Here is a 230,239-nt window from a genome sequence, read left to right as displayed (position 1 = left end):
CGGGCGGTCAACAGCATCCTCCGGGGGCGCCGAAGTCCTCGCGGCCCAGTCGCCGGTGCCACTCGTGCAGGTCGGCGACCATGGACGGGACCAGGTCGAGGGTCTCGTAGGCGACGGGGTTGTCGACCCCCAGGGTCTCCAGCATGAGCAGGGCCCGCAGGGTGTCCTGCTGGGTGCGGGCCTCGCGCTGGCGTGCGTGGCCCCACCGCGCCTCGAACACCGCCTGGTGGAACGCCTCGAAGCGGTGCCAGGAGACGACGGCGCGCCGCCAGGCCCGACCCAGGGGGCCGGACCCGGCGGCGCGGTCGGCGCTCGCGCCGGAGCGCCGGGGGTCAGGCACCGTCTCCGGCTCCCTCGGCTGCGGTCTCGGCCGGCGCGTCCCCGCCCGTGTCCGGGGACTCCTCGGCGGAGCCGGCGCGGCGGGCGAGGAAGGCCCGACGCAGGGCGATCGCGGCCTCGACGGTCATCCACAGGGCCAGGCCGAAGATGGCCGCGTCCAGCGGCGCGAGCACGAACCGCTGGAGGGGGTCGTCGGAGCCGGCGAAGTTCACCAGCTGGATGACGAGCGCCCACGAGGTCATCACGACGAGGAAGACCAGCGGGACGAGGATGACGACCGGGTTGCGGCCCCGCTTGGTCACCCAGACCGCGATGACCGACAGCGCCAGACCCGCGGTCAGCTGGTTGGTGGTGCCGAACAGCTGCCACAGGTGCCCAGGGCGAAGTCTCCCGGCACCAGCGCCAGGGCCAGGGGCAGGGCGACCGCGATCAGCGTGGCCACGGTGATGTTGCGGGCCAGGAAGGTGAACACCCGGTGGACGCCGCCGCCCTCGCGCGCCCGGTCGGCCACGATGGTGCTGATCTCCTGGATGGTGTAGCGCTGTAGGCGCACGGCGGTGTCCAGCGTGGTGGCGGCGAAGCTGACCACCACGACGCTGGCGAAGACCAGGCCGACGCTCTCGGGCACGCCGAGGTTGCCGGCGAACCCGGCCACGCCCTGCACGAACCGGCCGCCCGCGCCGCCGCTGGCGGTCTCCCAGTCCACGTACAGCTGGTTCCAGGTCAGGTCCTGGTTGGCGGAGAAGACCATGATCCCGGCGGTGCAGGCGAGGATCGAGCAGACCGCGAGGGTGCCCTCGCCCAGGGAGCTGAGGTAGCGACGTACCGGGCGTCGGTCTCCTTGTCGAGCTGTTTGGCCGTGGTCCCGGAGGAGACCAGGCTGTGGAAGCCGGACACCGCCCCGCACGCGACGGTGATGAACAGGAGCGGGAAGATCGACGGCGAGTCCTCGGGCAGGCCGCCGCGGAAGGCGGGCGCTCGATCGTGTCCAGTCCGACGACGACGCCGAGCATGATGACGGCCAGCGCCAGCAGCATCTGGTGCTGGTTGATGTAGTCGCGGGGCTGGAGCAGCATCCACACGGGCAGACGCGAGGCGAAGAAGGTGTAGGCGAACAGCAGAACCATCCACACCACGGACGCGTCCACGCCGAAGGCGCCGGCGATCGGGTCGACGGTGATCGGGACCAGCTGGCCGAGCGGGATGCAGGCGTAGACGACCACCAGGGCGATGACCGACGGGACGAGGGCGGCCGTGCGGCGGCGGTAGACCACCTGGCCGACCCCGATCGCCAGCGGGACGGTGACCAGGACCGGCAGGACCGCCGCGGGACTGGCGATGAACAGTCCGGAGATGACCACCGCGAACACGGCGTTGACCATGGTCACGAGGAAGAAGATGATCAGCAGGAACATGACGCGTGCGCGTGCGCTGATCACGTCGCTGGCCAGCGTGCCGATGCTGCGTCCCTTGTGCCGGACCGACACCACGATCGACCCGAAGTCGTGCGCGCCGGAGGCGAAGACCGTGCCCAGCACGACCCACAGCAAAGCCGGTCCCCACCCCCAGAACACCGCGATGGCGGGGCCGACGATCGGCGCGGCGCCGGCCACCGAGATGAAGTGGTGCGCGAAGACGATGTGCTTGTTCGTGGGGAGGTAGTCCACCCCGTCCCGGTAGGTGTGGGCGGGGGTCACGAAGGCCGGGTCCAGTTGGTAGACCCGCTTGGCGAGGTAGACGGAGTAGTAGCGGTAGCCGAGCGCGAACAGCGCCAGGGCCCCGAGGAGGACGGCCACGGCAGGCATGGGAGTTCCTTGTGTGTCGGCACCCGGGCGGCGACCGGTCCGCGGGTGCTTTCGACTGGTAGAGGCGGGTACAGTCCCGAGAAACTAACATGAGACCCACGTCACGGAAAAGGTTGGATGTGAACGATTTGGACACGGCGTGGCGCCGTTCCCCAGCAGGTGAGATGTGCTGGCTGTCCGACGACGGGCCCGTCGGCGTGCCGGTCGTGCCGCTGCTGGCGGACCACCCCTGCGTCGCGCTCCCCCTGGCCTACCTGCCCGTGGTCGACTCCCTGCTCAACCGTGCCGCGTTCTGCCTGACGACGGCGGCCGGACCCGACGAACCGACCCTGGTCGCCGTGGGCCGCATCCGGGTCCGCCTCGACCTGGACGGCTCGGAGTTCGGCGGCGACCTGGTCGAACAGGAGGTGCGCAAGCACCCTCCCACGCGGCTGCGCGCGGCAGTCTCATGGCGCGCCGGGAGAACTGGTGGTGGATGTCGCGTGCCGTGGTGAGCCTGGTCGACATCGACCGCGTCCACAGCATCCCCCCGCGCACACGCCCGAGCGACGCGCTGCTGGTGCGGGAGGTCGACGCGGACGTGAGCGTGGACGTGGTCACCGCCGCGGACTGGTCCGGCGGAGTGGGCGAGGGGGTGGAGCTGTGGCTGCGCGACGGCCGCGACCCGGACGGGGTCGGCGAGGCGGCGTTCGTCTTCGGCCACCACGCCAGCCCCGACTACGAGCGGTGGGAGCGCTGGAGCCGGAGCGGAACCCTGGACGGGCAGACGCTCCGCGTCACCGCGGCCGACGGCGGACCCGACCCGGACCCGCGGCCGTTCGGGCTGTTCGAGCGGTTGCGCAACCACCGTCAGGTGGAGCGCGCGTGCCGGGCGGGGATCAGCGCCGCCGAGCGGCGCCTGGTCCGCTGACGGGCTCCCCGGGACCGGCGCCGCGGCCTGGCGCTAGTCCTCCACGCCCAGGATGAGGTCGGCCGCGCGCAGGCCGGACAGCAGCGCTCCGTGCACGGTGGCGGTGTTCTCGATCTCCGTGGCCTCCCCCGCGAAGTACACCCGGTCGGACATCGGGGCCGCGAGCGCCTCGCGGTCGCGGTCCCCCGACCCGACGGCCGTGAAGGAGAAGGCGCCGCGGGCGAAGGGGTCGTCCGTCCAGTGCGTGAGGTAGTGGTCGACCGGGTCCGGAGCCCTGCGGAACATGGCGCGCAGCGAGGCCATCGCGTGCTCGACGACGTCTCCCTCCTGCATCTGCGCCAGGAACCGCGCCGCGTTGCCGCCGTTGCGGCAGACCAGGACGGGCACGCCCCGGATGCGCTGCCCCGCGAACCAGTGGAACCAGCGCCCGCCTGCGTCCCCAGGTGCACGATGACCTCGGCGTCGCCCCAGAACACCTCGTCGAACAGCAGGAACAGCTGTTCCAGGCGGCCGTTGCCGAGGCGTTCGATCGCGTCACGCTTGTCCTCGGGCAGCTCCGGCGCGAACTCGACCTGTCCGGCCTTGAGCACGCCCAGCGGGAGGGTCACCACGACGCGGTCGGCGGTCAGGGTCTGCTCCCCGTCCGGGGTCTGGACCCGGACCGAGGCGCCGTCGCCGTCGTGGGACACCCCCAGCACGACGTGGCGCGGGCGCACGTCCAGCCCCTCGGCCAGGTGGTCGGTGAGCTCGCTCATCCCGTCGGGGAAGACGACGTCGTCGCCGCTGAACTCGTGCAGCGCGGCCACGGAGCTGAAGGCGACCTCCGAGGCGTCGGCCCCGTGGTCGGCCTCGATGATCCGGTGCACGATCTCGCTGGCGTCCCGGGCCCGGGCCCGGACCAGGTTGGCGTCGTAGAGGGCCTGCTGGATGCCCTCCTCCATGGACTCGCTGGGGTCGGCGCCGACGTTGGCCCAGTACATGTGCTCGTGCAGGAGGTTGACGTCCTCCATGTTGCGGCGGTGGCGGTCGAAGAGGAGTCTGCGGCCCTTGGGGTCGTAGGCGGTCTCGGTGGAGCGGTTGAACACGGCCGTGCGGGCGCCGACCTCGCGGACGAGCACGGCGAGCGGGTTGTTCTCCTCCCCGCGCATCCAGGAGCGCCCGCGTCGATGGTGAATCCCTCCCAGGTCCGGATCGAGTGGACGCGCCCGCCCATCCGGCTCCGGGCCTCGACCACGGTGACGCGCTCGCCCGCGTCCGCGAGCCGGGTCGCGGCGGCCAGGCCCGCCATGCCGGCGCCCACCACGATGGTGTGCCCCCGTCCGGGGGCGGCCTCGCGTCCGCGCGGTGCGACCTCCCGCACCGCCCGCTCCTCGGCGGCCGGTTCCCCAACGGTCTCCCCACTGACGTCTGCCGGGTCAGCCATCGCGTGTCCTCTCCTGTGCCAACCAACGATCGTGACCCTATGTTCACAAATGGACACTCCCGTGGTCGACACCCCGACACGGCCCCGCCCCGACCGGGCGCGGGGGCGCGCCGCGTGGCGGCCACGGGCCGCGACCGCGGCGGCGCGGTCGCGCAGGGCCGCGCGCAACGACGGCGGCGAGGGTTCCGGGCACGGCGACGTCGGCACGGCCTCCCACCCCGCCCGCCGGCGTCCAGCGTGTCGACGTGAACACGGAGAGCATCACTGCGAGCATCACCGAGCGTGAACAGTCCCACGGCACCCGCCGGTGGGCGGCACGAGGAAGGGCTCCGGCGAGTTGACAGAGCAGCGCGGCACCGCCAGGGGCGCGGAGAGGGTCGGCCTCCTCAGCCTCATGGCCCTGGTCGTCGGGTCCATGATCGGCGCCGGGGTGTTCTCCCTTCCGCAGCGCTTCGCCCAGGAGACCGGGGTCCTCGGCGCGCTCGTCGCGTGGCTGGTCGCGGGCGCGGGCATGCTCACGCTCGCCCTCGTCTTCCAGAGCCTGGCGGTGCGCAGGCCCGACCTCGACGCCGGCGTGTACGCCTACGCCAAGGACGGGTTCGGCGAGTTCGCGGGCTTCCTCTCCGCGGTCGGGTACTGGGCGAGCGCGTGCGTCGGCAACGTGACCTACTGGGTCCTCATCATGTCGACGCTGGGGGCCGTCTTCCCCGCCCTCCTCGCGGGTGGCGGGTTCGTCGCCGCCCTGGCCTCGACGATCGGCCTGTGGTTCTTCTACCACCTCATCAAGCGGGGCATCAGGGAGGCCACCGCGATCAACGCGGTCGTGACGGTCGCCAAGGTCGTCCCGATCCTCGTCTTCGTGCTCCTGGCGGCCTTCCTGCTCGACCCGCAGGTGTTCGCCCAGAACCTCACCGGCGCCGGCTACGCCGGGTCCCTGTTCGAGCAGGTGCGCGCGGCCATGCTCGTCACGGTGTTCGTCTTCCTCGGCGTCGAGGGCGCGAGCGTGTACTCGCGGCACGCCAGGCGCAGGAGCGACGTCGGACGCGCCACGGTCCTGGGGTTCCTCAGCGTCTTCGCCGTCTTCGCCTCGGTGACGGTCGTGTCCTACGGGATCCTGCCGATGAGCCGGATCGCCGAGCTGCCCCAGCCGTCGATGGCCGGGGTCCTGTCGGCCGCCGTAGGCCCGTGGGGCGGCGCGCTGGTCGGCGTCGGGCTGCTGGTCTCGGTCCTGGGCGCCTACCTGGCGTGGACGCTCATGGCCGCGGAGGTGCTGTTCGTGGCGGCCAGGGACCGGGACATGCCGCGTTTCCTGGCCGAGTCCAACGACAGGGACGTGCCGGTGAACGCGCTGCTGCTCACCACGCTGCTCTCCCAGGTCGTCCTGGTCATCACCCTCTTCTCCGCGAACGCGTTCGACTTCGCGCTCGACCTGACCGCCGCGCTGTCGCTGGTCCCCTACCTCCTGGCGGCGGCCTACGCCGTCAAACTCGCCGTGACGAAGGAGACCTACGCCGACGACCGTCCCGCCATGCGGCGCCGCGAACTCGCGATCGCCCTGGTGGCCACGGTCTACACCGCCTTCCTGGTCTACGCGGCTGGGATCGGGCTGGTGCTGCTGGGCTGCGTCTTCTACGTCCCCGCGACGATCCTGTTCGCACGGACCCGGCGTGAGAGGGGTGCACGGGTGTTCTCCGCCCGCGAGTTCACGCTGTTCGCCGTGGTGGTGATCGGGGCGGCGGTCGGCCTGGTCGGCCTCGGCGCCGGATGGATCACCCTGTAGAAAGGCAGGCGCATGGCCGTCGGCTCCACCACACCCGCGCACGGCGTCCACTCCGAGGTCGGACGGTTGCGCAAGGTCCTGGTGTGCTCCCCGGGGCTCGCCCATGAGCGCCTGACCCCCACCAACTCCGACGACCTGCTGTTCGACGACGTGATGTGGGTCAAGGCCGCGCAGCGCGACCACCTCGACTTCGTGGACAAGCTGACCGACCGGGGTGTGGAGGTCGTCGAGCTGCACGACCTCCTGGCGCGGACCATGGCCGTCCCCGGCGCCCGGACCTGGCTCCTGGACCGCACGATCGTCCCCAACCAGGTCGGGCTCGGCCTGGTCGAGGGCGCGCGACCCCCTCGACTGAGCCCGCCCGGTCGACGTGCGCCCGCCCCGGTCCGCCGCGGGGCGGGCGGCGTCGTGCGTCGGAGGGGTCAGACCTTGCGCCAGCGGGGCACCCAGGCGCCGTCGGTGACCTCGTAGTCCCCGAACAGCGCGGGCGCTCCTTCTGGAGGGTCTCGCCGATGCGGTGGAACAGCAGGCGGATCTCCTCCTCGGCCCCCGGCGCGGTGCGCGCCTCCAGCGTGTGCCGCAGCGTCCGCACGTTCGCCGTCCACACCAGTCCGGTCGCCACGCCCTCGGGCGCGAAGCGGCGCATGAACGAGGTCTTGTGCTTCTTCTCGGCGAACTTCACGCCCTCGTCGTCGAGGCCGAAGTGGTCCGCCATCCAGAGCTGGAACTCCTCCATCCGCTGGAGCATCTCCGTAGCGCGCTCCATGAGCTCCGGGTCCTGCTCGGCCCACTCCGGGAACCAGAACGGCAGGTCGGTCAGGCGCACGAACCGCAGCGACTCCTGGGAGACCGCCACGCCCGGCCGGTGCCGAATGAGTTCATGGGTCAGCACACGCGACACGTCGTGCAGCACGAAGCTGAAGCTGACGTGCTCCAGCACCGACCCGTGCAGGCTCGCCAGGATGTTGCCGAGGTAGGCGTCCTGGTCCTTGCGCACCCGGGTGACGTTGGGGTTCAGCCCCGGTTCCCAGGACCGGTAGCACAGCCGGCCGGCGAACTCGGCGAGGTTCTGCGGGTCGTTGAGGTGGGCGTCCAGCTCACCGCGGTCGAAGCGCTCCAGCCACGCCTCTCCCCCGACCTCCTGGAGGTAGTCGGCGATCTCGTCGTAGTCCACCTGGGGACGCGCGACCAGACGTACCTGCGGCTCGACCTTCTTCACAGCACCCTCTCCTCATGGCTCCCCCGCCCCGGGCACACGCCAACACCGTGACCTGGGTTTCCGGGCCACGGAGACGTGAACTGGGCTGGGCCGATTGGCCTTCCCCGAGGGTACACGCCCCTCCCGTGCCCCGCTCGCGGCTCCCGGCCGGTCGGGCCCGGCGTGGGCCGCCCCACGCACGGGCCGCGCCGGAGCGCGCCGCTCAGTCCCGGGCCAGGCGCAGGATCCGCGCCACGACCCCCTCGCCCACGGTCGCCGTCAGGATCGACTCGGGGTGGAACTGCACCCCGTACCACCGCGCCGCCGTGTCCTCGATCGCCATCACCACGGGCCTGTCACCGTCGAGTACGGCGGTGACGTCGAAGTCCTTCACCAGTTCGGGCAGCGTGTAGGTGGAGTGGTAGCGGGCCGCCGGGAAGACCGCCTCCTCGCCGAGCCCCTCCAGCAGCCGCCCCCCGGAGACCCGGACCGTCCCGGGCTTGCCGTGCACGGGCTCGGCGAGCGTGCGCAGCTCGCCCCCGGCGTGCTCGACCATCGCCTGCAGCCCCAGGCACACGCCGAACACCGGCAGCCGGCGCCGCGCCAACTCGTCCAGCAGGTCCGACATCGCGAAGTCCACGGGCAGGCCCGGCCCCGGGGAGAGCACCACCAGGTCGGGGGCGAACCGGTCGAGCAGGGAGGGTTCGAAGCCGTAGCGGACGGTGGTCACCTCGGCGCCGTGCCTGCGCACGTAGTCGGCCAGGGTGTTGACGAAGGAGTCCTCGTGGTCGACGAGCAGGACCCTCATCCCCTCGCCGGGGAGCCCGTCGGCGGGCACGGTGACCGGGTCGAGGCCGTAGTCCGCGGAGCCGTCGTGCGCGGCCGACGCGCCCTCCTCCCGCTCCCCCAGCGCGAGCGTCTCCAGCAGGCGCGCGCCTTGAGGAAGGTCTCGCGCTCCTCGGCCTCGGGGTCGGAGTCGTAGAGCAGGGTGGCGCCGACCCGCACCGTGGCCACACCGTTCTTGATGTGCGCCGTGCGCAGGGTCAGGCCGGTGTTCATCGAGCCGTCGAAGTTGACGACGCCGACGGCGCCCCCGTACCAGCGCCGGGGGCTGGTCTCGTGCTGCTCGATGAACCGCATCGCCCACGTCTTGGGGGCGCCGGTGACGGTGACCGCCCACATGTGGGTGAGGAAGGCGTCAAGGGCGTCGAAGTCGCGGCGCAGCGTGCCCTCGATGTGGTCGACGGTGTGGATGAGGCGCGAGTACATCTCGATCTGGCGACGCCCGATCACCCGGACGCTGCCCGGCTCGCACACCCGCGACTTGTCGTTGCGGTCCACGTCCGTGCACATGGTCAGCTCGGACTTCTCCTTGACCGAGGAGAGCAGCTCCTGGATGTTCTCGGCGTCGCCCAGGGCGTCCTCGCCGCGGCCGATGGTGCCGGAGATCGGGCAGGTCTCCACCCGCTGACCGGCGCCGGGCTCGCCGGTGACGCGGACGAACATCTCCGGGGAGGCGCCGACCAGGTACTCGCCCCCGCCCAGGTTGAAGAAGAACTCGTAGGGCGCGGGGTTGCGCTCGCGCAGCAGTTCGTAGAAGCGCGCCGGGGAGGAGCAGCGCGCGTAGGTGCGGTGTCCGGGCACGACCTCGAACAGGTCGCCGCGGCGGAACTTCTCCTTGGCCTCGGCGACGACGCGCGCGTAGGAACCGGGCTCGGGCCCCGCGGGGACCTCGGCAGCGACCACGCGCGGGGTCGGCTCGGTGGCGCGCTCCAGGCCCTCGGTGTCGGCCTCGGGCCGGTCGCCGTCGCCCGGGACGGTGAACTCGTAGGTGTGGCGCACGCAGGTCTCGCGCTTGCGGTCGCGGACCACGATCGCGTCGGGCAGGTGCAGGACCAGGTCGCGGTCGGCGGGGTCGCGGTCGATGTGCGGCTCGATCGGCTCGAACTGGAAGGCCAGGTCGTAGCCGAAGGCGCCGTACAGCCCCAGGTTGGCGTCGTCGGGGCTGCTCATCGCCGCGACGACGGCGCGGATCGCGGTGAAGACGCTGGGGCGTCGGCTGCGCTCCTCCTCGGTGAAGAACGCGTCGGCGTCGGCCTCGGGGACCGTGACGGCGACGTGGTCGGAGCTGCGCTCGCGGTCCTCGGCCGCTCCGACGCCGACCAGGGCGTCGGCGACCACGGGCAGCACGACGCGGCCGCGCGCGTTGAGGGCGGTGGCGGTGACGCGGCGCCCGCGCGCGCTGATCTCCAGACAGGGGTCCACGTACCCCAGGTGCCAGCGGGAGTAGCGGCCCGGATACTCCATCCCGGAGGAGAGGACGCCGCCGCGGCGGTGCTCGACCGCCCGCACGAGGTCGGTGAGCACCTCGGGGTCGCATGCGGCGGTGGTGCGGCGGACGGTCACGCCGCCCTGGGTGCGGTACGTGGTGGTTTCGACGTCGCTGGGGTTCACGGCCGGTCCTTTGGCGCTGTGTTCGGTCGGGTAACACCGGCCGGGGCCGTGGGAACGAAGAAACGACCGCCGGTCCGGGGCGGTCGCTGATCTCGGGTATACGAACCGGGTGCACCGCCTAGGAGCGGCGCCACCACTGGGAGACGGGTGTGTTCGCGGTTCGCATGCGACCGAGTGTAGCGGGTCGCGTCCGCCCCGGCCACCCGGCGCGGCACATCACCCGCCCAACCATCGGTAACGGCGCTCGGGCCGCCCGGCGGTCCCGTAGCGCAGCCGCACCTGCGCGCGACCCTGCTCGGCGAAGTACTCCAGGTAGCGGCGGGCGCTGACCCGGGAGACCCCCGTCTGGGCCGCGCACTCGGCGGCCGACATGTCCGCCGCCTCGCCGCCCTCGGACGTCACCCGGATCAGCGCCGCGCGGACGAGGTCGGCGGTCTGCGGGGTCAGGCCCTTGGGCATGCTCCTGGTCGGCGCGGGGCGCTCGGGCGGGCGGACGGCGCCGAACGCGCGGTCCACGGCGTCCTGGTCGGGCGGGCCCTGGGTCTCCAGGTCACGCCGGAGCCTGGCGTATCCGCGCAGGCGTTCGACCAGCTCCGAGGGCTCGAAGGGCTTGATGAGGTACTGCACCGCGCCGCCGCGCAGCGCCTGGCGGACCGTGGCGCTGTCCCGCGCGGCCGTGATCACCAGGACGTCCACCTCGGGCAGGTCGGGCCCGGCGTCGGGGCCGCGCAGGCGGCGCAGGACGTCGATGCCGTTCATGTCGGGCAGGTAGACGTCCAGCAGCACCAGGTCGGGGCGGGTGCCAGCGACCATCTCCAGCGCCTCGGCGCCGGTGCGGGCCTCGCCGACGACGGTGAAGCCGGGCAGGCGTTCCACCAGGGCCCGGTGGACGCGCGCCACCATGAAGTCGTCGTCGACGATGAGCGTGCGCACCGGCGCCCGCCCGGCCGGGGGGCTCGCCGGGCGCTCCCCGTCGCCCTGGTCGTCGGCTCGGCTCGTGCTCATGGACCCTTCTCCTCGTGGTCGTGGCGGTCGTGCAGGACGGCGGTGAACTCCGAGCCCGAGACGGTGGCCTCGCCTCCGCAGCGCGCGCACACCAGGGCGACGATGGCCAGGCCCAGGCCGCGTTTGCGGCCCGCGGCGCCCTTGGTCGTGAACCCGTGCTGGAACACCCGGTCGGCGAGTTCGCTCGGCACCCCCGGCCCCGAGTCGCGCACCGACACGCGCACCGGTGCGCCGTGGCCGCCGGCCACGTCCACCTCCACCCAGGCGCGCCGGTCGGGCCCGGCGGTCTGGGTGGCCGCGTCGAGCGCATTGTCCACCAGGTTGGCCACGACGGTGGCCAGGTCGGCGGCCAGTTCCTCGGAGACGGGGCCGAGGTCGGCGGTGGGCGCGACCCGCAGCTGGGCGCCCTGCTCCGCGGCCAGGCTCGCCTTGGCGATGAGCAGGGCGGCCAGGGACGGGTCCCTGATCCGCTCGGTGACCCGCGCGCTCAACCGGGCGCGGGCGCCGCCGATCTGGCTGACGTAGCGTGCGGCCTCGTCGTACTCACTCAGTTCCAGCAGGCCGGAGATGACGTGCAGCCGGTTGGCGAACTCGTGGGCCTGGGCGCGCAGGGTGTCGGTGGTGGTCCTGCTGGCGTCCAGTTCGTGCTGGAGCTCGACCAGGTCGGTGCGGTCGCGCATCGTGGTGACCGAGCCGACTGAGCGCCCCTCGGTCTCCAGGGGCATCCGGTTGAGCGCGACCAGGCGGTCCCCGATGGCCACGACCGTGTCGCGCCCGCGCACCCGGCCGAGCAGGACGTCCCGCAGGCCGTCGGGCACGTCGAGGTCGGCCAGGTCGGTGCCGACGCTGTCGGGCGGCAGGTCGAGCAGGCGGACGGCCGCGTCGTTGACCAGGGTGACGCGGTCGTCGGCGTCCAGGCCCAGGACGCCCTCCTTGAGGCCGTGCAGCATGGCCTCGCGGTGCTCCACCAGCGCGTGATCTGCTCGGGTTCCAGTCCCAGGGTCTGGCGTTTGACCCGGCGGGACAGCAGTAGGGATCCGACCACGCCGAGCACGCTGGCGATGCCTAGGTAGACGAGCAGATTGGGGGTGGCCAGCACGAGCAGTTCGCCGGGGCCGGGGTAGTCGACGCCCGCGACGACGACGCCGAGGATGGCGCCGCCCTCGCCGATGACGGGCACGGCGGCGGCGACCGTGCGCTGCCCGCCGGAGTCGGTGGCGCCGGTCCAGGCACGGCCGCTCAGGGCGGCGGCCACGCCGGGCAGGTCCGCCTCGTCCGCGTCGCCGTCGACGGGGCCGGGGTCCAGGGTGATCGCCCGTCCCTGGTCGTCGTGGATCACGACCATGTCGGCTCCGGAGAGCACGCGGATGCTCTCGGCCAGGGGCGCAGGACGTCCCGGCGGCTGGCGTCGGCCAGGCCGACGCGGACGGTGTCGCGCGCGCGGTGCTCTCGGCGACGGCGAGCATGCGCCTGCTTTCGGTCTGGCGCAGACGGACGTCGGACTGGGCGAGCGAGACCGCGGCCACCATGACCAGGACGGTCACGATGATGCCGAGTTGGAGGGCGAGGAACTGCCCGGCGAGGGTGAGCCGCCGCCCCGAACCCCCGTCCGCCCCGGCGCTCTGGCCGTCCGCGCGGTGACCGCCGTCGCGGGCTGTCACGGCCGCGCTCCGCGACCGCCCGCGACCACTACGACCACAACGTCCGTTACCTCCATTGCCCGCACAACAATCACAACGCTTCTCAACTGGTGTTTCCGTCTGTTTGCCTGTGTGTCGCCTCACAAAAGATCCGGGACACACCGGAGACATCCCCTACGGAGACACTATGCGGCGCATCACTTCCCTCTTCCCGTCCACGCCCGGACACGGGCCGACGAGATCACGGGCGCCGCGGCTGACCGCGGCGGCCGCGGCCGCCGCGGTCCTGCCGCTGGCGCTCTCCGCCTGCGGCTCGGACGGCGGGACCACCAGCTCCGACGGGACCTGGGCGCCCGACCGCCCGATCGAGATCACCGCGCCCGCCGCGACCGGCGGCGGCTGGGACACGCTCGCCCGCACAAGCGCCCGCCTGCTGGAGAGCGAGGGGCTGGTCGAGCAGTCCATCCAGGTGGTCAACAAGCCGGGCGCGGGCGGCGCGATCGGCTGGGCCTACGTGGCCGGCCACGAGGCCGACCCGCACAAGCTGTTCGTGACCAGCCCGCCCATCCTGCTGGTGCCGATGGCGGGCGACTCCGAGTACGACCACGACGACTTCACCCCGATCGCGCGGCTGGCCACGGACTACATGGTCTACCTCGTCCCGGCCGACTCCGAGATGGAGACCTTCCAGGACCTGGTCGACATGGTCGGCGAGGGCGGGGCCAACATCGGCGGCGGCTCCGGCCCCGGCAGCATGGACCACGTCGCCCTGGCCGGTGCGGTCGACGCCGCGGGCGGCGACGCCGCCGCGGCGAGCTACGTGCCCTTCGACGGCGGCGGCGAGGCCATGACCGCGCTGCTCGGCGGACACGTGGACAGCGCGGTCGTGGGGGTCAGCGAGGCGGCGGGCATGCTCGCGGCCGGCGAGCTGCGGGCCCTGGGCGTCTCCTCCCCCGAGACGGTGGAGGCCTTCCCCGAGATCCCGACCCTGCTCGAACAGGACATCGACTTCACCTTCGACATCTGGCGCGGCGTGATGGCCCCCGCCGGGCTGGAGGAGGCCCAGGTCGCCTACTACGAGGACCTGTTCGCCGACCTGATGGAGACGCAGGCCTGGCAGGAGGAGTCGGTCTCGCTCGGCTGGACCGACGCGTACCAGAACAGCGAGGACTTCGGGGCGTTCCTCGACGAGCAGCGCACCGCGTACACCGAGATCCTGACCGAGGTCGGGCTCCAGTGACCACGGAGGACTCCATGAACCCGCATGAGACGGGCTCCGAGGGGGCGGCGCCGCTCCGCCCCCTGGGGGGGTCCGGGGCCGCCGAGGCCGCGCCGGACGCGGGAGCCGGGACCGCGCGGACGTTCGCGTTCCGGAACCGGACGGTGGCGATCGCGCTCGCCGTGGTCGCGGTCGGCTACCTGGTCCTGGCCTTCCAGGTGCCCGAGTACACGGCGGTGAACGTCCCCGTGCAGCCGGGCACCCTTCCCCGCTGGCTCGGTGTGGTGCTGCTGGTGCTGGCGGCGCTGCTGTTCTTCCAGCGCGACCAGAGCGCCGCCGACGAGGACGGGGACGCGTCGGACGACGCCGCCGGCGGCGGGGACGCCGCCTCCCCGGCCGAACCGCTCAGGCTGGGCCGGCTGAGGGACCCGCGTCTGGAGGTCGGGCTGTTCGTCGCGGCGATCGTCGCCTACGTGGCGCTGTTCGAACCCCTCGGGTTCATCCTGTCCACCGCGCTGTACCTGGGCGCGATGACCGTCTACCTGGGCTATCGCCGTCACGTGGTCACCGCCGCGGTGTCCGTCGGCCTGCCCCTGGGCCTCTACCTGGCCATGTCCGAGGGGCTGGGCGTCGTCCTGCCGAGCGGACCGCTCCCCTTCTGACCCGATCGAGGCGAAAGACACCATGCTCGACCAACTCGTTCAGGGGTTCGCGGTGGCGATGACCCCGCAGAACCTGCTCTTCGTCTTCATCGGCGTGCTCGCCGGAACCATCATCGGCATCCTGCCGGGGCTGGGCCCGATGAGCGCGATCGCGCTGATGATCCCCATCGCCTACGGGATGGACCCGACGTCGGCGATCATCATGCTGGCCGGGGTCTACTACGGGGCGATCTTCGGCGGCTCCACGTCCTCGATCCTGCTCAACGCGCCGGGGGTGGCCGGAACCGTCGCCACGTCCTTCGACGGCTACCCGATGGCCCGGCAGGGCAAGGCGGGCAAGGCCCTGGCGATCGCCGCCCTGTCGTCCTTCACCGGCGGCACGATCGGTGTCGTGGGCCTGATGCTGATCGCGCCGGGTCTGGCGTCGTTCGCGGTCAGTTTCGGTCCGACCGAGTACTTCGCGCTGATGGTGCTGGGCCTGACCGCCGTGGTCTCGCTCGCCGGGCGCAACCTCGTCAAGGGGCTGGTCTCGGCGGTCTTCGGCGTGATGATCGCGCTGGTGGGCATCGACTCCCAGACCGCGATCACCCGCTTCACCTTCGACCTGCCCGAACTGTACGAGGGCGTGGAGTTCCTCATCGTCGCGCTCGGCGTGTTCGCGCTGGCCGAGGTACTGGTCATGCTCAACCGGCGCGGCCAGGGCGGCGCCCGCGGCGGGGTGACCTCGCTCAGGCTGTCCAGGCGCGAGATGGCGCTGATCACGCCGCCGACCCTGCGCTCGGGCGTGCTGGGCTTCTTCATCGGCGTACTGCCGGGCGCGGGCGCCACGGTCGCGTCCTTCCTGTCGTACTCGATGGAGAAGCGGATCGCCAAGGACGGCGACACGTTCGGGCGGGGCAACCTCAAGGGCGTGGCCGGCCCCGAGTCCGCCAACAACGCGGCCGCCGTGGGATCGTTCGTCCCGCTGATGACCCTGGGCGTGCCCGGCTCGGGCACGACGGCGATCCTGCTCGGAGCGCTGCTGGTGCTGGGCGTCCAGCCGGGTCCGCTGATGCTGGCCGAGCGGCCGGAGATGTTCTGGGGCCTGGTCGCGTCGATGTACATCGGCAGCGCGGTCCTGCTGGTGCTCAACCTGCCGCTGATCCCGGTGTTCGCCAAGGTGCTCAACACGCCGAAGGCGGTGCTGGTGCCGCTGGTCGTCGTATTCTGCGTGGTGGGGGTGTACGGGCTCAGCTTCAGCGTGTTCGACCTGGGTCTGTTGGCGCCTTCGGCGTGGTCGGTTTCCTGATGCGGCAGAACGACTTCCCGGCCGCCCCGATGATCCTGGGACTGATCCTGGGCGGGCTCATGGAGAAGTCGATGCGCCAGGCGCTCCAGATCTCGGGCGGCGAATGGTCGGTCTTCCTGACCGAGCCGATCTCCGCGGCGCTGATCGCGCTGGCGGTGCTGTCGATGGCGCCGTCCCTGGTGCGGGCGGTGCGCGGACGACTGGCCCGCCGGTCCGCCGTGCGGGCCGCGGACGGGGACGCCGACCACGCGGAGTCGCTGAAGAACTGACGAGGGGACGGACCAGATGAGGGGCACGAGCCGGCGCGCCGTCCTGGCGGCCGGCCTCATGCTGTCCCTGGGGGCGTTCCCGACGCTGTCCGGGTGCGCGGCCGGTCGCGGCCCCGGGCAGCTGCGGATCATGGTGCCGACACCGCCCGGCGGCGGGTTCGACCAGACCGCCCGGACGGTCAAGGCGGCCCTGGAGGAGTCGGGGACGGTCCCGGACGTGACGGTGTTCAACCTGCCGGGGATCTCGGGCACGGCCGCCCTGGCTCGGCTGGTGTACGAGGCGGGCACACCGGACCTGGTCCTCCAGATGGGGTTGGGGGTGCTGGCCAACTCGCACATCGACTCGGCGTCGCACTCGGTGTCGCAGACCACGCCGTTGGCGCGGCTGATCGAGGAGCCCGAGGCGTTGCTGGTGCCGCCGGACTCCCCCCTGGAGACGATCGACGACTTCGTCACGGCCTGGCGCGACGATCCGTCGGGGATGGTGATCGGCGGCGGGTCGACCCCGGCCGGTCCCGACCACATGGTGACGATGCTCCTGGCGGAGGAGTTGGGGATCGATCCGGCGGTGGTGGACTACCGCGCCTACGACGGCGGCGGGCAGGTGCAGGCCGCGCTGCTCGGCCACGAGGTGGACGTCGCGGCGGCCGGGCCGAGCGAGCAGCGCGCGGCGATCGAGTCCGGGCAGCTGCGGGTGTTGGCGGTGACCTCGGCCGAACCCGACCCGGAGACGGACGCCCCCACGTTGACGGAGGCGGGGATCGCGCTGCGCTTCCTCAACTGGCGCGGGCTGCTGGCCCCTCCGGGGTTGTCGGAGTCGGACCACGAGGAGCTGCTCTGGACGGTCGAGGAGCTGCACGCCTCGGACGAGTGGCGCGTGGAGCTGGCGCGCAACGGGTGGACCGACGCGTACCTGGAGGGTGAGGGGTTCGCCGTGTTCCTGGCCGAGGAGGAGGAACGGGTGGGGACGGCGCTGAACCGGCTGGGTGTGACCGAGGCGGGCGGCTGAGTCGGACCCTCGTCGGGCCGGCGAGGAGAACGCCGACCACGACCGGCCCCGGATCTCCGAATACACGAAACTCGCCGACATAATTCGAAATACCGCGCCAATGATCAACCTGGTGGCCAGGAATGGAATAGCGCGCGCGGAATTCGTACGCTGGTCCACACCAACCAGCCCGGATGAGACGGCCGGTCTCCCACCTGCTCCTCGGACGATCCGTTCCAGGGAACACGCGACGGCCCCGGCGCCCGCGTTCTCACCGGAAACGAACGTCCAGTGTCCCTCCTCCCCAAGGACCACGCGGACGGACGCACCCTTGGGAGAAGTGAGCATGAGCGAACTCGTCACCGTCCTGGGCGAGGCGGCCCTGGACCGGATCAACGCCCTGGCTGACCGGGTCCGGGAGCTGGAGCATCGGGTGTCGGCCCTGGAGGACCCCGTACCGGCCCCGGGGACGTCGACGGGCATGGCGGTCGGTTGGCGGGGCCAGGACACGTCCTGGCCCCGCCTCATCGAGGAGGCCCAGGCCGTGGCCGAACGCCCGATGAGTGTGCGGCGGGTGTTCGACCGCGACGTCCCCGCGACGTTCTCGGAGTCGCACCTGCGCCACGACCACGGCCGCCGCGTCCAGGTGTGGTCGTTCAAACCCGAGGTGACCACGTCCTTCGACGAACTCGTGCGCCTGTTCGCGTCGGTTCCGGACCGGTCCAACGTGTGGGTCATCCCCTTCCACGAGCCCCGGGACAACATGTCGGCCCAGGACTACCACGTCCTCTACCGCACCGCCCACCAGGCCTACAGCGCCGTCGGCGGGTTCGCCGGGATCGGCCCCTGCCTGACCAACTGGGGGGTGCGCAACCACGGCGAACTGGAGTACGCGATCGCCGGACTGGCTGACTTCCTGGCCGTGGACACCTACGTCGACCTGGAGGGCACGCCCGAGATGTCGGCTGTCGAGCACCTGCGGGAGGCGCTGGACTTCGCCAACGGCGCGGGGCTGCCCTTCGCCGTGGCCGAGTTCGGGGTGGACCACGACCGCGAGGAGGTTCCCGTCGAGCGCAAGACCGCCTGGTTGCGGTCGTTCGCGGAGGTGGGTGAGCACGCCGAACACGGCCTGGCGTGGCTGTGCTACTTCCACTCCGACGTGGGCGGGAACTTCCTCCTGGACAACCACCCCGACTACGTGGCCGCCTACCGGCACGTGTGGGACGCCTACGCGCGGTAGCCCGGCCCCGGTGGGGTCCGGGCACGGACCCGCTACGCCTCGGGGCGGTCGACCACCCGGGTGTCGACGACCAGGGCGGCGACGCGGCCGTCCGCGGCCCGCCCCAGCCACACCGGGCAGGGGTCGCCGCCGAAGCCCGCGGGGAAGGTCACCAGGTTCGCTCCGCTCACCGGCTCGCGCAGGGACCTGGACCAGGGGCCGGTGTCCGCGGCCCACGCGCCGGGGCCGACCGGGGCGGGAAGCCCGGGGTCCTCGGTACCGGCCACCGCGTGCGCCAGCCGCAGCAGCACCCGCATGCCCCGCCGGGTGTGGGGCTCTCCCGCCATGGACTCACCGAGGGCTCCGGCGAAGGCCTGCGCCGTGCTCCGCCCCGGGGCGTCCAGGAACGCGCGGGCCGACTCCCGCATGCCCCGCTCCTGCTCCGCGAAGCCTGCCCGCTCGTGCTCCGTGTAGCCGAGGAGGAGGTTGTGGTCGTGGTCGCAGGAGGCGAACAGCTCCTGGAGTCGGGGCAGGCACGCGACGTCGCCGAGGCTCAGCACGCCGCTGCCGCCGTCCACCGTGACGCCGAAGAACTGGCCCTCGCCGAGGGCCTGGACGTCCTCGCCCGGACGCAGGGCCATCTCCCAGGACTCCACCGGCGTCGCGACCAGATCGGCGACGTCGATCCGCGCCCCCGCCACCAGGGCGGACTCGCGGTCGGGGTCGGCGCGGCGCAGCACCGCCAGGCGCACGGGGTGCTCCCCCGGCGGCAGGGGACCGCCAGGGCCCGCTGTTCGGTGACCGACCCCAGTGCCGAGGGGTCGCAGACCAGGACCCGCCCGGTGGGCAGGACGACCGTCCCGATGTCGTGCACCTCGATCGTGCCCGTGGTCCTCCACCTCGCGTCGCGGTGGCCTTCCCCGGGCTGGAAGAGTGCGTCGACGCCGACCGGCGCCAGCGGCCCCGGCGGACGCCAGGGCGCGGGTGCCGGAGCGGGATCGGGTGCGGCGTCGGCCTCGCCCAGCCGGACGGCCGCCCCGCCCAGACGGGGGTGCAGGGCCAGCAGGTCCTCCCAGCGGCCGAACTCCGGCGCGGGCCGGGTCATGGCGGCCACGATGTCCTCGTCCGGCCACCGGTTGACGGTCGTGCGCCCGCCGCCGAGGTAGTCGTGGTGGTAGCCGGCCCACTCCTCGTTCATCACCACGACGGTGGTCATGACGAGGTCGGGGACCGCGCCGGCGCCCTCCGCGGACGGGTCCGGCCACCGGCGGCTGCGGGTCAACGCGAGCTGGCCGTCCTGGCGGCGCGCGTAGCGGTGGTGGGTGCGCCGCACGCCGTCGGCGTCGAACAGCCAGACCCCGCAGTGCCCGTGCGACCAGGCGATCTCCAGCAGGACCAGCGGACCGCCCCCGGCCTCGCTGACAAGCACCGCGTACTGTTCGCCGGCGGCGTCACGGGCTTGGGCGGTGTCGGGGCTGAGGATCCCGACGGGGCGCGCGGTCTCGGGGTCCCACCCCTGGCAGTAGAGGGACTCGTGGGTGCGGGGCGTGGGCATGGGGTCTCCGTGGTCGCGGGGGCGTCCCGGGGAACCTACCGCCCCTCGCCGACGCGCGCGATCGGGGGCTGCGTCGGTCCCGTGCCCGCCCGGACGGGGCGGACCGTGCGGCTGCGCCCTCGGGCGCGGGAGCGCGCGGAGTCTTGTGTCAGGACCCCGCGCCGTTCCGGGACACCGCGTCCGCGACGCGCTCGACGCGTGTGCGCAGTTCGGCGACCGTGCCGGAGGTGTCCAGGACGTGGACGAGGATCGTGATGGGCGCGCCGACCACGCGGTAGGCCTCCCGTGCGACCGTGCCTCCCGCGTAGACCAGGTGCCCGTGGGTCAGGCCCAACGCGGTGCAGTAGGACACGACCTGGTACAGGTCCGCGTTGGGCGGCCCCCCTGACCCGAGGTCCTTGTACTTGGCGTCGACCACACTGTGCGGCCCGCCCGGCGCGTGGACGACGACGTCCGGTTCGAGCCGCACCCGGCCCGCCGTGTCGAGCCGGTGATGCGAGTCCCGGGTGGAGCACGCCAACGCGCGACGCCGGAGCGCTCCGCGCAGGGCTCCGGCGAGGAAGTCCTCGTACACCCGTTCCATGTTGACCACGATCCCGTCCAGGTCGATCCCGGCTGCCCGTGCCCCGGGTTCCGGCACCGCCCCGGACAGGATGGTCTCCGCCAGCTTCAGCACCCGGACGTAGTGCCGGTTGAGGCGAGTGGGACGCCACCGGGGCAGGTCCAGGCCGGGGGCGAGCCGCGCCACGCCGTCCAACCCCGCCGCGAGGCGGCGCAGGGCCCGCGCGTCCTCCCTGCGCACATCCGGTGCCCGCGCCAGGGTCACCAGCGCGGCGAGCAGGATCCGGTTCTCAGCCACGTCGGCGGAGAAGTCGTCGTGGGTGACGGCCAAGGGCAGCGGCGCACCGAACCTCCGGCGCATCTGGTCTCCGGCGCGCAGTCGGCCGCGCACGACGGCGAGGTCCTCGTCCACCTCGACGTACCCCCGCAGGATTCCCTGGCGCAGGGCCCGTGAGGCCGTCCTGGCCAGGACGGCGGCGAGCGCCGGGACGAGTTCGTCGGACGTACCGGCCGGCAGCGGATCCTCATGCCAGTCGACGCCCGACCCCGCGAAGCCGAGGAGGTACATCAGACGTTCGACGCCGACCTTGGGCCGGATCCGCAGATCCACGGCTGCCTCACCGGAGCCCAGACGGACCGAGGCGACCCTGCGCCGCGCGCGCACGCGCCAGGCGCCCGGAGCCGTGCCCTGCCCCAGTTCGACCAGTCCGGGGCAGGAGAGCAGGGTCGCCAACCGCGCGGCCGACAGTGGCACCTGCGTGCCGGGGCCGGTCTCGTCGAGGACGATCCGCTGGGCGGGCGGCTCCCGCCTCACGGCCCGCCGTCCGGCTGACCGTTGGAGGCCGCGATACCCGTGCGGAGTGCGGCCAGGCCGAACTCCGCCTCCACCTCCCGAGCGCCGCCGTGTCCCTGGTCCTCCAGCAGCGGCAGGATCTCGGTTCGCCAGACGCGGTCGAGCACGCCGTCGACGCCGATGCCCTCCACCATCAGGTAGGAGGGTCCGATGGACCGGTCGGGGTCGCCGATCCTGCGGTTGAGTTCGCGCAGGAGCCGGTCGGCCTCCTCCGGCAGTCCGCGGCTCCTGAGCCAGGAGCGCAGCAGGCCGTCGACCGGGGGCAGGTCGGGCGTGAGCCGCTGGAAGGCGAAGCGCCGTCGCATGGCGGCGTCCACGAGTGCGACCGAGCGGTCGACGGTGTTCATGGTGCCGATGACGAAGAGGTTCTCGGGCAGCGAGAAGCCCGTGTCGTCCTCGCTGGCGTATTGGAGCGTGATCTGCTCCTCGCGGTACTCCAGCAGGAAGTAGAGCTCGCCGAACACCTTGGGCAGGTTGGCCCGGTTGATCTCGTCCACGACCAGCACGTGCGGCTGGGAGGGCGCGTTCCTGGCCGCCTCGGCGACACGCGTGAGCGGACCCGGGACGAGGTCGAACCCCATCGTCGCGTCCTTGTTCTGCCTGGGCCGGAATCCGGCGACGAAGTCTCGTAGGAGTAGGAGGGGTGGAACTGCACCAGCGCCGTGCGGCCCGGTCCCGCGACGTGGTCGGCGATCTTGCGCGCCAGGTAGGTCTTGCCCGTCCCCGGCGGGCCGTAGAGGATGATCTGCCGCTTGCGCTGGAGCAGTTCCACGGTCTCCCGCAACCATTCCGCGGGCATGTGCAGTCGGCGCGCGAAGTCCTCAGTGACAGGGGGGATCTGGATCTCGCCCGTGACGTCCTTGGCGAGCACCTCCTCCGAGACCCGGTCCCCCAGGCCCGCGATCTCGGCGAACTCGGAGACCACCGGGGTGATCTCGTTGACCGTCCGCAGGCTCCGCAGCGCTCCCTGGGCCTTCTCCGACAACTGCTGCCGGTGGCGGGTCCGCGCCGCCCAGTCCACGCTCCTCCTGCGGGCGCGGTCACGTCCCTGGGAGGGGTCGTCGTAGGCGGCGGACGCCACGGTCCCGACGTGGACGTCCCCGTCGGGGTCCAGGGTGACGACGAGATCGCCCACGGACATGCGGTTGAGGAACTGGTCGAGCTGGGACCGGATCTGGACGAGCGAGGCCCGGGTGGCGTCGGGGTAGGCGTCGGTGAGGATCTCCTCCATCCGCGCCGCCGGGGTTCCCGGCGGGATCTCGTCGGCCTCGTGGAACGACAGTGAGCAAAATCCCCTCTCCAACCACTGCGGGACGAGGTCCACGCCTCCGACGTTCGCCCCCCGAACCAGCCACCCCCGCTGGGCGGGCGCCTCGGCGGGGGACTGCCAGACCTTGGCCCAGGGTTCGTCGTAGAACCACACGTGCGTGTCCGACTCCGCCTGCAGGGACGCACGGATCGCGTGCAGGTCGCGGTCGAGGTCCCCGACGCCGTCGACGCGGTCGCCGAACGCCTCCCGGATGCGCTCCTTGTGCTCCACGCTGGCGATGGCCTCGAAGGTGTCGGGGAAGGCCAACCAGAGCAGGAGGTGGTACTGGGCGCGCGCCCGTTGGCCGCCCTTGTCGTCGGGCAGCACCCCTCGGGCCGCCTGACGGAAGGCCCACGGGTCGCACAGCAGCCGTTCCCGTTCGTCCGGTGCGCGCCCGACCAGGTCCCGGGCCAGGCGGATGAGGAAGGAGAACTGGGCCCATCTCAGGGTGAGGAACGCGCTGCCGCCCTTCATGAAGCCCGGGAGCGCGGCGTCGTACTCCTCGGGGAGTCGCACGTCGCGCCGCGCCCAGGAGAGCACCTCGCCCAGAATCTGCCGCTTGCGGGCGACGCCGATCGTCGCCCCGGACAGCGGCAGCATGTTCAGGTACAGCAGCTCCGCCGCCAGGACCACCGCCTCGTCGGAGGCGTCCCGCAACTGCCTGCGGAGCTTGGTCATGAAGTCGTCGCCCGAGTCGTCGGGGCGTTCGACGAACCCGGTGACCAGTTCCCGCACCGCCCGCGGCGTCCAGGACTCCAACCCGGGTGCGAAGGCCGACCGCCCGGTCAGCGCGGCCCCGTGCAGGATCCGCCTCGCCGCCTCCTCGCAGCGTGTCCGGGGGGTTGGGGGGTCGGTCCCGCCGTCGCCGTCCGCTGCCACGATCACCCGTCCTTCGTGCCAATACCGAGGTGCCGGTGGGTCACGATGCCACATTCCGCCCGGGGTGCGGGGCGAAACGAGAAGAATGGCCGGAATAGGCCGACTGCCGGTCGGGTCAGGGCTGAAGGGCCCGCGCCCCGGGCCTGGGGACTCCGCTGGCGCCCGCCCGTGGCCTCTGCGGGCCCGGAGCCGCCCCGGCCGCACGCCCGTCCCGTGCGCTCACCGGCGGACGAAGCGTGTGTGCTCCCGCAGCAGTGTCCTGGCCCCCTCCACGTCGGCCAGGCGCGCGGACAGGGTGCGTCCGGCCAGGTGCGCGGGCAGGGCGGCGCTGAACTTGAGCCCGTCCAACGCGCGCGCGGACACCTCGGGCAGGGTGACGCTGTGCCGGGCGGCCCGTTGGGCCGCCGCCCAGGTGCGCGGGTCCAGGTCGGGGTTGAGCCGCAGGCAGGCGTCGTCGGGCTGCTGTGCGGGGTCGGCGGCGTCTCCCAGGCTGGCGATCAGGGTGAGGTTGGCCCGGACCCCCGCCCAGGTCCACCAACGCAGGTCGCCGCGGTCCGACCGCGCGATCACCGATCCCCCGGGGTGCACGAGGGCGGTGTGCTCCTCGCGCGCCTCGGCCAGGGCGTTGACCGCCCTGCGGGTGAGCCGCACCCGTGGATCGGTTCCCAGGAGCACCTCGCGCACGCGCGGGTGAGGTGGAAGAAGGAGCCCAGGCGACCGCCCGAGTCCCACCTGGCCTTGCCTGCGCCGCCCTCGACCGGTTCGACGAAGCACCGCTGCCTGCGCCAGTCCACCCAGGTGACGACCCAGGTGCGTCCGGCGAGCAGCAGCCGACGCGGTCCGGTCCGCTCCTCGTCGGACGCCAGCAGGGCGGGGTCCACCCGGCCGATCTCGGTGCGCCCGTTCAGCGCGGTGAACTGCGGCGGTGCGGTGAAGACACTGGTCAATCCCATGAAGTGGCGGCGGCCGAAACGCTGCTCGGCCTCGGGGCCGATCATCATCAACCCGCCGTCCAGCTCGATGAACCCCTCCCGGATCAGGTGGGCGGCGATCGGCTCGCCCTGGTGGAAGGGTTCGAGACCGCCCCACCACTCGGGCCACAGCCGCGCGCCCACCTCGGGTTCCTGAAGGCACAGGGCCAGGAGCTGTTGGGCGACGATGTGCCGCGGTTCGGGGGTGGGGACTACGGGCTCCACCCAGTGCCGCCCCCACAGGTGCAGGAGTCCGGCGGCGTCCAGGAGTCCGTCCTGGTCGATCGCCAGGAACAGGCAGTTGCGGGTGCTGCCCCGACGCCGCCCGGTACGTCCGATGCGCTGGAGGAAGGAGGCGACGGTGCCGGGGGCGTTGATCTGGACGACCCGGTCCAGATCACCGACGTCGATCCCCAGTTCCAGGGTGCTGGTGGCGACGATGACGCAGTCCCGGGCCTCGCCGAAGGCCTGTTCCGCACGGCGGCGCTCGTCCAGGGACAGGGAGGCGTGGGACAGGAAGGCGGTCACGCCCAACTGCCTCAGGGCGTGGCCGAGTTCCTCCACGTACTGGCGCGAGTCGCAGAACACCAGGCGTTTCTCCCCCCGGTGCAGGGAGGCGACGACCTTGGCGGCGTTGGCCAGGGAACCCACGTAGTCGAGTTCGACGTCCCCGGGCGGCGGCTCGTCGGGCACGTGGCCGGGCGTGGGCGGGTCCACCCCGGGCGCGACCACCCTTCCCGGTCTGCGGCCCGCCGCCGAACCCTGGAGCCAGGTGAGCAGGTCGTCGGGGTTGCCGACGGTGGCGGACAGGCCCACCCGCTGGATCGCACGACCGGCCACCCGGCCGAGCCGCTCCAGCACGGCCAGCAGGTGCCATCCGCGGTCGTCGCCGGCGAAGGCGTGCACCTCGTCCACGACGATGGCGTGCAGGTTCGCGAAGACGCCCGGTGGTCGACGTTGACGCTCACCAGCATGGACTCCAGGGACTCCGGCGTGGTGAGCAGGATGTCGGGACGCCCCCGCAGGATGCGCTGGCGTCCGGCCGTGGTGACGTCTCCGTGCCAGAGTTCGGCGCTGCGCCCCATCCACCCGGCGTAGGCCTGGACACGGGGCAGCAGGTTGTTGAGCAGCGCTTTGACGGGGCACACGTACAGCAGCGACAGACCGTCCCCCGGCCGCCCGGCCATGGCGGTGAGCAGCGGGAACAGGGCCGCCTCGGTCTTGCCCCCGGCGGTGGGCGCGAGCAGGACGGCGTCGTCGCCGTCGATGAGCGGGGCCAGGGCCTGGCGTTGCAGCGGGCGCAGTCCGGGCCAGCCGAGGGTGTTGACGACGTGGTGGGCCAGGGTGGGGTGGAGCAGGTCCAGACTGCTCGGCCCCGGCCCGCCGGGGTCCTCGGGGGCGTCGCTCACAGATCCAGTTCCACCTCGTCGGCGCTGGCGGCCCGCTGGACGTGGACGCCGCGTTCGACCTCGGTGAGCTCATGTCCGCCGACGGTCAGGCGGTAGTGCGCGCGGGGGTCGAAGTCCGGGTTCTGGTCGACCCGGTCCATCACGTCCACGAGTTTGCGCAGGAACAGCCGGGGCGCGATGCCGACCCGGCCGCCCAGCTCCCCGGCGACGGCTTCGGCGAACCCGAGCAGGTAGCCGTCGTCGACCTTCTCGCGCACCCGCTGGGGGGCGTCGGCGCCGTCGGCGTACAGCTCCCGGACCGCCGTGCCCAGCTCGTGCAGCTTGGCCAGGTCGAAGCCGCCCAGGCGGATCTGGGTGGCGTACAGGTTGTCGTGGGACGGGTCGGGCAGGAAGTCGGTGTGCAGACGCTGGGCCAGGGGCGCCAGGCGCTGGACCCCCTGGGGGCCGTCGAAGAACGCGGGGGTGCCGGTGATGACGAGGTACAGGCCGGGGAACCGCCGGTCAGCGATCTCGTCCAGGAGCTGGCGCAGCGCGTTGAGCCCCTTCTCCCGGGTGTCGGTGCGGGCGCGCTGGAGGGTCTCCAGTTCGTCCAGGACCACGAGGAGTCCGGGGTGCCCGCAGTCGCGCAGGAGCACGAGCAGCCCCTTGAGCGCGGCCAGGGCCCCGAAGTGGTCAAGGTCGCCCTTGATCCCCGCGTAGCGTTTGGCGGCGGAGGCGACGTTGGGCTGTCCGCCGAGCCAGGCGATGAGCGCCTCGGCGACGGCGGGTTCGCCCTCGGACTGGGCCCGGTGGTAGCCGCGCAGCGCGGCGGCGAACCCGGGGTTGGCGGCGGCCACCTCGGACAGCCGCCGCTCCAGCAGCTCCAGGACGGCCGCGTCGAGCGCCTCCTCGTCGGCCTCGTCCACCTCGCCGGCGGCCAGGACGTCCGCTTCCAGGGCGTAGACCCAGTTGTCCACGATCTCACGCAGGGCGCTGGGCGGCTGGGTGGCGGTGGTGAGGCGCTCGGTCAGCCGTCGGTAGACGGTCTCCAGCCGGTGCAGCGGGGTCTCGGTCTCGGAGATCTGGATCTCGGTGACGGCGAAATTGGCGCGTTTGGCCCGCTCCCCCAACCAGCGGACGAAGAAGGTCTTGCCGGACCCGTACTCGCCCCGGACCGCCTTGAACTCCGCTCCCCCGCCGCTGACCGAGCCCAGTTCCCGGTCCAGGGCGTGGGTGAAGCGGTCCAGGCCCACGGCGAACAGGTCGAGTCCGCTGTGCGGGACGGTCCCGCGGCGCAGGGCTCCGACGACGTCGTCACGGCGGGCGGCGCTGACGGTGGTCACGGTCAGCTCCCTTCACTGAGGAACTGCTGGTGGAGCAGGGAGGTGTTGAGTTCCGCGCCGCGGTCGCCGTCGGCCAGGGTCAGGACCGGGTAGGACTCGACGTTGAGCACCTTGCCGACCATCTTGAGGAAGCGCACGGCCCGGTGCGGGGCCTCGGACTTTCCCGCGGCGCGGGCGGCGGCGCCGACCGGCAGGCGCGGGTGGGCGCCGCCCGCGGCGGCGAGTGCGTCGATGACCGCGCCGATCTCCCGCGCGGAGGGCGCCTTGGCCACGCGCGCCAGGCTGGCCTCGAACACGGCGGTCGCGGTCACCCTGGCGCCGAGGCTGCCGGGGGCCAGGTCCTCGTCCCCGAACAGCGCTGGGGTCTGGTCCGGGACGCTCTTCGGGAGCGGTCGTGCGGCGCCCGTGCTCTTGCGTCGGCTGCCCGTGGCGCCCCGGCCGGGAGCGGACGCCCTCGCGGTGGTCCGTCCCGTGCGCGCGGCGGCGGAATCCGCCCCGGGCTCGGCCGCGGGGGCGGCGGCGCCCTCCAGCGGTTGGGACCACCACGCGGGTTCGAGCTGGGCGGACGAGAGCACGGACCACCCCTTGGCGCCCGGTCGAGCACGGGGATGAACGCCAGCACGGGGATGACCATCTCGGCTGCGGAGAACCCGCCGTGGTAGCCCTCCTTGCGGTCGGTGTAGCGGATGTCCTCCCGGTAGGGCACCACGAGGCTCCCGTCACCGACGAGCACCCGGTCGCCGGTGGCGAGGACCTCGCCGTCCCCGGGCCGCCCGGTGCGGTACCGGGCGGACTCGCCGTCCTGGGTCCTGCGCGCCTCCCGGCGGTCCCACACGTGGCCGTGGTCGGAGGTGAGCAGGACGGGACGCCCGACCCGGGCGGCGGCGTCCAGGAGGGAGGCCAGCGCGCCGACCTGCTCCGGCCGCCAGGTGGGGTCGTTGCCCTCCCGGCCCTTGGCCAGGGCGTCGTCGATGGTGTTGAGCACGACCCCGACCACGGTGCCGGTGTCCTCCAGGTGCGCCTGGACCCGCGTGGGCAGGTGCTGTCCGGCCCCGGCCTCCAGGTCGCGCTGGTGGTGGAGCACGGCGTCGCGGCGGCCGAACTCCGCACTCGCCCACAGGTCGCGGAACCCCTTGCGTTCGGTGTCCTGTTTGCCGGTGGTGAGGGTGCCCGTGAGCAGCGAGGCCCGGGAGCAGGTGGTCGTGGACGGGACGGTGGCCAGGGCGCCCTCCCGGGCCGGTGCGCCCTCGGCGTCCTGGCGGCCGATCTCGACGAGGCGACCGCGCGCGTTGACGTGCTCGGCGAGCTGCACGGCCACCTCGGCGCTCATCCCGTCCAGGACGATGACCAGGGGGGCGTTTCCGGCGGCCAGGGGGCGGGCGAAGCAGGCGAGCAGGTTCTCCGCGCGCGGTTGGTCGTCGGTGGGCGAGTGCCCGCCGTTCCACCGGTTGACGACGGCGGCGAACTCGGCGTCGACCAGGGCCCGCCAGGCGCGGACGCGGTGGTAGAGGGCGGCCAGGGCCTGGTCGAGGACGGGCACCTCGGTGTGGTGGTGCCAGATGAACGAGGCGGCCCGGTCCACCCACCCGGTGTCGCGCACGTGGGCGTGCACCCAGGCCCGGGTGGTGGTGGGCGCGGACGCGCCCAGGGGGTGGGCGGCGGCGCCGGCGGCCAGGCGGCGCAGGAGCCGGACCGCGTTGACCGCGACCAGCCCGGAGCGGCTGTCGGGGTCGTGGCGGCGGTGTTCGCACAGCCTGCCCAGCGCCTCCTCCACCTCGCGCAGGTCCTGCGGGAGGGGCAGGGACTCGCTCGCGGGCCCGTCGCCGTCGCCGAGGGCGACCCCCACGGCGCGGCCCAGGTCGGCCATGCGGCTGTGCAGTCCGGCGTCGAGCAGGCCGCTGGCCTCGGCGACGGGGGCGGCGTCGAGTTGGAGGAGGAGTTCCTCGGAGCGGCGGACGGTCTCGTCGGCGTGGGCGGGGTCGGACAGATCGAGCTGGCGCAGGAGCGCGGCCACGCACGCCTTGCCGAACTCGTCCAGGTCCCGGGGGGTGGGCTGGCTCAGCCCGAAGTAGCGTTCCCGTGCCCGGATGAGGGCGTTGTGGGCGACCCCGCTCCGCTGGCCCGCGCCGGGCCGGTCCTGGTGCGCGGACCGGGCCAGTTCGCCCAGGGCCAGCCCGATGGGGATGGCGTCCAGGGCGTGGCCGCGGTCCAGGAGGGTGAACAGCACCCGGGGCACGGCTCCCAGCGCCTCGACCGTGGCGGCGCGCAGTTCGTCGCGTTCGTCCTCGCCCAGGCGGGTGAACGCGGCGACGGCGTGGGGGTCGCGGGTCCACTCCAGGAGGGCGGCGCTGTCGACCTGTTCGCCGGGGTCGCGGCCGAAGCGCACGGACACGGCGATGGACAGGGCCTGTTCGAGCTTGAGCACGCCGGTGCCCAGGCGTAGCGGCCGGGTGGCGCGGATGCCGCGCAGGGTGTGGGCGAGCCAGGTCCAGCGGCCCGAGTACAGGCGCGGGTCGACGCCGGTGACCCTGAGGTCGGTGGCGAGCAGTTCCCAGTCGCCCAGGCGGGTGACGTCCTCGCCGAGGAACCTGCCCAGCAGCGCCTCGCCGAAGTCGGCGGGGTCGATGGGGGTGAGCACGACGAGGTAGTCGACGTCCCCGTCGAGCAGGCTGAGTTCGCGCACGACGGCCAGGACACTGTCCGCGCCCGCCACGCGCACGGTCAGGTCGGCCTCGCCGTGGCGGACGGCGAGGGTGCGGGGCCCCTCCCAGCGCGGGTCGGCGGACAGGGCGAGGGCACGGGCGGCGGAGGGCCGGTGGCCCTTGTCGACCCGGCGCGTTCGGCCTCCAGGGCGCGTTGGAGGGCGCTGGTGACCGCCTCCTCGTTGACGCGTCCGAGCGCGGTGGGGGCGGGTGCGGCGCCTCGGGTGGCGGTCACTCGGCCTCCCGGATGGTGATCTGGATGGCCCTGCCCTCGGGGATGCCGAGGTCGCGGCGGAGCTTGGCGACGGTGGTGGCCACGTCGTCGTGGGAGTCCACGCGCGCCCAGGCGTTGTCGGGGGTCAGGGGCGGGTGGACCGCCGGCTCGCCGTCCCGGCCGCCCTTCGGCGGGTGCACGGGCGGCGTGACCGGAGGGGGCGGTGGCGGGTTGTGCACGAGCAGGGTGACGGCCTCGTTGTTGGCCTTGTCCAGCGCGGTCGCCAGGCGTTGCGCGCCCTCGTCGCGTCGTGCGACCGACCGGAGCCCGGCGAGGATTCCGGCCGCCCGGCGGCCCCGTTCACCGCCTTCGCCGGCCAGGGGTTCGAGCGCCCCGAGCAACTTCCACTGGGCGGCGTCCAGGTCGCCCGCCAGGTTCCCCGCGCCGGTCATGGCCATCTTGTACACCCCGGCCTCCCCGGGCAGGTCGGCCCGCCCCAGGGCGGTGACCAGCTCGGTGTCGTCGGCCAGGCCGCCCATGCGGCCGAGGAGTTCGTCGCACGCGCGGGCGGTGCGCAGGCGGGGCGCGTCGTCGTCCAGCCCGAGCACCCGGGCGTGCCGGGTGAGCTGTCCGACCAGGTGTTCGGTGCCCGACTGGAGGCGGCGGGCCCGCTCCTTGAGCTGTTCGGCCAGGCGCTGGACGGCGCGGGCGCTGCGCAGCGGCTGCCGGGTGAGCCCAAAGATCCGCTCGGCGCGCTCGTTGGCCCGGTCGAAGTCCTCCTCGGAGGGCAGTTCCTGACGGCGCAGCACGATGTCGCCGGCGAGCTGGCCGAAGGTCGCGCCGGTGTAGCGCTTGCCGCCCCGGATCCAGGCGCGGTCGCTCTGGACGGCGTAGACCTGCACGATGAGGTCGACGACGTCCTCGGGCAGGCCCTGGCCGTCCTCGCGGGTGCGGATCCACTCCTTGAGCTTGCCGACGTTGACGTCGGTGGTGGTGGCCTGGTCGATGCTGGCGTAGCGGTCGATCCTGCGCACCCAGTCGTCACGGAGCACGAACACCTCGGTGACGGTGGCGATGTGCAGGGGGTTGGCGACGCGCCGCAGCACGCCCAGGTCGGTCTTGGGCGGCTCGTACCGGTTGAGCTTGTCGGCCTTGGCGGCCTCCACGGCGGCGAGCACGGTGCTGAGTTCACTGCGGCGCACCGCGGCCCTGCCGGTGGGGCTGGACAGGTCGGGGTGCTCCGGGTACAGGTGGTCCAGCAGCTTGAAGGTGACGCGTTCCAGTGCGGCGGGGAACTGGCTGCCCGCCTCCAGCGGGATGGACAGCGACGACGGGAGCGGCTCGATGTGCGGGTCGGCCTGGGCGCCGTAGTCGCCGCTGTTCGGGGTGGCCTCGACGAGTCCGTACGCGCCGCGCAGCAGGGACCGGATCTGGTTGGTGAGCTGGTTGCGCTGGTTGTCGAGCTGGGCGCGGGCCTCGCGGCGGTCGTCGCTGCTCCAGTCGGGCGCCTTCTCCTCCACGATGCCCGGCTGGAGCAGGTACTCCATCATGAGGATCCTGCGGGCGTCCTCGATGCGGTTGGGGGACAGGAAGGTGGGCAGCCACACCAGCCCGGCGACCGGTTCGGTGAACTCCTGGCGCAGGGTCTGCACCCGCCGCCGGTCCTCGGTGGGGTTGTGGTCGCCCTCGTCGAAGGGGTAGTCGACGACGACCCGCACGGCGTTGGCGACCAGCGGCTGGAAGTCCTCGCGGTCCATGTCCTCGGGCGAGCGCACGTTGCCGAAGGCGATCTCGACCGTGCGCTGGGTGCCGCGCCACACCACGGTGGTGCGTCCGGCGCCCTCGTCCAGCCCGAGTTCCTCCCAGAGCAGGCGTTTGAACAGGTGGCGCAGGGCGGGGTCGTTGGCGGCCGGGTAGGCGCTGCGCATGAGGGACTCGGTGTCCACGCGCAGCAGGTTGAGGGAGATCGTCGGGTTGGCGGACTGGGCGCCCACGCGCACCTCGCCGAACTGGGCGGCCATGTCCTTGAAGAACTGGGTGACGGCGGCGACGTCCTGGCCGGTGCGGCGGGCCTTGACGATGCCCTGGTTGAGGGCGATGGCGCGCCCTGCGGTCAGGTCCTTCAGGGCAGGGACGTTGGGGGTGAGCGCGCTCAGCAGCAGGGTCTTGACGAGCAGGTCGTCGCGGCGGAACGGGGAGCGCACGTCGAGCCCGGCCGTGTCGGCCCCGGTGAGCCGGTGCTTGTCCAGCAGCCAGGGGCGCACCCGGTTGCGGTAGAAGGTGCTGATCTTGGTGTACTCGGCGCTGAGCTGGTCCTTGAAGGGGCGGGACTCGCCCTCGATGAGGACGTCGAAGACCGCGCCGAGCGGCACCATCTGCCCGACCGGCAGGGTGGCGCGGTGGTTGACCAGCAGTTGCAGGAGGAGTTTGAGCGCGCTGCGCTGGCGTTGGAGCGCCGCGGACAGGTCCACCATGACGTGCAGCAGGGCGGGGCTGAACGGGTAGAGGTTGCGAAAGTCCTCCCAGGTGCTGGTGTCGGCGCCGCCGCCGCTGTCCAGGAGGGTGTCGCGCACCTCGGCGCGGGTGTTGCGCATCCGCTCGAAGGCGGCGTCGATCTCGGCCGCCGCGGCGGTGTCGCGGGGCCTGATGAGGCGGTGGCGCACGACCTCGGTGAGGTTGGCGTCGGCGAGCTTGATGTGCCCGAAGCGGCCGTCCCAGTAGCTGATGGTCTGGGAGATGCCCTCGGTGCCGCCGCCGAGGCCGACCAGGTCGCGCAGGTCGCGTTGGCGGGGCACGAGGCTGATGATGGGCGCGGGCCGGTGGCTGTGGGAGGACTCCACGAGCTTGGCGATCTTCTGGATCTCGCCGTTGATGCGCGCCTCGTCGCCGATGAACGCGGTGAAGCGCAGGATCAGCTCGTCCAGGAGCAGGACGACGGCGTCGCAGCCCAAATGCTCCTTGGCGTGGCGGCTGATCACGGACAGGCCCTCGTCGATGCTGAGGTAGGCGTCCCCGGAGTCGCCGACGCTGGCGGCGTAGCGCTTGAACGGGCCGCCGAGCAGGGCGCTGACCAGTTCTCGCGCAGGGTGCGCTCGGCGGGGTCGGTGCTCTCGGGGTGGACGGCGAACGCCCGGTCGAGGGTGTCGGCGGTCCAGGCGGCCGGGCCGCCGTACTCACCCCACACGTCGGTGCCGCCGCTGCCGTGGCCGTCGTCGGTCGTGGAGCCGCGGGAGGGGAGCTGGGCGGCGAAGGCGTCGTCCCCGAGGTTGGCGCGCAGCTCGCGTGCGTCGGCCAGCAGCCCGTCCGCGCGGTAGACGGCCGGGACGGGGGCGTCGGGGTGGTCGGCGCGGACCTGGCGCACGTACCCGCCGAGGATGTTGGCCTCGATGGACACGGTCTCCTCGACCAGGTGGGCCTTGACCTCGATGAACTTCCGGTCGGTGAGCCAGGTGTCGTGCTTGGCGAGGATGTCGGCCAGGCCGGGCTTGCCGCGCGCGTCGGGGTGGTGGTCGAGGATCGCGGAGAGCACGGCGAGGAAGTGGCTCTTGCCCGCGCCGAAGGAGCCGTGCAGGTAGGCGGCCTGGGACTTGGCGTCGACGACGGAGGAGCGGATGGTCTCCAGGGCCTGGTCGAAGCATTCGGCGAGCTGGGGGGTGACCACGTACTCGGCGATGGCTCGGGCCTGGCGGGTGGTGGCGCTCTCGGTGAGCTTGACGACCAGGTCGCCGTCCTGGACGGCCTCGGGGATGTCGATCAGGTCGCTGATGACTCGGCCGTTGCCGCCGGGGTCGGGGGGAGGGGTCGTCATCGCCAGAGTGCGCCTTTCTGCCGTCGAGGGGGCCGGGGTGCCGTCCGAGGGGACGACGGTGGAGGAGGCCGCGCGGACGGGGCGGTGGTGCGCGGTCTCCACGTGGTGTGGTCAGGGGTTTCCAGCCTAGGCCCTGGCCGTGGCGGTTCCATACCGACGAAGGTCCCGGGTCGGACATCGGGAGCGGTGTCGTTGGCCGGATCCGGCCAGTTCAGGCGCGGCGGCGGGGTTCGGTGACGGGCCGGTCTCCGTGGGTGCCGTCCCGGACCGGTTCTGATCTGGCCGCGCCCCGCCCCGGGCCGGAGCCGCCGTCCGGCCCGGGGTGAGGAGTGGGGGTCAGGCCTTCGTGCGCCGCCCCCGGGTGGGAGCCGGGGGCCGCCAGCCGGCCATCTCCGAGTCGGTGATGCCGGTGCTCTCGCGCAGGTCGGCGAGGTCCTCGCGGGCGTGGTCGGCGGGGGTGTCGCCGTAGTCGTCGGTCTCGGTGTGCCACTGCTCGACCCAGGGCAGCAGTTCGAGCAGCCCGGCCAGGAGGGGCACCATCCGGTCGCGGGTGTCCTGGCCGCCCCAGCCGTGTTCGTCGCGGCGTTCGTGGGCGAGGGTGGCCAGGGCGTCGGCCTGCTGGGCGTGGTCCCATCCGGCCCAGCCGAGCAGGAGGGTGGGGTCGGTGTCGGTCTGGGCGCCCGGGTAGGAGACGAACCGCTCCTTGGGGACGTCGAGCTTGCCCCGGTTGGACCAGTACCCGTTCCGGCGGAAGTCCGAGGACTTGTACTTGGGCGGGACGGGGATGTCGAGTCGCTTCTCCTGCTCGCCCTCGGCGAGGTCGGCGTTGAGCCTGTCCTCCCGGCGCTGGAGGTCCCACACGTGCTCCCAGTCGGCGCGCTTGCGCATCCCGGTCTCCTTGTAGCGCAGGGCCGCGAGGTAGGGGACGTGCTCGGTCTTGGTGATCTCCTCGATGACCTGCCCGAAGTCCGTGGCGGAGTCGTAGAGCGCGGCGACCTCGGCGGCCTCGGGGCACAGGTCGCGCACCCGGTTGGCCAGGGCGCGGACGGAGAGGGGTCGGGCGCGTTCGTCGCCGTGGTCGTCGGTGGTGAACCAGAGGCGGCGGTCCTCGCACTTGTCGAGCAGCCAGGACTTCAGGGCGGCCTTCTGCTTCTTCGCCCAGGGTTCGGACTGCCAGCGGCGCTTGTACTCGGGGCGTTCGAGGAGGTTGATGTTCTTGTCGGACTCGATGAGTTCGATGCGCTTGGCGATGACCCGCTGGTAGGCGTCCGGCCAGTGGGACGGGATTTCGGTGATGGGCGTGGAGCCGTGCCGGTTGAACCACTCGGTGGAGGTTTCCCCCGCGGCCATCCTGCGTGCGAGCACGATCTCGAAGGCCCGTTCCCCCAGGTTGATCTTGGGGACGTCGGCGGTGTCGGGGATCGTCAGCTCAGCGAGTTGGACGTCGGAGATGAGGTTGTAGCGGTGGTAGACGTCCCAGTCGAGTTCTTCCTGGAGAGCGATCATCCGCTGACGGGTGGCGACGTGGTCGGCGTGTGCTTCCTTGAGGAGTTCTGCGGTTGGAGTGGACGACGCCACGACGGCGGAAGGTTCGAGGGAGGAGAGCTTCTGCGCGAGCGCGTCAAGCTCCCTAGCGCGAGCCAGGGGAAGCTTCTGGGGAAGCGGGAAATCCTGGAGCTTGGTCCCAGTGAATTCGTAACGGTTCTCCCATTCCTCATCTTGAACACCACGACCGATACCACTGCCACCCTTGGGCTGACTCACCTGCTTGAGCCAGAAGCACGACGCCGACGAGTTCAACACCCCCAGCAACTCTAGGTGCTGGTCCTCCGTAGCCCCCTCAGGCAGCTTGATCACCGGAGCCGAACGGTTGAAGACTTTCCCACCCCGGTCAAGCACGAAGTGATTGTGCGTCGCCACGAAAGCAAATACAATAGTGAGAGGAGTTTTCAGTTTATCGGGATAAATTTCCTGCCATTCATACCAGGACATTCCACGCTCAAGCATGGGAATTCCAAATCGCCTCCTTTTGGAAATAGAGGACCGATAGGGCCAAATGGCATGCCAGGTTCCCGGAATTTCACGAAGAGGCTTTACAGAGAAATCATCCCGATAAACCCAGATGGACTCATAAGAAAGAGGCGAGGAATGATCTCGAACAGCATCTCCGACAATCAAACCCCTAGTTTCATTGACACCAAGCCGAGACGAGGAACCATTCAAACTCAAAATGTAAAGGTCATCTTCTCCCGTTACAGAAGCAATACCTGCCGCAGAGACACAGGAACCAAGCTGCCCGCCAGAATAATCTTCAATTCGCTCCTTGAGCCCACCAGACGCCCCACCACTCAGACTCCAGGGGTGGCGCCTTAGTGCATCCCGCCCAAGATCGGCAACACTCACCCACTCACTCTCATCACCCGGAGACTCAAACAGGCTAAGAATGGACTGCCAAACCAGACCGCGACGAGGATCCTCTGGCTGAGAAGGCTCTCCACGGATACCCAGGACAGCACGGATTGAACTACCCTTACGCCACATCCGGTTGCGCCCGAAAAGAATAACCGTGGGAGTTCCGTGATCTGGAATGTAGGCACCAGAAGTGTCAACCACGGAAGTTAGATCCACCTTCATGTGAAAGAAATCCTCGATCAACTTCTTCCCAAACTCGCGCTTCATAAAGGAGTTAGCAGTAATCTGACCGGTAAACCCTGAGCCATCACCTGACCCGCCAGCAACCTTCGCCAGATCAAAAAATCGCTGCGCAAAAGGAACCGACAGAGCATACTTACCAGAGCAAACCTGCTTATAGGAATCTCGGTAGTTTAGGCTCTCTCGCTTGTCCTTAACCGTGATATACGGTGGGTTGCCAACTACAGAATGGTAACTGGAAAACCCAAGAAGATCATGTTCAGGGACGTACTCATGAACGTCTTCAGTCGAGTAGTAGTGCACTCCTGCACCGAAAAGCGTTCTCTGCTCGCCGGGGGCACCGCGACCATGGATGAGTGAGTCACCAGTTGCGACAACAACAGGCCACTCAGGAGTACTCGCACTCAGGGTGGTGATGCCGCCTTCCTTCATCGCTGCGATGAGGAGACGGAATCGGGCGATCGCCACCGCGTACGGGTTCTTGTCGACACCGTGAACGCTGCGCAGGCTACGGTTGATCAGATCCCAATCGGATGCGCCGGGCTCGGCCTCGCGCCACTTGTTGAGCAGGCGGTGGAAGGCTCCCAACAGGAAGTGCCCAGAGCCACAGGTCGGGTCGATCAGACGGAAACCCTTGCTGTCTTCCTGGTAGATCCGGTTGCCGTCGAGACCGAACTCCTTGATCGCGGGATCCAGCGTGTAGTCGAGGATGAACTCCTCAACGAACTCCGGGGTCTGGAGAAGCGCGTAGGTCTTACGCGTCACGTCGGACAGGTCCTGGTACAGGTCACCGAGGAAGCGGGTGTTCCACTCGGGATCAGTGAAGTCGTGGACGAGGTGGCCGTCCTCACCCACCTCGCGCCAGAACTCGATGAGCGCCCTGGCCGCCTGGTGGGACGGGGTGATCGACCACATCGGGTTGTGCTTCTTGTCGAACAACCCGGCCATCACCGAGGACACGCTCATCTGCGCGAAGGCGTGCTCCAACCAGTCCCGGTCGGTGCGCTCGGGAGCATCCGGATTCTCACTCCGGCCCTGGAGAACCCAGACTTCCTTCAACTCCTGGGCGACGCCGTACCGGTCGCGTTCGTCCTTCGGCCCGGTGATGAAGGGCTGCTCCAGCAGTCCGTTGTCCTCACAGAAGCGGAGAAACACCGTGGACAGCACCCATGCCACCGCAGCCTGGGTGATCTGCCCTTCACGCCAATCACCCTCGGTGGTCGCGGTCCGCTCAGCGTCTCGGGCTCGCTGGTACTCGCGCTTCAGGTAGGCGTCGAAGGTCTCCGGTTCCCCGTCCTTGTCGGTGCCCTTGATCGCGGTGGGATCCTCGCCACGCTCCCGAAGGTCCGTCTCCAGCAGACGCACCTGCTTCTGCAAGTCCTTCAGTAGCTGCGCATGATCGACCACGAGGGCTCCCAACACGACGAGAGGGACAGGGGGCCTTCATTGTCCCGTCTGGAGCGTGCTGCTCGCACCCCGATTCCTCAACGTCTACCACCAATCCGCGCACCGAGCCACAGCGAAGGACACCGGGTGGTGGTCACGCTCGAAACACGACCACCTCCCGGTGCGACGGCCGCTCAGGCCCCGACCGACATGGAGCCGACCAGGAGCAGGAGGACTCCGAAGCTGGGTGCCTCGGTGATGCCGTCCGGTCCGACCACCCAGTAGGACAGCGTGCTCTCCCCGAACCAGATGAGCAGGTGGGGGTGACGGGCCTGGAGGGAGGCCGCGCGCAGGTGTTCGCGGGCGAACTCGGCGCGGTGGCCACCGAGACGGGGCAGGCGTGCGGCGCGCCGCGTCGGCAGGAGGGGTGCGCACAGGACGCGCAGAAGGGGCCGGGGACCGCGCCGGGCCGTGCGGCGGAGTTCGGGAAAACGTCGACGGGCGGGCGGGGTGCGGGGATAGGATGCGTCACTGATCCTGCTTTCTCACCTTGGCCGGTTTGGATGTCGGGATTGGTGGGCCCGGAAGAGCGCGGCATCGCTCTCCCGGGCCTGTACCAGTTCTGCCGTGCTGACTCGCGGTCGGGGAGACGGAGTGACCTGCTACTGCGGGTCGTTCCAGCGGCTCCCGCTGAGGTCGTAGGCGAGGAAGAACCACACCTGCCGGTGGCCGGTGAAGCCGTTGTCGCCCCAGTCGGTGGCCAGGGCGTCGACCAGGGCCAGGCCGCGACCGGATTCGGCGTCGAGGTCGAGCCCGGCGGAGGCGGCGGCCAGGTGGTGGCTGTCCGTCTTCCCCTGGGAGTGTGTGCGCCGGGCCCCCTCGTCGCGGCAGGTGAGGTGGAGGCCGTCGCGGCGGCGCACACACCGCAGCGTGTAGAACCCGAACCGATCCCCCGACTTCGAGTGGTTCACCGCGTTGTTGGCGAGTTCGGACCCGAGCAGGGTGAACACGAAGCGGTAGTCCTCGTCCTGTCCGGCGGCGCAGGCGTGAGGAAGGCGCGGACCAACGGCATGTACTGGGGCGAGGAGCCGAAGTCGTAGCGGCGGGTGCGGTAGTGGGGGCGGCCGGACCGGTGGTTGAAGTAGTGGCGGCAGCGGGGCGGGACGAGCTCGCTGAGGGAGACGGTGATCTCCGGCAGCAGGGGCATGGGAGCGCTTGCGGGCATGACGAACAGACTCCTTGCGTGCGTGGAGCGGACGGGGGTTCGGTGTGCCCGCAGGGGTGAGACCTTCGCGTTTCCCGAACACCGGGATGGGGCACCGCGTAGCCTTGCCATCAGGACTCTGGGTGAGACCCCGATCACTGACTACACTCACCATGATGAGACTCGATATACAAGTTGTCAACGCTCAAACTCGATAAACACAAGTCTGTCGCGTAGGCTCACCCCATGAAGCATCCGATCAGCCCCAGCGTGCGCCGCCGCAGGCTCGCCAGAGAGCTTCGCCGCCTCAGGGAGGCCGAAGGTCTCAAGCTCTCCGTCGCGGCCAAAGAGGCGTCAGTCCCCCAGTCCACGCTCAGCAACATCGAGTCCGCAGATGCTCGTCGTATCCGGCAACGCGACATTGATGCCTTGGCAGAGCTGTACGGCGCCTCAACTGAGGAGCGCGAAGCGCTTCAGGAGCTGGCGAAGGAGTCCAAGGAACAAGTTGGTGGTCCAACTACAGAGACGTCTTCCGGGGCAACGCCCTCCCCGACTTCGAGGTAGAGGCGTCGATGATGCGCATGTACCAGTGCCAGGTCATCCCTGGCCTGCTGCAAACGCCTGAGTACGCCGAAGCGGTCTTCAGGGGAGGCGGCACCCTCTCCGGTAAGGAGGTACAGCGCAATGTCGACGCTCGCATGCAGCGACAGCACGTGCTGACCAGGCACCGGCCCCTCCACCTTTGGGCAGTGATCGACGAAGCCGCCCTGCACCGTATGCCAAGCACCACCAAGGTCATGTGCGAGCAGTTGCGACACCTGATCAACATGGCGATGCACCACAACGTGAATATCCAGGTGCTGCCCTTCGCCGCTGGGATGCACGCTGCCCTCTCCGGATCGTTCGTCATGCTGGACTTCCCCAGCGAGCTCGATCCGAGCATCGTTTACACGGAAACGTCGACAGATATCCTCTTTGTACAGGAGAGCGAGTCTGTGCGACGCTACGTATCTGACTTCTCACACCTGAACGCAGCCGCTCTCCGGCCAACGGAGACCATCCGCTTCCTCAAGCAGAGCTTGGAGTCCTACGAAGAGCATGTTCAGCCATGACGGACTGACCTTCTTCAAGTCCAGCTACAGCGGCAACCGTGCTGAGTGCGTGGAGGTCGCGCACATCCCCACGGACTTCCGGAAGAGCAGCTACAGCGCGCAAGACCAAGACTGCGTCGAGGTCGCAGACCTCCCCTGCGGTGCGGCCGTCCGGGACTCGAAGAACCCCTCCCGGGGCCACCTGCCCTTCCCCAGCACCGAGTGGGACGCCTTCCTCAACGCCACCCGTTCCGACCGCCCGTAGACCACCGCACCCCAATCCGGTGCCCTGGTCCAAGACGTGGCCGGGGCACCGGGGCATGGGGCAGCCATCCGTCGTCACTCTCCCCCTCGATCCGCGCGGCCGCCTCGTCCCTGGAAAAGGGCGGCGACGCCGACGTGCCTCGGTGAGGAGGCCCGTGTGGGTCACCGGGACGGCCGGGACCACTGAGGTTCCCGTCCTCAGGCGGAAGTCAGCCTGAGCGAATCTCACCCGAGGTGCGGTGCACTGCCGTGGAGGGCGTGTTCCACCCTCAGGCGCTGGGTGTGGCGCATCGGAACACCTTCCAGCTCCTCGGGAGGAAGCCAGCGCACCTCGGGCGACTCGTCGCTCACCGCAGGCGCGCCGCCGATGGGGCGAGCACGAGAGCGCACGTTGGACTGGCGGCGCACCTCACCATCGCTGTAGGCGATGATGTGCCGGGCGTCGGCGCAGGTGTCCAGCAGCCCGGCGACCTCCACGTCGTGGCCGGTCCCTTCCCGAACCTCGCGAACCGCGGTCTCGGGCAGGCTCTCGGCCACGCCCATCCCCCGCCGGACATCACCCGGAGCCCGTTGTCCACCCGCCGCTGCGGCAACAGGCGCCCCACCTCGCCGAGAACAGCGGCGCCGGCTGCCACCGCCAGGCTGTTCGGCGTGGGCCTGGCCGGATCGTCGTCGTACTCGGTACAGGCCGTACTCGGCTACTCCTTGAGAGGCTGGGAGGTCCGCCATACGGCGTCCGCGTTGGCGGCGTAGGCGTCGAAACAGGTCGCCGTCGCCATGACGCCGCAGGTGGAACAGGGGATTGCCGTAGGCGTTGGCCCCGCTGAGGTGGGTGTCGACGTACATGTCGCCGTCGGCCCGGCGCCCCGGGCCGTACTCGGGCGATGGCCGATGATCGAACGGTCAGACGGCAGGACCGGTGAGGACTGTCAACCTGCCGTCCGACGCACAAGCGTCATCGCGGCGATCAGTGGCCGGACAAGCGCCCCAGGTCACGACGGATTCCCTCCACCAGCCGGGCGGCTGCGGGGCCCTGTACCGCTGAGCGCGTCAACTCCGCGAACACCCGTTGGTAAGGGGCGACCGCGTCGTCATCGGTCAGGCACAGCTCGGCACCGATCGTTTCCACCAGGACCTGGTCGTCGTCGAAGATCCAGAAGCCGTGGGAAGGAACCACGTCCATGCCGGTGTGCAACGGGATCACTCCGATCTCCGCCCGTCCCCGCATGATTTCCGCGATGACACGGGTCAACTGGTCGGCCATCACGTCCTCCGAACCCAGCCGAAGGCGCAGGGCGGGCTCCCAGAGCAGGATGTGGAAGGTCTTGTCCGGTAGGTCGAGGATCCCCTGGCGGCCCATCCTCGCGCGTACCGCCTCGCCACCGTCGTCGAGTGTGCGGTGCAGGCGCACCCCTCTACGGAACATGGACCGGGCGTAGTCGGCGGTCTGGAGAAGGCCAGGGACGCACGCCGACTCGAATGATCCGAAAACGGCGCGTGCGCTCGTCGAGTTCACCCTAAGCCCGCTGGCGCGGCCCGTGCCCGGCCGCCAGTTGACGGCGCCAGCTCGCGCAGTGGGTCTCCAGAGAACGCCGCTGCGCCACCAGTCCCTCGGCGGCTTCCACACGCCCGCACACCCGCGCCCACGAGCGCAGATCCTCCACACTCGCGGTCTGCTTCCCATGCTCCAGCTTCGACACCTTCGAGGGGTGCCAGCCCAGGCGCGCGGAGAGTTCGCGACCGGACAGTCCGGCCTCGGAACGGAGTTCGCGCAGGCGGACACCGAGCGAGACACGGGCGGTCTGATAATCCGTCATACGGCCTTGGACGCCATGTACGCGGTGAAGGTCAGCGCGTGGTGCCAGGCCGCGTCCCGGGCCCGGAGCGCCGCCAGGACCTGGCCGGGGTCCTCAGTGAGCCGCACCCCGAGAAACCGGTCGCCGTCGAACTCCAGGCGGGCCAGAGTGGTGCTGTCGAAGACCCAGAAGTCGAAGTCGGGCAGCTCCGCGACGATCGGGTGCTCGCGCGGCAGATAGCGGATGTCCTCCCCCACGCCAAGGTTGTAGGGGGTACCCCACAGTTTCCAGCGCAGGTAGTCCGAGGGCGGGTCGTCGATGAGCCGGACCCGCTCCATGCGCTTACCGGTGGTCGACTCCTCGCGCACCATACGCAGCCAGGGGGTGAACCAGTCCAGGCCCGGATCCTTACCCGCGAGCCAGTCCTGGAAGGGGCGGTCCTCGTCGAGCTTGCCGTAGTAGGAGCGGGTCTCCAGCCGCCACGCGGTGTGGCGGTAACGCCGGAAGAGGTCGTCGAAGGCCTCTCCGCTGATGATCTCGCTCATCTCACTCCTTGGGGGCGAAGCGTGTCAACAGAGCGCGGGGAACGACGACGAACTCCTCGCCCTCAAGCACATCCTTCACCTGTTCCAGAGCCTCGGGGTCGGTCAGCCGGTCACCCTGCACCACGATGTCACCGGTGTCGGTCTCGTACAGCGTGGGACAACCACCGTTCTGAGACGTGGTCCCTATCTTGTGCAACCTCGTGGGGGCATCCTCTCCGAGGGAACGGGGAGGTCCAGTCTCCCCGGCGTCGCAGGACAGGCGCCAGGCCTTCCCCCAGGCCGCGCGAGCAATTCCGAGCAACCTGCGGGTTCGGCGGAAGTGCCGGTCCTGGGGTCGAAGGAATCCCACCCCGGCCTTCACGTCCCTCGTCGAAAGGCGGCTCATCCGTGCACCTTTCCGCCCAGCAGGTCGCCGAGGAACTCCACACGCAGGGTGGCCACCACCCCCAGGTGGCGGTCGCCGTGCAGGGCGTCGAGGAAGACGTCGCGGTCGCCGCTGAGGGTGACCAGTTCCTCCAGTTGGTCGACGACCAGGACGGTGCGCCGGGGTCCTCCGCTCTCGCGGCGGATCGCGCGCAAAAGGGTGAGGAGTTCGCCGCCGTCACTGCGGACGCGGCGCGTAGAGGCGTCGGCCTGTGTCTGGTCCGCCGCCAGGGCCCGGACTGTGTAGAGGTTGCGCACATCCCCACGGACTTCCGGAAGAGCAGCTACAGCGGCCACGACCAGAACTGCGTCGAGGTCGCTGACCTCCCCTGCGGCGCGGCCGTCCGGGACTCGAAGAACCCCTCCCGGTGCCACCTGCCCTTCCCCAGCGCCGAGTGGGACGCCTTCCTCAACGCCACCCGTTCCGACCGCCCGTAGGCCCTCTCCTCATCCGGTCGTCGCCCCGCCCCGAACACGCGGGGCCGGGGCGTCGAGTCAAGAGTCAGCCAGTCCCCGATACTCCCCTGCGATCCGATTCAGGTGTCCAACCGCCTCGTCCCCGAAGCAGGCGAGCTTCTTCAACTCCTCGAACAGCTCCAGATACGTGGCGATGTCAGCGGCACCGGTGAGGGTCGCCGTGGCCGTCTCGGTCGCCACGACAACCGCGTCCTCGTCATAGAGGTCGAAGGCATGGCCGGGAAAGACGTGCACGGGCGTCGTCCAGGGAATGATGCCGACTACTGCCGTCCCGCCTTGAGACGCGGCAGCAGCGATCTGCTCGATCTGTTCCGCCATGATCGAGGCAGAGCCCACCTGCCAGCGCAGGGCCCCTTCCGGCATGATCAGTTCGTAGCGGGTCCTGCCCTCGCTCAGCGCCCTGTGGCGTTCCTGCCTGGCATCAACGGCGGCTTCTGCTTCCTCCACCGAAACCTTGTCACGGGGGTCATCGAAGATACAGCGGGTGTACTCGCGGGTCTGCAACACCCCCAGAACCAGGGCGGGATCGAATGAGCGCACGCGCGCGGCGTCGGCTTCCAACTGAGCGACACGGCGCTGGAACTGCGAGACTCCCCGGGCCATGATCACCCGGCTGGATGCCTCCTCCCGCAGGTCCCCGGCCAAGGCGACCAGTTCCGCGCGCTCATCGCCCTCAAGCCCGTAGACCCGGCACAGCGCCGCCACGTCGTCCACCGACGGCAGCAGGAGGCCGCGTTCGATCTTGGAGACCTTGGACTGCGACATCCCCGCCGCCCGCCCCGCGCGAACTCCACTGAGGCCAGCGTCGGCACGAGCGTCGCGCAGCGCGCGGGCGAGCCGGTCGCGGCCTTCGGCACCGCGACCGGCCGGGGTGTTCTGCGGAACCGTCATACAGTCCGGTTGACTCTCCACTCCTCGGGATGGCGCGCCCACCACCGCTCGAACGGCTCGGCGGCAGCGAGCGCCGCGTCCCTTGCCTTCTGGTATCGCCTCAGGTTATCGACCAGCTCCGCGCCGAGGAACTCACCCGCCTCGCTGTAGTGCATGCGCAGGGGGTACTTGTCGTCGATCAGCCAGAAGTCATGGTCCACCACCTCCGGCGGAAGGTCATGCTCGGCGAGATCCAGGACATGGACCTCCTCCCCCGCTTCAGCGTTGAGCACATATCCCCACTCACACTCGTAGCGGATGTAGTCACTGAGCGGAGTGCGCAGGACCCGTACCCGGTACTCACGGATACCGGCCTCCGCTTCCGCTCGCAGCACCTCCAGCCACGCGTTCTTGCGCGCCCAGTCGGGCTCGGGCTCGCCTGCCTTGAACCTGGTGAAGTCGTCCCCGTCCGAGTCGACCTCGTAGTGGTCCAGGGCTTCCAGACGGAAAGCCGACGTAGTCAGGTGATCATCGAAGAACTTCTCCAGTTCAGACTCCGTGAGCACGGGCGGCCTCCTTCAGCAGGGACAGGGGGATCTCCACGGCGTTCTCGCCCTCGGGGAGGGTGATCTCGGCGAGGTCTTCGGGAGTGAGCGCGTAGCCCTGCACGACGATCGTGTCGCGATCGCTGGCGTAGACGGTGGGGCAGGACCGCCTGTTACTACATTCGCCAGCCACTCGGGTGAGCTTCATCTGCTGCCTCCACGGGGGTTGCTTTAGATTCCAGTATGGATGGAATAGCACCTCCTGTCACCCCCTCGCCACGAAGAGTTCCCAAACCGCTTGTCGATCCCAGGCTATTCCTGTACTACTGGAATAGTGCAGCCGGTGCGGCGCACCGGAAGGCCAATTCCTACCTGTGAGGAGAAGCCCGTGACCGAACAGGACACCGGCGCACAGCCCATGGTCGAGACCGTCTACGAACCGCCGACCATCACCTGCCTGGGCGAGGTCCGAGACGTCGTCCTGGGCAGCGGCTCTCAGGACACCGCCGACATGAACACCTCCCGCTACTGGTGAGTCCACCGGGTGCGGCCGACCGGCCGCACCCGCCTCCCCGAAGGAGTATCGGTGTTTGCCCAGTCCTACTACGCAGGCGTCTCCAAGGCCCCCGACAACGCCCGAACGTCCTCCGCCGGGCCGGGTGAGCGGCACGAACTCCACCTCTGCGGCGCCTGGCCCGCCGAACAGGTGCGCATCCACCGGAGCGACCGCCGCCAGGCCGTGTTCCTGGGCGAGTGCTTCGCCACCACGCCGCACATCGAACGGCTTCTGGCGAGCGCGCCCGACACCGCCACCTGCGCCGACCGGCTCGGGGCACTGGCCGGTTCCTACAGCGTCCTGGTCACCGATGGCACGGAGTCGGCCTGGGCGGGCGACCAGGCCACTGCGGGCACCCGGCCGCCGTGCCCGGTGAGGACACGTTCGGTTCCCCCGGTCCCGGCCCGACTCCACGTTCCACGGCAGTGCGCCCCGGCCGGCCCCTCCTCGAAGGAACGAAGACCCCGTCGACCGGGGTCAGCGCGCCAACGCCGCCTCGGGCGCGGAGAACCCCCTGGGCAGCAGCACCTGCTCGGACTCGCCGATGATGCCCGCGGAGCGTCCGTCCAGGGCGGCGACGGCCTGCGGTCCGCGCATCGGGCACAGCAGCCACAGTCCGTACGGGCTGCGGTTCGCCTCGCGGGCCTCCTGGACGAGGCTGCCCAGCAGGGCGCGGCCCGGCTCGTAGCGCGCCAGCGGGGTCGCCCGGTGGAGCAGGACCACGCCGTGCCCGGAGGGCGCGTCGGCCCCCGCCGCCCGCACCCGGTCCCCCAGGCGGCGGAACACCTCGGCGAGCATCCGGTTGAACGGCTCGGGGCGGCTGTTGTCGGCCTCGCTCAGGATGTCCCAGTTCAGGGCGCTTCCCATGCCGTCCATGACCTCGTCGACGACGTGGACGAACTCGGCGGAGGCGTCGAAGGGCACCACACCGGGCATCCGCCCCAGCGTGTGGGCCACCCGCTCGGTGTCGGGCATCCACGTCTTGACCGCCCGGTAGCCGCCCCCGGCCACGGCCCGCGCCAGGCGGTCCCACGTCTGGACCGAGGCGGCGTCGACCCGGTCCGGCTCGTGGTGTCCGGTGTGGGTCGAGGGCTGGTAGGTGGTGACCTCCGGCTCCAGGTACCAGCACACGGTGCCGCCGACCGGAGTCTCCTGGAGTTTGGGGTGCCGACGCTTGAGCAGCGCCCGCAGCCGCTTCTCGTCGGGCCTGGGCAGCGCCGGGAACCGCGACCGGACCCGGTCCTGGATCTGCTCCGGGGTGATCCCGGGCTTGCCCAGGTAGCCGACGGCCTGCGTGATCCGCAAGGCGCGCTCCAGGTCCAGGTCGGCCGGGTAGAGCTCCAGGCGCGGAGTGGCCTCGGCGTTGCCGGACGCCGCCGCCGCGATCTGCACCAGCGCCGTGTCGGTGAACGGCTCCATGCCCTCGGGGGCGTCGACCGCGCGCAGCGCCTCCCTGACCGCGGTGGGGCTGGGCAGGAGGTCGGCGTCGCCGAGGCGGACGAGTTCGTCGGCGCGCAGCCCGAGGAGTTCGGCGTAGTCGAACAGGTCGCCCTCGACCGGCACGCGGGGGTCGTCGTCGATCACCCGCGCGGCCAGCACCCTGCGGTCGTACCTGCGGACCACGAACCGCTGCTCGACGCGCTGTTCCTCGTACTCGGCGACCACGCGCACGGCGGCCAGGGCGTAGACCGAGCGTTCGTCGCCCTCCAGGGAGGAGCCGCGCAGGGTCAGGAGTTCGGCGGCGATCTGTCCGACCTCGCGCACCCGGCCGTTGCGGGACAGGATGTCCACGACGTCGTCGCGGACCGATCCCAGCAGGGAGGCGTTCTTGCTCCAGTAGGTGTGCGCCTGGCGCAGGCTCTCCTCCACCAGGGAGCGGGGGATCCCCAGTGAGCGGGCGACCTCGCGCCGGGTGGGCCACCAGTGCTTGCGGCCCTTGCGCCCCTCCGGGATGCCGACCAGTTCCCGCACCACGCGCACCCACTGCCGGTTGGCGTCGGTGGTGGTCGGGAGAAACTGGCGGATCACCTGGTCCAGGACGGCGTTGCGTTTGACGTCCTCCCCCGCGCCGGCCGGCAGCTTGGCCCGGGTCGCGACCGCGTACTCGGCCACGTCCAGGCGCCTGCGCCACTCGGAGGCCCTCTTGCGCAGCTCGTTGCGGACAGCCAGGGGGACACCGCGCATGTGGGTGATCTCCCGGACCGGTTTGCTGAGCAGGTCTCCGACCTTGTCGCAGCGCAGGAGGCGCTGGGCCGCGTCCAGCGCCAACGGTGTGAGGCCGGCCAGGTGCAGGGGTGTGTCCAGCGTGGCGGCCCCGGCGTTGCGCAGCCGGGTCTCCTCGCTCTCCTCGACCTGGTCGGTGACCGATCCGGAGCGGAAGGCGGACTCCCAGGCGTCGCGCATGTCGGCCAACGCGCCGAAGCGCTGGCGGTGGTCGCGGTGCAGGGCCCGGTGGAAGAACGCCACCAGGGCGGAGCGGCTCTGCTTGGGCAGGGCCTCTTCGGCCAGACGGGGGACCACGACGTCGTCGCCGAGGAACTCCGGGCCCACACCGTCGTCGTCCCAGACCGGAAGCTCTCCGGTGGCCATCTCGTGCAGGGTCACGGCGACCGCGTAGCGCTCGGCCGCGTCGTCGTAGGGGCGGTCCTGCCCCAGGAAGGGGTCGAGGTAGCCGCGGGTGCCCGCGCTGACGCTCTCCACGGACGCCTGGGACAGGGAGAAGTCGAACAGCACCAGGGCCCTGCCCTGCTTGCGGGTCTCCCGGACGCCGAGGTTGGCGGGTTTGACGTCGCGGTGGAAGACCTCGTGCTCCTCCAGGTGCTCGACCGCGTCGAACAGGTGCCGCCCGAAGCCCAGCAGCTCGCCGGGGCCCAGGGCTCCCTGGCGGGACAGGTAGTCGGCGAGGGTGCTCTGCCCCGCCCGCTCCAGGGGCAGGATGGTGCGCTCACCGATCTCCAGGACGCCGGAGGCGCTCTCGTCGCCCGTGGCGGCCAGCGTCACGATCCTGGTGCTCCCGGCGACGGTGCGCAGGGTCTCGGCCTCGGCCCGCAGGGCCTTGGCGGCGGACTCCTGGTTGAGGGCGACCTTGTAGACGACCTCCTCCGGGCGGCCGTCGCGCGCCATGAGCAGAGCGCGGGCGGTCGCCCCCTTGCCCAGAACCTCGCGGACCTTCCAGCCCTGGACGACCTCGTCCCCGCGGCGGGCGTCGAGGGGGTCGGTGATGGTCTCGGGAAGGGTGAGGTACTCCTCGACCTGGTCGAGCATGCGCAGGAAGGCCTGCACGTTGGCCAGCCGGTCGTTGGGGGAGCGCCGGGTCGACTCGCGCACGAGCGTGTCGAGTTGGGGCACGACGTCGTCGCTGATCGCCGCCGGGGTCAGGCAGCCGTGCTCCTGGATCTGCTGGCTCAGCTCGCTCCGGTCGCGGCCCGGCGGCCGGCCGGTGAAGACCAGGTAGGTGAGCGCCCCGAGACCGAAGATGTCCTGGGGGGCGGCGCGTCGCGTGTAGTCGGGGAACTCCGGGGCGAGGTAGGCCTCGGCGGCCTTCTCGACGTGCGCGGCGAACGCGCGCCCGCCCAGCACCTCCTCCAGGTGGGAGGTGCCCGCGCGCGAGGAGGTGTGGCGGGTGTGCACTCCGCCGCGCAGCCGCAGGCTCTCCCGGGAGGCGACCTGCCAGTCGGCGATGTACAGGCGCGGGTAGGCGCCGTCCATCTCCACCCACACGCTGCGGGCGGCCAGGGCACGGTGGTAGAGGCGGTTGCGGTGGGCGTGGTTGACCGCCTCGGCGAGCTGGCGGACCATCTCCATCCGCGTGTCCACGTCGAGGCCGTGGCCGTGCTCGGCCATGAAGTGGTCCAGGCGCTGCCAGGAGGAGTGGTGCCGGAAGACGACCGCGGGGCCGAGGTCCTTGCTCGACTCCTCGATGACCCCGAAGTACTCGGCCTTGACGATGCCCTCGTGCGAGATGCCCTCCAGGGACATGTACTCGCGTTTGGCGGCGCGCTCGACCGACCGGCGTTCGTCCTCGCTGTCGGTCTCGCCGTAGTGGTAGAGGCGCACCCGGCTGGTGCCGCCCAACCGCTGGTGCTCGGCCTGGTAGTCGGTCCAGGTGGGCCCGCTGTCGAAGGAGCGTTTCTCCAGGGTGTACTCCCCCAGGGTCAGCGCCCGGTCCATGGGCACGACCCCGATCGTCTCCATGAGTCGGGAGACGTTCCTGAGGAAGCCGGGGTCGACCTGGCTGTGCGGGGCGCCGAGGAGCCCGCTCCAGATGCCTGGCAGTGAGGTCTGGTGCTCCAGCCCCTCGCGGCCGTAGACCTTGGCCTTCTGCACCTCGTCGAAGTCGCAGCGCAGGCCCTCGTCGGAGAGGAACACACCGGCCTCGATGAAGGGGACTCTCACACCGCGCAGGCCGAGCCTGTCGACCGCCCACTGCAGGCGGCTCTTGAGCTCCTTGGCCTTGAGGTCGGTCAGATGCAACGGGTTGGTGATGGTCCTGCGGTGCCCGTTGGTGAAGATCCACTCGCTGCCGTGGTTGGCGGCCCGGCCCCGGTGGCTCTTGATCTCGACGAGGAAGACCCCTCGGGGGGTGACGGCGAACAGGTCGCACTCGCGGATGCGCTGGTTGCGGGCGGTGAAGGTGAACCCGGCCCAGGCCCGGTAGGGCTCCCGGTCGGGGAAGTGCGCGCGGACGTGTTCGAGAGCGGACTGCTCCCAGGGGAACTCCGAGGGCTTTCCCCACCATCGGTTCGCCATCTGGGTCCGCCTCTCCAGTTCTGCGCCAGCCCGCCCGGCCTCCCAGCATAGGACTCCCGTAAGACGGGTGTGTCAGTCACAGCGAAGGCACGGAGACGGCCCCGAGCGCGCCTCGGTTCCGGAACTCGGTGGCCCCGGAACCGAGAAAGGGGGGGTCACCCGAGCGCGCTGAAGACGAAGGCCGCCATGGCGGTGACGGTTCCGAGGGTGGCGAGCAGAGCCGCTCCACTCGCGCGCAGCGCCGTGAACCAGGGGTTGCCCCCTTCACGGCTGACGAAGGCGGCGACCAGAGCGGCCAGTACGGCGACAAGAACGATGGCGATCACGGCGGCCAGTACCGCAACGGAGTTGGAGGACATGGGGCGCAGCACCTTTCGTGGGGGGCGAAATCACGGAACGTGAAGTCCTGAGACGCATCGCGGCCAGCACGGGCGGGACATGGCACGCGTTCGAGCTTGTGTGCACCAGACTAGCGATCCTTCTCAGCACCCACAAATAATTATCGCACGCACATGAACCATTAAACTGGCCATGGAGAAGCCACGATCGTCCCCCGGAGACAGAAGAACCGGCCCGAGCAGGAAAGACCCCCGACCGGCTAGGCAGAGCATGACCCAGACCTCGTTGCTGAGAGAACTTCAATCCATCGTGTGGGGTGCCCTCGACGGCCTCCGAGGCTCAGCACCCACCTCCTCGTCCACGTGGCGCGAGCGCGAACACTCCGCGGCAATGTGGGCCCTTGCCACAACATTCGTCACGTTCTGTGAGGACAACGGTCTCGTGTCCGACAGATCGCTCAGCCGGACGGACGTACCGGCCCCCGGTTCCCCCGAACGACCGGAGCCACTGGCGGACGCTGAATCCGTGGATCCGTTCCGAACGATCGAACTGGCCATCAACCGAGTGGTCCAGGCACACCCTGTCCTGGCCGCCGCCTTCCCGCACGACATCGAACCGTGGCGGAGGCATCGGCTCCCCCCCGGCATCGCCCGCAGACTGGTCTCGTACTGGCGCGGCCCCGACCGCCCCTCCCTGCGAGCACCGGCCTCCCCGGACACCCCACCCCAGGGCCCCGAACTCGACACCACGATCTTCGGCCGCCTGTACCAGGGCATCTCGGAGGACTCGCGCAAGAACGACGCCCTTCTCACCACCCCGGACTTCGTCATCGAGCTGCTCCTGGACGAGACACTGAAACCCGCGCTACGGGATTCCGCACCCATCACCGAACACGGATTCCGGCTCATCGACCCGGCGTGCGGCTCCGGCGGCTTCCTCGTGAAGGCACTTCCCCTGGTCCTGGAGCGGATCCGCTCCGAGCAGCCCGAACTCTCCCCGAGCGAAGCGGTCGGCCGTGCCCTCACCTGTGTCCACGGTGCCGATCGCAACCCCTTCGCGGCCATGGTCGCCCGCTTCCGGCTGGCGATCGAAGCGATTGGGCTGGCCGAAGAGGCGGAGCCCGGCGACGAGGAGCACTGGTCGATTCTCGTGGTCGGCGCGGACTCGCTCCTGGAGGGGCACGGCGCCCCCTCCGGCCCGTTCACCGACCGCTTCGAGGCAGCGTCCTCCTGGCCGTTCTGGGCCAGGGCCGCGAACGTCCTCGGTTGCTCCTCCTATGACGTCGTGGTGGGCAACCCCCCGTACCTGGTTCCCCGGGACAAGGACAAGGCCGACGCCTACCGCAGCGCCTACCCCAGCGCCCGGTCCGGGGCCTTCGCCATGACCGTGCCCTTCACCGAGCGGGCCTTCTCCCTCGCCCGTGCGGACGGACGCGTCGGTCTCCTGCTCGCGACCTCCTTCACCAAGCGGGAGTTCGGCAAACCCCTCGTCGAAGTGCTCCTCCCCACCGTGCAGCTGGACCGCATCATCGACACCTCCGGTGCCTACATCCCCGGGCACGGCACACCCACCCTGATCCTCATCGGCCGCAATCGACAGCCGACCCCCCAATCGCGGGTGACTGTGGTCAGCGGCCTGCGCGGCGAACCCTCCGTTCCGGCCGATCCGGCTCGGGGCAAGGTGTGGGTGTCGATCCAGAACCGCCTGGCCGAGATTCCCAGTCAGGACCCGTGGACGGTGTCCCAGGACCGCCTTCTCGCGGAGTACCACAAACACCCGTGGAACCTGGCCACTCCGGACACCGAGACGGTCTTGCGAGCGCTGCGGTCTCGCCGACGGCTGAGTGATCATGCCCATCGCATCGGCTATGTCGCCAGCACCGGCGCTGACGACCTGTTTGCCTCCTCCCACGCCGCCATGCGACGTTGGGGTGCCGAACCGGCCGCGACCATCGACCTCGTCACCGGATCCGAGGTCCGCGACTGGCAGGTCCACAGTGAACAGGTGGCCTTCTTCCCACGAGACAGGGAGAATCCGGCCAGCGTCGCGAGCATTCAGGGTTTCCCCGGTCACCAACGTCGGCTCTGGCCCTACCGGAGTCACCTGGAGGACCGCCTGCGCTCGAAGGGAAAGGCCTGGTACGACTGGCACCAGCTGACGGTCAGCAACGATGCCTCACCGTGGTCGATCATCTTCCCCTGGGTGGCGACCCACCCCCACTTCGCGCTCCGTCGGGATGCCAACGCCCCGCTGAACTCGGCACCCGTCATCGAACTGCCCCCGTCTGTGACCGACAACCAGGTCCTGGAATTGCTCGGGGTACTCAACAGCTCCACCGCGTGCTTCTGGTTCAAACAGGTCAGCAACGCCAAGGGCAACCCTCGGGACGGGCAGCTCAGATCCGGTGACAGCTGGGACACCATCTACGAGTTCACCGCGACCCGGATGCGCGACCTTCCCCTCCCCGAGGCAGGAGAGACCGAACTCCCCCGCGAACTCGATGCCCTGGCGCGCCGCCTGCTGGAACTACGCGACGAGGCCGGCGACCCCGGGCGCACGCCGGCACAGGACCGCATCACCGCGCTGGGTCGAGAGTGGCGCGCCACCCTCGACCGCATGGTGATGTTGCAGGAGGAGCTGGACTGGCGCACGTACGAGGCGTACGGACTCATCCCCAAGGGAAGCCTTTCACGGGTCTCCCCTGAGGCGCTGCCCAACGGCGTCGCCATCGGGCAGCGTGCCTTCGAGATCGTTCTGGCCTCCGACATGGCTTCCGGGGCCGAGAAGAGCGCCTGGTTCCACCGGCACGCGGCACACCCGGTCACCGAACCGCCCGACCACTGGAGCGCGGACTACCGGAGAACGGTGTCGGAACGGATCGCGGCCATCGACGGCAACCCCGTCCTCGGGGTTCTGGAACGGCCGGACTTCAAGCACCGTTGGACCACCCCCTCATGGGAGCAGGTGTGGCAACCCGCCGTCACCTCCTGGCTGCTGGACCGCTGCGAGCGCCGGGAACTCTGGTACGCGAAGAGGGCGGACGGCACGGAACGACCCGTCAGCCGAACCCTGGCCGAGTTGGTCGGCCTGCTCGAAAACGATCCGGACGTCCTCGCCGCCGTGGAGGCCCTGAACCCCGGATCCAGTCCTCGCACGGTACTGCCCGAACTGCTGCGACCGGAGCACGTCCCCTTCCTCACGGCGCTCCGGCTGCGTCCCTCGGGGCTGAAGAAGCACGCCGAGTGGAGGAGGCTGTGGGATCTTCAGTGGAAGGGAGAGCACCAGCTCCCGGTGCCGCCGAAGTACAGGTCGACCGACTTCCTCAGGAGCGAGTACTGGGCCAATCGCGGCAAGTTCGACCTACCCAACGAGCGGTTCATCACCTACACGCCGAGCACCTCATCCGTGCTCGCCCCGACCACCGTGCTTGGATGGGCCGGATGGGACGCCCATGAACGCGCGTGTGTGCTGGTGGACATCGTCGACGACAACCTGGCTCCCCCCACCGCCGCGTTGGACGCCGTCGTTCCCCTGCTCGCGGGCCTGGCCGAGGTGCTGCCCTGGGTGGATCGGGTCGGAGCGGGTATCGGCCCCGTTCACGCCCCCCCTGACTCGTCATGGCCGCGCAGGCGTTTCGAGGGGTTCCTGGAGCGGTTGGGCCTGTCGGAGGAGACGGTGACAACATGGGCTCCTCTCCCGCCTCGCCGGGGCCGCCCGCCGAAACGGGCCCGGTCCTGAGCGTGCGTTGGCGTGTCCTCGTCGGTGCGGTCCGCGTAGAGCACGCCCAGGCCCCGTTGCCGAGTCTGCCGAGGATCTCGATCTCTCCGATCCGCCAGGGGTCGAGGCAGGCCCTGCGCAGGGCCTTGTCGTTCTTCAGCAGCGCGCTCGCGCGCCCGCAGATCCCGTGGTCCACGGCGGCCAACCGTCCGGTCCGGACCTGGGCGTTGCCGCTCTGGTGCTTGCCCGCACACCAAGGATCAGCGCCGTCGCGGCCGTGCCCGCGGCCGGGGCTCATCCGGTGGCCCCCGACTCGCTTGACCTCCTCTTGCGCCGCCTCTTCCTGTCCTTCCCGCCCGCCTCGGCCTGTCCCGCTCCGCCCAGGTGGACCTCGCGCAAAGTCCGCAGGGCCTTCTTCTCGATCTGACGGATGCGTTCGCGGCTGACCCCGAAATGCTCCCCGATCGCGTCGAGGGTCTGTCTGTCCCCCGTGGTCCATCCCATGCGCCGTTCGATGACCTCGCGCTCGCGGTGGCCGGTCAGGCAGGAGAGCAGGTTCCGGACCTCCCGGCACCCCTCGTCCTCTATGACCTGGACCTCCGGGGAGGGCAGGGCACGGTCCTCGTCCTCAGCCACCAGGGCGAGCAGGGTGGTGTCCCCCCTCACCTGGCGGTCCAGGGAGTCGGTCCGGTAGGTGAGGCGGCGGACCTGGTCGACCTCGTCGACCGTCAGACCGCTGTGCACCGCCACGTCCGCCTGACCGGTGCGCCTGCCCCGGGCGGCCAGTTCACGCTCAGCCACCGCGACCTTGACCGCCTTCTCGTGGAAGTGCGCCGGAAGACGGATCAGGGCCCCTTCGTCGGCGATGGCGCGCGTGATGGCCTGGCGGATCCACCAGGTGGCGTAGGTGGAGAACTTGTTGCCCTGTCCCCCGTCGAACTTGACGGCCGCGCGCATCAGGCCCCGCATGCCGTGCTGTGCCAGGTCCTCGTAGTCCAGCCCCTGTCCGTCGAACTTGGCCGCCAGGCTGTAGACGAGTCTCTGGTTGTGCAGCACCATCGCCTCATAGGCCAGGCGGCGCTCGTCGGCCGGTTCCAGCGCTGCGAGCCCGGCTTCCGCGAGGGGCGAGCCGAGGGACTGTCCGCCCCTCATCAGGGCCGCCAGGCCCACCTCCGCCTGTGCGCTGAGGATGCGCCGTTCCGGACGCCGCTTTTTCTGGTCCTCGGCCAGGATCCGGCGGGCCTCCGCGACGAACGGGCCCAGCTCGGTGGTTTCCCGCACCGTTCTCACACGAGCGACCGCGTCTGCCGGTTCCGAGTTATACGGGGCATCCATTTCGTGTTCCCCGGAGCCGGACTCGGGCGCCGGTCCCGCCTCGGGTTCCGCGTCTTCCCCAGTATTCGAATGAGCGATCGAGATGCCGGCCTCGCGCAGGCAGTTCGTTAACTTTTCGAGTTCGCTCCCGCCGAGTCCGCACATACGGACGACACCGTCGAACACCGCGGCGGAGATCGACCCGGCGGCGGCATAGCGCCGCGCCAGACGCACGACCGCAGCCATTCGGGGATCGCGGACGCGCCGCCGGTCCGCTGCCGTGATCCCGCCGGCAGACTGGGGACTTTCGCCCCTGGACACCTTCTCCGGAGCCGCTATACGGATCCCCAGACCGGGGAGTACCGTCTCCACCCGACTGCGGACTTCCTCCCCAAGACCCAATTCTTCGCACACATTTTCGAGTTTATCGCGAGTCATCACACCGTTCTCCGCACTGGCCCGAATTCTCGCGAGCACAGCGTTCACCAGGCCGTGGCGGGCGGACTCCGACATCGGGGAGGGAGAGAAGTTCGGCATGCGTCGGATAATGTCACCGACCCCTGACAGAATACGTTCCCGCACCAGGAGAGAACGGATCACCGCCCAGGCCCTGCAAGCCCGGCGCCCACGAACCAGAACAGGCCCCTGATGTCCGACCGCTCCACCAAGCAGGACGCCGCCGAAGCCCGCGACCTACTCGTGTCCGCCCTCCGGCTCCAGCTCGTCGGCCCGGCCAACGGAGAGCACGAGGTGCTCTCCGTCCCCCGGACCGCCGCTACCTCATGGGCACGCTGTATCCGCAGGAGGCCGACCTGCATTCGCACCTTCTCTCCGCGGGCGAGGAGAAGGACGGTGACGGCGACGAGCCCGTCACCGAGGAGAACATGTTCGCGGAGGACCCCACCTCCGACGCCAACGCCTGGCTGCCCTCGTCACTGGGGCTGTCGCTGTTCACCGACGCTCCTGCCCTGGTCATCACCTGCCGAGGAGCCCGCTATGCGACTGGGCGGGACGACGGAACACGGCGGTGGTCCCGTATCCCGCTCGACGAGGAGACAGTCGAAGCTACGGAGAGCGGCGACATCCCGGTCCACGGAGGCCGCGCCCTGCTCCGGGTCCGCCGACGCCCCTACGCCGGTGCGTGGCTGGTGACAGTCGCGCTCGTCAACGCGGCCGTCGCCGAACCACCGGACCGCGCAGGAAGGAACGGTCACCGGCCGCCGCGTACCGACTGGGACCGGATGCTCTTCCAGTCCTCCTTTACCGTGGAGCCCCGTGACGGCGCCTTCCTGGAATACCCCGGTGTCCTGCTCACCAGCCGCGACCCGGAGGAAGAGGAGCTGCGCCTGCAGTACCGGCACGTGCGGACCTTCACCGTCGGCCACGGCTGCTCGGTCACCGAGGAGCGGTCGGACTCGGTACCGGAGGACGGCCCGCCCGATCGGATCGGCACCGAGGTCATGCCGACCGAGGAGGTCCTGCGGGTCCGGCACGCCGGCCCGACCGATGCGCGTGCGCTGAAACTCTCCTTCCTCAGCGACGCCTCCCTTCCCCCGGCCGATCTCGCCCGGGAGCTGTCCGGGTTCGTCGACGGCTACCGGAACTGGTACGGCGAACGCGTCCTGGAGGCCGCCACCGCGGTCCCCCGGTGGGGGCAGGCAGCCGCCGAGCGCATCCTGACCCGCATCCGCACAGCCATCGACCGCATGGAGGCCGGGGCGCGCCTGGTGTGCGAGGACCCTGCGGCGCTGGCGGCCTTTCGGACCGCCAACCAGGCGATGGCCCTACAGATGCGCCGTGGCTCGGCCGACCTGGCGGGGACCCCGCGCACACGCTACGACCCGTTGCCCCAGAAGACCGCGCCCGATGGCGCCTACGCATGGCGGCCCTTCCAACTCGGTTTCTTCCTGCTGTGCGTCGGCGGCCTCATTGATCCCGCACACCCCGACCGCGAGAGCGCCGACGTCGTCTGGTTCCCCACCGGAGGCGGCAAGACCGAGGCCTACCTGCTGCTGGCCTGTTTCGAGATGGTCCTGCGGCGGCTGCGGCACGGCTCTTGTGGGGGCGGCACAGCCGTGCTCAGCCGCTACACCCTCAGCCTGCTCACCACCCAGCAGTTCCAGCGCGCGGGAACACGGTGTGCGCTCTGGAGTACCTGCGGCTGCGCCCCGCGGAACGGTCCTGCCCCGGGCTCGACCTCGGCGCCGAGCGGTTCTCCATCGGCCTGTGGGTGGGCGAGGCCACCACGCCCAACACCTACGACCGGGCGCACGAACTCGCCGAACGGCAGCGTGAGATGGCCCGGCCGACCGATGCCTTCATCCTGGACCGGTGCCCGTGGTGCGGCACCCGGATCATGCCTGAGAACAAGTCGTCGGACCCGGGCGACTACGGGGTGCGGACCTCGCCGTCGTCGTTCTCCTTCTTCTGCCCGCGCGAGGAGTGCGACTTCCATGGCGAACTCCCCGTACGCGTGGTCGACGCCCACCTGTACGATGCCCCTCCCTCGTTCTTGCTCGGAACCGTGGACAAGTTCGCCCGCCTGGCCTGGGAGGCCAGGGCCGGACGGCTGTTCGGCGGCGGTGGCCGACTGCGGCCGTCCCTGGTCATCCAGGACGAACTGCACCTGCTGACCGGCCCGCTCGGCACCACGGTCGGCCTGTACGAGTCCGCGATCCTGCGGTTGTGCTCCTGGGACGGAGTGCCACCCAAGGTGGTGGCGTCCACGGCGACGATCCGCCGCTCCGGTGAACAGGTCCGCCGAATGTACGGCCGTGACGTCCAACTCTTCCCCCCTCCCGGCCTGGACGCGCGCCACTCCTACTTCTCCGAACCCGACGAGTGCTCCGCGGGCCGCCTCTACGTGGGCGTCATGGCCCAGGGGCACACGGCTGGCCGCGCCACCGTCGCCACGGTGGCCGCCCTGCTGCACGAGGCGGCCCGGCTCCCCGAGGAACACCTCGACGACTACTGGACGCTGGTCGCCTACCACCACAGCCTCAGGGAACTCGGCCGCACCCTGACCTCGGCGCGGGACGACATCCCCGCGCAGCTCATCGGGATGGGCGGGGACGGGAAGGGGACACGTGAACTCGCCGAACCGTCGGTCCAGGAGCTCACGAGCAACCTGCACCGCGAGGAACAGCCGCGCCTGCTGGCCCGTCTGGAGGAAGGATGCCCCTCCCCGGCCGCGGTGTCCCTCCTCGCCTGCACCAACATGCTCTCCGTCGGCGTCGACGTCGGCCGACTCGCGCTCATGCTGATGCTCGGCCAGCCCAAGGCCGCAGCCGAGTACATCCAGGCGACCAGCCGCGTCGGGCGCCACCGCGTCCCCGGGCTGATCGTGGCCTTCTTCAACGCCACCAAACCGCGGGACCGCTCACACTACGAGACCTTCGGGGTGTTCCACCGGTCGCTGTACCGGCACGTCGAGCCGTCCAGTGTGACCCCCTGGTCGATCCCGTCCCGCAAACGCGCCCTGCACGCCGCTCTGGTCATCCTTCTCCGGCACGGCCACGGGTGGTCGGGGGAGGACCAGGCGTCCCGTGTCCTCGATGATCCCGGTGCCGTCTCCGATGCCGTCAAACGACTGGTGGCGTGGGTGGAACAGGCCGACCCCGCCGTCACGTCCGACGTGGCCGCCGAATTGAAGGTACTCGTCGACGACTGGCGGGACGAGGCCGTCGCGGCCCGTCAGGCGCGGGGCGCCCTCTACTGGAGCGGACAGGGTCGGTCGACACGGCACATCCTGAAGAACTTCGACCGTAGGAACGGCCTGTGGGAGACCCTGCACTCGGTCCGCTCCGTGGACCGCGAGTGCCAGATCACCGTGAAGGGGGCCCGGGGATGACCCGGAAGCTGCGCGTCCGCCAGTCTCAGACCATCGTGCCGTTCGGAGTCGGTGCCATCATCGAGGCCCGGGGCGAGTCGTTCGTGTCCGCCGACATCTCCCGTTGGCCCACCACCAGCCCCTGGGTTGACTCCCCCAGGCTCGCGGAGCGGTTGAGGGTCACGGGATTTCGGGCCCTGCCCCCGGCGGCCAACGACTTCTTCGACACCCCCGACGCCGACGGAGTGCCCTGTGTCCGTTTCCCCGCCTGGCTCTTCTGCGGGTCCTGCCGCCGGATGAAGCAGTGGGCAGTAGCGGACGAACAGCCGGGGTCCGCCCCGCTGTGCCCGGCCTGCCCCACTCCGCAGGTGCTCGCACCGATGCGGTTCGTCCAGATCTGCTCGGAGGGGCACATGGACGACGTGGACTGGTGGTGGTGGGCCCACAGCCGACCCGGGACACCCGTGTGCGAACGCTCCCAGAGGCGGCTGTCCTTCCTGGTCGACCGCTCCTCCATCGGTCTGGAGGCCCTGTCCGTCCACTGCCGCGCGTGCGACGCCTCAAGGGACCTGCTCGCCCTGCTGGACCGGGGCCGCATCCGCTGCGCGGGCCGCCACCCCTGGCAGGACCTCGGGCAGAAGGTCCCTTGTGCGGAGCAGGCCCGCATCGTGCAGCGCAACGCGGGCAACGTCTACTACCCGGTCACGATCTCAGCGCTGGACATCTCCGGTCCCGAAGGCCCCGGCACCGACCAGGTGGATCCTCAGACCGCCTCCCGCATCCGGGAGGACCCGATGTGGCCGGGCCTGTGCCGTCTCCAAGGCACAGGACGGGAGGCGGCGGCCATCGGGATGATCTGCGACGCCAACGAGGGCGTCACCCCCGAGGACGTGGCGGCCCTGCTGCGCCTTGAGACCGGCGGTGATCCGGTTCCGGGTGGGCCCGCTCCGGGCGCGACCGCCTCACCGGCCACGGACCTGAGCTGGGACGAGTGGTCGGCGCTGAACGCCGACGCGGCGGTGAACCATCGCAACTTCACGGTCCGTCCAGTCCCCTTCGTCCCATCGGCCCGCACGTCCGAGGCAGATCGGATACTGCGGGGGTGCGTCGAACGGGTCGTGGTCGCCGACCGGCTGCGCGAGGTCCGGGCCCTGCGCGGATTCTGCCGTGTGCAGCCGTCCCCGAAGGGCATGGTCGGGGCCGACGCCACGGGCCGACGAGGCTGGCTGCCGGCGGTCGAGGTCTTCGGTGAAGGGGTCTTCCTGTCCTTCTCCGAGCAGGAGATCACCCGTTGGGAGTCGCACACGGGGGTGCGCGAGCGTGTGGGGGACCTGGAGCGCGACCTGGACGCCGCCTTCCAGAAAGACCGGCTCATCGGTACGGTTGGCGACCGACTGCTGCCACGGCTGCCGTTGCTGCACACCTTCGCCCACCTGTTGATCCGCCAGCTCTCCTTCGAGAGCGGTTACGGGATCTCCTCCCTGCGTGAGCGGGTGTACGCGCGCCCCGGTGAGCACGGACACCAGGCCGGGGTCCTCGTCTACACGGCCGCCGGTGACGCCGAGGGCACCCTGGGCGGTCTCGCCCACCAGGGCTCCTCCGACCGGTTGGCGGAGACCCTGCTCAGGCTCCTGGAGTCCGGGGCGTGGTGCTCGGCCGATCCGCTGTGCGCGGAGCACGGTGCCCGCGGGTTCGCCAACCTCAACCGGGCGGCCTGCCATGCCTGTGCGCTGCTCCCGGAGACCAGTTGCGAAGCAGGCAACGCCCTGCTGGACCGGGTTCTGCTCGTCGGCGGCCCCCAAGTCCCCGGGTTCTTCGAGCCGGTGATCGAATCCGCTCGCGGCCAGGCGGCCCGTATCACCCGCGGGAAGGAGGCAACGTGACCACCGCGGTGGCCCGATCCGGAGTCCTGAGGTACCTGGACCTGTCCAGCGGACAGCAGGAGGTACTCCATGACCTGCCGTTCGACGGCAACCACGTGGTGAGCGGCCCTCCGGGGTCGGGAAAAAGCGTGATCGCGGTGCATCGCGCGGCGATGCTCGCCCTCACCGGCGCACCGGCCACCCTGCTGTGCCGGTCCAACCTTCTGCGGCAGCACGTGGCGCGGGCGACCTGTGAACTGGGACCGGACGTGAAGGTGGCGACCGTCCACTCCTGGCTGAGGTCCTGGTACGAGCGCGCTGTGGGTGGGCGACCGCCCACCCACACGCCCGGAGGGTTCGACTTCGACTGGCCCGCGCTGCTCACCGAGGCGATGGGGGCCGGGGAGCTCCCCTCCATCGGAGCGTTGGTGGTCGACGAGGGCCAGGACCTTCCGGTGGGGTTCTACCGCCTGTGCCGCCTGGCGGGAGCACGGGTGACCGTTCTGGCCGACGAGTACCAGACCATCACCGAGTCCAGGAGCACCACCGACGAGATCCGGCGAGTCCTGGCCGCCGAAGAGGTCCGCCTGGCGGAGAACCACCGCACCTCCCGGCCGATCGCCGACCTGGCCGAGCACTTCCGCCTGGGAGGGGCCGACCCCCTTCTACCGGAGCGGGACGGGCCCCTCCCGGTCATGGCCAGGTATCGGACGTTCAGCGAGCTCACGACCGAGCTGCGCGAGCACGTCCGCCTCCATCCGAACCGCACGATCGGTGTGGTCGTCCGGTACCGCGAACTCCAGATGCGACTGCTGGAGGTGTTTGAACGGGCCAAGGTACCGTAGCCACGACCCGCACGCGAGCCCCGGAAACCGCCCTGGTCACGATCGCCCCGGAAACCGCCGCGGCCTCGGTCATCGCGACCCTCGCGCGGACCCCGCGAATCCCGATCGCTTCGTGAACCACGGAAATCATCGCGCCCACGGTCATCTCGGCCGCCTCGGTAGTCGCCCCGAGAGCCCCGAGAGCCCCGATCATCGTCACGGCCGAACGAACGCCGCTCACCGCGCTCGTCACGCCGCTCCCGGCCACCGAAGCCGCCCCGGTCGCCGCTTGGGCCCCGGGAGTCGCGGTCGTCGCGGCCGTACGGGCGTCGGTCATCCCGACCGCGGTACCCGCCGCGGTCCCTGTCGTCGCGTCGGAGGGAGCGGTCGCCTCCGCCGCGGTGGCCCCGGTCGCCGAGGTCCCTGCGGTCCCGGTCGTGGGGGCGTCGTCCGCCTCGCTGGCGGTGGTCGTCGTGGCCGCCGCGCTCACCGCGCGGGGCGTCGTCCCGCGCACCGCGGGAACTGTCATTGGGTGTGCTCACCGGTGTCGTCTAGACCTTCGATGTCGTCGGGGAGGAACGGCGCCAGATCAGGCAGTTCGTCGAGGGCGCGCAGGCCCAACCGTTCCAGGAAATAGGAGGTGGTCCGATACAGCAGTGCGCCGGATTCGGAATCGTGCCCGGCCTCTTCGATCAGCCCCCTCAGTACGAGGGTACGCATAACTCCGTCGCAGTTGACACCGCGGACGGCGGAGACCCTGCCCCGGGAGACCGGCTGCCGGTAGGCCACGACCGCCATCGTCTCCAGGGCGGCCTGCGTGAGCCGCACCTCCTGCCCCTCCCGAAGGAAGTGCTCGACGACGTCGGCGCACTCGGGGCGTGTGTAGACACGCCACCCCTCGGCCACCGCGCGCAGGTCGAAACCCCTCCCCTGCTCGGTGTATTCCCTGGACAGCTCCTCCAGGGTCCGGGTCACCGCATCCACGGGCAGGTCCAGCGCGCGTGCCAGGTCGTACTCGGACACCGGCTGGTCCACCACCATGAGCACCGCCTCCAGGTCCCGACGCAGCGTGGGCGGCGCCGAGACATCCCCCACACCGGCCGCGTGCTCCGCGCTCATCGCCCCTCCTCCTCGTCCACCGCGTCGTCGTAGTCGGTCTCCACCCGGACCTCGCCCTCGCCGCCGGTCCAGGTCACCGACAGCGCGCCCAGGGGTTCGGGTTGGTCGAAGCCCACGTTCGAGGCCCGGTACAGCTCCAGCAGCGCGAGGAACCGCGCGACGACCTCGAAGGTACCGGTACAGCCCTCGGTGAGTTCGGTGAACGTGAGCGTCCCGTGCTCGCGCAGGGCGGCCACGACGAGTTCGCCCTGCTCCTTCACCGACGTCCTGGTCTGATGGATGTGCGTGACCGGCACGCTCGGCGGCTCCTTGGGGGTGAACACCCGCCCGGCCAATGCCGCGAACTCCCGCGGACCCAGCCGCAGGAACACCTCCGGCCGCAACGACGCGAACCTCTCCTCCAGCGGCACCGCCCGCGCGTACCGTCGACCCTGAGCCGCCATACGCTCGCTCATGACCGCCGCGACCTCCTTGTAGGCGCGGTACTGCAACAACCGCGCGAACAGCAGGTCCCGGGCCTCCAACAGTGCCAGGTCGGCCTCGTCCTCGACGTCGCCCCGGGGCAGCAGCCGGGCCGCCTTCAGGTCCAGCAGCGTCGCGGCGACCAGCAGGAAGTTGCTGGCCTGGTCCAGGTCCCACTCCTCGCCGTAATCACGGATGTGGGCGATGAACTCGTCGGTGACCCGCGACAGCGCCACCTCGGTGATGTCCAGTTTGTGCTTGGAGATCAGCGCCAGGAGCAGGTCGAAGGGGCCCTCGAAGTTGTCCAGGTGCACCTGGAAGGCGTGCGGATCCCCCTCCCCGGTCTCCTCCGGGGGCGGGTGCGCCTCCTGATCAGCCGCCATGGCCGCGGCTCCACGTCGTCTCACTCATGCGTACAAGGGTGTCACCGGCCAGGCCCCGCCGGTGACACCCGCGACCGACCCGGCGCTCCCCCACGCCGGAGAGCCGGACCCTCAGTCCTCGGTCAGCCTGCGCACGAGCATGCTCGACGCACCGTGCTCCTCGAAGTCGGCGAGCAGCACCGCGACGGCCTCGCGAACCAGACGACCGCGGTCGGCCGACAGTCCGTGTTCGGCGCGCAGCGACAGCCGCGTCTGCTCCAGCGCCAGGAGTTCGGCGCCGGAGACGTACACGGTGATCTTCTCGTCGTGGCGCTGGCGGCCGCTCGGCTTGGGCGCGCGGCGCACCTTCGCGGTCCCCCGGGAGCCGCCGCCCTGGCGCGCGGCCCCGCGTTCGGCCGCCTCGTCCCGGTCCTCGTACTCGGGTGCCGTGCGCTGGCGGCCGGTCGGCGGCGGGTCCGGCTCCGGTTCGGCTCCGGAGGGGCGGAAGAACAGCTCGTCCGCCCCGGGCAGGGTCACACGCCGTGACCGCTGAGAGGCCACCTCGCCAGCACCTCCTTGGCCAGATCCCGGTAGGCGTTGGCGCCCGCCGAGGAGGAGTCGAACCTGGTGATGGGCTCCCCGGCGACCGTGGCGTCCGGGAAGCGCACGGTCCGGTTGATGACCGTGCCGTAGACCTTGTCGCCGAATCCGTCGACGATGGTGGAGAGCACCTCGCGCGCGTGCAGCGTGCGCGGGTCGTACATGGTGCCGAGGAAACCGTCGATCACCAGGTGCTCGTTCAGGCGTTCCTGGACCTTCTGGATGGTGTCCATGAGCAGCGCCACCCCGCGCAGCGCGAAGAACTCGCACTCCAGCGGCACGATGACGCCGTCAGCGGCGGTGAGCGCGTTGACGGTGAGCAGGCCCAGCGACGGCTGGCAGTCGATGAGCACGACGTCGTAGTCGTCGATCACCGGGCGCAGCGCGCGTCCGAGCATCTGCTCACGTGCGACCTCACCGACCAGCTGGACCTCCGCGGCGGACAGGTCGATGTTGCTCGGGATCAGGTCCAGACCGTCGATGTCGGTCTTGAGCAGGACGTCCTCGACCGTCACGTCCCGCTGCATCAACAGGTTGTAAACGGTCAGGTCCAGCTCGCGCGGATCGAGTCGGCCCAGTCCGACCGAGAGCGCGCCCTGCGGGTCGAAGTCGACCAGCAGCACCCGTCTGCCGAACTCGGCGATGGCCGCCCCGAGGTTGATGGTGGTGGTGGTCTTGCCGACCCCACCCTTCTGATTACACAGTGCTACGATTCGTGCCGGACCGTGTTCGTCCAACGGCTCCGGCACCGGATACCGGTACTCCGGTCTCTTGGTGTACAGTTCCGCCCCCGTGTTGCGTGTCGTCCCCCAGGGGTTGCTCACCGGGTCGGTGGGGTCCTGCCCACCGACGGGTGCGGTGCTCGCATCCGCGTCGTTCTCCCAGTTCACAACCCTTGACCTCCCCCACGGACCGGCCACGGCCGCGAGGAGGGTGACTCACCCGCGCCCGGCCGCCGTCGGAAACTCAATATGTCGACAGCAACGTACCTCTGTGCGGCGACTCTAGAACGACGACACGACGCACTTCAACATGATCGCGGCGAATCAGGGGCGTTCGCGCCCCTCTCCGCCTCCCCTCCGGCGCGGTTCACCGACGTGCCCTGGGGTGGCTGGCGGCGTACACCTCGCGCAGGCGGTCCACCGTCACCAGCGTGTACACCTGCGTGGTGGTGACCGAACTGTGTCCCAGCAACTCCTGCACGACCCGGATGTCGGCTCCGCCGTCCAACAGGTGCGTGGCGAAGGAGTGCCGCAACGTGTGCGGGGACACACCCTCGATCCCCGCCCGGTCGGCGACGGCCCTGAGCACCGCCCACCCCCCCCTGCCGGGTCAGACGGCCTCCGCGGGCGTTCAGGAACAGGCCCGCCCGTCGCCCTCCACCACCCTCAACCGCGCCTTCGGCGCAGTCCCCACACGTCGCCCTCCACCACCCTCAACCGACGCCTTCGGCGCGGCGCCCTCCCCGCCGCCGCGCCCCGACGCCAGCACGGGCCTGGCCCGCACCAGGTAGGCGCCCAGCGCCCCGCGCGCGTACGAGCCGAGCGGGACCACCCGCTCCCTCCCGCCCTTGCCCCGGAAGCGCACCAAGCCGATGGTCTCGTCCCCGGTGACGGCGTCGCCGACGTCGTCCACGTCCAACGCCACCGCCTCGGAGATCCGCGCTCCCGTGCCGTACAGCACCTCCAGCAGCGCGCGGTCGCGCAGGGCGAGCAGCGTCGCGCGCTCACCCGCCCCCGGTGCCCGGCCGGCGGCGGCCAGCAGGCGCTCCACGCGATCCAGGGAGACCGCCTTGGGCAGCCGCATGGGCGGGGCGGGCGGAGCCACCTCCGCCGCCGGATCGGTCTGCGTCCACCCCTCGCGCACCGCGAACCGGTGCAGTCCGCGCACGGCGGCCAGCGCGCGTCCGGCCGAGGCGGCGCCGAGCGGCGGACGGTCGTCGTCGCCCTCGCGCAGGGCCCGCAGGAAGGCGGCGACGTGCCCGCTCCCGACCCCGGCCGGGTCGGTCACGCCCCGATCGGCCAGGTACTCGGTGTAGCGGGCCAGGTCACGCCGGTAGGCCAGCAGGGTGTTGTGCGCCAGCGCGCGCTCGGCGGACAGATGGTCCAGGAAGGCCGTCAGCACCCGCGCCAACCGGTCCGCCGCAACGGGGGCTGGGGGCGGCCCGTTCTCCCGATCCTCGGCCACGGTCAGTGGACGCGTCGCAGGGAGGCGAAACCGTCGCCGACGGCCGCGCGCGCGGCCAGGATGCCGATCACGGTCGCGCCGTTGTGCAGAGCGCCGTCCATGACCAGCCGCACCGCCTCCGCCAACGGCACCCATTCGGCCGCCAGATCGGCTTCCTCGTGCTCGCGCACGAAGTCGATCTCCTCCGCCGGCACCCGCGACAGACCGCGCGCCAGGAACAGGTGGATCCGCTCAGCGGAGAAACCGGGCGTGGGGAAGAAGTCGGGCAGCTCGTACCACTCCCGCGCCCGCAACCCGGCCTCCTCGACCAACTCGCGCCGGGCCGTGGCCAGCGGCCCCTCCCCCGCCACGTCGATCATCCCGGCAGGCAGCTCCCACATCGTGTGACCCGTGGCGTGCCGGTACTGGCGCTGGAGCAGCACCCGCCCCTCACCGTCCAACGCCAGGACTGCGGCGGCTCCCGGGTGCTCCATGTAGTCGCGGGCCACGACGGCGGTGCCCTCGCCGGAGGCCCCGGGCATCCGCACCCAGTCCGTGCGCATCCCGCACTTGGGGCCCCGGAAGCGCTCCTCGGACCGTTCCACCGGCCACGACGCGGGGGCGTCCGCGATCTTGGCGTCCGCCCCCGTGACCGCGCGCGCCGGGTGGGTGTCACTGGCCATGTGCTCGCCTCTCAGGCTCGTGCCCCCGACTCCGCGTCAGGACTCCCGGTGCTCCAGGGCGGCCGAGATCAGGCCGCGGAAGAGCGGGTGGGCCTTGGTCGGACGGGAGCGCAGCTCCGGGTGCGCCTGCGTCGCGACGAAGAACGGGTGCGTCTCCCGGGGCAGTTCGACGTACTCCACCAGCTTGCCATCGGGGGACAGACCGGAGAACACCAGGCCCGCCTCCTCCAGCGTGGGCCGGTAGGCGTTGTTGACCTCGAAGCGGTGGCGGTGCCGCTCGCGGACCTGCTGCTCGCCGTCGTACAGCTCCCGCACCCGGGTGCCCTGACCCAGGTCGGCGGGGTACAGGCCCAGGCGCATGGTGCCGCCCATGTCGCGCTCTCCGGCGACGACGTCGGTCTGGTCGGCCATCGTCGCGATGACCGGGTCGACGGCCTTGTCGTCGAACTCGGTGCTGTTGGCGCCCTCCAGGCCGAGCACGTTGCGCGCGTACTCGATGACCAGGCCCTGCAGGCCCAGGCAGATGCCGAGCAACGGAACGTGGTTCTCGCGGGCGTAGCGGATGGCGCCGAGCTTGCCCTCGATGCCGCGCACGCCGAAGCCGCCCGGGATGAGGACGCCGTCGGCCCCGTCGAGCTCGGCCGCCGCGCCGGAGGGGCTGGCGCAGTTGTCGCTGGCCACCCAGCGGATGTTCACCCGGGTGTTGGTGGCGAAGCCGCCCGCGCGCAGCGCCTCGCTGACGGACAGGTAGGCGTCGGGCAGGTCGATGTACTTGCCGACCATGGCGATGGTGACCTCGTGGTCGGGCTGGTGCACCCGGCGCAGGAGCTCGTCCCACTCGGTCCAGTCCACGTCGCGGAAGGGCATGCCCAGGCGGCGGACGACGTAGGCGTCCAGGCCCTCGCGGTGCAGGACCTTGGGGATGTCGTAGATCGACGGGGCGTCGGGAGTGGAGACGACACCGGCCTCGTCCACGTCGCACATGAGGCTGATCTTGGACTTGAGGCTCTGCGTGATCGGGCGGTCCGAGCGGCACACGATCGCGTCCGGCTGGATGCCGATGCTGCGCAGGGCCGCCACGGAGTGCTGGGTGGGTTTGGTCTTCATCTCGCCGGACGGGCCGAGGAAGGGGATGAGGGACACGTGGAGGAAGAAGCAGTTGTCCCGGCCGATCTCGTGGCGGATCTGGCGGACCGCCTCCAGGAAGGGCTGCGACTCGATGTCGCCGACCGTGCCGCCGATCTCGGTGATGACGATGTCGACGTCGGGGGCGTCCATCGCGTAGATGCGCGACTTGATCTCGTTGGTGATGTGCGGGATGACCTGCACGGTGTCACCGAGGTAGGCGCCCTGGCGCTCCTTGGCGATGACGCTGGAGTAGATCTGGCCGGTGGTGACGTTCGCCGAGGCGGACAGCTCGGTGTCGAGGAACCGCTCGTAGTGGCCCACGTCGAGGTCGGTCTCGGCGCCGTCGTCGGTGACGAAGACCTCGCCGTGTTGGAAGGGGTTCATGGTCCCCGGGTCGACGTTGAGGTAGGGGTCCAGCTTCTGCATGGTGACCCGCAGGCCCCGCGACTTCAGGAGTCGGCCCAGGCTGGAGGCGGTGAGCCCCTTGCCGAGACTGGAGCGACGCCGCCAGTGACGAAAATGTGCTTGGTACTCGCGGCGGCTGCCAAAGTGATGCTCCCGTGGGTTGAGTGGCTACGGCGAGCTCGGAGGAACTGAGCGGCCGTGCGGTGGTCCGGTGTCGGGCGGCGGCGATCCTCGCCCGGTCCGTCGGACTCCACGGGGCACCAGGATAACAGGCCCCCCGTGCTCCCACACCTGCGAACACCGGTCTCGCGCCCGTGTTCCGGCCGCGACCTGGCCGAATACCCCGGGCCCCCGCCGTGGCGGGCCCGGGGCGCGCCGCCGGGCGGCGACGGACGGTCTCAGGGACAGCAGGAGCACCCGGGGGCGCAGCCGCACGCGTCCTCGTCCGCTCCGCGCGCGCCGCCGTCGGCGGACGCCGCCGTGCCCTGGGCGGGCCGGGCCACCGCGGCCAGTCCGCTGGGAGCGCAGCACGCGTCCCCTCGCCAGGCCTCACGGCCCTCCTTGACGGCCACGGCCGCGATGAACAGCGCCACGATCGGATCGACCCACGCCCACCCGAGAGTGGCGTTGAGCACCAGACCGACGAGCAGGGCCGCCGACAGGTAGGCGCACAGCAGCGTCTGTTTGGAGTCCGCGACGGCCGTCGCCGAGCCCAGAGCGCGCCCGGCCCGGCGCTGGGCCAGCGACAGGACCGGCATGATGACCACGGACAGCGCCGCCAGCACGATCCCCACCGTGGACGGCGTGGCCTCGCTCGCGCCGAGCAGGGAGCGCACCGCCTCGACGGTGACGTAGGCGGCCAGGGCGAAGAAGGCGACCGCGATGACGCGCATGGCCCGGGTCTCCCGGGCGCGGCGCACCGACTCCTCTCGGGCCGAGAACTGCCAGGCGACCGCGGCGGCCGAGGAGACCTCCACGAGGGAGTCCAGGCCGAACCCGACGAGCGCCGCCGAGGAGGCCGCGTGACCGGCCGAGATCGCCACGGCGGCCTCGACGAGGTTGTAGCCGATGGTCGCCGCGACCAGGAGACGGATCCGGCGGGTCAGGACGGCGCGGCGGCGGGGGTCGACGACGGCGCGGCCCGGGCTGGGGTGTGGGCGCTCACGCGTGGCGCCCCGTCTCGTCGTCGCCTTGGCAGAGGCGGTCGGACTCCACGGCGATGACCGCGCTACGCAGGTCGTCGAGGGCGTGGGCGAGGCGGGGGTCGGCGAGTTCGTAGCGGATCCGGCGGCCGACCGGAACGGTGACGACCAGCCCGCAGTCACGCAGGCAGGCCAGGTGGTTGGACAGCCGGGTGCGACCGATGTCCAGCTCCTCGGCCAGTTCCGCGGGGTGGGCGGGGCCGTCACGGAGGGCCAGCAGGACCCGGCAGCGGATGGGGTCGGCCAGGGCGCGGCCGAACCGGGCCAGGGCGTCGATCTCGGAGGCGATGCGCAACATGCCCTCAGGGTACAGAAATTCTTGAATTCAGGAAACCCTGAACATCAAAGACCTGCCGGACCGGAAGCGCCCGCGCTTGCCCGCCGTCGTCCGGCCCCGCTCACCCCGGAAACCCCCCGGCACGCCCCAGGTAGGCCGGCGGCTGCTTGTCCAGGCGCTCACCCATCCACGCGCCCAGCGCCGCCGCCGCCGCGAGGTCCACGCCCGTGTGCAGTCCGCTGCGGTGCACCATGTACAGCAGGTCCTCGGTGGCGATGTTGCCGGTCGCCGCGGGGGCGAACGGGCAACCGCCGAAACCGCCCAGGCTGGAGTCGAGCACCCGTACGCCCGCATCGACCGCCGCGAGGGCATTCGCGTAGCCGGTGTTGCGGGTGTTGTGGAAATGGCAGCGCAGGGTCCGCCCCTCCGCGACCCGGCCCACCGCCTCCAGCAGCCCGGCCACCTGGCGCGGCACACCCACGCCGATCGTGTCGGCCAGGGCGATCTCCACCGCACCCGTCTCGGCGATCCGCCGGACCACCTCGACCACCCGCTCCGGGGCGACCTCACCGTCGAAGGGACAGCCGAACGCCGTCGAGACGGTCACGCTCAGCGGGATCCCCGTCCCGGCCAGATCGGCGTCGATGGCCGCCAGCACGTCCAGCATCCCGTCGACCGTGCACCCCTGGTTGCGCACGCAGAACCCGTCCGTGGCGGGCACCGCGACGTTGACCTCGGACACCCTCGCGTCCACCGCGCGCTCCAGACCGCGCCGGTTGAGCACCAGACCGATGTGCGAGACCCCCGGCGCACGGTGCACGCCCGCCATGACCTCCTCGGCCCCCGCCATCTGCGGCACCCGCCTGGGGTTGACGAAACTGACCGCCTCGATCCGCCGCACACCGGCGTCCACCGCCCGGTCGATCAGCTCGATCCGATCCTCCACCGACAGGACCGTGTCCTCGTTCTGGAGGCCGTCACGCGGACCCACCTCGACGATCTCCACGTGCTCGGCGCCCCCGGGCGCACGCTCCTCCACGGCCATCGGCCCACCCTCTCCACGCACCGTCGCGTCCTACGCCCACAGGCTAGTGGAGCCCCTCAGCGGTGGTCAGCGCAGGGCCAGCGCTGGCCGGACCTCCCAGGTCGTCCACACCGGGCGGTACCCCATCCGGTGCCAGAACGGGCCGGACAGCGGGTTCATCGCCGCGTAGTTGAGCACGGACACGCCCACACCGTGGCTGTCCAACACCTGGTGGGCCTGGCCCACCAGGGCCGTCCCGATCCCGTGGCCGCGCTCGGCCCCGGTCACCACCCCGTAGCCGATGTGCGCGATCGGACGCGCGTTCACCAGCGACTTGGCCCACCGGGACCGCTCGGGCGGCGACACCCACAGCAGTCCGACCGCCCGGCCGCGCCGTTCGGCCAGCCAGATCCACGAGCGTGACCGGTTCAGCGCCCGCGCCGCGACCTTGCGGGTCTGCTCGGCGGTGTCCGGCTGGAGGAACACGCCGCCGAAGTGCTGCTCGTAGCGGTGCTCCTCCATCAGGAGCGCCACGACCTGGGTGAGGTCGCTGCGGTCGGCCAGACGGATGGTCGCGTCGCGCGGCGGCAGCGACGGAGGCACCCCGCGGCGCCGCTGACGGGCGGCCAGGACCGTGTAGGGCTGCAGGCCGTGCCGCTGGAGCGGGATGATGCCGCACACGTCGCGGGCGGGCCAGCTCACGAGCGCGGCCGACTCCGAACCGGTGCCGGTCGGCAGCTCCTCCAGCTGGTCGCGCCAACTGGTCAGGAGGGAGTCCAGGGCGCGGCCGGGATCCGGGCCGCCGACGATGGGGGTGAGCCAGTGCTGGTCGGGCACACCCCAGATTCGGCCGACCTCACCGGGCTGGTACCAGGTGTAGTGCATGCTCCCGGCCGCGACGGTGTTGGCCTCCTCGTCGCTGACGGTCACGAGGGGGGAGGAGCCGGGAGCGAAGCCGCCGGGTTCGGGCAGCAGGGGGTCGGTTTCGGCCCAGCGCTGGGCAACGGACCGTACCAGCGGGTCCAGACCGAGATCGCCTCCGGGCGACTCGTCGTGCCGCACCCGCGCCACATAACCGCTCATCCACCCCTCCCCTAGCGGGTCTCTCGCCCGAAGTGCTCCCCGCCCGTCCGCCGGGCCGCCCCGGCCCGGGGATGGGTCGACCGTACCGCCCAGCGCCCTGACCGGCGGCGTCGGACGACCAACGGACTCCGAGAATTCACTCCGCGTAGGTGTGCCCGTCCGATCCGTCGCCCGCATCCGCATTCTCCGCGGGCACGGACGCGGACCACCGTAACGGATCGGGAGTCGCTCCCGGATGTCGGGGCGGTCAATCCGAGGACACGGTTCCGCCCGATCCCAGCGGCGAGGCGCTTGCCACCCCGCCCTCGGCCACCGAGGTGTTGCGCCCGTGGTTGATCACCTCGGGGTCGCCCGCGGCGTAGGAGACCGTGTTGTCCACGCCCACCAGCACGATCCGGACGGCCGAGCCGACGTCGACCGTGGTGTTGCGACCGGAGGCCTTGACCAGCCCGCAGGGGCCGTCCAGGACGACGACGGCGTCGTCCGCGGTGACCACGATCTCACGTTCGTCGCAGTCCTGGTGGAGCTCGGCGCCGTCCTCGGCCACCACGAGGGTGTCGTCGTCGTTGACCGGACTGGACTGCGCGTCGGCGCCCACCCGCAGGGGGTGGGCGACATCGGAGCCGCCCCGCGCCGGGGCGCAGCCGACCAGGGCGGAGGCGCCGATAGCGAGGACACCCGTCGTTGCCAACAGCCGAACCTTCATGGATTCCCCCGCGACCGATGGGCCGGTATGTACGACAATCAACCCAAGGGTATGTCACACGAAGGTAAAGCGCGACCCTCTCGTTGTGGGAAAGTTCCCGTACCGAGACCTTGCCGGGACTACTTCACCCCGGCGGCGTCCATGCCCCGCAGCTCCCGCTTCAGCTCACCGATCTCGTCGCGCAACCGCGCCGCCAGCTCGAACTGGAGATCGGCCGCGGCCTGGTGCATCTGGGCGCTCAGTTGGTCGATCAGCCCGGCCAGCTCCGCACGCGGCATGTTCGCGGTGTCACGGCCGCCCAACGCGGGCACCGGCGCCGTCTCGCCCTTGCGGTACCCGGTCGCCATGAGCTCTTCGGTGTCGACGTCCTCCCTGTTCAGCGAGTCGAGGATGTCAGCGATCTGCTTGCGCAGCGGTGTCGGGTCGATACCGTGCTCGGTGTTGTACGCCACCTGCTTGTCCCGACGCCGGTTGGTCTCGTCGATGGCCGCCCGCATCGAGTCGGTCACATTGTCCGCGTACATGTGCACCTGGCCGGCGACGTTGCGCGCCGCACGACCGATCGTCTGGATCAGCGAGGTCTCCGAGCGCAGGAACCCCTCCTTGTCCGCGTCCAGGATCGCGACCAGGGACACCTCGGGCAGGTCCAGACCCTCACGCAGGAGGTTGATGCCCACCAGCACGTCGAACTCGCCCACCCGCAGCTCGCGCAGCAGCTCCACCCGCCGCAGCGTGTCCACCTCGCTGTGCAGGTAGCGCACTCGGATACCCAACTCGGCGAAGTAGTCGGTCAGGTCCTCGGCCATCTTCTTGGTCAGCGTCGTGACCAGCACCCGCTCCCGGCGCTCGGCGCGCACGCGGATCTCGTGCACCAGGTCGTCGATCTGGCCGTCGGTTGGTTTGACGAGCACCTCCGGGTCGACCAGACCCGTCGGTCGGATGACCTGCTCCACCACGTCGCCGCCGCTCTGGCGCAGCTCGTACCGGCCCGGTGTCGCCGACAGGTACACCGCCTGCCCGATCCGCTCGGTGAACTCCTCCCATTTCAGCGGCCGGTTGTCCACGCCGACGGCAGCCGGAACCCGTGGTCGACCAGCGTGCGCTTGCGCGCGGCGTCGCCCTCGTACATCGCGCCGATCTGCGGCACCGTCACATGCGACTCGTCCAACACCAGCAGGAAGTCCTCGGGGAAGTAGTCCAGCAGCGTGTTCGGCGGGCTCCCCTCCTCGCGGCCGTCGAAGTGCCGCGAGTAGTTCTCGATCCCCGAACACGACCCCAGCTGCCGCATCATCTCCAGATCGTGGGTGGTGCGCATCCGCAACCGCTGCGCCTCCAGCAGCTTGCCCCCGCCCTCCAGCTCGGCCAGCCGCCCGCCCAGTTCCGCCTCGATCGAGGTGATCGCCCGCTCCGTGCGCTCCTCACCGGCCACGTAGTGCGACGCGGGGAAGATGAACATCTCCTGGCTCTCGCCCAGCACCTCGCCGGTCAACGGGTGCAGGGTCATCAGCCGCTCCACCTCGTCACCGAACATCTCGATGCGGATCGCCAACTCCTCGTACACCGGGATGATCTCCACGGTGTCCCCGCGCACCCGGAACGTGCCCCGCGTGAACGCGGTGTCGTTGCGCGAGTACTGCATCTGCACCAACCGGCGCAGCAGCTCGTCGCGCTCCACCTCCATGCCCACCGACAGCTGAGCCATCCGGTCCACGTACTCCTGCGGCGTGCCCAGGCCGTAGATGCACGACACCGACGCGACCACCACCACGTCCCTGCGTGTGAGCAGCGAGTTGGTCGCCGAGTGCCGCAGCCGCTCCACCTCGTCGTTGATCGACGAGTCCTTCTCGATGTAGGTGTCGCTCTGCGGCACGTACGCCTCGGGCTGGTAGTAGTCGTAGTACGACACGAAGTACTCGACCGCGTTGTTCGGCATCATCTGCCGCAGTTCGTTCGCGAACTGCGCCGCGAGGGTCTTGTTCGGCTGCATCACCAACGTGGGCCGCTGGAGCTGTTCCACCGTCCACGCCACGGTCGCCGTCTTGCCAGTGCCGGTCGCGCCGAGCAGAACCGTGTGCGCGTCACCGGCCCGCACGCGCCGCGCGATCTCGGCGATCGCCGCCGGCTGGTCGCCCGCGGGGGTCATGTCAGAGACGACCTCGAACGGTGCCTCGCTGCGCTTGATGTCGCTGACCGGTCGCATGTCCCCACTCCTTGAGAAGCCGCCTCTTCCCCCTACGCTACCGACCACCCCCGACGTTCCCGCGCCACCAGCGTGCTCCACAGCTCCCCGACCCGCGCCACCAGCTCCTCGCGCGTACCCGCGTTGTCCACGACCAGGTCCGCGGCGGCCAGACGGCTGTCCCGGTCCGCCTGCGCCCGGATCCTCGCCCAGACCTGGTCACGCGGCATCCCCCGGTCAGCGGCCACCCGCTCGACCCGCACCTCGTCAGGAGTGTCCACCACGACCACCACGTCGTAGAGGGAACCCAGGTCGTTCTCCACCAGCAGGGGCACGTCATAGACCACGACCTGGACGCCCTCCGCCCTGGCCCGCGCCATCAACTCTGCGCTGCGCTCCCCCACACGAGGATGGACGATGGCGTTCAGCCGTTCCAGCGAACGTGCGTCCCCGAAGACGATCTCCCCGAGTCTGGCACGGTCCAGGCGCCCCTCGGGGGTGAGCACGTCCTCGCCGAACTCCGCGACGACCTCGGCCAGACCCTCCGTCCCGGGTTCGACCACCTCGCGCGCGATGGCATCCGCGTCGATGACCGTCGCGCCCAGACGGGCCAGCTCCGCCGAGACGGCGCTCTTTCCGGACCCGATCCCCCCGGTGAGTCCCACTGTCAGCACGGCTCCACCAACTCCTTGCGCATGTGCACCATGACCAGGTGCTCGGCCACCCTTTCCCGGTGCGTCTCCGCGTATCCCCGTTCCCGGTACAGGCGATCGACGCTCTGGGCTCCCGTGAACAGGGTCAGCGCGCTCACCTGCGGAAACCCGGTTCGCAGCTCCTGCTCCACCCGTGTGAGCAGGGCTCGGGCGATCCCTCGCCGCCGCAGATCCGGTGCGACGGCCAGACGGCCGACCACCCCGTGGGAACCGGCCACGCTCGCGCGCACCGCTCCGACGATCCGCGTTCCGAGGACCGCCTTGAGGACGAGCGCGTCCGCCTGTCCCAACAACCGCTCGACCCGCTCCAGCCCTTCGGTCAGCGGCAGGATGAACGGGTCTCCGCAGGCCTGCGCCTCGTCGACGAAAGCCGCGCGCTGGAGCGTCAGGATCTCGCCCGCGTCCTCGCGAGTCGCCTGGTGGATGTCGATCACATCGCCTCCTCCTGGAGCGAGTCTTCCACACCCCGTGCCGCGAGAATCCGAGGAAGTGCGCGACCCGAACCCACCCCGTGCCACAGGGGGTCGGCCGGGCGCCCTCCCGCTCTGGTCACCACAGGGGGTCCAGGGCCACCGTTCCCGCCCCGTCACCACCAGGGGTTGGACACGAGTTCTCCCGCACACTCACCACACGAGAGCCGAGAACCGCCATTGACGCCCCGAGCATGGCGCGCAACGAACCGGATCACGACGAAGGACCGCCCCCTTGTCGGGGACGGCCCTTCGGGGCTGTCAGCGAGCCCCGGCGGCCTCACGGCCTCAGGACTCCAAGGAACACCCAGGTCGACACGCGGTCGTCCTGATCAGGCCTGACCGCGACCGGCCAGGCCTGACCGAGCCTGGCTAGGCCTCGCCGCCGGCGAGCTTCTCACGCAGCGCGGCCAGCGCCTCGTCCGAGGCAAGAGCACCGCTGGTCGACTCCGACGCGGACGTGGTGCCGCTCTGGCCGCCGGTGTACTCCTCCTCGGCCTCCTCCGCGGGAGCGTTGGCGGCGTCGGCCTCGGCCGCGCGCGCCTCCTCCACCTGCTTGCGGTGCGCCTCGAAGCGGGACTGCGCCTCGGCGTAGCTGCGCTCCCACTCGTCCCGCTGAGCCTCGAAGCCCTCAAGCCACTCGCCGCTGTCGGGGTCGAAGCCTCCGGGTACTTGTAGTTGCCCTGATCGTCGTACTCCGCGGCCATGCCGTAGAGGGTGGGGTCGAAGTCCACCTGGCCGGGCTCGACGGCCTCGTTCGCCTGCTTCAGCGAGAGGCTGATGCGGCGGCGGTCGAGGTCGATGTCGATGATCTTGACGAAGATCTCCGTGCCGACCTGGACGACCTGCTCGGGCACCTCGACGTGGCGCTCGGCCAGCTCGGAGATGTGGACCAGGCCCTCGATGCCCTCCTCGACGCGCACGAACGCGCCGAACGGAACCAGCTTGGTGACCTTGCCGGGGACGACCTGACCGATCTGGTGGGTCCGGGCGAACTGCTGCCACGGGTCTTCCTGGGTCGCCTTGAGCGACAGGGAGACGCGCTCGCGCTCCATGTCCACGTCGAGGACCTCGACGGTGACCTCCTGGCCGACCTCGACAACCTCGCTCGGGTGGTCGATGTGCTTCCAGGAGAGTTCGGAGACGTGCACCAGGCCGTCGACGCCGCCCAGGTCCACGAACGCGCCGAAGTTGACGATCGAGGAGACGACGCCCTTGCGGATCTGACCCTTCTGGAGGGTGTTGAGGAACGTCTGGCGAACCTCGGACTGCGTCTGTTCGAGCCAGGCGCGGCGGGACAGGACCACGTTGTTGCGGTTCTTGTCCAGCTCGATGATCTTGGCTTCGAGCTCACGGCCGACGTAGGGCTGGAGGTCGCGGACGCGGCGCATCTCCACCAGGGAGGCGGGCAGGAAGCCGCGCAGACCGATGTCGAGGATGAGACCGCCCTTGACGACCTCGATGACGGTGCCGGTGACGACGCCGTCCTCTTCCTTGATCTTCTCGATCGTGCCCCAGGCGCGCTCGTACTGCGCGCGCTTCTTGGACAGGATGAGACGACCCTCCTTGTCCTCCTTCTGGAGGACGAGGGCCTCGACCTGATCGCCGACGGCGACGACCTCACCGGGGTCGACGTCGTGCTTGATCGAGAGCTCCCGGGACGGGATCACACCCTCGGTCTTGTAACCGATGTCGAGCAAGACCTCGTCTCGATCGACCTTCACGATGGTGCCCTCGACAATGTCACCGTCGTTGAAGTACTTGATGGTCTCGTCGATCGCCGCGAGGAAGGCTTCCTCGGACCCGATGTCGTTGACCGCTACCTGGGGTGTCGAGGTGGCCTCGGTGCTGCTCGTCATTTGTGGGTGGACTCCGGATACGGACAGGTTCAGAAATTGGGCACGCCGCGAGTTCGAGCCCGTCGATCCGTCGTCCAGAAAAGAGAACCAGGAGTACGGAAGGCGAAACCGTCCGTGACCGCTGGCCGCCGGGTCCAGAGTGTTGACCGAAGCGGTGCGATCACCCATCCCCGAACCGGGGACGACAGACGCCCGCACGAACCCACAACGCTCCGGCCAGAATATGAGACATGGGCGTCCTGGTCAATCGGAACCCAGGACCGCCAACCCGACGAAGGCCGCGTTGGCGGCAATTTACCCGAGCATGGCGGTCAAGATCAACCACACGCCACCCCACGTCCGAGGGGGTGTCCCCACCACACGGCCATGGACGCGGAACGTAACGGACCAGCGACGGAAAAGTTCCTCGACCCGACTCCCGGACCACGGCGGAACCGGCTTCACTCCCAGGAGGGGCGCGACCGCCCGCGCTTGACGTCGCCTCGGCGCCGCTTGGCGTCCAGACGCCGCTGACGGGACGCCCGACTCGGCCGCGTGGCGCGTCGCTTCCGGGTCGGCGGCTCCACGGCCTCCGCCAGCAGGGCCGCCATCCGCTCCCGCGCCTCCGCCCGGTTGCGCGCCTGGGACCGGTGCGTCTGCACCGACACCGTCAGCACCCCGTCGACCAGGCGACCGCCCAGCCTCTCCACAGCGCGCTCACGGCGTGTCGCGCCCAGCGCGCCGCACGAGACCACGTCCAACGACAGGGACACGCGCGTATCCGTCGTGTTGACGTGCTGGCCGCCCGGTCCCGAGGACCGGGAGAACCGCCACACCAACGCGTCGGCCGGCACGGTGACCGAACCGATCGTCAACCCGTCCGCCATGGCGGCCCCCTCCCTCACGACCTGGCCGGACGCGGCACCCCGCGCCGAGCGCCCGACCCGCGGCGTCGCGCCAGCTCCAGGGCGTGTCTGGCGGGCACTCGTCCTGCCCCGCGTCGCCCCAGCGGCACTCTCGCCGTGTTCTCGTCAGTCGGCAGGACTGATCCTGGCCCCTTCTTCGTTCGGCCTCGCGAGAGCACCACCGGACACGCCGCTCGCGACGGACGGCGTCCACCACACACTCCCTAGTGCGCGGCGTCGTGCCAGTTCTGCCCGCTGCCGACCGACACGGCCAGCGGGACCCGCAGATCATACGCGGTGCTCATCTCGTGCGTCACGAGGTTTTCCACCCGTTCCCGTTCGCCCGGCGCCACCTCGACCACGAGCTCGTCGTGCACCTGGAGCAGCACCCGCGAGGCGAGTCCGCCCTCGGTCAACGCCGCGTCCACCTGGAGCATCGCCACCTTGATGATGTCCGCCGCGGACCCCTGGATCGGAGCGTTGAGCGCCATCCGCTCCGCCATCTCCCGACGTTGCCGGTTGTCGCTCGTCAGGTCCGGCAGGTAGCGCCGTCGGCCCAGGATGGTCTCGGTGTACCCGGCCCTGCGCGCGTCGTCCACCACCGAACGCAGGTAGTCGCGCACCCCGCCGAACTGCGCGAAGTAGTCCTCCATGAGCTTCTTCGCCTCGTCGGGCGCGATCCCCAGCTGCTGCGACAGCCCGTACGCGCTCAACCCGTAGGCGAGCCCGTAGCTCATCGCCTTGATCCGGGACCGCTTGTGGCCGTCCACCTCCTCGACCCCGATGCCGAACACCTGGGCCGCCATGTGCGCGTGGAAGTCGTAGCCGCTGTTGAACGCGTCGATCAGCGCCCGCTCCCCCGACAGGTGCGCCATGATCCGCAGCTCGATCTGGCTGTAGTCCGCGGTGAGCAGCTCCTCGAAGCCCTCCCCGACCACGAACGCCCGCCGGATCCGCCGCCCCACGTCCGTGCGCACCGGGATGTTCTGGAGGTTGGGGTCGGTCGAGCTCAGCCGTCCGGTCGCCGCCACCGTCTGGTTGAACGTGGTGTGGATACGGCCGTCGTCGGCGACCGTCTTGACCAGACCCTCGACCGTCGTCCGGAGCTTGGTCTGGTCCCGGTGGCGCAGCAGCACCACCGGCAGCTCGTTGTCGGTCTGCGTCGCCAGCCACGCCAGCGCGTCCGCGTCGGTCGTGTACCCCGTCTTGATCTTCTTCGTCCGGGGCAGCCCCAACTCCTCGAAGAGCACCTGCTGGAGCTGCTTGGGCGAACCGAGGTTGAACTCGCGGCCCACGATCTCGTGTGCCCGCTCCACCGCCCCGCGCGCCGCCGCCGCGAACTCGCCCTGGAGCCCCTCCAGGTACTCCAGGTCGGCGGCGATGCCCGCCCGCTCCATCCGCGCCAGCACGTCCACCAGCGGCAGCTCCACCTCACTCAGCAGATGCGCGCCGCCGCGCCCGTCCAGCTCCGCCGCCAGCACCCCGGCCAGATCGCGGGTGGCCGCCGCCCGCACCGCCAGCGACCGCTGGCGGTCCCCGACGGCGTCACCGCCGCCGCCCAGGTCCAGGGCCAGCTGAGCGCCGTCGGTGTCCTCCTCCAACTCCCGGCCCAGGTACGTGCGGCACAGGTCGGCCAGATCGAACCGCCGCTGCCCCGGCTGCGCCAGATAGGACGCCAGCGCCGTGTCGCTGACCACCCCGTCCAGGGACCACCCGTGCGCGCCCAACGCCAGCAGGGCGCCCTTGTACTCGTGCACGGCCTTGGGGCGCGCCCGGTCCGCCAGGAACGCCGACAGCGCGTCGGTGTCCGCCGGGTCCAGGACCTCGGGGTCCACGTGGAGCGCGGCGCCCGTGGGCACGCAGACCGCCAGGGCGTCGACCCGACCGGCCCCGCTCCCCCACACGCCCTCGACGGCCAGACCCGCGGGCGCCTCGGCGGTCAGCGCGTCGGCCGCCGCGTGCTCGGCGAGCCACGAGGCCACCCCTCCCGTCCCGGCGACGGTGACGTCGACGGAGAACCCCTCCGCCGCCTCGGCCCCGGCGCCGCCCTGCGGCCCGCCGACCCGGATCACCGCGTACAGGCGCTCACGCAGGTTCGACGCGAACTCCAGGTTGTCGAACAGCGCGTCGATCCCCGCCCGGTCCGCGTCCGCGACCACCAGCTCGTCGACGCCCACGCCCAGGTCGACGTCGGTCGCCAACCGGTTGAGGCGCTGATTGCGCAGCACGTCGTCCAGGTGGTCGCGCAGGTTCTGGCCCGCCTTGCCGGTGATCTCGTCCACGTGGGAGACCAGTTCGTCCAGCGACCCGTACCTGGCGATCCACTTCGCCGCCGTCTTGGGCCCCACCCCCGGAACACCCGGCAGGTTGTCCGCCTTCTCCCCCACCAGGGCGGCCAGGTCCCGGTACCGCTCCGGCGAGACGGCGTACTTCTCCTCGACCGCCTCCGGGGTCATGCGCTTGAGGTCCGACAGGCTCTTGCCCGGGTACAGCACCGTGCAGTCCGGCGTCACCAGCTGGAAGGCGTCCCGGTCTCCGGAGGCGATGAGCACCTCCATCCCGGCCTCGCCGCCCTGGTGCGCGAGCGTGGCGATCACGTCGTCGGCCTCGTAGCCCGGGGCCGACAGGTTCGCCACCCCCATCAACCGCATCAGGTCCTGGGTGAGCGAGACCTGCGACGGGAACGCCTCGGGCGTCTCGGACCGCCCGTCCTTGTACTCGGCGTACTCCTCGTGCCGGAACGTGGGACCCGACAGGTCCCACGCCACCGCCACGTGCGTGGGCTCCTCATCCCGCAACAGCTTGACCAGCATCGACGTGAAACCGTAGACGGCGTTGGTCGACTGTCCGGTGCTCGTGCCGAACTTCTCCACCGGCAGCGCGAAGAACGCCCGGAAGGCCATCGAGTGGCCGTCCAGGAGCAACAGGCGGGGCCGTCGGCCGCCGCCCGCCGCAGGGGAGTCGCTGCCCGTCCCGGCGCCGGCACGGGAATTCTGGTCGGGGGTCTCTCGCTTGGTCACCACAGGTGAATCCTAAGATGCGCACCAGACAATCCGCGGCCATCACCGGGAGATCGGCGACCGAGCCGCGCACGACCGCCCCACCGGGGCGCCCCCACCGGACCGGAAGGCACCACCATGTCCACAGACTTCGAGTCCCTGCGCACCCAGTTCGGGGACGGCACCATCAGCTTGGGCGCCCTCGCCGACCGCATGGGCGTCGAGGTCACCGAGGCCTCCGCCGAACGCGTCGTCGGGCGGATGCCCGTCAGTGGCAACGAACAGCCCTTCGGCCTCCTGCACGGCGGCGCCTCCTGCGTCCTGGCCGAGTCCCTCGGCTCGATCGGCTCCACCATCCACGCGTCCCAGTTCGGACGCGTCGCCGTGGGCATCGAGATCAACGCCACCCACCACCGCTCCGCGACCGAGGGCCACGTGACCGGTGTCGCCACACCCGTGCACCTCGGCCGCACCCTCGCCACCTGGGACATCGCCATCACCGACGACAACGGCACGAAGGTGTGCACCTCCCGGCTGACCTGCATGCTGCGCGAACTCCCCGGCGCCTGACCGCGGGCGGGCTCGGCGAGCTTCCGAGTCGGAGCCCGCCGGGCCCGGCCCGGTCCCGGGAGCGGACACACCCGTCGCACGCCGACGCCACCGGGCCCGGTCGACGGCGGAACCGAGCGCCTCGGCGCCGCCTACCTCGACGACCCGGCCTCGTCGTGCCCACCGCCCACGACACATCGCCACCCCGCGGTCACTGAAACGGTGCCGTCCGTCCAACGCCGCAACGTCGCCGATCAGGGATGACTACAGAGCCATAACAGCCTGACGGCGAGTCGGCACCAACGCCCGAACCGTACTTCCACGGCGCGAACTTCCGTGATTAAGCTCCGCTAACGCTCCTGATTAAGCAATGCCATACAACGCGGGCATACAGGACGCATTCGCACCATCGGCACGTCTGCGCCACGCAGCCCGTGCATCGTCCGTCGAACGGAGTTGACCACGACCATGGCAAGCAAGAAGCTGCTAGGCCTCACAGCCGCGACCGCGGCCCTGGTACTCGGACTCACCGCGTGTGGCAACGGCGGAGAGGGCGATGGCGAAGGCGGCGGCGGAGGCGAGGCCTTCACCTTCGGCATCCTCTACCCGCAGACCGGCGCCCTCGCCTTCCTCGGCCCGCCCCAGCTCAGCGGCGCCCAGTACGCCATCTCCGAGATCAACGAGGCCGGCGGCCTGCTCGGCACCGAGATCCCCGCCCTCATCGAGGGTGACGAGGCCGGCGACGCCGCCCAGGCCAACGAGGCCGCCAACGCCCTCGTCGGCGACGGCGTCAACGCGGTCATCGGCGCCGCCGCCTCCTCCATGACCCAGGCGTCCTACGACACCATCACCAGCGCGGGCATCGTCCAGTGCTCCGGCTCCAACACCGCGCCCGACCTCACCGAGATCGAGGACAACGGCCTCTACTACCGCACCGCCCCCAGCGACCTCCTCTCCGGCCCGGTGATGGCCCGCAAGATCGTCGACGACGGACACGTCACCGTCGGCATCGTCGCCCGCGCCGACGACTACGGCTCCGGCTACATGGGCGGCCTCCAGAGCGAGCTAGAGGCCCTCGGCGCCGAGGTGGTCGTCACCGAGACCTACGACCCCGACGCCACCAACTTCTCCGGCGTGGTCGACAACGTGACCAGCGAGGAGCCCGACGCGATCGCGCTCATCTCCTTCGAGGAGGGCGGCCAGGTGCTGGCCTCGCTCCTGGAGAGCGGTGTGGAGGGCGACCAGCTCTACATCACTGACGGCCTCAACTCGCCCGAGCTCGGCAGCACCGTCGACGAGAGCGACCCCGAGATCGTCACCGGCATCACCGGTGTCGCTCCCGGCGCCGACAACCCCGCGTTCAACGAGGGTCTGGCCGAGTTCGCCCCCGAACTGGACGTCTACCAGTTCGCCCCGCAGGTCTTCGACTGCGTCACCGCCATCGCTCTGGCCGCCGAGGCCGCCGAGAGCACCGACCCCGCCGACTACTCCGCCGAGCTGGGCAACGTGACCAGCCCCGACGGCACCGCGTGCGCCAGCTTCTCCGAGTGCCGTGACCTGCTCGCCGAGGGCGAGGAGATCGACTACCAGGGCGTCAGCGGCAACATCGACTGGGACGAGAACGGCGACCCGACCTCCGCCACCTTCCAGATCTTCCACTTCGGGGAGGAAGGCTACGAGACGGCCGGGTACGAGGAGTACTCCGTCGAGGAGTGACCCGCCCACCGTCGCGGACGCCCCCGCCCGCCCGCGACGACGCCGTACCCACCACGAGGCGCCCCGGGACACCGTCCCGGGGCGCCTTTGCGCGTATGCCGGGAGCCGCCGCCCGGCCCGCCTCTGACAGCCTCCCGTGCGGGGTCTCCTCCACGCCGCCGGGCCCCGCCGTGCCCCGCGACCGTCCCCCAGCGCCTCCCGCAGCGGCCCGCGGCGGTCCCCAGCCCGACGCCGACCACCGCGACAGGCGTCCGTCCCCCAGCGCTTCCGTCACACGGGCTCAGCACCCCCCAACCGTCCCGGCCGCCACGCCCACGGCCCCACACCCCCCGCGCGGAACGGGGAGCGCCGGGGCGCTCACCACCCACCTGGGCCGCTCCACACCCCTCGCACACGGAAAGGGGGCGGGGTCCGCGGACCCCGCCCCCCAACCGGGGAACCCCGTGGATCAGCCCTTCGCGAGCGTCCCCAGGTACAGCTCGATCACGTTCGGATCGTTCAACAGGTCACGACCGGTACCGGTGTAGGCGTTGCGCCCCTGGTCGAGCACGTACCCGCGGTCACAGATCTGCAGGCACCGGCGGGCGTTCTGCTCCACCATGACCACCGAGACGCCCGTGGAGTTGACCTCCTTGACCCGCTGGAAGACCTCCTCCTGGTAGATCGGCGACAGACCCGCCGTCGGCTCGTCCAACAACAGCACCGACGGATTCATCATCACGCCCGACCCATGGCCACCATCTGGCGCTCACCGCCCGACAGCGACCCGGCCTTGGCCTTCCGGCGGTCACCCAGCAGCGGGAACAGATCCGCCACCACCGTGAACCGCTCGGCGAACGCCTTCGGCCGCAGGAACGCCCCCATCTGGAGGTTCTCCTCGATCGTCAGCGAGGGGAACACGTTCCGCGTCTGCGGCACGTACCCGACCCCCCGCTCCACCAGGCTGTGCGCCGCCAGGCCCGCGATGCTCGCACCCCGCAGCGTCAACGAACCCGACCGCACGGGGATCAGCCCGAAGACCGTCTTGATCAACGTCGACTTGCCCGCGCCGTTCGGACCGATGATCGCGACGACCTCACCCTCGGTGAGCGTCAGCGTGCACCCGTTGAGGATGTTCACCCCGGGCACGTACCCGGCCACCAGCTCCTTCGCCAGCAGCAGGTAGTCCTCGGGACCGCCCACCTCCTCGGCCGCCTCCGACCGCGCGTGTTCCAGCACCTCCTCACGGTGCCGCTCGAAGACCGCGGCCTCCTCGGCCCCCGCCGGAACCTCCACCGACCCCAGATCGTCGTTCTCAGTCATCACCGCTCCCCCGGGCCTCGTCCGCGTCGACCTCCTGGGCGCCCAGGTAGGCGTCGATCACCTGCTGGTTCGAGCGGATGTCCGAGGGACGCCCCTCAGCGATCACCCGCCCCTGCGCCAGCACGACGATCCAGTCGCTGATCCCCATGATCACGTCCATGTCGTGCTCCACGAACAGGACCGTCTTGCCCTCGTCCCGGAGCGACGTGATGTGACCCAGCAGGGACTGCACCAACGCCGGGTTCACACCCGCCATCGGCTCGTCCAGCATGATCATGCTCGGATCCGTCATCAACGCACGCGCCATCTCCAGCAGCTTGCGCTGACCGCCCGAGAGCGCGCCCGCGATCTCGTCGCGCTTGTCGATGAGCTTGAACCGCTCCAACAACCGCAGGGCGCGCTCGGTGTTCTCCCGCTCCTGACGCTGCCACATCGGCCGCAGGAACGCACCCGCCATCCGTTCGCCCAGCTGCCCGGTCGCTCCCAACAGCATGTTGTCGAGCACCGACATCCGCGTGAGCGCCTTCGTCAACTGGAACGTCCGCACCATTCCGGCCTTGGCGACCTGGTGACCCTTGCGCCCGTTGATCGGCTGGCCCTCGAACGTCCAGCGACCCGCGTCGACCCGGTCGAACCCGGTCAACAGGTTGAACAGCGTCGACTTCCCGGCGCCGTTCGGGCCGATCAACGCCGTGATCGTCCCGCGTTGCACCTCCAGGTGCCGCACGTCCACCGCGGTCAGACCACCGAACGAACGGCGCACCCGGTCCGCCACCAGGATCGGATCGGACTTGCCCGACCCCGGCTCCGGCTCCGCACCGGCCATCCGGTCGACCGTCACGGGGTTCACCTCGTCACTTGACATTGACCAGCATCTCCTTGCGGTCGCCGATGAGGCCCTGCGGCCGGAAGACGATCAACACCACCAGCATCAGACCCGCGAAGGCCAGCTGGAGCGCACCGTAGTCGGGACCGCTCAGGAACGGCAGCCAACCCATGGCGCCGAACCCCTTGAGCACACCGTCGGTGAAGGTCATCAGGAACCAGAACGCCATCGATCCCAGCACCGGACCGAACACGCGACCGGCGCCACCGAGCAGCAGGATCACCCACAGGAAGAACGTCACCTGGGGCTTGAACTGGTCCGGTGCGATCGACGCCTGGTACACGGCCAGGATCGCCCCGGCCAGCGCACCGATCAGACCGCCCAGCACCAGCACCTGCATCTTGTACGCGAACACGTTCTTGCCCAGGCTGCGGACCGCCTCCTCGTCCTCCCGGATGCCCTTGATGACACGGCCCCACGGGCTGTGCATCAGCAACCAGGTCAACCCCGCCAGCAGCAGGACCAGCGACCACGTCACCACCAACACCCACAGGTGGTTGCCGTTGTACGACAGCGGACCCAGCGTGTAGAACCGGCTCGCGTCGAACGGATTCAGGGCGCGGAAGTCCCCCGCCAGGTTCTGCAGCCCGTACACGCTGCTCGTCAGCGGATCGGCGAACTCCGCACGGTACAACAGGCGCAGCACCTCGGCCGCGGCGATCGTGGTGATCGCCAGATAGTCCTCGCGCAACCTCAGCGTGGGGATGCCCAGCAGCAGCGCCAACACCACCGCGCAGGCCAACCCCATGAGGACGCCCACCGACAGCGGCAGGTCGAACACCGCCACGCTGATCCCGACGCCATAGGCGCCCACCAGCATGAAGCCGACCTGGCCGAAGTTCAGCAACCCCGTGTAACCGAAGTGCAGGTTGAGACCGATCGCCGCGACCGCGTAGATCGCCGCGACCGGACCGATCGCCGATCGGGTCGAATCGGCGAGGATCGAAAGGATATCCATCGTCTACCTCTCCTAGCCGACCCGTTCACGCCGACCGAGCAGGCCCTGCGGCCTGACCAGGAGCATGAGGATCATCAGGGCCAGAGCCCAAGCCTGCATGAGCTGGGACGGGAACCACAGGGTGGACAGCACCGCCACCAGGCCGACGGCCAGACCGCCCACCATCGCCCCGTAGGCCGTCCCCAGGCCGCCGAGGATCACCGCAGCGAACATCAGCAGCAGCAGGCGGAAGCCCATCTCGTAGTCGACCACCTGGTTCAGACCGAAGAGCACACCGCCCAGCGACGCCAGAGCGCCGCCCAGACCCCACACGTACAGGGTCACCCGGTCCACGTCGATGCCCGACGACTCCGCCAGGTCCCGGTTGTCCGACACCGCGCGCATCGCCTTGCCGATGCGGGTGAACTGCAACAGGCAGGCCACACCCACCAGCACGACCAGCGCCACGCCCATGACCACCAGGTCACGCGGCGGCAGCGACACCGGCCCGATCTCCACCAGGTCCTGGATCTGGAACCCGGCGTACCGCTCACGGCGCGCTCCGAAGAGCACCAGGATCACGTGGCGCAGGATCAGCGCCAGACCGATCGACACGATGAACATCTGGATCATCGCGACGTTGCGGTGCCGCAGCGGGCGCCACACGTAGCGCTCCATCGACCCGCCCAGCACGGCACCCATCAGGACCGCGACCACCGTGGCCGCCCACAGCGGAAGCTGCCAGCCGACGCTGTCGCCCAGCACGCCCAGCAACGTCGCCAGCACCAGACCGGCGAAGATCGACACCCACTGCGTGACGATCAGCCCCGTCCACGGCATCCGGCCCTCGGCGAACACGCCCAGCAGGATTGCCCCGCCCAGACCGGCGAAGATCGCCAGCAGGGCGTTGCCCATGCCCGAGGCGCCCGTGCTGAAGAGCATGGCCATCATCGCGCCGAACGTGACCATGTCGCCATGCGAGAAGTTGATCAGCTTCGTGGTGCCGAAGATCAGCGACAGGCCGATCGCGGACACCGCGATCACCAGGCCGAACAGGACACCCGAGACCGTCAGCTGGGCCAGCCGCTCCCCGAAGGAACCGCCGCTGTCACCCACCGCGATCGACTCGTCGTCGGCCGGGGCGTCACTCTCCGCGCCGGAGCCCTCCGACTCCCCCTCCAAGGGGCTCGGGGAACCCGCGTCGGCGTCACCGCCGGCCGGCACCAGCGCGATGATCAGGGGGCGGCGGTCATCCGCCTCGACCTCGACCTCGGCCTCACCGTCGACCACGAGCGACGTCTCTCGTACGGCGAACTCGCTGGGGATGGACTCCTGGTCCACCACGACGCGGTACCCACCCGGTCCGGGCAGTTCCACTTCCCACAATCCATCAGGGTCGGTTTCGCTCGCCCCGATCTCGTCATCCTCCTGGAAGACCGTGATCCCGATGCCCTCGACACCTTGATCCCGGTCGTCCGGGTGGCTGATCTGACCGTGCAGCGCCTCACCGCCCTGTTCGTCTGCCGTCGCCGCTGGCCCGGGGATCACCAGGATGGCGGTGATCAGGGCGAGCAGCACGGTCACGAGACGTGTGCGCACGCGCGCTCCTTGCGCATCTGAGGTTGGCGATGCCGAATGCGCGCATTCGACACCGTTGTCCTTTGCTGTTCGGTGCGGTGATTTTAGCCCGATTTAGCCTGGTCATTCAGCACCGCTTAAGCCACGTGACCCAACCGTCACCCCATTGTGCGCAACCGAGATCGAACCGGTACGTGCGGCCGGTTGACCCTGAACGGTTGTCTGGTTGTCGCCGCGAACGCCAGCTGGTCGGCACATTTTCTCCGCCGGAGGTACCCAGGACGACACACGGGGGCCGCACCCGGTGTGGGTGCGGCCCCGTGCGGCGCGTCGGGCCGAGGCGGCTCAGCCCTGTTTGCCGCCGAGCGTCTCGACGACCGTCTCCGCGACCTTGCGCATTGTCAGCCGGCGGTCCATGGAGTTCTTCTGGATCCACCGGAACGCCTCCGGCTCGCTCATCCCGTGGCGGCCCTGGAGCAGACCCTTGGCCTGCTCGACCAGTTTGCGGGTCTCCAGACGCTCCTGGAGGCTGCTGACCTCCGATTCCAGGGCGGCGAGTTCGGTGTAGCGGGAGGTGGCCATCTCGATCGCCGGAACCAGGTCCGACTTGGTGAAGGGCTTGACCAGATAGGCCATGGCCCCGGCCTCACGCGCCCGCTCGACCAGCTCGCGCTGGGAGAAGGCGGTGAGGATCACGACCGGCGCGATCCGCTCCTCAGCGATGCGCTCGGCGGCGGACAGGCCGTCGAGCACCGGCATCTTGATGTCGGTGATCACCAGGTCCGGCTTCAGCTCCCGGGCGAGCCGGATGGCGGTCTCACCGTCACCGGCCTCGCCGACGACGGCGTACCCGTCCTCTTCCAGCATCTCCTTGAGGTCCAGGCGGATCAGGGCCTCGTCTTCCGCGATCACCACGCGGCTCTGCGTCCTCGTCACGTACACGAGGTTACCGAGATCCGCTAGGATGCTGGACGTGGGGACCGGCAATGCGTGCCAATCGTGACGTCGGCGTCGGTGCGCGAGGCAGCATCGACAAGAGAATTTGGTTCCCAAAGCACCAGACAGAGCAATCCAGCCCTGGTAGCCCAATCGGCAGAGGCGGCAGATTCAAGTCCTGCTCAGTGTGGGTTCGAATCCCACCCAGGGTACAAGAGCCACCCCACGGGGTGGCTCTTTGCTGTTCAGGAGCCTCGCGGCGAGGCCGGAAGCACTGACACCAGCGGGGGACCGCCTGGAAGGTCCCCGTCTACGGGACTTCGCCGCACAGGGACGCGCACGTCGTGTCCATCTCGACCAGGGCCGCCGTCGCCCGCATGGACTCGTTCGTGGGGCCGAAGTACTGACCCGGCACGGGGCCGCGAGGGTTCCGGCCAGAACCTTGGTATCTACCCAGCCAGTTCGATACCACTTGGGCCTTTTGTCACTTTATGCCGGGGCATCCGGGCCGAAGGGGTCACATCACGGCCACAACCTGGGTACAACCCGTGGGTTCGGTCGCTGTTGGCCCCCGACGTCCCCGATCCTTGATACTCCAGAGCGGAGTTCCAGGAGAGGAGCAGCGGGTGCTGACCGCGGTGTCCGGGGTGATCGGAGCACTCGTCATCGGCGCCTGGGTCGTCGTGGCCTGGGGGTCCCGCCGTCGCCTGCCCTGGCTGCTGACCCCCGTCGCCCTCCTCATCGTCGTCCTCGTCGCCGTCGGCCGACCCGGCTGGGCCCTGCTCCCCGTGGTCGCCCTGGTCGCCGGGTCGTTCGCCGAACTGGTCGTCGGATCGCGCGAGTCCCCCGCGGTCCGCACCAAGGACCCCGACGCCCCCCTGAGCACCGAGCGGTGGGCCGCCGCCGTCGCCGCGCCGTTCCGGGTCGCACTCGCCGAACCCTGGGACGTGGTGGCCCGGCCGTCGCTGCGCCGCCGCTACCGCCGCGTGCTGGAGCGGCAGTGGGCGGTGACCGACCGCGAGTCCCTGCTCGCGGCGGTCGACGGGCTCCAGGAGGAACTGCACTCCGGGCCCTCCCTCGACCTGGTCGTCGACCTGCGCGCGGGCATCGCCAAGTCGCGGCTGCCCCAGGACCAGGGCGGTCACTCCACGGGGGCGAACGTGCGGTTGACCCCGGAGCAGACCGACCGGTTGCGCGCGGTCGCCGACTCCCCCGAGGCGGACGAGACGGTGATCATCGGCGCGTTCCAGTGGTGGAAGTCGGTGCACGTGATCCGCCTGGTGTGCGCCGGCGCGTCGCTGGACTGGTTGTCTCCGGTGGAGACGCAGACGCTGCTGCGCCGGGTGGCCTCCGATCTCCAGCGCCGGTACTCGTCGTGGCACCAGTTGTCGGTGGCCTTCCACGCCGGGTACCTGCTGTGGCCGGAGCGCGGTGTGGAGGGTGAGCACGGGGGCGCCGACCGGGTGTGGACGGCGTTGGGGCTGTTGACCGATGATCCGCGGAGTCCGTGGAACCTGTTGCCGTGGGACATGCCGCTGGAGCGGGTGATCTCCGAGGGCGGGGTGGCCAGCGGCCAGGAGCAGTAGGCGGGGCTCCGGGGCTTCCCGGTGCACGACGGCTCCCTCGTAGGCGTCCGTTCCCCGACGAGCGTCGGCCGCATCGGTCCTGGCCCGGACGGTCGGCGCGGCTCGTTCGCCTTACCTCCGGGCCCGGACCCGATGCGGCCCGTGCGCGGGCGCCTCGTGGGCGCTCCGGCCGCTACCGCGGGTTGAGCGCGACGGCGTCGCCGAGCTTGTGGACGCGCAGGGAGTTGGTGGACCCCACGGTTCCGGGCGGACTGCCCGCGACGATGACCACCTTGTCGCCCTTGGTGTACTCGCCGAGTTGGAGGAGTTCGGCCTCCACCTGGCGGACCATGTCGTCGGTGTTGTCGACCCACGGCACGAGGTTGGTCTCCACACCCCAGACGAGGGAGAGCAGGCCCCGGGTGCTGGCCTCGGTGCTGAAGGCCAGGAGAGGGATGGGCGACCGGTAGCGTGCGAGGCGGCGCGCGGTCTCGCCGGACATGGTGAAGGCGACCAGTGCCTTGGCGCCGACGGTGGCTCCGATCTCGGCGGCGGCGCGGGCGATGGCTCCTCCGGTGGTCTCGGGCACCCGGGTGAGGATGTGCGACGCGCGGAGGGACTCCTGTTCGGCGGCGGCGACGATGCGCGCCATGGTCTCGACGGTTTCGATGGGGTACTGTCCGACGCTGGTCTCGCCGGAGAGCATGACGGCGTCGGCGCGTCGAGGACGGCGTTGGCCACGTCGGAGGCCTCGGCGCGGGTGGGCCGGGGGGCTCCGATCATGGATTCGAGCATCTGGGTGGCGACGATGACCGGTTTGGCCTTGTCCCGGCAGCGTTCGATGGCGCGCTTTTGCACCATGGGAACGTTCTCCAGGGGGAGTTCGACGCCCAGGTCGCCGCGGGCGACCATGACGCCGTCGAAGACCTCGATGATGTCGTGGAGGCGTTCGACCGCCTGGGGCTTCTCGATCTTGGCGATGAGGGGGACGGTGACGCCCTCGTCGTCCATGATGCGATGGCACTCCTCGGCGTCGGCGGGGCTGCGGACGAAGGAGAGGGCGACCATGTCGACACCGTTGCGGAGCGCCCAGCGCAGGTCGGCCTCGTCCTTGTCGGTGAGCGCGGGAACGCTGACGGCGACGCCGGGCAGGTTCAGTCCCTTGCTGTTGGAGACGGCGCCGCCGTAGATGACGCGAGTGTGGACGTCCGTGCTGGTGGTCTTGGTGCATTCCAGCACGACGCGGCCGTCGTCGATGAGGACGCGGTCTCCGGGGCGGACGTCGCCGGGGAGTCCCTTGTAGGTGGTGGAGACGCGGGTGGCGTCGCCGGGGATGTCGTCGGTGGTGATGGTGAACTCGTCGCCGGGGGCGAGTTCGTGGGGGCCGTCGGCGAAGGTGCCGAGGCGGATCTTGGGGCCCTGGAGGTCGGCGAGGACGCCGACCGATCGTTGTGCGGCCTCAGCGGCGGCTCGCACGTTGGCGAGGTTGGCGCTGTGGTCGTCGTGGGTTCCGTGGCTGAGGTTGAGTCGCGCTACGTCCAGTCCGGCGTCGACGAGCCGGCGGAGGACTTCCGGGCTCGACGTGGCGGGACCGAGGGTCGCGACGATCTTTGCTCGACGTGTCACGTGCACAACTCTAGAGGGTTGGTCGGGTGCAGTGGTCTAAACCAGGTTGCGAATGGACGTATGTCCGGCGGCGGCGGGGCGAACGGTGGCGGGATGGCCGGGGGTCGGGTTCTGGCTGATGAGGCCGGTTTCGGTACCGTTCGGGCGGTAGAGCCGGGTTCTGGTCGAGGGTGGGTGTGCGGTGTTCGCGTACGAAGAGGTCGTGGCGGCTTTGGAGTCGGAGACGGCGGCGCTGGCGGGGGCCTGGAGGGGTTGTCGGAGTCCGAGGCGGTGGTGGCGACACGGTGTGCGCCGTGGGACGCGGCGGCGTTGGCGGTGCACACGGTGGGTGCGATCGTGCGGGTGAACGACATGTTGGCTGGACCGGCGCCGAAGGGGGACGGGGCGGTTCCGGTCTCGGCCGCGGGCTACTACGCGCCGGACGCGCGGTTCTCGCCGGAGGTGAACGAGGAGCGGGTGCGGTCGGCGGTGGAGGCCGCGGCGCGGCGGGCGGACGCCGGGGAGCCCGGCCGGGTGCTGCGTGCGGGCTGGGCGGCGTTGAGGGAGCGCCTGGCGGTCGAGGAGGGTGGTCGTCAGGTGGTCACACGACACGGTGATCCGATGTCGTTGACGGACTTCCTGGTGACGAGGGTGGTCGAGGCGGTGCTGCACGGCTGGGATCTGGCGGACGCGTTGGGGCGCGGGGTGTGGACGACGCGGCCGGCGTGGATCTGGTGGTGCGGTTGGTGTTCGGCGCGGCGGACCGGGAGGCGGTGGAGCGGGTGTTTCCGGGGGTGCGGTCCGACGCGGCCGTGATGGTGCGGGCCGTGCGCGCGGTGACCGGCCGCTCGGACGGGAGCACGGATCAGCAGGCCCTGTCGGCGGCCGGGGTACGGTTCCTGGCGCTGGGGTGACGAACAGGGAGCCACCACGCCGGAGGCGTCGATCGAGGATGGTGGAGGGCGCCGGACCGGAGGCGCCGCCCACTCCCACGACGGGCGCGGTTCACCTGTCCCGGCGGGGTTGGGGCAGGTAGGTGCCGACGCGGCCGTAGGCGCGGAGGATGCGCAGGCGTTGGATGGTGCGCATGCCCTCGTGTTCGAGGGTGACGGCGGGGTCCCACTGCCCCCAGATGGCGTCCCAGCCTCCGTCGGAGCGCTGCTGTTCCTCGAAGACGTCGAGGCTGCGGCTGATCTCGGCGTCGGTGAAGAGGGGGCGCGCGATGTGGTGCGGGTGGCAGGCCAGGTCGAGCGGTGTGTGGACCCGGCCCTCCACGCTCGGGTGGACGTCGATCACCGCGCGGATCATGGTCGACAGGCGGTTGACGGCCTGTATGGCGCGGTTGCGGTTGGGGGCGTACTGCAGGAAGGTGCACACTCCGATGGCCTCGGCGGGTTCGGTCCAGGCGAGGGCGTCGACGCGCTTCCAGCAGTAGGCGGTGGCGGTGTCGCGCCAGTGGTGCGTGATGTGGTGCTTGTGCAGGTATCCGCAGATGAGGGCGGTGATATCGAGGCGGCCGGTGAAGTCCTCGGTCTCCAGGAGCCAGGGGGCGGCCTCGGTGTGGCGGATGGTGGGCAGGACGTGCGGGACGCTGCCGTCGGGGTCGCAGACGTTGGCGAGGAACTGGCAGACGCCGGCGCCGATGCTGTGCGGGATGGGGCCGACTTCGTCGAGGTAGCACAGGGCGATCGCGATGCCGCCGGGCTGGCTCGCGTGGCCGCGCATGTCGGGGTCGATCCCGTTGCCGTAGCCGCCGTCGAGGTTGCGGTAGGCGGCCAGGGCGGAGCGGATGGGGGCGGTGGGACCGCTCTGGAAGTGGTAGGCGAAGCGGTGGCGGTCGATCAGGCGCGCGGTACGCATGGTGAAGTGCTCCGCGGCGTGGTATGCGTCCCATGTCACAACGCTCATGTCTTCGACGGTACGACCGGGGAGTCGTCGCGGAGAACAGTCGGCCGTGCAATATATGCGATCTTTACGCCGGTGGCGGCGTGTGCCCGGCGCGGTCGCGGACCCGGTCCCCGACACCGGCGGGGGGCGGGTCCAGCCGGTGGGGGTGACGTGGGCGGGGACCGCCAGGGCCGCGTCCCCCGTGGGGTCGCGGAGCATGTCCCCGCGGGAACGGCTCCCGGGGCGCGGGGCGCGGCGGCGCGGGCACGGGGTCCCGTGCCCGGCGCGCGGGCGGTTCAGACCAGGGGCCGTTCGGTCGGCGCGATGGCGACCGGCAGGGTGGTGGTCCGGGTGAGGTGGCGGTCCACTCCGGCGGCGGCGGAGCGGCCCTCGGCGATGGCCCAGACGATGAGGGACTGGCCTCGGCCCATGTCCCCGGCGCAGAAGACGCCCTCGACGGTGGTCTGGTAGTCGGCGTCACGGACGACGTTGCCGCGTCCGTCGAGTTCGACGCCGAGCTGTTCGATCATGCCCTCCTTCTGGGGGCCGACGAAGCCCATGGCTAGGGTGACGAGTTCGGCCGGGATCTCGCGTTCGGTGCCCTCGACGGGTTCGAAGCCCTTGTCGGTGCGCTTGACCTCGACGAGCTTGAGGGCGCGGACGTCGCCGTTCTCGTCGCCGAGGAATTCGAGGGTGTTGACGGAGTAGATCCGCCTGCCGCCCTCCTCGTGCGCGCTGGTGACCTTGTACAGCATGGGCATGGTGGGCCATGGCTGGTGGTCGGGCCGCTTGGCGGGCGGCTTGGGCATGATCTCCAGCTGGGTGACGGAGGCGGCGCCCTGGCGGTGGGCGGTGCCGACGCAGTCGGCGCCGGTGTCGCCGCCGCCGATGACGACGACGTGCTTGCCCTCGGCGGTGATGGGCGGCGCGTCGTAGTCGCCCTCCTGGACCCTGTTGGCCAGGGGGAGGTACTCCATGGCCTGGTGGATGCCGCGGAGGTGGCGGCCGGTGGCGGGCAGGTCGCGCCAGGCGGTGGCCCCTCCGGTCAGGACGACGGCGTCATGGTCGGCGCGGAGCCGGTCGACGGTGATGTCGACGCCGACGTCGACGCCGGTGCGGAAGGCGGTGCCCTCGGCGGTCATCTGGGCGAGGCGGCGGTCGATGTGCCGCTTCTCCATCTTGAACTCGGGGATGCCGTAGCGGAGGAGGCCGCCGACGCGGTCGGCCCGTTCGTAGACGGTGACGTCGTGTCCGGCGCGGGTGAGCTGCTGTGCGGCGGCGAGTCCGGCGGGGCCGGAGCCGACGACCGCGACCTTCTTGCCGGTGCGCGCGGTGGGGGGCAGGGGCTTGACCCAGCCTTCCTCCCAGGCGCGGTCGATGATGGAGACCTCGACGTTCTTGATGGTGACGGCGGGCTGGTTGATGCCGAGCACGCACGCGGATTCACAGGGGGCGGGGCAGAGCCGTCCGGTGAACTCCGGGAAGTTGTTGGTGGCGTGCAGGCGTTCGATCGCCTCGGCCCAGTCGTGGGTGTGGACGAGGTTGTTCCACTCGGGGATGAGGTTGCCGAGCGGGCAGCCGTTGTGGCAGAAGGGGATGCCGCAGTCCATGCAGCGCGAGGCCTGCTTGGTGACGGCGCCCCGGTCGAGGTCCTCGTGGACCTCGCGCCAGTCCTGGATGCGCACGTCCACGGGGCGGTGGGCGGGCAGTTCGCGTTCGGTGATCTTCAGGAAACCCTTGGGGTCAGCCATGGTGTGTGTCCCTCCTCTCGTGTCGCTGACGCTCAGGACCGTGCGGAGGCCATGACGGCCTCGTCGACGTCGCGCCCGGCGCGTTCGGCCTCGGCTTGGGCGACCAGGACCCGCTTGTAGTCGCGCGGCATCACCTTGGCGATGCGGTCGAGGGCGGCGGGGCCGTCGGCGAGGAGCCGCCCGGCGACGGCGGAGCCGGTCTCGTCGCGGTGGCGGGTGAGGACGTCGGTGAGGAAGACGCGGTCCTGGTCGGTGAGCGGTTCGATCTCGACCATCTCGGGGTTGACCCGGCGGTGGTCGAGGTCGAGGACGTAGGCGACGCCTCCGGACATGCCCGCCGCGAAGTTGCGGCCGGTGCGGCCGAGGACGACGGCGCGGCCGCCGGTCATGTACTCGCAGCCGTGGTCGCCGATGCCCTCGACGACGGCGGTGGCGCCGGAGTTGCGGACGCAGAAGCGTTCGCCGGCGACGCCGCGCAGGAGGATCTCACCGGAGGTCGCGCCGTAGCCGATGACGTTGCCCGCGATGATGTGGTCCTCGGCGACGATCCGGGAGGACCGGTCGGGGCGGACGATGACGCGGCCGCCGGAGAGCCCCTTGCCGACGTAGTCGTTGGCGTCGCCTTCGAGGCGCAGGGTCACGCCCCTGGGGACGAAGGCGCCGAAGGACTGGCCCGCCGAGCCGGTGAAGGTGATGTCGATGGTGTTCTCCGGCAGGCCGGTGGCGCCGTGGCGCTTGGTGACCTCGTGGCCGAGCATGGTGCCGACGGTGCGGTTGACGTTGCGCACCGGCAGTTCGAGCGTGACCGGCTGGGCGAAGTCCAGGGCGCCCTCGGCGAGCTGGATGAGGGTGTTGTCCAGGGCCTTCTCCAGGCCGTGGTCCTGGCCGCGGGTCTGCAGCCGGTGGTCGCCCGCCCAGGGCTCGACCTCGTGCAGGATCGGCGACAGGTCCAGGCCCTGGGCCTTCCAGTGGTCGACGGCCTCGGTGGTGTCGAGCAGGTCGACGGAGCCGATGGCCTCGTCGAGGCTGCGGAAGCCGAGCCGGGCGAGGTACTCGCGAACCTCCTGGGCGATGAACTCGAAGAAGTTGACGACGTGCTCGGCCTTGCCGGCGAAGCGTTCACGCAGGACCGGGTTCTGGGTGGCGACGCCGACGGGGCAGGTGTCGAGGTGGCACACGCGCATCATGACGCAGCCGGAGACGACCAGGGGCGCGGTGGCGAAGCCGAACTCCTCTGCGCCGAGCAGGGCGGCGACGACGACGTCGCGACCGGTCTTCATCTGGCCGTCGGCCTGGACGACGATGCGGTCGCGCAGCCCGTTGAGCAGCAGGGTCTGCTGGGTCTCGGCGAGGCCGAGCTCCCAGGGGGTGCCGGCGTGCTTGAGCGAGGTGAGCGGGGAGGCGCCGGTGCCGCCGTCGTGTCCGGAGATGAGCACGACGTCGGCGTGCGCCTTGGACACGCCGGCGGCGACGGTGCCCACGCCCGCCTCGGAGACCAGCTTGACGTGGACCCGCGCGGACGGGTTCGCGTTCTTGAGGTCGTGGATGAGCTGGGCGAGGTCCTCGATGGAGTAGATGTCGTGGTGCGGCGGCGGGGAGATGAGCCCGACGCCGGGGGTGGAGTGGCGGGTCTGCGCCACCCACGGGTAGACCTTGTGGCCGGGCAGCTGGCCGCCCTCGCCGGGCTTGGCGCCCTGGGCCATCTTGATCTGGATGTCGTCGGCGTTGGTGAGGTAGTGCGAGGTCACGCCGAACCGGCCGGAGGCCACCTGCTTGATGGCGCTGCGGCGCAGGTCGCCGTTGGCGTCGGGGGTGAAGCGGGCGGGGTCCTCGCCGCCCTCGCCGGTGTTGGACTTGCCGCCGAGGCGGTTCATCGCGATGGCGAGGGTCTCGTGCGCCTCGGCGGAGATGGAGCCGTAGGACATGGCGCCGGTGGAGAAGCGCTTGACGATGGCGCAGACGGGTTCGACCTCGTCGACGGGAACGGGCTCGCGCACGCCCTCCTTGAGACGGAAGAGTCCGCGCAGGGTCATGAGCTGCCGCGACTGGTCGTCGATCTTGGAGGTGTACTCCTTGAAGATCTCGTACCGGCGGGTGCGGGTGGAGTGCTGGAGCTTGAAGACGGTCTCGGGGTTGAACAGGTGCGGTTCGCCCTCGCGGCGCCACTGGTACTCGCCGCCGACCTCCAGGCGCCGGTGCGCGTTGCCGTTGGCGGTGTGGGCGCGGCGGTGACGGATGGCGACCTCCTCGGCGAGGACGTCGAAGCCGACGCCGCCCAGCCGGGAGGTGGTGCCGGTGAAGCACCGGTCGATGACGTCCTGGCCGAGGCCGAGGGCCTCGAAGATCTGCGCGCCGGTGTAGGAGCTGACCGTGGACACGCCGATCTTGGACATGATCTTCAGGACGCCCTTGCCGAACGCCTTGACGGTGTTGCGGACGGCCTGGTCGGCGTCGATGCCGCCGATGACGCCGCGTTCGACGAGGTCCTGGACGGTGGCCAGGGCCAGGTACGGGTTGACGGCGGAGGCGCCGTAGCCGATGAGGAGCGCGACGTGGTGGCATTCGCGCACGTCGGCGGCCTCGACGAGCAGGCCGACCTCGGTACGGGTCTTCTCGCGTACGAGGTGGTGGTGGACGGAGCCGGTGAGCAGCAGCGAGGGGACGGGGGCACGCGTGGCGTCGGCCCGGCGGTCGCTGAGCACGAGGATGCGGGCCCCGTCGGCGATGGCCTGGGACACCTCTGCGTCGATCTGGTCGAGGCGCTCGGAGAGCGCGTCGCCGCCGCCGTGGACGGGGTAGGTGCCGTCGACGGTGAAGGTGCGCAGGGCCGGGTTGTCGGTGCCGGCCTCGACGATGGCGGCGAGTTGGGCCTGGTCGACCACGGGTGTGGGCAGGACGAGGCGCCGGGTGTCGCCCGCTTCGGCCTTGAGGAGGTTGCCCTCGGCGCCGAGAAGGGTGTTGAGGCTGGTCACCATCTCCTCACGGATGGCGTCCAGCGGCGGGTTGGTGACCTGCGCGAAGTTCTGCGAGAAGTAGTCGAAAAGCTGGCGGGACCGTGCGGAGAGGGCGGCGACGGGGGTGTCGGTGCCCATGGATCCGATGGGTTCGGCGCCGGTGCGGGCCATCGGGGTGAGGATGACGCGCAGTTCCTCCTCGGTGTAGCCGAACACCTGCTGGGCGAGGTTGAGTTCGGTGACCGGGACGGGGCGGGCGTCGGGCAGGTCGGCGAGGCGGACGAGGCCGGAGTCGATCCACTCCTGGTAGGGGTGTTCGGCCGCGAGTTCGGCCTTGATCTCCTCGTCCTCGATGATGCGGCCCTGGTCGGTGTCCACGACGAAGATGCGGCCGGGCTGGAGGCGTCCCTTGCGGACGACGGCGGCCGGGTCGATGTCGAGGACACCGGCCTCGCTGGCCAGAACGACGAGGCCGTCGTCGGTGACCCAGTAGCGGCCGGGGCGCAGGCCGTTGCGGTCGAGGACGGCGCCGACGAGGGTGCCGTCGGTGAAGGTGACCGAGGCGGGTCCGTCCCAGGGCTCCATGAGGGTGGAGTGGAACTCGTAGAAGGCCCGGACGGCCGGGTCCATCTCGGTGTGGTTCTCCCAGGGTTCGGGGACCATCATGAGGACCGCGTGCGGGAGCGAGCGCCCGCCCAGGTGGAGCAGTTCGAGGGCGTCGTCGAGCGAGGCGGTGTCGGAGTCGTCGGGGTCGACGATGGGGAAGATCCGGTCGAGGTCGCCGGGGATGAGGTCGGTGGCCAGCTTGGCCTCGCGTGCCCGCATCATGTTCCGGTTGCCCTTGACGGTGTTGATCTCACCGTTGTGCGCGACGTAGCGGAACGGGTGGGCGAGCGGCCAGGACGGGAACGTGTTGGTGGAGAACCGGGAGTGGACCAGGGCCAGGCCGGAGGTGTAGCGCCGGTCGGACAGGTCGGGGAAGAACGGCTCCAGCTGCGGGGTGGTGAGCATGCCCTTGTAGGCGATGGTGCGCGGGGACAGGCTCGGGAAGTAGACGTCGGTCTCGTGCTCGGCGCGCTTGCGGACGCAGTAGGCGTAGCGTTCCAGGGCGATGCCGGTGAGGCCCTCGGTGGGGGTGCCGGAGGTGCCCGCGATGAAGAGCTGCCCGAAGGAGGGCATGGCCTCGCGCGCGGCGGGGCCGCAGTACTGGGGTTCGAAGGGCGGTTCGCGCCAGCCGAGGACGGTCAGGCCCTCGTCGGCGACGATGGCGTCGATGCGCGCGACGGCGTCGGCGCGGGCGGTGGCGTCGGCGGGCAGGAAGGCGATGCCGGTGGCGTAGGCGCCGGCGTCGGGCAGGTCGAAGTCGCAGACGTCGGTGTAGAGCTCGTGCGGGATCTGGGTGAGGATGCCCGCGCCGTCACCGTCGTCGGGGTCGGCCCCGGAGGCGCCCCGGTGGTCGAGGTTGCGCAGGACGGTGAGCGCCTTCTGGACGATGTCGTGACTGCGTCGGCCGGTGAGGTCGGCGACGAAGCCCACACCGCAGGCGTCGTGCTCGAAGGCGGGGTCGTACAGGCCCTGGGACGTGGTTTCCGCGTTCGTTCGGACGGACGAACGCCGCACCTGAGCAGCAGGCATCTACCCTCCTGTCGTCTTTCGTCGGCTTCGTGAAAAGCGCATCCGGGACGACGTTGGCCCTGCTGCGTCGGGAATGAAGTTGTGCGGCCGGGTCGCGGCCGGGCCCGCTGGGCGGGTGCCGTTGTCCGCAGCCGTAGGGTCGGCCACGTCCTCGTGGCCGCGGTGGCGGATGGTCACCCGTCGCGGGAAGTTCTCTTATACACGCTGGTCCCGCCGCGACGCGAATCGCAGGTCTAGACCAGAGGGAGCTGCGGTGCGCCCTCACGGAAAGGTCGTGCCTCCCTGCGGGAGGCGGCGCGGGTCCCTCTCGGAGTTGTCCTTCCGATGAGGGCTGGCGTAGGCGTTGTTCCACGCGGGAACCCTGCTAAACCTCCCAAAGTGGATAAAACCCCGACTAGTGGTCGGGATCCCTCCGCTCCGGTTCGCACACGTGGCGCTCCGCACCGACACATTACCCCGGTGCGAACGTCAGCTCCAAGGGCTCCTCCCGGCGCTGGTGAGTGATATCTCCCTCATCCACCATGAACCGCCCTGACCTGCGATTCCATCCCCACCGCCCGCACGTGGGACGATCGGGGCATGGCAGGACACCCGACTTCCCCCGGCGCGGACCGCCCCGGCGCCGCGCACGCGTACCCGACCGCCCCCGTCCCACGAGCACCGGTTCCGGCCCCCTCGCAACGCTCCGACCCGTTGCCCGCGGCGGCATTGCGACTGCTGGTGGAACGGGGCGTGGACGCGCCCCGGGTCCGCCGCGTGCTCGCGCTGCTCTCGGACGGCCGCTGGTGGAGCGCCAACGACCTCGTGCGGGCCACCGGGGTCGCCCACGCGGTCGTGGCGGCCGCGCTCGGCGCCCTGGACGAGGCCGAGGAGCTCGACAGCGAGACGGGGGACGGGCGGCGCAGGGTGCGTCTGGTCCACCCCGCCGACTACCGGGGCGCGGTGGCCGACGATCTCGCCGACCCGGTGGCCCACCTCCTCGCGAGGTACGCGCGCGCGGGCGCGGTGCTCACTCGGGCGGTGTCCGAGGGGCCCGCGTCCGATCCGAACCTGGACCACGTCGCGGCGACCGCGGAGACGGCGCTGCGACGCGCGCTGTTCCTGCGCACCCGGTTCGACCTTGAGGACCGGGTGCTGCTGTGCGTGGGCGACCACGACCTGACCGCGCTGGCGCTGACGTTGGTCTGCCCTCGGGCGCGCGCGGAGGTCGTGGACGTCGACGAGCGGGTGCTGGCGCACGTCGAAGCGGTGGCCGAGCGCGAGGACCTGCCGGTGCGCACGCACTTCGCGGACCTGCGTCTGGGCCTGCCGTCGCCGTTGCGCGGCTGTGCCGACGTGGTTTTCACCGATCCGCCGTACACCCCTGACGGCGTGGAGTTGTTCGTCCGGCGGGGCCTGGAGGGGATGGCCGATCCGCGGCGGGGCCGGGTGCTGGTCGCCTACGGGGCCAGCGAGACCACTCCGCGGTTGGCGGCGGCGACACAGGCGCGGATGGTGCGGATGGACCTGTTGATCGAGGCGGTCTGGCCGGACTTCAACCGCTACCAGGGGGCCGAGTCGATCGGGGCCGCCTCGGACCTGTACGTCCTGCGGCCGTTGTCGAGGACCGCGCCCGCGGCGTCGGGGGACTCCGCGCGGGTGTACAGCCAGGGGGTCAACGCCAAGGAGGCGCGGGGCGGTCTGGACGCCGAGCGGGCGGAGTCGGTGGTCGGGGCCGTGCTCGACGACCTCGGCGGCACGGCGGATCCCAGGACGCTGACCCTGGTCGGCGAGTGGCCCAAGGACGTCGCCGCGGACGCGGCCGGGTCCGGCTGTCGACGTGGATCGGCGCGCCGACCTCGGCGACCGAGCACGCGGTGGTCAACCTCACCGCCGGGTGGGACCGGCTGGTGGCGCGGGCGGCGCTGGCGGCGGCGTCGGACACGTTGTACGCGCTGGTGCCGTCCGCCGCGGCGGCCGTACGGGACGAGGCGGGGCAGCGGGCGCTGCGCGCGATGGTGGAGCCGCGGTTCGAGGTGCGGTTCCTGCGGGGGTTCGGGGCCCGGAACTTGACGGCGGTGCGGTTCACTCGGAGCGCGGAGGCGGAGTCGGCGGTGGACCGCCTGATGGTCCACGCGCAGGAGCGCGCGCACGGGATGCTGCGGGCGACGCTGCGCGGCGGACTGACCGAGGTCGCGGCGTGGACGGGGCGGCCGACGAACAAGCGCGCGTCGCGGCACGCGGTGGCCTCCACGCCGGGCTGGCTGTCCGGGCACACGCTGTTGGATCTGCCGGAGCACCGGTTGGCAGGGCTGCGCGGCGTGGTGGAGGAACTGATCGAGCGGATGGAGTCCGAGGGGTGAACACGTGCGGGGCCCGGGGTGGTTGAACTGGTCCCGGGCCCTCGTCGGGTGGGGGTCGGCGGCGACCCGCGTGGGACGCCTAGTTCGTGCCGGTCGTCCCGGCGCCGCCGGCGCCCGTGGCCCCGGCCCCGTCCGTCGTCCCTGTGGTGTCCGTCGTCCCTGTGGTGTCGGCGCCGTCGGTTTCCTCGTCGGTGTCACCGTCCCCGACCCATCCGACCCTGCGCAGCAGCGGGTCGTTCACGTTGGACAGCGCCACGAGGGGCCCGGCCAGACTGACCCGGTCGTCCACCGACTCGGAGGAGGTGGGCTGGACCCAGACCAGGATGAGGTAGTGGCCGCTGACGATCGCGTCGCTGGCGCTGTACCCCTCGCCCAGGCGGTCGAAGGGGTCGGCGCCGGACGGGGCGAGCACGAACCCGCGGACGGCGGCGTCGGCGCCCTCGCCCTCCGCGGCCTCCGCGGGGTCGACCATGGTGGCGGCGAGCGCGCGGCTGGCCTCGACGTCGGCCAGGTTGAACACGGCGGTGACGGCGAAGTAGGTGTCCGACACGTAGGTGGCGCGGCCCACCTGGGTGCACCCGGCGGCCTCGACGGCGGCGGCGAGCTCCTGTCCCCACACCGCCGTCGAGCAATCCTCGGTCAGGTCCGAGTCCCTGAGGGCGAACACGATGGTCTCGTCGGCGTTGGCGATCTGCGCGTTGTGTCCCTCGAACAGCTCGCCCTCGTTGAGCGCGAGGCTGTCGTCCTCACGGGAGGCGAGCACGGCGTTCACGCTGCTGCCGTCACCGATGTCGCGGACGGTGTACGCGGCCGGCCGCGTCTGGACGGGAGCGGCGTCCCCTCCCGCGTCGTCCGGGGACCGCAGGAGGAACACGGCGCCGACGCGACGAGTGCCAGAGCGACTGCGACGGCCAGGACGATCAGCAGGAGGGGCCCGCGACGGCGCGGCTCCCGCTTGCGCCTGCCGCCCCCGCGACGGCGGCCGCCCGAACGCGCGCTCCGCCCGTCTGGCGCCCCGTCGGGGTCGCCGCCCCGCGTGCGGTTCGCCACGGTGCCGGACGCCGGTGCCTGGGCTGGATCTTGCGCGGCGCCCCGGGGAAGGGATCGCCTGTTGGGTTCCGGGTACATCGGGCCTCGAATGTCTGGACGTCGACGGTCGGATCGAGGGCCGCGCGCACGGGCCGGCCGGTGCTCGGGCACCGGCCCACCGGACGGTGTGCGGGCGTCCGAAGGCGCCCCCGCGCGGGTCGATCCGTCCGCGATCCTATCGGGGCGCCCGACGACCCCAGACAGCGTTCACTCCTCCGCCTGGGTCCTGGCGACGACCTCCTCGTAGGGAAGCAGCACGGTGCCCATCGCGGCGACGCTCACCGACGCCATGTCGGTGTCGTCCCCGGGCGGGGAGCCGTCGGTGCGCGCGACCCAGGACACGGCCAGGTAGTGGCCCATGACCTGTGTGGAGGCCTGGCTGTAGCCCTCGTTCAGCCCGGGCACCTCACCGGTGTCGGCCAGCAGGAACCCAGCGCCGGTCTGGGTGTCGTTCGGGTCCAGGGCTCGGGCCACCCGGGTGGCGCCCTCGGCGTCGGCCAGGTCGAACAGGACCACCTGGGCGACGTACTCCTCGTCGGGGTCGGTGTAGACGCCGGTGGCGGCCCCGGAGCAGTTGGCGTCGATCAGGCTCTGTCCCAGGTCCTCGCCCCACACGAGCGAGGTGCACGAGTCGGTGACCCGGCCCTCGCTGAGGGTCAGCTCCATACCGTTGACCTCGGGATCCTCGGCGTCGCCGAAGACGAGGTCCTCGGTCATCGGTTCGGCGCCCTCGGGGCGCTCGTCAATGGGGCCGAAGGTGTCCTTGAGGTTGGCTCCCAACAGGAACTGCTCGGGTGTGAGCGTCCCGTGTCCCTCGGGCGGGGCGACGATGCTGTTCTCGCCCTGGGCGAGCGCGCCGCCGCCAGGGCTGAACAGTTGGTAGAGCAACAGCCCGAGCAGGGCGACGAGCGCGACGCCGAAGGCCCCCATCAAGCCGCCCAGCACTGCGGTGCCGCGCTTGCGCTTGCTCTGCTCGGCGAGCGTGTACACGATCTGGTTGGGTCGCTCGCCCAGGACCGAGACACGCTTGATCGCGGCGGCGGAGAAGGCGGAGACGCGGTCGACGCCTCCGCGCCGGTTGGGGTCGCCGCGGTCGTCCCCGTCCCTCTTGCGGCGGGAACCGCGGGAGCGCCGTCCCCCGGTGTCGTCGCCAGCGGGCGCGGTGTCGTCGTGCTCGTCGTGCTCGTCGTGCTCCGCCTCGGCTTCGGCACGGGTGTGCGTGTGGCCGTACTCGGCGGAGAAGTCCTCGTCCGGGTCGTAGTCGTCCTCCCGGACGACGTCCTGACCCCGGTCCTCGGCATGCTCCTCGACGTTGGTGTCCTCTTCGCGGCGCCGACCGCCGCGGCGACTTCTCCGGCGGTGACCGGACTCAGCTCTGCTCACGGTCCTTCTCAATCGTCAACCCGTGGTCTGATCGGTGGGAACGGGGCGCACCGCGCGGTGTGGCCGGACGCGTCCGGCCAACCGTCAGGCCGGTGACCCTACTGGGGCTTGGCCCCGGAGTCCGTTCCCGTGTCGCCGGCGTCGTCCTCCGCGGAGCCCTCGCTACTAGATCGCTCAGGGCTGGGGTGGTATTCCGTGCCCGCCTCGGTGGAGTCCGAGGTCGCGGAGCCAGGACCCGGCTCCTCGGGCTCCACGGCGCTGTAGACGGTGCTCTCCTCGACGGTCTCGTCCTTGGCCGTGGCGCCGATCACCTGGGTGCCGGCGTCGTGGCCGTGCGGGACGACGGCGCTGGAGAAGGAGTCGATGCGGCGGCCCGCCCAGACGAAGTAGGCCAGGGCGCCGACGAAGACCACGATGGAGGTCCAGTTGTTCAGGCGCATGCCGAGGAAGTCGTTGGCGGGGTCGATGCGCAGGTACTCGATCCAGAAGCGGCCCGCGCAGTAGCCCATGACGTAGAGCGCGAACAGGCGCCCGCCCTGGAGCTTGTCCTCGTAGCGGCGGCCGAGGTAGGCGAGGAGGACGGCCAGGCCCAGGCACCACAGGGACTCGTAGAGGAAGGTGGGGTGGTAGGCGGTCTCCCCGGGGAGCATGCCCTGGCGGAGCCCGCCCTCGGGGTAGGGGTAGATCTCCAGCGCCCACGGCAGGTCGGTGGGGCGGCCGAAGAGCTCCTGGTTGAAGTAGTTGCCCCACCGGCCGATCGCCTGGGCGAGGGGCAGCGTGGGGGCGATGGCGAACGACAGCTTGGACATCGACAGCCCGCGCTTGCGGGCCACCAGGTACACGCCGAGCGCGCCCATGGGGATCGCGCCCCAGATGCCGAGGCCGCCCTCCCACACGTACAGGGCGCGGACGGGTTCGCGTCCGGGCGCGAAGTACAGCTGGGCGTCGCTGATGACGTGGTAGAGGCGACCGCCGATCAGGCCGAGGACGACGGCCCACACGGCCATGTCGAGGATGGTGCCCTTCTCACCCCCCATCGCCGCCCACCGGTGCTCGCTCCAGAACACCGCGACTATCACACCCGCGAGGATGCACAGGGCGTAGAAGTGGATCTCCAGCGGACCGATGGGGATCGAGTTCACCTGAGGACTGGGGATGGCCGCGAGGGCGCGGCCGAGCCCGGCCGCGCCCTCGGAAGCTGTCGACGACAAAGTCACTTCTCTGCTCTCGGGTTCGCCCCGCACGCGGGGGGATGTCTTGGGTGGCTACTCCGCGCCGCCCGCGTCGGCCAACGGCTCGGTCTGGACCTCGCCGGCGCTCGCGTCCTCGATCGCTCCGTTGAGGCCGCGGACCGTCATGGCGGTGCTGTTGTCGAGCAGCTCACCGTTGATGTACACGGAGGGTGTGGCGCGGAACGCGTTGTCTCCGCTGTAGCGAGTGTAGGCCGTCCCGGTGGCGTCGATGATCTCGCCCGTGTAGGTCCCGTCCAGGAAGGACGGGTCGTGTCCGTGCTCGGCGCCCCAGGCCAGCAGATCGCTCAGGACCATGGTGCTGAGGTTCTCCTGGCCGATCTGTTCGACGGCGTCCTCGGTCAGGGCGGGCAGGTAGTCCTCGGTGAACTGGGTGACGACGGCGGCCTCGGAGTCGACGCGTTCGCCGAAGGCAGCGGCGGCTTCCTCGGAGGCCCCGGTCTCGCCGAACCACTCCTTGAGTTCGTCGGTGGTGAACCCGGCCGCGCCCTCGGTGGGCTGGTTCGCGAAGAGGAGGTCGTTGAACTCGACGAAGACACCGTGGTCGGCGGCGGCGCGGGCGGCCGCTCCGGCGCGCAGTGAGTTGCTGCTGATCGGCACGGGCTGCTGGGCGAAGATGCTGACCGGGCGGAAGTGGACGATGGCCTCGCCCGAGGCCGCGGTCTCCTTGAGCACGTCGCCGTTGAGCAGTTCGAACTGGCGGCAGGCGGGGCACTGGTAGTCGGCGTAGACCTCGACGACGGGAGCCTGGACCCCCGACTGGGCCATGACGACGCTGCCGTCATCCTGGACGACCTGCGGGGCGAGGGCGCCGTCGAACTCCGAGCCGCTGCGGTCGGAGTTGAGGACGGCGTACCCGATCCCGACGATGAGGACGACCACTCCGGCGGCTGCCCCCACGACGGCGAGGGTCCGCATGCGCGAGGCCTTGCGCTTGTCCTTCTCCCGCTGCTCCTTGAGCCGCTCGCGAGAACGCTGGCGGGCTGCACTCCCCATGTTTGCTTCCTTTTTCTGCTACTGGACGTGGTCGACGGCCTCGGGGGTGTCCGGGGTCACCGGAACAGTCCCAGGGGGCGGTCGAGGGCGAAGGGCGATCGGGGCCAGACCGCGATGAACGCGCCCAGGGCCGCGAAGCCGATGTCACGCGCGATGGACAGGCCGTAGGTGGTCTCCTCCGGGTCGACCTGCCCGCCTCCGCCGAAGCACCCGCAGTCGATGCTCAGCCCGCGGGCCATGGCCGAGACGATGCCCGCGATGAACACGATCATGAGCAGCGTGGTGGCGGCCGCGGCGTAGCGGGTGGCGAGTCCCACCAGGAGCAGGACGGCGAGCGCGAGTTCGAACAGGGGCAGGGTGTACCCGATGAGCCTGGCCAGGTCGGTGGGGAGGAGGTCGTAGGCCTCGACCGCCTGGACCGACAGCGCGGGCGGGTACTTGCTCACGGCGGCGGTGATGAGGACCACGGCGAGCCCCACCCTGCAGGCCAGCGTGAGCCAGGGTTGGACGGTCCGCCAGGTGGGGGTGCGGTCGCGGGCGGGCGGTGCGGAGGTCGTCTCGGCTGTGTCCATCGTGTTGGGCCTTCGGGAGGTGGCGGACCGGTCGGTCGGGTGACGTGTGGTACGTGGTGTGTGTCTCGGAGTCGCACCACTGATCCTACTCGCTGTGGGCGACTCGTTACGCTGGGCTGTGCACAACCCGTTCCACCTGGGCACCCGGCGTCATGTCCCCTGGTCTCCCATCTCACCACCCACCCGGGCGGATCAGGCCTCACGCGGGAGATGAGGGCCGCTCTCTCACCGGATTCTCACCCTTCTCACCCCGTCTCGTGGACCGGGCCCCCACTCGCGGGCCCGCCACGACGACGGTGGGCCGCCCCCGCGAGCGGGGACGGCCCACCGTCGCGGCCGGGGAGGGGTCAGCCGCGCGAGCGCACCCCCGCGGCGAGTTCCTCGGCGAAGGAGCGGACCGCGATGAGCCCGGTCTCCAGGTCGGGCGCGTCCAGGACGCGCTGGCAGAACCCGGCCCCGACGATCACGCCGTCGGCGTAGGCGGCGACCTCGGCGGCCTGGGCGCCGGTGGAGATCCCCAGCCCGACGCAGACCGGCAGCCCGGAGGCGGCGGTCACCTCGCGGGTGCGCCGCACGAGGGTCTCCGCGGTGTCGGCGACCTGGGTGCGGGTGCCGGTGACGCCCATGAGCGAGGCCGCGTACACGAAGCCGGTGCAGGCGTCGGTGGTCAGGGCCAGGCGCCGCTCGGTGGAGGAGGGCGCGACGAGGAAGATCCGGTCGAGCCCGGCGGCGTCGGAGGCCGCGACCCACGCGTCGGCCTCCTCCGGGATGAGGTCGGGGGTGATCACCCCGGCGCCTCCCGCCTTGGCGAGCCGCTCGGCGAACCGGTCGACGCCGTAGCGTTCGATCGGGTTCCAGTAGGACATGACCACGGCGGCGGCGCCGGTCGCGGCGGTGGCCTCCACGACGCGGAACACGTCCTCGGTGGTGGTTCCGGCGGACAGGGCGCGGTCGGCGGCCCGCTGGATGGTGGGGCCGTCCATCATCGGGTCGGAGTAGGGCAGACCGACCTCGATGACGTCGCAGCCGCCCTCGACCATGGCCTCGATGACCCGGATGGAGGAGGCGACGTCGGGGAAGCCCGCGGGGAGGTAGCCGATGAGCGCGGCCCGGTCGGCCTCGCGGGCCGCGGCCAGGGTGGTGCGCAGGGCGGTGGTCGTCATCGCTGTCCCTCCGGGTCCACGAGACCGAAGTAGGTCGCCGCGGTGTCGACGTCCTTGTCGCCGCGCCCGGACAGGTTGACCAGGATGACGGCGTCGGGGCCGAGGCGTTCGCCGAGCTTGCGGGCTCCGGCCAGGGCGTGCGCGCTCTCGATGGCGGGGATGATGCCCTCGGTGCGGCACAGCAGCCGGAAGGCCTCCATGGCCTCGGCGTCGGTGATGGGTTCGTAGGCGGCTCGCCCGGTGTCGGCGAGGTGGGCGTGCTCGGGACCCACGGCCGGGTAGTCCAGCCCTGCGGAGATGGAGTGGCTGGGCAGGGTCTGCCCGAACTCGTCCTGGAGCACGTAGGTGCGGGCGCGTGGAAGACGCCGGGGCTGCCCGCGGTGATGGAGGCGGCGGTCCGGGTGGTCTGCGCGCCGTCGCCCCCGGCCTCGAACCCGTACAGCGCTACGGACTCGTCGGGGATGAAGGCCGCGAAGATCGCGATGGCGTTGGAGCCGCCTCCCACGCACGCGGCGACCGCGTCGGGCAGCTTCCCGGTGAGCTCCAGGACCTGGGCGCGGGCCTCCTTGCCGACGACGAAGTGCAGGTCGCGCACGAGCTTGGGGAAGGGGTGCGGGCCCGCGACGGTGCCGAACAGGTAGTGGGTGCGGTCGACGTTGGCCACCCAGTCGCGGAACGCCTCGTTGATGGCGTCCTTGAGCGTGCGGCTGCCGATGGTGACGGGGACGACCTCTGCGCCGAGCATGCGCATGCGGGCGACGTTGAGCGCCTGGCGACGGGTGTCCTCCTCGCCCATGTAGATGACGCAGTCGAGGCCGAGCAGGGCGCAGGCGGTGGCGGTGGCCACGCCGTGCTGTCCGGCGCCGGTCTCGGCGATGACCCGGGTCTTGCCCATGCGCTTGGTGAGCAGGGCCTGGCCGAGCACGTTGTTGATCTTGTGCGAGCCGGTGTGGTTGAGATCCTCGCGCTTGAGGAGGATCCGCGCCCCGCCGCAGTGCTGCGAGAAGTTGCGGGCGTCGGTGACCGGGCTGGGACGGCCGGTGTAGCTGCGCAGGAGCTCGTCGAGCTCGGCGAGGTAGGCGGGGTCCCGTCGGGCCTTGTCCCACTCGGACTCGACCTCGTCGAGTGCGGCGATGAGCGCCTCGGGGGCGAACCTGCCGCCGTAGCGGCCGTAGTGCCCGCGCGCGTCGGGCACGGGTTGGTCGTGGCTCATGGATGGGTCTCCTGGTAGGGGGCCGACCGCTGTGCGCGCCCCGGGCACGGCCTCGGGGCCCGCGCGCCGACCGGCCGCGCCCCGCGGTGGGCGGCGCGCTTCGGGCTGTTGGGGCAACGCGGTTTCGGGAACCCGGGGCTCAGGCGCGCGGGTTCCCTAGAGCCATCGCCATCGCCATCGGCGACCGAGGCGGAGCGGCTTGGCCATCGTCGTCACCATCGCGGTGCGCTAGTTCCGGTCGCGCAGGGCGGGGTGGGCGCCGGCGGTCACCAGGTCGGCGACGGCCTCGCGCGGGTTCCCGCCGCGCACGAGGCTCTCTCCGACGAGGACGGCTCCGGCTCCGGAACCGGCGTAGGCCAGCAGGTCGTGCGGGCCGCGTACCCCGGACTCGGCGATCTTGACGCGGTCGGCGGGGATGAGGGGGGCGAGCCGGGCGAAGGTGTCCCGGTCGACCTCCAGGGTCCTCAGGTTGCGTGCGTTGACGCCGATGACGGTCGCCCCGGCGTCGAGGGCCCGCGCGACCTCATCCTCGTCGTGCACCTCGACCAGGGGTGTCAGGCCCAGCGATCGGGCCCGCTCCACCAGGGAGACCAGGGCCTCCTGGGGCAGGGCGGCGACGATGAGCAGGACGGCGGAGGCGCCGTGGACGAGGGCCTCCCACAGCTGGTAGGAGCTGACGACGAAGTCCTTGCGCAGCAGCGGGGTGTCGACGGCCTTGTGCACGGCGTCCAGGTCGGCGAGGCTGCCCTGGAAGCGGCGTTCCTCGGTGAGGACGCTGATCCAGGTGGCGCCGCCGGCCTCGTAGTCGCGGGCCAGGGCGGCCGGGTCGGCGATGGCCGCGAGCGGCCCCTTGGAGGGGCTGGCGCGTTTGACCTCGGCGATCACGTGCACGCCGGGACGGCGCAGTGCGGCCTCGGCGTCCTGCGGAGTGGGCGCTGACTCGGCTCGGGCCTTGAGGGCTTCCAGTGGCAGGGCCTCCTGCCGCCGTGCCAGGTCAGCGCGTACTCCGTCGAGGATCTCGTCGAGCACGCTCACCAGTTACCGCTCCCTCGTGGTGTGGCCGGTCTCGGTGGTCGGACCCGAGTTCACGGGCTCGGCTGCGTGGAGGGACCGGTCGACCGCGCACGCACCGTGTTGCTGGTCATCGTATCCACCCTCGGCGCGTACGGGGTCGTCGGCCCCGGGTGAGGCGGGTCGGAGTTCCGTGGCCCCGCGCGGACGGCGCCCCTCCCCCGGTGTGGGCGGGGCGCCGTCGAGGGCGTGGGTGTCGGCGGCTAGGACGTGGTCGGCGCCGTGGCGGCCACGCCGATGATGAACACGATGAAGAGGATGTACAGCACCAGGCCGACGAGACCGACGATGAACGCGATGAGGCTGATGATCCCCATGATCCTGGCGACCTTGGCGGATTCCTCCGCGCCCGTGTAGTCGCCCATGGTCCACTTGCTGTTGACCTGGAGAGCGAAGATGAGGCCGATGATCCCCACCGGCGTCAGGCAGCTGAGGATGCCCAGGATGTTGTGCACGAGGTAGTTCTTGGGCGGCTCTGGGGCGGGGGGCGGCGTCGCGCCGTACCCGCCGGTGCCGTAACCGTCGTGCGGAGGGGGACCGTAGCTCATGCGGTGTTCCTTCGGATCGTAGGTGCTTCTTGGACGCGGGGGACCTGGCGCGGGTTCCCGGTCGGGGCGTGGTCGCGCGGGTCACCAGCCTGGGAGGAGCGGAACCCCCGGGGCCAGGAAGTCGAACCAGGGCAGGTTGCGCAGCACCCAGAACGCGAGGATCGAGACGATGAGGGTCCAGTGGAACCACAGGGGAGCGGCTCTGCGGGGGCTCGTGCGGCGTCGGAGGCTGTCGCCGAACCACCGCACGTAGCTGTAGGCCAGGAACGGCGCGAAGCCGAACACGAGCAGGGGGTTCATGCTGGCGGCCCCGAGCACGTCCCCGTGGGTCACGAGCGCGACGGCGCGCATCGTGCCGCAGCCCGGGCACTGCGTCCCCGTCAGCAGCAGCCAGGGGCAGGTGGGGTAGTTCCCGGGCTCGTTGGGGTCCACGAAGTGCAGGAGCGTGGCCCCGACCAGCCCCAGCGCACCGAACCCGACTGGCCAGACGACCGGGTGCAGTGACTGGACACGGCGGCGTATCCGGTCGGCGAGGGAGTGGGGGGCGGCGTTGGGGAGTCGGGGGCTCGCGGGCCGGTCGGTCTGTGGTCGCACGGGCACCAGCCTACGTGTTCGGGTGGGAGCGGCGATTCGGTACCGGTCGGAGGAAGGCGTCTGCCCCCGTACACCGAGGTGGCCGGGGGCAGGAGCGCGCGGATGCGCCCTGGCTCAGTTGCCGCTCGTGGCGGTGGCCCCGACCAGCATCACCCCGAAGATGATGTACAGGACCCAGAAGACGGCCGCGAGGATGAATGCGACCAGCCCGATGATCCCCAGGATCTTGGCGACCTTGGCGGAGGACTCGGCGCCCGCGTAGTCACCGGAATCCCACTTGCTGTTGACCTGGATCGCGAAGATCAGACCGATGATGCCGATGACGCCGCAGCCGAAGATGCCGAGGATGTTGTGCACCAGGTAGTTCTTCGGGCGCTCACCGGTGGAGCCGCCGCCGGGCGGCATCGCGCCGTAGCCGCCGGGGGGGCGGGGGACCGTAACTCATGATCGAAACGTCTTTCCTGAAGCGGGCTGAAGGGAAGTTGCGGCGCGCCAGCACGGAGGGTCCGATGCGGGGGCAGGGTTGATGGACCGGCGGATACGCACGCCGCACGCGCAAATCATGCCAGATCGGTCAGACACCAACCAGTGGAACCCGGCACGGTGGGCCGGTCCGGTGCGGAGAATGTGCCCGCCCCACCGGATCCGCGTCCATTTTTCGTTACGCACACGTTGTGAGCTGTACGAACCGCCCGTGGTGGGGGACGACTCAGGCCTTGCCCGCGGTGGCCGCGACCTCACGGTTGGCGGTCGGGTTCCCCGTCTCGGCCTCGCGCGCGGCCTCCCACTGCTCGCGCGTGGGCGGAACCGGTCGCGGCTCCCTGCGGCCCAGCCCCGCCTTCTTCATCACACCGGCGATGATGGCGAACACCACGCTCAGGCCGAGGGCGATCCCGGTCCACACGACCAGCCCGCCCCCGAAGACGATGGCGAATCCGGCGACGGACCAGGCGACGATCCAGGAGAGGGTGAGGAACCAGGCGGAGACGGTGTTGCCGTGGTCGTCGTGGTGTTCGTCAGCCATCAGTGGCTCTCCTTCGGTTCGGCTGGCCGTGCTGCCAGCGGTGCGGGTGCGGCGCCGTCCGCGGTGTCGGCGGCGTCGGTGACGACGGCGCCCTCCTGGCCGTCCAGGGTGGGGTCGTCACCGGAGTCCAACGATCTCCACAGGTCGGCGGGTGTGTCCGCCCGGGTCGAACGCGGTGTGGCGTCCCGATCGTACCGGGTCCCCATACCCGGCCATGCGGGGGAGCGTAGGGCCGCGAACGTTCCCACGAGCGCGACGAGCAGCGCCCCCCCGGCCGCCATGAGCGGCCCCAGGACCAGCAGCCGCGGGTCGGCCGAGGCCTGCGCCGCGCCGGCGGTCTCGGCGGCGCGGTCGGCGAGCGCGGCCGTCAGCGCCCCGGGCCGGGTGGCGGTCCACACGGCGACGAGCGCGCCGGCACCGCCCAGGGCGACGAGCGCTCCGACGACGCGGCGCGCCCACCCGCGGCTGGCGTACAGACCCGCGACCGCGGCCAGCGCCGCCCAACCGATCCCCGAGAGGGCGCCGGTCAGGTCGCTCCGGTGAGTTCGACGGGCGCGGGCGCGACGGGGCCGGGCACGGTGAACTCACCAGAGGCCCAGAGCCGCCCGCCGGCGGCGAGCAGCAGCCCCCCGCCGGCGGCCAGGGCCAGGGTGGCGACGGCGTACTCGCGGCGCGCTCGGGTGCGGGATTCGGCACCACTCACAGGAGCCGTCCGGTGTCGAAGCACGTGCGGTCGCCGGTGTGGCAGGCGGCCCCGGACTGGTCGACGCGGACCAGAAGGGTGTCGCCGTCGCAGTCGAGTGCGACCGACACCACACGTTGGGTGTTCCCGGAGGTGGCGCCCTTGACCCAGTACTCGCCGCGACTGCGCGACCAGTACGTGGCGGCGCCGGTGGTCAGGGTGCGGTGGAGTGCCTCGTCGTCCATCCAGGCGAGCATGAGGACCTCCCCGGTGTCGTGCTGCTGCACGACGGCGGGCACGAGCCCGTCCGGGGTCCGCTTCAGGCGCGCTGCGATGTCCGGGTCGAGACTGGAGACGCTCATGTTCCCCAGGTTATGGCCGCCTCGCCGCCGTCGCGCACCGGCCCGGCCTTTCGCGTCGGCGTCGGCGCGGCGGCGCGAGGCGTAGAGTTCGTGCGTCCGTCACCGTCCCGTTCCGACGGTCCCGCACGATGGGAGTCCCGTGACCGCCGAGTCCCTGTCCGCCGACCTGGCGGACAAGCCCGCCGTACTGACCGCGCTGGCCGAACGCTTCCCCCGCTGGGACCCGTACGCGGCGCTGCCCGCGCTGCTGGAGGACGAGCCCGCGGCGGTGCGGCTGCTCGGCCTGGGCGCGGCCCGGCACGTGTGCGAGACGGCGGCGGCGCGGCTGCGCAGGGCGGGCGTCGCGGCGAGCGCGGAGCACGCCTCGTCCGCGGAGGAGCCCCCGGCCGGGCCGGAGACGCTGGTGGTGGGGGTGAGTCTGGGCGGCGGCCAACGTGAACTGTGCACGGCCTTGGACCGCTACGTCGCGCGGTCGCCGGTGATCGTTCTCACGCCCGATCCAGACGCGGTGGTGACGAAACTGGCGGACCTGGTGGTGCCGTTGCACGCGGGCACGGAGTCCGCCGGGCTGGGGTGCCGGGCCTTCCAGCACGCGGTGGCGCTGACCCTGTTGCTGGGACACCGCCTGGGCGCGCCCGTGTCGGGGAGCAGCCGGAACTTCCCCGGGCTGCTGCACAGGGCGGCCAACGCGACCCGCGCGTTGCTGGCCGAGGCGCCCCGGTGGGTTCCGGCGGCGGCGCGGGCGTGGACTCCCCGGACGGTGTGCACCTGGTGGCTCCGGCGGAGCGGCTGTCGTCGGCGGGGCAGGGGGTTCGGGTGCTGCGCGGCGGCCCGGTGCGGGCGGCGCACGCGGTCGAGACCGGAGAGTGGTCGCACACCGACCGGTTCCTGGCGGCGGTGACCGACTACCGCGCGCTGTTGTTCGCCGGTTCGGCCTACGACGAGCGGTTCGCCGAGCACCTGGGGCAGCTCCGGGGCCGGTTCGTGGCCGTGGGCCCCACCCCCGGGCGGCAGAGCGTTCCGGGGGCGGAGCTGACCGTGCGGTACCCGGGTGACACGGACCCGGACGTCAACCTGCTGGTGGAGCCGCTGGTGGCGGAGTTGGTGGCGGCGCACTGGTGGCACGGGTCCGGGCGTGACCCGGCTCCCCCGCGGGAGCGGCCCGGGTCAGGCCGAGGAGCGCACCCAGGAGGCGTACAGGTCGGCGTAGACGCCGGGTCGGCCGACGAGTTCCTCGTGGGTCCCGCTCTGGACGATGCGCCCCTGGTCGAAGACGAGGACGCGGTCGGCGGCCTCGGCGGTGGACAGGCGATGGGCGATGGCCACGGAGGTCCGCCCGCGCGTGAGCCGGTCCAGGGCGCGCTGGATGCGCACCTCGGTGTGCGGGTCGACGGCGGAGGTGGCCTCGTCCAGGACGAGCAGGTCGGGGTCGGCGACGTAGGCGCGCACCAGGGCGACGAGTTGCCGTTCGCCCGCCGACAGGGACTCGCCGCGCTGCCCGACCGGGGTGTCCAGGCCGTGGGCGAGGCTGGCGAGCCAGTCGGTGAGGCCGAGTTCGGCGATGGCCGCCTCCAGTTCGGCGTCGGTGCTCTCGGGGCGGGCGAAGCGGATGTTGTCGCCCAGGGAGCTGTCGAACAGGAAGCCTTCCTGGGGCACCATGACGACGCGGCTGCGCAGCGAGGAGAACGCCACCTGTCGCAGGTCGGCGTCGTCGAGGAGGACCCGGCCGTCCACCGGGTCCATCAGGCGGGTGAGGAGCTTGACGAAGGTGGTCTTGCCCGAGCCGGTCTCTCCGACGACGGCCAGGCGGGTGCCGGGGTCGATGCGCACGTCGACGGCGTCGAGGACGACCGGGCCGTCGGGGTAGGCGTAGGTGACGTCGTCGAAGTGGACGCTGACGGGGCCGCGCGGCAGCACGTGCCCGGCCTCGCCGGGGTCGGCGATGTCGGGGACGGTGTCGAGGACGCCCAGGACGCGGCGCCACCCGGCGATGGCGTTCTGCGCCTCGTTGAAGATCTCGGTGGCCATCATCATCGGCATGACGAACAGGGTCATGAGGAAGAGGAAGGCGACGAGCTCGCCGGCGGTGAGCTGGCCGTCGATGCCGAGCCAGACGCCCACCAGGACGACGGCGACGTTGCCGACGGCCGCGACGATCTCGGCGAAGGGCGACACGGCCATGGACAGCCGCTGGGCCCGGACCTGGGCGCGGCGGGTGTCCAGGACGGTGGTGTCGATCCGCCGCGCGGTGCGCTCCTCGGTGCCGTGCGCGCGGATGACGGCGGCGCCCATGACGGTCTCGCCGATGACGCCGAGCATGTCGCCGGTGCGTTCGCGGACCCTGAGGTAGGCGCGGGAGAGCAGCTTCTGGAGCCAACGGGCGCCGAAGAGCAGCGGCAGGAAGCAGATCCACACCACGAGGGTGAGCTGCCAGGAGTAGACCGCCATGAGGGTGGTGGCCACGAGCAGCTGCCCGGTGCTGACGATGAGCAGCAGTCCGCCCCACTGCATGAAGGTGCTGATCTGGTCGACGTCACCGGTGACGCGGGAGACCAGGGCGCCCTTGCGTTCACTGTTCTGGGTGAGCACGGACAGGTCGTGCACGTGACGGAAGGCCTTGCGGCGCAGGGTGGCCAGCCCGGACTCGGTGGCCCGGTACAGGCGCAGGTTCATCAGGTAGGAGCAGACCATGGTGAGCACGAGCAGGGCGGCGCACGCGCGACCATGCGGGTGACGAAGCCGAGGTCGGGGCCGTCCGGGCCGGAGAGTCCGTTGTCGATGATCTGCTGCACCGCGACCGGGACGATGACCTTGCCCACGGTGGCCACGACGGCGAACACGAGGGTCAGCCACAGGCCGCGGGCGAACTCCGGGGACAGCTGGAGTCCGCGGCGCAGGGTCTGGACGGCCGAGTCCTGGGAGCGGCTGAGCGCGGGGGCGGCGACCTGCTCGGCCCGCGCGCGGTCGCCGGCCTCCGGGCCCGGCCGCTGCCCGGTGCGGGGCTGGGCGGGTGCGCTCATCGGCTGGTCTCCTCGGTGACGACGGGCTGGCGGTGGGCGGCGGGTGGAGCGGGTTGCTCGGGTGTGGGCGGCGCGCCCCCGGCGCCGTTCTCCGCCGAGGCGCGTTCGTAGGCGGTGACGAGCCTGGTGTACCCGGGCGAGGCGGCCAGGAGCTCGTCGTGCGTGCCCCGGGCCAGGACGCGGCCGCCCTCCAGGTAGACGACCTCGTCGGCGAGTTCGATGGTGGCGCGGCGGTAGGCGACCACGACGACGGTGGCGGCGTCGTCGCGTTCGCGCAGTCCGGCGAGGATCTGCGCCTCGATCTGCGGGTCGACGGCCGAGGTGGCGTCGTCGAGGATGAGCAGGCGGGGCCCGCGGACGACGGCACGGGCCAGGGCGAGGCGCTGGCGTTGACCGCCGGAGAGGGTGGTGCCCTTCTCGCCGAGTCGGGCGCGAGGCCCGCGTCGAGTTCGCGGACGAACCCGTCGGCGCGGGCCAGACGCAGGGCGGCCCAGACCTGGTCGTCGTCGATGCCGGCGGCGCCGAGGGTGATGTTGTCGCGGACGCTGTCCTCGAAGACGAAGGTGCTCTGCGGGACGAGGGCGGCGTGCAGGGGGATCTGGTCTCGGGCCAGTTCGCGCGCGTCGACGCCGTCGAGGGCCACGGTGCCGGAGTCGGGGTCGACCAGGCGCATGAGCACGGTGGTCAGCGTGGACTTGCCCGACCCGGTGGGTCCGACGAGGGCGACGGTGCGGCCGGGGGCGATGTCGAGGTCGACGCCGTTCAGGACGGTGGTGCGGGCCCGGTCGTCGGTGGCGTCCATGAGGTCGCGGACGCGGCCGTCGGCGTCGTAGCCGTCGGCGTAGGAGAAGGTCACGTCGCGCGCGGTGAGGGCGACGCCGGTCGGCGCGGCCTCCAGGGTGCGCCCGCCGTGGCGCATGCCGCCCTCGGCGTGCAGGACGGACTGGACGCGGTCCCAGCCCACGACGCTGCGGGGCAGGTCGCCCAGGATCCACCCGAAGGAGCGGATCGGCAGCGCCATGAGGGTGAACAGGTAGCGATCTGGACGAGCTCGCCGGGGTCGATGGCGCCGGTGGACATCCGCCACATGCCCAGGAGGAGTACGGCCAGGACGCCGAGGTTGGGCAGGGCCTCCGTGAAGGGGTCGAACAGGGAGCGCATCCGGCCGACCTGGATGAGGGCGTCGCGCAGGCGGTGGGCGGCCTCGGTGAAGCGTTCGGTCTCGGTGTCCTCGCGGCCGAGGGTCTTGACGACGAGCGCGCCGTCGAAGGACTCGTGGGCGACGCCGCTGACCTCGGCGCGCAGCGCCTGGGCGCGGGAGGCCATGGGCGAGACCCGGCGTTGGAAGGCGACGTTGGCGGCGGTGAGCACCGGGAAGACGACGAAGGCCACCAGGGCGAGGACGGGGTCGGTGACGACCATGGCGAGGGCGGCCGTGCCGAGCATGAACACGGAGCCGACGGCCATGGGCAGGGGTGCGAGCGGCTGCCAGGCGGCCTCGACGTCGGCGTTGGCGTTGGAGAGCAGCTGTCCGGTGGGGTGACGGTGGTGCCAGGCCAGGGGGAGGTCGAGGTACTTGCGGGCGACGGCGCGGCGGAAGCGGGCCTGCATGCGGAACTGCATGAGTCCGGCGAAGAGGCGGCGCAGGGCCAGGCCGACGGCCTTGCCGAGTCCGACGGCGAGCAGCAGCGCCGCCGCGCCGGTGAGGGCGGCCGCGGTGGTGGCCCCGCTCTCGAAGGCGGGCAGGATCGTGTTGTCGGTGAGGTGTCCGAGGACGGAGGCGGAGCCGACGGTGACCGCGGCGTGGAGCATGGCTCCGACGACGGCGACGAGGAACACCCAGGGTTCGGTGCGGATGGCGGCGCCAGGACGCGCAGGCCGCGGGTGAAGACGCGGGTGTGGTCGCCGCCGGGTGGGGCGGAGCCCTCCCGCTCGCGTTGTTCCGCGGTCGTCGTTGCCTGCGCCATACGCTCCCCGTTCACCTGTGCGTGCGGGTCGGCCCGAGTGGGGCCGACCGATGACGCCCCGCGAGACTCCGGTCGTGCCGGAGGCGGGCGGGGCGTTCGTCGGTCAACCTATCCGCGGGTGCCGACAGGTTCCACCGAGTTGTTTCAGCGCCGGGCGTGTCGGGGCTATTCCGCCGGTTTCGCCCGGTTGCGGGGTGTGGTCGGCCACGTGGCGCGGGGGCGCGTTCCGCGTGGCCGCGGGCGGCACCGGGGCAGGCGTCAGCGGTCGTAGTCCTGGTAGGAGATCAGGGCGCGGAAGGTGTCCGGGCCGACGACGCCGTCGACCGCGACGCCCAGGTCGTCCTGGGCGCCGCGCACCGCGGCCTCGGTCCGCGGCCCGTACAGGCCGTCCTCGACGAGGTGGAGCGCGTACTTGGCGTTGAGCAGGCGTTGGATCGCCTCGACGACCAGACCGCTGGAGCCGCGCCGGTACAGCCCGAACGTGTCCGCGCTCAGCGCCTCCCAGGTCGCCGCGTCCAGCCGCGAGGTCTGGGCGATGCCCGCGTACTCCTGATAGGCGCGGACGGCGTGGCCCATCTGGGCGTCGAAGGGGATCGGGCGGTTCAGGTCCATGTGCGGGTCGAACCCGATCTCGATGAGCAGCATCTTGGCGACGGCGATGTCGACGTCGGCGTCATCGGGTCCGTACTCGGGCCAGGGGCCCGGGCCGTGGGCGGGGACGGGTAGGGGGGTCGCGGGCAGGTCCCTGGCCGCGGCCGACGACGGGGCGACGAGAGTGACCAGGCGAAGGCCAACGCCAGGAACCCGGCCGTGATCGGGGCGGTCAGACGGATATGTGTGCGCATGGGGGTGCTCCCTCCCGTGTGGACGGTCTACTGTCACTCCGTGGGACGGGCACCGGGCGCGAATCGTTCACCTCCGCGTCCCGCGAACGCGAGGCAGCCGCGTCCCACCGACGGGTGGGACGCGGCTCCCTCCGCGCTTCCGCGGCTGGGCGGCCGGGGTCAGCGCACGGGGTACCCGGCCTCGCGCAGGCTCGCCTTGACGTCGCGATGGTGAACTCGCCGAAGTGGAAGACGGTCGCGGCCAGGACCGCGTCCGCCCCCGCGGCGACCGCCGGGGCGAAGTGCTCGACGGCCCCGGCTCCCCCGGAGGCGATGAGCGGAACGTCCACGCGCGCCCGCACGCCGCGGATGAGCTCCAGGTCGAAGCCCTCCTTGGTGCCGTCGGCGTCCATGGAGTTGAGCAGGATCTCCCCCGCGCCGAGGCCGGCGGCGCGCTCGCACCACTCCAGGGCGTCGACGCCGGTGCCCCTTCGTCCGCCGTGGGTGGTCACCTCGAAGCCGCTCGGCGTGGGCCGGTCGCCGTCGCGGACGCGGCGCACGTCGGCGGACAGCACCAGGACCTGGCGGCCGAAGCGCTCGGCGATCTCCCCGATGAGCTCGGGGCGGGCGATGGCGGCCGTGTTGACGCCGACCTTGTCCGCGCCCGCGCGCAGCAGGCGGTCGACGTCCTCGGCCGTGCGCACGCCGCCGCCGACGGTCAGCGGGATGAACACCTGGTCTGCGGTGCGGCGCACCACGTCGTAGGTGGTCTCCCGGTCGCCGCTGGACGCGGTGACGTCGAGGAACGTGAGCTCGTCGGCGCCGCCGGCGTCGTAGGCGCCCGCGAGTTCGACCGGATCGCCCGCGTCGCGCAGGTTCTCGAAGTTGACGCCCTTGACGACCCGCCCGGCGTCCACGTCCAGGCAGGGGATGACTCGGACCGCGAGGCTCACGACCGCTCCCCCCGCACCGCGGCCAGGGCGTCCTCCAGGGTGAAGGCGCCCTCGTACAGGGCCGTGCCCATGATGGCGCCCTCCACACCCTCGGGGACGAGCGAGGCGATGGCGGTGAGGTCGTCGAGACTGGACACGCCGCCGCTGGCCACGACGGGCTTGCCGGTGCGCGCGCACACCGAGCGCAGCAGGTCGAGATTGGGACCCTTGAGCGTGCCGTCCTTGTTGACGTCGGTGACCACGTAGCGGGCGCAGCCCTGCGACTCCAAACGTTCCAGGGTGGTGAACAGGTCACCGCCCTCGCGGGTCCAGCCGCGGGCGGCCAGGGTCGTGCCGCGCACGTCCAGGCCGATGGCGATGCGGTCCCCGTGCTCGGCGATGATCTTGGCGCACCACTCGGGGTTCTCCAGGGCCGCGGTGCCGATGTTGACGCGGGCGCAGCCGGTGGCCAGGGCGGCGGCGAGCGACTCGTCGTCGCGGATGCCGCCGGACATCTCCACCTTCACGTCCAGCCGGCCGACGATCTCGCGCAGCAGGTCCCGGTTGTGGCCGCGGCCGAAGGCGGCGTCGAGGTCCACCAGGTGGATCCACTCGGCTCCGGCCTCCTGCCATCGCGCGGCGGCGGTGAGCGGGTCTCCGTAGCGTCCGCCGGAGCCCGCCTCGCCCTGGACGAGCTGGACGGCCTGCCCGCCCGACACGTCCACGGCGGGCAGCAGTTCGAGTGCGGTGGACGGCGCGGTGTCAGTCATGGAACCTTCCCGTGGTCGGTACTGAGGAGTGAGTGGGGTGCCTGGGGTCACCCGAGCGTGCCCACCCAGTTGGCCAGCACGCGGGCGCCCGCGTCGCCGGACTTCTCCGGGTGGAACTGGGTGGCGCACAGGGGTCCGTTCTCGACCGCGGCCACGAACGGCTCGCCGTGCTCGGACCAGGTCACCCCCGGAGCGGGGATGCGCTCGTTGGTGGGCGTGAACTCCCAGGTGCGCACGGCGTAGGAGTGCACGAAGTAGAAGCGGTCCCCGGCGCCGATCCCGGCGAGGAGACGGGTGTCCCCGGGCGGACGGACGGTGTTCCAGCCCATGTGCGGGACGACCGGCGCGCGCAGGCGCTCGACGGTGCCGGGCCACTCGCCGCAGCCCTCGGTGGCGACGTCCTCGGCGCGGACGTCGGACTGTTCGACGCCGCGCTCGAAGAGGACCTGCATGCCCACGCAGATGCCCAGGACGGGGCGGCCCCCGGCCACGCGCTTGCCGATGATCCGGTCGCCGCCCGCCGCGCGCAGACTGGACATGCAGGCGCTGAACGCGCCCACGCCGGGGACGACGAGCCCGTCCGCGTCGAGGGCGGCGTGCGGGTCAGAGGTGACGGTCACGTCCGCGCCGGTGCGCTCCATGGCGCGCTGCGCCGAACGCAGGTTGCCCGATCCGTAGTCGAAGACGACCACTCGTGACGGCATGAAGCCTGCCTTTCCGCTAGAAGTAGCCCAGCCGGAGCACGCCGGCGGCCACGGCCAGGGCCGCGCACACGCCGAGGCCGACGGCGAGGGCCCGGTTGGCCTTCCACAGGGAGTACGCGCCCCCGACGAGGAATCCGCCCAGGACGAGGAGGAGCACTCCCCACAGGGTGGTGTCCATCTACAGGGCGCCCTTGGTGGACGGGACGCCGGTGACGCGCGGATCGTTCTCCGTCGCGGCGCGCAGGGCCCGGGCCAGGGCCTTGAACTGGCACTCGACGATGTGGTGGGCGTTGCGTCCGTAGGGCACGCGCACGTGCAGGGCCACGCGCGCCTGGGCGACGAACGACTCCAGGATGTGGCGGGTCATGGTGGTGTCGTAGTCGCGGCCGATGGTCGGCGCCATGCCCTCGGGCTCGCTGTGCACGAGGTAGGGGCGGCCCGACACGTCGACGGTCACCTCGGCCAGGGCCTCGTCCAGGGGCACCTTGCGTCGGCGAAGCGGCGGATGCCGCGCTTGTCGCCGAGCGCCTCGCGGAAGGCGGCGCCCAGGGCGAGCGCGGTGTCCTCCATGGTGTGGTGGGTGTCGATGTGCAGGTCGCCCTCGGTGCGCACGGTGAGGTCGAACAGGCCGTGCTTGGCGAGCTGGTCCAGCATGTGGTCGAAGAACCCGACGCCGGTGGAGACGTCGGCGACGCCGGTGCCGTCGAGGTCGATCTCGACCAGGACCTTGGTTTCCTTGGTGGTGCGTTCGACGCGTCCGGTGCGGCTCATGGTGACTCTCTCGGTGGTGGTTGGAGCGTGGGTCCCGCGGTGTGCCGCGGCCGGAGGCCGTCCGTCGAGGGTGGTGGCCCACCCACGCCGGGCGGCTACGGCGACGGTGGGCGGCGGGTGGCCCGCGGGCCCGCGGCCCGGAGCAGGGCTCGGCGGAAGGCGGCCATCTCGTCGGGGGTGCCCACGGTGACGCGCAGCCACCCGGGCGGGCCGACCTCGCGGATGAGGACCTGCTGGTCGAGCATGGCGTGCCACACCGCGGTGCGGTCCTCGAACTCCCCGAACATGACGAAGTTGGCGTCGGAGTCGGCGACGGAGAATCCCCGTTCGCGCAGCCAGCCGACGAGGCGGTCGCGTTCGGCGCGCAGGTCGGCGACGGCGGCGAGGAGTTCGTCGGCGTGGTCGAGCGCGGTGGCGGCCACCGCCTGGGTGACGGCGGACAGGTGGTAGGGGAGGCGGACCAGTTGGAGGGCGTCGACCACGGCCGGGTGGGCGGCGAGGTAGCCGAGGCGGGCGCCGGCCAGGGCGAAGGCCTTGGACATGGTGCGCGAGACGATGAGCCGGGGGTGCTCCGGCAGCAGGGTCAGGGCGCTGGGCGTGCCCTGGCGACGGAACTCGGCGTAGGCCTCGTCGACGACGACCACGCCCGGGGCGGCCTCGGCGACGCGCCGGATCTCGTCGATGTCGAGCGCGGTGCCGGTGGGATTGTTGGGCGAGGTGAGGAAGACGATGCTGGGCCGGTGCTCGGCGATCGCGGCCAGGGCTGCGTCGGCGTCGATCCGGAACCGGTCGTCGCGGGGCACGGACACCCACCCGGTGTTGGTGCCCCGCGAGATGACCGGGTGCATGGCGTAGGAGGGTTCGAAGCCCATCGCCGTGCGCCCGGGGCCGCCGAAGGCCTGGAGGACCTGCTGGAGGATCTCGTTGGACCCGTTGGCCGCCCACACCTGGCGGGCGTCCAGCCCGTGCCCGAGGTAGTCGGCGAGCCGCTCGCGCAGGTACACGGCGTCGCGGTCGGGGTAGCGGTTGAGGCCCTGTGCGGTGTCGGCGACCGCCTCGGCCAGGGCCTTGGCCAGCCGCGGCGAGGGCGGGTACGGGTTCTCGTTGGTGTTGAGCGCCACGTCCACGGGCAGCTGCGGCGCGCCGTAGGGCGACTGGCCGCGCAGGTCCTCGCGGAGGGGCAGGTCGTTCAGTGTGAAGCTCACGGTTGCACGCTCTTGGTGTGTCGGGTCGTCCGTCGGGTCCTCAGGCCGTGCCGTCGCCGGTGCGGGCGGTGATCGCCTCTCCGTGCGCCGGCAGGTCCTCGGCGTTGGCCAGGGTGACGACGTGGTGGGCGACCTCGGCCAGCGCGTCGCGGTCGTAGGAGACCACGTGCACGCCGCGCAGGAAGGTCTGGACGCTCAGACCGCCGCTGTGGCAGGCGCACCCACCCGTGGGCAGGACGTGGTTGGACCCGGCGGCGTAGTCGCCGAGGGACACCGGCGAGTGGTCGCCGACGAAGATCGCTCCGGCGTTGCGCACACGGGCGGCGACGCCGGCGGCGTCGGCGGTCATGATCTCCAGGTGCTCGGCGGCGTAGGCGTCCACGACGCGAGCCCGTGTTCGACGTCGTCGACCAGGACGATGCCGGACTGGGGACCCCCGAGGGCCTCGCGGACGCGGTCCGCGTGCTTGGTGGCGGGGACGCGCTCGGCCAGGCGGTCGGTGACCGCGTCGGCCAGGGCCTCGTCCGGGGTGACCAGGACGGAGGCGGCGACGACGTCGTGTTCGGCCTGGCTGATGAGGTCGGCCGCCACGTAGTCGGGGTTGGCCGTGGCGTCGGCCAGGACGGCGATCTCGGTGGGCCCGGCCTCGGCGTCGATGCCGATGACTCCCTTGAGCAGGCGCTTGGCCGCGGCCACCCAGATGTTGCCGGGACCGGTGACCATGTCGGCGCGCGCGCACTCGCCCGCTCCGTAGGCGAACATGGCCACGGCCTGTGCGCCGCCGACCGCGTAGACCTCGTCGACGCCGAGCAGGGCGCAGGCGGCGAGGATGGTCGGGTGGGGCAGCCCGCCGAACTCGCGCTGGGGCGGCGAGGTGACGGCCAGGGACGCCACGCCCGCCTCCTGGGCGGGGACGACGTTCATGATGACGCTGGACGGGTACACGGCGCGACCGCCGGGCACGTAGAGGCCGACGCGGTCGACGGGGATCCACCTCTCCGTGACGGTGCCGCCGGGCACGACCCGGGTGGTGTGGTCGGTGCGGCGCTGGTCGCGGTGGACCTTGCGGACGCGGCGGACGGACTCCTCCAGCGCGGCCCGCACGGCGGGGTCGAGGTCGGTCAGGGCGGCGTCGATCGCCTGGCGGGGGACCCGGATGTCGGTGAGGCGCACGCCGTCGAAGCGTTCGGTGAGTTCGATCAGCGCCTCGGTCCCGCGATGGCGCACGTCCTCACACAGGGGGCGGACGCGCTCGGCCGCGTCCGCCACGTCCAGTTCCGCGCGCGGGAGCGCGAGGCGGGGGTCGCCTTGGGTGCCTCGGAGGTCGATTCGACTGATCACGGCCCCAGTCTAGGGTGCTTCCCCCCGTGACCGCGGGCGCCGTGTCCGAATGTTGGACAGCACACGTGCGCGGCCGGTGGGTCGCGGTGTCCGGGGCCATCGCCGACCAGCCCCGCAAAAAAGACCCGAAGAAGTGTCGCCTAACTTTGGAACACCTAACCTCAGTCATGTTCTGAAAGGCTTGCCTAAGAAATTAAAGAGCGTTTTGCCGCGTGTCGCTAAATGCATTTGAATGAGTTATCGTGATGGCATGACTTCGAGCAAGAGCGGCGACAGCGGCCTTTCCAAGTTCCACCGTCTCCTGGTTGACCAGGTACGACACGAGTTCACCGCGTCGCACCAGTACGTAGCCATCGCGGCGTGGTTTGACGCACACGACCTTCCGCAGTTGGCGCGAGTCTTCTATGATCAGTCGCTGGAGGAGCGCGACCACGCACAGATGATCGTGCGATACCTCATCGACAGCGACGTGGACTTCGTCTTTCCCGGCGTGGACGCGATCGAGACTGATTTCGCCACCGCCCGCGACCTGGCGGCGCTCGCCCTGCGCCAGGAGCGCGAGGTGACCGACCAGATCCACCGTCTGGCCAAGGTCGCTCGTGACGAGGACGACTACGCGGGTGAGCAGTTCCTCCAGTGGTTCGTCCAGGAGCAGACGGAGGAGGTCGCCACGATGTCGACCCTGCTCAACGTCATCGACCGCGCCGACGGCAACCTCTTCGACGTGGAGACCTTCGTGGCGCGCGACATGCCCAGCGAGGACCACGGCAGCCAGGACGCGCCCGAGACGGCGGGTCCCTCGGTGTCCTGACCTCGGGCCGGTCCGGTTCGTCCTGGCCCGGGTACGGGCGTCCGGCCCCGGGGGGAGGCCGGGCGCCCTCCCGGGCCGCGCCGTGCGCGCGGCCCGGTCGGCGTGCGGTCCGCGTGACGGGTGCGCCACGCCACGGTCACGGCGCGCCGGGCATACTGGAACCATGCCCGTGGCACTGCCGATCTTTCCGCTCAACACCGTGCTGTTCCCCGGTATGAGCGTCCCCCTGCACGTGTTCGAGCGGCGCTACCGCCGCCTGGTCTCCGAACTCCTGGGGCCGAGCCTGGCCGGGGGCGAGGGAGGGACGCACCGGGGCGGTCCGCACCGCTTCGGCGTGGTGTGGATCGAACTGGGCCACGAGGTGGCCAGCGAGTCCGGCCAGGGTTCGGGCGGCGCCGACACGGGGGTCCCCACCACCGGCGGCTCGGACGTGGCCCTGCCGAGGGTGAGCGCGACGGGCTGCACGGCCGTGGTCCGGGACGTGCGCACCTACCGGGACGGGCGCTACGACCTGGTCGTCGAGGGCGGAGCGCGGTTCACCGTCACCGACCTGTCCGAGGTCGATCCGTCCTCCGCGGACGAGTACTCGACCGCGTCCGTGGCGTTCCTGCCCGAGGCCGTGGGTCCGGACGCCGACGAGCACGCCGAGCGGGTCCGCGACCTGTACGACACCTACTGCGAGCGCCTGGCCGCCATCGGCATGGCGCCGGAGACCCATCCCGAACTGCCCAAGGACCCGATCGCGCTGTCGTACACCGTGGCCGCGTCGATGGTGCTGGACCAGGCGGAGAAGCAGCGCCTGCTGGAGGCGGAGGACGCCGCCACGCGCCTGGCGGTGGCCGCGCGCTTCCTGCGCCGGGAGAACCGGATCGTGGACGCTCCCACCCTGCCCAACCTGCCCGCCGGTCCCTTCCTCAACAACGGCGTCTGCTTCAACTAGGACGTGTGGCGGGATGCCGCCCGTCTGGCTGCGGGGTATGCCTCCGCGGGAGACGCCCTAGCCTACTGGTGCGGGTCGGTGCGGGTCGGTGCGGTCGCCGTGCGCCGGACGTGACCGGTGCCCGCGACCGTCAGTGTTCGCCAGAGTCGAGGAGGATCCGGGCATGAGTGGACGGGGCACACCCGCGACCGTGGCCGCCGGGCGGGCCAGGACCCCCTACACCCTGCACCCCTACTCGGTGGACGGCGACCGCGACGGGCGCTCCTACGGCGCGACGCCGCGGAGGCGCTCGGGGTCCCCCGTGAACGGGTCTTCAAGACGCTGGTCGCCGAGGTGGACGGGCGGTTCGCGGTCGGGGTGGTGCCGGTGAGCCTGTCGCTGGACCTGAAGGCGCTGGCAGCGGCGGTGGGCGGGAAGCGGGCCAGGATGGCCGACCCGGACCGGGCGGAGCGGGTCACCGGGTACGTGCGCGGCGGCATCAGCCCGTTGGGCCAGCGCAAGCGGCTGCGCACGGTGGTCGACGCCTCGGCGACGCAGTTGCCGTCGGTCTACGTGTCGGCCGGGCGGCGAGGCCTTCAGATGGAGCTGGCGCCCGCTGATCTGATCCGGCTGACCGAGGCGGTCACCGCGCCGATCGGCGCCCCCTGACCCCCTCCCCCGAAGCCACGGAGTGACGGCGGGCACGAGCGCGCATCCCCTGCGCCACAGGGCTGGTGGACTCGCGCACAGTCGGCCACGGACCGTTGCCGGAGCCTCTACCCAGCGGTAGCGTTGTGACATGGACAACAGTGCGTCCCCCTTCCCCTCGATCGCCGCCATGTTCACCTCCCGCGTCGCCGAATCCGGGGACGCCGTGGCCTTCAGCCACCCCGTCCCCGACCCCTCCGGGGAAGGCGAGGTCTGGGCGACCCTCAGCTGGGCCCAGACGCTCGACCGCGTCCGCCGCGTCGCCCTGGGCCTGCACTCGCTGGGGGTGACCTCCCAGGCCCGCTGCGCGATCGCGTCGAGCACCAGGATCGAGTGGATCCTGGCCGACCTCGGCGTGCTGTGCGCGGGCGGGGCGACCACGACGATCTACCCCTCGTGCACCGCTCCCGACTGCGCCTACATCGTCTCCGACTCCGGCACCATGATCGCCTTCGCCGAGGACGACGAACAGGTGGCCAAGCTCCGGCGGCAGCGTGCCCAGATGCCTGGCCTGTCCCGGGTGGTGGCCTTCGAGGGCGAGGCCGGGGGCGACGACGACTGGGTGATCCCGCTCGCCGAACTGGAGGAGCGCGGCGCGCGCTTGGCCGCCGAGCGCCCGGGACTGTTCGACGAACTGGTGGCGAGTGTGCGACCCGAGCACCTGGCCACCTTGATCTACACCTCGGGGACCACGGGCAGACCCAAGGGGGTCCGGCTCGACCACGCCAACTGGGTGTACGAGGCCGAGGCCCTGCACGCCCTGGACCAGGAGCTGCGCGAGCGGGGCCACGCCCTGATCACCGGTGACGACGTGCAGTACCTGTGGCTGCCGCTGGCGCATGTGTTCGGCAAGGTGATCCAGGTCAGCCAACTGCGCATCGGGTTCCGGACCGCGGTGGACGGGCGGATGGACCGGATCCTGGACAACCTGGCCGTGGTCCGGCCGACGTTCATGGCCGCCGCGCCGCGCATCTTCGAGAAGGTGTTCAACCGCGTGGTCATGCAGGCCAAGGAGGGCGGTGCGGCCAGGTACCGGATCTTCCGGTGGGCGGTCGGCGTGGGTGACCGCGTCGCGCGCGGGCGCGAGGAGGGCCGCGAGCCCGCGGGTGTGCTGGCGGTCCAGTACCGGATCGCCGACCGACTGGTGTTCTCGAAGCTGCGTGCGCGGTTCGGCGGTCGACTCAGGTTCTTCGTCTCGGGCAGCGCTCCCCTGGCCCCGGAGATCGGCCGTTTCTTCTACGGCGCCGGGATCACCATTCTTGAGGGGTACGGCCTCACCGAGAGCAGTGGGGCGACGTTCGTCAACCGGCCCGGGCAGGTGCGGTTCGGGACCGTGGGGCTGCCGGTGCCCGGCACCGAGGTGAGGATCGCCGAGGACGGCGAGGTGATGCTGCGCGGAGGCGGAGTGATGCGCGGATACCACAACCTGTCCGGAGCGACCCAGGCGGTGCTGACCGAGGACGGTTGGTTCGCCACCGGTGACATCGGCGTCCTGGAGGACGGGCGCCTGCGGATCACCGACCGCAAGAAGGAACTGATCAAGACCTCGGGCGGCAAGTACGTGGCGCCGCAGGGCATCGAGGGCCGGTTCAAGGCGCTGTGCCCCTACGCGAGCAACCTGGTCGTGCACGGGGACCGGCGGCCGTACTGCGTGGCGCTCGTGGCACTGGACCCCGAGGCGATCGGGTCGTGGGCCGCCGACAACGGGCGCGGCGGGCTCGACTACGCGGCGCTGACCAGGGAAGCGGCGGTGCGGGAGCTGGTACAGGAGGCCATCGACGCGCTCAACCGGGATCTGCCCCGGCACGAGACCGTGAAGCGGTTCACGATCCTGCCGAGCGACCTGTCCGTGGAGGAGGGCGAGATCACGCCGAGTCTGAAGATGCGGCGGCGGGCGATCGAGGAGAAGTACCGGGACCTGCTGGACGCAATGTACGAGGGCACCGTGCAGAGCCTGTGAGGAGTGCGTCCTCAGGTGGCGGGGCGCTCACCGGGCTCGACGGCGGGTGCGCCGCCATTGCCGGGTGTTTCGGCCGTGGCGGGTACATGGCCGGTCACGGCTGAGTCGGCGGTGGCGAGCGGCTCGGTGGTGACGGGCGTGTCATGGGCGGCGGGTGCGTGGCCGGTCACGGGCACTCCGCCGCTGACGCCGTCCGCCGAGGGCGGTGCCGTGAACGTGGACTCCGAGCCGTCAGTGACGCGGACGCCCGCGACCTCCGCCTCGGAGCGAAGAGCGGGTGCCGGCTGGGGGACGCCCGGCAGGTCGCCCCGCGCCATGCTGATCGCGTCCAGAAGCCCGTACTGGAGGACGAACAGGAAGGGCCAGGCCGCCAGGAACGCGGTCGCGCGCAGTTGCAGGCCGACGGTGACGGACTCGCCGTGTGCGGCCCCGGCCGCGGCCCCGTGCAAGGGCGCGTCCAGGGCCGTACCGATCTGCCAGGTCAGGACGGTCGCGACCGCCGCGCCCAGGAAACCGCCGACCAGGCACACCAGGCGCAGGTCCTGGATCCGGAGTCGGGAGAGGCAGAACTGGACCATGTAGGCGCCGTAGCCGGTCACCATCCCGGCGGCGGCGGTGATGAGCGCGAACCAGCCCTCCCCCGCGAACACCTCCTGAGCCGTGCCGGTGAAGACCTGGCCGTCGCCCAGCGAGGTGCCCACCGCGCGGTCCGGGGCCGCCAGCCACCACACCGGGCCCAGGACCGCTCCGACCAGGGCTACGGCGACCAGGACGCACGCGCCCACGAGCAACTGCCGCCCCAGCCGCGACCCCCTGTGATCGGTCATGATCCCCCTTCGCGCGGACCCTTCGGACGCCCCGGGAATTGACTGGCCGTGGGGCGCGGCCCGAAGGAGAATACCCGCATGAGAGACATCACCGGCCACGTCGGCACGACCCCCCTGCCCGCACGGGTGGACCCGCCCCTGGCCGCAGACGAACGCACGATGCTCACGACCTGGCTGGACTGGCACCGCGCGACCGTGCGCCGCAAGTGCGCGGGGTTGGCTCCGCACCTGGCGGGCGCAGCGCCGCTGCCGCGCTCACCGCTGATGACGGTGGGCGGCGTCGTGTCGCACCTGCGCTGGGTGGAGGCCTACTGGTTCGAGAGCGTCATGATCAACCAACCCGACAACGGCCCCTCTTCGGAGGAGGATCCCGACGCGGAGTTCCGGGTCGGCGCCGAACGGCCGTTGGGCGAACTCCTGGACGAGTACGACGCCCAGTGCGCCCGGTCCCGGGAGATCACGGCCCGGCTGGAGCTGGGCACGACCGCGCGCAACGCCCGGACGCGGGCGACGCTGCGGTGGGTTCTGGTGCACATGATCGAGGAGACCGCCCGGCACAACGGGCATCTGGACGTGCTGCGCGAACTCGCCGACGGCGCCACCGGCGAGTAGGGCGCGCGCGGCCGTACGCACGGGGTGTCGGGGAGAAGAGCCCCCGGCCCCGTGCGTCGCCGCGGCCCGGCCGCGCCCGGCTCGCCCTGTCGGTCCGGACCCCGCCCTCACGCGCGCCGCCGGGTGGCGCGCGCCCGGTTCCCGCAGACCACCGAGCACCAGGCCTGGTCCCTGCGTGTTCGCAGGAAGTACATGCCGCAGCTGGGCGCGTCGCACCGGCGGATCCGGCCCCGGCCCTCACCCGCCAGCAGCACGAGTGCCTCGCGCGCCAGTGCGGGACCTGCTCCGGGGGCCGTCTCCTCGCGGCGGAGGTCGCCGTCGGCGTCGAGTCGCAGGGCCACGGGGGCCTTCGCGGCGAGGCCGTTGAGCTCCTCCCTGACCGGGTCCGGAAGCGGTTCGCCGTTCGCCTGGGCGTCCACGGCCGCGCGCAGCGGCTCCCGGAGCGCGCGCAACGCACCGAGTGGTTCCCGCGCCAACGCCCGGTCCCCCGCACGTTCGCGCCAGATCGCGGTGAGCCCGGGATCGGCGAGGAAGTCGACGTCGCCGCGCCCGGGTCCAGCCCCGACGACGACGGTGTTGGTCAGGTCGAACACGGGGTGTTCCCGGCCGATCCACGGCATCTCGTAGAACTCGCGCACCGTCATCCCTTCAAGCTACCGGACTTTTCCTCCTGAATCCGTGATACTCTCACGTCACGGATTTAGCAATCCAAATCCGTGACGCACTGGTTGCTCGGAATGAGGATGGTTCGCCATGACACTTGAGTTCGTTCGCTTCGAGACCAACGACGCCGAAGCGCTGACCGCGGGCCGTGACCAGCTCGTCGACCGCCTGAAGGAACGTTACGGCGACGAGTTCGCCGGCTCCCGTCTGGTGCGGTTCGACGACGGCAGCTTCGGCGACCTCGTCCTGTGGGGATCCCGCCAAACCGCGGAACGCGCCGCGAAGGAGATGCCCTCGGACGAAGCGGCGGCCGCGTTCTTCGGCCAGATCACCGAGGTCCGCGAAATGAGCCACGCCGAGGTGCTGCACAGCTCGTGAACGTCCGACGCGCCCGCGGACGGAGGCTCCGTCCGCGCGCGTCCCCCGTCAGAGTCCGGCGTCGGACCCGCCGTCGTCGTCGCCCGAGGCTTCGGCGTCGTCCTCGGCCAGGATCCGGTACAGACCCCGCTTGCTCTCGTTCAGGAGCCGCTTGGCCCGCTCGACCTGGTCGTCGGTGCCCGCCTGGGCGACCTGGGCTGCGGCGGCGCTGAGCTGGCAGGCGAGCGCGCCGACCTCCTCCAAGCGCGACCGGGTGTCGGCGTAGGCGTCGGCGCCCGCCTCCCAGGGCGGGGTGAGGTCGCGCCGCGCTCCTCCAGGTGCGCGACGCCCTCCTCAGTGAGCCGGTAGGGGCGGCGACGCCCCTCTCCCCCGATCTGGCCGACCAGGCCCTCGTCCTCCAACTGCTGGAGCATGGGATACACGGACCCCGGGCTCGGCCGCCACATGCCCGCGCTGCGTTCGCGCCCCTCGCGGATGATCTCGTATCCGCTGCGCGGTTCCTCGGCGAGCAGCAGCAGGATGCCGGTGCGCACGTCACCGCGACGGGCACGGCTTCGGCCCCGGCGGTGTCCGCCGGGGCCGAAGCCGTGACCCCCTCCGTGCGAACCGAAGCCCCCGAACGGTCCGCCGGACCCGGGCGGGAACGGGGCGCCTCCCCAGGGGCCGACGGGCGGGATGATGGGCGGGCCGGGCGGCCGGTGGCCGAACGCGGCGCGGTGGTGACCGTGCGGCCCCTCGTCCTCGTGTTCGGCGTGGTGGTCGTGCCGTTCGTGGTGGTCGTGGTGGCCGCGCGGGGTGTCGGTGGGCCGCCAGGACCAGGGGCCGCGGAACCGGCGTCCGCGTCCCTCCCAGGACCAGGGGCCGGGCAGTGCCATGGCACTCATGGGGGACTCCTTCGTCGTCGGGGCGACATGAAGCGACTGTCAAGTCCGTTTGTCGATAGTCAAGCTTCACTCTAATAGCTCAAAGATATATCGCTAAGATCGCCGACACAAGTGTCTCGCCTCTCTTCGCCGGGTGCGCCGACACGACGAAGGGGTCCCGTGTGCCACCGGCACCCGGAACCCCTCCGGGCCAGTCGCGTCAGTAGTCGACCGCGTACGCCCCCAGCAGGCTCTTCATCTCACCGTTGAACTCCGGCGAGATCCGTACCGAGTACCCGTCGACGGCGTAGATCCGTGACCGCACCGGGTTGTCCACGCGGATCCGGACCGGGGTCTGCCCCCTGTGGCCGCTCAGCACCTGGCGCAGCTCCGTCACGAGTTCGGGCGTGAGCCGCTTCTCGTCCACGGTCAGCAGCACCGGCGGCTCGCCGTCCGACACGTGGGAGATGTCCAGGATCGACATCTCCGAGGCGAACATCGACCAGGTGCCGTCACGGTCGTTCAGACGACCCTTCACCGTGACCGCTGTGTCCTCCAGCAGGGCCTCGACGTACAGCGGATAGGTCTTGGGGAAGAACAGGACCTCCATGCTGGCGTCCAGATCCTCCACCGTGGCGATCGCCCACTGGTTGCCCGCCTTGTTGACACGCTTGTCCACCTTGGAGATGAGGCCGGAGATACGCACCTCCCCGCGTTCGCGGGCCTGCTCACCGGCGACGATCTGGGCGATGGAGGTGTCGCGCGAGCGGGCCAGGATGCGCTCGGCGCCGGCCAGCGGGTGGCTGGACACGTACAGGCCGAGCATCTCGCGCTCGAAGGCGAGCTTGGTCTTGCGGTCCCACTCCTCGTCGCCCCACTGGATGTTGAGGCCGATCGGCGTGGAGTCGCCGCCCTCGTCGGCGCCGCCGAACAGGTCGAACTGGCCGTGCGCCTCCTGCTTCTTGGAGCTGATCATGCCGTCGACCGCGGTCTCGTGGTGGCGGTACAGCTCGCGGCGCGGCTGGCCCAGGGAGTCGAAGGCGCCCGACTTGACCAGGGACTCGATGACGCGCTTGTTGCAGGCGGCCAGTTCGATCTTGGACAGGAAGTCGGTAAAGGAGGTGTAGCGGCCCTTCTCGTTGCGGGTCTTGATGACCGAGTTGACGACGTTGGCGCCGACGTTGCGGACCGCGCCCATGCCGAAGCGGATATCGCGGCCGACCGGGGTGAAGCGCAGACCGGAGTCGTTGACGTCCGGGGGGAGGACCTTGATGCCCTGGGCGCGGCACTCGGCGAGGTAGACCGCCATCTTGTCCTTGTCATCGCTGACCGAGGTGAGCAGCGCGGCCATGTACGCGGCGGGGTAGTTGGCCTTGAGGTAGGCGGTCCAGTACGCGACGAGGGCGTATCCGGCGGCGTGCGACTTGTTGAACGCGTACCCGGCGAAGGGCAGCATGACGTCCCACAGGTCCTGGATGGCCTCCTGGGAGAAGCCGCGCTCCTTGGCGCCGGGGAAGAACTTGGCCTCCTCCGCCTCCAGGGCCTCCTTCTTCTTCTTGCCCATGGCGCGACGCATCAGGTCCGCGCCGCCCAGCGTGTATCCGGCCAGCTGCTGGGCGATGGCCATGATCTGCTCTTGGTAGACGATCAGGTGGTAGGTCTCACCGAGGATCGGATCCAGCGCGTCCTTGAGATCAGGGTGGATCGGGGTGACCTCCTGGCGCCCGTTCGACCGGTCGGCGTAGTCGTTGTGCGCGTTGGCTGCCATCGGCCCCGGCCGGTACAGGGAGATCACGGCCGTGATGTCAGCGAAGGTCTTCGGTTCCATCCGCTTGAGCAGGTTGCGCATCGCGCCGCCGTCCAGCTGGAACACGCCGAGAGTGTCGCCTCGCGAGAGCAGGTCGTAGGTCTTCTTGTCGTCCAGGGGAAGGTCGGACATGTTGATGTCCACTCCCTCGGCCCCCTTGATGCTCTTGACCGCGTCATCGATGATGGTGAGGTTGCGCAGACCCAGGAAGTCCATCTTGAGCAGCCCCATGGCCTCGCACTGAGGGTAGGGAAAGCCGGTGATGATGGCGCCGTCGGTGTCGCGCTTGTGCACGGGGATGACATCGACCAGAGGGTCCCGGGACAGGATGACGCCTGCTGCGTGGACGCCGGTGCCGCGGGTCAGACCCTCGATACCGCGGGCGGTCTCCATGACCTTGGCGACCTGCGGATCGCTGTCGATGAGGCCGCGCAGCTCGGTGGTCTCCGGGTAACGCTCGTGCTCGGTGTTGTACACGGCGTCGAGCGGAATCTCATTGCCGCCGACCGGGGCGGGGAACGCCTTGGTGATCTGGTCGCCGGTCGAGTAGGGCATGCCGAGGATACGGGTGGAGTCCTTGATCGCGGCCTTGGCCTTGATGGTGCCGAAGGTCAGGATCTGCGCGACGCGCTCCTCGCCGTACAGACGGGTGACGTACTCGATCATCTCCCCGCGCCGACGCTCGTCGAAGTCGAGGTCGATATCGGGCATGGACACGCGTTCGGGGTTGAGGAACCTCTCGAACAACAGGCCGTGCGCGACCGGGTCCAGGTCGGTGATGCCCAGAATGTAGGCGACCATCGACCCCGCTGCGGAGCCACGGCCGGGGCCCAACGCGATCCCGTTCTTGCGGGCGTACTGGCAGATGTCAGCGGTCACGAGGAAGTAGGCCGGGAAGCCCATCTCACTGATGACGCCGAGTTCGTACTCGACCCGCTGGCGGACCTCGTCGCTGGCCCCGTCCGGATAGCGTGTCGGAAGCATCCGCTCGATCTCCTTGGCCAGCCAGGAGGACTCGGTCTCCCTCTCGGGGATGGGGAAGGCGGGCATCAGGTCCCGGTGCGCGAACACGTTGTCGTAGGCGTCCGGGGCGATTCGTTCGGCGATGAGCAGGGTGTTCCTGCACCCCTGGGCCCACTCGGCGAAGTTGAGGATCCCGCGCATCTCGTCGGCGGTCTTGAGGTAGTAACCCGAGCCGTTGAACCGGAACCGGGTGGGGTCGTCCAGGTTCTTGCCCACGCCGACCGCCAGCAGGGCGTCGTGCGCGGCGGCCTGGCTCTCGTAGACGTAATGGGAGTCGTTGGTGACCAGGGGCGGAATGTTGAGTTCGCGGCCGACCTTGAGCAGGCCGTCGCGGACCTCCTTCTCGATGTCCACCCCGTGGTCCATCAGTTCCAGGAAGACGTTCTCCCTGCCGAAGATGTCCTGGAGCTGGGAGGCGTAGGCGATCGCCTCCTTCTCCTGGCCCAGGCGCAGACGGGTCTGCACACCGCCGGAGGGGCAGCCGGTGCTGACGATGATGCCCTCGCTGTACTCGGCCATGAGTTCGAGGTCCATGCGGGGCTTCATGTAGTAGCCCTCCATGGACGCCAGGGAGGACATCCTGAACAGGTTGCGCAGCCCGGTCTCGTTCTGCGCGAGCATCGTCATGTGGAGGAAACGACCACCGCCGGAGACGTCCTTGCCACCCTCACCCGCGACATCGTCCGAGCCGCTGGCCCGGCCCCAGAACACGCGCTTCTTGTGGAAGCGGGACTCCGGTGCGACGTAGGCCTCGATGCCGATGATCGGCGTGACTCCGGTGCCCTTGGACTGCTGGAAGAACTCGTAGGCTCCGAACATGTTGCCGTGGTCGGTCATGGCGACCGCTGGCATGCCCAACCGCGAGGCCTCCTTGAAGAGAGGCTTGAGTTTCGCGGCGCCGTCCAGCATCGAGTACTCGGTGTGGACGTGCAGATGGGTGAAGGAGTCAGCCATGGCTACAGGTGCCCCCAGGAGGGTCGACGGATGGGTGATGACTCCTGAGCCTACGCCCGTCCCACGACTCTCGGGGCGCCCTGTGGATAACCCACTGCTGGCGGTGTTCCAGGTTCCGAGCCGCTCACCAGTCACTCTCGCTGCTCACACGCAATCCGCGATACCCACAGCCGGGCACAGCGACCCCGGGCATGTCGGACACCCGCTCACAGACTCCCTTGTGGGCAGCGCACTCGTGTCTCCCGCCCCGTCCCCTGGGAACAGTCTTCGTGACGCCGACCGCATCAGTGAACGCGGAAGGCGGATCGTCGACACCGGCTCCCGACGGAGAGGAAGGTCATGCAGGAGAACGAGATCTACGGAGAGTTCCAGCTCGACCTGCGCATCATCCCGGAGGCCCAGTGGCAGAGCCCCACTGCCGCAGCCTCCGAAGACTGCACCAACACCTGTGCCACCCTGCCCAACTGCTTCGCCGACGCCCCCGGCTCGGTGTGAGTGAGCGCCGCCCCCGGACACCCGGGGGCGGCGCACTTCCGTCCCCGTTCTCCCACTCCTCGCAAGGACCTATGACCGCCGACATGCCTCGGTACGAGTGTGCGGGTACCGCCATGCTCCGGGCACCGCTGCACTCGTTCGACGCTCTCCCCGACATTCCCGTCGCCGCCCTGGACCGCACGTCATCACTTGAAACGCTGGAGCTCACGGCCTGGATTCGCGGCACCGTCAACCGTGACGCGGCCCTACGGGAGGCGATCAGGATCTCCAGTCCGTCCCTGGCCCGAGCGGTGGAGCAGGTGATCGCCGGGCGGGAGCTTCCACCGCGACGGGTCCGTCGAGCTGCCGGATCCCTCGCCCGGTACCTCCTGCGCATGCACAGCCGGGCGACGCCGTTCGGAACGCTGGCGGGAGTCGCCACCGCCACGTTCGGCCCGAAGGCGTCAACACGATGGCACGGTCGCCACCATGGGGTTGCCTCCATCGACCTCGGCTGGCTCGATCCCTGGGTGCGGCGATGTCAGTCGCAGCCCGCTGTCCTCGCCCATCTCCTTGTGGTCGTCAACAACCTCTGCCGGATCCGTGGCGAGAGGTTGGTGCTTCCCAATAACCACACGGCCGAGGGGCAGCCCGCGCACACCTCCGTCCGGCTGAGCGATCCCGTTCGGGTGCTCCTGGAATCGGCCCGCGCACCGGTCCCCGCCCGTCGGCTTCGGGAGAGCATCGGCCAGCGGCACCCCCGGGTACCCACGGCGGTGATCGATGCGTTGCTACAGCAGCTCGTGGACCTGGGATTTCTGCTCACCGAGCTGCCGCCAGCGCCAGGGACACCTGATCCCGTCGGGCATGTCCTGGCCGTCATTGAGGCTCTCCCGCCGGACACCCTCCTCCCGGACATGGCCGAGGATGTGGACCAACTACGTCAGGTGCACAAGGACCTCGATCGCTACAGGCGGCTGCCCATCGGCACCGGGCTCGACCTCATCACGTCAGCCCAGCGGCGTCTGCGAACCATCTGTGCCACGCCTCGCGAACAGAACGTCCAGGTCGACCTGGCGTTGGGCGCGGATGTCCAACTCCCGCCCCTCGTCGCGCAGGAGGTGGAAGCCGCCGCGAGCGTCCTGTCCCGCCTGGCCGCGCCCTATCCCGGCATCCTGGACGACTACCACCGACGGTTCGCGCGATGGTACGGCGTCAACACCCCGGTGCCCGTCAAGGAGGTGTTGGACCCGGAACGTGGGCTGGATCCGCCCTGGGCCGGTGGAAGGCCCCACGTGGCCTTCGGGGGGCAGGAGCACCGGGATCGCGTCCTCGCGACACTCGCGCAGGAGGCCACGCTCCTGGGACGTGAGGTCGTGCTGGACGAATCCTCGCTGGCGGAACTGTCGGAGCCGACGCACGACCTCCCACCACCGGGGGAGGTCGAACTGTGCGCGCGACTTCTGGCCGCATCGGACGACGCACTCAACGCCGGTGACTTTCTCCTCGTCGTCGCTTCCGCGTTCGGCTCGCCCTCGATCGGGGCGATGACCAACCGCTTCGCCCACCTGTTCCCGGACCAGCGGCAGATACGGCGAGACGACCGCTCCCGCGCCCAGGAGGGAGGCGCGGTTGTTCCACGGGCGCGCCTCGTGTTCTCACCGCTGCACCGCCGGAGCGCCAACGTCCTCCGTGGCCCGGAGTGGTCGGGGCCGGCCATCCCGTTGGGAACGTTCGCCGACCCCCGCGACCCGACCGTGCTCGACCCCGACGACCTCTACGTCGTTGCTGGTCCGCACCGTCTCCACGTCTGTTCGTACTCCCGCGAGCAGGAGGTGTCCCCCGTCGGCGTCCACTCGCTCAACTACCGTTCCCAGGCTCCCCCGCTCGCGCGACTCCTCCGTGAGATCGGCCTCTGCGGGATCCGGCCCTGGCAGCCCTGGACGTGGGGTGCGGCGGCGCACCTGCCGCACCTACCGCGTGTCCGATATGGGAGAACGATTCTGGCGTCCGCTCGGTGGCGTGTTCCCGCCGCGCTCCGTGGGTTCGACAAGGACTTCCGTGCCTGGGAACGCGCGATGAACCGTTGGTGTGACACCTGGCGCGTTCCCGACAGGGTCCAGATCCTGGCCCCGAACGTCTCGCGTGACCGCTGTCTCATACTCGACCTGGGGCGGGAATCCCATCGGTACCTGTTCCGGGAAGAAGTCCTGCGCGAGAAGGAGATCGTCGTCACCGAATGCCCGGACGCCGCGCCAGAAGCAACTGGATGGTTGGCGGGCCGCAGCAATGAGATCGTCTTCGCCCTCACGCTCGGCACACCGCCTACCCCGCCCCCGGTTCCCACAGTCTCGGCGTCCCTCATCCGAGCCCCGGAGCACCTGCCGGGAGGGTCGTGGCTCAGCACTCAGGTCGCGTGCGATCCGGAGCACATGGACGACCTCATCACGGCACACCTGCCGGAGCTGCTTCTCGGGCTGACGGTCGAGCGATGGTTCTTCGTGCGGTACGACGACCCTCACCCCCACCTACGCCTGCGCTTCCGTGGTGTCCCGGACACGCTCAACGCCGATGTGCTGCCTCGGCTGAGGGACTGGGTCGTCGCGCTCGGGGCCTCGGGTCTGGTCGGCCGCCTGCAGCTCACGACCTACACGCCCGAGGTCGCCGCTACGGCCCCGGGGACGCCATGACGGCGGCGGAACGCGTGTTCCACGCTGACAGCGTTTCCGTGCTCGATCAATCCCGCCTCGTTCGCGCCGGTCGGGTGGACATCCCCCCGATGCTGTTGGCCGCCACGAACGTCGCGGACATCGCATGGTCGTTCCTGGGCGCTGACGCGGCGGATTGGTTCGCCGCACGGAGTAAGACTTCGCATCATCGTGCCTTCCAGGAGCGGCGTGACACGGCGCTGGCACTCATCGACCCCGACTCCGACTGGTCGGGGCTGCGTGGTGTCCCAGGAGGTCACGCCGTCATCGAGTCGTGGCAGGACCGCCGTGCGGCGTTGGAGGAGTACCGGTCCCGCCTCCACGAAGGCGTCAACGGCTGTCCCGCGCCCGAGCAGGTCCTCAGCTCGTTGCTGCACATGCACGCCAACCGCCTGCTCGGGATCGACCGGGAGAGCGAGGCGGAGGCGCTGGCGGTGGCACGGGCGGCCGTTCGCGCCCACGAGCGGCGCGCTGAGAAAGGCGGTTCGCCGTGAGCGAAGCCGACGAGGCGCGTGAGCGTGCCCGCGACCTCGTTGCCCAGGTGTCCGAGCAGCTTGCCGATCCTCGCAGAGTCCTCCCTGCCCCGGCGTCGCTCGACCAGGGCCGCCCCGGGATCGCTCTGTTGTTCGCCGAACTGGGCCGCACGGACTCCGACTCCCGCTCGACCGCGCACGCATGGCTCTCCAAGGCGGCGCAGGAGGTCCGTGTCCGGCCGGAGGACGGCCTCTACCAGGGAGCCACCGCGTTGGCCTACACCCTGCACACGGCTGGTCCAAGCGACTACGGGGACGCGCTCGACCGCTTGGACGACGTCACCGTCGACCGGGTCCGCGCCTTCGTCCGGGATGAACGGAACCGCGCAGGGTCGGGAGTGCCGGGCGTACGGATGAGGGCGTACGACCTGATCTCCGGTGCCACCGGTCTGGGTTTCTACCTCCTGCACAGGGGTTCCGCCCCGGCCGAACTCCGTGCACTGCTCTCCTCCCTGGTGGAGCTGACCGAACCGACGCGTGATCTTCGAGGCCGACCCCTCCCAGGTTGGTGGACGCCGGATACACCCACTCCCGCCCAGCCCGCCCTCTACCCACGCGGCCACGTCAGTCTGGGAGTCGCCCATGGCATCGCCGGGACGCTCTCCCTCCTCACCCAAGCCTGGACAGAGAATGTCCGCGTTCCAGGGCATAGCGACGCGATCGATCGGCTCGTGAATTGGTTGCTGCGCTGGGGTCCCACTGGACCGCGCACCGAAACGTGGTCGGGCTGGCCGGGAATCGTGATCCCTGATGAGGCAGACGGACAACTCAGGGCACCCGTTCAACCGCAGCGACCCGTGTGGTGCTACGGGACGGTCGGAGTCGCCAGGGCCGTGCAGTTGGCGGGGGTCGCCCTTTCCCGGCCTGAGTGGACGAGCGTTGCCGTCGAAAGCCTCGTCGCGGTGCTGGACGCCCCCGCACTCACCGGCTTGATCACCGACCCGACGCTCTGCCACGGGTGGGCTGGCGCGCTGCACGTCAGCTGGCGCGCGGCCCATACGAGCGGCGATCCCAGGCTCCAGGTACGGCTACCGGTGCTTGCCCACGCAGTGATGGACCATCCCGAGTTCGACAGCGCACCCGACGGCCTGCTCACAGGGCGCGCAGGCATCGCCTTGGCGTTGCACACATTCGCTTCCGGCACTCAACCGCTCAGCGGTTGGGACCGCTGTCTAGCCCTCGGCTGACTGACACACCAGTTCCGATTGCGTGACGTCCCCTGTCCGGTGGCCGGGAGACTCCCGGCCACCGAACCGTTCGTCAGGGATCAGTCGCGCTTGGCGGACGCCAAGAATGCGTCCCACTCCCCCGGCGCGAAGGAGAAGTAGCCAATACCGGGGTTCTTGGAGTCCCGCAGGCGCGTGTGGCAAGCCCCGTCGGCAACCTCGATGCAGTTTCCGCCTTGGACACTGCTGTGGGAGGACTTCCGCCACGAGCGCGCCACCTCCACGCAGTCACCACCCTTGCTCCCGCTGTAGCTGGACTTCCACCACCTAGACTCGGGAAGTCTCCACGCTTCGGTCATAGGTCTCTCGCAATCCCCATCATCAACTCGACAGATGCGCAGGGCGCCAGTGCTTGCATGCACAGCGCACCAAACGCCTGGCGCATCGGGAGGACATCCTTCGCTTGGTTGGACATTGTGGCAGCCCCGCCAGCTTCGATGTACAGGAGCGAGTCATCGTCGACAAAGTCCAGAAGATTCCAGGATCCGTCCAAGCCGGCGTGTTCGACTGCGTTGATCGGCATGATCCCGAGATTCACAACGTGGCTCTGGGCCAACGCGATGAGCCGTTCGAGCTGCTCGCGCAGCACCGCTGCGCCCCCGATAGGACGTCGGACCACGACCTCATCAATAATCGCGAAGATCGTCGGACGGGATTCGCGTCGGAAGACCTGCTGACGCTGAATCCTGGCTGTGGTCTGCCGATCAACCTCGGCATCACCCATGTACGGGCGGTCGCAGCCCAGGACCGCTCGCGCGTAGGCCTCTGTTTGGAAGAGCCCTGGCACCGTCTGTGATTGAAAGGTGTAGATCGCTGTGGCCTCAGCCTCAAGAGCGGCGTACGGCCTGAACCAGGAGGGGTAGGGGTCGCTCGCGTCCTCCAGCAGCGGCAGTATCCGGCTGAGCGCGCCTCCGGTGTCGAGCGCCTCGTCGCAGCACTCGGTGAACTTGGACATGACCCGGTCGCCGTCGCGAGCGTCCAGCGGCGTCCTCCGGGCGGTCTCCACCATCGAGATCATCGACTTCGAGTACGGGATCACTTCCGCGAGCTGCGCCTGTGTCAGCCCGGCGGCTTCCCGGAAGCGCTTGAGCTCGGCCGCGTAGTACCTCAGTGCTGGCGAGATCGAGCGCTGCGGCTCGTTGGACTCGTCCTCGGGCACAAGGTGCAGGTCGGTCATGGCGGGCGCTCCGAAAGGGGTGAGGGGTGACACCGAGTCCCCGCGAATCGGTGATCTCAGCGTAATTCCTCATTCACCGTCGGTCGGGGTTTTCCACAGATGAAGTTCGCTCACCCGCCCACAATCACTTCGAGGCCGCTCACAGCACTTGGCCGGACTCCACGCACTCCACAGGCCCCTGCGGCATTTCGGACAGTAATCCACGGCTCGCACGGTGGGCATGAATCGGTAGCGCTGGGTGACGGTCGTCCCGCAGCCTCGAAGCATGGAGAACACCACCGCACGACTGGTCCACCCGTTCGACCTCGCCCCCGACGACCTGCGCGCCGAGGCTGACGCTCTGGCCTGTGAGGAGGCACCGCACCGGTTCGCGGTTTTCGCCTTGGACGAGGCCGAGCAGGACGGCGTCATCCTGGCCTGGGGACTGCGGTTCGGGAACGGCCGTGTCGTTCTCGTCGGCGACGGCGCACCCATCCGCGGAACGTTCGGTTCGCTACGCTCGGCGCTCCGGGTCTGCGCATACGGCGGCGCTGAGACCTACGTGGCCTGGGTCGACCCGGAACCGGATCCGGCCCCGGAGGACTAACGCCCCCGGAGCGCGCGGGCGATGCCGCGCAACCAGGGCTCACGGAAGGTCGGCTCGCCGGTGAGCACCTCGTGGATCTCCTCCCGCACCTCGCGCGTGCGGCCGTGCTGGTAGAGGGCGACCGCCTGGGCCAGCCCTCGGCGAGCCTCCTCGTCGTGGCGCGGCACGGTCACCTCCGGGTCGGCCCAGCGGGTGCGCCGGAAGGAGTGGGCGGTCTTGGGCTGGTGATTGCCCAGGTAACGCCACAACCAGAGGTCGACCGAGACGTTGCACACCGCTTTGCCGGGCAACTCGGTGACCCAGTCCTCATGCTGCTGCCACCGCCAGGTGTTCGGACTGGTCTTCTCGCGCACGGTGATGCCCACGTAGCGGATCTTGGTCCGGATGACGTTCCAGGCGGCGCGCTCGTCGTCGATCCAGTCGCGCAGGTGGTGGTGGAGGTTGGTGAAGGTCGACCCGTGCAGCACCAGGTCGGCGAAGACCACCGGGCGTCGACGCCCCGCGAGGTCGTTCGGTGACAGCCCGGAGGAGGTGAGGTTGGTACGCAGTTGGGCGCGTTCGGTCGCGGTGAGGTCCTCGCCGTCGGAGCCGTACAGGGACAATGGCAGCTGGTGGAGGCGCGACGCGTAAGGAGTCTCCGCCAGCACTCCGCTGAGCAGGTCGAACACGCTGTCGGCGGATCGCCCGACGAAGTACAGGTCACCGTCGGAGCTGCGGGCGAGCACCTTGGCGGCGCACTCGGCGAGGTGGGGAAGGTACTCGGGTTCGTGCTCGTGGCCGTCGAGGAGTGAGCCGAGCCGGTCACCGCGGGCGATGTTCCAGCGGAAGGGGCGAATCGGTTCCATGGGCGGCCATGAAAGCAGTGCGGGGCGGGCGGGACAACCGGTTTCCGCGCGCTGTGGACGGGTGACCTGCTAACGTCCGGCGGGCGGGGTGGGTCGCCCCGTCTCCCCCGCGAGAGGCCCTTCCATGTGTTCGACCGCCACCCTGGTGCTGGCGTCCTCGGGCGTGCGCCCGGCGCGTCCGGTGTCGGTGGTCTCGCCTTCGGTTCCGGGTCCGCCCGGGCCCGGCGAGGTCCGGTTCGCGACCTTCAACGCCGCGTTGACGCGGCCGACGGCCGGTGCCCTGTTGTCCGAACTGGCCGGACCGGGCGGCGCGCAGCTCCGCAACGTCGCCGAGATCGTCCAGCGGGTGCGCCCCGACGTCCTGCTCCTCAACGAGTTCGACCACGATCCGGGCGGTCTGGGCCCCCGCCTGTTCCAGGACCGCTACCTGTCGGTGGGGCACCGGGGTGCGGAGCCGATCGAGTACCCCTACGTCCACAACGCTCCGGTCAACACGGGGGTGGCCTCGGGGGCCGACCTGAACGGCGACGGCCGGGTGGTGATCGAGCCGGGCTGTGCGGCTACGCCGCGGACGCGTTCGGGTTCGGGCTGTTCCCCGGCCAGTACGGCATGGTCCTGTTCTCCCGCTACCCGATCCTGACCGACCGCGTCCGCACCTTCCGGACGTCCGGTGGGCCGACCTGAACGGGGCCCTGCTGCCCGTGCGTCCGGAGACGGGACGGCCCTTCTATTCGGGGGCGGCCCTCAAGGTGCTGAGGCTGTCCTCGAAGAGCCACTGGGACGTGCCGGTGGACGTGGGCGGGCGGCGGCCGGTGCACGTGTTGGCGTGCCATCCGACTCCACCGGCGTTCGACGGCCCCGAACGGCGCAACGTGCTGCGCAACCACGACGAGATCCGGTTCTGGGTCGACTACGTGTCCCCGGACGCCGGGCACCTGTACGACGACGAGGGGAGGCGAGGGGGGTTGGCCACGGGTGCGGCGTTCGTGGTCGCCGGGGATCTGAACGCCGATCCGGCTGCGGGTGACGGACACCCCAAGGCCATCACGCAGCTGTTGGAGCATCCCGGGGTCAGGGACGTGGAGCCAACGAGCAGGGGCGGGCTGGGCCAGGCCGCCGTGGACGCGGGGGCCGCCGTTCCCTCGGGTAACCTGCGCGCGGACTACGTGCTGCCCTCGGCTGAGCTGCCCGTGGGGCGATCGGGGGTGTTCTGGCCCGCGCCGGACGACCCCCTGTTCCGGCTGACCGGCGATCGGCCGTTCCCCAGTTCGGACCACCGGCTGGTGTGGGTGGACGTGGGGCGGCCCTGACCGCGGGATGTCAGGGCCTGCGCGACGGGCTGCGCCGACGCTCAGACACATGGTGTGCGACAGGTCCGTAGGTGGTGCCACCGACCAGGCGTACCACCGCGGGGGCCCAGCGGCCCCTCCTCTTGGTCGACCGCGTACGCCACGGTCACCGCTGGACCTGGTTCACCGAAGCCGGAGAGGACGTCGATCTCTGCCTGTGCGGGGACAGGACCCGGGCCGCCGGACATCGGACGCGGTTCCGCGGCGAACGGTTCCCCGAACCGCGGCAACCGTCCTGGTCAACGCTCCCGCTCGGCCTCCTCCTGGGCGGCGGCCAGCCCGGCGCTGATGACGCTGTCCATGATGGCGGCGAGCCGGTCGGCGCCCAGGCGCGGGGCGTGTTCGGCCATGCGCTCGACCAGGTCGCGCTCGCGGCGGGCGTCGCGTCCGGCGAAGTACCCGACCGGTTTGAGCCGCTGGACCTCGGCGGCCAGGAGCGCGCGGCGTTCCAGGAGTTCGGCGAGTTCGGCGTCCACCTGGTCGATGCGGCCGCGCAGCTGGCGGATCCGTTCGTCGGGTGTGGCCTCGGCGGAGGCGGTCGGACGGTGCACGGTGGGCTCCAACGGGTGAGTACGGGGCGCGGCCGCCGCGTCCTGTCGGTGTGCTGTCCCCGAGGGCGTCGGCCGCCTGAAAGACGAAAGAGCACCGGGCGTGCCGCCCGAGTGCTCCGTTGCCGACGATCCCTGTGCCCGCCTACGCGTCAGCGGCCGACGGGACCGTCGGCTGGCTAAACACGCGATAGCGGTGGACCATGGCGCCGATCCTACCTCCTTCGCCCGGCGCGCGCCCGTGCGACACTCCTACGCCCCGGGCTCGCGCAGCCTGAACTGCACCATGATCGCGGTCGCCTCGGCGGTGACCTCGCCGTTCACGCGGATCTCCCCGGCCACGAACACCTTGCGACGCTCCGCGCCCGTCACCCGGGAGGTGATCTCCAGCGGGGTGAACAGGGGGGTGGGTCTGCGGTAGTCGACGTCGATCCTGGCGGTGAGCCCGGGCATTCCCGCCAGCGCGGCGGCACTGCCGAGGGCCTGGTCGAGCAGTGCGGCAACCCAGCCGCCGTGGACGAGTCCGGGCGGGCCCTGGTAGGTGGTGCTGAGGGTGACGTCGCCGCGCAGCCCCTCGGGGGTGCGCTCCAGGGAGAGCGGCGGGGCGACGGGGTTGGTGTCCCCCGCGACGATGTTGGTGATGGTGCCGTACTCGACCGTGCCGTCGCGCAGGTCGCGCTGGACCATGGTGCCGACGTCGCGGCGGGCCACGTTGAGCCGGTCGGTGAGGGTCTCGACCGTGGCGGCTGCGTCGGCGAGGGTGTCGGTGTCGGCCTCGGTGTTGGCGACAGCGTCGACGAGGTCGTGGACGCGGGCCACCAGGGAGCGCAGCTCCGGGGGGATGTCGGCGGCCTCGACGACGGGGAGACCGTACTCCCGTGGGTCGGGCAGTGCCGGGACCGGCTGCGTGTTGACCGTCATGTGTTCCTCGTCGGATCGGGGTGGGCACGGGAGGCGGGGGGCACGAACTTCAAACCGAATGCTACTCGGTAGTATTCCAGGAAGAGATCCGGAACCCCAGCGCTTCTCGTCACACTCCGACGACGTGCGTGTCAGCCCACATCGCGCGCCATGTGCAGGTGCGGGATCCCCGCGTCCAGGAACTCCTCGCCGTGGGCGGTGTAGCCGAGCCGCTCGTAGAAGCCGAGCGCGTGGGTCTGCGCGTGGAGTTCCACCGTGGTCAGACCGCGCTCGCGCGCTCGGTCCTCCACCGCGCGCACCAGCGCCACCCCCGTACCGGCGCCCCGCCCCTTGGGCAGCACGGCCAGGCGGCCGAGCACGCCGACGCCCCCGCCCTGGTCCACGAGCCGGACCGTGCCCACGGGCACGTCGTCGACCAGCGCGAGGAGGTGGTCCGCGGTCACGTCGCGCTCGTCCCACTCCTCCTCGATAGGCACCTGCTGCTCGGAGACGAACACGGCGCCGCGGATGACGAACACGGCGCCGCGGATGACGAACACGGCGGCGCGGTCGCGGTCGTCCTCGGCCAGACGGATCAGCGGTTCAGTACTGGTCATGTCCGCAGACTAATCGCCCCGGGGACGTACCCGGGGCGCGCCTCCTCCGAGTCCGGCTCAGCACGGTCCCGACCAGCGCAGGCGCGGGGCGGCGCTGTCCGCGCCAGGAGGTGGCGGACCCGGTGCCGGCAGGTCCGCGAGGCGTCGACCGCCAGCGGCTCCGGGGCGGGAGGGCCGGGTGCCCTCGGCGTCGGCCGGGCCAGGATGCCAAGCTGGTGGCATGGGCCGACCCGAGACCGACCACCCGCCCGTCGAGGACGCGCGCGCCGAGCACGCGCGCTACTGGCGTTTCTCCGGGCTGCCCGGGACGGAACTGCTCACCGCGCGGTTCGTCACCACGGCGTTCGCCCGCCACACGCACCCGACGTACACGATCGGGGTGATCACGGGCGGGATCGAGGAGTTCGCGCACGATCGCGGGCACGTGCGGGTGGGTCCCGGCGGCCTGGCCGTGGTCGGCCCCGGCGAGGTGCACACGGGCCACGCGGGCGTCCCGGAGGGATGGAGCTACCGGGTCTTCTACCCCGCCCCCGAGGTGGTCGAGGACGTCGCCCGCGAACTCGGGATGCGCGGCACCCCGGCGTTCACGGAGTCGGGCATCGACGCGCCGGAGGCCGCCCGGGTCCTGGCCCGCGCCCACCTGGCGGCCGAACGGGGCGAGTCGCTGGCCGCCTCCGCCCACGCGCGGCGGGGGCTCGGGATGCTGCTGAGCTCCCACGGGCGCGAACGCGCCGCGGCTCCGGCCGGGCACGCCGCCCGCCCCGAGGTCGCCCTGGCCCGCGACCTGCTGGCCGCCCGGCTGCTGGACCCGCCCACCCTGGAGGAGTTGGCCGTGCGGGTGGGGCTGCGACCGTTCACGCTGGTCCGCGCGTTCCGCGAGGAGTACGGCCTGCCCCCGCACGCCTACCTCAACCAGCTGAGGGTCGACCGGGCCCGCGCGCTGCTGCGCTCCGGCCGACGGGTGGGAGAGGTCGCCGCCGAGGTGGGCTTCGCCGACCAACCGCATCTGACGCGGCACTTCCGCCGCCACCTGGGGGTGCCGCCCGGAGCCTACCGGCGCGCGATCCTGGCGTCCTGAGGGCCGCACCAGCCGGGGCGCAAGAACGTTCAAGACGGGGGCCGGGGCGCGGTCCTAGCCTCGGTCGTCGTGAAGACATCCTCGATCCTCCGTTCCGCCGCGGTGCGCGACGGCGTCGGGCTCGGCGTCGCCGTGGGCGCCGCCGGTCTGGCCTTCGGCACGGCGGCGGTGACCGCCGGACTCTCCCCCGCGCAGGCGGTGTTCCTGAGCACGTTCGCCTTCACCGGAGCGTCGCAGTTCGCCCTGGTCGGCGTGGTCGCCGGTGGCGGCAGCCTGGTCGCGGGCGTGGTGGGCGCCCTGCTGCTCGGGGCGCGCAACACGCTCTACGGACTGCGGCTCGCCGACACCCTGGCTGGCACGGCACGCGGCGTGCCCTGGCGGCGCACGGGGTCATCGACGAGACCGCCGCGATGACCCTGCCCCACACGGACCGGGCCACGGCCCGGGAGGCGTTCACGGCGACGCACGTGGTCCTCGGCGGGTTCTGGGTGGCGACCACGCTGGTCGGCGCGCTGGCGACGGACCGGGTGGCCGACGTGTCCGCGTTCGGGCTCGACGCCGTGGGCCCGGCCGTCTTCCTCGGGCTGTTGTGGCCGCGGCTGCGCGACGACGGCGCCCGGGTGCGGGTCATCGCCCTGCTGGGCGCGGGGATCGCCCTGGCCGCCACGCCCGTGCTGCCGTCCGGCGTCCCGGTGCTGCTGGCGGCCTCGGCCGCGTTGCTCGGGCTCCTGCGTCCCGTGGCCGCGGACCGGACCGACCGAGCACGTGTCGAGGAGGGCCGACGAGGACCCTGTGGATCGCGGTGATCGCCACCGCCGCCGGGTGCTACCTGCTCAAGTACGCCGGGCTGGCCGCCCCGCGCCGCCTGCTGGACGTCCCCTGGCTCCAGCGGTTCGCCATGGCCGTGCCGATCGCCCTGCTCGCCGCGCTGATCGCGGTCGAGGCGCTGCGGGGAGAGGGACAGGCCCTGGCCTGGGACACCGCGCGGATGGGCGGGATCGGCGCCGCCGTCGTCGCGCTGATCCTGCGGGCGCCTTCCTCGTCGTGGTCCTGGCCGCGGCGGCCACCACGGCGGCGCTGCGGTGGTGGGGGGTGGGCTGAGGCTCCGACGCGTCGCGGCCGCCCTCGGTCGTCCGTGGGGGATGTCCCGACGGAGTCCCTCAGGGCCGGGGAGCCGACTCCGTGTAGACGGAGGCGGCCTCCCGCAGCGCGCGCACGGCCGCCCGGATCGCGGGCCGTCGTGAGGATTCGGTCCGCCAGAACACGTACACCTGGCGGACCAGCGCGGGCTGCACCGGCACGACCCGCACCCCCTCCGGGACCGGGCCGCATCCCAGGCGGGGCATGACCGCCGCGCCGATCCCGGCGGCGATGAGGGTCAACTTGGTCTGGTGTTCCTCGACGGTGTGCACGATGAGGGGTTCGGCGCCGCGCGACCGGATCATGTCGTACAGCCAGTCGTTGCAGATCGACCCGCGCGACCAGCTGATCCAGGGAAGCGTGAGGATCTCGTCGAGCTCCAGCAGCTCCCGGTGGGCGAGCGGGTGGACGGCGGGCAGCGCGATGTCGCCGACGTCCTCCATGAGCGGCGCCCGGCTCATCCCGGTCGGCAGTTCCAGGGGCGCGCCCTCCCAGTCCACGACCAGGGCGAGGTCGGCGTCCCCGCGGGCCATGGCGGGCACGCTCTCGTGCGGCTCCTCCTCGTTGATCTCCACCCGCAGACCGGGGTGGGCCTCGCGCAGGGAGGTCAGGGCGTGCGGCATGAGTCCGCGCACGGCGGTGGGGGTGGCGGACAGCCGCAGGTGCCCGACGACGTCGTCGCGGTGGGCCTCCAGTTCGGCCTCGGCCCGTTGGACCATGGACAGGATCCGGGCGGTGTGCTCGACGAGGAGTTCGGCGGCGTCGGTGAGGCGCACCCCGCGACCGGCGCGCTCGACGAGCGGCTGACCGACCTCGCGTTCGAGCTTGGTCAGCTGCTGGGACACCGCGGAGTTGGTGACGTGGAGGGCCTGGGACGCCGCGCTGAGGGATCCGTGCACGGCGACGGCGTGCAGGACGCGGAGCCGGTCGACACTGAGCATGTAAGCAAGTCTAACGTACCGCTTAAGGAATTATAAGTAGACCTAAGACATGGGACGACGGTACAACGGTCCCATGTCCGTTATCTCCCCTCCCCCGACCCTGTCCGGGGCGACCACCCGCGCGCTGTCCGGCTGGCGCGCCAAGTTCGTGCTCCTGGCCCTGATCTGGGGTATGAGCTTCGTCTTCATCAAGGTCGGCGCGGAGGCCCTGGCGCCCGTCCAGCTCTCGCTCGGCCGGATGCTCTGCGGGGCGCTCCCGCTGCTGGCCGTCCTGCTGCTGCGCGGCCGCCGCCTGCCGACCTCACCCCGGCTGTGGGGCCACCTGTTCGTGTCCGCCCTGCTGCTGAACACCGTGCCGTTCACCCTGTTCGGATACGCCGCTCAGCTCATCCCCTCGGCCCTCATGGGGATCGTGAACGCCGCCACGCCCCTGTTCGCCGTGCTGTTCTCCATGCTCCTGCTCGCCGACGAGCGCCCCGACCGGGACCGGCTGCTGGGGCTGGGCATCGGGTTCGTCGGCGTGCTCACCGTGTTCGGGGTGTGGAACTCCCTCGGCGAGGTCTCGGTGACCGACCGGGACGCGCTGGTCGGCATGCTGCTCGTGGTCGCCGCGACCGCGTGCTACGGGCTCGGCACCCCCTACCTGCGGCGCTTCGTCGCGGGCAGCCCGCACGGCGCCCTGGAGCTGAGCACGCTCCAGCTCCTGCTGGGTTCGGCGCCGCTGGTCGTCCTGACGCCGCTGGTCACCGACATGCCCACGGGGGTGGACTGGCGGGTGGTCGCCTCGGTGGCCGCGCTGGGCTCGTTGGGCACCGGGCTGGCGTACATCCTCCAGTACGGGGTGGTGCGCGGCGCGGGCGCGACGGTGGCCACGACGGTCACCTACGTGGCGCCGGTCGTGGCGATCGCCGCGGGCCTGGTCCTCATGGGCGAGACGCTGACGTGGAACCAGCCGCTGGGCGCGGTGGTCGTCATCCTCGGCGCGGCCCTGTGCCAGGGGGTCCTGCGCACCCGGCGGAGCCCGGCCGACCAGGCGTGACGAAGGGGAGGCCGCCCGGCCTCCCCCTCCACCACACATGCGGATCAGTCCTCGCGCAGCGCCTCCACCGCCGCCGAGAGGTCGTCCGGGTAGGGGCTGGTGAACTCCACCGGGCGGTGCTCGGTGGGGTGATCGAAGCCCAGTCGGACCGCGTGCAGCCACTGTCGGCGCACCCCCAGCCGCTCGGCGAGCGTGGGGTCGGCGCCGTAGAGCACGTCGCCCACGCACGGGTGACGCAGAGCCGCCATGTGCACGCGGATCTGGTGCGTGCGTCCGGTCTCCAGCTTGATCTCCAGCAGGCTGGCGGCCCGGAAGGCCTCCTGGGTGTCGTAGTGCGTCACCGAGGGGCGACCTCCCGCCACCACGGCCCACCGGCCGTCTCCGGCGGGGTGCCGGTCGATCGGCGCGTCGACGGTGCCGCGCAGCGGGTCGGGGTGCCCCTGGACGAGCGTGTGGTACCGCTTGTCCACGGTGCGTTCCTTGAACGCCCGCTTGAGCACGCTGTAGGCGGTCTCGCTCTTGGCCACGACCATCAGGCCGGTGGTGTTGGCGTCCAGGCGGTGCACGATCCCCTGACGTTCGGCGGCGCCACTGGTCGCCACCTGGACACCGGACGCGAGCAACCCCTCCAGGACGCTCGGGCCGGTCCAGCCGACGGTCGGGTGCGCGACCACGCCGACCGGCTTGTCGACGACTATGATGTCGGCGTCCTCGTGCACGACGCGCAGCCCGGGCACGGCCTCGGGGCGCGGCACGGGAGCGGTGGGCGGCGGCGGGAGGGTGATCTCCAGCCAGGCGCCGGCCTGGACCCGGTCGGACTTGGCGGCCTCGGCTCCGTCGACCAGGACGCTGCCGTCGAGGATGAGTTCGGCCGCACGCGTGCGCGAGAGCCCGAACATGCGGGCGATCGCGGCGTCGAGGCGGTCGCCCTCCAGCCCGTCTGGCACCAGAAGGCTCCGAGTGTCGCTCACGTGCCCGTCCCCTCGTCGGCGCCCTCGTCCCGGCCGCCACCCTCCGCGGCCAGACTGCGTCCAGGTTGACGCCCCTGAACGTCAGCAGCACCACCAGGCACGCGCCGACCACCACGCACGAGTCCGCGATGTTGAACACCGGCCAGTACGGCACGCGGATGAAGTCGACGACCGCGCCGTGGAAGGGCGCCGGGTCGCGGAACAGCCGGTCCATGAGGTTCCCGGCGGCCCCGCCCATCATCAGACCGAGGGTGAGCGCCCACCAGAGGTTGCGCACGCGCAGTCCCATGTAGGCGATGACGCCGACGACGACGATGGCGATGCCGGTGAACACCCAGGTGTGGTCGGTGCCCATCGAGAACGCCGCCCCGGTGTTGTACACCAGCGTGAACCGCAGGAGGCCGCCGATGACGTCGACGCTCTCCCCCTCGGACAGGGCGGACAGCGCCCACTGCTTGGTGGCGAGGTCGGCCAGCACGGCGACGAGCGCGACCAGCAGCAGGTACGGGTACCTGCGCGGTCGCGCCGCGACGGTGTCGGGCGTGGTCATGTTGCTGTCCCCGGAGGGCTCTACCTCAGTCAGCGACGCTCCTCGCGCTGTTTGCAGGTGACGCACAGGGTGGCGCGTGGAAAGGCCTGAAGGCGTGCCTTCCCGATGGCCTGGCCGCACGACTCACAGACCCCGTAGGTTCCCGCGTCCATCCGTTCGATCGCCCGCTCGCTCTTGGAGAGCAGGTCACGAGTATTGTAGGCCAACGCCAGATCGTGTTCGCGTTGGAAGGCCTTGGCCCCGGTGTCCGCGGGGTCGTCCCCCGCGCCCTCGACCGGGTCGTTCAGGCGTGCGGCGAGCTCGTCCTCGCTCTCGCGGATCTCCTCGCGCAGGGCGGCGATCTCCTTCTGGAGCCGCTCGCTGACCTCGGCGATCTCCCCCGGTGTCCAGGGTTCCTCCCCCGGACGGACCGGCAGCCTGGCGGCTTCGGTGGCCTTCATCGCACTTCCCCTCCCAGACGGACTCGCCCGACCCCGTGCCCCGCTGACCGCGGATCCTCCCCGGTGGGCCGTGGCGCGAGCGGAAGCCTAGGCAATGCACGCCCCCAAGGCAATGATCCCAGCGGTGTGCCCCCACCTCACCTGGTCAAACGATGACCCCACCCTGGTGCTTCCCCGCCCCGGCGGGCGGGGTCTACCCGACGGCGGCGAAACCGCCGTAGTCCTCCGCGAGCGCGGCGAGGTGGGGTTCGTCGAAGACGGCCGGGCCGCCGTGGGGTCCGGTGCGCACCTCGATCACCCAGTCCGCGTCGTCGGCGTCGTCCTCCCCGGCCAGCATGTCCCGGTGCACGAAGCAGGGCTCGTAGCCCTGTTCCAGCAGCTGCTCGGCGAGCTCCTCGGCGTCGTCGCGGTCGGGCAGGCTCACGATGACCGCGCCGTCCGTGTCCTGAGCCATGGCGGGCACCCTCCCTGGGCGGTGAAACGCGCCGTGCGCCGTACGGTGCTGCGTTATCCTGACTGTCGAGGCGTCGATGGGGACGAGTATCGCTGGCCCCGACCGGACGGACACAGCCTAGACGGCCCGATCCGCCCGAGCGACCCGGGGATGGTGGGAGCCCGGGGGCACGACCAGCGTGAAGATCACCCCGGAGCCGCCGGAGGAACGGGAGCCCGTGCTCCCCAGTAGAACCGGCACCAGCGCAACGAAGAGGGATCCGCCGCCCGTCCGCCCAGCGGACCGGCCGCGGTTCCAAGGAGGGTGGTACCGCGGGGCCCTGGCCTCGTCCCTCCGTCAGGCACACCCCTGATGGAAAGGTACGACGGTGGCCAACGACCCCCGGCCCGAACCCCGCGCGCTGCCCCAGCTGCCCGCCCAGATCGATCTGCCCGCGACGGAGCGCGAGATCCTCGGCCGCTGGTCGAAGGAGAACGTCTTCCAACGCTCGCTCGACCAGACCCGCGGCGGCCCCAACTGGGTCTTCTACGAAGGCCCGCCCACCGCCAACGGCCAGCCCGGCGTGCACCACGTCGAGGCCCGCGCGTTCAAGGACGTGTTCCCCCGCTTCCGCACCATGCGCGGCTACCACGTCGACCGCAAGGCGGGCTGGGACTGCCACGGCCTGCCCGTCGAGGTCGCCGTGGAGAAGGAACTGGGCCTGTCCGGCAAGAAGGACATCGAGACCTTCGGCATCGCCGAGTTCAACGACCGCTGCCGCGAGTCGGTCCTGCGCAACGTCGACGCGTTCACCGCGATGACCGAACGCATGGGCTACTGGGTGAACATGGACGACGCCTACCGCACCATGGACCCCCAGTACGTGGAGTCCGTGTGGTGGGCGCTCAAACAGATCTGGGAGAAGGGCCTGCTGGTCCGCGACTACCGGATCAGCCCCTACTGCCCGCGCTGCGGCACGACGCTGTCCGACCACGAGCTCGCCCAGGGCTACGAGACCGTCACCGACCCCTCGGTCTACGTGCGCTTCCCGGTGACCTCGGGTCCCCTGGCCGCCCCCGAGCACCCGACATCGCTGCTGGTGTGGACCACGACCCCGTGGACGCTGGTGTCCAACACGGCCGTCGCCGTGCACCCCGACGTGGCGTACGTGGTGGCGACCGACGGCGCCGAACGCCTGGTGGTCGCCGAGCCGCTGTTCGGGAAGGTCCTCGGCGAGGGCTGGGAGCTGACCGGCGAGCGGTTCGAGGGCGATGAGATGGAGCGCTGGACCTACCGGCGCCCGTTCGATCTCGTACCCTTCGACGAGCCCGCGCACTTCGTCGTGCTCGCCGACTACGTCACGGTCGAGGACGGCACCGGTCTGGTGCACCAGTCGCCCGCGTTCGGCGGGGACGACATGGCGACCTGCCGCGCCTACGGACTGCCCGTGGTCAACCCGGTGCGCCAGGACGGCACCTTCGAGGCCGACCTGTCCCTGGTGGGCGGCGCCTTCTTCAAGGAGGCGGACGCGACCCTGGTCCGCGACCTGAAGGACCGGGGCCTGATGTTCCGGCACCAGAGCTACGAGCACTCCTACCCGCACTGCTGGCGCTGCCACACCGCGCTGCTCTACTACGCGGTCCCGTCCTGGTACATCCGCACGACGGCGGTCAAGGACGAGCTGATCGGGCAGAACGACGCCACCCACTGGGTGCCCGAGAACGTCAAGGAGGGCCGGTTCGGCGAGTGGCTGCGGGGCAACGTCGACTGGGCGCTGTCGCGCAACCGCTACTGGGGCACACCGCTGCCGATCTGGGAGTTCCCCGACGGCCGCCAGATCTGCGTCGGATCCCTGGCGGAGCTGAGCCGTCTGAGCGGGCAGGACCTGTCCGACCTCGACCCGCACCGCCCCTACGTCGACGACGTCGTCATCCCCGACCCCGACGCCGACCCCTCGCTGCCCGAGGACCAGCGGGTGGCGCGCCGCGTGCCGGAGGTCATCGACGCGTGGTTCGACTCCGGGTCGATGCCGTTCGCGCAGTGGGGCGCTCCGCACCGCGACGCCGACACCTTCCAGGAGAACTTCCCGGCGCAGTACATCTCCGAGGCGATCGACCAGACGCGCGGGTGGTTCTACTCGCTGCTGGCGGTGAGCACCCTCGTCTACGGCCGCAACTCCTTCGAGAACGTGGTCGTGCTCGGCCACATCCTCGCCGAGGACGGCCGCAAGATGAGCAAGCACCTGGGCAACGTCATGGAGCCCATCCCGGTGATGGACCGGCACGGCGCCGACGCGCTGCGCTGGTTCATGCTGGCCAGCGGTTCGCCGTGGACGGCCCGCCGGGTGGGCCACGCCGCGCTGGAGGAGATCGTCCGCAAGGTCCTGTTGACCTACTACAGCACGGTGTCCTTCTTCACCCTGTACGCCAACGCCGGCGACGGCTGGGACCACGCCCAGCTGGCGCAGGCGCCCGCGCCCGGGGAACGCCCGTTGCTCGACCGGTGGCTGCTCTCGGAGCTCAACGAGGTCGTCCGCGACGTCACCGAGGCCATGGACGCCTTCGACACCACGACCGCCGGACGCCGTCTGACCGCGTTCGTCGACGACGTGTCGAACTGGTACGTGCGCCGCTCCCGGCGCCGCTTCTGGGGCGGCGCGAGCACCCCGGAGGGCGCGTCCGCGTTCGCCACGCTGTTCGAGGCATTGGAGACGGTCACGCTGCTGATGGCGCCGATCGTGCCGTTCCTGACCGACCACGTGTGGTCGGCGCTGCGCCGTCCCGACGCGCCCGACTCGGTGCACCTGGCGCCGTGGCCGTCCGTGGACGAGGCCCTGGTCGACACCCGGCTGTCCGGGCAGATGGCGCTGACCCGGCGTCTCGTCGAGCTGGGCCGGTCCGCCCGCGTCGACTCGGCGGTGCGCACCCGCCAGCCGCTGGCCCGGGCCCTGGTGGGCGCGCCCGGGTTCACCGACCTGCCGGCGCAGCTGCGCGACCAGATCGCGGACGAGCTCAACGTCGAACGGTTGGACGCCCTGGCCTCCGTCGGGGAAGAGCTGGTGGACTACGTCGTCAAGCCGAACTTCCGCGCCCTGGGCAAGCGGTTCGCCAAGCGCACGCCGCTGGTGGCCGCGGCGATCCAGGCCGCCGACCCGGCCGAGCTGGTCACCCGGGTCCGCGGCACCGGTTGGGCGCAGGTGAGGGTCGAGGACGAGCCCGTCGACGTCAGCGCGGACGAGCTGCTGGTCACCGAGCAGCCCCGGGAGGGGTGGACGGTGGCCTCCGAGTCCGGGGAGACGGTCGCCCTGGACCTGGAGCTCACGCCGGAGCTGCGCCGTGCGGGTCTGGCGCGGGAGATGGTCAGGATGCTCCAGGAAGCGCGCAAGCGCAGCGGGCTGGAGGTCTCCGACCGGATCCACGTGTGGTGGACGGCCTCGGAGGAGACCGCTGAGCGGGCTCTGGTCGAGCACGGTGGGACGATCGCCGGCGAGGTGCTGGCCGACGCGTTCGTCGCCGGTGAGCCGGGCGAGGACCTGTACACGGTCGCGTCGGAGGAGTTCGGCGTCACCTTCGGGTTCCGCCGGGCCTGACGGCCGACGCGAACGGGCGCGCTCCCGGTGGTGGAGCGGCGCCCGTCGTGTGTTCGGGGCGGGTCGCGGCGGTCTCAGCGGACCCGGTCGGGTTCCTCGTCGCCGGGGTCGTGCGCGTCCGTGGACGCATCGTCCCGCACGGCTTCCGCGAAGGTCGGGGCGGGCGCGTTGGTCTCCTCCCGCACCGGCGCGCTGTCGTCCTCGGCCGTCCAGGGGCGGGCGGGGATGCGGTAACTGAACCGGGCGGAGGGGTCCTCCTCGCCCGGGGGCACGGGGGCGGACTCGGCGGCGGACGTGTCGTGTTCAGGGGGCTCCATGGCCGTGGACCGCTCTTCCCACGAGGGTACGGGGTCGGCGGTGTCGGGGTGATCCGGCCAGGCGGCCGACGCGGGGGTCTCCCCGCGGGGTGCGTGGCGCTCCGACTCCTCGGGACCGGTCCTTTCCGCGACCGGTCCGGTTCCGCGCCCCGGGGGCACGGAAACTTCCCCCACCGGCGTCTGGGCCGGTGCGGGCGCACGCCCCCACTCATCGGAGCGCTCGTACTGGGCCGGCGCCGTCGCGGGGACGGACGACTTCCCCAAACCGTCCGTCCCGGAACGCTCCCGGTTCGGTCCTCCCCCGCCGAACCGTCCCTGGACCACCGCCCCCACGAGGAGCAGTGCGCTGACCGCGCCGAGTCCGAGCGCGACATAGACGAGCGTGGTCTCGGCGAGCAGCAGGGCGGCCGCCATGACGGCGATGGCCGCCAGCACCGCCACGGTTGCGATGATGCTAAGGATCACGGGTCGACCAAGGCCTTTACACGCGTTGAGCCGGAGTCTTCAGTTGTTCGGAGCCGCATCGGGCCGAGCTCAGCGACGCTCGTGCGGAGCCTCGCCCGGGTGGAAGCCACCGTGCTGGGCGGGCTCGGGCTGGCCGAACGGGTTGCCGGCCGGGCCGTGCTGCTGGAGCGAGGGCGCGCCGCCGGTCTGGGGGCCCATCGTCTGGAAACCGCCCGTGGTGTTCGGGTTCGGCTCACCGGACTTGCCCTCGTCGTTGAGCTCGCGCAGCTGGCGCTCGAAGTAGTCCTTCAGGCGGCTGCGGTACTCGCGCTCGAAGTCCTTGAGCACGTTGACCTTGTGCTCCAGCTCCTCGCGCTGCTGGACGAGCGAGCCCATGACCTGACGGTGGCGCTCCTGGGCGTCACGGTCCAGGTTCTCCGATCGGGCCCTGGCCTCGCCGATGATCTGGTCGGCCTGGCGGCGCGCCTTGCCGAGGATGTCCTCGGACTCGTGCCGGGCGCGGCCCAGCGTCTCGTCCGCCTCGCGGCGGGCGTCGGAGATCGCCTGGTCGGCGGTCTGCTGGGCGAGGGCCAGGACGCGGGCGGCCGTGTCCATGTTCTCCTCGCCGCCCATGGCCAGGTTCGCACCGGTCATGCCCATCTGGGCGGGCTGGACCGGAGGTTGGGGAGCCTCGACGGCCTGCGGAGGCTGCACGGGCTCCGGGCGCATCTGCTCGACGTGCTGGGCCTCGGGACCGGCGTCCTGCTGCTGGAAGTCCTGCATGCCCGCGTTGGGGACCTTGCCCCGCAGGCACTCGGCCAGCTTGCCACGCAGTTCCTCGTTCTCCTGGATCAGCCGGTCCAGCTCGGACTCGACCTCGTCGAGAAAGGCATCGACCTCTTCTTCGTCGTATCCCGGACGGAGCCGGGTGGTACTGAACTGCTTGTTCCGCACGTCCGCGGGTGTCAGCGGCATCTTCATCTCCTTGGCGCGCTTGGGAGTCTGTCCGTAGGGACGCTACCTGATCGTGACCTTACGGCAATGCAGATCATGACCAAGACCACATAACGGAATCAGGGGCGTCTCGTTGCCCTGTGCATCCCTACGCGACGGTGGTGGCGAGGCCCGTGAGAACGTTCATCAACAACGCCACGGCGATGAAGAGGACCAGGACACTCAGGTCGAGTGCGATGCTCCCCAGCCGCACCGGCTTGATGAACCGACGCAGGAACCTCAGTGGTGGGTCGGTGATCGTGTACACGATCTCAGCGAGCACGAGCACGAACCCCGTGGGACGCCATGTCCTGGAGAAGGACTGCACCATCTCCAGGACCACTCTCGCGATCAGCACGAAAAGAAAGATCTGGAGCGCGATGAGCAGCACTGACAGGACGATACTCACGGTCGTTCCTCGACCCAATCTGTGGACGGGTGTGATGGTCTAGCTCTGATTGAAGAACCCTCGCTCAGCGATTCGCGCCTTGTCCTCGGCGGTCACCTCGACGTTCACCGGAGAGAGCAGGAACACCTTGTTGGTGACCCTCTCGATACTGCCATGGAGACCGAAGATCAGACCAGCCGCGAAGTCGACGAGACGCTTGGCGTCACTGTCGACCATCTCGGTCAGGTTCATGATCACCGGCGTGCCCTCCCGGAAGTGCTCTCCGATGGTACGCGCCTCGTTGTAGGTGCGGGGGTGGAGCGTCGTGATCCGCGCGAGATCAGCGGTGGAGGCCACCGTGGTCGAGCCGCCGCGCCGGTCGCCCGAACCCACGTAGTCGTCGGTGTCCGTCACTGCGTCGCCCCGTGCTTCCTCGCCCCGCGGAGAATCGGCGTCGCCGTCACGCCCGTCCTCCGACCCCTCGTCGAAATCGTCGAACTCATCATATTCGTCCGCATAGCGGTGATCGTAACGGTCGTCCTCCACGAGGCCGAGGTAGACCGCCATCTTGCGCATCGCGCCGGCCATCTCATACCCTCCGTCGTCCCCGCGGCCTTCACCGCAGCCAGCTCCTCCATCTTCACCCGTCACTCGCCGCCTCCGCGGGGCGGAGAGCCCTTTCGGGCGAACTCCACAGACGGGCCCCAAGGTCTATGTGGGGACATTACCCCACGATCGACGCCCGGTCGCCGAGCAACGCCGTACCGAGTCGCAGGTGTGTCGACCCGTGTGCTATCGCCGCCTCCAGGTCACCGCTCATGCCCGCCGAGATCGCCGTGGCGCCCGGGTGGCGGTCGCGCACGCGGTCGGCGACCGCGCGCAACCGGGCGAAGGCGGCCGGGGCGTCGCCCCCGCGCGGCGCGACGGCCATGACACCGCCGAGCGTGAGCGCCTCGTGCTCCTCGATCCGCGCCGCCAGGTCGAGCGCGTCCTCGGGATCGACGCCGCCGCGGGGACCGATCACCCCCGCCTGGGAGTCGGTGTCGAGGTTGACCTGGATCAGGCAGGTCAGGCGGCGCTCCGCGGCCGCCGCGCGGTCGCCCAGCGCCCGGGCCAGGCGCGCGCGGTCGACGGAGTGCACGACGTCGGCGTAACCGGCGACCGACCGGGCCTTGTTGGTCTGCAACTGGCCAACGAAGTGCCAGGTCAGGTCGAGGTCAGCGGTATCGGCGGCCTTGGGCGCCGCCTCCTGGTCGCGGTTCTCGCCGACGTCGGTCACGCCGAGTGAGGCGAGCACCCGCACGTCGCTGGCCGGGTAGGTCTTGGTGACCGCGACCAGCGCCACCCCCGCCGGGTCGCGGTCGGCCTCGGCGCACGCCGCGTCGATCCTGGCCCGCACCGCGTCGAGGTTGGCACGGACCTGGTCGACGCGTGCGGGATCGGGCTGTGACACAGTTTCCCTTCTGTTCCCCGCGGGAGCGGGGCGGTGTGAGAGATGGTGTGCGCGGTGAAGCTCCAGGGCCTGAGGGCCCGCCATCACCGCGGGTCCAGGGTACGACCTGCGGTCCGGGCGCCCCCGAACCCGGTGGCCGGGGCGGAGTCAGTCGCGCCAGACGAAGGAGGCGAACCGTCCGGTCGGGGCGCCGCGCCGGTGGGAGAAGAGTTCGGGGCTCTCCGCCGTGCAGCGGCCGTCGGCGGTGACGGCGGTGACACCGGCGCGGCGCAGTTGGGCGGTGACGGCGGCGAGCATGTCCACGCCGGGCGTGCCCCGGCGGGTGACGCAGGCGGCCTCGGGGGTTCTCCGGGCGGTCTCGTCCCGGACGCGTTCGGGCACCTCGTAGCACTTGCCGCAGATGGCGGGGCCGAGGAGGACGGTGATCCGGTCGGTGTCAGCGCCCTGGGCGACCATGGTCCGCACCAGGTTGGCGGCGACGCCCGCTGCCGTCCCCCGGCGACCGGAGTGGGCCGCGCCCAGCACTCCCGCCTCAGCGTCGGCGGCCAGGACGGGCAGGCAGTCGGCGGCCATGGAGGCCAGGACCAGGTCGGAGCGGGTGGTGACCACCCCGTCGCAGGATCCCACGGCGCCGGGTCCGGCGGCCACGAGCACATCGGCGCTGTGCACCTGGTCCATCCACACGACGCGGTCGAGGCCGAAGCCGAGACGGCGGGCGGCGGTCTCCCGGTTGGCCAGGACCGCCTCGCGCTCGTCGCCGGAGCCGAGTCCGAGGTTGAGGGAGTCATAGGGGGGAGCGCTCACCCCGCCGGCGCGCTCGGTCACGGCGGCACGGACGCCGTGCCCCAGTTCGATGATCGTGCCCATCCGCGTCCTGGTGTCCCCTCACTCGGCCCACCCGGGCAGGTGCGGTGGTACGCGGGTCCCCGGGGGCGACGACGGCCCCGCCACGGGGCGGGGCCGCTGACTCTCCGATGCTACCGGGACCGGTTCCGGCTACTTCAGGAACTCCGGAACGTCCAGGTCGTCGGGATCGTCGAAGATGACCCTGCGCCGGGGCGTGGGCACATCGCCGCGCCGCTCGGCGGCGGAGTCGGCGACCGCGTGGACGGGGCCGCCGCGGCTTTCCCGGGCGCCAAACTCCTCCGCGTCCCGTGTGACCGGCCACTCGTGGGCCGAGGCGGTGTCGCCACCGAACTCGGCTCGGGTGTCCGGACCCGGAACCGGAGTCTCCGTGTCCTTCTCCGGGTCGGCCGGGGCCGCCGGGGCGACCGGGGTGGTCGACGCGGTCGGGGCACTCGGCGCGGGTCGCTCCCGCTCCTTCGGCTGGACCGGCTGGCCGATCGGGCGCGCCGGCTCCGGAGCCGCGGTCGGCTCGGGACGCGTCGGAGCGGTCCAGTGCACGGTGCCGGCCGTCGCCCCTCCCGTGTCCGCGGACGCCCGCTCGCGCGGTGTCGCCTGGACGGACTCGGGGATCGCTTCCGGGGCGGCGGCCTCAGGAGGGTCCACGGCACGGTGCTCCCGTGCCGGCGCCCCGTTGGCGCCCGGTTCGTCGAAGCCCGCGGCGATGACCGTGACCCGCACCTCGTCGCCGAGCGCGTCGTCGATGACGGCTCCGAAGATGATGTTGGCCTCGGGCGCCGCCGAGTTGGCCACCAGTTGCGCGGCCTCGTTGATCTCGAACAGCCCCAGGTCGGAGCCGCCCTGAATGGACAGAAGGACCCCGTGGGCGCCGTCTATGCTTGCCTCCAGCAGCGGTGATGAGATGGCCATCTCCGCCGCCGCGACGGCCCGATCGTCCCCGCGCGCGGACCCGATGCCCATGAGGGCGGATCCGGCGCCCGACATGACCGACTTCACGTCCGCGAAGTCCAGGTTGATCAGGCCGGGGGTGGTGATGAGGTCGGTGATGCCCTGAACACCCGAGAGCAGGACCTGGTCGGCCGCCTTGAAGGCGTCCAACACACTGACCTGGCGGTCGGAGATGGACAGCAACCGGTCGTTGGGAATCACGATGAGTGTGTCGACCTCCTCACGGAGCATCGCTATCCCCGACTCGGCCTGGGTGGCCCGCCGCTTGCCCTCGAAGCCGAAGGGGCGGGTGACCACGCCGATGGTGAGGGCGCCCAGGGAGCGGGCGATGTTGGCGACCACGGGCGCGCCTCCGGTGCCCGTGCCACCGCCCTCGCCCGCGGTGACGAAGACCATGTCGGCCCCCTTGAGGACCTCCTCGATCTCCTCCCGGTGGTCCTCGGCGGCCTTGCGGCCGACGTCGGGGTTGGCTCCGGCTCCCAGGCCGCGCGTGAGTTCACGGCCGACGTCGAGCTTGACGTCGGCGTCACTCATCAGCAGCGCCTGGGCATCGGTATTGATGGCGATGAACTCGACGCCCTTGAGCCCCTCTTCGATCATTCGGTTGACGGCGTTGACACCGCCGCCGCCGATGCCGACGACTTTGATGACCGCGAGGTAGTTCTGCGGTGCTGCCACGACGAGGGGCCTTTCCGCTCGCATGAGCCGATCCGTGGGCGCGTCCGGGGCCAGGGCCGCCGGAGAACGCCTCGGGTTCGGCATCCGGTTTACTCCATGTGCGTTTCGGGTTCCCCCGCACCGCGGCGTCCACGACGCGGGTGTCCGAGGACCCGGGGCCACCCGGAGCCGCTCCGCGTCCGACCCTTCGGCCGGCGCCGTCCGTCCGCTGGACGGATCACGGTTCCTGCGTCCCCCGAAAAGCGTGTTTTGCTACGTTCTTGACGATGGTTGTGCTTCCCGACAGTAAGCGGACTGCCGAGTACGGGCAACCGATGCTGGGGTCAGCCTAACCGCGCATAACACGAGGAAGCGATGTGCGCACCCGGCGCGTCGCGTCTGGAATGTCCGCGCCGGTCGGTAAAGCGTCCGGTGAGGGCCCCCGCCGTGCTCCCGCACGGCGTCCGAACCGCCGACACCGTTCCTTTTCCGCCCCCTGGTCACCACTTCACCGAACGATGGCCAGGTCAGGTGTGCTCACGTCGTAGATCCGCCCGTCCTCGGGCGGGTGCTCGCGCATGAGGACGCGCAGGACCTCGCTCTTGTCGGACGTGGCGGAGGGGTCTCCCCACTCCACGAGCGATCCGTCACCGAGGTCGAGGACGATCGCGTCGGTCTCGGTGGCGTCGATGAGCTGGACCTGTGCCAACAGGGAGCCCGGGGCACGTTCGACGACGTCGGCCGCGGCCCGGACCGCCTCGTTGCCCTCGACCTCGCCCGTCACACGCACCACGGGATGGGTGCCGGGACGGGTCGGCGAGTCCTCGATGCGCACGCCGTCCCCGTCCACGAGCCGGTACTCGCCCCCGGCCCGAACCGCCAGCAACGGCTGGCGCTCGACGACCTCCACACGCAGGGTGGCGGGCCAGCCGCGCGACAGCGTGGCCGACTCCACCAGATCGACGGCCTCGGCCCGCCGCGCGCCCGCCGCCAGATCCACCCGGATCAGCGGGGTGCCGGTCGCCACGTCCACGGCGGCCACGACCTGCTCGCGCGAGACGCGGTCCAGACCGGTGACGGACACCTCGCGCACGACGAGCAACCGGGATCCGAGCAGGCCCCAGGTGACGACGCAGACCAGGGCGACCACCAGCAGCGCCACGAAGGCGAGCTTCCACGGGTCTGACCCGCGACGCGGCCTTCCGCCCGGCTTCGGAGCCGCCTTAGGGTCCGTCCCGGGTTCCGCCGTCGCCCCGCCCCGGTCAGCGCTCACGTGTCTCCCCCCGCTCGCTTTGGGCTCGCACTTCGCTCGTCCCCGACTCCGCGGCCCGCCTCGTCCCGCGCGACCCCGACTGCGCCCGAACGGCCTACCCGGCCGCGATCTCGGCGGTCCGGGCGCGCGCCTCCACGATCAGCGGCCCCAGTTCGGTGACGTCGCCCGCGCCCATGGTGAGCACGATGTCACCGGGTCGGGCCAGTTCGGCCACGCGGCGCACGACCTCGTCCCGACCGGGCACGTACCACACGCGGTCGTGGGAGACGCGCGAGGTGATCAGCTCTCCGGTCACCCCCGGCTCGGGGTCCTCCCGGGCGGCGTAGACCTCCATCACCACGACCTCGTCGGCCAGGCTCAGCGCCGCGGCGAACTCGTCCGCGAAGAAACGGGTGCGGCTGTACAGGTGCGGCTGGAACAGCGCGACCACCCGACCGACGGGCAGGCCCTGCTCCGCCGCCTCGTCGGCGACCGACTCCAGCGCGGCGCGGGTGGCGCGCAGGTCGGCCTCGATCTCGGTGGGGTGGTGGGCGTAGCTGTCGTAGACCGCCACCCCTTCCGCCTCGCCCTTGAGCTCGAAGCGGCGCGCGGCGCCGGCGAAGTCGGCGATGCCCTCCACCGCCACCTCCAGGTCGTGGCCGAGTTCGTCGGCGACCACGAGCGCCGCGGCCGCGTTGAGCACGTTGTGCCGTCCCGGGACCGCCAGGGTGCCGTCGATGGGCTCCCCTCCCGCGGTCTGGATGGTGAAATCGGTGGTGAAGCCGCGCGCGACCGTCCGGGTGATCCGGTGGTCGGCGTCGGCCGCCTCCCCGTAGGTCACGACGCGCTTGCCGCGCTCCCGGGCGATCTCGGCGACCCGCCGGGCGCCGGGGTCGTCGACTCCCACGACCAGGGTGCGCTCGACCCGGTCGACGAACGAGGCGAAGTTGGCGTGGATCTCGTCCAGGCCGCTGTAGTTGTCCAGGTGGTCGGCCTCGACGTTGGTGACCACGGCGATCCTCGGGGAGAGCATGAGGAAGGATCCGTCGCTCTCGTCGGCCTCGACCGCGATGGCCGGGCCGATCCCCGCGTCGGCGCCCAGGCCCGTGGTGACCAGCTTGCCGCCGATCACGTAGCCGGGGTCGGCGCCCATGTGCTGGAGGACCACGGCGATCATGGACGTCGTGGTGGTCTTGCCGTGCGTCCCGGACACGGCGATCCCCTCGCGGCCCAGCAGGAGCGCGCCCAGGGCCGCCGCCCTCGGCAGGATCCGCAGGCCGCGGCGGCGCGCCTCGACGAGTTCGGGGTTGTCGTCGCGGATCGCGGAGGAGACGACGAGCGTCTCGGCGGCGCCCAGGTGGTCGGCCGCGTGGCCGACGTGCGTCGTGGCGCCCATCTCCTCCAGTTCGCGCAGGGTCTCGCTGTCACGGGCGTCGCTGCCCGAGACCTCGACCCCGGACTGAAGCAGGACGCGGGCGATACCGGACATGCCGGCACCGCCCAGGCCGATGAAGTGGGTGCGGCCGAGCTTGTCCACCGGGACCGGTTCGGTCGGTTCGACGAGGCTCATCGGATGTCCTTCCCGTCGTCCTGGAAGACCTCGTCACCGTCACCGTCGTCGATGGGGAGGTCGGGGGTGGGGCGGTCACCGCGGGCGATCGCCATCACCTCGCGGGCGAGTTCGGTGTCGGCGTCGCGGCGGCCCATCCGGGCGGCCGCCTCGGACATGGCCACGACCCGGTCGGTGTCGGTCAGCAGCGGGATGAGCCGACCCGTGATCCACTCGACCGACACGTCGGCGTTGTCGACCATGACGCCGCCGCCCGCCTGGACGATCGGCTCGGCGTTCAGGGACTGTTCCCCGTTGCCGATGGCCAGCGGGACGAAGGCCCCGGGCAGGCCGACGGCGGTGAGCTCGGCGCAGGTCATCGCGCCGGAGCGGCACATCGCCACGTCGGCTGCGGCGTAGGCCATGTCCATCCGGTCCACGTAGGGGACGGCGACGTAGGGGACGCCGTCCTGGGTCAGGTCCTGGGGCTCGGCGGCGTTCTTGGGGCCCACGACGTGCAGGACCTGCACTCCGGCGGCCCGGAAGTGGGGGATGGCGGCGAAGGCGGTCTCGTTGATGCGCTGGGCGCCCTGGGATCCGCCGAAGATCAGCAGGGTGGGCAGGTCGTGGCGCAGACCGAAGTAGGCGCGTGCCTTGTCTCCCACGGCCAGCCGGTTGAGCCTGGTGATCTGCTCGCGTAGCGGGATGCCGACGTAGCGGCCGTTGCGGATCTGGGTGTGCGGGTGTCCGGTGTACACGTGGGGGGTCAGCCGCGCCCCGAGCCGGTTGGCCAGCCCCGGGAGGGGGTTGGCCTCGTGCACGATGATCGGGAGGCGCCGGCGCGCGCGGCCAGGTAGCCGGGGGTGGCCACATACCCGCCGAAGCCGACGAGGACGTCGGCCTGGAGCCGGTCCAGGTGCTCTCCGGCGGCGCTGAGCGCTCCCGCGAGCTTGCCGGGGACCGTGAGCAGTTGGGGGGTGAGCTTGCGCGGCAGGGGGACCGCGGGGATCAGACCGAGCTCGTATCCGCGCATGGGGACCAGCCTGGTCTCCAACCCCCGCTCGGTGCCCAGACACAGGATCTCCGTGCTGGGATCGACGCGCCGCAGCGCGTCGGCAAGGGAGAGTGCGGGCTCGATGTGCCCGGCCGTGCCGCCTCCGGCTAGGGCTACCCTCATGGTCGCCGATTCCTCCTTGGCCGGTCACCCGCCGGGACCGGTCCGCTCCTGTGCTTGGCCGTCGTCCTTGCGCCACGGTTCCCGCGGGGGCCGCGCGCCGTGGTGGAACGCCTGGTGACGGTGGCGCCGCCCCGCTTGTGCACCGAGGCGCCGACATTCTCCAGGCCCAGCCAGCTTAGGGCCCTTTGGAGCCTACTGGGGCCCCGGGCCGCCAGGGCCTTTCGCGCCTGGGGCTCGGACTTGGCCAGCGCGAGCAGCACGCCGAGCGCCAGCATGGTCGGCACGAGCGACGAACCGCCGTAGGAGACCAGGGGCAGCGGGATGCCGGTGACGGGCACGAGGCCGATGACGGCGGCGATGTTGATCATCGCCTGGCCGAGGATCCACGCGATGACGGCGACGGCCGCCAGTCGCGCGAAGGGCTCCTCGACCCGCCGGGCCACCCGCAGGCCGGCGTAGCCCAGCACCCCGAACAGGGAGACGACGACGAGCGTGCCGATCAGACCGAACTCCTCGCCGATGATCGCGAAGATGAAGTCGGACTCGGCGAAGGGCAGGAAGCCCCACTTCTCCCGACTGGCGCCGATGCCGACGCCGAACACCCCGCCGGTGCCCAGCGCGTACAGCCCGTGCAGCGACTGGAAGCCGTCCCCGGTGGGGTCGGCGCCGGGGTCGAGGAAGGCCGTGACGCGGGTGATGCGGTAGGGCTCGATCGCGATGATGATCACGGCGAGCGCCAGCACCAGGCCGAACATCGCCACGAACATCCGGCCTGGCGCGCCGACCACCCACAGCAGGGCCAGGAAGACCAGCAGCAGGACGAGCGTCGTGGACAGGTCGGAGCCGAGCAGCACCAGCAGCGCGAGCAGGCCGACACCGGGCAGCAGCGGGAACAGCAGGTGCCGCCACTCGGTCATCTCGCGCAGTTCCTCGCGACGGGCGAGCACGTTGGCGCCCCACAGGGCGAACGCGAGCTTGGCGGGCTCCGAGGGCTGGATGGTCAGTCCGCCGATCTCCAGCCAGCGCATGGCGCCGTTGACCTCGGTGCCCTGGAACGCGGTGAGCAGGAGCAGGAGGACGGAGATGATCATCGCCGGATAGCCCGCGATGCGGAACACCGTGAGGGGCAGGTGGGAGGCGACGATCATGAGCGGCAGGCCGATGCACGCCGACACCATCTGGCGCTGGAACATCGAGAAGGCGGAGCCCGTCTCGGTGATCGAGTTGACCATCGTGGACGACAGCACCATGACCAGGCCCAGGGCGATGAGCATCACCCCGGTGCCCAGCACCAGGTAGTAGGAGGTGAGGGGACGGTCGAGGGACCGCGCCCACTCGCGCCACAGTGCGCGTTCACGCCCGCCGGTCGCCGCGCGCCCTCGGGGCCGGGCCATCCCTGGGACCGTTGTCGTCGCCATCCACACCCTCCGCACGATTCGCGCCTCAATAGTGGCGCACGGGCACGCGCGGGAGCGCGGACATTTTCCGCGTGTTGGCCATCTTTGGCGCTCGGGAGGGTGGTACCGAGCACACCGGTGGGCCCCCGCACGCACGATGGTCGCGCAAGGGAAGCGTGCGGCTACTCAGCGTCGCCGCTCGACGGCTTCGGTGAAGAACCGGCCCCGCTCGGGGTAGTTGGTGAACATGTCCATGGAGGCGGCGGCGGGCGCCAGCAGCACCGTGTCACCCTCCTCGGCCAGGTCCGCGGCCGCGGCCACCACCGCGTCCATGACGGTGTGCCCCTCGGGCGCGTCCGCGGCCGGGCCCAGGACCTCGACCACCGGGACGTCGGGCGCGTGCTCGACCAGGGCCTCGCGCAGCCGCGCCCGGTCCGCGCCGATGAGGACGACGCCGCGCAGGCGGTCGGCGGCCGCGGCGACCAGGTCGTCGACGTCGGCGCCCTTGAGCAGGCCGCCCGCGATCCACACCACAGGGCGGAAGGCGCTGAGCGAGGCCGCCGCCGCGTGCGGGTTGGTGGCCTTGGAGTCGTTGACGTAGTCGACGCCGTCCACCGCGGCCACGTGGGCGATGCGGTGCGGTTCGGGGACGAACGCGGTCAGTCCGGCCCTGACCGACTCCGCCGCGGCCCCGATCGACCGGGCCAGCGCGGCTGCGGCCAGGGCGTTGGCGACGTTGTGCGGCGCGGCGGGGCGCACGTCGGCGAGGCGGGCCAGCTCCTCCGCGGTGCTGTGCGGCTCCGCGACGAACGCGCGGTCCACCAGCAGATCCTCGACCACGCCCAGCTCCCCCGCCCTCGGGGTGCCCAGACCGACGCCGACCAGCGGCGTGTGCGGGTCGCCGTCCTCCTCGGCCAGGCGCACCGACCAGGGATCGGCGGTGTTGACCACGCGGACGGTGCCGCTCGCGTACACCCGGCCCTTGGCACGGGCGTAGGCGGTGAGACCGCCGTGCCAGTCCAGATGGTCGGGGGCCACGTTCAGCACGACGGCCGCGTGCGGCCGCACGGTGCGGGACCAGTGCAGCTGGAAGCTGGACAGCTCGACCGCCAGGACGTCGTGGACGCGTCCGTCCGCGTCGGGCAGGACGGCGTCGATGACAGGCGTGCCGACGTTGCCGACGGCCAGCGCGTCGCGACCGTCGGCCAGCAGCATCGCCTCCAGCATGCGGACGGTGGTGGTCTTGCCGTTGGTGCCGGTGACCGCGAGCCAGACCTGGTCGGCGGGCTTGAGCCGCCAGGCCAGTTCGACGTCGCCGATGACCTCGATCCCGGCCTCGAAAGCTCGGACCAGCAACGGGGAGTCCGGGCGCCAACCCGGCGAGGTGACGACCAGGTCGCAGCCCTCGGGCAGGGGGGTGCGGCCGAGGACGACCTCGGCTCCGGCGTCGGTCAGCTCGGCCGCGACCGCGCGCGTGGTGTCGTCGTCGCGGCCGTCGACGACGACCACGCGGGCGCGCGGGCCAGGAGCGCGCGGGCGGCGGGGGGGCCGGAGACGCCCAGTCCGGCGACGCAGACCGTGCGGCCGGCGAGGGCGGGCGCGGTTGGGTTCTCGTGGTCGGGCACGGCGCTACCTCGGCATCCATTCGAGGTAGAAGAGTCCGATGGCGATCGCCACGAACAGGCCCTGGATGATCCAGAAGCGGATCACGATGGTCGTCTCGGCCCACCCCTTGAGCTCGAAGTGGTGCTGGAGCGGAGCCATCCGGAAGACGCGCTTGCCGGTCAGGCGGAACGAGCTGATCTGGATCATCACGGACAGGGTGATGATGACGAACAGACCGCCGATGAGCAGCAGCAGGAGCTGGGTGCGGGTGGTGATGGCCAGGCCGACGATCAGTCCGCCCAGGGCCAGGGAACCGGTGTCGCCCATGAAGATCTTGGCGGGCGGGGCGTTGAACCACAGGAAGGCGATGCACGAGCCGAGGACGGCGGAGGCGACGACGGCCAGGTCGAGGGGGTCGCGGACCGTGTAGCAGTTGGTGGCCAGGTAGGACACGCAGGACTGGCGCAGCTGCCAGTTGCCGATGATGACGTAGGCGACCAGCGACAGGATGGTCGCGCCCGTGGCGAGGCCGTCCAGGCCGTCGGTGAGGTTGACCGCGTTGGAGAAGCCGACGATGAGGAACAGCGCCCACAGGATGAACAGCGGGAGCATCAGCGCGGGACCGAAGTCGCGCAGGAAGGACAGGCTGGGGGCGGCCGGGGTGTAGGAGTACCCGTTGGGGAACTGGGTGACCCCGTAGGCGAAGCGACGCCGACGATGGCCTGGCCGATCATCTTGGCGCCGCTGCGCAGGCCCAGGCTGCGGCGCTTGTAGATCTTGATGAAGTCGTCGAGGAAGCCGACGCAGCCCATGCCGGCGAAGAGGAACATCACCAGCAGGCCGGATGCGGTGGGACCGGTGGCGGCGGGCTGGAGCAGCCAGAGCACCAGGTGCGACCCGAAGTAGCCGACCAGGGCGCCGAGGATGATGACGATGCCGCCCATGGTGGGCGTGCCCTGCTTGGTCTTGTGGCCCTCGGGCCCGTCGTCGCGGACCTCCTGGCCGAACTTGAACCGGTACAGGAGCTTGATCAGCGGCGGCATCAGCGCCATGGACACGACGAGCGAGAGCGCCGCCGCGATGGAGATGCCGATCACTGGACATCACCCTTGGTGATGAGGTCGATAACCCTTTCGAGCGCTGCCACCCGCGATCCCTTCACAATGACGACGTCTCCTGCGCGCATCCGCTCGCGCACCGCCGAGGCGGCCGCCTCGGCGTCCGGCACCCGGACGGTCTCGCCACGCCACCGCCCCTCCCCGGCGGCGCGCTCGGCGCCGACGGCGATGCCCTCGGCCTCCTCGCCGACCACGACCAGGTGGGACACGCCCGTGCGGGCCGCCAGCTCACCGACCCGCTCGTGCTCCGCGCGACCGTCCTCACCGAGTTCGGCCATGTGGGCGAGCACCGCGATGGAGCGCCGGTCGCGGGCGAGGGCGCCGAGGGTGGCCAGGGCCGCCCGCATGGACTCGGGATTGGCGTTGTAGGCGTCGTTGACGAGCGTGGCGCCGCCGTGCTCGGTGACCTCCATGCGCCACCGGCTCACCGGGGTCGCCGCGCCCAGGGCATCGGCGATCGCCGCGATGTCCATGCCGAGTTCGTCGCGACCGCGGCGGTCGCCAACGCGTTGTGTACCTGGTGGGCGCCGACGAGCGCCAACCGCACCGGGGCGGACTCGCCGCCCAGGTGGAGTGTGAAGGACGGGGCCCCGGTCGACCCCAGGACCACGTCGGTGGCGCGCACGTCGCGTCCTCGCCGAGGCCGTAGGTCACCACGCGGGCCTCGGTGCGGGACGCCATGGCGCGCACGCGTGGGTCGTCGGCGTTCAGGACGGCCACGCCGCCCCCGCCGCGCCGCGCGTCGCCGGGAGGGAGCGACTCGACGAGTTCGCCCTTGGCCTGGGCGATCGCGTCGCGGTCCCCGAACTCGCCCATGTGCGCGCTGCCCACGTTGAGCACGACGCCGATCCTCGGGGGCGCCACACGGCACAGGTGGGCGATGTGCCCGATCCCGCGCGCGGCGACCTCCAGCACGAGGTGGCGTGTGCCGGTGTCGGCTCGCAGCACCGTGAGCGGATGGCCGATCTCGTTGTTGAACGAGCCGGCGGGAGCGACCGTGGGACCGAGCCGCCCGACGACCTGAGCGATGAGGTCCTTGGTGGTGGTCTTGCCGGACGACCCGGTGACCCCGACGACCTCGGCGGCGTCCGCTCCCCGTCGGGGATCGGAGAGCTCCCTGGACACGTGCGCGGCCAGGCGGGCCAGCGCCGCGACGACCTCGTCGTCCCCCCCGTCCACCAGCAGGTGTGGGGCGTCGACGGGTCGGGACGCCAGAACGACCGCCGCCCCCGCCTGGACGGCCGCGTCGGCGAAGTCGTGCCCGTCGGCGCGTTCGCCGGTCAGGGCGACGAAGAGCGCTCCCGGCGCGGCCTGGCGCGAGTCGATGACGACCGGGCCGTCCACGACGGCGTCGGGGCGCGCTGGTCCGCCGATGGCGGTCTGGGTGATCTCGGCGATCCGATCGAGCGTGAGCGCGATCAAACCCACTCCTCATGTCAGGCCCGGCTCACGGCGCGCAGGGGCGCTTGGCCACCGGCCGGAGTTTCAGGTCAGGGGATGGCACCGCGGTCACCGTGCGCGCGACGGCGCGCGGACCTCGCCACGGAACGGCACACGCCGCTGCCGTGGGAGCCACTGCGGCACGTTTCCGGGCTGCGATTGCCGGACCCACCTTAGAACATGTTGAGGTGTCCGAGGTCCTGTCGGGGCCCGTGTAGAGCAATATGCGCCACTTCGTGACCGTCCTACCGTGACGCGCCACGCGACCAGACGGCGCACCCCCGTGGACGCGTCCGGGGCGGGGCCGAGGCCGCGCCCCGGGGGCGTCCGATCGGTCACGTCCGGGCCTGGAGCTCCGTCAGCCCTCGTCAGGAACCCTGTGGATGTGTTGCAGGGCGTCGCCCAGGCGTTCACGGGCACTGACCCCGCACCGGTCCCGCAACGCCTCCCGCAGCACCTCGCGGTCGTCGAAGGGCAGGACCTCGCCCCTGACGTACTGGCCGGTCTCGTGGCCCTTGCCCGCGACGACGATCACGTCGCCCGTGCGGGCCCCGGCCACGGCCAGGCGGATCGCCTCGGCCCGGTCGAGTTCGACGGTGACGCGCGCGCGGGCGTCCTCGGGCACCTTGACCACGCCTTCGAGCATCGCGGTGGCGATGGTGACGGGGTCCTCGCTGCGAGGGTTGTCGTTGGTGATGACCAGGTGGTCGGCCAGGCGCGCCGCCGCCTCGCCCATGAGCGGGCGCTTGGCGCGGTCGCGGTCGCCGCCGCAGCCGACCACCATGGTCAGCCGACCCCGGGTGGTGGTGCGCAGGGAGGTCAGGACCGCCTCGATCGCGCCCGGTTTGTGCGAGTAGTCGACGATCGCGGTGAAGTCCTGGAGCGCGCCCGGCACGTCGCGGACGTCGACGGACTCCATGCGTCCGGGCACGCCGGGGGCGGCGGCCACGCCCGCGATGGCGGTCTCCAGGGGCAAGCCCGCCTCGACCAACCCCACGACGGCGGCCATGGCGTTGGAGACGTTGAACGGACCGGGCAGGGCGACGGAGGCGTCGGCCTCCATGCCGCCGGGGCCGACGATACGGAAGGTGCTGCCGGTGGCGCCCAGCCGGACGTCGACGGCACGCCAGTCGGCCGCCAGGCCGCCCGCTTCGGGGGCCGCGTCGGAGAAGCCGTCCACCCCGAACGTGGTGACGGGCACGGCGCCGTCGCCGCGGACCATGTCGACGAGGGCGCGGCCGAACCGGTCGTCGGTGTTGACGACGGCGATGTCGCAGTACTCCGGGGTGAACAGGCGCGCCTTGGTCTCGAAGTAGTCGCGCAGGTCGGAGTGGAAGTCCAGGTGGTCCTGGGACAGGTTGGTGAAGATGGCCACGTCGTAGCGGGTGCCGCCGACCCGGCCCAGGGCGAGGGCGTGGCTGGAGACCTCCATGGCGGCGGCGGTGACGCCGCGTTCGCGCATGAGAGCGAACAGGCCGTGCAGGTCGGTGGCCTCGGGGGTGGTGAGCGAGGAGGCGACGCGCTCGTCGCCCACGCGCATCTCGACGGTGCCGACCAGACCGGTGCGCATCCCGGCCCGGCGCAGACCCGACTCGACCAGGTAGGTGATGGTGGTCTTGCCGCTGGTTCCGGTGGTGCCGACCAGGAGCAGGTCCTGGGCCGGATCGCCGAAGACCCATCCGGACGCGGTCCCGAGCGCGGCCCGCGCGTCCGGGACGACCAGCACCGGCAGACCGGCGGCCGACGCCCGCTCGGCCCCGTCCGCGTCGGTGAGGACGGCGGCGGCTCCCGCCTCGGCCACCTGGGCGGCGAAGTCGGCGCCGTGGGCGCGCCTGCCGGGCAGTGCGGCGTACAGGTCGCCGGGGCGGACCCGGCGGGAGTCGTGGGTGATGCCGCGGACGTGCACCTCCTCGCCGGGCACCTCGGCGGTGTCGTCGGCGCCCGGCCCCGGGCGCAGCAGTGTGGTGTCCGGCCCGAGCAGCGCCGCGAGGGCGGACAGCGGACGGAGTTGGGTGTGTTCAGGTCGCATTACCGGTGGCACGTGTGGAGGTTAACGGCTGTGGGCGACCGCTCGGTAATTTCCACGCTGCGATCGGCCCGGTTTCTCCGCGTGGGCGTTTGTCCCAGGTTACGCCGCGTGCGCGCGGGCGGCGGGCCGCGGCCGCTCGGTACGGTGGGGGGAACGCTGGGAGGAGCCCATGGACCGAGGCGCGGTGGGCGGGCGACCACTGGTGCTCGACGGCGGACTGGCGACCCGGTTGGAGGCCTACGGTCGCGACCTGGGCGGCGGGCTGTGGTCGGCGCGGTTGCTGGCGGAGGAGCCGGAACTGGTCCGCCGGGTGCACCGGGACTACTTCGAGGCGGGCGCGACGTGGCGATCGCCGCCGGGTACCAGGCGACCGCGGCGGCGTTCGCGGCCCGGGGGTTCGGCGAGGCCGAGTCCCGGGCTCTGGTCGTGCGGTCGGTGGATCTGGCGCGCGCCGAGCGGGACGCGTTCGGCGCGGGGTTGGTCGCCGCGGGTGTGGGTCCCTACGGGGCGGCGTTGGCAGACGGGTCGGAGTACACCGGCGACTACGACCTGGACGAGGACGGGCTGGTGCGCTGGCACCGAGAGCGCTGGGAACTGCTGACCGGCGCCGGGGCCGACCTGGTGGCGTGCGAGACCATCCCGTCGCTGGACGAGGCCAGGGCTCTGGCCCGGCTGTTGGGCCAGACCCCTGGGGTACGCGCGTGGATGAGCTTCTCGTGCCGGGACGGGGCGCGGATCAGCGACGGCACCCCGATGGCGCGGGTCGCCCGGGAGCTGGCGCCGTGGCACGCGGACGGGCGGCTGGTGGCGGTCGGGGTCAACTGCACGGCGCCCAGGTTCGTGCCGTCCCTGGTGCGGGCGGTGGCCGCCGCGGGACTGCCCGCGGTCGCCTACCCCAACTCGGGCGAGGCGTGGGACGCGCGGCGCGGCCGGTGGACGGGGACGAGCGCTCCCGGGGAGTTCGGGGCCGCCGCCGTCGGCTGGTGCGCGGCGGGGGCCGTGTTCGTGGGCGGGTGCTGCCGTACCGGCCCCGAGCACGTGCGCGCGATCCGCGCCCGCGTGGACGAGCGTTTCGGGCGCCGCGGGGTTCGTGAGAACGTGCCCGCGCCGCGGGCGTCCGCAGGAGGGGAGAGCGCGGTCCAAGACGGTCCGGACGGTGCTGGGCGACGGGCGGGACGAGGCGGAGCGGAGGCCCGACAGCCACCCCCCGGCCCTGCTCGTCAGCCCTCCTCGTCCTCGAAGAGGCGGATGGCGGGCGGCTCGGTGTCCGTGGGCGGGATCCGCATCGACCGCAGCGCGAAGGACATGATGTCGTTGAACACCGGCCCGGCCGCCTCCCCGCCGTAGTAGGACTCCTGCGGGTTGTGCAGGACCACCTGGACGACCAGCTCGGGGTCGTCGGCGGGGGCGAACCCGGCGAACGTCGCGGTGTAGGCGCCGCGCTCGTAGCGGCCGGTCTCGGGGTCGATCCGGTTGGCGGTACCGGTCTTGCCCGCCACCCGGTAGCCGTCGATGCGGGCCTGGGGCGCGGTTCCCTCGTCGCTGGTGACCGCCTCCAGCATCAGCGCGAGCTGCTCGGCGGTCTCCCCGCTGACCACCCGGCGCCGCTCGCCCGCCTCGGCGGCGGTGAACTCGCCCTCGCTGTCCACGGTCCCGGCGACGACGCGCGGCTCGGCCCGCACGCCGCCGTTGGCGATGGTGGCGTACACCGACGCCATCTGCGCGGCGTTGACCGACAGGCCGTGGCCGATGGACACCGACGGCAGCTGGGTGCCCCACCAGTCCTCGGGGTCGGTGAGGATGCCCGCCTCCTCGCCGGGCAGCGCGAGCCCGGTGGGCTGGCCAAGACCGAACAGTTCCAGATAGGAGTGCAGGACCCCCGCGCCGACCTGGTCGGCGATCTGGATGGTGCCCACGTTGCTGGACTGGGCCATGACGCCGTTGACCGTGAGCCGCTGGGTCCCGCGGTTGCTGGAGTTGCGGAAGGTCTGGTCGTAGTACTGGATGGCGTAGGGCACGGTGTACACGGTGTCGGGGGTGGTGGCCCCCTCCTCCAGGGCCGCGCCCATCGTGATGACCTTGTTGGTGCTGCCGGGTTCGAAGGTGTCGTGGACCGCGCCGTTGGCCCAGTCCTGCGGGCTGGCGTCGGAGATGTCCTCCTGGGAGTAGGTCGGGTAGTCGGCCATCGCGAGGATCTCGCCGTCCGGGCGCATGACGATGGCGCTGCCGCCCTCGGCCCCCAGCTCCTCCACCCGCTCCGCCAGGACCTGGGCGGTGTACCACTGGAGGTCGCGGTCCAGCGTCAGGCGCACGTCCTGGCCGGGGACCGGCTCGCGGACCAGACCGCCCGCCATGGGGATCTGGGTGCCGTCGCTGCCGACCTCGACCTGGCGCTTGCCCTGTTCTCCGGCGAGGGTGGAGTCGAGGTAGCCCTCCAGCCCCTCCAGGCCGTAGCCCTCGGAGCCGACGAAGCCCACGAGGTCGGCGGCGCCGGTCTCGTCGGGGTACACGCGGCGGTAGTCGACCTGGGAGCCCACGCCGGACAGGCTCAGATCGCGCAGGTCCGCCCAGTCCCGGGGCAGCACTTCGGTGGCCACGACCTGGTACCGGCTGGGGCGGGCGTCCACGCGTGCGGTGACCTCGACCTCGTCCAATCCGAAGCGGGCGACGAGTTCGTCGATGAGCTGGTCGCGCTCGTCCTCCTCCACCTCCTCGGGGTCGACGAAGACCGTGCGCACCTCCACCGAGAGCGCGAACGGGTTGCCGTCGGCGTCGGTGATCTGGCCGCGCAGTGTGGGGATGTCGATGGTCTGGAGCCGCAGGTTGGCCGCGGCCTCGGCGAAGGTGTCGGCCTGAAGACCCTGGATCTGGACCAGTCGACCGGCGAACAGGAGCAGGATCACGACGATCAGCACACCGCCGACCTTGACGCGCTTGTGCGGGTCGCCGCGGCGGAAGGTCCGTCTGAGCAGCGGCGGGGGCGGCGGGGCGGCCCGGCGGCGCTCCGGGGCCCGCTCTCGGCGGGCGCCCCTGCCCGGACGGCCCCCGGAGCGGGTGCCGGCGCCTGGCAGACCGCCCCCGGCGGGGCGGCTGGACGACTTGCGGGGGCGCTTGTCGGGCCGCGACCCCGACCGTCCCGTCGCCCCCGGACGCTGGGGGCCGCGCGGACGGCGGTCACCCGAGGGGCTCACTCGGTGCTCCCGGTCCCGCCGAGGACCTCACCGCTGTCCCGGTCCAGGAAGCGCGGGGCCTCCTCCGGCTGCTCCATACCGAGCTCCTCGGCCTCCTGCGCGATGCGCTCGGAGCTCTCCAGGTGCGCGACCCGGTCCCGCCACTGCTGCTGGGCGTAGGCCAGTTCGCGGTTCTCGGCCTGGAGCCGGGTGATGGTGAAGGCCTCCTGGGCGATGACGCCGCGCAGCACGAGGAGGCTGACCAGGGCTCCGGCGAGCAGGCACAGGACGAGCAGGACGAACGGGATGCGCGGCGCGCGCCCCTGCCCGGCCGCGTCGCGCGCGGCCGGCTCGGCGCCGCGCCCACGGGCGTCGGATCGCGCCGACCGCGTCCGCCCGGCGCCCTCGTCCCGGTCGGGCGCGCGGCGCGTGTCCGTACTCGCACTCATCTGGTCTCCTACCGCTCTACCGCGACGCCGCGCGCACGCGTTCGGCCGCGCGGAGGCGGGCGGACTGGGCGCGCGGATTGCCTTCGATCTCTGTGTCCGTGGGCAGTTCCGCGCCCCGGGTGAGCAGCCTCAGCTCCGGCTGCCGGTCGGGGAGCGGGACCGGAAGGTCGGCGGGGGTGGTGTCGGTGGACAGGGCGGCCAGCGCTCGCTTGGCCATCCGGTCCTCAAGGGAGTGGTAGGACAGCACGGCGATCCGGCCACCGACCGCCAGACGGGAGATCGCGGCGGGCAGCGCGCGTTCGAGGATGGACAGTTCGCCGTTGACCTCGATGCGCAGGGCCTGGAAGGTGCGCTTGGCGGGGTGTCCTCCGGTGCGGCGGGTGGCGGCGGGGATGGCCGTGCGGACCAGTTCGGCCAGTTCGCGGGTGGAGGCGATGGGGGCGCGGGCGCGCTGCCGCTCGATCGCGCGGGCGATGCGGGAGGCGAAGCGCTCCTCGCCGTAGGTGCGCAGGACGCGGGTGAGTTCGGCGGCCGGGTAGGTGTTGACGACGTCGGCCGCGGTGAGGTCCTGAGTGCGGTCCATGCGCATGTCCAGGGGGGCCTCGTGCGCGTAGGCGAAGCCGCGGTCGGCCTCGTCGAGCTGCGGCGAGGACACGCCGAGGTCCAGCAGGACGGCGTCGGCCTCGGCGGCGCCCGCCTCGTCCAGGGCGCGCGGGATGTCGGAGTAGACCGCGTGCGTGAAGTGGGTGCGGTCGGCGTAGGGGGCGAGGCGCTCGGCGCTGCGCTCCAGCGCGGTGGTGTCGCGGTCGACGCCGACCAGGCGCGCGGTGGGGCACGCCTTGAGCAGGGCCTCGGAGTGGCCGCCCAGCCCCAGCGTTCCGTCGACGAACACGGCGCCGGGGTGGCTGAGCGCGGGCGCCAGCAGCTCCACGATCCGGTCCACCATGACGGGAACGTGCAAGGGCCCCTCCGGCCCTTCACCGCCCCCGACGGACGCCTCCGGCGCGGTGTCCGCGTCTCCCGCGCGCGCACCGGTCCTGGCCGCGATGTCGTCGTCCGGGCCCTCGTGCTTCCGGGTGTCCCCCATGCGGTGCCGTTCCTCCACGCTGTCGCCGTCTCCCCCTGAAGTCTCCACACGGGCGCACGGGATCGTGCGTCGCGCGGTGTCCTCGGCGTGGCCCGACCGGATTCCGGCCGGACCTCGTCCGGACACGGCCGCCATTGTCCACCTTTCGGCGGACTCGCGTTGACGACCTGGCACCGGGGAAGTCGCGCCAGCTCGTCCGTGCCGCGTCCGCGGGTCCGGCCGGACCCCGGCTTGCGAGGGTGTGGACTGTCGTGCTGGTCACACCGGCGCCGTCGCCGGGTTCACAGCACCCCGGGCAGCACCTCCTCCGACAGACGCGCGAAGGCCTGCTCCTGCTCGGCCTCGTAGTCCGACCAGGCCCGTGCGGCCCAGATCTCCAACCGCGTGTTGGCGCCGATGACGACGCACTCGCGGTCCAGGCCCGCGTACTCACGCAGCTTCGGCGGGATGGTGATCCGGCCCTGCTTGTCACAGGACTCGTCGGAGGCACTGGCGAAGAGGACCCGGCCGTAGTCGCGAACCGCCTTGGCGGTGACCGGAGCGGAGCTGAGCGCGTCGGTGACGCGGCCGAACTCCTCCAACGGAAAGACGTAGAGGCAGTGCTCCTGGCCCTTGGTGATCACCAACCCCCCCGACAGTTCGTCGCGGTACTTCGCCGGAAGGAACAGCCGCCCCTTCTGGTCGAGGCGGGGCGTGTGGGTGCCGAGGAACACAGCGCCACCTCCCTCACCCCGCCCTGGGGAACTCACTCTCCCCACGCTGCCCCACCTTACTCCACTCTTCCCCACCGTCAACAGCGCCAGCCCGTGTCCACAGCTGGATCCGGGGCTGAACGGGCAGGTCAGGAGCGCACGGTCCGGGTGGGGCGCCCTGTCGTGTCCCGACGGTTCCCTCACCGACGGCGCCTCCGGTCGGCAGGACCGGGAACTGTGCGGCGAACCTGGGCGGAGGCGTGGGCATCTGACCGGACACGGATCGGAAGGTGGGACCCGAGCTGGCACATCCGACCTCTCCGACCTGGGGACGGAGCGGGGTGATCCCAGCACTTCGGTTTGCAATCACTCCGAATGGGCCTAGCCTCGGAGCGACACCGACACACGGAGCCACGACGAGCGGGAGGGTCTCGTGTCACTCGGCACACACCACGGCGGTCACGGGGGCGGCGTCCAGGCGAACGTCGGCGAGATCGTCGGCGTCGCCGACCGCGTCCGCCACGCGATCGGGACCGTCATCGAGGGCAAGCCGGAGGTTCTGCGCGTCGCGCTGACCGTCCTGCTGGCCGAGGGCCACCTGCTCATCGAGGACGTGCCCGGCGTGGGCAAGACGATGCTCGCCAAGGCCCTGGGCCGGGCGGTCGACTGCTCGGTGCAGCGGATCCAGTTCACTCCGGACCTGTTGCCCAGCGACATCACCGGCGTGAACGTCTACCACCAGGACCGGAACGAGTTCGAGTTCAACCCCGGCCCGGTGTTCGCCAACATCGTGCTGGGCGACGAGATCAACCGCGCCTCGCCCAAGACCCAGGCCGCCCTCCTGGAGTGCATGGAGGAGCGCCAGGTCAGCACCGACGGCCAGTCCCGCCAGCTCGAACGGCCGTTCATGGTCGTGGCCACGCAGAACCCGTCGGACATGGAGGGCACCTACACCCTCCCCGAGGCCCAGCGGGACCGCTTCATGGCCCGCGTCTCCGTCGGCTATCCCGCGCCGCAGGCCGAGCTGGACATGATCGACGCGCACAGCGCCCACTCTCCTCTGGAGGGTCTGGCGCCCGTCACCAACGCCGCGAGCATCCGCGATCTCGCCGACCGGGTGCGCTCGGTGCACGTCGCCCCCGGCATGCGCCGCTACGTCGTCGACCTGGTCAACGCCACACGGACCAGCCCCGAGCTGCGGCTGGGCGCCTCGCCGCGCGCCACGCTGCACCTGGTCCGCGCCGCCCGCGCCTACGCCGCCCTGGACGGGCGGCACTACGTCGTCCCCGACGACATCCAGGCACTGGCCGTGCCGGTCCTGGCGCACCGGCTGCTGCCCAGCCCCGAGGCGGGGATGGAGCGCCTGTCGGCCGAGCAGATCGTCGCCCAGCTGGTCTCCCGCCTCCCCGTCCCCGGCCCGCAGTGACCGGTCACGGCCCCCCGCCCGCGGCTCACCCAACGGAGACACCGGCGGTGCGGTCCCAGACCCGGCGGACCCTGACCGTCCGCGGCGGGTTCATGCTCTCCTTCGGCCTGGCCGCCCTCGTCGTCGGATTCGTGGTGGGCCAGCGCGAGATCGTGGGTCTGGGCGCCCTGCTGACCGCTGTGCCGCTGGTGGCCGTGCTCACCCTGGTCGGGTCGGTCTCGCGCGTCGTGCACAGCCGCGTCGTCGTGCCCGCGCGGGTCCCGGCCGGACACGACGCGCGCGTGCTGGTACGGATCGCCAACGCCTCGTCCACCTGGCCGGTCGCGTCGGTGTTCGTCGAGGACGGCCTGCCCGTCCCCCTCGGCTCCCAGCCCCGCTTCACCGTGGGCCACCTGTGGCCGCGCGCGGTCCGCGACGTCTCCTACCTGGTACGACCGGCCGTACGCGGCAGCTACCCGATCGGCCCCCTGGTGGTCAGCGTCTGCGACCCGCTGGGCTGCGTGCGCGTCACCCGCGTCGTCGGCGCCCCCTCCTCCCTGCTCGTGACGCCGCCGACCGTTCCGCTGCCCTCCCTCGGCCCCGCCGGGGGATCCCAGGGTGAGGAGTCCCCCCGCCGCGCGATGACCGGCCTCGGCGAACAGGACCCGATCCCCCGCGAGTACCAGCACGGCGACGAGCTGCGCCGGGTGCACTGGAGGTCCACCGCCAAGCACGGTGCGCTGATGGTGCGGCGTGACGAGCAGCACTGGCGCGAGGAGGGCGCGGTCCTGGTCGACACCAGGCTCCGGGCCCACCGGGGACACGGCCCCGCCGGATCGCTGGAGTCCGCCGTGAGCGTCGCCGCCTCGGTCGCGGTGCACCTCCTCGACCACGGCCACGAGCTGCGACTGCACACCGAGTCGGGCCGGTTCCGCTCCGCCTCGGCCGCCGGAGTCCTGGACGGCCTGGCCGTGGCCCAGCCCTCCGACCTCCCCGACCTGCTGGGCGGCGTCGACATGCTCACTTCGCACCGGGGCGGCTCCCCCAGCCTGGTGGTGGCGGTCCTCGGCGCGGTGTCCGCGGACGAGGCCGCGGCGCTGGCGCGGGTCCGCGGCGGCGCGCGCGTGGCCGTGCTGTGCGCCAACGCGGCCTGGCCCTCCCCCGACACCCTCCGCGGCGCAGGCGAGATCCTGAGCGCGTCCGGGTGGCGGGTCCTGACCGTCTCCTCGCCCACCGATCTGCCGCCGCTGTGGCAGCGGGCGACCGCCCCCGCCCCCTCCCCGGCGGCCGGGCCGACCACCCTCCGGGAGGGTCCGCGTGAGAGCCCTGATGCCCCTGGCGGCGCTGTTCAGCCTGTTGGCGGCGGTTCCCCTGCTCGGCACGGTCGTGACGGGCTCCGGCTGGTGGGTTCCGGCCGTGGTGATGATGACGGCCATGGCCGGGGCGTCCGCGCTCTACCGCCTGAGCGGGTGGACCTCCCTCGCGGTGCCGTTCCTCCAGATCCTCGTGGCCGCGGTCCTGCTCACGCCGCTGTTCGCCGCCGACACCGCCGTCCTCGGACTGTTCCCGACCGGGGACACCCTCCCCGCCCTGGGCGGGCTGTTGAACGAGGGAGTCGACACGATCAACGTGAGCGCGCCGCCGGTCGCCGGCGCACCGGGCGTCGCGCTGATCGTCGCGCTGGCGCTCGCCGTGCTCGTCGGCGCCGCCGACTTCCTCGCCGTGACCGCGCGCTGCCCCGGCATGGTCGGCGTCCTGGTGGTCGCGTTGCTGGTGATCCCTCTGGCGGTGGACGACGGAGGGGTGAGCGCCGGGGCGGCGGTGAGCGCGTCGGTCGGATACCTCGCGCTGCTGGCCGCGGACATGTGGCTGCGCGGGCGGGAATGGGGAACGCCCGTCACCGACGGCTCCGACCCCTCGGCCCGGGTCCTGGTCGGTCTGCTGTGGGCGGGGATCCTCACCGTGTCCGTCATGACGGCCGTACTGGTGGCGTTGGCGGTACCGCTGGCGGCGCCGTCCCTGCGGACCGACGTCATCTACCAGTACCAGGCCGCGGGCGGGACCTCCCTCGGCAACGGCCCGGACGGCTTCACCACGACGCACCCGCTGGTCTCCCTGCGCGGCGACCTGGTCTCGGACCCCGGCCGCACGGTGCTCACCTACACCACCGACGCCGAGGACCCCGACTATCTGCGCATGTACGTGCTGGACGAGTTCGACGGCGTCAACTGGACGATGTCGCCGGTCGACGCGAACCGCGACACCCGGATGACGGACGTCCTGCCGCTGCCGTCTGGCTGGCCGGCCGAGCCGGACGGGGCGACCTCGACCACCCGCGTCTCCATGGACGCCGACGCGCCCAGCAGGGACTTCCTGCCGGTGCCCTACTGGCCCCGCTCGGTGGACGTGTCCGGAGAGTGGTACGCCGACCCCGACAGCCTCATGGTGTTCACCACGGACGACCCGCGCACCGGGCTCAGCTACACCATCGAGTCGGCGACGCGCACGCCCTCCTCCGAGGCGCTGGCCGACGCGGGAAGCGCCCGGTCGGCGCCGAGCGCCTTCCTCGCCCTCCCCCCCGACGTGGATCCGCGCGTGGAGCACCTGACCGAGTCGCTGACCGGCGACGCGGGGTCGCCCTACGAGCGCGCGCTCGCCCTGCAGGCGTACTTCACGGGCGGTTCCTTCGACTACAGCCTGGCGCCGCCGCCGATCCCCGACGGCGCCCACCCCCTGTCCCACTTCCTGTTGGAGGACAAGGTCGGCTACTGCGAGCAGTTCGCGGGGGCCATGGCGGTCATGGCGCGGCAGGCCGGCATCCCCGCCCGCGTCGCGACCGGCTACACGGCCGGGCAGCGGATGGGCGACGGCCGGTGGGCCGTGTCCTCGGGCGACGCCCACGCGTGGCCGGAGTTGTACTTCGAGGGCGTGGGCTGGGTACGGTTCGAGCCGACTCCGGACGCTCCGGCGGGCGGGGGCAGGGGACCGCGACGGTGCCCGACTACACCAGCCCGGAGTCCGACGGCTCGTCCGCGGACGAGGACGCCGACCCGCAGGACGAGGAGTCCGAGGGGTCGCGGACCGAGCCGTCCGCCAGTGCCGAGCCCGGGTCCGACGAGTCGTCCGGCGGCCCCGGGGAGGGCGCGGCTCCCGAGGACGAGGGGGCCGACGCGGCGGCCGGGGACTCCGGTTCGGGGCCGGACGCCGGTGCCGTCCCGGTGTGGCTGCCGGTCGTGGGGGCAGTCCTGTTCGCGCTTCTCCTGGCGGCCCTGCCGGCCCTGGTCCGGATGGCGGTGCGGGGGTCGCGGGCGGTCGCGGTGTCGGGGACCGCCCCGGCGCCCGCGGCGCACGCCGCCTGGCGGGAACTGCGTGACACCTGTCTGGACCTGGGGGCGGCCTGGGACCTGGCGGAGAGCCCCCGGAGCACGGCGGCGCGCCTGGCGCGGCGGGGGCCCGTGCCGGACGACGTCCGGGCGGCGCTGTGGCGCCTGGCCCTGGGCGAGGAGTCGGCGCGGTACGCCCCCGAACCGGTCGCCGCGCCCGGGGCACGCGAGGACCTGGCCGTGGCGCGTGCGGGGTTGGCGGCGGCCAGCGGTCGGACCGAGAGGGTCCGGGCCGTGCTGCTGCCGCGGTCACTGGCTCCGTGGCTCCGACCGCGCCCGGACGTACGGCCGGAGCCGACCACCGGCTGAGCCGGAAACGGACCAGCCCCCGACCTTTCCAGGTCGGGGGCTGGATCCGTTCGCACGGGTTTGTTCCGGTCCCGTCGGGGTCGCGGTGCCGTTCCCGGTCGCGGGCGCCTCGCTCCGAGAGGCGGGAGCCGGTGCGCCGTCCGGAAAGGGGCTACTCCTCGCCCTCCTGGCGGCGGCGCCAGCGCTCCTCGAATCTGTGCATCATGCCCGGACGCGCGCCCTTGCGCTTCTGCTTGGCCTCCGCGGCGGGCGCCGCGGTCTCGGCTCCCCCTCCTGCCGCCTTGCGCCATGCGTTGGCTCCCCACAGGAAGCAGGCGAGCATGACGATGAAGCCGAGGACACTGATGAGTACCTGCATGACCGGGTTACCGATCAGGAGGCCCGCCAGCAGCAGAACGACGCCGATGACGAATCCGAGTACGGCCTTGATGATCCAGCGCTTGTAATGGACCGCGGGGTTCGTCTGCCGAACGGTGTTCGCGAACTTCGGGTCCTCGGCATACAGCGCCCGCTCGATCTGGTCGAGCATGCGCTGCTCGTGTTCAGAGAGCGGCACGGCGCCTCCCTACGACAGTCCCCGGTTGGGGTGACGGGTACTGATGAACAGTCTCTCGGTCAGTGGTATGCCCAGAATACGGCGCGCTAGCGCCCACTGGAAAGAAAAGCTGCGTGACCACCTGACCCACTGGGGTCCCGGTACCCACACTCCGTATCGGAAACACCGGCTTCCATGCCTCTCTGCCTACCCTGACTCCGGTCCTACCGTTGGAACGCTCGGAAGGGTCCGGAAGTTGCGGAATCATACGTCGTTTTCGTCACGCTTGGCGAGTACCGCTGACTGTATCGCGCCTGGACCGAACCGTGCGGTGACCCTGTCCATCACACGCTCGACGTCCCGCCAGCCGGTCTCCTCCTCGCCCAGGGCCAGCTGGCGCGGAGCCTCCTGCACTGGGACGACGCCCTCCACGCGCACCCCGACCAGCCGGAGCCGCGCCCGCTCCAGCCCGGCCGCCGCGAACAGCGCCCGTGCCACGGCGCTGATCTCCCGGCCCACGTCGGTGGCCTCGGGAAGGGTCCGCGAGCGGGTGATGGTGGAGAAATCCGCCCGGCGGAGCTTGACACTCACCGTGCGCCCCACCTGTCCCGAGGCGCGCAGGCGTCGCGCCACCTTCTCCGACAGCCGCAGCAACTCCCGGTTGATCACCTCCGGGTCGCCCACGTCCGCGTCGAAGGTCTCCTCCGCGCCGACGCTCTTGTCAGGGGTTTCGGGGACCACGGGGGTGCCGTCCACCCCGCGCGCCAACTCCGACAGACGGCTTCCGGCCTTGGCCCCGAGCTCCATCCGCAGCAGGTCGGAGTCGGTCCGGGCCAGTGCCCCGACGGTGCGCAGGCCCAGCTTCACCAGGGTCTGCTCGGTTCTGTCCCCCACACCGGGCAACGCGCCGACCGGAAGCGGGTCGAGGAAGGAGCGGACGTGGCCGGTGGGCACCAGGAGCAGTCCGTCGGGTTTGCAGTGCGTGGAGCCGAGTTTGGCGACGAACCGGGTGGCGGCCACCCCCACCGAGCACGTGAGCCGCTGCTCGGCGCGGACGCGCTCGCGGATCATCGCGGCGATGCGCACGGGACCGCCGAGCCGTCTGCGCGCCCCGGAGACGTCCAGGAAGGCCTCGTCGAGGGAGAGCGGCTGCACGAGGGGGGTCACCGACCGCAGAATGTCCATGACGGCCTCGGAGGCCTCCCGATAGGCGGAGCCGTCCGGGGGGAAGACGAACGCGTCCGGGCACAACCGCAACGCGCGCACCATGGGCATCGCGGAGTGCACACCGCGGGCGCGGGCGAGGTAGTCGGCCGAGGAGACCACCCCGCGCGGACCGGTTCCGCCGACGATGACCGGATGGCCTCGCGACTCGGGGTGGCGCAGCTGCTCGACACTGGCGAAGAACGCGTCCATGTCGATGTGCAGGATGTCGCAGCCCGCGTCCGGACCGGATCCGTCGGCGGGCAGGTCCGCCCCCAGGGGGACGATGCCCTCGGGGGCGACCATTCCGCGCAGCGCGGCGCCGCGCTCAAGTTGGCGTCGGCTCATAGGCCCAGGTTACGCCCGCTCCGCACCTCTGGAACGTGCGTGGCGAACGCACGCCCCGCTCCGTGACGGACGCCGCCGCACACGCCCTAACGGTGCGCGACGACGTGCAGCTGGGTCGCGATGCGACCAGCTCCGGGTGCTCGGCCGCGGCCTTCTCCAGTTCCACCAGCTGCTGCCCCGCGTGGGCGTCGCCCTCCCAGGCGTGCCCGGGCAGGACGTCGGCGAACACCCGCACGCCCCGGACGCTCTCACCGGTCAGCCCGGCCTCGCCGACCAGGGCCAGGAGCTGTCGGCGGGTGAAGCGGCGCGGCATCGGGTCGTTCTCGCCCCACCGGCCCTCCGGGTCGGAGAGCAGGTGGGCGGCGTCGGCGATGTGCCCGGACAGCGCCCGGTGGAGGGCGCCGGCGACGGCGTTGGTCACCAGAAGGCTGACCGCGCCGCCGGGGCGGGTCGCCCCGACCACGTCGCGCAGCGCCGCGGCGGGGTCCTCGACGTACTCCAGAACGTTGTGCACCAGGACCAGGTCCGCGCTGCCCGGGGCGAACAGCGAGGCGAGGTCCCGGGTCTCGCCCTGGACGCCGCGCACGGTGACGCCGCGTTCGGCCGCGCGGCGCTCCAGCGCGGCCAGGGAGTCCGGGCTCGGCTCGACGACGGTCACGCGGTGGCCGAGTTCGGCGAGCGGGACGCGGCGCCACCGGTGCCGCCGCCCGCGTCGACGATCTCCAGGGGCCCGGCGCCAAGACGCGCCAGCAGGTCCGCGAGGGCGTCCCACACCACGGCGTCCGCGCGGCGTTGGCCGCACGTCCCGGTCCGGTCGCGCCGCCCGCGGCGAAGCCGACGCCGGTCGCGGTCGCGCTGGTCCTGTCAGTCACCTGGGTCCCCTCAATCCGGTGTCCCGACGTCCGCCCGCGGCGGCCGTCAGAGCGCGAGCTGCGCCTTGTTCTCCATCAAGCGTGACAGAAGGCCGCTGACGAAGTTCGGCGACTCGTCGGTGGACAGCTCCTTGGCCACACCGACGGCCTCGGCGATGGCGACGCCGTCCGGGATGTCCTGCGCCCACAGCAGCTCGTAGGCGCCCATCCGCAAGATGTTGCGGTCGACGACCGGCATGCGCTCCAGGGTCCAGCCGATGGCGTAGGTGTCCAGCAGTTCGTCGATGCGCGCCCGCCGCTCGTCGACCGCGCGGGCCAGGCTCTCGGTGAACTCGTTGATCGGCGGCTCGGGCTGGGCCCTGCGGCGTTGGATGACGTCCTCGACCGAGATACCGCGAACCTCGGCCTCGTAGAGGACCTCGACCGCGCGTCGGCGGGCCTTGCGGCGTGCTCCGCTCATCAGTTGACTCGCCCGAGGTAGTCACCCGTGCGGGTGTCGACCTTGACGCGCTCGCCGGTGGTGATGAACAGGGGAACCTGGATGGTGGCGCCGGTCTGGACGGTGGCGGGCTTGGTGCCGCCGGTGGAGCGGTCGCCCTGAACGCCGGGGTCGGTCTGGACGATCTCCATCTCCACGGCGGCGGGCAGCTCGATGTAGAGCGGGTTGCCCTCGTTGGTGGCCACCGTGACCTTGGTGTTCTCCAGGAGGAAGTCGGCGTTGTCGCCCACGACGCCGGATCCGACCTCAAGCTGCTCGTAGGTGGAGGAGTCCATGAACACGAAGTTCGCGCCGTCGTTGTAGAGGTACTCCATGTCACGACGGTCGACGTCGGCGAACTCGACCTTGGCGCCGGCGTGAAGGTCCTGTCGACGATCTTGCCCGTGAGGACGTTCTTGAGCTTGGTACGGACGAACGCGCCGCCCTTGCCCGGCTTGACGTGCTGGAACTCCAGGACGTTCCAGAGGACGCCGTCGAGTCGCAGGGTCTTGCCGTTCTTGATGTCGTTCGTCGTGGCCACTTCGGTCGTCTCTCCCAGGGGTGTGACACGTCGGGGACCGGACGCGCGTTCCGGTCGGTGGTCGGTGGTTCGGGGCGCGGCTCCGTGGCTGGCCACGTGCTGACCGGCGGTGGCGATCTGCCGGGGCGCACCCCATCCGCGGTCAGTCTAGTGGCTTCGCGGGACGCGGGTGCCGCCGGCGACCGCCCGGTAGGCGTCGTCCAGCAGTTCGGGGGCGGGAGCGCTGAGGATGGCGGGGGCGGCCAGAGCGTCCAGGACGACGAAGCGCAGGGTGGCGCCGCGGGCCTTCTTGTCGACGCTCATCACGGCGCGCAGCTCGGGCCAGGCCTCGGACGCGTAGGAGACGGGCAGGCCCACCGAGGTGAGCAGGGAGCGGTGGCGTTCGACGAGGTCGGCGCCGATGCGGCCGTCGAGGCGGGCGAGTTCGGCGGCGAAGACCATGCCGATGGAGACCGCGTATCCGTGCCGGAAGGTGTAGTTCTCGGCGCGCTCGATGGCGTGGCCGAGCGTGTGACCGTAGTTGAGGATCTCGCGGCGGCCGCTCTCCCTGAGGTCTCCGGAGACGACGTCGGCCTTGACGCGGACGGCGCGTTCGATGAGTTCGCGGGTGTGCTTGCCCTCGGGGCGGGTGGCGCCCTCGGGGTCGTCCTCGACGAGGTCGCAGATGACGGGGTCGTCGATGAACCCGGCCTTGACGATTTCGGCGAGGCCGCCCACGTAGTCGGCGCGGGGCAGGCTCGGCAGGGTGGCCAGGTCGCACAGGACGCCCGCGGGCGGATGGAAGGCGCCGACGAGGTTCTTGCCCTCGGGGGTGTTGATGCCGGTCTTGCCTCCGACTGCGGCGTCGACCATGCCGAGGAGCGTGGTGGGCACCAGGACCGAGCGGACGCCGCGCAGCCAGGAGGCGGCCACGAAACCTGACAGGTCGGTGGTGGCGCCGCCGCCGACGCCGACGATCGCGTCGCTGCGGGTGAAGCCGTGCCGACCCAGGCGGGACCAGAGGTCGGCGGCCACGGCTGCGGTCTTGGCGGCCTCGCCGGCGGGGACGGGCATGGGCCGGACCGTGTACCCGGCCGCTTCCAGCACACCGACGACGGGTCGGGCGATCTCCCCGAGGCCCTCGGGGTGGACCACGGCGACCTGGGCCGCGTGGCCGACCAGTGCGGGCAGCTCGGAGAGGACACCGCTGCCGACCACGACGTCGTAGCGGCCGGAGGAGTCGCCGACGCCGATGCGCGTCACGGTCACTGCTGGGCCTTTCCCGTCGCGCGCCCGTGCCCGAGGGTGGGCAGGATGGCGTCGACGATCTCTTCGGGGTGCTGGTCCGTGGTGGGCACGGTGACGGTGGCCAGGGCCTCGTAGACGGGCAGGCGCTCGACGAGCAGTGCGCGGAGCCTGGCGCGGGGGTTGCCCGCGAGTAGGGGCCGGGCGACGTCCATGCCGACGCGCCTGGCCGCCTCGGCGAACTCGACCTGGAGGTAGACGACGTGGTGGTCGGCGAGCTCGGCCCGGGTGTCCTCGTTCAGGACGGCGCCGCCGCCCACCGCGATCACGCCCTCCCAGGTACGCAGCGCCTCGGCCACGACCTCGCGTTCCAGGGCGCGGAAGCGGTCCTCGCCGTCCTGGACGAAGATGTCGCCGATCGGCTTGCCCGCGCGCTTCTCGATCTCGCCGTCGGTGCACAGCAGGTCCGCGCCGAGGCGTTCGGCCAGCGCCCGCCCGACGGTCGACTTGCCCGATCCCGGGGATCCGATGAGCACCGCGATCGCTCTGGCCACACTCGCCTGCCTTGGTCCGCCCCGCGTGCGCGGGGACATTCGCCGTTCTTCCTCATCGCCCTCTGTCTAGCAGACGGGCCGCCCCGTGGCGGGGCCGACTGCCCGGCGCGGAGCCGGGCCCCCGCCTCAGCGGATGGTGAGCGAGTCCAGATAGCCGCGCAGGTTGCGCGCGGTCTCGGCCACCGAGTCCCCGCCGAACTTCTCCACGGCGGCCTCGGCCAGGACCAGCGCGACCATGGCCTCGGCGACCACACCGGCGGCCGGGACCGCGGTGACGTCGCTGCGCTGGTGGTGGGCCTGGGCGGGCTGGCCCGTCTCGGTGTCGATGGTGTCGAGCGCCCTGGGGACGGTGGCGATCGGCTTCATCGCGGCGCGGACGCGCAACGGGCCGCCGGTGCTCATGCCGCCCTCGACACCGCCCGCGCGGTTGGTCCTGCGGCGCACGCCGTCGGGTCCGGGCTCGATCTCGTCGTGGGCGACGGAGCCGCGGCGCGCGGCCGTGCGGAAGCCGTCGCCGACCTCGACGCCCTTGATGGCCTGGATCCCCATCAGCGCCGGCGAGCCGGGCGTCCAGACGGCGGTCCCAGTGGACGTGGCTGCCCAGGCCGGGCGGCAGTCCGTAGGCCAGCACCTCGACCACGCCGCCGAGAGTGTCGCCGGCGTTCTTGGTGTCGTCGATCTCCTCGACCATGCGGGCGCTGGTATCGGCGTCGAAGCAGCGCACCGGGTCGGCGTCGACGGCGGCGAGGTCCTCGGGACGCGGCTCGGGCGAGCCCTCGGGCACCTCGACCCGGCCCATGGACACGACGTGGCTGAGGATCTCCACGCCCAGCGCTTGACGGCAGAACTGGCGGGCGACCTCGCCGACGGCGACGCGGGCGGCGGTCTCGCGCGCGCTGGCGCGCTCCAGGATCGGCCGGGACTCCTCGTGGCCGTACTTCTGCATGCCGACCAGGTCGGCGTGCCCGGGACGCGGGCGGGTGAGCGGCTCGTTGCGCGCCACGCCCGCCAACTCCTCGGCGGACACCGGGTCGGGAGACATCACCTTCTCCCACTTGGGCCACTCGGTGTTGCCCACCTCGATCGCGACCGGTCCCCCCTGGGTCCGGCCGTGTCGGATGCCTCCGATGACGGAGACCTCGTCCTTCTCGAACTTCATCCTGGCACCACGGCCGTACCCGGCGCGGCGGCGGAGCAGTGCGGCGGCGATGTCGTCAGAGGTGACGGACACACCGGCCGGAAGGCCCTCCAGAATCGCGACGAGTGCCGGTCCGTGGGACTCCCCCGCGGTCAGCCAACGCAACATGTCCACGATCCTGCCATGAATCGCCGCCGGACGCGGCATCGGATATCACCATCCGGACACCAGGGGCTGTCCGGCCAGCACGGTGGCGAGCGTCGCGGCGACCAGGAAGGGGCCGAGCGGGAACGGGTCGCGCCGGGCGACGCGGCGCAGCGCGAGCAGGGCCGCCACGACCAGGCTGAACGCCGTGAAGGCCCAGAAGACCGCGACCAGGGCGCCCAGCGGACCGGCGGCCCATCCGCAGTACAGGCCGGTCAGGCCGGAGAACTTGACGTCCCCGAAGCCCAGGCCCCGGGGGTTGACCCGCCACAACAGCCAGAACGACACGGTGACCAAGGCCATGCCCGCGAGGGCGTCCACGGCCGCGTCCAGGTCGGGTCCCGCGGGCGCGAGCAGGACGCGGCGGTCACGAGCAGGCCCGCCACCGGGTACGCGCCGGCGAGCAGGTCGTTGGGCAGCCGCATGACCCGGATGTCGACGACGGCCAGCGGAACACCGGTGAACGCCAACCACAGGACGGCCAGGTGTCCGAACGGGAACCAGGAGGGGTGGTGGACGGCCAGTGCCCCGGTGAGGGCGAAGAGCCCGGCGGTGGCGACGACGGCCCCGGGATGGGGGCGCACGACCCGTTCGCAGTGCGGGCAGCGGCCGGTCCGGCGGAAGCCGCGGTCGGCCACGGCGGGGAGGGCGCGGACGAAGCGGAGTTCGGCCAGGCAGTGCGGGCAACGCGGCGGCGGCGGCCCATCGTCCTCGTCGGGCTCGGGACCGGTCGCCGTCCCCGGCGCGAGTCCGCTGGCGTGATCCGCGGTGTCCCCGCCCGGCGCGGCCGCGTCGGGCGTCGGCCCCGTGGCTCTGACTGGCGTGGCGCCGCCATCGGCCCGACCGGGGCCGCGCGGTCCCGACGCTCCCACGCGCCTGCCGTACGTGCTCGGGCGGGCGGACCCGAACAGGTGGACGATGCGCCCGGTGGCCAGGCCGGCCAGTGCTCCGCACAGCCCGAGCAGGACCGCGACGGCGGCGGTGACCAGCCAGGAGTGGGGCGGCAGCGAGGTCAGGACGGGGGTGGTCATAGTCGGAAAGTTACCGTCGAACCGGACGCGGCGACAGTGCCCGACGACGACCTGTGGACGACCGGGGCGCGATCAGTCACCGTCCTGCGGGCCCGCACGACGGCGCTGAGTTCGATACCGCCGGGCAGAACGTGGCCGAGCTCGGCCCGCAGCCGTTCGGCCACCCGGCGCAGGGCCTCGTCGTCACGCCGGTCGAGTTCGAGGCGGATGCCCAGGTCGGCCCGCTCGGAGTCGTGCACGCGCACGCGCCCGATCCCGAACTCGGCGTGGGTCACGCGGTAGACGAGCGCGAGGACCTGCGGGTCCTCCTTGGCCTCGGGTACGTGACCGTGTTCCGCGAGAAGGCCGAGGAAGCGCCCCTGGACGGTGTAGGGCAGGGGTCCGGAGACATCGAGGACGAGGGCGTCGGCGCCCTCCTCCACCGCGGCCCTGCACGCGTCCTGGGTGGTGAACGGGACGGGCCGGGCGTCGGGGCGCCAGCGTCGGACCGCGTCCACGCAGGTGAAGGCGAGCACACCGCGGCGGCCGTCCTTACCGGTCATGATCGGGACCGCGACCTCGCTCGACTTGTCCTTGGTGAGCCCGGCCGCGCCGGTCTCCGTCTCGGTGGCCACGGCGACGACGGGGATGAGCACCCGGGAACCGGCGAGCACGGACAGGACCTGGCGGTCGCCGACCCGGCCCGCCGCGTGGTCGCGCAGGCGCGCCTCGACCTCGGGGTCGGCGCCGCCGTCGTCGTCACGGAAGTTCTGGGCGCCGATGATGGATGGTCTGCTCACAGGGCCCGACTCTACCGGGCGCCGACACGCGTTGGTGGGGCTCAGTCGGAGCCCTCTCCCGGAGTCACGCGGGTCTCACCCTCCAGTGCGGTGACGATCTCACCGAGCTGGGCGACCTGGGAGCGGTCCAGCCGGTCGAAGAGGAGGGTGCGCACGCACGCGGCGTGGCCGGGTGCGGCCCGCTCCAGGAGCGCGGCCCCCTCGTCGGTGAGGATGGCCCAGAGTCCGCGCCGGTCGTCGTCGCAGTGCTCACGGCGCACGAATCCGTCGCGTTCGAGGCGGGCGACCTGGTGGGACAGGCGGCTCTTGGACACGATGACGCTGTCGGCGAGCACCCGCATGCGCAGCCGCCGGTCCTCGGCTTCGGAGAGGTGGACGAGGATGCCGTACTCGACGAGGGAGATCCCGCACCGGGAGCGCAGGTCCTTCTCCAGGTCGTGGTAGAGCGCCGCGTTGGCCCTGAGGAAGCCGCGCCAGACGCGCTGCTCGTCGGCGTCGAGCCAGGTGGCGTTCTCCATTGCTCCATCCTATCGGGGCGCCTCGGGGAAGGCCGACCGGACCATTCCCCTTCCCAGGAAGATACTTCTGAGCTACCTTGTTACAGGCAAACAAAAGGGGCCCGGCCTGGGCCCCACAGCGAGGGAGACAGACCATGCAGCTCAGGAGCTCAAGGCAGGAATCTGGAACATCGACCCCGCCCACTCGGTGGTCGGGTTCTCGGTGCGCCACATGATGGTGAGCAAGGTGCGCGGGCGCTTCGAGAAGTTCGACGCCACGCTCACCGTCCCGGAGGACCCGACCCGGTCCTCAGTGGTGGCGACCATCGACGTCGCCTCGATCAACACCGACCACGCCGACCGCGACGCCCACGTCCGGTCCGCCGACTTCTTCCACGTCCAGACGCACCCGGAGCTGTCGTTCCGCTCCACGGGTCTGGAGGCCTCGGGCGGGGAGTTCGCCCTCACCGGCGAGCTGTCGATCAAGGGCGTCACGCACCCGGTCGAGCTCGCCCTGGAGTTCAACGGCTCCACGCTCGACCCCTACGGCCTGGAGCGCGCCGGGTTCTCCGCCACCACCGCGATCAGCCGCAAGCAGTTCGGAGTGGACATCGAACTGCCGATGGACGGCGGCGGCGTGGTCGTCGGAGACAGGATCGCGATCGAGATCGACGCCGAGTTCACCCGCCAGCCCTAGGGACGCCGGCCCGGCCACGTGGGCGGACGACCGCCCACACCAACGTGACGACACAGTGTCACGAAAAGACGGGGCCTCGGATATCGTCGGTGGGGGAGGGCGCGCGGCGCCCTCCCCCACTCGTGTCCGCGACCAGACCACAGGAGTCCACGTGCCCTCCAATCCCTTCTCCGACGAAGTCGTCGCCGCCGTCACCGCGCACATGAACGGCGACCACCCACAGGACACCCTCGTCATCTGCCGCGGCCTGGGCGGCCACCCCGAGGCCACGGCGGCCCGGATGACCGGCCTGGACGGCGACGGCGGCGACTACGCGGTCACGGCGGAGGGCGTCGAGCGCGCCGTCCGCATCCCCTGGTCGCACCCGCTCACCGAGCGCGCCCAGATCCGCGCCGAGGTCGTACGCATGCACCGGGAGGCCTGCGAGCGCCTCGGCGTCGCACCGCGCGGGCACTGAGGCGCCGGGCCGGGTCGTCTCCGACGCCCCGGAACTCCCACGGGCCGCCGGGAGTCCAAGGGGGTACGGAGGTGGACGGCGGCCCGGACGCCCCCGCCGCGCGCGGCACGTCCCAGCGCCTAGTGTGGAAGGGTCAACCGCCCCCGGACACCTCACCCGACCAGCTACCGAAGGGTGGCCCCGACCTCGATGGTCACGCCCGAACCCGGTGACGAGAACGCGCCGACCCGAAGGATCGAACCCACCGTGCCGACCACGCGGACCGGACCCGCCGCGGGCGCCACGCGGTGGGTCACGCGCGTGCTGCGGCCAGGCTCCGCCCGGACCGGGGACAGCGCGCCGACCCGCGTGGTCGCCCCCGACCCGGACAGGACCGGCGTCCTGCCCGGCGGCGCCCGCGTGGACGCTCCGCAATCCCGGACCGCCCGGCTGGGCGGAACCGTCGTCGGCGAAGCACCCGAGGGCCGGGGCGGCGGCTGGTGGCGGACGCTCCTGGGTCCCGTCCTGGACTGGCTGACCCGGGTGGTCTCCCGCGTGGTGGTCGGCCCCGCGGGCGACCTGGACTACGCCGTCCCCACCGAGCTGCGCCGCCGCTACCGGATCCTCGGCCACCTGGGCTCGGGCGGAGAGGCCGTCGTCTACCTCGCCGAGCCCGCCGACTCCCCCGGCCGCCGGCTCGCGCTCAAGGTGTACCGGCCCGGGCACGACATCAACCGCGAACTCCTCGACCGGCTGCGCGCCCGGGGCACCGCCTCACCGCACACCCCCGCCGTCCAGGGCTACGGCAGCGCGGCCAGTTCCTGGGGCGAGAGCCTGGCCTGGGAGGCACAGGAGTACTTCTCCCTGGGATCGCTGCGCACGGTCATGGACGAGGCCCCGCTGGACGACGCGCGCGCCCGCGCGGTGGTCCGCGCCGTCGCCGAGTGCCTGCACCACTGGCAGAGCGACCTCCAGCACAACCACACCGACGTCAAGCCCGAGAACCTGCTGCTGCGTTCGGCCGACCCGCCCGTGGTCGCCCTCACCGACTTCGGCGGCGCGGTCCGCGCGACGATGAGCCGCGTGTACGGAGGGCTGGCGGTCACCGAGGACTACGCCGCCCCCGAGGTGATCGAGGCCGCCGCGAGGCCCCCGCGGCATGGTGGTCCCTGGGCGTCATGGTCCACGAACTGGTCACCGGGCGCCGCCCCGAGCGCGGCGGCAACTGGCTCACCGCCCGCAACACCGAGGTCGACGTCTCGGCGGTCACCGACGAACGCTGGCGCCTGCTCGCGCGCGGCCTGCTCGCGCCCTCCCCCTCCGCCCGGTGGGGCCACGACGAGGTCGTCCAGTGGCTGGCCGGTGAGCGGCCCAGGATCCGGACCGCGCACCGAACCCGCCCGATCGTCTTCGCCGGAGCCAGCCACGAGGACCCGCCCAGCCTGGCCTTCGACCTGCTGGACCGCTCCGACACCGGCGCGATGTGGTTGCGCACGCACTGGTCGGAGCTGCGCAGCTGGCTGGACCGAGAGGTCAACGACTACACCTTCGACCGGTCCTACCTGACCGGCCTCGACGCCAGCCCCCAGCTGGCGCACGTGGCGATCAGCGCGCTGGCGGCCCGATACGTGCCGGGCATGCCGCCCCGGTTCCGCGGGCACGAGATCGGCGCGGACGGACTCCTGGCACTGGCCACGGGCGATTCGAGCCGCCACGCGGCGGTGCGCGAGGCGGTCGCGACGGGCGCGGTGGGGCTGGCGGCGCAGCACTGGTGCCCGCATCCGTCCTGCCGTTCGGGCGGGTCCGGTCGGTGCGCCCTGCTGGAACGGGTCCAGCACGAGGTTCCGTTGATCATGCGCAGGACGGTCGAAACCGTCGAGCGACTGGTCGGGTCCGGCACGGACGCGCCCCGGCGACCCGAACCGCACGAGGTGGACTCGGCCTGGGCCCGGGCGGTCGAGCTGGTTCTGGACCCCGGCTCCGCCTCGACCCACCGGTCCGTGCTGCGCCGCCAGTCGTGGCACCCGACCGAACGCAGCCCCGCCCCGCACGCCCCCTGGTGGGTCGAACAGCGGCGGCTGGCCCTGCGCGACGGCAGGAGCGGCGAGGCGGTCGCCACCCGCGCCGCCCTGGTCACCGCCGCGCTCCTCCTCCCGGAGGCGGTCCGGATCGGTGGACTGGTCTCCGAACGGGAGCGCGCCGACGGCCGGGCCCGGCGGCAGGACCGGTGGGCGTCCCTGTCCGGCGCGGCGCGCGAGCGCTGGGACGGGGTCAGGGAGCGTTGGGACGGAGCCCGCCGACGACGCGCCCAGGCGGCCACCGCCCCGACCCGGCCGGACCAGCCGCCGATGTGGAGACCCTACGGCTACGGGTCGCCCAACCCGCAGGGTGAGGAGGAGACGTCCGGGTCGCGCCGTGCCCAGGAGCGGGCCAAGCGCCGCGTCGAACGGACGATGAACCAGATCCAGCGGGCGATGCGGGCGGGCCGGTGCCGCCGGTTCGCCTATCCCGCCGCGCTGCTCGGACTGCTCGACGGGCTGGGGCGGGTCCTGCGTCCGGACGAGGGCTTCTACCCGGAGAGCGCGTTCGTCACCTCCGCGTACTCAGGCCTGGTGGAGTCGGCGCGCGACGGCGTGCTGGCCGGGCTGTCCCGCGCGGCGGGCATGGTGACCGGGCTCCTGCCCGAGCCCGTGGAGACCGCGTGGTGGCTGCCGGTGGTGCTGTCGGTGATCCTGGTACTTCTGGGACGTTCAGCGGCCAGCCAGCGCAACTCCTCCCGCGCCCGACGCCGCCTGGCAGCCTTCCGGCTGGCCGTGGCGGGCTCACTGTTCATGGCCCTCGTCCTGCTGTCGACGGGGCTGGTGGCGCTGGGCTCGGGGGTGTTCATCCCGCTGGACGGGCTGCTGGGCTAGGCAGAGTTTCCTGGGTCCCGCGCTCCGCTTCGGACCGGATTCGGGCACCCCGAAGGCAGGGATTCCTCGGCGTGCGGCGCGGCACCCCCGCATCGTCACCCTCCACCACCCTCAAACGCCACCTCCGGCGCGGCACCCCTTCGATCGCCCTGTGCCGGACCCCCAGACCCCAGGGGTCACCGTGCCGGGAGGGCTCACGTGCGCGTCACGGGCCGTCGATCCGGTCCCGGACGCGCGCGAGGTCCTCGGCGGTGTCGATGTCCTCGGGGCTGGCGATGTCGTCGCAGGCCACGGTGGTCACCAGGTGCGAGTAGGTCCGCAGGAAGGGGCGCGCTCCCACGTCGCGCTCGGCCATGGCGTGCACGGTCGACCAGTGCTCGCGGCCCAGCAGCACCGGGTTGCGCGGGTTCCCGCCGTAGGTGGCGACGGCGGCCCGGGCTCCCTGAGCGTGTACGAGCAGCAGGCGCCGCACCGCCCCGGCGGTGACCAGCGGCTGGTCGGCCAGGGCGACCAGGACGGCGTCCACCGTGTCGGGCAGGGCGTCGATGCCGACCCGCACCGAGGAGCCCATGCCGCTGGCCCAGTCCGAGTTGAGCACCGTGAGTGCTCCGTGCACGGAGGTGTCGGCGGCGCCCAGCACCACCAGCACGGGCGCGCAGCCCCCCTCGGCCAGGGTGCGCACACCCCGGTCGACCAGACGCTGTCCGCCCACCTCCACCAGGGCCTTGGGACGGCCGAGTCTGCTCCCGGATCCCGCCGCCAACAGCAGCCCCGCCACCGTGCCCGCCCGTTCGCTCCCCGTGCCCGCCCTGTCCCCAGTCACCATGACGAGATGATGCCACGCGGCGGGACGATCCGCGTCGTACCTGTGGCGGGCTCGGCGTGGGGCTTTCGGGCACGCGCCGACGACCCCTCAGTGACCAGGCAGTTCACGGGAGACCGGGGTTCGGTTCACCTGTGGAGCTGACCGGATCCGGCCGGAACGAGGGGGCGCGTGTCGCGGTGGATGCGGCCGCTCGTCTCCCGCAGGGCGCGACCGCTCCCGCCCCACCGTGCCTGGACGAGCTCAGCCGCGATGGACACCGCGGTCTCCTCCGGTGTCCTGGCCCCGAGGTCCAGTCCGATCGGCGAGTGCAGGCGCTCCAGGTCCTCCTCGCGCACACCGGCCTCGCGCAGGCGCTCCAACCGGTCCTGGTGGGTGCGCCGTGAACCCATCGCGCCGATGTAGCCCGCACGGGTGGCCAGCGCCGCCTTGATGACGGGGACGTCGAACTTGGGGTCGTGGGTGAGCACGCACACGACCGTGCGCTCGTCGATCTGGTCGGCGATCTCGTCCACGAACACGTGCGGCCACTTCACCACCACCTCGTCCGCGGTCGGGAAGCGCTTGGAGGTCGCGAACACCGGCCGCGCGTCGCACACCGTGACCCGGTAGCCGAGGTAGGAGCCCAGGTCGGCGACGGCCGCGGCGAAGTCGATCGCCCCGAAGACCAGCATGCGCGGGGCCGGGGCGAAGGACTGGACGAAGACCTCCAGCGCGTCGCCGCGCCGCTGCCCGTCCACTCCATAGCGCAGGAGGCCCGTGCTGCCCTGAGCGAGCATGCCGCGCACGTCGTCGTCGAGGGCGTCGGTGAGACGACCGCTGGTCGGGCCCAGGTCGCCCTCGGCGCGGGTGGGCCACACGATGCGACGCCGTCCCACACGGCCGGAGCCGGAGGGGTCGGCCACGACGGTGGCGACGGCCACCGGCCGGTGCTCGTCGACGGCCGCGAGCACCGATTCCAGTTCGGGGAAGGTGGTGCGGTTGACTGCCTCGACGAACACGTGCAGCGTTCCACCGCAGGTCAGCCCGACGCTGAAGGCCTCCTCGTCGCTCACCCCGTAGGTGCGGCGGACCGGCCGACCCGTGCGGATGGCCTCCAAAGCCTCCTCGTAGACCGCTCCCTCCACACAACCGCCGGAGACCGAACCCACGACCTCGCCCGAGTCGCCCACGGCCATGGCGGCCCCGGGGTCGCGCGGCGCGCTCTTGTCGGTGTCGATCACCGTGGCCAGTGCGAACGTCTGTCCAGAGGCCTGGAGCTCGGCCACGGCCGCTCGGATGTCGCGCACTCGGTATCCCTTCCGCGTTCCCCCGTATGACCTTCGTTACCAACGTATGTGCCCCGGGCAAACCGCAGGGAGTCCCCGTTCCGCCAAGAAACGGGCACTCCCCTGGTAGATGTCTACGAGTCGCCGGGCTCGGGCGCCTCGCCGCGCTCGTGCAGCATCGCCCGGAACTCCTCCAGGTCGCGGCGCGCACGCTCCCCGTCGGCGCTCTGGATGCCCATCACCGCGAGCGTGGTGCCGTCGGACAGGTCCACCGAGGGCCAGGGCTCGCCGACGGGCATGCGGATGTCGACGATCTCCGGCCAGGCCAGCACGTGGGTGCGGATGCCGTTGACCACGGTCACGTTGTCCTCCGCGGCGACGAGCCTGGGCCGGGCGAGCAGGTGCAGGGCCGCGGCGATCACCGCGCCCAGCATGACCAGCAGCACCCGGTCCTGCGGTCGCCAGTCGTCGGGGAGGATGACCGTGAGCACGATCATGGTGGCCATGACCAGCAGCCCCATCCCGTAGGCGACGATCCGCACCGCGCGCGGCCGCCAGGTCCTCGAAAGCGCGGGCCCGCCCGCCGTCTCGTCCACCGGTCGTTCCCTCGTTCTCACCGACTGCTCCAGGTTCAGCGCCGTAGTCCGCGCAGCGCCGCCGCCGCGTCCAGGGCGGCCCAGGCCGCCTCCGCTCCCTTGTCCTCGGCGCTTCCGGGCAGGCAGCGCGGTCACGTGCCTGCTCCAGGGTGTCACAGGTGAGCACGCCGTTACCCACGGGGGTGGATTCGCGCAGCGCGACCTCGGTGAGTCCGTGGGTCACCGACTGGCACACGTAGTCGAAGTGCGGGGTACCTCCGCGGATGACCGCGCCCAGGGCGATGACGGCGTCGTGCTTGCGGGCCAGCTCCTGGGCGAGCACGGGGATCTCGACCGCGCCCGCCACCCGCACGACGACCGGCTCGGCCGCGCCCGTGGCCTTGACCACGTCCAGGGCCCGGGCCAGCATCGGCTCGACGATCTGCGCGTTCCATCGGGTGACGACGATGCCCACCGACATCCCCGAGGCGTCGAGCCCCTGGGCGTCGGGGCGACCTTCACCACTCATGCGTACTCCTTGTGTTCGGATGCGGTCGGGCGGCCGGCGCCGACGCGCGGGGACGGCGGCTGGCGGGGCGGGGGATCGGACCCTACTGGGCCACGTCGTTCAGCTCGTGCCCCATGCGGTCGCGCTTGGTGCGCAGGTAGGTGATGTTGTCCCTGGTCACGAACGAGGGCATGGCCACCCGCCGCACCACGTGCACGCCGTGCGCCGCCAGGCCCTCGGCCTTGGCGGGGTTGTTGGAGAGCAGGCGCACCGAGGAGACCCCCAGGTCGGTGAGGATCTGGGCGCCCGCACCGAACTCCCGCGCGTCGGCGGGCAGGCCCAGGCGCAGGTTCGCGTCGACGGTGTCCACGCCCTCGTCCTGGAGGCTGTAGGCGCGCAGCTTGTGCAGCAGCCCGATCCCGCGCCCCTCGTGGCCGCCCAGGTAGACGACGACGCCGCGGCCCTCCTCGGCGATGTCGGCCATTGCCGCGTCCAACTGGGCGCCGCAGTCGCACCGGTGGGAGCCGAAGGCGTCGCCGGTCAGGCACTCCGAGTGCAGGCGGGTCAGGACGTCCGTGCCGTCGGTCAGGTCGCCGTACACGAGCGCGACGTGCTCGGCGCCGTCGGCCGTGCCCCTGAACCCGAGGGCCCGCCACTCGCCGTGCCGGTTGGGCATCCGGGTCTCCACCATGCGGGTGACCAGCGGCGGGGTGGACTGGTCGGGGGTCAGGGCGTGGCCGAGCGCGACGCGGTACTCGGCCAGCTGCTCGACCGAGACCAGCCTCAGACCGTGCTCGTCGGCGAACGCGCGCAGCCGGGGCAGCCGCGCCATCGTGCCGTCGTCGTTGACCACCTCGGCCAGGACCCCCGCGGGGCGGAGCCCGGCCATGCGCGCGAAGTCCACGGAGGCCTCGGTATGCCCCCGGCGGGCCAGCACGCCGCCCGGGCGGGCGCGCAACGGGAGGATGTGGCCGGGGCGGACGAAGTCGACGGGGCGGCTGTCTGCGGAGGCCAGCAGGCGGATGGTTCGGGCCCGGTCGGCCGCGGAGATGCCGGTGGTGACGCCCTCGCGGGCGTCGACGGTCACCGTGTACGCGGTGCGCAGGCTCTCCTCGTTGCGGGCGGTCATCAGGGGGAGGTCGAGACGGTCCAGATCGTCGCCCTCCATGGGCACGCACACCACGCCCGAGGTGTGGCGGATCATGAACGCCAGGAGTTCGGGGGTGGCGAGTTCGGCGGCGAAGATGATGTCGCCCTCGTTCTCACGGTCCTCGTCGTCCACGACCACGATGGCGCGGCCCGCGGCGAAGTCGGCGACCGCGTCGTCGATGGAGTCGAGGACCACGGCCGAGGTGTCCGTGGCTCCTGGTGTGGTGTCGGTGACGGTCATTGCCGCTCCCTGGAGAAGACTGGGTGGTGTGGTGTGCGTGGGCGGCGGCCTGGATGCCGCCCTCGGGCGGCCGCCCGTCGGGAGTCAGCCGCGGTCGCGGGCGGCCGCGACCGCGGCGATGCGCTCGACGTACTTGGCGACGACGTCCACCTCGACGTTGACGGTGGCGCCGACGGCGAGCGCGCCCAGGGTGGTGGCGCGCAGCGTCTCGGGGATGAGGCTGACCTCGAAGTGCTCGTCGGCGGCGCCGGGGGCGCTGACGGCGGAGACGGTCAGGCTGGTGCCGTCCACGGTGATCGATCCCTTCCCGACCACGTACGGGGACAGTTCGAAGGGAAGACCGAAACGCAGGACATCCCAGTTGTCGCCGGGGGTTCGGGAGATCAGGCGCGCGGTGCCGTCGACGTGGCCCTGGACGATGTGCCCGCCGAGCCGGCCGTCCGCGCGGGCTGCCCGTTCGAGGTTTACCGGGGAGCCGGGGACGAGCGCGCCCAGGGAGGAACGGTCCAGGGACTCCTTCATGACGTCGGCGGTGAAGGTGCCCTCACCCCGGCCGACGACGGTCAGGCACACGCCGTTGACCGCGATGGAGTCGCCGTGGCCCGCGTCGGAGCTGACCAGGGGTCCGCGTACGGTCAGTAGGAGGGACTCGCCCGTGGTGCCGGCGGGCTCGATGGACACGACCTCGCCGAGTTCCTCCACGATTCCGGTGAACACGCCCTTGCCTTCCCTTCGCCTCATGGCGCTCCGGGGCACGGGGGTGTGGATCGGGTCCACGGCGGTCGGGGCCGACGGCGCTCGTGTGACACGGCGGTCGGACCCGTCCCAACGCGTACTGCCTCCCATCCGGACTCTCACCGTCGGTACCGGAATTCCACCGGCTCAACCGACCGATGGCTTCGGCCGGGTCGCGGACTGTCACCGCCGGTTCGGACTTTCACCGACCCCGGAGCACGCGTTCGACTGTCGTCTAACTGCCCGGATCCTACCTGGTCGCCGGGCCGGAATCCTAGGCGGTGTGAGGCTACTCACGGGTCGCTCCGGTGTCGGAGCCGCCGTTGGGGGAGGTCGGCAGCGGGTCGGGACGGCGGGCCAGACCGCTGCGGAGGAAGGTCTCGGGCGCGCCGAGGGAGGCCCACAGGGCGATGAGGGCGTAAACGGCGAACTCCGCGACGGCCTCGGCCGAACCGGTCAGGCCACCGAGGAGGAGGTGGTCGAGGACACGGATGAGGACGATGACCGAGACGCCCAGGACGAAGCGGGCCGCGCGCGCGGTGAGGGCGCCCCCGGCGTCGTACCACCCGCGCGCGTGGAGCACCGTGAACCCGACGATCCCGCCGAGCAACGCGCCGCAGACCGTGGCCAGACCGGTCAGCGAGGCCGCGGCCGGGTCGACGGGAACCGCGCCCGTCCAGTCGGCGGGGGCGACCCAGTCGGGGCGCGCGAGCCCCTGCCACAGGGCCGCCGCCAGGCAGGGCAGGACGCAGACCGCCAGCGCGCAGCCGACCCACGCGGCGGTGGGCAGGCCGCGCCACCAGGCCAGGACGCGTCCCTCCCAGCGCAGGACCGCCCACAGGATCGCCAGCCCGACGAGGAGACCGGCGAGGACGTCGCTGATGAAGTGCACGCCCAGGTACACGCGGGACAGGCAGACCAGGGCCACCAGGACGGCCGCCGCCGCGATCCAGCCACGGCGGCCGGAGCGCACGGCCAGGTAGCCCCACAGCACGGTGGAGGACTGGGCGTGCCCGGAGGGGACGCCGAAGCTGGACTCGACGGCGCGCGCGCTCACGTGCGGGCTGAACCAGTAGGGGCGCGCGCCGAAGAGCACGGCCTTGAGGAGGTAGTTGACCACGCCGGAGCCGACCACGGCCACGAAGAGGCGGGCGCCCGTGCCCGCGTGGACGCACCAGAAGACCAGGGCGAGCAGGAGGACGATGAACGTCTGCGAGCCGAGTTCGGTGACGAGTTCGAAGGGGAGGGACAGCCGGTCACCCCATCCCTGCACCCACAGGACGGGGGCCGTCTCCGCCTCCCACAGGGCGTCCATAGCCAGGTGCTCGGGGGTCCAAGCGGTCAACGCGCACTCCAGGGGTCCGCGCCTGGCAACGCGCTCACGCCGCGCCGCTCCACCCGGTCCGCGGGGGCGCGGGGGAAGACGGAGCCGCGGCCAAGCGGAATCGGTGACTTCGGTCGGGAAGCATAGGACGGGCGCCGCCCGGGTGGCCAGAGCCACCCGGCGCCGCGCCGGGATCGTTATGCGAGCGGGCTGGCCTTGGCGGCCAGGGAGCGCAGCGTGTCGACGGCCGCGGCGGGGTCCTGGGCGCCGTAGACGGCCGACCCGGCGACGAACACGTCGGCCCCGGCCTCGGCGGCGCGCTCGATGGTCTCGGCGCTCACACCGCCGTCGACCTGGAGCCAGACCGAGGACTGGCGGGTGTCGAGGAGTTCCCGTGCCTTGCGGATCTTGGGCAGGACCATGTCGAGGAACCGCTGGCCGCCGAAACCGGGCTCGACCGTCATGAGCAGGAGCATGTCCATCTCGCCGATGAGGTCCTCGTAGGGCTCGACCGGCTCGGCGGGGTTGAGGGCTAGCCCGGCGCGGGCGCCCAGGCGGCGGATCTCGCGCAGGGTGCGCACGGGCGCGCCCGCGGCCTTGGCGTGGATGGTGACGCTGCCCGCGCCCGCCTCTGCGTAGGCGGGGGCCCAGCGGTCGGGGTCCTCGATCATCAGGTGGCAGTCCAGCGGCGTGGAGGCCGCCTTGAGCAGGGACTCCACGATCGGCAGGCCGAGCGTCAGGTTGGGGACGAAGTGGTTGTCCATGACGTCGACGTGGAGCCAGTCGGCGGACGGGGACACGGCGGCCGCCTCGTCCGCGAGGTGGGCGAAGTCGGCGCTGAGGATGCTGGGTGAGATCTGGATTGCCACACCCGCAGTGTAGCCAGCCGTCCTCGGGCGCCGCGCGGGGAGCCGCGCCCGCCTGGGCGGACACGGCACCGCACGGGTGCGGCGCGGTTCGGCACCGGCCGGGCCGGTCTCGTCTGCGACCGCGAGGCCGGGACCGCGCCGAGGCCGGGAACCCGGCCGTGCCCGGAGCGGTCAGGTGTCGGACCTGCGCAGGAGTGCCAGGAACATGGCGTCGGTCCCGTGGACGTGCGGCCAGAACTGGACGTACCTCCCGTCGGGTCCCGCCGCCAGGTCGGGGATCGTGTCGAGGTGGTCGGCGGCGCGCAGCAGGGTGAGGTCGTCGCGCCCGTCGAGGACCCGGCGCACGATTGTGTCGGTCTCGTCCAGGTGCGGCGAGCAGGTCACGTAGGCGACCACTCCCCCGGGGCGCACGGACTCGACCGCGCTGACCAGCAGGTCGTACTGGAGAGGGGCCAGGGCGGTCACCGACTCCGGTGTGCGGCGCCACCGCGACTCCGGGCGGCGGCGCAGCGCCCCCAGCCCCGTGCACGGCACGTCCACCAGGACCCGGTCGAAGACCCCCGGCCGCCACGCCGGGGCGGTGCCGTCGGCGACCACGACCCGACCGGCGTCGCGCGGGGCGCGGCGGACCGCCGTGGCCACCAGCCCGGCGCGGGCGGGCTGAACCTCCGACGCCAGCAGGCGCGCCCCGCGCTGTCCGGCCAGGGACGCCAGCAGTCCGGCCTTGCCGCCGGGGCCCGCGCACATGTCCAGCCACAGGGCGTCGTCCCCGCGGGCGTCCACCCGGGTCAGGGCCAGCGCGACCAGCTGGCTGGCCTCGTCCTGCACGGCGGCCCGGTGCTGGCGCACCTCGCGGACGGCCGCGGGGTCGCCCTCGGGCAGGTAGGCGGCGAACGGCGAGTAGCGCGCCTCCTGCGCGCCCGCGGCGACCAGGTCGGCGACCGTGGACCGGCCGGGCTTGGCCACGAGCGTGACGCGGGGGCGCTCGTTGTGCGCGACGAGCAGGCGCTCGGTCTCGACCAGCCCGGTGGCGGACCGCTCCCCGAGCGCGCGGGCCAGCTCCTTGACCACCCAGCGCGGGTGGCTGTGCACCACGGACAGGTACCCGCTGGGATCGGTGCCGCGGTCGGGGGCGACGACCTCGGTCCACGCCCCCAGGTCGCGTGCGCAGACCTTGCGCAGGACGGCGTTGACGAACCGCGCGCGGTGGTGCCCCACCACCTTGCGGGCCAGGTCGACGGTGGCGCTCACGGCCGCGTGGGAGGGGATGTTCGTCGACAGCAGCTGGTGGGCGCCCAGGCGCAGCAGGGGCAGCGCCTCGCGGTCGACGGAGGCCAGCGTGCGGTCGACGCACGTCTCCAGGACGGCGTCGTAGGTGCCCTGGTGGCGGAGGGTCCCGTAGGTCAGCTCCGTGGCCAGGGCCGCGTCGCGGCCGCTGATGCCCCGCTCGGTGAGCTGGGCGGGCAACAGCAGGTTGGCGTAGGCGTCGCGTGCTCGACGGCGAGCAGGACGTCGTAGGCGACGCGGCGGGCCGGGTCACGGGGCTGGGAAGGTCCGGAGGCGCCCCGGCCTCCGCCCTGCGCGGGTCTCCCGCCGCGTCGGGGTCGGCGGTACGGGGATCGGGACTGCTCGCTCAACGGTGTTCTGCCTCAACGAACCGGGGACGGGGTCTGGCCGGAACGGGCCGGAGGGCCCGTTCACGTCAGGTCGAGACTACGGCAGCTCAGCGGCCCAGGCGGTCGTCCTCGGCGGGGCGCACGCCGCGGGCCCAGTCCACCGCCGCCATCGCGCGCTTGCCCTGGGGCCTCACCTGGCCCAGCAGGACCGGATGGGTGCTGGTCCCCACGACCACGCGGCGCTTGTCCGCGTGTACCTGCCCCGGGTCGAGGACGGGGGTGTCTGCGTCGGGCAGGGGGGTCACCGGACCGACCTTGAGCCGGGCCCCGCGGAACGTGGTCCACGCTCCGGGGGCGGGCGTGCACGCGCGCGCGAGGCGATCCACGTGCTGGGCGGGGGCGGTGAAGTCGAGCTCGGCGTCCTCGGGGGTGAGCTTGGACGCGTAGGAGACTCCGTCCGTCTCCTGCGGCACCGGGCTGAGCTGGCCGGCGGCGATGCCGTCGACGGTACGCACGAGCAGTTCGGCGCCGGAGACGGACAGGCGGTCGAGGAGATCGCCGCTGGTGTCGGAGGGGCGCACGGTCTCGGTCAGGGTGCCGAAGACCGGACCGGCGTCGAGTTCCTTGACGATCCGGAAGGTCGAGGCGCCCGTGACGTCGTCGCCGTGCAGGACGGCGTGCTGGACCGGGGCCGCGCCGCGCCATGCGGGCAACAAGGAGAAGTGCAGGTTCACCCAGCCGTGCTCGGGCACGTCCAGGGCTCGTTGCGGCAGCAGGGCGCCGTAGGCCACCACCGGGCAACAGTCCGGGGCGATCTCGGCGAGCCGCTCCAGGAAGGCGGGGTCGCCCGCCTTCTCCGGCTTGAGCACCTCGATCCCCTCGCCCTCGGCCACTTCGGCGACCGGGCTCGCGGACATCTTCCGCCCGCGCCCGGAGCGCGCGTCGGGGCGGGTGACGACCGCGGCGACCTCGTGGTCGGAGTCGATCAGCGCCCGTAGGGACGGCACCGCCACCTCCGGCGTTCCAGCAAAGACGAGCTTCATGATCGGGTCCCCTCCACTGCTCCGGGCCGCCGCGTGCCCCCGGACGACCGGATCGCGTGACGCCCACGCGCACGGTCCGTACGCGTCCCAGTTCTACCAGTCGTCCGGGCCGCCCGACGCGCGGACCACGGGCGGTGTCCGCGGCTTCTGGTAGACCAGTGGGTGATGACAGCGCAGCCTAGACCGCCCGACGACGGACTCTTCGATCTGGCGGAGCTGGAGGACCCCAAGGCCGCGGCGAGGGCCAGGGCCGAGCAGGCACGCCGCCCGGCCCCGAGGCGACCCGCCGAGCGGCTCCCGGTCGCGCGCGTCATCGTCGACACCCCTCTCCCCCACCTGGACCGCTACTTCGACTACCGCGTCCCCGCCGACATGGACGAGTCCGCCGTCCCCGGGTGCCGCGTGACGGTGGTGTTCAAACATCGCCTGCTCAGCGGGTTCATCGCGGAGCGGGTGGAGCGGTCGGAGTTCCCCGGCCCGTTGTCCTACCTACGGTCCGTGGTCTCCCCGGTGCCGGTGCTCACCCCGGAGATCCTGGGGCTGGCCCGGGCGGTCGCCGACCGGTACGCGGGCACGCTGAACGAGGTGGTCCGTCTGGCCGTCCCTCCGCGCCGCGCACGCGTGGAGAGCGAGCCGGACGCCCTGCCCGCGGACGACGCGGGGTCCGCTGTGACGGACCAGGCGGGGGAGGCTCCGGCGGGGTCCGGCGCGCACGCCGCCGACGTGACGTCCGCCGAACGGGAGGCGGACCCCGGCCCGTGGGCGCACTACCCGGACGGACCCGCCTTCCTCTCGGCGCTGCGCGAGGCGGGAGCGGCGCGCGCCGTGTGGAGCGCCCTGCCGGGCGGCGACTGGACCGATGCGATCGCGGTCGCCGCGGAGGCCACCCTGGCGGCGGGGCGCGGCACGGTGGTGGTGGTCCCGCGCAGCCGCGACGTCGAGGCGGTGGACGCGGCCCTGACCCGGCGCCTGGGTGGAGGGCGGCACGTCGCACTGCCCTCCGATCTCGGGCCCACCCCGCGGTACCGGCGCTGGCTGTCGCTGCTGCACGGGCGGGTCCAGGTGGTGGTGGGCTCGCGCACGGCGGTCTTCGCGCCCGTGCGCGACCTCGGTCTGGTGGTGCTGTGGGACGACGGCGACGACCTCCACGTGGATCCGCACGCGCCCTACCCGCACGCGCGGACGGTCCTGGCGATGCGCGCGCACCGCGCCGACGCCGGAGCGCTGTTCGGCGGGCACACCCGCACCACCGACGCCCAGCTCCTGGTCGAGTCGGGGTGGGCGCTGCCACTGGCGGCGGACCGGGCCACCCTGCGACGGCGGGCTCCGGTGGTGCGTGCCGCCGGGGACGACCGCGAACTGGCCCGCGACGAGGCGGCGCGGACGGCGCGCCTGCCGAGCCTGTCCCTGCGCGCGGCCCGGGGCGCGGCCCGGACCGGACCGGTGCTCTTCCAGGTGCCGCGACGGGGCTACCTCACCGCGCTGGCCTGCTCCGGGTGCCGCGAGCCCGCGCGGTGCGACGCGTGCCGGGGTCCTCTGGCGGTGCACGGCTCGCACGCCCTGCCCTCGTGCGGCTGGTGCGGCCGGGTGGCCGGGCAGTGGGCGTGCCCGGAGTGCGGCCAGACGCGGATGCGCGCGGTCGTGGTGGGCGCCCGGCGCACGGCCGAGGAGCTGGGCCGGGCCTTCCCCTCGCTGACCGTGCACACGTCCGGCCGGGACGAGGTGCTCTCCGCGGTCGCGGACCGGCCGTCGATCGTGGTGGCCACACCGGGCGCGAACCCGCGGCCGAGAACGGGTACGCGGCGGCCGTGCTGCTGGACGGCTGGGCGCTGCTCGACCGGATGGACCTGCGGGCGCAGGAGGAGGCGCTGCGCCGCTGGTTGAACGCCTCGGCCCTGGTCCGGCCGGGCGGCACGGTGGTGGTGTCGGCCGACGCCGGCCTGTCCGTCGTCCAGTCCCTGGTGCGCTGGGACCCGGCCGGGTTCGCCGAACGCGAGTTGGCCGACCGGCGCGAACTCGGGTTCCCCCCGGCGGTGACGATGGCCTCGATCACCGGCGCGCCCGAGCACGTGCGCGAGCTGCTCGACCAGTTGGAACTGCCCGAGGGAACCGAACTGCTCGGACCGGTCCCGGTGGCCTCGGCCCGGGAGGGGGCCAGGGACGGCGACGCCCGCACCGAACGCGCCCTGCTCCGGGTGCCCCGGGGCGGGGTCGGGGCGCTGGCGCGGGCGCTGAAGGCCGCCGCCTCCGCCCGCAGCGCGCGCCGGGACGAACACCTGGCCCAGGTCAGGGTGGACCCGCCGCACGTGGTCTGATCCCCCGTCGGCGACGGCGCCGAGCGTGGCCCCGATACGTCAACCTCGCGCGTACCCGGCCCGGTACAGGTCGCGGAGCAGGGCGATCTCCGCCCCGTGGTGGAAGATCTCCCGGTTCAGGTGCAGGACCAGCGCCACCATCGGGAACTCCGCCCACTGGGGCGCCTCGGCCGCTCCGACGGGAGCGGACATCGCCTCGTCGTCGAGCCCCTGGACGTGCGTGCACCAGGCGTGGTAGCCCGCGTGCAGCCGGGCGCGGGCGTCCTCGGCCCCGCTGGGCCAGTCGATCGACTCCCGGGTGGCCGTCCGGTCGCCGAAGTGCCAGTTGACCCGCGTCTCCAACACGTCCACGACGATGTGGCCGAGCCGCCAGGCGAGGGTGGTCACCGGCGGCGGGTCGGGTTCGCACGCCGCTCCGTCCGGCGCGTACCGTCCGTCCGGCCTCCGGCGGACCGTCCAGCATCCGGGGACGGGCTCCCACAGGTACTCCGCGTCGGTGAGGCCGTCCAGCCTCGGCCACAGCGAGTACTCCCAGTAGAACCGGAGCTGCGCCAGCGTCTCCCCGGTCCAGTTCACCGCCACGGTCCCGGCCTCCCCGAGCCTGCCGCGGCCCGGCCCAGCCCGCCCCGGATCCCGCTGCCCCGGGCGGACACGTCCTCGTCCGGGTAGGGCCACCAGGTGATGTCCGCGACACCCGGTTCCACGGGCCGGAACGGGGCGAGGGCCTCCCGGACGGCGGCGTGGGGGGCCGTGGAGGTGAGGCAGAGGAAGCCGCCGCCGCGCATGAGGGAGTGCAGGTCGCCGATCCAGGTGGGGGGCGTGTCGGAGGCGGGGGGCCGGGTCAGCAGGACGGCGAGTGGCCGGTCGAGGTCGACCAGGCCGGAGGCGCGCAGCCGGTGCAGGAGCGTGGCGGGGTCGGCTCCGTCGCCGGGCAGGACCGCGGTGTCGCAGGCGGGGAGCGCGCCCGCCGTGCCGTGCGGCGCGACGTACACGACGGCGGCGTCGGGTCTGCGTTCCCGGACGCGTGCGCCGGTTCCGGGCACCGCGCACCCCCAGTCGACGAACTGGTCCACGTCGGCGTCGGCGCACAGGTAGTCGACGACGCGGCCCAGGAAGCGCTCGTGCAGGCGCAGCTGTTCGGCGTGGCGGGGGTCGGGGAGCCGGGCGTCCGCGCGGTGGCCGAGGCCGACCACGCGCGAACGGCGTCCGGGGACCGGCACGGGATCGGGCCGCTGTGACGCGGCCGTGAGCGGGCCTGCCTTCGATCCTCGCACGTCCGTCACGATCACGCTCCCCAGCCGGTCCGCTCCCGGGAGGCACGGCGCGTGGATCCGATCGGGACCGTGCGTGGCGCGCCCTGCCGTCAGGGCCCGATGCTACCCCCGGGAACGTGATCCGTCGCACAGGGTCGGGTGATTCGTCCCCCCGATCTCCGTGTGGTCGGTATCCCCGGGGGGTTCGCGGCGCGGGCCCGCGCACCGGGCCGGCTCAAAGCACGTCGCGCGGATCCGGGACCGGCGCCAGCCGTCCGTCGCAGTCGGCGTACTCCCACCGGGGACCGTGCTCGACGAGGGCGGCGACCGCCGCGACGAGCCGGTCGACGTGCTCGGTCGAGGTGCCCAGGCCCAGGCTCGCCCGCACCGCCTGCGCGTGCCCCTCGGGCAGCAGGTGACGGGTCAGGGGGTGGGCGCAGAACAGCCCGTCGCGCACGCCGATCCCGTACTCCGCGGACAGCGCGGCGGCCAACGGCTCGGCCGGGAGCCCGTCCACGGTGAAGGACACGATGCCCACGCGGGCGTGGTCGCTCCCCCACAGGTTCAGCTCGCGGACCCCGTCGATCCCGGCCAGTCCCGCGCGCAGCCGCTCCAGCAGCGCGGACTCGCGGATGTGCAGCAGTTCCTGGGTGGCGGGGGTGAGGGTGTCGCAGGCCGCGGCCAGGGCGACGGCGCCCAGGACGTTGGGGCTGCCCGCCTCGTGTCGCGCGGGCAGGTCGTTCCACTGGACGTCGTGTTCGGTGACCAGGCGGGTGGCCCCGCCGCCGGACAGGTAGGGAGTGGCCGCGCTCAGCCAGTCGGAACGCCCGGCCAGCACACCGGAGCCGAACGGCGCGTAGAGCTTGTGTCCGGACAGTGCGACGTAGTCCGCCCCGCTGGCCGCGAGGCTGAACGGCAGGTGCGGCACGTACTGGGCGGCGTCGACCACCACGCGCGCTCCCTCGGCGTGCGCCGCGCGGACCAGGTCCTCGACCGGCCAGATCTCGCCGGTGACGTTGGAGGCGGCGGTGACGCACAGCAGGGTCGGACCGTCGGGGGCTCGCTCAGGGCCCGCCGAGCGGCGGCGACGGCGGCCTCGGGAGACTCGGGCAGGGGCAGGCGCACGACCCCGCCCGCGCGGGAGGCGGGGTGCTCCCAGGGCAGCAGGCTCGCGTGGTGCTCGGACTCGAAGACGACCACGGTGCAGCCCTCGGGCACGGCGCGCGCCAGGAGGTTGAGGGCGTCGGTGGTGCCGCGCACGAAGACCACGGCGTCGGCGGGCTCGGTGCGCGCGCCCAGGAACCGGGCGACGCTGCGGCGAGCGCGCTCGTAGGCGTCGGTGCTCACCTGGGAGTGGTGGCCCGCGCCGCGGTGCACGCTGGCGTAGTGCGGCAGGGCGTCCGACAGGGCCTGGGCGACCGAGGTCAGGCACGGGGCGCTGGCGGCGTAGTCGAAGTTGGCGTAGTCGACGCGTTCGCCGGTGACGAGGGGGACGCCGGCGTCGGCGGTGACGATCGAGCACTCGGCGGGTTCGGGCGAGCGCGGGGAGTGGATCTGATGGACCGTGGTCAAGATGCACCTCATTCGTGGGTCGGGGGACCCACGTGGTGCCTCACGGCAGCAGCTGCGGGGTCCGCGCTTGTCAGACACGGTCGTGTCGGGACCTGGTCCTCACCCGGGGCACCCCACCGCGGAAGGAGGGTTGCCGGCCAGCAAGCCGGGGCTTGACGCTGGCACTCGTGACCTGGCCAGAAAAGTAGCACAGCCCCGACCCGCCGTACACCCGCGGCCCGGTGTGCGCCCGGACACACCCCTGCTTGACACCCGCCGCGGAACCTGGGACATACTGGAGCGGCCTGCCCTCACGCCGCGGGTGTCCGGCTTCCCCGGCCGCCCTCCAGGCGCGAGACTCCAGAGCATCGGAGTTTTCGCATGCCCGCGAGCGAGAGGTGTGTTGCCGTGCACGGCGATGACCGAGTCCAACAGCTGTTCCGCAACCCCAGGGTCGTCCTGGTCTCCGGCTACGCCCGTCTTCCCGACACGGTGGCGAGCCACTCCCAGTACCAGCGGCTCGGCGTCGTGCTCGCCGTGGACACCGCGGACGACCGCGTCGTCGCCGCGGACACCACACTCCTCACCGACCTGGCCAAGGAGTTCTTCCGCGCCCTCGTCGAAGGCGCTTCGGTGACCGAGGACATCGCCGAGATCGTCCAGCGGGTGCAGACGCGGTACGCGGGCCAGTCCGGCGCCGCCCTCACCACCGCGCTCCGCCGCTGCCTGGAGACCTACCGCCAACTGCGGGACGGCGACCAGCTGCCCGGTCACGCCGACGGCGAGGAGTGAGCGCACCCGTGTCCGACACCCACGACCAACCGGCCGCGCACCCGCCCCTGGCCGGGGTGCGCGTGGCCGACCTGTCCCGGGTCCTGGCCGGGCCCTACGCCACGATGCTCCTCGCGGACATGGGCGCTGAGGTGGTCAAGGTCGAGCAGCCCGTACGCGGGGACGACACCCGCGCCTGGGGTCCGCCCTGGGCGGGCGCCGCCGATTCCCGTTCCGGGAGCCACGGCGCGGGGGAGTCCGCCTACTTCCTGTCGGTCAACCGCAACAAGCGCAGCCTCGCGGTGGACCTGAAGGACCCCGAGGGTCTGGCCGCCGTCCAGGACCTGTGTGCCTCCTCCGACGTGGTGATCCAGAACTTCCGCCCCGGGGTCATCGACCGGCTGGGGCTGGGATACGCCGACGTCAGCGCCCGCAACCCGGCGGTCGTGTACTGCTCGGTCAGCGGGTTCGGGCCCGAGCACGAGCCCGCCGCCCGCCCCGGCTTCGACATCGTCGTGCAGGCCGAGAGCGGACTGATGGCGGTCACCGGCCCGGCGGAGGGCCCGGCGAGCAAGGTGGGCGTCGCGCTCACCGACGTGCTCACCGGCCTCAACGCCGCCGTGGGCGTCCTGGGCGCCCTGATGCGCGCGCGGACCACGGGTCGGGGCGAGAACATCAGCGCCTCGCTCATCAACTCGACCCTGTCGGGTCTGGTCAACCTCACCCAGCAGGCGCTGGTCACCGGGAGCGAGCCCGCGCGGGTGGGCAACGCGCACACGACGATCGTCCCCTACCAGGTCTTCCCGACGGCCGACGCCGACATCGTGGTCGCCGCCGGCAACGACGCCCTGTACCAGCGCCTGTGCGCCGCCCTGGACCGGCCCGACCTGGGCGGGGACCCGCGCTACGCCACCAACCCCGGGCGTGTGGAACACCGTGTGGAGCTGGTGGCGGAACTGTCGCGGACCCTGCGCTCCCGGCCCGCCGACCACTGGATGGACGTGCTCGTGGCGGCCGGGGTCCCGGCCGGTCGCGTGCGCGGCGTCCTGGACGCGCTGCGCAACGCCGACGCCCACGGCGACGACGTCCTGCGCACCGTGGAGCACCCCGCGCTCGGGCCGCTCGAACTGGTCCGCGCCGGGTTCCGCATGGAGGGCACGCCCACTCCCCTGGCCGCCCCTCCCCTCCTCGGCCAGCACTCCCGCGACCTGCTCGACGAGCTGGGCCTGGACGGAGCGCGCATCGACGCGATGATCAAGCGCGGCGCCGTCCACCAGGCCGACCTGACCTGATCCGGGCGGCGCGCCCGCCCCCGCACGCACACCGAATGACGAAGGGACGCTCATGAGCGACATCCGACGCAGGCCCGCCGCCCCGGACCCCCGCGACTTCCTCGCGGTGGACGCCACGCTCTCCGACACCGAACGCGACGTGCGCGACGCGGTCCGCGCCTTCGGCGTCCGGGAACTCCTGCCCGAGGTCGCCGACTGGTTCGAGGCGGGCACACTGCCCGACCCCCGGGGCCTGGCCAAGGCCTTCGGTGACCTCGGCGTGCTCGGCATGCACCTGGAGGGCTACGGCTGCGGGGGCTCCAGCGCCGTCGCCTACGGCCTGGCCTGCCGCGAGCTGGAGGCGGTCGACTCCGGTTTGCGCAGCTTCGTGTCCGTGCAGGGCTCCCTGGCCATGGCGGCCGTCCACAAGTTCGGCTCCGAGGAGCAGAAGAACGCGTGGCTGCCGCGGATGGCCGCGGGCGACGCGATCGGCTGCTTCGGCCTGACCGAACCCGACTCCGGCTCGACCCGGGTTCGATGCGCACCCGCGCGCGGCGTGACGGGTCGGACTGGGTCCTCAACGGCACCAAGATGTGGATCACCAACGGCTCGGTGGCCGACGTGGCCGTGGTCTGGGCCGCCACCGACGACGGGATCCGCGGCTTCCTCGTGCCCACCGACGCGCCCGGCTTCACCGCCAACCTCGTCCACAGGAAGCTGTCCCTGCGTGCCTCGATCACCTCCGAGCTGGTTCTGGAGGACGTGCGGCTGCCCGCGGACGCCCTCCTGCCCGGGTCCGGGGGCCTGGGGTCGCCGCTGTCGTGCCTGAACGAGGCCCGCTACGGGATCGTCTGGGGCGCGGCCGGGGCCGCCCGGGCCTGCTACGAGGCGGCGCTGGAGTACGCGACCACCCGTGAGCAGTTCGGCCGTCCCATCGGCGGCTTCCAGCTCACCCAGCGCAAGCTCGCCGACATGGTGGTGGACGTCAACCACGCCAACCTGACGGCGTTGCGGATCGGCCGCCTCAAGGACGAGGGGAACTGTCACCACAACCACGTGAGCTTCGGCAAGTTCTCGTGTGTGGCAGCCGCCCAGCGGGTGGCCAGCGCGGCGCGCTCCATCCACGGGGCCAACGGCATCACACTGGAGTACCCGGTGATGCGGCACATGGTGAACCTGGAGACGGTAGCGACCTACGAGGGCACGGAGGAGATCCACGCGTTGAGCATCGGGCAGGCCGTGACGGGTGTCTCGGCGTTCCGGTGACCCGCGAAGCGGCGCCTCGGGTGTCGCAGGTCCCTCGGAACCACCAGAATAGGGAGCATCCGACCGAGGGAGTTGCGCAAGATGGTGAACGAGCCGACGAAGCGGTTCGAGATGACGCGGGTGCGGCGGACCGCCAACGCCTTCGTCAGTGGCTTCGTCAAGTACGGAGTGTGCCCGCCCGACCTGCACCTGTTGACGACGCGCGGGCGCACGTCCGGTTTCCTGCGGACGACCCCGGTCAGTGTGCTGGACAGTGACCGGGGCCGGTACCTGGTCGCGCTACGGGGCGGTGGACTGGGTGCACAACCTGCGCAATGACGGGTTCGCGACCCTGCGGCAGGGCGGGTGGATCGAGTTGGCCATCGTCCGCGAGCTCGACGCCGAGGAGGCGGCCCCGGTGCTCCGCGAGTACCTGGACCAGCCGCGCGCGTTCGTGGTGGGCCCGTATTTCGAGGCTCCGCCGGAGGCGCCGGACGAGGCCTTCGCGGCCGAGGCCCACCGCCACCCGGTGTTCGAGATCGTGCGGACGACGACGATTCGCATCTGAGCGGGTTCGGACGCCGCCGGGGGCCGGGGAACGGCGCCGCGCCGCAGGCGTCGATTGAGGGTGGTGGAGGGTGACGGGCGGGCCGATGTCCACACCCACAACGAGCACGGTCAGTTGCGGACCCGGTAGACGTCGTAGACACCGTCCACACCGCGTACCGCGCGCAGGACACTGCCGAGGTGGGCGGGGTCGGCCATCTCGAAGGTGAACCGGCTCTGCGCCACCCGGTCGCGGCTGGTCTGAACGGTCGCGGACAGGATGTTGACGTGCTGGTCGGACAGCACGCGGGTGATGTCCGACAGCAGCCGTGACCGGTCCAGCGCCTCCACCTGCAACGCCACGAGGAACATCGAGTCCTCGGTGGGCGACCACTCCACCCGCACCATGCGGTCGGTGTCCAGGGTCGAGGCGTTCACGCAGTCCCCGCGGTGCACCGAGACCCCGTTGCCGCGGGTGACGAAGCCGACGATCTCGTCGCCCGGAACCGGCGTACAGCATTTGGACAGCCGGGCCCACACGTCGGCGTCGCCCTCGACGACCACGCCCGGGTTGCCGGGGTGGCGGCGGCGGGTGACGGCCTTGGTGGGCAGGGCCGACTCGGCGATGTCCTCGGTGTGGCTCTCCAGACCGCCCAGGGAGTCGACCAGTTTGCTGACCACGCTCTGTGCGCTGACCTGGTGCTCGCCGACGGCGGCGTAGAGCGCGTCGACGTCCGCGTAGCGCAGGTCTCTGGCCAGGGCGATGATCGCCTCACCGCTGAACAGGCGCTTGACCGGCAGCTCCTGTTTGCGCATGACCTTGGCGATCTCGTCCTTGCCGCGCTCGATCGCGGCCTCGCGGCGCTCCTTGGTGAACCAGTGCCGGATCTTGTTGCGGGCACGGGCGCTCTTGACGAAGTTGAGCCAGTCGCGGCTGGGCCCGGCGTCGGGGTCCTTAGAGGTGAGGATCTCGATCGTCTCGCCGTTGTGCAGGGCGCTCTCCAACGGCACCAGGCGGCCGTTGATCCGGGCGCCCACCGTGCGGTGGCCGACCTCGGTGTGCACGGCGTAGGCGAAGTCGACGGCGGTGGCGCCCTGCGGGAGGGAGATGACGTCGCCCTGGGGGGTGAAGACGAACACCTCCTGGACCGACAGGTCGAAGCGCAGCGACTCCAGGAACTCGCCGGGGTCCTTGGTCTCCTGCTGCCAGTCGATGAGCTGGCGCAGCCACTGCATGTCGGAGGCGCCCTTGGAGTCGCCGCCGGTGACCCGGTCCTCCTTGTACTTCCAGTGCGCGGCGATGCCGTACTCGGCGCGGCGGTGCATGGCGCGGGTGCGGATCTGGAGTTCGACCGGGTTGCCCGAGGGACCGATGACCGTCGTGTGCAACGACTGGTACATGTTGAACTTGGGCATCGCGATGTAGTCCTTGAACCGGCCGGGCACGGGATTCCACCGCGCGTGGATGGTTCCGAGGGCCGCGTAGCAGTCGCGGACGCTGTCCACCAGGACCCGCACGGCGATGAGGTCGTAGATCTCGTCGAATCCGCAGTTGCGGGCGATCATCTTCTGGTAGATCGAGTAGTAGTGCTTGGGCCGACCCCGCACGGTGGCCTTGAGTTTGGCCTCGCGCAGGTCTCCGGAGACCGCCTCGATGACCTCCTGGAGGTAGACGTCGCGGCGGGGGGCTCGCTCGGAGACCAGACGGGCGATCTCGTCGAAGCGCTTGGGATAGAGGGTGGCGAAGGCCAGGTCCTCCAGCTCCCACTTGATGGTGTTCATGCCGAGACGGTGCGCGAGCGGAGCGAAGATCTCCAGCGTCTCGCGGGCCTTCTTCTCCCGTTTGGCCCGGGACGGCAGGTACCGCAGGGTCCGCATGTTGTGCAGGCGGTCACACAGCTTGATGACCAGGACGCGGATGTCGCGGGCCATGGCCACGACCATCTTGCGGACCGTCTCGGCCTGGGTGGCCTCGCCGTACTTGACCTTGTCCAGCTTGGTGACGCCGTCGACCAGCTCGGCGATCTCGTCGCCGAAGTCGGCGCGCAGCTCGTCGAGGGAGTAGGCGGTGTCCTCGACGGTGTCGTGCAGCAGTGCGGCGGCCAGGGTGGCCTCCTGCATGCCCAGCTCGGCGAGGATGGTCGCCACCGCCAGCGGGTGGGTGATGTAGGGGTCGCCGCTCTTGCGTTTCTGGTCGCGGTGGTGGTGGGCGGCGACCTCGTAGGCGCGCTCGACGAGCCGGACGTCCACCTTGGGGTGGGTGGCACGCACGGTCTTGATCAGTGGTTCGAGCACCGGGTTCATCGTCACTCCCCGCTGGGCGCCGAGTCGGGCGAGCCTTCTGCGGACTCGCACGGTGGAGGGCGTGGTGGAGTCGGGCGGTCCCTGGGGGCCGCCGGAGCCCGCCTCTGAGACGTCGGAGGGCGCCGCTTCGGTCGCGGCGCCCTCCGGGCGGTCCCCCTGTGGTCTGCGGGCGGCCGTCACGTCGCCGCCGTGCGCGTGCCCTTCCGGCATGCCGGGGCTTCGGCCCCCGGTGGCCCCCGGCCGCTCGTCACGGGCCGGTACCGCCCCGGTCGAAACCACTTCGCTTGGCATGCCTACCTCCCGCGGATCCACCCGGTCGCGTGGACGCCGTCGCCGACGCCGCCCGGTGCACGTGCGTGTTGTCAGGGCCAGTCGCTGAACGTGGCCGCCGCGGTACCTCTCCCACCAGTCTAGTGTCTGCGGTCCCGCGTGCGCGGGGGACGCGGTCGTCAGGTACGCCCCGGGCCGCGCCCGGCGGTGCCTTCGATCGGGCGCGGTGAGGGGTGCGTCCTAGCTTCAACGTGGGGGGATTCGTCGCGCATTCCCGTACAGGCGGGTGCGCGGCGGGGGTCCCCGGTCAGACCGACAGGAGGGTGTGCAGCTCCACGTCCGGCAACTTCCCGCGTCCCTGGAGCGCGCAGAGCTCCATCAGGACGGAGAATCCCACGACCGTACCACCCGCCCTGCGCACCAGCTCCACCGCGGCCCTGCCTGTGCCGCCGGTGGCGAGCACGTCGTCGACGATGAGCACGCGGCTTCCGGCCGGGATCGCGTCGGAGTGGATCTCCACGGTCGCGGTGCCGTACTCCAGATCATAGGCCTGACCGATGGTCGCCGAGGGCAGTTTCCCAGCTTTGCGCGCGGGGACGAAGCCCGCTCCCAGCGCGAGCGCCACGGGGGCGCCGAAGATGAAGCCGCGCGCCTCCAGACCGAGCACGTGGTCCACCCCATCGGCCTGGAAGGGTTCGGCCAGTCCCCGGACGGTGGCCCCGAAGGCCTCCCGGTCGTTGAGCAGCGGCGTGATGTCCTTGAACATCACCCCGGGCTGGGGAAAGTCGGGCACGTCGCGGACGTGGGACCGGATCAGACCGTCGAGGCGGCCGGCCGCGGCGGTCGCGGGGTCGTGGGACATGGGTGGTGGGACCTTACTCGTGGCGGGCCGGACACGCCGGTACCGGCCCCGTACGGGACCGGTACCGGGGAGTGTGCGACCGGTGGGAGATCAGCTGTTCGGCTTGTCGTCGTCGCCGAAGTCGGGACGGTCCTCCACCGGGGTGTCGTCCGCGGGCGGGGTGATGACCTCGCCCACACCGGCCTTGAGCATGCGGATCCGGGTGCCGGGGGCGATCTCCAGCAGGACGTCCTGCTCGTTGACCTCCACGACGGTGGCGAAGATGCCCGCCTTGGTCATGACCTCGACGCCGGGGACGAGCGCGTTCATCATCTGCGACTCCTGCTGGCGACGCTTCTGGTTCGGCCGCCAGAACAGCAGCCAGAACACCAGGAGGATCAGCGCGAACGGCAGAATCATGTTCAGGAGACCCCCGGTGGGCTCTCCTTCGGCGGCGAGAGTGTAAATGCCCTGCACTGGGGCGTCCTTCCGTACGTTTCTTCGTGTGGCCGACCGTTGTCGGCTCAAGAACCGCGACGACCACCTTCACCGTGCCGACCCGGACGTATATGTCGCGGTCCGCACCCGTCAGACATAACGCTCCAGACGGCCCGCGCGTTCCGCCCGTGTCGGAAGACACGTGGGAGCCGCGGATCCGGCCCCCGCGTGGCTGGACGACTCCCAGCTTACGTGGCGGCGGTCACCGCCGCCCCACGGTCGGAACTCGGACGGGCAACGGTCGCGGTCACGGTGCGGCAGCGCCGAAGGCGGCGTCGGGCGGCGGGGTCAGTCCCATGTGCGCCCAGGCCTGCGGGGTGGCGACCCGGCCGCGCGGCGTACGGGCCAGGAAGCCGGAGCGGACCAGGAAGGGCTCGGCGACCACCTCCACGGTCTCGGCCTCCTCCCCCACGGACACGGCGAGGGTCGACAGGCCCACGGGCCCGCCGCGGAACCGCCGCAGCAGGACGTCGAGGATGGCGCGGTCGAGGCGGTCCATGCCGAGCGCGTCGACCTCGTACAGTTCCAGGGCCGCGCGAGCGGTCGTCAGGGAGAGCCTGCCGTCGCCCCTGACCTCGGCGTAGTCGCGGACGCGGCGCAGGAGCCGGTTGGCGATGCGGGGGGTGCCGCGCGAGCGCCCGGCGATCTCCCGTGCGGCGTCCTCGTCCAGGGGCGCCCCGAGCAGGCCCGCCGAGCGGTGGAGGATGAGTTCGAGTTCCTCGGGTGTGTAGAAGTCCATGTGCGCGGTGAACCCGAAGCGGTCGCGCAGGGGCGCGGGGAGCATGCCCGCCCGGGTCGTCGCCCCGACCAGGGTGAACGGCGCGATGTCGATGGGGATCGCGGTGGCGCCGGGCCCCTTGCCCACGACCACGTCGACCCGGAAGTCCTCCATGGCGACGTAGAGCATCTCCTCGGCGGGGCGGGCCATGCGGTGGATCTCGTCGAGGAAGAGGACCTCGCCCTCCTGGAGGGTGGACAGGACGGCGGCCAGGTCGCCGGAGCGTTCGATGGCCGGTCCGGAGGTGATGCGCAGCGGGGCGCCCATCTCCGCGGCGATGATCATGGCGAGCGTGGTCTTGCCGAGGCCGGGACCGCCGGACATGAGGATGTGGTCGGGGGCCCGGTTGCGCCGCTGGGCGCTGCGCAGCACCAGGGAGAGCTGTTCGCGCACCCGTTCCTGGCCGACGAACTCGTCGAGCCCGCGCGGGCGCAGGGCGCCCTCCAGTTGGCGTTCGTCGCCCTGGGCGTCGGGGGACACGGCGTCGCGTTCGTGCATGGGGGTCGGTTCCTAGGCTCGGCTGAGCTTGCGCAGGGCGCTGCGCAGCAGGACGGAGACGTCGGAGGTGGCCTCGGCCTCGGCGGCGACGGCGGAGGCGGCGGACTCGGCGTCCTTGGCGGACCAGCCGAGGTTGACCAGGCCGGACACGACCTGGCCGCGCCAGGCGCCGTTCGGTTCGCCGGTGCCCGGTGCGGCGGGCGGTGCGCCTGCGCCGAAGTCAGGGACGTCGAGCTTGCCGCACAGTTCGAGGACGATGCGCTGGGCGCCCTTCTTGCCGATGCCGGGCACACGGGTGAGCGCGGCGGTGTCCTCGGTGGCCACGGCGTGGCGCAGGCTCGACGGGCTGTGGACGGCGAGCATGGCCAGGGCCAGGCGGGGGCCGACTCCGGACGCGGTCTGGAGCTGCTCGAACAGGTGGCGCTCGTCGTCGTCGGCGAACCCGAAGAGGGTCAGCGAGTCCTCGCGGACCACCAGGCTGGTGGCGACCGTCCCGGTCTCGCCGACGCGCAGGCCGGAGAGGGCGGCGGGGGTGCACCGCACGGTCATGCCGACCCCGCCGACGTCGATCACGGCGGTGTCCGCGCCGCGTGCGGCCACCCGGCCGGTGAGGAACGCGATCATCTGGTGCGGGCGCCGGGGCGCCCTTCTCCTTCCTGGGGGCGGGGGTCACCGGCCGCGCGCGCGGCGCGCCAGTTCCACCTTGCGGGCGAAGTCCTGCTTGGCTTGGGCGACGCGGGCGTCGGCGCCACCCCGCCAGATATGGCAGATGGCCAGCGCGACCGCGTCGGCCGCGTCAGCGGGTTTGGGAGGGCCGTCGAGTCCGAGGATACGCGCCACCATGGCGCCGACCTGCGCCTTGCCGGCGCGACCGCTGCCGGTGATGGCGGCCTTGGCCTCGCTGGGGGTGTGCAGGACCACGGGCAGGCCGCGACGGGCGGCGCACAGCAGGGCGATGCCACTGGCCTGGGCGGTGCCCATGACGGTGCTGAGGTTGTGCTGGGCGAAGACACGCTCGACGGCGACGGCGTCGGGCCGGTGCCGGTCGAGCCAGTCGTCGATGCCGCGTTCGATGGCGACGAGGCGCTGGGCGAGGTCGGTGTCGGCACTGGTGCGGACGACGTCTGCGCCCCGGAGGGCGAGCGGTCGGCCGACCGCGCCCTCGACGGCTCCGACACCGCACCGGGTCAGCCCGGGGTCGATCCCCACCACGCGCACGCGCCACACCCTTCTCGAACGTCCGTTCGCACCATGCTAGCGGCGCGGTCCGTCACCCCGTACCCGCCAGGACGGGCGTGTCGGCGCCGTGCCCCCATCGTCGCAGGCATTCCAGCCAAACACGTGGCGCGGCGGGACGCGCGCCGTCACGCTGGGCCCACGCGGACGCGTCCGAGTGGGTGCGCGCCGCGACCGGGGCGGGGCCGCGCTCGGGGGTGCCGGTGGGGGCGGTGTTCTCCGGGCCGACGCGGGAGGACGCGCGCTCGACGCGCGAGTCGCGGGCCACAGCGGCGCACGGCGAAGCACTAGGGTGATCGCATGACTTCCCTCAGTGATCAGCGCGTCCGCTCGTTCCTCCTCGAAGGCACCCGCACGGGAAAACTGGCCTACACCGCCTCGGACGGCCGTCCGCTGGTCGCGCCGGTCTGGTTCACCGTCGAGGGCGAGGAGATCGTCCTCAACACCGGGAAGAGCTCGGCGAAGGGGCGGTCGATCCTGCGGGATCCCCGCGTGGCGCTCAGCGTGGACCTGGAACGGCCTCCGTACGCGTTCGTGCAGGTGCAGGGGGTGGCCGAGGTGTCGGAGGACCCGGACGAGCTGCTGCGGACGGCGACCGCCATCGCCGCGCGGTACATGGGCGAGGACCGGGCCGAGGAGTTCGGCCGCCGCAACGGCGTGCCCGGCGAGCTCGTGGTGCGGATCCGGCCCACCAAGGTCATCGCGGGATTCGACGTGGCCTGACGGCCATCGGGTACCGCCCCGTTCAGGCGGGCGGTTCCCGCGAGGGCGCCGAGATCAGGCCGGGCCGGGCTCGATCCGGTACTGCTCGGCGATGTGCTCGAAGTGCTCGGCATCGCCCTCGGTGGCCACGGTACGTCGGCCGATGGCGTCGCAGGCGCGTTCGGCCACCTCGGCCACCTCGGCCACCTCGGCCGCCCGGTCGGCGGTCGTGTGGAGGCCGAGGCGGAGCACCCTGGCTCCCTCCTCGTCGACGTCGACGGAGAAGCCCCACGGGATCTCGCACGGGGCCGGGTGTCCGGGATGGGGGCACACGAGTCGGCTCAGCGGTTGCTGGAGCGCGATCGCCTCCCCGGCGCTCGCGCCCCGGGAACGCGGACCTCATACACGCGGCGATCGGCTGACAAGCGTCCTCCCTGGGTTTGGCGGGCCCTCAGTGTAGGCGTCCGACGTCCGCCCCCACCCGCGGTGTTTCCGCTATCTCCTCGGATTCGATCCGGTACATCTGGAGACCCAACCTGGCTTTCGTCTCCGACCAGGGGACCGTGCGCACCTTCTCACCACGTTGGAGCCGATCGCAACGTCCAGCATGTGCCGATGGGCCTCAGGATCCCGTGACGACATGGCCACCCGCCACCAACGTTCCAGGAATGTGTTGAGTTCGGAGAGGTCCAGGCTTTCCCTGCGTCGTTCATCACCCGGCGGTACTCCCGGTCGAAGTCACCGACCTCCTCCGGAAGCAGAGCGGCTCGGATCTCCTTCGGGCTTCTCCCGATCCGCTCCTGTTGCTCCTCGATCGCATCCTCGTGCATGTGCCGCGCGTCTGCCGACATCCGAACCTCCTCGTGAACTCCGCTCCGGGCTACAACGCCATCGCGTCTCATGGCTGTTCTCCACGGGTCCGAGGCGTCCCCTGGTCGATCCCCTCGTTCATTCCTTGGCCAGGTCCGGCTACAGGCCACGCTGCTTCCGGATCGCGGTGAGATCCTCGCTGATCCGGAAGACCACGATGAGTATCTCCAGCCCAACCCGGGACAGCAGCACGTAGATCGCGCCGATCAGCAGGCTGCTGAAGAGCATGACGATGCCCAGAAACGGTTCTTCGCCCATCGAGACGAAGGAGCCCACCACAGCTATCAGCGTGAACAGCACGATGAGGGTCAGCCACAGGATGAACAGGACCTTGATGATCTTGGGGGTGACGAAATCACGGAACGAGAAGTCGAACAGCGCTCCGAAGAAGCCCTTCCCGGAAGGCTGCGCTCCCCGTACGAATCCGGGTTGCGGCGGGTAGGGCTGATTTCCGGGTCCCGCGTAGCCCTGGGGCCCGTGGCCACCGGGAGGCGTCCCCTGCGGCCCGAAATGCTGTGGCGGCTGCTGGCCGTAGAGCTGGGAGGGATCGTGGGGGTATTCCGGAGGGATGCTCATACTGATTCCTCGGTTGTGGATGGGGGGAGCCGCAGTGCACGGAATCGGCGCTGGACAGCGCCCCACACTCTACTCCTCCTCGCCCCTGCTCGATCACGCTTCGACGCCTTCCAGGCGTATCGAGGGCCCCTTGGCCGGAACCGGACAGGTCGGAAGACCGTGTCTGCTCCGGCCGCGTTACCAGGAGATCCACCTCGGCATTCCGCCGGAAGGCTCCGCGCGGGTTTCCACGACCGCCCGGATCCTCACTGATCGGGCTGCAAGCACGGCACAGCGTGGTTCTCCGACAGACCGACAGATCTGGCCAGAACCCCCATTCCGTGGCCAATGGCGGTCCCGGAGAAGAGGTCCGGATTGAGCGACACCAGACCCAATAGACCGATAATGTTCGTCTACAACAAGGAGTCGGGCGAGCTTTACTCCAGCTTCGCCCCCAACTCACACGGCGACCGTCACCCGATGGGCACATTCGCCTCCCTCGGTGCCGCCGTCGACGCGCTGAACAAACGGGGCCACCTGATGGCGAAAAGGGATTTCACCGAAGGCAAGCTCGGTCATGTCCCTTGGAGTGGTGTAACTCCGGGATGGGTGATCTGACCTGGACGGCTATAGCGACAAGGCGAGCCACCGTGTGACCGTCAAGTGAGAG

At 71.6% G+C, this 230,239-nt stretch carries 162 protein-coding genes, 1 tRNA gene, 47 pseudogenes and 2 riboswitches; of the genes and pseudogenes, 58 read left to right on the top strand and 152 right to left on the bottom strand.

From position 1 onward, the window contains the following. Positions 1-7: 7 nt before the first annotated feature. Both BJF83_RS07100 and BJF83_RS07095 read right to left on the bottom strand, forming a co-directional pair. The gene (locus tag BJF83_RS07100; protein WP_394329306.1) at positions 8-340 is read right to left on the bottom strand and encodes a cory-CC-star protein; all 333 of its coding nucleotides are present in this window, start codon (positions 338-340) and stop codon (positions 8-10) included. Beyond that, positions 333-2,144: pseudogene (locus tag BJF83_RS07095) on the bottom strand (carbon starvation protein A). Before BJF83_RS07095 ends, BJF83_RS07100 begins: the two are co-directional and overlap by 8 nt. 164 nt (positions 2,145-2,308) lie before the next feature. Here BJF83_RS07095 and BJF83_RS30390 point away from each other — a divergent pair. Further along, positions 2,309-2,638 (top strand): hypothetical protein, encoded by a 330-nt coding sequence (locus BJF83_RS30390; RefSeq protein ID WP_316042220.1) that lies wholly within the window; start codon positions 2,309-2,311, stop codon positions 2,636-2,638. Continuing rightward, positions 2,620-3,054: a hypothetical protein gene (locus tag BJF83_RS30385; protein WP_316042219.1), complete on the top strand. Its 435-nt coding sequence runs from the start codon at positions 2,620-2,622 to the stop codon at positions 3,052-3,054. Before BJF83_RS30390 ends, BJF83_RS30385 begins: the two co-directional genes overlap by 19 nt. 33 nt (positions 3,055-3,087) lie before the next feature. Here the strand turns inward: BJF83_RS30385 and BJF83_RS07085 are convergent. Then, positions 3,088-4,477, bottom strand: a pseudogene (locus BJF83_RS07085) (flavin monoamine oxidase family protein). Between the two features lie 307 nt (positions 4,478-4,784). Here BJF83_RS07085 and BJF83_RS07080 point away from each other — a divergent pair. Together BJF83_RS07080 and BJF83_RS28630 are read left to right on the top strand one after the other, a co-directional pair. Further along, entirely contained in the window at positions 4,785-6,257 is a 1,473-nt protein-coding gene (locus tag BJF83_RS07080; RefSeq protein ID WP_262391371.1) for a basic amino acid/polyamine antiporter, read from the top strand. A gap of 12 nt (positions 6,258-6,269) precedes the next feature. Beyond that, a complete protein-coding gene (locus BJF83_RS28630) occupies positions 6,270-6,728 on the top strand; it encodes an arginine deiminase family protein (RefSeq protein WP_316042218.1) in 459 nt (152 codons plus the stop codon). Here the strand turns inward: BJF83_RS28630 and thyX are convergent. From thyX to BJF83_RS28620, 5 genes and pseudogenes are all read right to left on the bottom strand, one after another. Continuing rightward, a pseudogene (thyX, locus tag BJF83_RS07070) lies at positions 6,680-7,476 on the bottom strand (FAD-dependent thymidylate synthase). The gene BJF83_RS28630 and the pseudogene thyX overlap by 49 nt on opposite strands. Before the next feature lie 202 nt (positions 7,477-7,678). After that, a pseudogene (locus BJF83_RS07065) lies at positions 7,679-9,909 on the bottom strand (anthranilate synthase component I). 216 nt (positions 9,910-10,125) lie between these two features. Then, the gene (locus BJF83_RS07060) at positions 10,126-10,914 is read right to left on the bottom strand and encodes a response regulator (protein ID WP_083678449.1); all 789 of its coding nucleotides are present in this window, start codon (positions 10,912-10,914) and stop codon (positions 10,126-10,128) included. Beyond that, positions 10,911-11,882 carry a sensor histidine kinase gene (locus BJF83_RS28625; RefSeq protein WP_262391370.1) on the bottom strand — a complete coding sequence of 324 codons (972 nt, stop codon included), beginning with the start codon at positions 11,880-11,882 and terminating at the stop codon, positions 10,911-10,913. Before BJF83_RS28625 ends, BJF83_RS07060 begins: the two co-directional genes overlap by 4 nt. A gap of 209 nt (positions 11,883-12,091) precedes the next feature. Then, a pseudogene (locus BJF83_RS28620) lies at positions 12,092-12,259 on the bottom strand (histidine kinase); the annotation flags it as partial. Between the two features lie 482 nt (positions 12,260-12,741). Between BJF83_RS28620 and BJF83_RS07050 the strand changes: the two are divergent. The 6 genes from BJF83_RS07050 (at position 12,742) to BJF83_RS07030 (ending at position 18,220) form a co-directional block, all read left to right on the top strand. Continuing rightward, positions 12,742-13,794: a tripartite tricarboxylate transporter substrate binding protein gene (locus BJF83_RS07050; RefSeq protein WP_083678448.1), complete on the top strand. Its 1,053-nt coding sequence runs from the start codon at positions 12,742-12,744 to the stop codon at positions 13,792-13,794. Between the two features lie 14 nt (positions 13,795-13,808). Next, a complete protein-coding gene (locus BJF83_RS07045) occupies positions 13,809-14,435 on the top strand; it encodes a tripartite tricarboxylate transporter TctB family protein (protein WP_187347107.1) in 627 nt (208 codons plus the stop codon). Positions 14,436-14,457: 22 nt separating this feature from the next. Then, positions 14,458-15,723, top strand: coding sequence for a tripartite tricarboxylate transporter permease (locus BJF83_RS07040; protein WP_262391369.1), 1,266 nt, complete (start codon positions 14,458-14,460; stop codon positions 15,721-15,723). Beyond that, positions 15,723-15,992, top strand: a complete 270-nt coding sequence (locus BJF83_RS30910) for a hypothetical protein (protein WP_262391368.1) — start codon at positions 15,723-15,725, stop codon at positions 15,990-15,992. Before BJF83_RS07040 ends, BJF83_RS30910 begins: the two co-directional genes overlap by 1 nt. Positions 15,993-16,008: 16 nt before the next feature. Continuing rightward, positions 16,009-17,001 carry a tripartite tricarboxylate transporter substrate binding protein gene (locus BJF83_RS07035; RefSeq protein ID WP_075925649.1) on the top strand — a complete coding sequence of 331 codons (993 nt, stop codon included), beginning with the start codon at positions 16,009-16,011 and terminating at the stop codon, positions 16,999-17,001. A 325-nt stretch (positions 17,002-17,326) separates the two neighbouring features. Further along, complete coding sequence (locus tag BJF83_RS07030; protein ID WP_075925648.1) at positions 17,327-18,220, top strand: hypothetical protein; 894 nt, start codon at positions 17,327-17,329, stop codon at positions 18,218-18,220. 32 nt (positions 18,221-18,252) lie between these two features. On the opposite strand, the gene BJF83_RS27375 is transcribed toward BJF83_RS07030, so the two are convergent. The 13 genes and pseudogenes from BJF83_RS27375 to BJF83_RS06980 all read right to left on the bottom strand — a co-directional run bounded on the left by BJF83_RS27375 (position 18,253) and on the right by BJF83_RS06980 (position 39,045). Beyond that, positions 18,253-18,939, bottom strand: a complete 687-nt coding sequence (locus tag BJF83_RS27375) for a DUF4241 domain-containing protein (RefSeq protein WP_262391376.1) — start codon at positions 18,937-18,939, stop codon at positions 18,253-18,255. A 963-nt stretch (positions 18,940-19,902) separates the two neighbouring features. Further along, a complete protein-coding gene (locus BJF83_RS07020) occupies positions 19,903-21,129 on the bottom strand; it encodes an McrC family protein (RefSeq protein WP_075925646.1) in 1,227 nt (408 codons plus the stop codon). Beyond that, positions 21,126-21,749, bottom strand: coding sequence for an McrB family protein (locus tag BJF83_RS28610; protein ID WP_262391367.1), 624 nt, complete (start codon positions 21,747-21,749; stop codon positions 21,126-21,128). Before BJF83_RS28610 ends, BJF83_RS07020 begins: the two co-directional genes overlap by 4 nt. Before the next feature lie 128 nt (positions 21,750-21,877). Beyond that, positions 21,878-21,967: pseudogene (locus BJF83_RS28605) on the bottom strand (hypothetical protein); the annotation flags it as partial. A 1,608-nt stretch (positions 21,968-23,575) separates the two neighbouring features. Next, positions 23,576-25,736 (bottom strand): annotated as a pseudogene (locus BJF83_RS07010) (DEAD/DEAH box helicase). Further along, positions 25,733-27,058 (bottom strand): BREX system ATP-binding protein BrxD, encoded by a 1,326-nt coding sequence (gene brxD, locus BJF83_RS07005; protein ID WP_075925645.1) that lies wholly within the window; start codon positions 27,056-27,058, stop codon positions 25,733-25,735. Before brxD ends, BJF83_RS07010 begins: the two are co-directional and overlap by 4 nt. A 2-nt stretch (positions 27,059-27,060) precedes the next feature. After that, positions 27,061-27,369: a hypothetical protein gene (locus BJF83_RS28600; protein ID WP_262391366.1), complete on the bottom strand. Its 309-nt coding sequence runs from the start codon at positions 27,367-27,369 to the stop codon at positions 27,061-27,063. After that, the gene (pglZ, locus tag BJF83_RS07000) at positions 27,366-29,846 is read right to left on the bottom strand and encodes a BREX-2 system phosphatase PglZ (protein WP_262391375.1); all 2,481 of its coding nucleotides are present in this window, start codon (positions 29,844-29,846) and stop codon (positions 27,366-27,368) included. Before pglZ ends, BJF83_RS28600 begins: the two co-directional genes overlap by 4 nt. Next, entirely contained in the window at positions 29,780-29,995 is a 216-nt protein-coding gene (locus BJF83_RS28595) for a hypothetical protein (protein WP_262391365.1), read from the bottom strand. The genes pglZ and BJF83_RS28595 overlap by 67 nt, the downstream gene beginning before the upstream one ends. Further along, on the bottom strand, positions 29,992-32,952 hold the full coding sequence (locus tag BJF83_RS06995; protein WP_262391364.1) for a phage resistance protein: 2,961 nt from the start codon (positions 32,950-32,952) through the stop codon (positions 29,992-29,994). The genes BJF83_RS28595 and BJF83_RS06995 overlap by 4 nt, the downstream gene beginning before the upstream one ends. Continuing rightward, positions 32,949-33,782, bottom strand: coding sequence for a DUF6079 family protein (locus tag BJF83_RS28590; RefSeq protein WP_262391363.1), 834 nt, complete (start codon positions 33,780-33,782; stop codon positions 32,949-32,951). The genes BJF83_RS06995 and BJF83_RS28590 overlap by 4 nt, the downstream gene beginning before the upstream one ends. A 336-nt stretch (positions 33,783-34,118) precedes the next feature. After that, positions 34,119-37,841: a BREX-2 system adenine-specific DNA-methyltransferase PglX gene (gene pglX / locus BJF83_RS06990; RefSeq protein WP_262391362.1), complete on the bottom strand. Its 3,723-nt coding sequence runs from the start codon at positions 37,839-37,841 to the stop codon at positions 34,119-34,121. Positions 37,842-38,482: 641 nt separating this feature from the next. Next, a pseudogene (locus BJF83_RS06980) lies at positions 38,483-39,045 on the bottom strand (ATP-binding protein). A 225-nt stretch (positions 39,046-39,270) separates the two neighbouring features. Between BJF83_RS06980 and BJF83_RS28580 the strand changes: the two are divergent. From BJF83_RS28580 to BJF83_RS06970, 3 genes are read left to right on the top strand one after another with little or no spacing between them, the layout of a single operon-like run. Continuing rightward, entirely contained in the window at positions 39,271-39,588 is a 318-nt protein-coding gene (locus BJF83_RS28580; RefSeq protein ID WP_262391361.1) for a helix-turn-helix transcriptional regulator, read from the top strand. Positions 39,589-39,596: 8 nt separating this feature from the next. Next, positions 39,597-40,136: a DUF5753 domain-containing protein gene (locus tag BJF83_RS28575; RefSeq protein ID WP_262391360.1), complete on the top strand. Its 540-nt coding sequence runs from the start codon at positions 39,597-39,599 to the stop codon at positions 40,134-40,136. Next, positions 40,123-40,380, top strand: coding sequence for a DUF397 domain-containing protein (locus BJF83_RS06970; protein ID WP_075925643.1), 258 nt, complete (start codon positions 40,123-40,125; stop codon positions 40,378-40,380). Before BJF83_RS28575 ends, BJF83_RS06970 begins: the two co-directional genes overlap by 14 nt. 224 nt (positions 40,381-40,604) lie before the next feature. Here BJF83_RS06970 and BJF83_RS06965 read toward each other — a convergent pair whose 3' ends face one another. The 6 genes from BJF83_RS06965 to BJF83_RS25965 all read right to left on the bottom strand — a co-directional run bounded on the left by BJF83_RS06965 (position 40,605) and on the right by BJF83_RS25965 (position 43,401). Beyond that, positions 40,605-40,916 carry an NUDIX domain-containing protein gene (locus BJF83_RS06965; RefSeq protein WP_316042217.1) on the bottom strand — a complete coding sequence of 104 codons (312 nt, stop codon included), beginning with the start codon at positions 40,914-40,916 and terminating at the stop codon, positions 40,605-40,607. Positions 40,917-41,346: 430 nt separating this feature from the next. After that, positions 41,347-41,805, bottom strand: coding sequence for a Scr1 family TA system antitoxin-like transcriptional regulator (locus BJF83_RS30380; RefSeq protein WP_316042216.1), 459 nt, complete (start codon positions 41,803-41,805; stop codon positions 41,347-41,349). 91 nt (positions 41,806-41,896) lie between these two features. Next, entirely contained in the window at positions 41,897-42,196 is a 300-nt protein-coding gene (locus tag BJF83_RS30375) for a helix-turn-helix transcriptional regulator (RefSeq protein ID WP_316042215.1), read from the bottom strand. Next, positions 42,193-42,720: a DUF6879 family protein gene (locus tag BJF83_RS06955; RefSeq protein WP_075925642.1), complete on the bottom strand. Its 528-nt coding sequence runs from the start codon at positions 42,718-42,720 to the stop codon at positions 42,193-42,195. Before BJF83_RS06955 ends, BJF83_RS30375 begins: the two co-directional genes overlap by 4 nt. A gap of 1 nt (position 42,721) precedes the next feature. After that, positions 42,722-42,916 (bottom strand): hypothetical protein, encoded by a 195-nt coding sequence (locus BJF83_RS06950; protein WP_083678445.1) that lies wholly within the window; start codon positions 42,914-42,916, stop codon positions 42,722-42,724. 185 nt (positions 42,917-43,101) lie between these two features. Next, on the bottom strand, positions 43,102-43,401 hold the full coding sequence (locus BJF83_RS25965) for a hypothetical protein (protein ID WP_187347108.1): 300 nt from the start codon (positions 43,399-43,401) through the stop codon (positions 43,102-43,104). On the opposite strand from BJF83_RS25965, the gene BJF83_RS06945 reads away from it, so the two are divergent. After that, on the top strand, positions 43,354-43,581 hold the full coding sequence (locus tag BJF83_RS06945) for a DUF397 domain-containing protein (protein WP_075925663.1): 228 nt from the start codon (positions 43,354-43,356) through the stop codon (positions 43,579-43,581). The two genes, BJF83_RS25965 and BJF83_RS06945, sit on opposite strands and share 48 nt — an antisense overlap. A 57-nt stretch (positions 43,582-43,638) precedes the next feature. Here the strand turns inward: BJF83_RS06945 and BJF83_RS06940 are convergent, their stop codons facing one another. Genes BJF83_RS06940 through BJF83_RS06930 form a run of 3 tightly spaced genes read right to left on the bottom strand, consistent with a single transcriptional unit; the run spans position 43,639 to position 45,243 of the window. Continuing rightward, a complete protein-coding gene (locus tag BJF83_RS06940; protein ID WP_075925641.1) occupies positions 43,639-44,511 on the bottom strand; it encodes a helix-turn-helix transcriptional regulator in 873 nt (290 codons plus the stop codon). Beyond that, positions 44,508-45,056, bottom strand: coding sequence for a DUF6879 family protein (locus BJF83_RS06935; RefSeq protein WP_075925640.1), 549 nt, complete (start codon positions 45,054-45,056; stop codon positions 44,508-44,510). Before BJF83_RS06935 ends, BJF83_RS06940 begins: the two co-directional genes overlap by 4 nt. After that, complete coding sequence (locus tag BJF83_RS06930) at positions 45,040-45,243, bottom strand: hypothetical protein (RefSeq protein ID WP_075925639.1); 204 nt, start codon at positions 45,241-45,243, stop codon at positions 45,040-45,042. The genes BJF83_RS06935 and BJF83_RS06930 overlap by 17 nt, the downstream gene beginning before the upstream one ends. A gap of 180 nt (positions 45,244-45,423) precedes the next feature. Here BJF83_RS06930 and BJF83_RS26595 point away from each other — a divergent pair, with 180 nt between their 5' ends. Beyond that, entirely contained in the window at positions 45,424-45,570 is a 147-nt protein-coding gene (locus tag BJF83_RS26595; protein WP_262391359.1) for a lasso RiPP family leader peptide-containing protein, read from the top strand. Between the two features lie 498 nt (positions 45,571-46,068). Here BJF83_RS26595 and pglW read toward each other — a convergent pair whose 3' ends face one another. Together pglW and BJF83_RS06920 are read right to left on the bottom strand one after the other, a co-directional pair. Next, positions 46,069-50,340: a BREX system serine/threonine kinase PglW gene (pglW, locus tag BJF83_RS06925; protein WP_075925638.1), complete on the bottom strand. Its 4,272-nt coding sequence runs from the start codon at positions 50,338-50,340 to the stop codon at positions 46,069-46,071. A gap of 155 nt (positions 50,341-50,495) precedes the next feature. Continuing rightward, a complete protein-coding gene (locus BJF83_RS06920) occupies positions 50,496-50,699 on the bottom strand; it encodes a hypothetical protein (RefSeq protein ID WP_075925637.1) in 204 nt (67 codons plus the stop codon). A gap of 172 nt (positions 50,700-50,871) precedes the next feature. On the opposite strand from BJF83_RS06920, the gene pglX (BJF83_RS06915) reads away from it, so the two are divergent. Further along, positions 50,872-54,417 carry a BREX-2 system adenine-specific DNA-methyltransferase PglX gene (gene pglX, locus BJF83_RS06915; RefSeq protein ID WP_143831815.1) on the top strand — a complete coding sequence of 1,182 codons (3,546 nt, stop codon included), beginning with the start codon at positions 50,872-50,874 and terminating at the stop codon, positions 54,415-54,417. Positions 54,418-54,690: 273 nt separating this feature from the next. Here pglX (BJF83_RS06915) and BJF83_RS27370 read toward each other — a convergent pair whose 3' ends face one another. After that, complete coding sequence (locus BJF83_RS27370) at positions 54,691-55,956, bottom strand: RNA polymerase sigma factor RpoD/SigA (protein WP_262391358.1); 1,266 nt, start codon at positions 55,954-55,956, stop codon at positions 54,691-54,693. A 536-nt stretch (positions 55,957-56,492) separates the two neighbouring features. Between BJF83_RS27370 and BJF83_RS28570 the strand changes: the two genes are divergently transcribed. From BJF83_RS28570 to BJF83_RS06895, 4 genes are read left to right on the top strand one after another with little or no spacing between them, the layout of a single operon-like run. Continuing rightward, a complete protein-coding gene (locus BJF83_RS28570) occupies positions 56,493-58,343 on the top strand; it encodes a hypothetical protein (RefSeq protein ID WP_262391357.1) in 1,851 nt (616 codons plus the stop codon). Next, positions 58,235-59,560: a helicase-related protein gene (locus BJF83_RS28565; RefSeq protein ID WP_262391356.1), complete on the top strand. Its 1,326-nt coding sequence runs from the start codon at positions 58,235-58,237 to the stop codon at positions 59,558-59,560. Before BJF83_RS28570 ends, BJF83_RS28565 begins: the two co-directional genes overlap by 109 nt. Next, entirely contained in the window at positions 59,557-61,422 is a 1,866-nt protein-coding gene (gene drmB, locus BJF83_RS06900; protein ID WP_075925634.1) for a DUF1998 domain-containing protein, read from the top strand. The genes BJF83_RS28565 and drmB overlap by 4 nt, the downstream gene beginning before the upstream one ends. After that, positions 61,419-62,246 carry an AAA family ATPase gene (locus tag BJF83_RS06895; RefSeq protein ID WP_075925633.1) on the top strand — a complete coding sequence of 276 codons (828 nt, stop codon included), beginning with the start codon at positions 61,419-61,421 and terminating at the stop codon, positions 62,244-62,246. Before drmB ends, BJF83_RS06895 begins: the two co-directional genes overlap by 4 nt. 504 nt (positions 62,247-62,750) lie before the next feature. On the opposite strand, the gene scpB is transcribed toward BJF83_RS06895, so the two are convergent. The 19 genes and pseudogenes from scpB to polA form a co-directional block, all read right to left on the bottom strand. Further along, on the bottom strand, positions 62,751-63,344 hold the full coding sequence (scpB, locus tag BJF83_RS06890; protein WP_075925632.1) for an SMC-Scp complex subunit ScpB: 594 nt from the start codon (positions 63,342-63,344) through the stop codon (positions 62,751-62,753). Next, positions 63,341-64,189: a ScpA family protein gene (locus BJF83_RS06885; RefSeq protein WP_075925631.1), complete on the bottom strand. Its 849-nt coding sequence runs from the start codon at positions 64,187-64,189 to the stop codon at positions 63,341-63,343. The genes scpB and BJF83_RS06885 overlap by 4 nt, the downstream gene beginning before the upstream one ends. 111 nt (positions 64,190-64,300) lie before the next feature. Further along, positions 64,301-64,705 (bottom strand): hypothetical protein, encoded by a 405-nt coding sequence (locus tag BJF83_RS06880; protein ID WP_075925630.1) that lies wholly within the window; start codon positions 64,703-64,705, stop codon positions 64,301-64,303. Further along, positions 64,702-65,658, bottom strand: coding sequence for a ParA family protein (locus BJF83_RS06875; RefSeq protein ID WP_075925629.1), 957 nt, complete (start codon positions 65,656-65,658; stop codon positions 64,702-64,704). The genes BJF83_RS06880 and BJF83_RS06875 overlap by 4 nt, the downstream gene beginning before the upstream one ends. 199 nt (positions 65,659-65,857) lie before the next feature. Beyond that, positions 65,858-66,134 (bottom strand): annotated as a pseudogene (locus BJF83_RS30905) (tyrosine-type recombinase/integrase); the annotation flags it as partial. After that, a complete protein-coding gene (locus BJF83_RS06870; RefSeq protein ID WP_394329305.1) occupies positions 66,122-66,955 on the bottom strand; it encodes a site-specific integrase in 834 nt (277 codons plus the stop codon). The gene BJF83_RS06870 and the pseudogene BJF83_RS30905, both read right to left, overlap by 13 nt. A gap of 2 nt (positions 66,956-66,957) precedes the next feature. Continuing rightward, a complete protein-coding gene (locus BJF83_RS06865; RefSeq protein ID WP_075925628.1) occupies positions 66,958-67,617 on the bottom strand; it encodes an NUDIX hydrolase in 660 nt (219 codons plus the stop codon). Between the two features lie 36 nt (positions 67,618-67,653). Then, positions 67,654-69,183 (bottom strand): CTP synthase, encoded by a 1,530-nt coding sequence (locus BJF83_RS06860; protein WP_262391374.1) that lies wholly within the window; start codon positions 69,181-69,183, stop codon positions 67,654-67,656. A gap of 365 nt (positions 69,184-69,548) precedes the next feature. After that, positions 69,549-70,256, bottom strand: a complete 708-nt coding sequence (locus BJF83_RS06855) for a cation transporter (protein ID WP_075925662.1) — start codon at positions 70,254-70,256, stop codon at positions 69,549-69,551. Positions 70,257-70,311: 55 nt separating this feature from the next. Then, positions 70,312-70,650: a helix-turn-helix transcriptional regulator gene (locus BJF83_RS06850; protein WP_075925626.1), complete on the bottom strand. Its 339-nt coding sequence runs from the start codon at positions 70,648-70,650 to the stop codon at positions 70,312-70,314. Positions 70,651-70,750: 100 nt separating this feature from the next. After that, on the bottom strand, positions 70,751-71,674 hold the full coding sequence (locus BJF83_RS06845) for a hydroxymethylglutaryl-CoA lyase (protein WP_075925625.1): 924 nt from the start codon (positions 71,672-71,674) through the stop codon (positions 70,751-70,753). 66 nt (positions 71,675-71,740) lie between these two features. Further along, the gene (locus BJF83_RS06840) at positions 71,741-72,736 is read right to left on the bottom strand and encodes a GNAT family N-acetyltransferase (RefSeq protein WP_075925624.1); all 996 of its coding nucleotides are present in this window, start codon (positions 72,734-72,736) and stop codon (positions 71,741-71,743) included. A 247-nt stretch (positions 72,737-72,983) separates the two neighbouring features. Next, entirely contained in the window at positions 72,984-73,442 is a 459-nt protein-coding gene (locus BJF83_RS06835) for a DUF3060 domain-containing protein (RefSeq protein WP_075925623.1), read from the bottom strand. 119 nt (positions 73,443-73,561) lie between these two features. Then, positions 73,562-75,642: pseudogene (gene uvrB / locus BJF83_RS06830) on the bottom strand (excinuclease ABC subunit UvrB). A 32-nt stretch (positions 75,643-75,674) separates the two neighbouring features. Beyond that, complete coding sequence (gene coaE, locus BJF83_RS06825; protein ID WP_075925622.1) at positions 75,675-76,295, bottom strand: dephospho-CoA kinase; 621 nt, start codon at positions 76,293-76,295, stop codon at positions 75,675-75,677. Further along, the gene (locus BJF83_RS06820; protein ID WP_075925621.1) at positions 76,289-76,768 is read right to left on the bottom strand and encodes a GNAT family N-acetyltransferase; all 480 of its coding nucleotides are present in this window, start codon (positions 76,766-76,768) and stop codon (positions 76,289-76,291) included. Before BJF83_RS06820 ends, coaE begins: the two co-directional genes overlap by 7 nt. A gap of 408 nt (positions 76,769-77,176) precedes the next feature. After that, a pseudogene (gene rpsA, locus BJF83_RS06815) lies at positions 77,177-78,663 on the bottom strand (30S ribosomal protein S1). A gap of 440 nt (positions 78,664-79,103) precedes the next feature. Further along, entirely contained in the window at positions 79,104-79,529 is a 426-nt protein-coding gene (gene arfB / locus BJF83_RS06810; protein ID WP_075925620.1) for an alternative ribosome rescue aminoacyl-tRNA hydrolase ArfB, read from the bottom strand. Positions 79,530-79,771: 242 nt separating this feature from the next. After that, positions 79,772-82,570: a DNA polymerase I gene (gene polA / locus BJF83_RS06805; protein WP_075925619.1), complete on the bottom strand. Its 2,799-nt coding sequence runs from the start codon at positions 82,568-82,570 to the stop codon at positions 79,772-79,774. Between the two features lie 114 nt (positions 82,571-82,684). Here polA and BJF83_RS06800 point away from each other — a divergent pair, with 114 nt between their 5' ends. Next, positions 82,685-83,116, top strand: coding sequence for a PaaI family thioesterase (locus tag BJF83_RS06800; protein ID WP_075925618.1), 432 nt, complete (start codon positions 82,685-82,687; stop codon positions 83,114-83,116). Between the two features lie 447 nt (positions 83,117-83,563). Beyond that, on the top strand, positions 83,564-84,811 hold the full coding sequence (locus tag BJF83_RS06795; RefSeq protein ID WP_075925661.1) for an ABC transporter substrate-binding protein: 1,248 nt from the start codon (positions 83,564-83,566) through the stop codon (positions 84,809-84,811). Positions 84,812-85,259: 448 nt separating this feature from the next. Here the strand turns inward: BJF83_RS06795 and BJF83_RS06790 are convergent. The 5 genes and pseudogenes from BJF83_RS06790 to BJF83_RS06770 form a co-directional block, all read right to left on the bottom strand. Continuing rightward, positions 85,260-86,113 (bottom strand): annotated as a pseudogene (locus tag BJF83_RS06790) (ABC transporter ATP-binding protein). Beyond that, complete coding sequence (locus tag BJF83_RS06785; protein WP_075925617.1) at positions 86,106-86,978, bottom strand: ABC transporter ATP-binding protein; 873 nt, start codon at positions 86,976-86,978, stop codon at positions 86,106-86,108. Before BJF83_RS06785 ends, BJF83_RS06790 begins: the two are co-directional and overlap by 8 nt. Next, on the bottom strand, positions 86,968-87,957 hold the full coding sequence (locus BJF83_RS06780; protein ID WP_075925616.1) for a branched-chain amino acid ABC transporter permease: 990 nt from the start codon (positions 87,955-87,957) through the stop codon (positions 86,968-86,970). Before BJF83_RS06780 ends, BJF83_RS06785 begins: the two co-directional genes overlap by 11 nt. 12 nt (positions 87,958-87,969) lie before the next feature. Beyond that, the gene (locus BJF83_RS06775; RefSeq protein WP_075925615.1) at positions 87,970-89,535 is read right to left on the bottom strand and encodes a branched-chain amino acid ABC transporter permease; all 1,566 of its coding nucleotides are present in this window, start codon (positions 89,533-89,535) and stop codon (positions 87,970-87,972) included. Positions 89,536-89,859: 324 nt separating this feature from the next. Further along, positions 89,860-90,429 (bottom strand): ANTAR domain-containing response regulator, encoded by a 570-nt coding sequence (locus BJF83_RS06770; protein WP_075925614.1) that lies wholly within the window; start codon positions 90,427-90,429, stop codon positions 89,860-89,862. A gap of 159 nt (positions 90,430-90,588) precedes the next feature. Here BJF83_RS06770 and BJF83_RS06765 point away from each other — a divergent pair. Continuing rightward, positions 90,589-90,662 (top strand) — tRNA-Leu (locus tag BJF83_RS06765). Positions 90,663-91,076: 414 nt separating this feature from the next. Then, positions 91,077-92,036, top strand: a complete 960-nt coding sequence (locus tag BJF83_RS06760) for a DUF1266 domain-containing protein (RefSeq protein ID WP_075925613.1) — start codon at positions 91,077-91,079, stop codon at positions 92,034-92,036. Between the two features lie 172 nt (positions 92,037-92,208). On the opposite strand, the pseudogene pyk reads toward BJF83_RS06760, so the two are convergent. Further along, positions 92,209-93,641: pseudogene (pyk, locus tag BJF83_RS06755) on the bottom strand (pyruvate kinase). 252 nt (positions 93,642-93,893) lie between these two features. Here pyk and BJF83_RS06750 point away from each other — a divergent pair. Beyond that, positions 93,894-94,436, top strand: coding sequence for a maleylpyruvate isomerase N-terminal domain-containing protein (locus tag BJF83_RS06750; RefSeq protein WP_316042214.1), 543 nt, complete (start codon positions 93,894-93,896; stop codon positions 94,434-94,436). A gap of 189 nt (positions 94,437-94,625) precedes the next feature. Here the strand turns inward: BJF83_RS06750 and BJF83_RS06745 are convergent, their stop codons facing one another. The 3 genes from BJF83_RS06745 to gltB all read right to left on the bottom strand — a co-directional run bounded on the left by BJF83_RS06745 (position 94,626) and on the right by gltB (position 101,847). Next, positions 94,626-95,519, bottom strand: a complete 894-nt coding sequence (locus BJF83_RS06745; RefSeq protein WP_075925612.1) for a prenyltransferase — start codon at positions 95,517-95,519, stop codon at positions 94,626-94,628. Positions 95,520-95,803: 284 nt separating this feature from the next. Further along, entirely contained in the window at positions 95,804-97,258 is a 1,455-nt protein-coding gene (locus BJF83_RS06740; protein WP_075925611.1) for a glutamate synthase subunit beta, read from the bottom strand. A 32-nt stretch (positions 97,259-97,290) separates the two neighbouring features. Next, a complete protein-coding gene (gltB, locus tag BJF83_RS06735) occupies positions 97,291-101,847 on the bottom strand; it encodes a glutamate synthase large subunit (protein ID WP_075925610.1) in 4,557 nt (1,518 codons plus the stop codon). Between the two features lie 579 nt (positions 101,848-102,426). On the opposite strand from gltB, the pseudogene BJF83_RS06730 reads away from it, so the two are divergent. Further along, positions 102,427-104,189, top strand: a pseudogene (locus BJF83_RS06730) (bis-aminopropyl spermidine synthase family protein). Between the two features lie 79 nt (positions 104,190-104,268). On the opposite strand, the gene BJF83_RS06725 reads toward BJF83_RS06730, so the two are convergent. The 14 genes and pseudogenes from BJF83_RS06725 to hisI form a co-directional block, all read right to left on the bottom strand. Next, positions 104,269-105,063, bottom strand: coding sequence for a hypothetical protein (locus tag BJF83_RS06725; protein ID WP_075925609.1), 795 nt, complete (start codon positions 105,061-105,063; stop codon positions 104,269-104,271). Positions 105,064-105,485: 422 nt separating this feature from the next. Continuing rightward, positions 105,486-106,661, bottom strand: coding sequence for a hypothetical protein (locus BJF83_RS06720; RefSeq protein WP_075925608.1), 1,176 nt, complete (start codon positions 106,659-106,661; stop codon positions 105,486-105,488). A 98-nt stretch (positions 106,662-106,759) separates the two neighbouring features. After that, entirely contained in the window at positions 106,760-107,872 is a 1,113-nt protein-coding gene (gene lgt / locus BJF83_RS06715) for a prolipoprotein diacylglyceryl transferase (protein WP_075925660.1), read from the bottom strand. A gap of 54 nt (positions 107,873-107,926) precedes the next feature. Beyond that, complete coding sequence (locus BJF83_RS06710; RefSeq protein ID WP_075925607.1) at positions 107,927-108,907, bottom strand: thioredoxin domain-containing protein; 981 nt, start codon at positions 108,905-108,907, stop codon at positions 107,927-107,929. 56 nt (positions 108,908-108,963) lie between these two features. Then, positions 108,964-109,479: a MauE/DoxX family redox-associated membrane protein gene (locus tag BJF83_RS06705; RefSeq protein WP_075925606.1), complete on the bottom strand. Its 516-nt coding sequence runs from the start codon at positions 109,477-109,479 to the stop codon at positions 108,964-108,966. Positions 109,480-109,826: 347 nt separating this feature from the next. Further along, the gene (gene trpA / locus BJF83_RS06700; protein ID WP_075925605.1) at positions 109,827-110,642 is read right to left on the bottom strand and encodes a tryptophan synthase subunit alpha; all 816 of its coding nucleotides are present in this window, start codon (positions 110,640-110,642) and stop codon (positions 109,827-109,829) included. After that, positions 110,639-111,855: pseudogene (gene trpB, locus BJF83_RS06695) on the bottom strand (tryptophan synthase subunit beta). The gene trpA and the pseudogene trpB overlap by 4 nt, the downstream one beginning before the upstream one ends. A gap of 228 nt (positions 111,856-112,083) precedes the next feature. Continuing rightward, entirely contained in the window at positions 112,084-112,890 is an 807-nt protein-coding gene (gene trpC / locus BJF83_RS06690) for an indole-3-glycerol phosphate synthase TrpC (protein WP_075925604.1), read from the bottom strand. Between the two features lie 239 nt (positions 112,891-113,129). Next, complete coding sequence (locus BJF83_RS06685; protein WP_075925603.1) at positions 113,130-113,474, bottom strand: CD225/dispanin family protein; 345 nt, start codon at positions 113,472-113,474, stop codon at positions 113,130-113,132. A gap of 81 nt (positions 113,475-113,555) precedes the next feature. Then, positions 113,556-114,074, bottom strand: coding sequence for a DUF2752 domain-containing protein (locus BJF83_RS06680; protein WP_075925602.1), 519 nt, complete (start codon positions 114,072-114,074; stop codon positions 113,556-113,558). A 108-nt stretch (positions 114,075-114,182) separates the two neighbouring features. Beyond that, entirely contained in the window at positions 114,183-114,473 is a 291-nt protein-coding gene (locus BJF83_RS06675) for a CD225/dispanin family protein (protein ID WP_143831813.1), read from the bottom strand. A 304-nt stretch (positions 114,474-114,777) separates the two neighbouring features. Continuing rightward, positions 114,778-115,092: an HGxxPAAW family protein gene (locus tag BJF83_RS06670; protein ID WP_075925601.1), complete on the bottom strand. Its 315-nt coding sequence runs from the start codon at positions 115,090-115,092 to the stop codon at positions 114,778-114,780. Then, positions 115,092-115,795 (bottom strand): annotated as a pseudogene (locus BJF83_RS06665) (Trp biosynthesis-associated membrane protein). Before BJF83_RS06665 ends, BJF83_RS06670 begins: the two are co-directional and overlap by 1 nt. Beyond that, the gene (hisI, locus tag BJF83_RS06660) at positions 115,792-116,136 is read right to left on the bottom strand and encodes a phosphoribosyl-AMP cyclohydrolase (protein ID WP_075925600.1); all 345 of its coding nucleotides are present in this window, start codon (positions 116,134-116,136) and stop codon (positions 115,792-115,794) included. The pseudogene BJF83_RS06665 and the gene hisI overlap by 4 nt, the downstream one beginning before the upstream one ends. Positions 116,137-116,275: 139 nt before the next feature. On the opposite strand from hisI, the pseudogene BJF83_RS06655 reads away from it, so the two are divergent. Further along, positions 116,276-117,264, top strand: a pseudogene (locus tag BJF83_RS06655) (SIS domain-containing protein); the annotation flags it as partial. A gap of 39 nt (positions 117,265-117,303) precedes the next feature. Here BJF83_RS06655 and BJF83_RS06650 read toward each other — a convergent pair. From BJF83_RS06650 to hisD, 10 genes and pseudogenes are all read right to left on the bottom strand, one after another. Further along, positions 117,304-119,156: pseudogene (locus tag BJF83_RS06650) on the bottom strand (ABC transporter ATP-binding protein). Continuing rightward, positions 119,153-121,123, bottom strand: a pseudogene (locus BJF83_RS06645) (ABC transporter ATP-binding protein). The pseudogenes BJF83_RS06650 and BJF83_RS06645 overlap by 4 nt, the downstream one beginning before the upstream one ends. A gap of 258 nt (positions 121,124-121,381) precedes the next feature. Next, positions 121,382-121,768 carry a peptidoglycan-binding protein gene (locus tag BJF83_RS06640; RefSeq protein WP_083678442.1) on the bottom strand — a complete coding sequence of 129 codons (387 nt, stop codon included), beginning with the start codon at positions 121,766-121,768 and terminating at the stop codon, positions 121,382-121,384. 359 nt (positions 121,769-122,127) lie between these two features. After that, positions 122,128-122,900: pseudogene (hisF, locus tag BJF83_RS06635) on the bottom strand (imidazole glycerol phosphate synthase subunit HisF). Then, positions 122,897-123,649 carry a bifunctional 1-(5-phosphoribosyl)-5-((5-phosphoribosylamino)methylideneamino)imidazole-4-carboxamide isomerase/phosphoribosylanthranilate isomerase PriA gene (gene priA, locus BJF83_RS06630; RefSeq protein WP_075925599.1) on the bottom strand — a complete coding sequence of 251 codons (753 nt, stop codon included), beginning with the start codon at positions 123,647-123,649 and terminating at the stop codon, positions 122,897-122,899. The pseudogene hisF and the gene priA overlap by 4 nt, the downstream one beginning before the upstream one ends. A gap of 47 nt (positions 123,650-123,696) precedes the next feature. Then, positions 123,697-124,353, bottom strand: a complete 657-nt coding sequence (gene hisH, locus BJF83_RS06625; protein WP_075925598.1) for an imidazole glycerol phosphate synthase subunit HisH — start codon at positions 124,351-124,353, stop codon at positions 123,697-123,699. Positions 124,354-124,369: 16 nt separating this feature from the next. Then, positions 124,370-124,531: a hypothetical protein gene (locus BJF83_RS27820; RefSeq protein ID WP_187347106.1), complete on the bottom strand. Its 162-nt coding sequence runs from the start codon at positions 124,529-124,531 to the stop codon at positions 124,370-124,372. Continuing rightward, positions 124,532-125,124 (bottom strand): annotated as a pseudogene (gene hisB, locus BJF83_RS06620) (imidazoleglycerol-phosphate dehydratase HisB). A gap of 95 nt (positions 125,125-125,219) precedes the next feature. After that, positions 125,220-126,329 carry a histidinol-phosphate transaminase gene (locus BJF83_RS06615; RefSeq protein WP_075925597.1) on the bottom strand — a complete coding sequence of 370 codons (1,110 nt, stop codon included), beginning with the start codon at positions 126,327-126,329 and terminating at the stop codon, positions 125,220-125,222. A 40-nt stretch (positions 126,330-126,369) separates the two neighbouring features. Further along, a pseudogene (hisD, locus tag BJF83_RS06610) lies at positions 126,370-127,598 on the bottom strand (histidinol dehydrogenase). 322 nt (positions 127,599-127,920) lie between these two features. On the opposite strand from hisD, the gene BJF83_RS06605 reads away from it, so the two are divergent. From BJF83_RS06605 to BJF83_RS06590, 4 genes and pseudogenes are all read left to right on the top strand, one after another. Further along, a complete protein-coding gene (locus BJF83_RS06605) occupies positions 127,921-128,481 on the top strand; it encodes a ferritin (protein WP_075925596.1) in 561 nt (186 codons plus the stop codon). Positions 128,482-128,644: 163 nt separating this feature from the next. Beyond that, a complete protein-coding gene (locus BJF83_RS06600; RefSeq protein WP_075925595.1) occupies positions 128,645-129,421 on the top strand; it encodes an LON peptidase substrate-binding domain-containing protein in 777 nt (258 codons plus the stop codon). A gap of 163 nt (positions 129,422-129,584) precedes the next feature. Beyond that, positions 129,585-130,069: pseudogene (gene ybaK / locus BJF83_RS06595) on the top strand (Cys-tRNA(Pro) deacylase). Between the two features lie 130 nt (positions 130,070-130,199). Beyond that, entirely contained in the window at positions 130,200-132,068 is a 1,869-nt protein-coding gene (locus BJF83_RS06590; RefSeq protein ID WP_075925594.1) for a long-chain fatty acid--CoA ligase, read from the top strand. Between the two features lie 11 nt (positions 132,069-132,079). Here BJF83_RS06590 and BJF83_RS06585 read toward each other — a convergent pair whose 3' ends face one another. Further along, the gene (locus tag BJF83_RS06585; protein WP_187347105.1) at positions 132,080-132,895 is read right to left on the bottom strand and encodes a hypothetical protein; all 816 of its coding nucleotides are present in this window, start codon (positions 132,893-132,895) and stop codon (positions 132,080-132,082) included. A gap of 78 nt (positions 132,896-132,973) precedes the next feature. Between BJF83_RS06585 and BJF83_RS06580 the strand changes: the two genes are divergently transcribed. Further along, the gene (locus tag BJF83_RS06580) at positions 132,974-133,507 is read left to right on the top strand and encodes a DinB family protein (protein WP_075925593.1); all 534 of its coding nucleotides are present in this window, start codon (positions 132,974-132,976) and stop codon (positions 133,505-133,507) included. A gap of 107 nt (positions 133,508-133,614) precedes the next feature. Here BJF83_RS06580 and BJF83_RS06575 read toward each other — a convergent pair whose 3' ends face one another. Beyond that, on the bottom strand, positions 133,615-134,151 hold the full coding sequence (locus BJF83_RS06575; RefSeq protein WP_075925592.1) for an ABATE domain-containing protein: 537 nt from the start codon (positions 134,149-134,151) through the stop codon (positions 133,615-133,617). 109 nt (positions 134,152-134,260) lie between these two features. Here BJF83_RS06575 and BJF83_RS06570 point away from each other — a divergent pair, with 109 nt between their 5' ends. Beyond that, on the top strand, positions 134,261-134,548 hold the full coding sequence (locus BJF83_RS06570) for a hypothetical protein (RefSeq protein WP_075925591.1): 288 nt from the start codon (positions 134,261-134,263) through the stop codon (positions 134,546-134,548). A 48-nt stretch (positions 134,549-134,596) separates the two neighbouring features. On the opposite strand, the pseudogene BJF83_RS06565 reads toward BJF83_RS06570, so the two are convergent. Further along, positions 134,597-135,432, bottom strand: a pseudogene (locus tag BJF83_RS06565) (PadR family transcriptional regulator). Between the two features lie 199 nt (positions 135,433-135,631). After that, the gene (dnaE, locus tag BJF83_RS06560) at positions 135,632-139,195 is read right to left on the bottom strand and encodes a DNA polymerase III subunit alpha (protein ID WP_075925590.1); all 3,564 of its coding nucleotides are present in this window, start codon (positions 139,193-139,195) and stop codon (positions 135,632-135,634) included. A gap of 339 nt (positions 139,196-139,534) precedes the next feature. Between dnaE and BJF83_RS27365 the strand changes: the two genes are divergently transcribed. The 3 genes and pseudogenes from BJF83_RS27365 (at position 139,535) to BJF83_RS06545 (ending at position 144,097) form a co-directional block, all read left to right on the top strand. Continuing rightward, complete coding sequence (locus tag BJF83_RS27365) at positions 139,535-139,690, top strand: hypothetical protein (RefSeq protein WP_158070340.1); 156 nt, start codon at positions 139,535-139,537, stop codon at positions 139,688-139,690. A 71-nt stretch (positions 139,691-139,761) separates the two neighbouring features. Beyond that, positions 139,762-142,871, top strand: a pseudogene (locus BJF83_RS06555) (lantibiotic dehydratase). Beyond that, positions 142,868-144,097, top strand: a complete 1,230-nt coding sequence (locus BJF83_RS06545) for a lanthionine synthetase C family protein (protein WP_075925587.1) — start codon at positions 142,868-142,870, stop codon at positions 144,095-144,097. The pseudogene BJF83_RS06555 and the gene BJF83_RS06545 overlap by 4 nt, the downstream one beginning before the upstream one ends. 80 nt (positions 144,098-144,177) lie before the next feature. Here BJF83_RS06545 and BJF83_RS06540 read toward each other — a convergent pair whose 3' ends face one another. After that, the gene (locus BJF83_RS06540; protein WP_075925586.1) at positions 144,178-144,435 is read right to left on the bottom strand and encodes a DUF397 domain-containing protein; all 258 of its coding nucleotides are present in this window, start codon (positions 144,433-144,435) and stop codon (positions 144,178-144,180) included. Then, on the bottom strand, positions 144,432-145,313 hold the full coding sequence (locus tag BJF83_RS06535) for a helix-turn-helix transcriptional regulator (protein WP_075925585.1): 882 nt from the start codon (positions 145,311-145,313) through the stop codon (positions 144,432-144,434). The genes BJF83_RS06540 and BJF83_RS06535 overlap by 4 nt, the downstream gene beginning before the upstream one ends. Positions 145,314-145,578: 265 nt before the next feature. Between BJF83_RS06535 and BJF83_RS06530 the strand changes: the two genes are divergently transcribed. After that, positions 145,579-145,899: a hypothetical protein gene (locus BJF83_RS06530; RefSeq protein ID WP_075925584.1), complete on the top strand. Its 321-nt coding sequence runs from the start codon at positions 145,579-145,581 to the stop codon at positions 145,897-145,899. Here the strand turns inward: BJF83_RS06530 and BJF83_RS06525 are convergent. Further along, positions 145,896-146,744, bottom strand: coding sequence for a hypothetical protein (locus BJF83_RS06525; RefSeq protein WP_083678439.1), 849 nt, complete (start codon positions 146,742-146,744; stop codon positions 145,896-145,898). The genes BJF83_RS06530 and BJF83_RS06525 overlap by 4 nt on opposite strands. A 124-nt stretch (positions 146,745-146,868) precedes the next feature. On the opposite strand from BJF83_RS06525, the pseudogene BJF83_RS06520 reads away from it, so the two are divergent. Beyond that, positions 146,869-148,054, top strand: a pseudogene (locus tag BJF83_RS06520) (endonuclease/exonuclease/phosphatase family protein). Positions 148,055-148,332: 278 nt separating this feature from the next. Here BJF83_RS06520 and BJF83_RS06515 read toward each other — a convergent pair. The 3 genes from BJF83_RS06515 to BJF83_RS06505 form a co-directional block, all read right to left on the bottom strand. Next, positions 148,333-148,644 (bottom strand): chorismate mutase, encoded by a 312-nt coding sequence (locus BJF83_RS06515; protein WP_075925657.1) that lies wholly within the window; start codon positions 148,642-148,644, stop codon positions 148,333-148,335. 249 nt (positions 148,645-148,893) lie between these two features. Further along, positions 148,894-149,562: a PaaI family thioesterase gene (locus BJF83_RS06510; protein WP_075925583.1), complete on the bottom strand. Its 669-nt coding sequence runs from the start codon at positions 149,560-149,562 to the stop codon at positions 148,894-148,896. 131 nt (positions 149,563-149,693) lie between these two features. Beyond that, positions 149,694-150,158: a GNAT family N-acetyltransferase gene (locus BJF83_RS06505; RefSeq protein WP_075925582.1), complete on the bottom strand. Its 465-nt coding sequence runs from the start codon at positions 150,156-150,158 to the stop codon at positions 149,694-149,696. Between the two features lie 220 nt (positions 150,159-150,378). On the opposite strand from BJF83_RS06505, the gene BJF83_RS06500 reads away from it, so the two are divergent. The 3 genes and pseudogenes from BJF83_RS06500 (at position 150,379) to BJF83_RS06490 (ending at position 152,337) form a co-directional block, all read left to right on the top strand. After that, the gene (locus BJF83_RS06500; protein WP_075925581.1) at positions 150,379-151,236 is read left to right on the top strand and encodes an AraC family transcriptional regulator; all 858 of its coding nucleotides are present in this window, start codon (positions 150,379-150,381) and stop codon (positions 151,234-151,236) included. Positions 151,237-151,305: 69 nt separating this feature from the next. Next, positions 151,306-152,042: pseudogene (locus tag BJF83_RS06495) on the top strand (AzlC family ABC transporter permease). Further along, positions 152,027-152,337 (top strand): annotated as a pseudogene (locus BJF83_RS06490) (AzlD domain-containing protein). The pseudogenes BJF83_RS06495 and BJF83_RS06490 overlap by 16 nt, the downstream one beginning before the upstream one ends. A 59-nt stretch (positions 152,338-152,396) precedes the next feature. On the opposite strand, the gene BJF83_RS06485 reads toward BJF83_RS06490, so the two are convergent. Continuing rightward, complete coding sequence (locus tag BJF83_RS06485) at positions 152,397-153,317, bottom strand: LysR family transcriptional regulator (protein WP_075925580.1); 921 nt, start codon at positions 153,315-153,317, stop codon at positions 152,397-152,399. 73 nt (positions 153,318-153,390) lie between these two features. Here BJF83_RS06485 and BJF83_RS06480 point away from each other — a divergent pair, with 73 nt between their 5' ends. Beyond that, positions 153,391-154,356 (top strand): DMT family transporter, encoded by a 966-nt coding sequence (locus BJF83_RS06480; protein ID WP_075925579.1) that lies wholly within the window; start codon positions 153,391-153,393, stop codon positions 154,354-154,356. 44 nt (positions 154,357-154,400) lie between these two features. Here BJF83_RS06480 and BJF83_RS06475 read toward each other — a convergent pair whose 3' ends face one another. From BJF83_RS06475 to BJF83_RS06460, 4 genes and pseudogenes are all read right to left on the bottom strand, one after another. Further along, a complete protein-coding gene (locus BJF83_RS06475; RefSeq protein ID WP_075925578.1) occupies positions 154,401-155,327 on the bottom strand; it encodes an RluA family pseudouridine synthase in 927 nt (308 codons plus the stop codon). A 58-nt stretch (positions 155,328-155,385) separates the two neighbouring features. Continuing rightward, positions 155,386-155,877 (bottom strand): annotated as a pseudogene (gene lspA, locus BJF83_RS06470) (signal peptidase II); the annotation flags it as partial. 29 nt (positions 155,878-155,906) lie between these two features. Then, entirely contained in the window at positions 155,907-156,317 is a 411-nt protein-coding gene (locus BJF83_RS06465) for a TraR/DksA C4-type zinc finger protein (RefSeq protein WP_075925577.1), read from the bottom strand. A 193-nt stretch (positions 156,318-156,510) separates the two neighbouring features. Beyond that, positions 156,511-156,771 (bottom strand): hypothetical protein, encoded by a 261-nt coding sequence (locus BJF83_RS06460; protein ID WP_075925576.1) that lies wholly within the window; start codon positions 156,769-156,771, stop codon positions 156,511-156,513. A 367-nt stretch (positions 156,772-157,138) separates the two neighbouring features. Here BJF83_RS06460 and ileS point away from each other — a divergent pair, with 367 nt between their 5' ends. Then, positions 157,139-160,339, top strand: coding sequence for an isoleucine--tRNA ligase (gene ileS / locus BJF83_RS06455; protein ID WP_075925575.1), 3,201 nt, complete (start codon positions 157,139-157,141; stop codon positions 160,337-160,339). A gap of 74 nt (positions 160,340-160,413) precedes the next feature. Here the strand turns inward: ileS and BJF83_RS28560 are convergent, their stop codons facing one another. From BJF83_RS28560 to BJF83_RS06380, 15 genes and pseudogenes are all read right to left on the bottom strand, one after another. Further along, positions 160,414-161,121 (bottom strand): hypothetical protein, encoded by a 708-nt coding sequence (locus tag BJF83_RS28560; RefSeq protein ID WP_075925574.1) that lies wholly within the window; start codon positions 161,119-161,121, stop codon positions 160,414-160,416. Positions 161,122-161,190: 69 nt separating this feature from the next. Further along, entirely contained in the window at positions 161,191-162,075 is an 885-nt protein-coding gene (locus BJF83_RS06445; protein WP_075925656.1) for a DivIVA domain-containing protein, read from the bottom strand. Positions 162,076-162,202: 127 nt separating this feature from the next. Then, positions 162,203-162,502 carry a YggT family protein gene (locus BJF83_RS06440; protein ID WP_075925573.1) on the bottom strand — a complete coding sequence of 100 codons (300 nt, stop codon included), beginning with the start codon at positions 162,500-162,502 and terminating at the stop codon, positions 162,203-162,205. A gap of 39 nt (positions 162,503-162,541) precedes the next feature. Next, entirely contained in the window at positions 162,542-163,069 is a 528-nt protein-coding gene (locus BJF83_RS06435) for a cell division protein SepF (RefSeq protein ID WP_075925572.1), read from the bottom strand. A 136-nt stretch (positions 163,070-163,205) separates the two neighbouring features. Further along, on the bottom strand, positions 163,206-163,934 hold the full coding sequence (locus BJF83_RS06430; RefSeq protein ID WP_075925571.1) for a YggS family pyridoxal phosphate-dependent enzyme: 729 nt from the start codon (positions 163,932-163,934) through the stop codon (positions 163,206-163,208). 147 nt (positions 163,935-164,081) lie between these two features. After that, positions 164,082-164,801 (bottom strand): peptidoglycan editing factor PgeF, encoded by a 720-nt coding sequence (gene pgeF, locus BJF83_RS06425; protein WP_075925570.1) that lies wholly within the window; start codon positions 164,799-164,801, stop codon positions 164,082-164,084. Positions 164,802-164,930: 129 nt separating this feature from the next. Continuing rightward, positions 164,931-166,424: a cell division protein FtsZ gene (gene ftsZ / locus BJF83_RS06420; RefSeq protein ID WP_075925655.1), complete on the bottom strand. Its 1,494-nt coding sequence runs from the start codon at positions 166,422-166,424 to the stop codon at positions 164,931-164,933. A gap of 487 nt (positions 166,425-166,911) precedes the next feature. Further along, the gene (locus tag BJF83_RS06415) at positions 166,912-167,676 is read right to left on the bottom strand and encodes a cell division protein FtsQ/DivIB (RefSeq protein ID WP_083678438.1); all 765 of its coding nucleotides are present in this window, start codon (positions 167,674-167,676) and stop codon (positions 166,912-166,914) included. A 94-nt stretch (positions 167,677-167,770) separates the two neighbouring features. Further along, entirely contained in the window at positions 167,771-169,225 is a 1,455-nt protein-coding gene (murC, locus tag BJF83_RS06410; RefSeq protein ID WP_075925568.1) for a UDP-N-acetylmuramate--L-alanine ligase, read from the bottom strand. Then, a pseudogene (murG, locus tag BJF83_RS06405) lies at positions 169,222-170,381 on the bottom strand (undecaprenyldiphospho-muramoylpentapeptide beta-N-acetylglucosaminyltransferase). Before murG ends, murC begins: the two are co-directional and overlap by 4 nt. Next, a complete protein-coding gene (gene ftsW, locus BJF83_RS06400) occupies positions 170,378-171,775 on the bottom strand; it encodes a putative lipid II flippase FtsW (protein ID WP_075925567.1) in 1,398 nt (465 codons plus the stop codon). The pseudogene murG and the gene ftsW overlap by 4 nt, the downstream one beginning before the upstream one ends. Before the next feature lie 189 nt (positions 171,776-171,964). Then, positions 171,965-173,403: pseudogene (gene murD / locus BJF83_RS06395) on the bottom strand (UDP-N-acetylmuramoyl-L-alanine--D-glutamate ligase). Positions 173,404-173,407: 4 nt separating this feature from the next. After that, positions 173,408-174,480 (bottom strand): annotated as a pseudogene (gene mraY, locus BJF83_RS06390) (phospho-N-acetylmuramoyl-pentapeptide-transferase). Beyond that, positions 174,477-175,923, bottom strand: a pseudogene (murF, locus tag BJF83_RS06385) (UDP-N-acetylmuramoyl-tripeptide--D-alanyl-D-alanine ligase). Before murF ends, mraY begins: the two co-directional pseudogenes overlap by 4 nt. Before the next feature lie 376 nt (positions 175,924-176,299). Continuing rightward, complete coding sequence (locus BJF83_RS06380; protein WP_075925566.1) at positions 176,300-177,970, bottom strand: UDP-N-acetylmuramoyl-L-alanyl-D-glutamate--2,6-diaminopimelate ligase; 1,671 nt, start codon at positions 177,968-177,970, stop codon at positions 176,300-176,302. 169 nt (positions 177,971-178,139) lie between these two features. Between BJF83_RS06380 and mmuM the strand changes: the two are divergent. Continuing rightward, a pseudogene (gene mmuM / locus BJF83_RS06375) lies at positions 178,140-179,035 on the top strand (homocysteine S-methyltransferase); the annotation flags it as partial. A gap of 155 nt (positions 179,036-179,190) precedes the next feature. On the opposite strand, the gene BJF83_RS06370 reads toward mmuM, so the two are convergent. The 4 genes from BJF83_RS06370 to mraZ form a co-directional block, all read right to left on the bottom strand. Beyond that, complete coding sequence (locus BJF83_RS06370) at positions 179,191-181,161, bottom strand: penicillin-binding protein 2 (RefSeq protein ID WP_075925565.1); 1,971 nt, start codon at positions 181,159-181,161, stop codon at positions 179,191-179,193. Then, positions 181,158-181,589, bottom strand: a complete 432-nt coding sequence (locus tag BJF83_RS06365; RefSeq protein WP_075925564.1) for a hypothetical protein — start codon at positions 181,587-181,589, stop codon at positions 181,158-181,160. The genes BJF83_RS06370 and BJF83_RS06365 overlap by 4 nt, the downstream gene beginning before the upstream one ends. A gap of 16 nt (positions 181,590-181,605) precedes the next feature. Further along, entirely contained in the window at positions 181,606-182,676 is a 1,071-nt protein-coding gene (gene rsmH, locus BJF83_RS06360) for a 16S rRNA (cytosine(1402)-N(4))-methyltransferase RsmH (RefSeq protein ID WP_075925654.1), read from the bottom strand. A gap of 281 nt (positions 182,677-182,957) precedes the next feature. Further along, positions 182,958-183,389, bottom strand: coding sequence for a division/cell wall cluster transcriptional repressor MraZ (gene mraZ / locus BJF83_RS06355; protein WP_075925563.1), 432 nt, complete (start codon positions 183,387-183,389; stop codon positions 182,958-182,960). Between the two features lie 412 nt (positions 183,390-183,801). Between mraZ and BJF83_RS06350 the strand changes: the two genes are divergently transcribed. The 3 genes and pseudogenes from BJF83_RS06350 to BJF83_RS06340 form a co-directional block, all read left to right on the top strand. Continuing rightward, positions 183,802-184,794, top strand: a complete 993-nt coding sequence (locus BJF83_RS06350; protein ID WP_075925562.1) for a MoxR family ATPase — start codon at positions 183,802-183,804, stop codon at positions 184,792-184,794. 92 nt (positions 184,795-184,886) lie between these two features. Beyond that, a pseudogene (locus BJF83_RS30900) lies at positions 184,887-186,092 on the top strand (DUF58 domain-containing protein); the annotation flags it as partial. Between the two features lie 10 nt (positions 186,093-186,102). Continuing rightward, positions 186,103-187,665 (top strand): annotated as a pseudogene (locus tag BJF83_RS06340) (transglutaminaseTgpA domain-containing protein); the annotation flags it as partial. A gap of 951 nt (positions 187,666-188,616) precedes the next feature. Here the strand turns inward: BJF83_RS06340 and BJF83_RS06335 are convergent. The 11 genes and pseudogenes from BJF83_RS06335 to BJF83_RS06285 form a co-directional block, all read right to left on the bottom strand. After that, entirely contained in the window at positions 188,617-188,994 is a 378-nt protein-coding gene (locus tag BJF83_RS06335) for a DUF3040 domain-containing protein (RefSeq protein ID WP_262391373.1), read from the bottom strand. A gap of 270 nt (positions 188,995-189,264) precedes the next feature. Beyond that, positions 189,265-190,551 (bottom strand): DNA polymerase IV, encoded by a 1,287-nt coding sequence (dinB, locus tag BJF83_RS06330; RefSeq protein ID WP_187347104.1) that lies wholly within the window; start codon positions 190,549-190,551, stop codon positions 189,265-189,267. An 86-nt stretch (positions 190,552-190,637) separates the two neighbouring features. Next, a pseudogene (locus tag BJF83_RS06325) lies at positions 190,638-191,423 on the bottom strand (methyltransferase domain-containing protein). Positions 191,424-191,469: 46 nt separating this feature from the next. After that, positions 191,470-191,883 (bottom strand): transcription antitermination factor NusB, encoded by a 414-nt coding sequence (gene nusB, locus BJF83_RS06320; RefSeq protein ID WP_075925559.1) that lies wholly within the window; start codon positions 191,881-191,883, stop codon positions 191,470-191,472. Then, positions 191,883-192,442 (bottom strand): annotated as a pseudogene (gene efp, locus BJF83_RS06315) (elongation factor P). Before efp ends, nusB begins: the two are co-directional and overlap by 1 nt. Before the next feature lie 147 nt (positions 192,443-192,589). Beyond that, the gene (gene aroB / locus BJF83_RS06310; RefSeq protein ID WP_075925558.1) at positions 192,590-193,690 is read right to left on the bottom strand and encodes a 3-dehydroquinate synthase; all 1,101 of its coding nucleotides are present in this window, start codon (positions 193,688-193,690) and stop codon (positions 192,590-192,592) included. Beyond that, entirely contained in the window at positions 193,687-194,202 is a 516-nt protein-coding gene (locus BJF83_RS06305) for a shikimate kinase (RefSeq protein ID WP_075925653.1), read from the bottom strand. The genes aroB and BJF83_RS06305 overlap by 4 nt, the downstream gene beginning before the upstream one ends. Before the next feature lie 144 nt (positions 194,203-194,346). Further along, positions 194,347-195,526: pseudogene (gene aroC, locus BJF83_RS06300) on the bottom strand (chorismate synthase). A 45-nt stretch (positions 195,527-195,571) separates the two neighbouring features. Then, positions 195,572-196,593 (bottom strand): annotated as a pseudogene (locus BJF83_RS06295) (prepilin peptidase). Beyond that, on the bottom strand, positions 196,590-197,372 hold the full coding sequence (locus BJF83_RS06290; protein WP_262391353.1) for an SseB family protein: 783 nt from the start codon (positions 197,370-197,372) through the stop codon (positions 196,590-196,592). The pseudogene BJF83_RS06295 and the gene BJF83_RS06290 overlap by 4 nt, the downstream one beginning before the upstream one ends. 41 nt (positions 197,373-197,413) lie before the next feature. Next, positions 197,414-197,890, bottom strand: coding sequence for a MarR family winged helix-turn-helix transcriptional regulator (locus tag BJF83_RS06285; protein ID WP_075925557.1), 477 nt, complete (start codon positions 197,888-197,890; stop codon positions 197,414-197,416). A gap of 106 nt (positions 197,891-197,996) precedes the next feature. Between BJF83_RS06285 and BJF83_RS06280 the strand changes: the two genes are divergently transcribed. The 3 genes and pseudogenes from BJF83_RS06280 to BJF83_RS06270 all read left to right on the top strand — a co-directional run bounded on the left by BJF83_RS06280 (position 197,997) and on the right by BJF83_RS06270 (position 201,914). Continuing rightward, positions 197,997-198,566 carry a YceI family protein gene (locus BJF83_RS06280; RefSeq protein ID WP_075925652.1) on the top strand — a complete coding sequence of 190 codons (570 nt, stop codon included), beginning with the start codon at positions 197,997-197,999 and terminating at the stop codon, positions 198,564-198,566. Between the two features lie 151 nt (positions 198,567-198,717). Continuing rightward, positions 198,718-199,023 carry a DUF2470 domain-containing protein gene (locus BJF83_RS06275; RefSeq protein WP_075925556.1) on the top strand — a complete coding sequence of 102 codons (306 nt, stop codon included), beginning with the start codon at positions 198,718-198,720 and terminating at the stop codon, positions 199,021-199,023. Positions 199,024-199,212: 189 nt separating this feature from the next. Beyond that, a pseudogene (locus BJF83_RS06270) lies at positions 199,213-201,914 on the top strand (protein kinase). A 205-nt stretch (positions 201,915-202,119) separates the two neighbouring features. On the opposite strand, the gene BJF83_RS06265 reads toward BJF83_RS06270, so the two are convergent. The 10 genes and pseudogenes from BJF83_RS06265 to fmt form a co-directional block, all read right to left on the bottom strand. Next, on the bottom strand, positions 202,120-202,692 hold the full coding sequence (locus BJF83_RS06265) for an NTP transferase domain-containing protein (protein WP_075925651.1): 573 nt from the start codon (positions 202,690-202,692) through the stop codon (positions 202,120-202,122). Positions 202,693-202,865: 173 nt separating this feature from the next. Beyond that, complete coding sequence (locus BJF83_RS06260; RefSeq protein ID WP_075925555.1) at positions 202,866-204,026, bottom strand: XdhC family protein; 1,161 nt, start codon at positions 204,024-204,026, stop codon at positions 202,866-202,868. 113 nt (positions 204,027-204,139) lie between these two features. After that, positions 204,140-204,601 carry a PH domain-containing protein gene (locus tag BJF83_RS06255; protein WP_075925554.1) on the bottom strand — a complete coding sequence of 154 codons (462 nt, stop codon included), beginning with the start codon at positions 204,599-204,601 and terminating at the stop codon, positions 204,140-204,142. 35 nt (positions 204,602-204,636) lie between these two features. After that, a pseudogene (gene ribH / locus BJF83_RS06250) lies at positions 204,637-205,109 on the bottom strand (6,7-dimethyl-8-ribityllumazine synthase). An 82-nt stretch (positions 205,110-205,191) separates the two neighbouring features. Next, entirely contained in the window at positions 205,192-206,478 is a 1,287-nt protein-coding gene (locus BJF83_RS06245; protein ID WP_075925553.1) for a bifunctional 3,4-dihydroxy-2-butanone-4-phosphate synthase/GTP cyclohydrolase II, read from the bottom strand. A gap of 84 nt (positions 206,479-206,562) precedes the next feature. Continuing rightward, positions 206,563-207,195 carry a riboflavin synthase gene (locus BJF83_RS06240; protein ID WP_075925552.1) on the bottom strand — a complete coding sequence of 211 codons (633 nt, stop codon included), beginning with the start codon at positions 207,193-207,195 and terminating at the stop codon, positions 206,563-206,565. Positions 207,196-207,306: 111 nt separating this feature from the next. Continuing rightward, positions 207,307-207,437, bottom strand: a riboswitch (FMN riboswitch). Positions 207,438-207,502: 65 nt separating this feature from the next. Beyond that, positions 207,503-208,558: a phosphatase PAP2 family protein gene (locus BJF83_RS06235; protein ID WP_083678436.1), complete on the bottom strand. Its 1,056-nt coding sequence runs from the start codon at positions 208,556-208,558 to the stop codon at positions 207,503-207,505. Between the two features lie 176 nt (positions 208,559-208,734). Further along, positions 208,735-209,406, bottom strand: coding sequence for a ribulose-phosphate 3-epimerase (gene rpe / locus BJF83_RS06230; protein ID WP_075925550.1), 672 nt, complete (start codon positions 209,404-209,406; stop codon positions 208,735-208,737). A gap of 171 nt (positions 209,407-209,577) precedes the next feature. Next, positions 209,578-211,043: pseudogene (locus tag BJF83_RS06225) on the bottom strand (RsmB/NOP family class I SAM-dependent RNA methyltransferase). A gap of 86 nt (positions 211,044-211,129) precedes the next feature. Next, complete coding sequence (fmt, locus tag BJF83_RS06220) at positions 211,130-212,065, bottom strand: methionyl-tRNA formyltransferase (RefSeq protein ID WP_075925549.1); 936 nt, start codon at positions 212,063-212,065, stop codon at positions 211,130-211,132. 165 nt (positions 212,066-212,230) lie between these two features. Between fmt and BJF83_RS06215 the strand changes: the two genes are divergently transcribed. Then, entirely contained in the window at positions 212,231-213,949 is a 1,719-nt protein-coding gene (locus BJF83_RS06215) for a primosome assembly protein PriA (protein ID WP_394329304.1), read from the top strand. Beyond that, positions 213,874-214,380, top strand: coding sequence for a hypothetical protein (locus tag BJF83_RS30895; RefSeq protein WP_394329303.1), 507 nt, complete (start codon positions 213,874-213,876; stop codon positions 214,378-214,380). The genes BJF83_RS06215 and BJF83_RS30895 overlap by 76 nt, the downstream gene beginning before the upstream one ends. 39 nt (positions 214,381-214,419) lie before the next feature. Here BJF83_RS30895 and BJF83_RS06210 read toward each other — a convergent pair whose 3' ends face one another. The 3 genes and pseudogenes from BJF83_RS06210 to BJF83_RS06200 all read right to left on the bottom strand — a co-directional run bounded on the left by BJF83_RS06210 (position 214,420) and on the right by BJF83_RS06200 (position 217,217). After that, positions 214,420-214,962, bottom strand: a complete 543-nt coding sequence (locus tag BJF83_RS06210; protein WP_075925548.1) for a DinB family protein — start codon at positions 214,960-214,962, stop codon at positions 214,420-214,422. Continuing rightward, positions 214,953-215,573, bottom strand: a complete 621-nt coding sequence (locus BJF83_RS06205) for an SAM-dependent methyltransferase (protein WP_394329302.1) — start codon at positions 215,571-215,573, stop codon at positions 214,953-214,955. Before BJF83_RS06205 ends, BJF83_RS06210 begins: the two co-directional genes overlap by 10 nt. 295 nt (positions 215,574-215,868) lie before the next feature. Further along, positions 215,869-217,217 (bottom strand): annotated as a pseudogene (locus BJF83_RS06200) (aminotransferase class V-fold PLP-dependent enzyme). A gap of 46 nt (positions 217,218-217,263) precedes the next feature. Further along, positions 217,264-217,378, bottom strand: a riboswitch (SAM riboswitch). Positions 217,379-217,592: 214 nt separating this feature from the next. On the opposite strand from BJF83_RS06200, the gene BJF83_RS06195 reads away from it, so the two are divergent. The 4 genes and pseudogenes from BJF83_RS06195 (at position 217,593) to BJF83_RS06175 (ending at position 221,039) form a co-directional block, all read left to right on the top strand. Further along, positions 217,593-217,976, top strand: coding sequence for a DUF3870 domain-containing protein (locus tag BJF83_RS06195; protein WP_075925546.1), 384 nt, complete (start codon positions 217,593-217,595; stop codon positions 217,974-217,976). A gap of 8 nt (positions 217,977-217,984) precedes the next feature. After that, the gene (locus tag BJF83_RS06190; protein ID WP_143831812.1) at positions 217,985-219,247 is read left to right on the top strand and encodes a CaiB/BaiF CoA-transferase family protein; all 1,263 of its coding nucleotides are present in this window, start codon (positions 217,985-217,987) and stop codon (positions 219,245-219,247) included. A gap of 52 nt (positions 219,248-219,299) precedes the next feature. After that, positions 219,300-220,492 (top strand): annotated as a pseudogene (locus tag BJF83_RS26575) (acyl-CoA dehydrogenase family protein). Positions 220,493-220,573: 81 nt separating this feature from the next. Beyond that, positions 220,574-221,039, top strand: a pseudogene (locus BJF83_RS06175) (nitroreductase/quinone reductase family protein). Between the two features lie 110 nt (positions 221,040-221,149). Here BJF83_RS06175 and BJF83_RS06170 read toward each other — a convergent pair. The 6 genes from BJF83_RS06170 to ruvC all read right to left on the bottom strand — a co-directional run bounded on the left by BJF83_RS06170 (position 221,150) and on the right by ruvC (position 227,424). Continuing rightward, positions 221,150-223,321 carry a bifunctional (p)ppGpp synthetase/guanosine-3',5'-bis(diphosphate) 3'-pyrophosphohydrolase gene (locus BJF83_RS06170; RefSeq protein ID WP_075925650.1) on the bottom strand — a complete coding sequence of 724 codons (2,172 nt, stop codon included), beginning with the start codon at positions 223,319-223,321 and terminating at the stop codon, positions 221,150-221,152. 577 nt (positions 223,322-223,898) lie between these two features. Beyond that, on the bottom strand, positions 223,899-224,453 hold the full coding sequence (locus tag BJF83_RS06165; RefSeq protein WP_075925542.1) for an adenine phosphoribosyltransferase: 555 nt from the start codon (positions 224,451-224,453) through the stop codon (positions 223,899-223,901). 90 nt (positions 224,454-224,543) lie between these two features. After that, positions 224,544-224,909: a preprotein translocase subunit YajC gene (gene yajC, locus BJF83_RS06160; protein ID WP_075925541.1), complete on the bottom strand. Its 366-nt coding sequence runs from the start codon at positions 224,907-224,909 to the stop codon at positions 224,544-224,546. A gap of 268 nt (positions 224,910-225,177) precedes the next feature. Beyond that, positions 225,178-226,206 (bottom strand): Holliday junction branch migration DNA helicase RuvB, encoded by a 1,029-nt coding sequence (ruvB, locus tag BJF83_RS06155; RefSeq protein ID WP_075925540.1) that lies wholly within the window; start codon positions 226,204-226,206, stop codon positions 225,178-225,180. A gap of 12 nt (positions 226,207-226,218) precedes the next feature. After that, the gene (gene ruvA / locus BJF83_RS06150; protein WP_075925539.1) at positions 226,219-226,830 is read right to left on the bottom strand and encodes a Holliday junction branch migration protein RuvA; all 612 of its coding nucleotides are present in this window, start codon (positions 226,828-226,830) and stop codon (positions 226,219-226,221) included. Positions 226,831-226,875: 45 nt separating this feature from the next. Beyond that, positions 226,876-227,424 carry a crossover junction endodeoxyribonuclease RuvC gene (gene ruvC, locus BJF83_RS06145; RefSeq protein WP_075925538.1) on the bottom strand — a complete coding sequence of 183 codons (549 nt, stop codon included), beginning with the start codon at positions 227,422-227,424 and terminating at the stop codon, positions 226,876-226,878. 318 nt (positions 227,425-227,742) lie between these two features. On the opposite strand from ruvC, the gene BJF83_RS06135 reads away from it, so the two are divergent. Continuing rightward, positions 227,743-228,165 (top strand): PPOX class F420-dependent oxidoreductase, encoded by a 423-nt coding sequence (locus BJF83_RS06135; protein ID WP_075925536.1) that lies wholly within the window; start codon positions 227,743-227,745, stop codon positions 228,163-228,165. 54 nt (positions 228,166-228,219) lie between these two features. Here BJF83_RS06135 and BJF83_RS27360 read toward each other — a convergent pair whose 3' ends face one another. The 3 genes and pseudogenes from BJF83_RS27360 to BJF83_RS06125 form a co-directional block, all read right to left on the bottom strand. After that, positions 228,220-228,396, bottom strand: a complete 177-nt coding sequence (locus BJF83_RS27360; RefSeq protein ID WP_158070339.1) for a hypothetical protein — start codon at positions 228,394-228,396, stop codon at positions 228,220-228,222. Positions 228,397-228,639: 243 nt separating this feature from the next. Further along, positions 228,640-228,974, bottom strand: a pseudogene (locus tag BJF83_RS28550) (DUF6247 family protein). Between the two features lie 139 nt (positions 228,975-229,113). Beyond that, entirely contained in the window at positions 229,114-229,590 is a 477-nt protein-coding gene (locus tag BJF83_RS06125; protein WP_075925534.1) for a DUF4282 domain-containing protein, read from the bottom strand. Positions 229,591-229,974: 384 nt separating this feature from the next. On the opposite strand from BJF83_RS06125, the gene BJF83_RS26570 reads away from it, so the two are divergent. Further along, positions 229,975-230,187, top strand: coding sequence for a hypothetical protein (locus tag BJF83_RS26570; RefSeq protein WP_143831811.1), 213 nt, complete (start codon positions 229,975-229,977; stop codon positions 230,185-230,187). Positions 230,188-230,239: the final 52 nt, after the last annotated feature.

This window comes from Nocardiopsis sp. CNR-923 (genome assembly GCF_001942255.1).
Classification (GTDB): Bacteria; Actinomycetota; Actinomycetes; order Streptosporangiales; family Streptosporangiaceae; genus Nocardiopsis.
Note: the sequence above shows the minus strand (reverse complement) of the source record. Positions and strands in the feature narration are given on the sequence as shown.

Coding starts and splice junctions, on each gene's coding strand:
- BJF83_RS30390 (WP_316042220.1), top strand. CDS start 2,309: ATGTGCTGGCTGTCCGACGACGGGCCCGTCGGCGTGCCGGTCGTGCCG.
- BJF83_RS30385 (WP_316042219.1), top strand. CDS start 2,620: ATGTCGCGTGCCGTGGTGAGCCTGGTCGACATCGACCGCGTCCACAGC.
- BJF83_RS28630 (WP_316042218.1), top strand. CDS start 6,270: ATGGCCGTCGGCTCCACCACACCCGCGCACGGCGTCCACTCCGAGGTC.
- BJF83_RS07060 (WP_083678449.1), bottom strand. CDS start 10,914: ATGAGCACGAGCCGAGCCGACGACCAGGGCGACGGGGAGCGCCCGGCG.
- BJF83_RS07050 (WP_083678448.1), top strand. CDS start 12,742: ATGCGGCGCATCACTTCCCTCTTCCCGTCCACGCCCGGACACGGGCCG.
- BJF83_RS07045 (WP_187347107.1), top strand. CDS start 13,809: ATGAACCCGCATGAGACGGGCTCCGAGGGGGCGGCGCCGCTCCGCCCC.
- BJF83_RS07040 (WP_262391369.1), top strand. CDS start 14,458: ATGCTCGACCAACTCGTTCAGGGGTTCGCGGTGGCGATGACCCCGCAG.
- BJF83_RS30910 (WP_262391368.1), top strand. CDS start 15,723: ATGCGGCAGAACGACTTCCCGGCCGCCCCGATGATCCTGGGACTGATC.
- BJF83_RS07035 (WP_075925649.1), top strand. CDS start 16,009: ATGAGGGGCACGAGCCGGCGCGCCGTCCTGGCGGCCGGCCTCATGCTG.
- BJF83_RS07030 (WP_075925648.1), top strand. CDS start 17,327: ATGAGCGAACTCGTCACCGTCCTGGGCGAGGCGGCCCTGGACCGGATC.
- BJF83_RS28610 (WP_262391367.1), bottom strand. CDS start 21,749: ATGGGGTTCGACCTCGTCCCGGGTCCGCTCACGCGTGTCGCCGAGGCG.
- BJF83_RS28590 (WP_262391363.1), bottom strand. CDS start 33,782: ATGACGACCCCTCCCCCCGACCCCGGCGGCAACGGCCGAGTCATCAGC.
- BJF83_RS28580 (WP_262391361.1), top strand. CDS start 39,271: ATGAAGCATCCGATCAGCCCCAGCGTGCGCCGCCGCAGGCTCGCCAGA.
- BJF83_RS28575 (WP_262391360.1), top strand. CDS start 39,597: ATGATGCGCATGTACCAGTGCCAGGTCATCCCTGGCCTGCTGCAAACG.
- BJF83_RS06970 (WP_075925643.1), top strand. CDS start 40,123: ATGTTCAGCCATGACGGACTGACCTTCTTCAAGTCCAGCTACAGCGGC.
- BJF83_RS30380 (WP_316042216.1), bottom strand. CDS start 41,805: ATGTTCCGTAGAGGGGTGCGCCTGCACCGCACACTCGACGACGGTGGC.
- BJF83_RS30375 (WP_316042215.1), bottom strand. CDS start 42,196: ATGACGGATTATCAGACCGCCCGTGTCTCGCTCGGTGTCCGCCTGCGC.
- BJF83_RS06955 (WP_075925642.1), bottom strand. CDS start 42,720: ATGAGCGAGATCATCAGCGGAGAGGCCTTCGACGACCTCTTCCGGCGT.
- BJF83_RS06940 (WP_075925641.1), bottom strand. CDS start 44,511: ATGACGGTTCCGCAGAACACCCCGGCCGGTCGCGGTGCCGAAGGCCGC.
- BJF83_RS06930 (WP_075925639.1), bottom strand. CDS start 45,243: ATGAAGCTCACCCGAGTGGCTGGCGAATGTAGTAACAGGCGGTCCTGC.
- pglW (WP_075925638.1), bottom strand. CDS start 50,340: ATGGCGAACCGATGGTGGGGAAAGCCCTCGGAGTTCCCCTGGGAGCAG.
- BJF83_RS06920 (WP_075925637.1), bottom strand. CDS start 50,699: ATGTCCTCCAACTCCGTTGCGGTACTGGCCGCCGTGATCGCCATCGTT.
- pglX (WP_143831815.1), top strand. CDS start 50,872: ATGGAGAAGCCACGATCGTCCCCCGGAGACAGAAGAACCGGCCCGAGC.
- BJF83_RS27370 (WP_262391358.1), bottom strand. CDS start 55,956: ATGGCTGCGGTCGTGCGTCTGGCGCGGCGCTATGCCGCCGCCGGGTCG.
- BJF83_RS28570 (WP_262391357.1), top strand. CDS start 56,493: ATGGGCACGCTGTATCCGCAGGAGGCCGACCTGCATTCGCACCTTCTC.
- drmB (WP_075925634.1), top strand. CDS start 59,557: ATGACCCGGAAGCTGCGCGTCCGCCAGTCTCAGACCATCGTGCCGTTC.
- scpB (WP_075925632.1), bottom strand. CDS start 63,344: ATGAGCGCGGAGCACGCGGCCGGTGTGGGGGATGTCTCGGCGCCGCCC.
- BJF83_RS06885 (WP_075925631.1), bottom strand. CDS start 64,189: ATGGCGGCTGATCAGGAGGCGCACCCGCCCCCGGAGGAGACCGGGGAG.
- BJF83_RS06865 (WP_075925628.1), bottom strand. CDS start 67,617: ATGGCCAGTGACACCCACCCGGCGCGCGCGGTCACGGGGGCGGACGCC.
- BJF83_RS06850 (WP_075925626.1), bottom strand. CDS start 70,650: ATGTTGCGCATCGCCTCCGAGATCGACGCCCTGGCCCGGTTCGGCCGC.
- BJF83_RS06845 (WP_075925625.1), bottom strand. CDS start 71,674: ATGGCCGTGGAGGAGCGTGCGCCCGGGGGCGCCGAGCACGTGGAGATC.
- BJF83_RS06840 (WP_075925624.1), bottom strand. CDS start 72,736: ATGAGCGGTTATGTGGCGCGGGTGCGGCACGACGAGTCGCCCGGAGGC.
- BJF83_RS06835 (WP_075925623.1), bottom strand. CDS start 73,442: ATGAAGGTTCGGCTGTTGGCAACGACGGGTGTCCTCGCTATCGGCGCC.
- arfB (WP_075925620.1), bottom strand. CDS start 79,529: ATGGCGGACGGGTTGACGATCGGTTCGGTCACCGTGCCGGCCGACGCG.
- BJF83_RS06800 (WP_075925618.1), top strand. CDS start 82,685: ATGTCCACAGACTTCGAGTCCCTGCGCACCCAGTTCGGGGACGGCACC.
- BJF83_RS06795 (WP_075925661.1), top strand. CDS start 83,564: ATGGCAAGCAAGAAGCTGCTAGGCCTCACAGCCGCGACCGCGGCCCTG.
- BJF83_RS06785 (WP_075925617.1), bottom strand. CDS start 86,978: ATGTCAAGTGACGAGGTGAACCCCGTGACGGTCGACCGGATGGCCGGT.
- BJF83_RS06780 (WP_075925616.1), bottom strand. CDS start 87,957: ATGGATATCCTTTCGATCCTCGCCGATTCGACCCGATCGGCGATCGGT.
- BJF83_RS06740 (WP_075925611.1), bottom strand. CDS start 97,258: ATGGCTGACCCCAAGGGTTTCCTGAAGATCACCGAACGCGAACTGCCC.
- gltB (WP_075925610.1), bottom strand. CDS start 101,847: ATGCCTGCTGCTCAGGTGCGGCGTTCGTCCGTCCGAACGAACGCGGAA.
- BJF83_RS06710 (WP_075925607.1), bottom strand. CDS start 108,907: ATGGGGAGTGCAGCCCGCCAGCGTTCTCGCGAGCGGCTCAAGGAGCAG.
- BJF83_RS06705 (WP_075925606.1), bottom strand. CDS start 109,479: ATGGACACAGCCGAGACGACCTCCGCACCGCCCGCCCGCGACCGCACC.
- trpA (WP_075925605.1), bottom strand. CDS start 110,642: ATGACGACCACCGCCCTGCGCACCACCCTGGCCGCGGCCCGCGAGGCC.
- BJF83_RS06685 (WP_075925603.1), bottom strand. CDS start 113,474: ATGAGCTACGGTCCCCCTCCGCACGACGGTTACGGCACCGGCGGGTAC.
- BJF83_RS06675 (WP_143831813.1), bottom strand. CDS start 114,473: ATGCCGCCCGGCGGCGGCTCCACCGGTGAGCGCCCGAAGAACTACCTG.
- BJF83_RS06670 (WP_075925601.1), bottom strand. CDS start 115,092: ATGGCTGACGAACACCACGACGACCACGGCAACACCGTCTCCGCCTGG.
- hisI (WP_075925600.1), bottom strand. CDS start 116,136: ATGAGCGTCTCCAGTCTCGACCCGGACATCGCAGCGCGCCTGAAGCGG.
- BJF83_RS06640 (WP_083678442.1), bottom strand. CDS start 121,768: ATGCTGCTCATCGAGATCGGGTTCGACCCGCACATGGACCTGAACCGC.
- priA (WP_075925599.1), bottom strand. CDS start 123,649: ATGACTGACACCGCGCCGTCCACCGCACTCGAACTGCTGCCCGCCGTG.
- hisH (WP_075925598.1), bottom strand. CDS start 124,353: ATGCCGTCACGAGTGGTCGTCTTCGACTACGGATCGGGCAACCTGCGT.
- BJF83_RS27820 (WP_187347106.1), bottom strand. CDS start 124,531: ATGGACACCACCCTGTGGGGAGTGCTCCTCCTCGTCCTGGGCGGATTC.
- BJF83_RS06605 (WP_075925596.1), top strand. CDS start 127,921: ATGACTTCGAGCAAGAGCGGCGACAGCGGCCTTTCCAAGTTCCACCGT.
- BJF83_RS06600 (WP_075925595.1), top strand. CDS start 128,645: ATGCCCGTGGCACTGCCGATCTTTCCGCTCAACACCGTGCTGTTCCCC.
- BJF83_RS06590 (WP_075925594.1), top strand. CDS start 130,200: ATGGACAACAGTGCGTCCCCCTTCCCCTCGATCGCCGCCATGTTCACC.
- BJF83_RS06585 (WP_187347105.1), bottom strand. CDS start 132,895: ATGACCGATCACAGGGGGTCGCGGCTGGGGCGGCAGTTGCTCGTGGGC.
- BJF83_RS06580 (WP_075925593.1), top strand. CDS start 132,974: ATGAGAGACATCACCGGCCACGTCGGCACGACCCCCCTGCCCGCACGG.
- BJF83_RS06575 (WP_075925592.1), bottom strand. CDS start 134,151: ATGACGGTGCGCGAGTTCTACGAGATGCCGTGGATCGGCCGGGAACAC.
- BJF83_RS06570 (WP_075925591.1), top strand. CDS start 134,261: ATGACACTTGAGTTCGTTCGCTTCGAGACCAACGACGCCGAAGCGCTG.
- dnaE (WP_075925590.1), bottom strand. CDS start 139,195: ATGGCTGACTCCTTCACCCATCTGCACGTCCACACCGAGTACTCGATG.
- BJF83_RS27365 (WP_158070340.1), top strand. CDS start 139,535: ATGCAGGAGAACGAGATCTACGGAGAGTTCCAGCTCGACCTGCGCATC.
- BJF83_RS06540 (WP_075925586.1), bottom strand. CDS start 144,435: ATGACCGAAGCGTGGAGACTTCCCGAGTCTAGGTGGTGGAAGTCCAGC.
- BJF83_RS06535 (WP_075925585.1), bottom strand. CDS start 145,313: ATGACCGACCTGCACCTTGTGCCCGAGGACGAGTCCAACGAGCCGCAG.
- BJF83_RS06530 (WP_075925584.1), top strand. CDS start 145,579: ATGGAGAACACCACCGCACGACTGGTCCACCCGTTCGACCTCGCCCCC.
- BJF83_RS06525 (WP_083678439.1), bottom strand. CDS start 146,744: ATGGAACCGATTCGCCCCTTCCGCTGGAACATCGCCCGCGGTGACCGG.
- BJF83_RS06510 (WP_075925583.1), bottom strand. CDS start 149,562: ATGACGGTCAACACGCAGCCGGTCCCGGCACTGCCCGACCCACGGGAG.
- BJF83_RS06505 (WP_075925582.1), bottom strand. CDS start 150,158: ATGACCAGTACTGAACCGCTGATCCGTCTGGCCGAGGACGACCGCGAC.
- BJF83_RS06500 (WP_075925581.1), top strand. CDS start 150,379: ATGGGCCGACCCGAGACCGACCACCCGCCCGTCGAGGACGCGCGCGCC.
- BJF83_RS06485 (WP_075925580.1), bottom strand. CDS start 153,317: ATGCTCAGTGTCGACCGGCTCCGCGTCCTGCACGCCGTCGCCGTGCAC.
- BJF83_RS06480 (WP_075925579.1), top strand. CDS start 153,391: ATGTCCGTTATCTCCCCTCCCCCGACCCTGTCCGGGGCGACCACCCGC.
- BJF83_RS06465 (WP_075925577.1), bottom strand. CDS start 156,317: ATGAAGGCCACCGAAGCCGCCAGGCTGCCGGTCCGTCCGGGGGAGGAA.
- BJF83_RS06460 (WP_075925576.1), bottom strand. CDS start 156,771: ATGGCTCAGGACACGGACGGCGCGGTCATCGTGAGCCTGCCCGACCGC.
- BJF83_RS06445 (WP_075925656.1), bottom strand. CDS start 162,075: ATGCCGCTGACACCCGCGGACGTGCGGAACAAGCAGTTCAGTACCACC.
- BJF83_RS06435 (WP_075925572.1), bottom strand. CDS start 163,069: ATGGCCGGCGCGATGCGCAAGATGGCGGTCTACCTCGGCCTCGTGGAG.
- pgeF (WP_075925570.1), bottom strand. CDS start 164,801: ATGGGCACGATCATCGAACTGGGGCACGGCGTCCGTGCCGCCGTGACC.
- murC (WP_075925568.1), bottom strand. CDS start 169,225: ATGAGCCTCGTCGAACCGACCGAACCGGTCCCGGTGGACAAGCTCGGC.
- ftsW (WP_075925567.1), bottom strand. CDS start 171,775: ATGGCCCGGCCCCGAGGGCGCGCGGCGACCGGCGGGCGTGAACGCGCA.
- BJF83_RS06380 (WP_075925566.1), bottom strand. CDS start 177,970: ATGCGACCTGAACACACCCAACTCCGTCCGCTGTCCGCCCTCGCGGCG.
- BJF83_RS06365 (WP_075925564.1), bottom strand. CDS start 181,589: ATGAGTGCGAGTACGGACACGCGCCGCGCGCCCGACCGGGACGAGGGC.
- rsmH (WP_075925654.1), bottom strand. CDS start 182,676: ATGGGGGACACCCGGAAGCACGAGGGCCCGGACGACGACATCGCGGCC.
- BJF83_RS06335 (WP_262391373.1), bottom strand. CDS start 188,994: ATGCTCGACCAGATCGAGCGGGCGCTGTATGCCGAGGACCCGAAGTTC.
- dinB (WP_187347104.1), bottom strand. CDS start 190,551: ATGAGCCGACGCCAACTTGAGCGCGGCGCCGCGCTGCGCGGAATGGTC.
- nusB (WP_075925559.1), bottom strand. CDS start 191,883: ATGAGCGGAGCACGCCGCAAGGCCCGCCGACGCGCGGTCGAGGTCCTC.
- BJF83_RS06285 (WP_075925557.1), bottom strand. CDS start 197,890: ATGGAGAACGCCACCTGGCTCGACGCCGACGAGCAGCGCGTCTGGCGC.
- BJF83_RS06245 (WP_075925553.1), bottom strand. CDS start 206,478: ATGACCGTCACCGACACCACACCAGGAGCCACGGACACCTCGGCCGTG.
- fmt (WP_075925549.1), bottom strand. CDS start 212,065: ATGAAGCTCGTCTTTGCTGGAACGCCGGAGGTGGCGGTGCCGTCCCTA.
- BJF83_RS06215 (WP_394329304.1), top strand. CDS start 212,231: ATGACAGCGCAGCCTAGACCGCCCGACGACGGACTCTTCGATCTGGCG.
- BJF83_RS06170 (WP_075925650.1), bottom strand. CDS start 223,321: ATGAACCCGGTGCTCGAACCACTGATCAAGACCGTGCGTGCCACCCAC.
- BJF83_RS06165 (WP_075925542.1), bottom strand. CDS start 224,453: ATGTCCCACGACCCCGCGACCGCCGCGGCCGGCCGCCTCGACGGTCTG.
- ruvB (WP_075925540.1), bottom strand. CDS start 226,206: ATGCACGAACGCGACGCCGTGTCCCCCGACGCCCAGGGCGACGAACGC.
- ruvA (WP_075925539.1), bottom strand. CDS start 226,830: ATGATCGCGTTCCTCACCGGCCGGGTGGCCGCACGCGGCGCGGACACC.
- BJF83_RS06135 (WP_075925536.1), top strand. CDS start 227,743: ATGACTTCCCTCAGTGATCAGCGCGTCCGCTCGTTCCTCCTCGAAGGC.
- BJF83_RS06125 (WP_075925534.1), bottom strand. CDS start 229,590: ATGAGCATCCCTCCGGAATACCCCCACGATCCCTCCCAGCTCTACGGC.
- BJF83_RS26570 (WP_143831811.1), top strand. CDS start 229,975: ATGTTCGTCTACAACAAGGAGTCGGGCGAGCTTTACTCCAGCTTCGCC.